137 protein-coding genes, 2 tRNA genes and 3 riboswitches (1 of these 142 cut by a window edge) are annotated in these 175,053 nt (G+C 58.9%); of the genes, 51 read left to right on the top strand and 88 right to left on the bottom strand.

What is annotated here, in order from left to right; genetic code table 11:
• The coding region (locus G1C97_RS02195; RefSeq protein ID WP_169240276.1) for a DUF349 domain-containing protein at positions 1–1,303 on the top strand (1,303 nt) is incomplete at its 5' end.
• 373 nt (positions 1,304–1,676) lie between these two features.
• Here the strand turns inward: G1C97_RS02195 and G1C97_RS02190 are convergent.
• Positions 1,677–3,515 carry a bifunctional metallophosphatase/5'-nucleotidase gene (locus G1C97_RS02190; RefSeq protein WP_169240333.1) on the bottom strand — a complete coding sequence of 613 codons (1,839 nt, stop codon included), beginning with the start codon at positions 3,513–3,515 and terminating at the stop codon, positions 1,677–1,679.
• A gap of 193 nt (positions 3,516–3,708) precedes the next feature.
• On the opposite strand from G1C97_RS02190, the gene G1C97_RS02185 reads away from it, so the two are divergent.
• The gene (locus G1C97_RS02185; RefSeq protein ID WP_335341318.1) at positions 3,709–5,397 is read left to right on the top strand and encodes an acetolactate synthase large subunit; all 1,689 of its coding nucleotides are present in this window, start codon (positions 3,709–3,711) and stop codon (positions 5,395–5,397) included.
• A 228-nt stretch (positions 5,398–5,625) separates the two neighbouring features.
• On the opposite strand, the gene G1C97_RS02180 is transcribed toward G1C97_RS02185, so the two are convergent.
• Positions 5,626–8,238: an ATP-dependent Clp protease ATP-binding subunit gene (locus G1C97_RS02180; RefSeq protein WP_169240274.1), complete on the bottom strand. Its 2,613-nt coding sequence runs from the start codon at positions 8,236–8,238 to the stop codon at positions 5,626–5,628.
• A gap of 143 nt (positions 8,239–8,381) precedes the next feature.
• Here G1C97_RS02180 and G1C97_RS02175 point away from each other — a divergent pair, with 143 nt between their 5' ends.
• Positions 8,382–9,347 carry a universal stress protein gene (locus tag G1C97_RS02175; protein WP_169240273.1) on the top strand — a complete coding sequence of 322 codons (966 nt, stop codon included), beginning with the start codon at positions 8,382–8,384 and terminating at the stop codon, positions 9,345–9,347.
• Between the two features lie 574 nt (positions 9,348–9,921).
• Positions 9,922–10,752, top strand: a complete 831-nt coding sequence (locus G1C97_RS02170) for a hypothetical protein (RefSeq protein WP_335341317.1) — start codon at positions 9,922–9,924, stop codon at positions 10,750–10,752.
• A 303-nt stretch (positions 10,753–11,055) separates the two neighbouring features.
• Here the strand turns inward: G1C97_RS02170 and G1C97_RS02165 are convergent, their stop codons facing one another.
• From G1C97_RS02165 to G1C97_RS02145, 5 genes are all read right to left on the bottom strand, one after another.
• Positions 11,056–12,525 (bottom strand): DUF3027 domain-containing protein, encoded by a 1,470-nt coding sequence (locus tag G1C97_RS02165; protein WP_240950959.1) that lies wholly within the window; start codon positions 12,523–12,525, stop codon positions 11,056–11,058.
• Between the two features lie 8 nt (positions 12,526–12,533).
• The gene (locus G1C97_RS02160) at positions 12,534–12,923 is read right to left on the bottom strand and encodes a cold-shock protein (protein WP_100496101.1); all 390 of its coding nucleotides are present in this window, start codon (positions 12,921–12,923) and stop codon (positions 12,534–12,536) included.
• Between the two features lie 75 nt (positions 12,924–12,998).
• Positions 12,999–14,984, bottom strand: coding sequence for a sensor histidine kinase (locus tag G1C97_RS02155; protein WP_169240332.1), 1,986 nt, complete (start codon positions 14,982–14,984; stop codon positions 12,999–13,001).
• A 212-nt stretch (positions 14,985–15,196) separates the two neighbouring features.
• Entirely contained in the window at positions 15,197–15,928 is a 732-nt protein-coding gene (locus G1C97_RS02150; protein ID WP_100496102.1) for a response regulator transcription factor, read from the bottom strand.
• Positions 15,921–16,574 carry a TPM domain-containing protein gene (locus G1C97_RS02145; RefSeq protein WP_169240331.1) on the bottom strand — a complete coding sequence of 218 codons (654 nt, stop codon included), beginning with the start codon at positions 16,572–16,574 and terminating at the stop codon, positions 15,921–15,923. The genes G1C97_RS02150 and G1C97_RS02145 overlap by 8 nt, the downstream gene beginning before the upstream one ends.
• Before the next feature lie 331 nt (positions 16,575–16,905).
• Here G1C97_RS02145 and G1C97_RS02140 point away from each other — a divergent pair, with 331 nt between their 5' ends.
• Positions 16,906–17,196, top strand: coding sequence for a WXG100 family type VII secretion target (locus G1C97_RS02140; protein WP_169240271.1), 291 nt, complete (start codon positions 16,906–16,908; stop codon positions 17,194–17,196).
• Between the two features lie 151 nt (positions 17,197–17,347).
• On the opposite strand, the gene groL is transcribed toward G1C97_RS02140, so the two are convergent.
• From groL to G1C97_RS02125, 3 genes are all read right to left on the bottom strand, one after another.
• Complete coding sequence (gene groL / locus G1C97_RS02135) at positions 17,348–18,973, bottom strand: chaperonin GroEL (RefSeq protein ID WP_169240270.1); 1,626 nt, start codon at positions 18,971–18,973, stop codon at positions 17,348–17,350.
• 310 nt (positions 18,974–19,283) lie between these two features.
• Complete coding sequence (locus G1C97_RS02130) at positions 19,284–19,520, bottom strand: cold-shock protein (RefSeq protein ID WP_100496106.1); 237 nt, start codon at positions 19,518–19,520, stop codon at positions 19,284–19,286.
• A gap of 272 nt (positions 19,521–19,792) precedes the next feature.
• Entirely contained in the window at positions 19,793–20,494 is a 702-nt protein-coding gene (locus tag G1C97_RS02125) for a LytR C-terminal domain-containing protein (protein ID WP_169240269.1), read from the bottom strand.
• 115 nt (positions 20,495–20,609) lie between these two features.
• Between G1C97_RS02125 and G1C97_RS02120 the strand changes: the two genes are divergently transcribed.
• The 9 genes from G1C97_RS02120 (at position 20,610) to G1C97_RS02080 (ending at position 28,898) form a co-directional block, all read left to right on the top strand.
• On the top strand, positions 20,610–21,299 hold the full coding sequence (locus G1C97_RS02120; protein ID WP_169240268.1) for a uracil-DNA glycosylase: 690 nt from the start codon (positions 20,610–20,612) through the stop codon (positions 21,297–21,299).
• Between the two features lie 115 nt (positions 21,300–21,414).
• Entirely contained in the window at positions 21,415–22,509 is a 1,095-nt protein-coding gene (locus G1C97_RS02115) for an AAA family ATPase (protein ID WP_169240267.1), read from the top strand.
• Positions 22,506–23,456 carry a DUF58 domain-containing protein gene (locus G1C97_RS02110; RefSeq protein WP_169240266.1) on the top strand — a complete coding sequence of 317 codons (951 nt, stop codon included), beginning with the start codon at positions 22,506–22,508 and terminating at the stop codon, positions 23,454–23,456. Before G1C97_RS02115 ends, G1C97_RS02110 begins: the two co-directional genes overlap by 4 nt.
• On the top strand, positions 23,453–24,034 hold the full coding sequence (locus G1C97_RS02105; RefSeq protein WP_240950957.1) for a hypothetical protein: 582 nt from the start codon (positions 23,453–23,455) through the stop codon (positions 24,032–24,034). Before G1C97_RS02110 ends, G1C97_RS02105 begins: the two co-directional genes overlap by 4 nt.
• Positions 24,031–25,089, top strand: a complete 1,059-nt coding sequence (locus G1C97_RS02100; protein ID WP_169240329.1) for a vWA domain-containing protein — start codon at positions 24,031–24,033, stop codon at positions 25,087–25,089. The genes G1C97_RS02105 and G1C97_RS02100 overlap by 4 nt, the downstream gene beginning before the upstream one ends.
• A complete protein-coding gene (locus G1C97_RS02095; protein ID WP_169240265.1) occupies positions 25,086–26,117 on the top strand; it encodes a vWA domain-containing protein in 1,032 nt (343 codons plus the stop codon). Before G1C97_RS02100 ends, G1C97_RS02095 begins: the two co-directional genes overlap by 4 nt.
• 83 nt (positions 26,118–26,200) lie before the next feature.
• A complete protein-coding gene (locus G1C97_RS02090; protein WP_169240328.1) occupies positions 26,201–26,707 on the top strand; it encodes a DUF6466 family protein in 507 nt (168 codons plus the stop codon).
• A gap of 220 nt (positions 26,708–26,927) precedes the next feature.
• Entirely contained in the window at positions 26,928–27,281 is a 354-nt protein-coding gene (locus G1C97_RS02085; protein WP_169240264.1) for a hypothetical protein, read from the top strand.
• 6 nt (positions 27,282–27,287) lie between these two features.
• Entirely contained in the window at positions 27,288–28,898 is a 1,611-nt protein-coding gene (locus G1C97_RS02080) for a PGAP1-like alpha/beta domain-containing protein (protein ID WP_169240263.1), read from the top strand.
• A 114-nt stretch (positions 28,899–29,012) separates the two neighbouring features.
• On the opposite strand, the gene G1C97_RS02075 is transcribed toward G1C97_RS02080, so the two are convergent.
• The 4 genes from G1C97_RS02075 to G1C97_RS02060 form a co-directional block, all read right to left on the bottom strand.
• The gene (locus G1C97_RS02075) at positions 29,013–29,984 is read right to left on the bottom strand and encodes a sensor histidine kinase (RefSeq protein ID WP_205832466.1); all 972 of its coding nucleotides are present in this window, start codon (positions 29,982–29,984) and stop codon (positions 29,013–29,015) included.
• Positions 29,978–30,850 carry a hypothetical protein gene (locus G1C97_RS02070; protein ID WP_169240262.1) on the bottom strand — a complete coding sequence of 291 codons (873 nt, stop codon included), beginning with the start codon at positions 30,848–30,850 and terminating at the stop codon, positions 29,978–29,980. The genes G1C97_RS02075 and G1C97_RS02070 overlap by 7 nt, the downstream gene beginning before the upstream one ends.
• Positions 30,847–31,794, bottom strand: a complete 948-nt coding sequence (locus tag G1C97_RS02065) for an ATP-binding cassette domain-containing protein (protein WP_100496115.1) — start codon at positions 31,792–31,794, stop codon at positions 30,847–30,849. The genes G1C97_RS02070 and G1C97_RS02065 overlap by 4 nt, the downstream gene beginning before the upstream one ends.
• A gap of 268 nt (positions 31,795–32,062) precedes the next feature.
• The gene (locus G1C97_RS02060) at positions 32,063–32,914 is read right to left on the bottom strand and encodes a response regulator transcription factor (RefSeq protein ID WP_205832465.1); all 852 of its coding nucleotides are present in this window, start codon (positions 32,912–32,914) and stop codon (positions 32,063–32,065) included.
• Between the two features lie 98 nt (positions 32,915–33,012).
• Between G1C97_RS02060 and purB the strand changes: the two genes are divergently transcribed.
• The 3 genes from purB to G1C97_RS02045 all read left to right on the top strand — a co-directional run bounded on the left by purB (position 33,013) and on the right by G1C97_RS02045 (position 37,582).
• Positions 33,013–34,449 carry an adenylosuccinate lyase gene (purB, locus tag G1C97_RS02055; RefSeq protein WP_169240261.1) on the top strand — a complete coding sequence of 479 codons (1,437 nt, stop codon included), beginning with the start codon at positions 33,013–33,015 and terminating at the stop codon, positions 34,447–34,449.
• A gap of 199 nt (positions 34,450–34,648) precedes the next feature.
• Positions 34,649–37,105 (top strand): lysylphosphatidylglycerol synthase transmembrane domain-containing protein, encoded by a 2,457-nt coding sequence (locus tag G1C97_RS02050; RefSeq protein ID WP_240950955.1) that lies wholly within the window; start codon positions 34,649–34,651, stop codon positions 37,103–37,105.
• 195 nt (positions 37,106–37,300) lie between these two features.
• Positions 37,301–37,582, top strand: a complete 282-nt coding sequence (locus tag G1C97_RS02045) for an HU family DNA-binding protein (RefSeq protein WP_094667237.1) — start codon at positions 37,301–37,303, stop codon at positions 37,580–37,582.
• Between the two features lie 123 nt (positions 37,583–37,705).
• Here G1C97_RS02045 and G1C97_RS02040 read toward each other — a convergent pair whose 3' ends face one another.
• The 12 genes from G1C97_RS02040 to G1C97_RS01985 form a co-directional block, all read right to left on the bottom strand.
• Positions 37,706–40,288 carry a glycoside hydrolase family 2 TIM barrel-domain containing protein gene (locus tag G1C97_RS02040; protein WP_169240259.1) on the bottom strand — a complete coding sequence of 861 codons (2,583 nt, stop codon included), beginning with the start codon at positions 40,286–40,288 and terminating at the stop codon, positions 37,706–37,708.
• A 361-nt stretch (positions 40,289–40,649) separates the two neighbouring features.
• Positions 40,650–43,850 carry a beta-glucosidase gene (locus tag G1C97_RS02035; RefSeq protein ID WP_169240258.1) on the bottom strand — a complete coding sequence of 1,067 codons (3,201 nt, stop codon included), beginning with the start codon at positions 43,848–43,850 and terminating at the stop codon, positions 40,650–40,652.
• 55 nt (positions 43,851–43,905) lie between these two features.
• The gene (locus G1C97_RS02030; protein ID WP_240950954.1) at positions 43,906–44,574 is read right to left on the bottom strand and encodes a hypothetical protein; all 669 of its coding nucleotides are present in this window, start codon (positions 44,572–44,574) and stop codon (positions 43,906–43,908) included.
• Complete coding sequence (locus tag G1C97_RS02025; protein ID WP_169240257.1) at positions 44,558–46,168, bottom strand: family 43 glycosylhydrolase; 1,611 nt, start codon at positions 46,166–46,168, stop codon at positions 44,558–44,560. The genes G1C97_RS02030 and G1C97_RS02025 overlap by 17 nt, the downstream gene beginning before the upstream one ends.
• Before the next feature lie 124 nt (positions 46,169–46,292).
• Positions 46,293–47,684 carry a sensor histidine kinase gene (locus G1C97_RS02020; RefSeq protein WP_169240256.1) on the bottom strand — a complete coding sequence of 464 codons (1,392 nt, stop codon included), beginning with the start codon at positions 47,682–47,684 and terminating at the stop codon, positions 46,293–46,295.
• Positions 47,681–48,406, bottom strand: a complete 726-nt coding sequence (locus tag G1C97_RS02015) for a LytR/AlgR family response regulator transcription factor (protein WP_169240255.1) — start codon at positions 48,404–48,406, stop codon at positions 47,681–47,683. The genes G1C97_RS02020 and G1C97_RS02015 overlap by 4 nt, the downstream gene beginning before the upstream one ends.
• A 92-nt stretch (positions 48,407–48,498) precedes the next feature.
• Positions 48,499–50,016 carry a Pup--protein ligase gene (gene pafA / locus G1C97_RS02010; protein WP_169240254.1) on the bottom strand — a complete coding sequence of 506 codons (1,518 nt, stop codon included), beginning with the start codon at positions 50,014–50,016 and terminating at the stop codon, positions 48,499–48,501.
• Complete coding sequence (locus tag G1C97_RS02005) at positions 50,016–50,219, bottom strand: ubiquitin-like protein Pup (protein WP_169240253.1); 204 nt, start codon at positions 50,217–50,219, stop codon at positions 50,016–50,018. The genes pafA and G1C97_RS02005 overlap by 1 nt, the downstream gene beginning before the upstream one ends.
• A gap of 42 nt (positions 50,220–50,261) precedes the next feature.
• The gene (locus tag G1C97_RS02000) at positions 50,262–51,122 is read right to left on the bottom strand and encodes an inositol monophosphatase family protein (protein WP_100496125.1); all 861 of its coding nucleotides are present in this window, start codon (positions 51,120–51,122) and stop codon (positions 50,262–50,264) included.
• 17 nt (positions 51,123–51,139) lie between these two features.
• The gene (gene dop / locus G1C97_RS01995; RefSeq protein ID WP_169240252.1) at positions 51,140–52,855 is read right to left on the bottom strand and encodes a depupylase/deamidase Dop; all 1,716 of its coding nucleotides are present in this window, start codon (positions 52,853–52,855) and stop codon (positions 51,140–51,142) included.
• A gap of 114 nt (positions 52,856–52,969) precedes the next feature.
• A complete protein-coding gene (gene arc / locus G1C97_RS01990) occupies positions 52,970–54,538 on the bottom strand; it encodes a proteasome ATPase (protein WP_169240251.1) in 1,569 nt (522 codons plus the stop codon).
• A 65-nt stretch (positions 54,539–54,603) separates the two neighbouring features.
• Entirely contained in the window at positions 54,604–55,326 is a 723-nt protein-coding gene (locus tag G1C97_RS01985) for a DedA family protein (protein ID WP_169240250.1), read from the bottom strand.
• 143 nt (positions 55,327–55,469) lie between these two features.
• Between G1C97_RS01985 and serB the strand changes: the two genes are divergently transcribed.
• A complete protein-coding gene (gene serB, locus G1C97_RS01980; protein ID WP_417852200.1) occupies positions 55,470–56,120 on the top strand; it encodes a phosphoserine phosphatase SerB in 651 nt (216 codons plus the stop codon).
• A gap of 53 nt (positions 56,121–56,173) precedes the next feature.
• Positions 56,174–58,546 (top strand): primosomal protein N', encoded by a 2,373-nt coding sequence (locus tag G1C97_RS01975; protein WP_169240248.1) that lies wholly within the window; start codon positions 56,174–56,176, stop codon positions 58,544–58,546.
• Here G1C97_RS01975 and G1C97_RS01970 read toward each other — a convergent pair.
• The 9 genes from G1C97_RS01970 to G1C97_RS01930 form a co-directional block, all read right to left on the bottom strand.
• Positions 58,530–59,483 carry an RluA family pseudouridine synthase gene (locus G1C97_RS01970; RefSeq protein WP_169240247.1) on the bottom strand — a complete coding sequence of 318 codons (954 nt, stop codon included), beginning with the start codon at positions 59,481–59,483 and terminating at the stop codon, positions 58,530–58,532. The two genes, G1C97_RS01975 and G1C97_RS01970, sit on opposite strands and share 17 nt — an antisense overlap.
• Entirely contained in the window at positions 59,480–60,037 is a 558-nt protein-coding gene (locus tag G1C97_RS01965; RefSeq protein ID WP_169240246.1) for a signal peptidase II, read from the bottom strand. Before G1C97_RS01965 ends, G1C97_RS01970 begins: the two co-directional genes overlap by 4 nt.
• Before the next feature lie 20 nt (positions 60,038–60,057).
• Positions 60,058–61,404 (bottom strand): DivIVA domain-containing protein, encoded by a 1,347-nt coding sequence (locus G1C97_RS01960; protein ID WP_169240245.1) that lies wholly within the window; start codon positions 61,402–61,404, stop codon positions 60,058–60,060.
• Positions 61,405–61,594: 190 nt separating this feature from the next.
• Entirely contained in the window at positions 61,595–61,897 is a 303-nt protein-coding gene (locus G1C97_RS01955; protein ID WP_100496134.1) for a YggT family protein, read from the bottom strand.
• Between the two features lie 183 nt (positions 61,898–62,080).
• A complete protein-coding gene (locus tag G1C97_RS01950; protein WP_100496135.1) occupies positions 62,081–62,560 on the bottom strand; it encodes a cell division protein SepF in 480 nt (159 codons plus the stop codon).
• Between the two features lie 12 nt (positions 62,561–62,572).
• Positions 62,573–63,790: a cell division protein FtsZ gene (gene ftsZ, locus G1C97_RS01945; protein WP_169240244.1), complete on the bottom strand. Its 1,218-nt coding sequence runs from the start codon at positions 63,788–63,790 to the stop codon at positions 62,573–62,575.
• Positions 63,791–63,943: 153 nt separating this feature from the next.
• Positions 63,944–65,185: a tRNA dihydrouridine synthase DusB gene (gene dusB, locus G1C97_RS01940; RefSeq protein WP_169240243.1), complete on the bottom strand. Its 1,242-nt coding sequence runs from the start codon at positions 65,183–65,185 to the stop codon at positions 63,944–63,946.
• Positions 65,186–65,431: 246 nt separating this feature from the next.
• Positions 65,432–66,907: a glycine--tRNA ligase gene (locus tag G1C97_RS01935; protein WP_169240242.1), complete on the bottom strand. Its 1,476-nt coding sequence runs from the start codon at positions 66,905–66,907 to the stop codon at positions 65,432–65,434.
• Positions 66,908–67,009: 102 nt separating this feature from the next.
• Positions 67,010–68,464, bottom strand: coding sequence for a C1 family peptidase (locus G1C97_RS01930; protein ID WP_169240241.1), 1,455 nt, complete (start codon positions 68,462–68,464; stop codon positions 67,010–67,012).
• A 173-nt stretch (positions 68,465–68,637) separates the two neighbouring features.
• Positions 68,638–68,745, top strand: a riboswitch (TPP riboswitch).
• Here G1C97_RS01930 and thiM point away from each other — a divergent pair.
• From thiM to G1C97_RS01900, 6 genes are all read left to right on the top strand, one after another.
• The gene (thiM, locus tag G1C97_RS01925) at positions 68,737–69,669 is read left to right on the top strand and encodes a hydroxyethylthiazole kinase (protein ID WP_169240240.1); all 933 of its coding nucleotides are present in this window, start codon (positions 68,737–68,739) and stop codon (positions 69,667–69,669) included. It overlaps the preceding riboswitch by 9 nt.
• A gap of 159 nt (positions 69,670–69,828) precedes the next feature.
• Positions 69,829–72,564, top strand: coding sequence for a phosphomethylpyrimidine synthase ThiC (gene thiC, locus G1C97_RS01920; protein ID WP_169240239.1), 2,736 nt, complete (start codon positions 69,829–69,831; stop codon positions 72,562–72,564).
• Positions 72,565–72,598: 34 nt separating this feature from the next.
• Positions 72,599–73,393, top strand: coding sequence for a bifunctional hydroxymethylpyrimidine kinase/phosphomethylpyrimidine kinase (gene thiD / locus G1C97_RS01915; protein WP_205832464.1), 795 nt, complete (start codon positions 72,599–72,601; stop codon positions 73,391–73,393).
• An 11-nt stretch (positions 73,394–73,404) separates the two neighbouring features.
• Positions 73,405–73,776, top strand: a complete 372-nt coding sequence (locus G1C97_RS01910; RefSeq protein WP_169240238.1) for a thiamine-binding protein — start codon at positions 73,405–73,407, stop codon at positions 73,774–73,776.
• 420 nt (positions 73,777–74,196) lie between these two features.
• Positions 74,197–75,576 (top strand): MFS transporter, encoded by a 1,380-nt coding sequence (locus tag G1C97_RS01905; RefSeq protein WP_169240237.1) that lies wholly within the window; start codon positions 74,197–74,199, stop codon positions 75,574–75,576.
• Between the two features lie 124 nt (positions 75,577–75,700).
• Entirely contained in the window at positions 75,701–77,065 is a 1,365-nt protein-coding gene (locus G1C97_RS01900) for a serpin family protein (RefSeq protein ID WP_240950953.1), read from the top strand.
• A 106-nt stretch (positions 77,066–77,171) separates the two neighbouring features.
• Here the strand turns inward: G1C97_RS01900 and G1C97_RS01895 are convergent, their stop codons facing one another.
• The 5 genes from G1C97_RS01895 to G1C97_RS01875 form a co-directional block, all read right to left on the bottom strand.
• Complete coding sequence (locus G1C97_RS01895; RefSeq protein WP_100496146.1) at positions 77,172–78,236, bottom strand: ABC transporter substrate-binding protein; 1,065 nt, start codon at positions 78,234–78,236, stop codon at positions 77,172–77,174.
• Between the two features lie 266 nt (positions 78,237–78,502).
• Entirely contained in the window at positions 78,503–79,285 is a 783-nt protein-coding gene (locus tag G1C97_RS01890; protein ID WP_169240235.1) for an ABC transporter permease, read from the bottom strand.
• Positions 79,286–79,521: 236 nt separating this feature from the next.
• Positions 79,522–81,093 carry a glycoside hydrolase family 32 protein gene (locus G1C97_RS01885; RefSeq protein WP_169240234.1) on the bottom strand — a complete coding sequence of 524 codons (1,572 nt, stop codon included), beginning with the start codon at positions 81,091–81,093 and terminating at the stop codon, positions 79,522–79,524.
• 227 nt (positions 81,094–81,320) lie between these two features.
• On the bottom strand, positions 81,321–82,661 hold the full coding sequence (locus G1C97_RS01880; RefSeq protein WP_100496151.1) for an MFS transporter: 1,341 nt from the start codon (positions 82,659–82,661) through the stop codon (positions 81,321–81,323).
• Positions 82,662–82,885: 224 nt separating this feature from the next.
• Entirely contained in the window at positions 82,886–83,926 is a 1,041-nt protein-coding gene (locus tag G1C97_RS01875; protein ID WP_169240233.1) for a LacI family DNA-binding transcriptional regulator, read from the bottom strand.
• Positions 83,927–84,131: 205 nt separating this feature from the next.
• On the opposite strand from G1C97_RS01875, the gene G1C97_RS01870 reads away from it, so the two are divergent.
• Positions 84,132–85,274 carry a nucleoside hydrolase gene (locus G1C97_RS01870; RefSeq protein WP_335341320.1) on the top strand — a complete coding sequence of 381 codons (1,143 nt, stop codon included), beginning with the start codon at positions 84,132–84,134 and terminating at the stop codon, positions 85,272–85,274.
• Between the two features lie 154 nt (positions 85,275–85,428).
• Here G1C97_RS01870 and G1C97_RS01865 read toward each other — a convergent pair whose 3' ends face one another.
• From G1C97_RS01865 to G1C97_RS01835, 7 genes are all read right to left on the bottom strand, one after another.
• A complete protein-coding gene (locus G1C97_RS01865; RefSeq protein ID WP_100496154.1) occupies positions 85,429–86,217 on the bottom strand; it encodes an isoprenyl transferase in 789 nt (262 codons plus the stop codon).
• Between the two features lie 2 nt (positions 86,218–86,219).
• Positions 86,220–86,939, bottom strand: a complete 720-nt coding sequence (gene recO / locus G1C97_RS01860; RefSeq protein ID WP_169240231.1) for a DNA repair protein RecO — start codon at positions 86,937–86,939, stop codon at positions 86,220–86,222.
• A 60-nt stretch (positions 86,940–86,999) separates the two neighbouring features.
• On the bottom strand, positions 87,000–88,733 hold the full coding sequence (locus G1C97_RS01855; RefSeq protein WP_205832491.1) for an alpha/beta hydrolase family protein: 1,734 nt from the start codon (positions 88,731–88,733) through the stop codon (positions 87,000–87,002).
• 173 nt (positions 88,734–88,906) lie between these two features.
• Positions 88,907–90,130 (bottom strand): flavodoxin-dependent (E)-4-hydroxy-3-methylbut-2-enyl-diphosphate synthase, encoded by a 1,224-nt coding sequence (gene ispG, locus G1C97_RS01850; RefSeq protein ID WP_165775828.1) that lies wholly within the window; start codon positions 90,128–90,130, stop codon positions 88,907–88,909.
• The gene (gene dxr / locus G1C97_RS01845) at positions 90,127–91,317 is read right to left on the bottom strand and encodes a 1-deoxy-D-xylulose-5-phosphate reductoisomerase (RefSeq protein WP_100496157.1); all 1,191 of its coding nucleotides are present in this window, start codon (positions 91,315–91,317) and stop codon (positions 90,127–90,129) included. The genes ispG and dxr overlap by 4 nt, the downstream gene beginning before the upstream one ends.
• The gene (locus G1C97_RS01840) at positions 91,314–92,978 is read right to left on the bottom strand and encodes a DivIVA domain-containing protein (RefSeq protein ID WP_100496158.1); all 1,665 of its coding nucleotides are present in this window, start codon (positions 92,976–92,978) and stop codon (positions 91,314–91,316) included. The genes dxr and G1C97_RS01840 overlap by 4 nt, the downstream gene beginning before the upstream one ends.
• A gap of 109 nt (positions 92,979–93,087) precedes the next feature.
• Entirely contained in the window at positions 93,088–94,800 is a 1,713-nt protein-coding gene (locus G1C97_RS01835; protein WP_100496159.1) for a zinc-dependent metalloprotease, read from the bottom strand.
• A 133-nt stretch (positions 94,801–94,933) separates the two neighbouring features.
• Between G1C97_RS01835 and G1C97_RS01830 the strand changes: the two genes are divergently transcribed.
• From G1C97_RS01830 to G1C97_RS01820, 3 genes are all read left to right on the top strand, one after another.
• Positions 94,934–95,794 carry a YlbL family protein gene (locus tag G1C97_RS01830; protein ID WP_169240230.1) on the top strand — a complete coding sequence of 287 codons (861 nt, stop codon included), beginning with the start codon at positions 94,934–94,936 and terminating at the stop codon, positions 95,792–95,794.
• Between the two features lie 113 nt (positions 95,795–95,907).
• Entirely contained in the window at positions 95,908–96,324 is a 417-nt protein-coding gene (locus G1C97_RS01825) for a DUF3052 domain-containing protein (RefSeq protein ID WP_100496161.1), read from the top strand.
• Positions 96,325–96,508: 184 nt separating this feature from the next.
• Positions 96,509–96,582, top strand: a tRNA-Val gene (locus tag G1C97_RS01820).
• 11 nt (positions 96,583–96,593) lie between these two features.
• Here the strand turns inward: G1C97_RS01820 and G1C97_RS01815 are convergent.
• Positions 96,594–98,162: an ATP-dependent helicase gene (locus G1C97_RS01815; protein WP_169240229.1), complete on the bottom strand. Its 1,569-nt coding sequence runs from the start codon at positions 98,160–98,162 to the stop codon at positions 96,594–96,596.
• Between the two features lie 95 nt (positions 98,163–98,257).
• On the opposite strand from G1C97_RS01815, the gene G1C97_RS01810 reads away from it, so the two are divergent.
• On the top strand, positions 98,258–100,066 hold the full coding sequence (locus G1C97_RS01810; protein WP_169240228.1) for a phosphotransferase: 1,809 nt from the start codon (positions 98,258–98,260) through the stop codon (positions 100,064–100,066).
• 103 nt (positions 100,067–100,169) lie between these two features.
• Entirely contained in the window at positions 100,170–100,394 is a 225-nt protein-coding gene (locus G1C97_RS01805; RefSeq protein WP_169240227.1) for a DUF3107 domain-containing protein, read from the top strand.
• 161 nt (positions 100,395–100,555) lie between these two features.
• Here G1C97_RS01805 and G1C97_RS01800 read toward each other — a convergent pair whose 3' ends face one another.
• The 3 genes from G1C97_RS01800 to G1C97_RS01795 all read right to left on the bottom strand — a co-directional run bounded on the left by G1C97_RS01800 (position 100,556) and on the right by G1C97_RS01795 (position 102,993).
• The gene (locus G1C97_RS01800) at positions 100,556–101,290 is read right to left on the bottom strand and encodes an AEC family transporter (protein ID WP_417852199.1); all 735 of its coding nucleotides are present in this window, start codon (positions 101,288–101,290) and stop codon (positions 100,556–100,558) included.
• 17 nt (positions 101,291–101,307) lie between these two features.
• Positions 101,308–101,550, bottom strand: a complete 243-nt coding sequence (locus G1C97_RS12460; RefSeq protein ID WP_417852193.1) for a hypothetical protein — start codon at positions 101,548–101,550, stop codon at positions 101,308–101,310.
• 105 nt (positions 101,551–101,655) lie between these two features.
• Entirely contained in the window at positions 101,656–102,993 is a 1,338-nt protein-coding gene (locus G1C97_RS01795) for an MATE family efflux transporter (protein WP_169240323.1), read from the bottom strand.
• Between the two features lie 500 nt (positions 102,994–103,493).
• Between G1C97_RS01795 and G1C97_RS01790 the strand changes: the two genes are divergently transcribed.
• Positions 103,494–104,510 (top strand): excalibur calcium-binding domain-containing protein, encoded by a 1,017-nt coding sequence (locus G1C97_RS01790; RefSeq protein WP_169240226.1) that lies wholly within the window; start codon positions 103,494–103,496, stop codon positions 104,508–104,510.
• Positions 104,511–104,632: 122 nt separating this feature from the next.
• On the opposite strand, the gene G1C97_RS01785 is transcribed toward G1C97_RS01790, so the two are convergent.
• Complete coding sequence (locus G1C97_RS01785) at positions 104,633–106,813, bottom strand: GTP-binding protein (RefSeq protein WP_169240225.1); 2,181 nt, start codon at positions 106,811–106,813, stop codon at positions 104,633–104,635.
• A 226-nt stretch (positions 106,814–107,039) separates the two neighbouring features.
• Here G1C97_RS01785 and G1C97_RS01780 point away from each other — a divergent pair, with 226 nt between their 5' ends.
• Complete coding sequence (locus G1C97_RS01780; protein WP_417852192.1) at positions 107,040–107,774, top strand: 3'-5' exonuclease; 735 nt, start codon at positions 107,040–107,042, stop codon at positions 107,772–107,774.
• 328 nt (positions 107,775–108,102) lie between these two features.
• Here the strand turns inward: G1C97_RS01780 and G1C97_RS01775 are convergent, their stop codons facing one another.
• A complete protein-coding gene (locus G1C97_RS01775) occupies positions 108,103–109,392 on the bottom strand; it encodes an ATP-binding protein (protein ID WP_240950952.1) in 1,290 nt (429 codons plus the stop codon).
• Between the two features lie 333 nt (positions 109,393–109,725).
• On the opposite strand from G1C97_RS01775, the gene G1C97_RS01770 reads away from it, so the two are divergent.
• Both G1C97_RS01770 and G1C97_RS01765 read left to right on the top strand, forming a co-directional pair.
• A complete protein-coding gene (locus G1C97_RS01770; protein WP_169240224.1) occupies positions 109,726–110,100 on the top strand; it encodes a type II toxin-antitoxin system RelE/ParE family toxin in 375 nt (124 codons plus the stop codon).
• A gap of 2 nt (positions 110,101–110,102) precedes the next feature.
• On the top strand, positions 110,103–110,381 hold the full coding sequence (locus G1C97_RS01765; RefSeq protein ID WP_240950951.1) for a helix-turn-helix transcriptional regulator: 279 nt from the start codon (positions 110,103–110,105) through the stop codon (positions 110,379–110,381).
• Positions 110,382–110,539: 158 nt separating this feature from the next.
• On the opposite strand, the gene G1C97_RS01760 is transcribed toward G1C97_RS01765, so the two are convergent.
• The 6 genes from G1C97_RS01760 to ilvD form a co-directional block, all read right to left on the bottom strand.
• A complete protein-coding gene (locus G1C97_RS01760; protein ID WP_169240223.1) occupies positions 110,540–111,058 on the bottom strand; it encodes a ClbS/DfsB family four-helix bundle protein in 519 nt (172 codons plus the stop codon).
• Between the two features lie 218 nt (positions 111,059–111,276).
• Positions 111,277–111,771 (bottom strand): 6,7-dimethyl-8-ribityllumazine synthase, encoded by a 495-nt coding sequence (gene ribH, locus G1C97_RS01755; protein WP_169240222.1) that lies wholly within the window; start codon positions 111,769–111,771, stop codon positions 111,277–111,279.
• A 1-nt stretch (position 111,772) separates the two neighbouring features.
• On the bottom strand, positions 111,773–113,038 hold the full coding sequence (locus G1C97_RS01750; protein ID WP_240950950.1) for a bifunctional 3,4-dihydroxy-2-butanone-4-phosphate synthase/GTP cyclohydrolase II: 1,266 nt from the start codon (positions 113,036–113,038) through the stop codon (positions 111,773–111,775).
• A 37-nt stretch (positions 113,039–113,075) separates the two neighbouring features.
• Positions 113,076–113,744, bottom strand: coding sequence for a riboflavin synthase (locus tag G1C97_RS01745; RefSeq protein WP_169240221.1), 669 nt, complete (start codon positions 113,742–113,744; stop codon positions 113,076–113,078).
• Entirely contained in the window at positions 113,725–114,840 is a 1,116-nt protein-coding gene (gene ribD, locus G1C97_RS01740) for a bifunctional diaminohydroxyphosphoribosylaminopyrimidine deaminase/5-amino-6-(5-phosphoribosylamino)uracil reductase RibD (protein ID WP_169240220.1), read from the bottom strand. Before ribD ends, G1C97_RS01745 begins: the two co-directional genes overlap by 20 nt.
• A 247-nt stretch (positions 114,841–115,087) precedes the next feature.
• A riboswitch (FMN riboswitch) is annotated at positions 115,088–115,217 on the bottom strand.
• A 113-nt stretch (positions 115,218–115,330) separates the two neighbouring features.
• The gene (ilvD, locus tag G1C97_RS01735; RefSeq protein WP_169240219.1) at positions 115,331–117,196 is read right to left on the bottom strand and encodes a dihydroxy-acid dehydratase; all 1,866 of its coding nucleotides are present in this window, start codon (positions 117,194–117,196) and stop codon (positions 115,331–115,333) included.
• 216 nt (positions 117,197–117,412) lie between these two features.
• Here ilvD and rpoZ point away from each other — a divergent pair, with 216 nt between their 5' ends.
• Both rpoZ and metK read left to right on the top strand, forming a co-directional pair.
• Positions 117,413–117,727 (top strand): DNA-directed RNA polymerase subunit omega, encoded by a 315-nt coding sequence (rpoZ, locus tag G1C97_RS01730; RefSeq protein WP_100496169.1) that lies wholly within the window; start codon positions 117,413–117,415, stop codon positions 117,725–117,727.
• A gap of 254 nt (positions 117,728–117,981) precedes the next feature.
• Positions 117,982–118,050: riboswitch (SAM riboswitch) on the top strand.
• Complete coding sequence (metK, locus tag G1C97_RS01725) at positions 118,046–119,269, top strand: methionine adenosyltransferase (protein ID WP_169240218.1); 1,224 nt, start codon at positions 118,046–118,048, stop codon at positions 119,267–119,269. Its footprint overlaps the riboswitch before it by 5 nt.
• A 124-nt stretch (positions 119,270–119,393) precedes the next feature.
• On the opposite strand, the gene guaD is transcribed toward metK, so the two are convergent.
• The 4 genes from guaD to ileS form a co-directional block, all read right to left on the bottom strand.
• Positions 119,394–120,764 (bottom strand): guanine deaminase, encoded by a 1,371-nt coding sequence (gene guaD / locus G1C97_RS01720; protein ID WP_169240217.1) that lies wholly within the window; start codon positions 120,762–120,764, stop codon positions 119,394–119,396.
• Positions 120,765–120,894: 130 nt separating this feature from the next.
• Complete coding sequence (locus G1C97_RS01715; RefSeq protein WP_169240216.1) at positions 120,895–122,304, bottom strand: MFS transporter; 1,410 nt, start codon at positions 122,302–122,304, stop codon at positions 120,895–120,897.
• A gap of 60 nt (positions 122,305–122,364) precedes the next feature.
• Positions 122,365–123,321, bottom strand: a complete 957-nt coding sequence (locus G1C97_RS01710) for a nucleoside hydrolase (protein WP_169240215.1) — start codon at positions 123,319–123,321, stop codon at positions 122,365–122,367.
• A 191-nt stretch (positions 123,322–123,512) separates the two neighbouring features.
• On the bottom strand, positions 123,513–126,878 hold the full coding sequence (gene ileS / locus G1C97_RS01705; RefSeq protein WP_205832462.1) for a mupirocin-resistant isoleucine--tRNA ligase: 3,366 nt from the start codon (positions 126,876–126,878) through the stop codon (positions 123,513–123,515).
• A 501-nt stretch (positions 126,879–127,379) separates the two neighbouring features.
• Between ileS and G1C97_RS01700 the strand changes: the two genes are divergently transcribed.
• Both G1C97_RS01700 and fmt read left to right on the top strand, forming a co-directional pair.
• Entirely contained in the window at positions 127,380–128,084 is a 705-nt protein-coding gene (locus G1C97_RS01700) for an HAD family hydrolase (RefSeq protein WP_169240213.1), read from the top strand.
• A 133-nt stretch (positions 128,085–128,217) separates the two neighbouring features.
• The gene (gene fmt / locus G1C97_RS01695) at positions 128,218–129,210 is read left to right on the top strand and encodes a methionyl-tRNA formyltransferase (protein ID WP_169240212.1); all 993 of its coding nucleotides are present in this window, start codon (positions 128,218–128,220) and stop codon (positions 129,208–129,210) included.
• A gap of 219 nt (positions 129,211–129,429) precedes the next feature.
• Here fmt and gmk read toward each other — a convergent pair whose 3' ends face one another.
• From gmk to efp, 6 genes are all read right to left on the bottom strand, one after another.
• A complete protein-coding gene (gene gmk, locus G1C97_RS01690; RefSeq protein WP_169240211.1) occupies positions 129,430–130,026 on the bottom strand; it encodes a guanylate kinase in 597 nt (198 codons plus the stop codon).
• Positions 130,027–130,120: 94 nt separating this feature from the next.
• Positions 130,121–131,038 carry an orotidine-5'-phosphate decarboxylase gene (gene pyrF, locus G1C97_RS01685; RefSeq protein ID WP_169240210.1) on the bottom strand — a complete coding sequence of 306 codons (918 nt, stop codon included), beginning with the start codon at positions 131,036–131,038 and terminating at the stop codon, positions 130,121–130,123.
• A complete protein-coding gene (gene carB, locus G1C97_RS01680) occupies positions 131,038–134,421 on the bottom strand; it encodes a carbamoyl-phosphate synthase large subunit (protein ID WP_169240209.1) in 3,384 nt (1,127 codons plus the stop codon). Before carB ends, pyrF begins: the two co-directional genes overlap by 1 nt.
• Position 134,422: 1 nt before the next feature.
• Positions 134,423–135,673: a glutamine-hydrolyzing carbamoyl-phosphate synthase small subunit gene (carA, locus tag G1C97_RS01675; protein WP_169240208.1), complete on the bottom strand. Its 1,251-nt coding sequence runs from the start codon at positions 135,671–135,673 to the stop codon at positions 134,423–134,425.
• A 189-nt stretch (positions 135,674–135,862) separates the two neighbouring features.
• A complete protein-coding gene (nusB, locus tag G1C97_RS01670) occupies positions 135,863–136,381 on the bottom strand; it encodes a transcription antitermination factor NusB (protein WP_169240207.1) in 519 nt (172 codons plus the stop codon).
• Between the two features lie 39 nt (positions 136,382–136,420).
• On the bottom strand, positions 136,421–136,984 hold the full coding sequence (gene efp, locus G1C97_RS01665) for an elongation factor P (RefSeq protein ID WP_100496399.1): 564 nt from the start codon (positions 136,982–136,984) through the stop codon (positions 136,421–136,423).
• A gap of 557 nt (positions 136,985–137,541) precedes the next feature.
• Between efp and G1C97_RS01660 the strand changes: the two genes are divergently transcribed.
• Positions 137,542–138,654 carry a CTP synthase gene (locus tag G1C97_RS01660; protein WP_169240206.1) on the top strand — a complete coding sequence of 371 codons (1,113 nt, stop codon included), beginning with the start codon at positions 137,542–137,544 and terminating at the stop codon, positions 138,652–138,654.
• A gap of 226 nt (positions 138,655–138,880) precedes the next feature.
• Here G1C97_RS01660 and G1C97_RS01655 read toward each other — a convergent pair whose 3' ends face one another.
• Together G1C97_RS01655 and G1C97_RS01650 are read right to left on the bottom strand one after the other, a co-directional pair.
• Complete coding sequence (locus G1C97_RS01655; protein WP_169240205.1) at positions 138,881–141,544, bottom strand: ABC transporter permease; 2,664 nt, start codon at positions 141,542–141,544, stop codon at positions 138,881–138,883.
• 20 nt (positions 141,545–141,564) lie between these two features.
• Positions 141,565–142,266: an ABC transporter ATP-binding protein gene (locus tag G1C97_RS01650; RefSeq protein ID WP_169240204.1), complete on the bottom strand. Its 702-nt coding sequence runs from the start codon at positions 142,264–142,266 to the stop codon at positions 141,565–141,567.
• A 288-nt stretch (positions 142,267–142,554) separates the two neighbouring features.
• Here G1C97_RS01650 and G1C97_RS01645 point away from each other — a divergent pair, with 288 nt between their 5' ends.
• The 3 genes from G1C97_RS01645 to G1C97_RS01635 all read left to right on the top strand — a co-directional run bounded on the left by G1C97_RS01645 (position 142,555) and on the right by G1C97_RS01635 (position 144,839).
• The gene (locus G1C97_RS01645; RefSeq protein ID WP_169240203.1) at positions 142,555–143,184 is read left to right on the top strand and encodes a TetR/AcrR family transcriptional regulator; all 630 of its coding nucleotides are present in this window, start codon (positions 142,555–142,557) and stop codon (positions 143,182–143,184) included.
• A gap of 134 nt (positions 143,185–143,318) precedes the next feature.
• Entirely contained in the window at positions 143,319–144,170 is an 852-nt protein-coding gene (locus G1C97_RS01640; RefSeq protein WP_335341316.1) for a LysR family transcriptional regulator, read from the top strand.
• Between the two features lie 99 nt (positions 144,171–144,269).
• On the top strand, positions 144,270–144,839 hold the full coding sequence (locus tag G1C97_RS01635) for a sugar O-acetyltransferase (protein ID WP_205832460.1): 570 nt from the start codon (positions 144,270–144,272) through the stop codon (positions 144,837–144,839).
• Between the two features lie 21 nt (positions 144,840–144,860).
• Here the strand turns inward: G1C97_RS01635 and G1C97_RS01630 are convergent, their stop codons facing one another.
• Positions 144,861–145,175, bottom strand: coding sequence for a cupin domain-containing protein (locus G1C97_RS01630; protein ID WP_240950969.1), 315 nt, complete (start codon positions 145,173–145,175; stop codon positions 144,861–144,863).
• 165 nt (positions 145,176–145,340) lie between these two features.
• On the bottom strand, positions 145,341–146,174 hold the full coding sequence (locus G1C97_RS01625) for a class I SAM-dependent methyltransferase (protein WP_205832459.1): 834 nt from the start codon (positions 146,172–146,174) through the stop codon (positions 145,341–145,343).
• Between the two features lie 231 nt (positions 146,175–146,405).
• Between G1C97_RS01625 and G1C97_RS01620 the strand changes: the two genes are divergently transcribed.
• Positions 146,406–146,879 (top strand): GNAT family N-acetyltransferase, encoded by a 474-nt coding sequence (locus G1C97_RS01620; RefSeq protein ID WP_205832458.1) that lies wholly within the window; start codon positions 146,406–146,408, stop codon positions 146,877–146,879.
• A 6-nt stretch (positions 146,880–146,885) separates the two neighbouring features.
• Here G1C97_RS01620 and G1C97_RS01615 read toward each other — a convergent pair whose 3' ends face one another.
• The 3 genes from G1C97_RS01615 to G1C97_RS01605 all read right to left on the bottom strand — a co-directional run bounded on the left by G1C97_RS01615 (position 146,886) and on the right by G1C97_RS01605 (position 148,124).
• Positions 146,886–147,290 carry a hypothetical protein gene (locus G1C97_RS01615; protein ID WP_169240200.1) on the bottom strand — a complete coding sequence of 135 codons (405 nt, stop codon included), beginning with the start codon at positions 147,288–147,290 and terminating at the stop codon, positions 146,886–146,888.
• Positions 147,291–147,513: 223 nt separating this feature from the next.
• Positions 147,514–147,945 carry a nucleoside 2-deoxyribosyltransferase gene (locus tag G1C97_RS01610; protein ID WP_100496196.1) on the bottom strand — a complete coding sequence of 144 codons (432 nt, stop codon included), beginning with the start codon at positions 147,943–147,945 and terminating at the stop codon, positions 147,514–147,516.
• Between the two features lie 106 nt (positions 147,946–148,051).
• Positions 148,052–148,124, bottom strand: a tRNA-Arg gene (locus tag G1C97_RS01605).
• Here G1C97_RS01605 and G1C97_RS01600 point away from each other — a divergent pair.
• Together G1C97_RS01600 and G1C97_RS01595 are read left to right on the top strand one after the other, a co-directional pair.
• A complete protein-coding gene (locus G1C97_RS01600) occupies positions 148,098–148,469 on the top strand; it encodes a hypothetical protein (RefSeq protein WP_169240199.1) in 372 nt (123 codons plus the stop codon). The genes G1C97_RS01605 and G1C97_RS01600 overlap by 27 nt on opposite strands.
• On the top strand, positions 148,417–149,604 hold the full coding sequence (locus tag G1C97_RS01595; RefSeq protein WP_240950949.1) for an endonuclease/exonuclease/phosphatase family protein: 1,188 nt from the start codon (positions 148,417–148,419) through the stop codon (positions 149,602–149,604). Before G1C97_RS01600 ends, G1C97_RS01595 begins: the two co-directional genes overlap by 53 nt.
• Before the next feature lie 95 nt (positions 149,605–149,699).
• On the opposite strand, the gene G1C97_RS01590 is transcribed toward G1C97_RS01595, so the two are convergent.
• The gene (locus G1C97_RS01590) at positions 149,700–150,668 is read right to left on the bottom strand and encodes a Ppx/GppA phosphatase family protein (protein WP_169240198.1); all 969 of its coding nucleotides are present in this window, start codon (positions 150,666–150,668) and stop codon (positions 149,700–149,702) included.
• A gap of 137 nt (positions 150,669–150,805) precedes the next feature.
• Complete coding sequence (locus G1C97_RS01585; RefSeq protein WP_169240197.1) at positions 150,806–152,050, bottom strand: pyridoxal phosphate-dependent aminotransferase; 1,245 nt, start codon at positions 152,048–152,050, stop codon at positions 150,806–150,808.
• 232 nt (positions 152,051–152,282) lie between these two features.
• Between G1C97_RS01585 and G1C97_RS01580 the strand changes: the two genes are divergently transcribed.
• Complete coding sequence (locus G1C97_RS01580; RefSeq protein ID WP_169240196.1) at positions 152,283–153,341, top strand: Gfo/Idh/MocA family protein; 1,059 nt, start codon at positions 152,283–152,285, stop codon at positions 153,339–153,341.
• 118 nt (positions 153,342–153,459) lie between these two features.
• Positions 153,460–153,963, top strand: coding sequence for a GNAT family N-acetyltransferase (locus G1C97_RS01575; protein ID WP_169240315.1), 504 nt, complete (start codon positions 153,460–153,462; stop codon positions 153,961–153,963).
• 163 nt (positions 153,964–154,126) lie between these two features.
• Here the strand turns inward: G1C97_RS01575 and G1C97_RS01570 are convergent, their stop codons facing one another.
• Positions 154,127–158,257, bottom strand: a complete 4,131-nt coding sequence (locus G1C97_RS01570; protein WP_169240195.1) for a DEAD/DEAH box helicase — start codon at positions 158,255–158,257, stop codon at positions 154,127–154,129.
• Positions 158,258–158,360: 103 nt separating this feature from the next.
• Here G1C97_RS01570 and G1C97_RS01565 point away from each other — a divergent pair, with 103 nt between their 5' ends.
• Both G1C97_RS01565 and dapD read left to right on the top strand, forming a co-directional pair.
• Entirely contained in the window at positions 158,361–159,476 is a 1,116-nt protein-coding gene (locus tag G1C97_RS01565) for a helix-turn-helix transcriptional regulator (RefSeq protein WP_169240194.1), read from the top strand.
• Between the two features lie 249 nt (positions 159,477–159,725).
• Positions 159,726–160,745, top strand: a complete 1,020-nt coding sequence (dapD, locus tag G1C97_RS01560) for a 2,3,4,5-tetrahydropyridine-2,6-dicarboxylate N-succinyltransferase (RefSeq protein WP_169240193.1) — start codon at positions 159,726–159,728, stop codon at positions 160,743–160,745.
• Between the two features lie 424 nt (positions 160,746–161,169).
• Here dapD and G1C97_RS01555 read toward each other — a convergent pair whose 3' ends face one another.
• The 3 genes from G1C97_RS01555 to G1C97_RS01545 all read right to left on the bottom strand — a co-directional run bounded on the left by G1C97_RS01555 (position 161,170) and on the right by G1C97_RS01545 (position 164,510).
• On the bottom strand, positions 161,170–162,462 hold the full coding sequence (locus G1C97_RS01555; RefSeq protein WP_169240192.1) for a citrate synthase: 1,293 nt from the start codon (positions 162,460–162,462) through the stop codon (positions 161,170–161,172).
• A gap of 350 nt (positions 162,463–162,812) precedes the next feature.
• Complete coding sequence (map, locus tag G1C97_RS01550; RefSeq protein ID WP_169240314.1) at positions 162,813–163,595, bottom strand: type I methionyl aminopeptidase; 783 nt, start codon at positions 163,593–163,595, stop codon at positions 162,813–162,815.
• A gap of 24 nt (positions 163,596–163,619) precedes the next feature.
• Positions 163,620–164,510: an HdeD family acid-resistance protein gene (locus tag G1C97_RS01545; protein WP_169240191.1), complete on the bottom strand. Its 891-nt coding sequence runs from the start codon at positions 164,508–164,510 to the stop codon at positions 163,620–163,622.
• Positions 164,511–164,695: 185 nt separating this feature from the next.
• Here G1C97_RS01545 and G1C97_RS01540 point away from each other — a divergent pair, with 185 nt between their 5' ends.
• On the top strand, positions 164,696–166,885 hold the full coding sequence (locus G1C97_RS01540; RefSeq protein ID WP_169240190.1) for a M13 family metallopeptidase: 2,190 nt from the start codon (positions 164,696–164,698) through the stop codon (positions 166,883–166,885).
• 146 nt (positions 166,886–167,031) lie between these two features.
• On the opposite strand, the gene G1C97_RS01535 is transcribed toward G1C97_RS01540, so the two are convergent.
• The 6 genes from G1C97_RS01535 to orn form a co-directional block, all read right to left on the bottom strand.
• Positions 167,032–167,667, bottom strand: coding sequence for a single-stranded DNA-binding protein (locus G1C97_RS01535; RefSeq protein ID WP_169240189.1), 636 nt, complete (start codon positions 167,665–167,667; stop codon positions 167,032–167,034).
• Positions 167,668–167,962: 295 nt separating this feature from the next.
• Entirely contained in the window at positions 167,963–169,765 is a 1,803-nt protein-coding gene (locus tag G1C97_RS01530; protein WP_169240188.1) for a proline--tRNA ligase, read from the bottom strand.
• Between the two features lie 53 nt (positions 169,766–169,818).
• Positions 169,819–170,901, bottom strand: a complete 1,083-nt coding sequence (gene amrS / locus G1C97_RS01525) for an AmmeMemoRadiSam system radical SAM enzyme (protein WP_169240187.1) — start codon at positions 170,899–170,901, stop codon at positions 169,819–169,821.
• Positions 170,888–172,657 carry an AmmeMemoRadiSam system protein B gene (amrB, locus tag G1C97_RS12195; protein WP_417852198.1) on the bottom strand — a complete coding sequence of 590 codons (1,770 nt, stop codon included), beginning with the start codon at positions 172,655–172,657 and terminating at the stop codon, positions 170,888–170,890. The genes amrS and amrB overlap by 14 nt, the downstream gene beginning before the upstream one ends.
• 314 nt (positions 172,658–172,971) lie before the next feature.
• Positions 172,972–174,384 (bottom strand): DEAD/DEAH box helicase, encoded by a 1,413-nt coding sequence (locus G1C97_RS01515; protein WP_169240186.1) that lies wholly within the window; start codon positions 174,382–174,384, stop codon positions 172,972–172,974.
• Between the two features lie 170 nt (positions 174,385–174,554).
• Positions 174,555–175,053 carry the 3' portion of an oligoribonuclease gene (gene orn / locus G1C97_RS01510; RefSeq protein WP_169240185.1) on the bottom strand. It continues 152 nt past the right edge of the window, so the window shows 499 of its 651 coding nt (coding positions 153–651); the start codon falls outside the window, past its right edge; its stop codon occupies positions 174,555–174,557.

Here is a 175,053-nt window from a genome sequence, read left to right as displayed (position 1 = left end):
TAAGACCCCCGCCGCGACGCCGCGCGCTGCCGCCCCCACCACCACGCCGGGTGCCTATGCCGAAGCGGACGTCAAGGCCGCCGAAGCATTCGGCCGCGTGGACGACAACGGCACCGTATTCGTCAAGGACGGCGAGACTGAGCGCGAAGTCGGCCAGTTCCCGGATGTGTCCAAGGAAGAGGCGCTGGCCCTCTATGCCCGCCGTTTCCTCGATCTCAAGGCGAAGCTTGATCTGCTGGCCACCCGTCTGAATGCCGCAAACATCAAGCCGCGTGAGATCGACGAGTCCGTCAAGCTGCTTGGCGAGGAAACCGCCGAACCGGCAGTCGTGGGCGACATCGCTGCGCTCAAGGCCCAGTTTGAACAGCTCAAGGCTGCCGGCGAAGCCAAGAAGGCGGAAATCGCCAAGGCTCGCAAGGCCGCTCAGGCCAAGGCAGTCGCCGAGCGTACCGCCATCGTGGAGAAGGCCGAAGCACTGGCCGCTTCTCTGGGTGACAACACCAACTGGCGTTCCACCGCCGATAAGTTCCGCAACCTGTTCGACGAGTGGCAGAACCATCAGCGCACCACCGTGCGTATCGACAAGCCGGAAGCCGAAGCCCTGTGGAAGCGCTTCTCCGCCGCCCGCACCACCTTCAACCAGGCTCGCCGCAAGTGGGCTCAGGCTCGCGACAACGAGCGCAACCACGCCAAGGAGGTCAAGGAGGCGATTATCGCCGAGGCCAACGAGCTCAAGGACTCCACCGCTTGGGGTGAGACCTCCCGCAAGTTCAACGATCTGATGGATCGTTGGAAGAAGGCCGGTCGCGCCGGCCGCAATGAGGACGACGAGCTGTGGGCCAAGTTCCGCGAGGCTGCCGACACCTTCTTCAACGCCCGTCAGGCCGATCGCGATCAGATGAACTCCGCCGAAAAGGAGAATCTGGCCGCCAAGGAAGCCCTGCTGGTCAAGGCCGAGGCGTTGGTTCCGGTCAAGACCGAAGCCGAGGCCAAGAAGGCTCGTCAGGAGCTGGCCAAGATCCAGGAGGAGTGGGATCAGATCGGTTACGTGCCGCGCGACGACATGCGCCGCATCGAAAACCGTCTGGACGCTGTGGACAAGCAGATCAAGGCCATCGAGGACGCCGCTTGGAAGCAGACCGACCCGGAAACCGATGCCCGTCGTTCCAGCTTCGAGGAGCAGCTCAACGCTCAGCTGGCCGAGCTCAACGAGAAGATCGCCGCCGAATCCGATCCGAAGAAGAAGGCCAAGCTTGAGGCTGAGAAGGCCACCAAGGAGCAGTGGCTGAACGCCATCAAGTAAGTTGGCCGCCCCGTTCTTCTGTCCTCTGCCCTGCGCAATAGAGCGGGGCAGAGGACCATCACCGAGAGAACACATTCAATAGCAAACAGCCGTGTGCAGTTCGAATCAATACGGACTGCACACGGCTGTTTGCGTAGGTACCGGCGCTGTTCCGTTGCCCAAGCTCTTCATTCCGCACCCTTTGTATGTCCGCGCGATTTCAATACCCTGCGCGAACATACAAAGGAATTCGGGAGCAAAAACGTTTGTATGTTCGCGCGGGTCTGGTTGTAACCGCGAACATACAAAGGAATTCAACGCCATCAGCATGTCACGAGAGTGCATTCGCCCCGTCTTGCGTATGCCTCGTGCCTCGTACGTCACGCATCGTGCATCAGCTTCGTGTATCCGCTCCACCAGCTGCGATCGCATGCAAATCAGGGTGCGCTCTTAAATATTCGGTCAGCGGTTGGTTGTACGACATATCCAGCTCCACATAATTGGAACCGGCCGTGAATGCATGATAGCTGTCGCCGCCTTGGAGCAGATACGAGTTCGATGCCGCGATGATCAGATCGTCGTCCGCGATTGCATGCCCGTCAATAGTCAGATTCGTGATACGAACAGGCGATTGATGATACTGCACCATGCTCTGCTTTTCGCTCTTGGACGCCGACGGCGAGCGCGACAATCCGGAGGCTTCGTCATGGTCCGTTGAGGACGCCGCTTGATGCTGCTTCCGGTCTTCGGCAGCGCACGGATCATCCACTCCCCCGCACGTAATCTGCTGGAATGACACATTCGACGAAATGCCGATCCACCGGCTGCGTATCTGCCCATCATCGCGATAAAACTGTTCGGCCAGTATTGCCTTCAGGTCGCTTCCGGTGATCGTCTCGTAAGCGGCGCGGAATTGCAGTGCCATCAGACTGTCCACTTCCCGCACTGTGACGGCACCATCACCATTGGTATCCAATGTATCGGTGCGCAGACTACCGTTATTTGAGAAACCGATAACAGGAATGCGGTTCCCGGCATACACCCGTTGCATCACGGTTGCGCGGTTCGCATCCGCGATCAGCATGCCCAACTCGCCTTTGGGCCTCGTATCGGACTGTTTGGAGAAATGAGTGCCAGTCGCCAATGTGCCGACAGTCATGTCTCCTACATTCGCCGCGAATGATTGCGCTTCCGTATAGATCTGCCGGGCCTCGACAACACCATGCACCGTCTGTCCGGCGCTCATCCAAGCCGCCTGCCGTGGGTGCGAGTCCATACCGGTGATGTCCAATACGCCGTCCGTTCCCGTAGGCGTGGCACCATTGCCGATATCCACATTCGCTACCTTTACGCTTGCCCCAAGCCCGTGGCCTGTGATGATGAGATCTTGTACGGCCATATCCCGACCATAGCTGCCCGCCTCGTAAATCGGAGCTCCGGCGGAAGTTGTGGCGGACTTGACGGCATGGGTATGCCCTGCATATACGAGATCCACGTAACGGCCAAATTGTTGCGCCGCTTTCGCATCATCATGAATCAATGCCACTACCGCGTCCACCGTCCCCGAGCGTTTAAGCTCACCGGCCACACGGTTGACCGCGTCTGCTGCACGCTCGCTCAAATCCGCATCCCTCGTGATTTCGGGAGTGGCCACAGATCCCAGCTTGTCGGTCAAGGCTCCGATGAAGGCTATCCGTTTACCATTGACGTTACGAATCGTATAATCCCTGACTCTGTCAAGACGCCCTCCAGCCCGCTTATTCGACGCCGACGTATTGGCGCACAGCCAATCAATGCCATACGACGGATCGGCGATACGTTGGTTGAAATCATCCACGCCACGATCGAATTCATGGTTGCCCACTGCGGAAATGGTCAGATTCCATGAACGAGCCATATCCAATGTGGGTTTGTCCTGTTCCACTGCGGACTCGTATGGAGAGCCGCCCACCAAGTCTCCGGTGGAGACCGGAATCATATTGCCGGGATTGTGATCATTAGCCACGGCGAAGGCGGCGGCATTATCCGCGCCACGTTCGATATGCCCATGGAAATCGGTGATATCGGCGATAGTGACCGTACGTGTGCCATTGGCTGGATTGTTGCCGGCAAAAGGAACGACTGCTGAAGCACCGATCGCATTGGGTGCTATGAAACCCGTGAGAACGATCGATATGATGATGGTGAGAACGGCCCCCGGCCGTCTGCCGGACCACATGCGCCGGCGATTCATGCCCTTGCTCACGATATCCAATGTAGGCACGGCGATTAAACGGTCTTCCGCGCGTAATCAACACTACAGTAAACTCTTAGCGACTTCTTTGTGGACTGACTCGCAAGCCGTTGAGATCGCACACGCTGTCTTTTCGCCGTCCAACATGCCCCTGCCATCATTCCGCATATCCCGACTGTTACACTTCCCTACCGTGAACGCAGCGATTGAAACAACCAACCATATCCGCACTGTAGCCGACCTGTTCGTGGAATGTCTGGTCAACGAGGGCGTCGAAACGATGTACGGCATCCCCGGCGAGGAGAACATCCCACTCATGGAAGCCATCGAACGTGACGGACGCATCCGATTCATCCTGACCCGGCATGAGCAGGGAGCCGGCTTCATGGCCGCCACGCAAGGGCACCTGACCGGCAAGCCCGGCGTCTGTCTGGCCACGCTTGGCCCTGGTGCGCTGAACCTCACCCTGCCAGTGGCGCAGGCGAATGCCAGCACCACACCACTGGTGGCCATCTGCGCGCAGGGCAACCTGTCCCGCCTATATAAGGAATCACACCAGATCATCGACCTGGTCAGTGTGTTCCGCCCGCTTACACAGTGGACATCGATGATTGTGGAACCGGCAAGCGTGCCGGAAATGGTACGTAAGGCCTTCTCCATCTCCCAGCGCAACCGTCCGGGTGCCACCTGCCTGATTCTGCCGGAGGACGTGGCCGAGATGCCGGCTCCCGAAGATGCCCACCCGCTGCCATTGCCCAATCCGATGAGCTTCGCCCCCACCGAGGACACTATCGCCCGCGCTGTAAGCATCATCCGCGGCGCCAAACACCCGATCATTCTCGCCGGCAACGGCGTGGCGCGCGGTCATGCCGAAAACCGTCTGCTGGCCTTGGCCGAACAGCTCAATGTGCCGGTGGCCACCACGTTCGAAGGCAAGGGCGTGATCTCCGACCGCATTCCGCTGGCCCTCGGCGTGGTGGGCTTCATGCGCCACGACTACGAGAACTTCGCATTCGACGAGGCGGATCTCATCATCGCGGTGGGCTTCTCCATCCAACAGTTCGATCCGAAAAAGATCAACCCGAATGATGACAAAACCATCATCCATATCAACACGTTCATCGAGGATACGGACGCGCATTACTCCACGGCTCTGAACATCATGGGCAATATCGATGCCACGCTGCAAGCGTTGATCGCCCAGCTCAAGGCCGAGCGCGTGACGTTCGGCGTCTCGCATCCGAAGATTCACGAACTGCTGCAAACCGAATACGATTCGTATGCCAACGACGATTCATTCCCGATGAAGCCGCAGCGCATCGTGGCCGACACACGCCGCGCGATGGAAACGGATACGGATATTGCGCTGGTGGATACCGGCGCGCTGAAAATGTGGATGGCCCGCCTCTACCCCACGTACTACTCCAACACTTGTGTGATCGACAATTCCCTGTCCACCATGGCCTGGACGCTGCCGGGCGCGGTGGCGGCCTCACTGGAGAATCCGGGCCGACCGGTGCTCGCGGTGATGGGTGACGGCTCGTTCATGATGAACGTGCAGGAGATCGAAACCGCCGTGCGCGTAGGCGCTCGCATGGTTATTCTGGTATGGGTTGATGAGGCGTATGGCCTGATCAAGTGGAAGATGGATATCCACGACGGTTCCCACGAATACGTGGACTTCAACAACCCGGATGTGGTGGAGCTCGGCATGAGCTTCGGCGCCAAAGGCCATCTGATTGAATCCGCCGACCAGCTCTATCCCACGCTGCGCGCCGCACTGCGCTCGGGCTCCGGCATCGACATCATCGCCTGCCCGGTCGATTACTCCGAGAACATGAAGCTCATCGAAAAGCTCGGTGAAGTGGATTTCTCCGGCTGAGTTGGCCGATGGGTGGTTGGAGATGCATGTTTCGGCAGGCTCACGGCCGTTCGGCCAAGCTCACGGTCTCAGCACCCATCTCCGATCACCCATCTCCTCATAGGAGGATCTTTAACGCCATGGATAACTAGAGATAGCTAGGGGCTGCAAGACAGTTCTTGCAATTGTCAAAGCGCCTCGGTTCCGTGTGGAATCGAGGCGCTTATGTTTATGCGTTGTCAGCCGCGATTATTCGGCGGACTGCTCGCCGGCGGCACCGGCATCAGACGTACCGGAGTCTTCGGCAACCGAAGCGTCGACCGGCTCCGACTTATCGCCTTCGCCGCTCTCGGCGTCCTTGGCTGCGCCTTCGGCGGCCGGCTCCTCGAACGTCTCACCCTTGAAGGTGAACTCACCCAAGATGCCTTCGCCCTCGGCGTCCACCACCACACGTTGGCCGTCGGAGAGGTCTCCCATGAGAATCTTCTCGGAGATGGCATCCTCGATGTCGCGCTGAATCACACGGCGCAACGGACGGGCACCGAGCAGCGGATCGAAGCCCTTCTGAGCAAGCAGGTCCTTGGCGGCGTTCGTCAATTCGAGCGACATGTGACGGTCGAACAGACGATCATTGAGCTGCTTGACGTCGAGATCCACGATCTGACGCACTTCAGGCTCAGTGAGCTGCTTGAAGACGATGATGTCGTCCAGACGGTTCAGGAACTCAGGGCGGAACTGCTGCTTGAGCTCGCTCGACACCTGATCCTTCATACGCTGGTAGCTCGACTCGTTGTTGGCCCCCAGGTTGAAGCCGGTGTTGGCGGCCTTGGCGATGTCACGCGTACCGAGATTGGTCGTAAGGATGATGATGGTGTTCTTGAAGTCCACCTTGCGGCCCTGGCCATCGGTCAGATGGCCATCGTCCAGCACCTGCAACAGCGTGTTGAAGATGTCCGGATGTGCCTTTTCGATCTCATCGAACAGCACCACGGAGAACGGCTTGCGACGCACCTTCTCGGTGAGATCGCCGCCTTCCTCGTAACCCACATATCCCGGAGGCGCACCGAACAGACGGGAGGCCGCGTACTTCTCGGAGAACTCGGACATATCCACGCGGATCAGCGCGTCCTCATCGTCGAACAGGAATTCGGCGAGCGTCTTGGCCAGCTCGGTCTTGCCCACACCGGTCGGGCCGGCGAAGATGAACGAACCGGACGGACGCTTCGGGTCCTTCAGACCCACGCGGGTACGGCGAATAGAACGAGACAGTGCGGAAACCGCCTCATCCTGGCCGATGATGCGCTTGTGCAGCTCGGCCTCCATGTTGAGCAGCTTCTTGGACTCAGCCTGAGTGAGCTTGAACACCGGGATGCCGGTGGTCGAGCTGATCACTTCGGCGATCACGTCCTCGTCCACAACCATCTTGACGTCGGATTCGCCTTCGCGCCAGGAGTTCTCCTTGGCCTTGCGGTCGGCTTCCAGCCTCTCCTGATTGTCGCGCAGGGTTGCAGCCTTTTCGAAGTCTTGGGCCTTGATGGCCTCATCCTTTTCGGCGGCCACCTTGGCGATCTTCTCGTCCAGCTCTTTGAGCTCGGGCGGAGCGGTCAGACGCTTGATACGCAGACGAGCTCCGGCCTCATCGATCAAGTCGATGGCCTTGTCCGGCAGATGACGGTCCTGAATATAACGAGATGAAAGCTCTGCGGCGGACTGCAACGCGCCATCCGTGATGGTCACATGATGGTGGTTCTCATAACGGGAACGCAGACCCTTCAGGATTTCGATGGTTTCGGCGATGGTCGGCTCATGCACCTGAATCGGCTGGAAACGGCGTTCAAGCGCCGCATCCTTCTCGATGTACTTGCGATACTCGTCCGTAGTGGTGGCACCGATGGTCTGCAGCTCGCCACGAGCCAGCATCGGCTTCAGCATGTCGGAGGCACCCAACGCGCCGTCGGCCGAGCCGGCACCCACGATGGTGTGAATCTCGTCGATGAACAGTACGATGTCGCCACGGGTCTTGATTTCCTTCAAGACCTTCTTCAGACGCTCCTCGAAGTCGCCACGGTAGCGGGAACCGGCCACCATGGAGCCGAGGTCCAGCGAGTACACCTGCTTGCCCTTCAGGGTCTCCGGCACATCGCCCGCGTTGATCTTCTGAGCCAAGCCCTCAACCACAGCGGTTTTGCCTACACCGGGCTCGCCGATCAGCACCGGGTTGTTCTTGGTGCGGCGGGAGAGCACGACCATTACGCGCTCGATCTCGTTCGTACGACCGATCACCGGATCAAGCTTGCCTTCGGCGGCTTCTTGCGTCAGGTTGCGGCCGAACTGGTCGAGAATGGCGGAGCCGGACTTGTTCTGCTTGTCCGCTACGCCGCCGGCGTTGGCCAGATCGCCCTTGCCGTCGGATGAACCGGTGCCGGAGTTGCCGCGAATCATATCGATGGTGGCGCTTCTGAGTTCGCCCAGATCGACGTCCATCTTGATGAGCACCTGGGTGCCCACGCCTTCGCCCTCGCGAATCAGGCCGAGCAGAATATGCTCGGTGCCGATGTAGCTGTGACCGAGCTGCAGCGCTTCACGCAGCGAAAACTCCAACACCTGCTTGGCGTGCGGAGTAAAGGGGATGTGCCCGTTCGGAGCCGCGTTGCCTTTGCCGATCATTTCCTCGACCTGCTTGCGGGTGGCATCAAGCTCCACGCCCTTCGAGGCGAGCGCCTTGGCGGCCACGCCTTCGCCCTCGCGAATCAGGCCGAGCAGCAGGTGTTCGGTGCCGATGTAGTTGTGCTGAAGAGACCTTGCCTCTTCCTGCGCCAACACGATCACGCGCCGTGCACGGTCGGTAAACCGTTCGAACATGCTTGTCCTTCCTCAATTAACATTCCGTTTTACTCTACCGATTCACAGTGACGTTTATTCAATAGATTTCACGAATTCCGCTATCAGAAGGAAAGAAACGATATGCTTGGGATAGATGCACCCATCTGCCAAAGGAGGTCGTTATGAGTGACATGAACGTCAAGTCCGACATTGTTGTTGGTGTCGATGGTTCCGATGAATCGTTCGCAGCTCTGAAATGGGCGCTCGAAGAGGCGTCGTTGACCGGTCAGCATGTCAATGCCGTCTTCGGATGGACGCACTCGTGGGATATGGGCTCCGAACCGGACAGCGACGAAGCCTGGGCCAAGGTCCGTCATGATATCGCCAATGAGCTGCGCCGTTGGGTGGACCGCGCCAGCGCAGGCATCGATTTCGACCCGGCTGACCTCAAACTCACCTCGGTCAAGGCCTCCGGCACCGCCGCCCTGTTGCAGATTGGCCACGATGCCCAACAGATTGTGGTGGGCCGTCGTTCGCTGGGCCGTGTGGCGCGCTGGTTCCTGGGATCTCTGTCGGCTTCCCTAGCCGAAGAGGCCGAAGTGCCGGTGACGGTGGTACGCACCGTGCGCGGCGAGGAGGAATCCGTAACCGACGCCATCGCCAGCGCACTGACGCCCGGCAATGATCCCGTACACTATGTCGAGCCTGGGCCGACCTCCCCCGTGCCAGTTCGTCCTGTGGTCGTAGGCGTAGATGGCTCTCTCGGCTCGGAAGGCGCGTTCCGGTTCGCGGCAGAGGAAGCGCGACTGCACGCCGTGCCGCTTGAGGTGCTGTTCTGCTGGCAACTGAAGGATTTGGGAGTGATTCCCGGCTACGAGAATGCCGTGCCTCCAGTGGATGCCGGTCAACGCCGCGCCGAGGAGATTCTGCTTGATCTCATGACTCGGGTCGAAGTGCCCGAAGGCGTGGAAGTCAACACCCATGCTTTCCATATCCGTGCCTCGAAGGGTTTGATCGCGGCTTCGCGCTACGCCTCTCATCTGGTAGTCGGTTCACGAGGGCTTTCCGGCCTCGACGCGCATTTCCTCGGCTCGGTCTCCCGCCAAATCGTCAACTTCGCCGAATGCACGGTGACCGTGGTGCACTGATTCACCGATCCCGAGAATATACCGCACTGAGTCGCTCTCAGCGCGGTATATTCTCGGGCATTGGGCTCTTTTCGAGAATTTACCGCACTGACAGCAGCTCAGTGCAACTATTTCTCGGGATCAAGGATTATTTCGAGAATTTACTGCGCTGAGAGTGCCTGCAGCAAGCAGCAAACGAAAGCCACATCAATTCCGGGTTAAGACGACTGCACATTGGGCCTAATAGCTCATTGTGGGTTCACAATATTTGTCGAACGATACGAATCGATGAACTATCCATCCGATACGTATCATCTTTATCAAACCGGCTCCAGCACAAATCGATTGTCGATTGTTGTCCATTGGAACAGGTGGTACGGGTTTCATGCGGATTGTGGATAAATCGGCAAGCTGGAACCACATACCTTGATTCGGCTTGCACGGGATGGTCTTGACGTTTTAGCGTCGAATCATGAAGCAGCACAAAGGAGTATCGGCATTATTGCGCGCGGCCGAACACGAGCGGCGATGCGCCATCGGAGATGGAAAGGCACTCAGCGACGCCCTGAGACGGCGCGTCCAAGCCGGAGAAATCGTGTCGCCGTATCCCAATCTGTTCGCTTCGGCACTGTACTGGGCTTCGCTGAATGCGGAGGAACGGTCGCTGCATAGCATCCGTGCACTGTCGAAATTGCATCCAAAGTGGGTATTCGCCGGATTGAGTGCCGCATGTGTCTATGGTTACGAGCACTCCTACATGCTTCATGATGGAACAGTGCACATCGCCTGCACCGGTGGAATCACCAAAAGAGATTCCAAACGGTTGCATCGTGTCTACATGTCGTCGATTCCACGTTGGCGAAGCGGCGACATCCTCATTACTTCGCCGGCACGGACGCTCATCGATTGCGCGGCTCTTCCTTTCGATCGTGCACTAGCCGTGTACGATTCGGCGTTACGATACGGGCACGTTTCCAAGACAGATGTCAGTACCCTCATGATTCAGACGAACTGCGATGATCAGGCTGTGAAGAAACTATTGGTTCACGCCAATTCGATGAGGGAAAATGGCGGCGAGTCTTGGGCGTATGCGCATATCATCGAACTTGGTTACGCCGAACCGCTATTTCAAATCACCTTTGATAATCCGAATAATTATGCAATGCCGTATCGCGTCGATTTCTGCTGGAAACTTGCCGATGGGCGCATCATCGTGGCTGAGTATGACGGCGTGGCCAAGTATGCCGACACCAGCAACCCACACCGTGCGAATTTGAAAGCGAAGATTGCATATGAGCGGCGTCGCGAGCAACATCTCAAGGAACAGGGTGTCACCACGGTTGTTCATTTATTCAGTGAGACGGTAGACGACAAGCAACTTTTGGACGCCACACTTATGAATGCCGGAGTACCCAAGATCCGATAATCACACATCAACTCGAGACCATTAACCGGTATTCGGGTGTAGACGAATAATTACCTAAATCGTCATACCCATTCACATAACAGTGAGGTAGTCGTCGTTCAGATGATGAAGCTATTCACGGCTTATTCCCGTTACACAGTGTCTCTCACCGCGGTAAATTCTCGAAGAAAGTGGCTATCCCGAGAATAAGTTGCAATGAGTCACCGTCAGCGCGGTATATTCTCGGGCATTGGGCTCTTTTCGAGAATTTGCCGCACTGAGCGCATCTCACCGCGGTAAATTCTCGAAGTCACCATATAGCCGCTACTTTTCGTCCGAAAAGTTCTCCGAAGTGGAACCGGCATCAGTGCCGTCGTAATCGATATCGTCATTGTCGATACTGTCAGCACGGCTTTGACGCAGCTGCTCGATCAGATCGATGACGGTTTCGAGTCCAGGAGCCACGTCGTCGGACGGCTCATCGTCGTCCTCGTCCTCTTCATCATCCATATCGTCATCGTCCGCCACGGTGTTGTTGAGGATATCCTCTTCCGTGGCCTCATCATCATCTGCGTCATCGATATCACCCGCGTCAGAGAAATCGCCGGCATCGGTAACCGAATTACCATCCGCATGCTCGGCATCATCATCGGCATTGCCGGAGGCAACATCTTCGGCTTCACCTGCAGTTTCGGGACCCTCCACGGCTTCCGCATCGGACGCACCTGCAACAGCTTCATCCATCGAATCGTCATTGGCCACAGATACGGCAACTGCGGCTCCATCATCTACAGCTGAGCCCTGCGCCACCTCGCGGCCGTCATCCACAGTGGTTTCGGCAGTGGTTGCGGTCGCGGCATCAGCAGCGACAACGGAGCCAGCATCCGCATTGCCCTCCGCACCATCAGACGCATCGGCAACACGATCGGCTGTCTCGCCCTCATCATCGCCGTCGCCCGTCTCATGAGCACGTGCAAGCTTCAGCACATCCTCGGCATCCATATCAGTAACTTCATCAGCAGCTTCCGCACGCTTACGCGACGGGGACGCCACCACATCGATATGGAAATCATCGAACGCCGGCTTGGACTGCACCCAGATATGGCTCGGCTCAGGAGGCTCGATCTCGGAATGCTCGCCACACCCGTGATCCAACGAAACCACGCGTCCATCATCCGGGCTCCATTTGTTGGCGCATACGCCGAACATGCGGTCCAGTTCACCGGCCAGCGGCACGAAGAAGCCACAAGTGGAGCACAGATTGCCATCGGCGGTTTTCGTGCTCAACGCCTTCGGGCCGCGCGGACCCTCATACCAGCGCTGCGCCGCCTGGGCCCGACCTAAGGAGCTCAGCACATGTCGTCTGGTGAGCCGAAACGTCTGCACCGCATCGTTGACGTCCTCAAGAGAGGATTCCGCCACCTCCCCCGGTTCCATACGTTCGTCGTCCGGGTCGGTGCCAATGGAATCGGTAGGAGCCAAATCGGTAGGCTCCAGACGATCCTTCCACGGAATCCACTTGGGCGGCATCAACGCGTCTTCGGTGGGTATCAGCGAGGATTCGTTGACGGTCCACGAATCGAGTTCCTCATCGTGGTACAGCGTCACCGACCACTGCCAACCTTCGTATCCGCGCACATGAGCCGCGAAGCGGAAATCGGTGACGTGGTCTTCCAGCGTCTGGGCGACGACGAAATCCCCCACCTGCTCGGGCTCGTCGGCCACTTCGAGCAGCACAGCACGTGCGATCGCGCGCGGGTCCGGACTTGCGACGGTTTCGGTGGTGTCAGTCATCAATCCAATCAGTCCTGTACGTCGAATTGATCCGCCACGGCACGCAGCAGCGTGGCCAGCTTCTTGCTTTCGGCGGAAGAGGGGTAATGATGGCGACGCAGCGTGTTACCGGCGGCGTCGAGCATCTTGATCAAGTCCTCACAGATGGCGGCCATGTCGTCCGGCTTCGGTCGGGTGGCCTTGACCAGGCTTGGAGCGGATACGATCAGCTTCACCCCCATGGCCTGTGGCCCACGACGGCCATCCACCACGGAGTATTCCACCTTGGCTCCCTTGCGCAGCGTAGTGGCGCCAGCAGGCAGGGCCTGAGCCGGCAGGAACACATCCTTGCCTTCCTCATTGGTGATGAAACCATAACCCTTGGCTGCGTCAAACCAACGAACTCGACCGGTGGGCATTCTCGAACCTTCCTTAATCAATCCTGATACGTCTATGGTAAACCAAAGGTATAGTCTACCTCACAGGTCTTGACCTCACGCTTTGGGCTGAGTCGTCGCGTTTTTACGCTCGCCGGAGAACCAGGAGGTTTTCTGCTTGGCCGGCTTGGTTTTCGTATTCTTAGATGCCGGCACAGGTGGCTCGGCCACTATCTGTTCGATGGGCAGAATCACGGTGAACGTCAGGCCGCCGCCTTCCGTGGCCGTGGCGCAGATGAAACCATGATGGGCCTTGACTACGGATTGCGCGATGGAAAGCCCCAAGCCGGTGCCACCCTTCTGACGTGCGCGGGAGGGGTCAGCGGTATAGAACCGTTCGAATATCTGAGAGCGAGATTCGTCCGGCACGCCGGGACCATGGTCGATGAATCGCAGCACCGCATACCGGTAACCGGTTTGCATGGCGTTGCCCACCTCCGCGGCATCGATGAAGCTTCTCAGAGAAGCGTCCGTGGCGGGCATGCCGGCGAGACGACGCGGGTCGATGGCCGCGGGAATCACGCCCAACGCGGCTTCTGACGGCGAATCCACCGGAGTGTACCGATGAATGTTGCCCACGATATTGGTCACCACCTGGCGCAGTCGGGACGCGTCTCCCGGAAGGACCACATCGGGCCACTGCCCCTCGGCGGTCGTCAAACGAGCCGGATGAGTCAGATCCTGAGCAGGTTCCAAGCGTATGATCTCACGCGTAATGGCTCGTTCCGGGTCTAGCGCGTGCAGATCATCCACCGCGTCGGATACCACCGAGGAAAGCCGCACCGTACCGTTTACATCGATTCCACGTCCTTCGTCAAGACGCGCAAGCGAAAGAAGGTCTTCGACCAGCACGGTCATACGCTGACTGGATTTCTCGATATGCTCGATGGATTCGTCGGCGCGTTCCAGCGCTCCCGGCATATCACGCTGCATCTTGTACAGCTCCGCGTATCCGTGAATGGCGGCCAACGGAGTGCGCAATTCATGGCTGGCGTCCGAGACGAACCGTTTCATTTTCTCCGTGGTCTCCGCCTGTTCGTGGAAACTCGATTCTATTCGGGTCAGCATGGTGTTCAGCGACGCGGCCAATGAGCCAACCTCCGTGTTCTCCGGCGCGGAGGGAATACGCTGGCTCAGGTCTCCGGCTGCGATTTTCGCCGCGGTTTTCTCCATACGCTTCAACGGCGTCATGGTGTGCTGGATGATCAGCGTGGACAGGGACCCGCCAAGCAGCACGACAGCGATACCGACAAGCACGCAGTACCGGGTAAGCGTGTTCACGGTATCGATTTGATCGGCCAAGGACAGGCCGATGTACACCACGCCGCGCACCTTCTTGCCGTCCTGAGTCGGTTCGGTCCATTGCAATGGCAGAATACGCCATGGCGCGCGTGCTGTGGACAATGTGGAATGGCTGACGTTCGCGGATGGATTCGCCAACATTTTGGTTATCGTGCCAGAGGAATCTGTGCTGTCCGAACCGCTCGAACCGTCCGATCCATCAGAGCCGCCGGACTCGGAGTTTTGGCCGCCGTTGGTTTTGGGCGTCGCGTTGTTGTCGGTGGCGTTCTCCCGTACCTGAACAATCTGTTTGGCCACCGACTGGGTGGTGAACTGCTTACCCAGTGTGATGCCTGAGGTATCCCCATAGGTGGGCAGTATCGGCACGGAGACGATACCGTCCTGCATCTGCGGCATCAACGGCGTGATCACCAGCGGATTGCCGTCCTCATCCTTGGTGCCGTCGGTGTACTGGATCTGCAGGAAGTATGAGTTCGGCCCGGAATTGTCGTTGTTTGAGAGCAAATCGATACTCTGGAATATCAAATCTTTCTGCTGCACAAGCTGGGTATCCGTTTTCTGCAGCATATAGTTGCTCACCAACGCACGAATGGAGAACGAGATCACCGTCACGCCGACCAGCAGTACGGCGATCGTGCACGCCATGAGCTTGCTGCCCAAGGACACACGATCCAGATGCCGCATCACTACGTTCTTTTTGCGCTCATGATGTTCCTGAAGATGGGTGGCAAATGCAGGCATGCCGGCACCGTATGGCCCAAACCGTGCCGGTCCGTCGTGCGGCCGACCGTCGGCTGCGGTTTGACGCGCACATGCATTGGTGTCTGCTGGCTTATCGGAATTACTCATAGGACCGCTTCGTGCAGAGAAAAACGTACAGGGGGGCGCAGTCGGATGATTCGACCGGCGATGATCAGGCTCGGCCAGGCGAATCCGTTCGACTTATGAATCGGCTAGTTCTTCGGCTCGCGAATCATGTAGCCGATGCCGCGCTTGGTTTCGATCAATGGCGTCACCTTATGCGTTTCGCCGTTCTCGTCGGTGTACGTAATGCCGTCCACCTTCTTACGCAGGTAGGAAATATAGGATTCGACGATGGCCGCGTCCCCGCCCCAGTCGTACTGCCAGACATGATCGAGAATCTGGGCCTTGGACAGCACTCGGCCTTCGTTGTCCATCAGGTAACGCAGCAGCTTGTATTCGGTGGGGCTCAGGTCAACGGTCTGCCCCGCACGGGTCACGTCATGGGAATCTTCATTGATCTCAAGGTCGGCGACGCGGATAATCGGATCATCTTCGACCTGCTCACGGGTCCGTCTGAGGATGGCGCGGATGCGAGCCACGACTTCCTCCAGGCTAAACGGTTTGGTCACGTAATCGTCGCCGCCGACGGTCAGGCCCATGATCTTGTCTTGCGTATCATCACGAGCGGTCAGGAAGAGCACCGGCGCATCGATACCCTCCTGACGGATACGACGGGTCACGGTAAAGCCGTCGATATCAGGCAGCATGACATCCAACACAATCAGGTCGGGCTGCACCTTTTCGATGACCTCAATCGCTTCGGAGCCGGAAGCTGCGGTATTGACCTCGAATCCGGCGAAATGCAATGAGGCGACGAGCAGTTCACGAATGGACGGCTCGTCGTCTACAACAACAATCGATGCTTCAATAGGCTTACTCATGCTTCCTAGAGTGTCGCGCTCGTCTGGGTGTTTCCTGAATGTCATCTTGGAGTTCCGTCTTGGCGGACTTGGCGATCTTCTTGCGATGGCGAATCAGCACGGTCACCACGATGATGAGCACCAGCACGGCCAGTGCCACGCCCATCACAATCACGCCAATTCTCACTGCGGACGAAGATGTGGACGTCTTCTTGGATTTCGCGATCTGATCCATCAGCGCAATCGCGGACTGCGACCAGTTCGGCGTGCTCTCCATCAACGGCTGCTGGGCGACTGCGGACAACTTATCGACTGTGTCTTTCTTTTTGAGCCATTCATCGGAGTTCTTCGATACAGCCACCACCAGATTGCCGTCGTTTGAAGCCACGGCCAGCATCACCGTGTTCGGTTTGGGATCAGTGGATTCCAGCACGTTCCTGGCCCAATCCTCCGGCGTCTGCTCGCTGTTGAAGCTGGACAGATACAGCAAATGCACATGCACGCCCGTATCCTTTTCGGTTTGGGCGATGGCGTCCGAAACCTCCGCGGCATGCGAGCCCAACAGGTTTTCGGTATCGGTGATGTTCTCGGTGATGGTCACGCCGTTGTCGTTGCCGTCGCTGCTGGTACCGGAATCATCCCCAAAAGCGCTCGGAGTTATCCACATAACGCTCATCATCACCGCTACCAGTGCGCAAACGGCGAAAACAAGCCACTTTGCAGCTATTTGGCGACCCTCGATGTAGTGCTTGGTCGAAGCTGGAACCACAATAGTCGTTTTTTCCTCTGCCCAATTCGTCTGTGACATATGCTCAACCTTAGCGTCCGGTATTGGCAATGGAGCTGCATATGCCGTACAGAACGGCATCGGCGACGATATTGGCGGGGTTCCGGAAGGCTGAGTATCCGTCCGACCGCGGTTCTCCTGCATGCTACGGGAATCGGATCGGCGACGGATACGACAAATACAGCAGATACAGATAAGGAAAGGAGCAACGATGCCCCAATATCAAGTGGATTCGGAGCGGATTCAATCATCCTCTGCCGCCGTGGCAGGTTCCGTGGCACAAATCCGGCAGGCGGTGAGCGGCATGTACGCCAATCTCAATACGCTGCAGGAGGCATGGCGCGGATCGGCCGCCACGCAATTCTCTGCCGTCGTGGCACAGTGGTGTGCGGCCCAACAGCAGATGGAAACCTCTTTGGAAGCGATTCAGCATTCGCTGACGCAAGCGTCCGCGGTCTACGCCGATGCCGAAGCACAGGCGGCAAGATTGTTCGCCCATTGACCGGCATCGTACGAATAATCGTATGGATAACAGTACGAAAAAGTGGAGGAGACTCCCACAAAGAGAGTCTCCTCCACTTACTGTTCAGGCATTGCGCTGAATGGTCAGAGTCAATCTCGACCGTTCAGCTGAGCTTTCAATCCGCTTGGGATCAGTAGCCCATGTCAGCGCCGGCGGCCGGGGCAGCGGCCTTCGGCTCCGGCTTGTTGGCCACGACAGCCTCGGTGGTCAGGAACAGGCCAGCGATGGAGGCGGCGTTCTGCAGAGCGGAACGGGTCACCTTGACCGGGTCGGTCACGCCGGCGGCCATCAGATCCTCGTAGGTGTCGGTGGCGGCGTTGAAGCCTTCGCCGTCCGGCAGGGAACGGACCTTGTTGATCACCACGTCGCCGGACACGCCAGCGTTCTCGGCGATCTGCTTGATCGGGGCCTCGATGGCGCGGAACACGATAGCGGCACCGGTGGCCTCTTCGCCGGTCAGGGAGGTCACAGCCTCATCGGACTCGGCCTTGGCAGCGGCCTGGACGAGGGCCACGCCACCGCCGGGCAGCAGACCTTCCTCAATGGCGGCCTTGGCGTTACGCACAGCATCCTCGATGCGGTGCTTACGCTCCTTGGCCTCAACCTCGGTGGCAGCACCGACCTTGATAACAGCCACACCGCCGGCCAGCTTGGCCAGACGCTCCTGCAGCTTCTCACGATCGTAATCGGAATCGGTGTTCTCGATCTCAGCGCGAATCTGGGCAACGCGAGCGTCGATGTCTTCCTTGGAGCCGGCACCCTGCACGATGGTGGTCTCGTCCTTGGAGACGATGACCTTCTTGGCGTGGCCAAGCACGGAGACGTCGATGGAGTCGAGCTTCAGACCCAGCTCATCGGAGACGACCTGAGCACCGGTCAGAATGGCCATATCCTGCAGCATGGCCTTACGACGGTCGCCGAAGCCCGGAGCCTTGACGGCGCAGGACTTGAAGGTGCCACGGATGTTGTTCAGGATCAGGGTCGGCAGAGCCTCGCCGTCAACATCCTCAGCGATGATCAGCAGCGGCTTGCCGGTCTTCATGACCAGCTCGGCAACGTGGACGATGTCCTGCTGGGAGGAGACCTTGCTGGAAGTCAGCAGGATGTACGGATCCTCCAGCACGGCGGTCTGATCGTCGGCGTTGGTGACGAAGTACGGAGCGATGTAGCCCTTGTCGAAGCGCATGCCCTCGGTGAAGTCGAGGTCCAGACCGAAGCGGTTGTTGTCCTCGACGGTCACGACGCCGTCCTGACCGACCTTATCCAGAGCCTCAGCGATCTTCTCGCCGACCTCGGGGTCAGCGGCGGAGATGGTAGCGGTGGCAGCGATCTGGTCCTTGGTCTCAACATCCTTGGCAGCTGCGACGAGCTCCTTGACGATGACCTCGGTGGCCTTCTCGATGCCGCGACGCAGGGCGATCGGGTTGGAACCGGCAACAACGTTCTTCAGACCCTCGTGAACCAGGGACTGAGCCAGCACGGTAGCGGTGGTGGTGCCGTCGCCAGCGACGTCGTCGGTCTTCTTGGCGACTTCCTTGACCAGCTCGGCGCCGATGCGCTCGTACGGATCCTCAAGATCGATCTCCTTGGCGATGGACACACCATCGTTGGTGATGGTCGGAGCGCCATAGGTCTTGTCGAGCACGACGTTGCGGCCCTTCGGACCCAGCGTGACCTTGACGGTGTTGGCGAGCTTGTCAAGGCCCTCCAGCATGCCCTGACGGGCTTCCTCATCATAAGCAATGATCTTTGCCATGGTTGTGTGTTCCTCCAAATGGCTATGTATACCGGTTATCACCCGTGGCAGCCGATCCATGATCACCGACCGTCAGCTGCCGGTTATCACTCTCGACCTCCGAGTGCTAACCCAGACATTAGCACTCTCACCCGCCGAGTGCCAACATACGCTTGTGCGATTGTGCTCTCGGCATGAAAAGATGCCTTATCCGCACAACGCCGTTCTGTATTGCCGCTTTCGTATTGCCGCCTTCTCGGGCAGGTAACAGAAAACCCCGGCCGCTTATGCGACCGAGGTTTCATGTACACATCCTTGCATGCGCCGGGTGTCAGGCTTGAACCTCACCGGAGGACAACTTCACCACATCCTTCGCCTGGGTTCCCTTGCCGGAGGGAGCCGGCGTATACTCCACGCGGTCGCCCTCATGCAGCATCTTGAACTTATTGGTGCTGCCGTCATCCTTGATTTCCGCGTAGTGCACGAAAACGTCCTCGCCGCCGCCGTCCGGCTGGATGAACCCGAACCCTTTCTTGGCAAGGAAGAACTTCACGGTACCTTGTGCCATACTTGATCTTTCCTTTATTCCCATAAGGTGTCGCGACACATACCTATAGGGAACGTAGAAAGAACCGCATCGCGCTCCCCCTACCTCGCGACTAAGCCACGATTGTACAGTGACGAGGGAACAATCGTCATCAAGGCAACGGAAAAATGATCAAAATTCGTTCAAATTCTCACTTTTCCGACCATTGTCAGCGCATGCCCGACGACGTCCATACCAGCCATTGACATCCCCGCACCGCCTGTCGGCGCGACGGCCGCCGGCGACTGAACCGGCTAGTTGAGCAGCACCACCGTAATCGGCACATCAAGCCCCTGAGCCTGTTCGACCGTGGCGATGCCAAGCGTAGAGGCCACATCCTCGGCGGTGGCCTTGTCAGCTTCATTCTGATACCACACCACCGTGGTCGCAGGCAGTGTGGAACCGGTCGGATTGCTCGCTTCGACACTGGTATATCCGGCGGTTTGCAATACATCGGCCTTCTGACCTGCGTATCCCGTCACGCCTGTGGCATTAATCACACGGACCTGAGTGGCCTTGTTCACCACAGCCGTGTCCTGAGCATTGCCGGCCTGATCGTTGGCCTGAGAAGACTGGTCCGTGCCATCGGTGCTCTGGTTGGACGAATTCGAGGAATCAGAGGAGTCGGACGACTGATCGGACTTCTTGCTGTCCGTGCTGTCGCTCGTCGTGGAATCCGTGGTGGAATCCTTCGTGGAATCACTGCCGGAATCATTCGAGGATGCCGTCTCGGAAGTGGACGACGAAGAGGAGATGCCGAAGAACGCTTTGTATTCGCCGGACATCCATGCCCATGCGCCGAAACCGCACAACGCCGCCACCAAAACAACAATGACGAATGGGCGCACACGCGCCCCCACAGAACGGGGGCCCCGATGAACGCCGACAGGACCCCGGGGAGGATTATCGAAAGCATCCCGCTGATATGAGTCGTAGGTTTCGCCTTTGCGCGCCATGGCCGCCCTTCCTTCCTGCACAACTATCCACGTAGTGTAATCGGCACCCAGCATGTTGGTCCACTCCACCACGCCCCATGCACCGGATATGCACGTTTGACTACAGTAGTGAACCATGATCAAACCACTCAATGAACTGGTCGAATCCGGATGGGCGCACGCGCTGGCGGACGTCGAGCCGAACATCCATCGCATGGGAGATTTTCTACGCGCCGAAAACGCGGCCGGACACCCCTGGCTACCGGCAAGCCACGATGTGCTGCGCGCCTTCACCATCCCGTTCGACTCCATCAAGGTGCTGATCGTGGGGCAAGACCCCTACCCCACACCGGGGCATCCGGTGGGCCTGAGCTTCTGCGTGGCACCGGACGTGCGTCCGCTGCCCAAAAGCCTTGTCAATATTTATAAGGAGCTGGTGGATGATCTCGGCGTCCCCATGCCGCCCAACGGCGATCTGACCCCGTGGACGCAACGCGGTGTGATGCTGCTCAACAGATGCCTGACCGTAGGCGTCGGTCGCCCGAACTCGCATCAGGGCAAGGGGTGGGAAGAGGTCACCGAAGCCGCAATCCATGCACTGAACGCCCGCACGGACGCCGAAGGACACCCCAAGCCACTGGTGGCAATTCTCTGGGGGCGTAATGCGCAAAGTCTTGAACCGTTGCTGACCAATGCGTTCATCATCAAATCCCCTCACCCCAGCCCGCTGTCCGCATCACGCGGATTCTTCGGATCCAAGCCGTTCTCCCGAGCCAATCAAGCGCTTGTCAACATGGGAGTGGAACCCATCGACTGGCGTCTCTAGGCCGTCTGAGCAGCTGAGCCCAACGGCGAATTACGACGAACGTATACCTGACCCATGCTGAGGGAGCCTTCTTCCTCACAGCGCTCCGTCAGCGCGAGTCGTTACAGTGGTGGGCATGACTTTGTTCCCCACGCAACCGAATCTTCCCCCGCAGGCAGCCGGCATGAGGCCACTCAACGTGCCTGCCCCATCACCATCGGCGAACGCATCCGCCCCCGCGTTGAATATCGATGATGCGAAGCGCGCCCATATGCTGGCCGATACCATTCGGGCGCGTTTCGCCCAGACGCTGGTGGGTCAAGACAATCTGCGCGAATCACTGATCGTCACTTTGGTGGCAGGCGGTCATATCCTCATCGAGTCGGTGCCTGGACTTGCGAAGACCACAGCTGCGCAAACACTGGCAACCTGCGTGTCCGGCTCGTTCAAACGCGTGCAGTGCACCCCTGATCTCATGCCTTCCGACTTGGTCGGCACTCAGGTATTCGACTTCGCCTCCCAGAAGTTCACCACGCAGATCGGCCCCATCCACGCCAATTTCGTGCTGCTGGACGAGATCAACCGTTCCAACGCCAAAACCCAGTCGGCCATGCTGGAAGCCATGGCGGAAGGCGCAACCACCATCGGCGGGCAGCGCATCCAGCTTCCCAAGCCGTTCATGGTGATCGCCACCGAGAACCCCATCGAGGAAGAAGGCACCTTCAACCTGCCCGAAGCGCAGATGGATCGTTTCATGATGAAAGCGGTCATGACCTATCCGAGCGCCGATGAGGAGGCGCGCATGCTCGCCATGCTCACCCGACGAGGTGCCGATATGATCGGCCCGGATACGCTGACCGGCGATCGCATCACAGTGGCGGACGTCGAGTTCCTGCGTCAGGCCGCCCGCCGCGTACATGTCGCCGATGCGATCATGCGTTATGCCGTCGATATCGCCGCCACCTCACGCGGCGCCGGCACCCGTCCGATCAAGGGACTGTCCGCCTTGGTGCGTCTGGGCGCTTCGCCGCGCGCCACCATCGCCCTGATTCGTATCGGTCAGGCCAAGGCCTTGCTCGCCGGCCGCGACTATGTGGTCCCGGAAGACATCAAGGCTTTCGCCCACGAAGTGCTGCGCCATCGCATCATGCTTACTTTCGAGGCGCTGGCCGACGGCGTGGTCAGTGATCAGATCGTCGACAAAATCGTGGAAACGGTCCCGGTTCCGTGAGTTCCGATTCCGTACGCAGAAAAATCGAGGCCCTCGGCACGCAATTGAATCTGCCCACCGTACGCAAGGCATTGGGTGTGCTGGAGGGCGAACACGCATCCGGACGCCGTGGTGGCGCCGGAGACGTGATGGACGTTCACGCCTATGAGCCGGGTGACGAATCACGTCTGATCGACTGGAAGACCAGTGCAAGACAAGGTCGTCCGATGGTGGTCGAGCGAGAGCGGCTGTCCACTTCCAGAGTCTGGCTGTTGATGGATGTGGGCCGTGAGATGACCGGCGCATGCCCTTCCGGGGAGAGGGCATGGCAGGTGGCGGCGAATGCGTTGCGGATGTTCGCTGCATTGTCGTTGCGCCGGGCCGACGATATCTCTCTGGTGTTCGGCGACGAGTCGAGCATCACGCGTGTGCCGTTCAACGGCGGTTTCGCGCAATTCGAGCGCACGCTGGACAAGGCTTTGGAGCGCGACTGGGATCATCGGCGCAATATCGATGCATTGCTGGAGTATGCGCGTCGCGTCAAGGACCGTGACGCATTGATCGTGCTGGCCACCGACGAGCACGCATTGGAGGAGCGTCATATCGAAGCCATACGTCGCATTGCCCGCACGCATCCGATGGTGCTGATCGATGTGGGCACGTTGAACCCGTTCACGGTTCCCGCCAAAGACGAGCGCCGTAGCATCACCGATGGCGTGGGACCGCGTCGAGTACCTGCATTCCTGCGCTCCACAACGGCCGCCGCACAGGTTGATGCGCATCGCGCCTATATGGCGGCGGCGTTGGAGCAGGAGCTCGCCAAGGCCGGCTCCCATATGATCCATGCGTCTTCCAGCGAAGACATGTTCCGCCGTTTCGTCCGTCTGGTCAGCGCGGCGTTGGCCCGCACCACGCGCAACCGGCTGGGACAGCTGCCTGAATTGAACGGATTGGCGGGCGCGCAATGATTGAACTGACCGATACGGGAATCACGAATATGCTGACGAATGCCGTCACGCTCGCCGATGAAATCGGCGATCTCAAACCGGTGGATTCCCTTGCCTTGTCCGGCTCGCTGATCGCTGTGATCGCGGTATGCCTGTTGGCCGCCGTGGTGCTGATCATATTGACGGTACTGCTTGGCCGCCCTGCGCGACGGACACAATCCAATGCCCCGTCTCGCGGTGCGCACAGCGGCAACGCCTCGAAGAACGTGTGGCGTGCGCGTATCGATGATGTCGTGAATCGGCATGCGGCCGGCGAACTCGAACGCGCCGAAGCCTTCGCCGAATTGGCGGCCATCGCCCGTCAGTTCGCCAGCTCGGCTTCAGGACGGCAATTCGAGTCCAGTACGCTTACCGATTTGACCTATTTGACGCGCACCCCCGCGAACCGACAAAGTCTGGATACGCTCAAACAGACCATCAGCGCCTTGTATCCGCCGGAATTCGCCGATGATGACTCGTTCCATCGTCAATCCGGTGAGGTCAGTGTGCAGCAGGCCGCTCAATGGGTATCCAATCTGGTGGAAAGGTGGCGTTTCTGATGCTTGCATGGCATTGGCCTTGGGGCTTGCTGGCCGGCACATTGGCGGCGCTGGCGTTCATCGTGCTGGCTTTTGCGTTCGCAAGACGCAGTCGCACCGGTGAAGAGCCCGTGTTTTCGCTGGACGATGATCTCAATACGGAGTATGCGTCACGCATGTTCCGTCAATGGCGTGTGCTGAACCGTCTGAGCGTTGCACTGATGATTGTGGCACTCGGATTGGCCGTTGTGCTTATCGGCCGCCCCAGTCAGGTGGATTCGGGAGACGAACGTGCGTCGAGCCGAGACATTGTGCTGTGCTTGGATGTTTCCGGCTCCACGCTCCCCTATGATCGGCAGGTGATCGACACCTATCTTGAGCTGGTGAAGCATTTCGAGGGCGAACGAATCGGTTTGAGTATTTTCAATTCGACGTCCCGCACGGTATTTCCGCTCACCGATGATTACGCGCTGGTCACCGATCAATTGACGGCCGCGAGCAAAGTGCTGAAAGGCGTTGAATCGCAGGACGATATCGACAAGATGTCCGATACCGAATATCAGAGCATCGCCCGATGGCTTGAGGGTACGCAGAACCGCAAGGATGCCACTTCATTGATCGGTGACGGCGTGGTTTCCTGCGCGGCGATGCTGCCGGGGTTCGCCTACGGCGACGCGAATCAGACCAATGCGGAGCGGGCTCGTGCGGCCTCCATCGTGCTGGCCACCGACAATGTGGTGTCAGGCACGCCGACATACTCGCTCGCCGAGGCGTTGGACTTGACCAAGCAGACCCAGATTACGGTGGACGGCCTGTATTCCGGACCGAAATCCAGCGAAAACGATCAGGCCACACTCGAAATGCAATCCGCGATCGAATCCCACGGCGGGATTTTCCTGACGCAATCAAGCGGAGCTTCGGTCAACGAACTGATCAAGGATATCCAGTCACGACGCGATACGGATGTGGAGAACAAGGCGAAATCCGCCATGACGGACGCCCCGGGACTGTGGGTACTCGCGTTGGTCATCATATTGGCGTTGTGGATCGCATGCGCATGGAGGTTGAAGCGATGACCGGATTCACCTTCTCCCCCGTTTTCGGCTGGCTCGTCTCGGGAATCCTCGCCGCGGCACTTGGTCTTATGGCCGTGGCGGAAATCGTGTTGTTCGTACGCCGACGCGCCAACAGTGACGAAACCGTTGTGGCGGCCATACGACGCACGCTGATGCTGTTGATCGCTGCGATCATGGTGCTGACGCCGAGTACGGTGTCTTCGACGACCTCCCGCGCGGTCAATGCCACGGATGTGATCGTGGCCGTTGATACCACCGGTTCCATGGCTGTAACGGATGCCCAGTACGGTTCGGATCAGGCCATCACCCGCATCGAGGCCGCGCGCGACGCAGTACACGGATTGACCGACGCTTATCCTGACGCCAGTTTCGCAGCCATTCGATTCGGCGCTTCGGGCACGCTCGACGTACCGCTCACGCCAGATGTTCCCGCCATCGACAATTGGGCGGATACGCTGGCGGTAGAGTCCACATCCACGTCATCCGGCTCCAGCTTGGATGCTCCGATCGATCAGCTGCTGGTGACCGCCAAGGCGATTCGTGAGGCGCATCCCGATGACGCCATCATCCTGTATCTCATCACCGACGGCGAGCAGACCTCGAATGTCACGCGCCGCACCTTCTCCTCGCTGCGCCAGTATCTTGATGATGGGTTCACCATAGGTGTGGGATCGACCGCAGGCGGCAAGATTCCGATCGTCGCCGATGGCGTCAGTGCCGGCGATTCCAACAACACCGGACAATGGGTGATTGATCCGGATACCGGTCAGCCGGGAGTCTCCAAGATGGATGAGGACACGCTCAAGGCGATCGCCGATGAGATCAGCGGCACTTACGTGGCGATGAACGCCACCACGACTGCGGCAAACGCGGTCTCGGCCAAGGCCTCGAACCAATGGAAGGTGACCGCTACGGTCAAGGAACGCACGCGCGTCACACCTGTGGTATGGCCGTTGGCCATAGCTTTGGCCGCTCTGTTGGCATGGGAGGTCGGCGCATGGCTGGCAGCTTCAAGGAGGTTCCTATGATGAACAGCAACGTTGATACGCCGCGCCGTGGCGTATCTCGCGCTCCGCTTGGCGTACGCATCGCATTGGCGATTGTCGCCGTGCTGCTGGTCGTCGTGGCCGGTGTGGCTGCAGTGAATCTCTCGGCCTCCAGGTCGTTCAATCAGGCCACCAAGTCGTTAAACGCCAACATCAAGGCTGCACAGGACGATTCCACGGATATCACCACGTTGCATGCGCAGCAACAGCAGACCGATGCCCAGTTCGCCGAAGCCGGACGTATGCGCTCGTTGCTGCTGCCTTCAATTCGCGACGCCATTGACGCGAATGCCGATATATCCTCACAGCTGACGAAAATCACGCTCAAACGTGCCGAAGTGCAGGGCAACGGCGCAGACACCGACAACGCTCAGGCGCAACAGCAGACGGACTCCGCTACCTCCCAGAGCAAGAAGGGCGGTTCGCTCACCGAGGCGCAGAAGAAACAGGTCGAAGAGTTGCTCAAGGCCAACCAGCAATCCACCGACCCCCAGTCCGATGCCACTTCCTCCGAGTCCTCCGGACAACAAGCCACCGAGCATAAGGGCACGGGTGCGACCAAGCCCTGGTAGCGCACCATCTTGTGCATCACGATGCATGTCATATAGATGTATGACATACGAGGGTATCGATGAGGCCAATCTGCCGGTTCCGCCGATACCCTTTGTGACATCGTTGCCATATTCCACCTCTTGGACTTTTTCTGTTTGCACCATCCACATCATTTGTGCATAACTGAGGCGGAAAACGGCAAGCTGGAACCACATACCCCGGTTCGGGTGGACAACGCTCATGCCGAGGCCGTTATCTGGTGCCATGACCATGTATCGCAACTCATATGCCGCCACCACACCGTCGCCCATCGATCCGTTCGCCGGTCTCGCCGGCAATTCGTTCACACCGTTCGGGTATGACCAATGCCCATGTCATGACGCCGTGGAGCGCAGCCGCAATCTCATCGCCGTCCATCAGCGATCCACGCTGGCGCAGTCGGATCACGCTACCGTCGTGGCGTCCCGCGCGAAAGCCATCGCTTGGACCGGCAAAGCCGCCGATCTGTTTCGAACCCGGATGGACCGTGTCGCACAGTCGATACTGCTGCTGGATCAGGATATGGCGGCTACCGTCGCCATCGCTCAAAGGTAGCCGATCATGAACGAGCAGAACGATTGGTGGCAAGTGGAGTCGTCGGTGTACGGCGGCGTGGGCTATGCTCCGGCTCAGGTCGCTGAATACACGGCTTTGGCCAAGGCTTTGGACGATGAGGCAGACGGCTTTGCGGCGCTATCGAGCGCTTGGGGATCGGTGGCGTTGCAGCTCCAGTCACATCGCAACAGTGCGCCCATGTGCGCCACGCTCATCAGCGGGAATCCATCCATGACCATTCCGGGGCATGAAACCCTCGACTATGCGACGCTAGGAGAGCGTTGCCACATGCATGCGACGGCGTGCCAGCAACTGTGCGACGATCTCTACGCCACCGCCAATCTGCTGATTCGTGCGCACAGCCTGTATTCCGAAACGGAGTTGGCCAACCGGCGCGCGTTCACCGAATTGTTGCAAGCCGGCATACAGGCCGCTCCGGTGCACGGTCTCATCGGGCTCGGCGCGGTGGCCACAGGTGGTTTGCTGGCAGGCTGGGGCATTGATGGCAAGCCCGATCCGTCGTGGATGTCCACGTTCACTTCCCCGCTGCAGGAGGGGGCCATCAGCGGCATCGGCGCTCTGGTAGGAGGCGTGCCGATAGGCAAAGGCGTGGCCCATACCGATGAGGTCAATAAGGGTGCCGGCAAAATCGCCAGCGTATCCGGACCGGTCAAGGACATCATGCAAGGCAATCATCTCACCGTACGCGAGGTCACCACCGACGTCGATGTGGTGCGTGCCAGTGGAACGGTCAGCGAATCGATGGAGAATCTGCGGCGATTGGCGGAAGAGCGCCTCGGCAAGGTCGATCTGGGCAGCGGACTGGAATATGGCACCATAGCCATTCAACGATATGAACGCGGCGACGGCACGAATGCCTGGCTGGTCACCATTCCCGGCACGGACGGGCAGCCGGACTCTCCATTCGGTTGGGAACAGAATGTGGAGCTCATGAGCTCCGATCAGGAACGTCGACGCAGAGCGGATAGCGCACGGATGGTCGTCGAGGCCATGCAACAGGCAGGCATCGGCGCCGATGAGCCTGTAGCGATGGTAGGCCATTCGCAAGGCGGAATCGTGGCGGCGACCATCGCTTCAGATTGGGCGGATGACTACACCATAGAGCATGTGGTCACCGCCGGCTCTCCCGTGGCGAATCATCCGATTCCGAGCAGCACGTGGGTCACCAGCGTGGAAATCGATGATGAGTTCGTAGCCGCGCTGGACGGTGCCGCCAATCCGTCCACCGACAATTGGCTGACCGTCAGCGGGCATGTGTCACCCGCCCCGGCTCCGACGGAAAGCACCGTGGATGAGGATGGCGCATGTACTCCAGGTGCTACACGCATTTACGGGCTTACACCTTATGATGCCGCTCCGGTCGCTGGCGACGCCACCGACGGCAAGGAGATCAGCCATTGGCTCAAATACCATCAGGCCGCCTACCACAATGCCCTTGATATCGGGTCTCCGGCGGTCGAACGCCATGAGCAGCATTTCCAAGACACCATTCGCGGTGAATTGAAGGAAACCCGCTATTTCGAGGGTCGCATGACCAGTACCGCCATACTGGCCCCGGACTCCCTCTCCTCCGAGATCCAATCGTTCGCCGACTAGTCGCCGCGTTCCGGTGCAGATAGGTCGTTGTCAAAAAACAGGTCGTCGATATCGGCGTATCGCGGCAACGCACCCATCAGCCGCTCAACACCTGAATCACCTGAATCACCTGAATCATGAGTTAGTCGGCGTGATCGCAATGGACAGCAAGGCATCCGCAGCATCGGCGTTTGTGGCGCGCTCCACCGTGGCGGACAGATGAAGGTGCATGGCCCCGGCCAAGGATTGGGCTACCGCGAGCCCTAGGCCTGACCCTTTGGAGCCGCGGGCGTCATCCGCCTGATAGAAACGGTCGAACAGCCGAGCAGTATCGATGCCGGCGGCGGCTTGAGCGGCAATGGGGTTGGAGAATGCAATCGCGTCGCCGCGTTGCGTGATGACCGGCGCCCCGGCGCCATGTCTTAACGCATTGGTGACGAGATTGTCGATAATGCGACGCAGCGCGGTCCGATCAGCTTCCAGCATGAATCGCTCATCGTCAAATTCGAGTATCGGCTCCCACCCACGCTCCTCGAATTCGGGATAATGCCCCACGAGCACCTCGGCGATCAACGGCTGGACGGCAACCGGCTCAATATCAAGTATCTGATCAGGATCAGCGGCGCGCGCATAGGAGAACAATTGGTCAAGCAGATCTCGCACGTCATCCAACCGCTGCAACGCCACCTCCAAGTGGCGCTCGCGATCGGACGCCGGATGGGGTTGCATCTCGGTTCCCGGATTCCTTGTTGCCTGGCTACGGGCATCTTCCATCGCCAATTGAATATGCCCCTGCGCTCCCATAAGCGGCGTACGCACATCATGCGCAAGCGACGACAGGTCACGCTGGAATTCCTGCGCCTTGACCATCGCAGTGATCCGTTCGGTCTGGATCGTATCCAGTTGCGCGTTGATCGCCCGGGCAAGTTCACGGCTCGACCCGTCAGGCAGTTCCACGCTCAACCGTGCATTGCTCTCTGCCGGACGTTCGCGCAGGAAGCGCGCCATCCGCCGTATCTCGCGCCCATACACGGCCGAGCCGATCGCGATCCCCGCGACCAGCCCGGCCAGCAGTCCCATCATCACCATGTCACCGATTGTCAGCACACGTCACGACGGCGGTTGACAAGGAGCGTCGTGCCGACAGACAGGATGATCCAGCCGGCGAAGCAGATCAGCGCATGCGCCCAGACCGGCATGCCGAGCGATGCGCCGCCGGCCGTCGTGGCGAACAGTCCGGTGCCATCGGTGTACAGCTTCACGTTGTTCGACGGCAGCCACGGCGTCAGTCGCGCCATCCACGGCAGATACATGGCGGCCGACGACAGGACGATGTTCGCCAGCGATCCCAGGATACCCGCGCCAACCAGCACCGCGGCGGCGACTCCGAACGCCTTGCTGCGCACAATCATCGTCAGCGCGACGACGATCAGCACGAACGTGACCACGCCAAGTATCTTGAGCCCGCAGAATCCCAGATAGACGCCGACACGTTCCGCGTGGCGGAACCGAACGCCGAGCGCAAGGCACGCCAACTCCAGCGAGGCGATCGCCACGACCATGTTCCATACGGTCAGCAACACCGCCAGCACCAGTCGCCCGGCGACATAGCCCGACCTGCCGCGCCGTCCGGCGAGCAGGTTCTTGGCGAAGCCGGCGTCCCAGTCGTCCATCACGGCCAGTACGGCGAGCACGGCGACGAACATGGCCAGCATGGAACCGCCGCCCAGTCCCGAGCTGGACAACATCGCGGTATGTGAGTCCATCACGAGTCCGGACGCCGTCAGACCGGCGGCGTTGGCCGTAACCGTGACGCCGTCGGCATCGGTCTGCGTAGCCCCGGCGGCACCGCCAAGCAGCACCAGCGTGACGAGCAGGCCGGCGGTCAGCAGCACCGACAACACGGTGACGACCCAGAATTTGCGGCCGTGGATGAGGCGGTACAGGTCGGAATGCAGCAGGTTGAACATCATCGGTCCCCTTCCATACGGGCGTCGTCCATGAGGGCGACGAAATAGTCCTCCATGTCACGCGATTTCGCGGACAGTTCGAGGACGGTCTGGTTGGCGTCATGCAGAACGCGCGAGACTTCGGCCGCGTCGAAGCCGCCGGAGATAGTGATCGAGCCGTCGGGTTCGGCAGTGAAACGCACTGGATTGGCGCAGTCGTCTGCCAGCCGCTCCTCAAGAATCGCGAGTGCGGCGGCGGTGTCGGCGGTACGTACGGTGAGGCTGTCTCCGCAGTCGGCCTGCACCTGTTCGGCGGTCATCTCGCGCACCATGTGGCCGTTCGCGATGACGCCGTAATGAGTGCACATACGTTCCAGCTGGTCGAGGACATGCGAGCTGACGATAATGGTGATGCCACGCTGCTGGTTGAGTCGTACCAGATAATTGCGCATGCCCCGCGCCCCTTCCGGGTCGAGGCCGTTGAATGGCTCGTCGAGCAGGAGCAGGTCGGGGCTGCCGACGAGGGCGAGTGCAATACCGAGACGCTGTTTCATGCCAAGTGAGAATCCTTTGGTCTTTTTCCGACCGGTATTGCCCAGACCAACCTGGTCGAGCAGGGCATGGCAAACGGGTTTCGGATCGGCGACTCCGAAGGCAAGCGCCTGCGCCATCATCGTGTCGAATGCGCTCATATGCGGCAACAGACCAGGATTTTCGATAAGCGCTCCGACACGCTGCACTCCACCAGACCTGTCGGCTGTTGCGGTGGCCATATTGCCGAACAACGTGATTTCGCCGTCGCTCGGCGTCGCAAGCCCTGCGATCATCTTCATGACCGTCGACTTGCCGGCACCGTTTTTGCCGACGAATCCGTAAATCGCCCCTTGCGGTACGGTCATGTCAAGCTTGTCGACCACTCTTTTGCCGACGTACTGCTTGGCAAGCGAGCGTATGCGAATCGCATCCATCGTGCGTTCCTTTCCTGTCCATCATGCGTTGATGGGACTTACCGTACGGAATGGTTCTTGCGCAACGCTCACGCAGTGCTCGCGCAAGTCTTACGAAATCCTTGCGAAAGTATGACGCACCATCAGGCATTGTCGTGAAGCCGTTTGTATGTGCGCGCGATTTACGACGGCCGCGCGTACATACAAAGGATTTGGCCACATGAATCCTTTGTATGTTCGCGCCCATGTGCCGATTTGCGCGTACATACGAAGGATTCTCACGCGGCGCTCACACATCAAGCTTGAAACCGAGCCCCCAAACGGTTTTGATGTACGTTTCGGTGCCAGAAGGCTTCAATTTGGCTCGAATCTTGCTCACATGCGCGGTGACGGTGTTGTCGTCCACCATATACGGCTCGTTCCAACACAACTCGTATACCTGCTGTTTGGTGAAAACCGCATTGGGATGGGTCATCAGCAGTTCGATAATGCTGAATTCAGTGTTGGTGAGCGCCACCGGCTGCGCATCGACGGTGAACACATGGGAGAACGGGTCAAGAGTCCATCGTCCGGCAGTGACAGCATGGCCTTGCGCACCGTCCACGACCGCAATGTTATGCGCTTCCCCGCTCTGCCGAGATGATTGCCCTTTCTGCGGCACAGACCGGGAATCGCCGACGCCGCCTTCCGCCGGAGCCACGGGCGTCTCAGCACAACGGCCATATCCTCGGCCGCGCAATTGGGCTTCGACACGCACGACGAGCTCGTCCAGATCGAACGGCTTGACGAGATAATCGTCGGCACCGAGCTTCAGCAACGTCACGCGATCGGCCACGGTGTCCCGCGCGGAAATCACGATAATAGGCACGCCCGCGCCGCGTTCACGGAGCTCGGCTATCAACCGCTCTCCACTGAGACCTGGAAGCATGAGATCAGTGACGATGCAGTCGTATGCGCAAAATTCGTCAGATCCTGCAGCATCCCGAATACCGCAGGAGCCGGCACCCCGGTCCAACAGCAACCGCGCCTCTGAACCGGAATATGCGGGAGTGCAGGAGCAACCCGCCTTCGCGAGCCGTGTGCAGACCACCTCGTTGATATCCGCATCATCCTCAATGACCAGTATTCGCGCATTGTCCATAATCACTCAAGCGTACAGCCACCGCTGCTCGACGGTCTTATTCCCGTCCGCCAGGGTACGACACCACCGGTTCACGGCTGGAAGTACCCTAGGAGATTATGAAGCTTACCGACATTTCCCCCGCAATCGCACTGACCCCGCTTGACGGCCGTTATCATAACGCCACCGCCCCGCTTGTGGAATACCTGAGCGAGCCTGCTCTGAACCGCGAACGCATGCGCGTCGAGGTCGAGTGGATGATTCTTCTGGCCAACGGATTCGAAGGCAACGGCAACCAGCCGGTCGTGGACGGCGTCAAGCCGTTCACCGAGGAAGAGAAGTCCTTCCTGCGCGCCATCCCCGAGGATTTCGGCGCCGAAGGCATCGCCGCCCACGCCGCCCACGAAGCCGTCACCCACCATGATGTGAAGGCTGTGGAGTATTACATCGACGATCAGATCGACAAGGCTCCGGCCGAGCTGACCAACATCAACGACGCCTTGAAGACCTTGGTGCATTTCGCCTGCACCTCCGAAGACATCAACAACCTGTCCATCGCCCGTTGTGTGAAGAACGCGATGGAGAACGTCTGGACCCCGGCGTTCAAGGAGATCATCGACCACTTGGCCGAAAAGGCCGAGGAATACAAGGATAAGGCACTGCTCTCCCTGACCCATGGTCAGCCGGCAACCCCCACCACGCTCGGCAAGGAGCTGGCCGTCTATGTCTACCGTCTGAACCGTCAGTTGAAGCACATCGAAAACCAGGAGTATCTAGGCAAGATCAACGGTGCCACCGGCACGTTCGGCGCTCATTTGGCCGCCTGCCCGGATGTGGATTGGATCGCCGTCTCCCGCGAGTTCGTGACCAACCGCATGGGACTGACCTGGAACCCGCTGACCACCCAGATCGAATCCCACGACTGGCAGGCCGAGCTCTACTCCACCGTCTCCCATGCCAACCGCATCATGCACAACCTGTGCGTGGATGTCTGGATGTACATCTCCCGTGGCGTGTTCGCCCAGGTGCCGGTCAAGGGTGCCACCGGTTCCTCCACCATGCCGCACAAGGTGAACCCGATTCGCTTCGAAAACGCCGAAGCGAACTTCGAGATCTCCTGCTCGCTGCTCGACACGTTGTCCGCCACCCTTGTGGAATCCCGTTGGCAGCGCGATCTGACCGACTCCACCACCCAGCGCAACATCGGTTCCGCGCTCGGCTACTCCCAGCTGGCCCTGTACAACCTGATGGGTGGCCTGAAGTCCATTCACCCGAACGATCATGTGATCTCCCGCGAGCTGGATGAGAACTGGGAGGTGCTTGGCGAGCCGATCCAGACCGCCATGCGCGCCTGTGAGCTCAGGGGCCTGCCCGGCATGGACAAGCCGTACGAGAAGGTCAAGGAGCTCATGCGCGGTCACGAGATCAACAAGGAACAGGTCGAGGCGTTCATCGACCAGCAGTCCTTCGACCCTGAAACCGCGGCGCGTCTCAAGGCTTTGACGCCTGCTACATACACGGGTGTGGCTTCCAAGCTCGTTGAGTTCGACCGCTGACCCGTTTGACGAAACCGGCTGACAGGCACGAGTCCACGCGGCACTCCGCAGGGCTTGTGCCTGTTCTGCTTTCAGCTTCCTATAACTCTCACGTCCCGGACTTTTCGGTCCAGGTTGCCTTCCCATCATCCAATCCGGTATAAGGCAGGTGCGACACCGATCCATGGCCAGTGAACATCAGTCCCCAGCGGAACGACACATGAACGCAGCGACACCGTCATCGAACACCGAGCGGACGGCGTCGGACGGCCCGTTTATCGAAGACGTGCCCCCACGGCGGACACATGATTTTGCTGATTTGACCCGCGCTGCACTCTCACTGCTGATGGCCGCGGTGGTTATGGTATTCGCCGTATACCTGGGCGGCATGACGCGCGGCGTGGAAGACGATGCGCACACCGCCGCGCAGGCCATCAACTGGCTGGCGGATTTCCCGTCCACCGTGCTCACTCAGCTGGCCACCATCGTCATCGTGGTTATTGTGCTCGGACAGTTGTTGCTCACACGCGCATGGCTGGAAGCTGCGGTCTCGGCACTGTCCATGTTCGCCGGATATGGCGCGGTATGGGCGATTTCCGTATTGATCAGCGGCCTCCATGACGCCACGTTATCGATGGCGCTGGTTTCAGCCGCCACCACATTCGGCTCCACATTGCTACCGGATATCTACGCGGGTATGGCCGCGTTTCTGACCGCCGCCGGCCCCCGACGCATCCGCTCCTCGGTGAAATGGAGTTGGAACATACTCTATGCCACCGCTGCGGTGATGGTGGTGCTTTCCTGGCATTCGGTCACCGGCATGCTGGTATCGATGGCCGCCGGACGCACGGTAGGCATGCTGATCCGATTCCTCATCGGCACACAGAACACCGGCGTATGGGGCAACGAGTTGATCAACGCGCTCAAGGGCATCGGCTTGGATCCGGTTTCGCTGATTCGCCATCAAGACGCGCCCCTTGCCGGGCATGGCTCACTGGCGGCCACCCTTGACGACGATCTGGCTGAAGGCTCACGCATCTACGACTTGGAGACCGCGGGAGGACGTCGTTTCATCGTCTCCGTACTGGACGCACAATCCCATTCCGTGGGCTATCTGAAGCAATTATGGGACTGGGTGCGGTTCACCAGCGTATCCATCAGGCGAGATCGTTCGGTACGTGAATCCGTGCAGCATCATTTCGCGATGCTGCTGGGCCTCAATGCCATCAAACTGCCCGCTCCCAGCCCGTACGGCATGGCCGACACCGATGAATCGGCCATTCTGGTGCTTGATGCGCACACCATAGGTTTGCCGGCGAATTTGCGTACGCTGACCAAGGCCGATGCCGTGGCGTATATGCGTTACCTGTCCGTGGCCAATCGACGAGGATATACGCATCGACGCATCACACCGAACACGTTGGCCAGACTCGACGACGGCACCCGGGTGATCGCCGGCTGGCATAACGGCGACAATGCTTCAGCCCCCGCGAACATGGCGCTTGACAAAGTGCAACTGCTGGCCCTGTTCGCCGCATTGATCGGCGTGGACGACACCATCGAGGCGGCGCATGAGGCTTGGGGACAGACCACGTTGACCACGCTGGTGCCGTTTATCCAGAAGGTCGCCGTGCCTTCCGCCACGCGCGCGTTAGGCACATGGGACAAGCAGCTGCTCGCCGACTTGCGTACCCGTATCAACGCGATGACGGACGAGGAACTTGCGGAGAACACCGAACCGGTCACGCTCGCCCGCTTCTCCTGGCGATCGATGTTGACCATGCTGCTGATCATCGTGGCCGTAGTGGTGGTGTTCACGCAGCTCAATCCCGAAGAGATCATCGCCGCGATCAGGAACGCGAACCCGATCATGGCATTGGTGGTCATGGCGCTTGGCGTATGCGGTTGGATCGGTTCGTCCATTTCGCTGGGTGCGTTGATGAACCGCAACCGACGCGATACCGTAGGCGTGTTCATGAGCCAGGTCGCCGGCGGATTCGCCACCGTGTCCATGCCAGCCGGCGTGGGACCATCGTTCGTCAACCTTCAGTTCCTGCGCAAATCCGGCTACCGTAACACTCAGGCCACGGCTATCATGAGCGCCGCACTGGTGGTGTATTACGCCGTGTATTTCACGATGCTGGTCATCATCGGCCTGTTCACCGGTCGCAATACCTTCACCGGATCCATTCCGACGAACACGTTGGTGATTGTGCTGGGCATCGTGGTCGTGGTGCTTTCGGTGACGATGATGATTCCGCCCGCACGTCACTGGGTGACTCGCCGCCTGATGCCCTTGGCGAAGAACTATGTCAATCAGCTGCTCGATGTGCTGTCACACCCGCAGGAGTTGACGGTGAGCTGCCTCGGTGCCCTGTTCCAGAACATCACCACCGGTCTGGCGTTCTGGGCGGCGCTATTGGCTTTCGGACAGGCCGCGAATCCGATCGAGGTCACTTTCGTGTTCATGCTCGCCTATGCACTGGGTTCGGCCGTGCCCACACCCGGCGGTTTGGGCGGCGTGGAGGCTGCGTTGACATTCGCGTTCGTGGCATTCGGCGTTCCCCAAGGTGTTGCGCTTTCCGCCACGTTGCTGCATCGTGTGGTGTTCTATTGGTTGAGGATCCCTCTGGGAGCCGCTGCGATGAAGTGGCTGGACAACCATAATCTCGTCTGAACGGACGCTTAGGAACCAGTTCATTCCGGTTTACCCCCTTTCAGAACTCGTTCAACGCCTATTTCGACGTACAAAACGGGTAAAAAGTTGTGAAAACCCTTATAAATCGCGGGTTTCGGCAGATTCATGCGCTATCATCATGTGATGACGCGGACAAGCGGCAGTGCTTGTCCCCTGACCCAAGAAGGATGCTTTATGGCATACAACAAGTCTGATCTCGTCTCGAAGATCGCCCAGAAGTCTAACCTGACCAAGGCCCAGGCTGAGGCTGCTGTCAACGCCTTCCAGGATGTGTTCGTCGAGGCTCTGAAGTCCGGCGAAGGCCTGAAGCTCACCGGTCTCTTCTCCGCCGAGCGTGTCAAGCGCGCTGCTCGCACCGGCCGCAACCCGCGCACCGGCGAGACCATCAACATCCCGGCTTCCTACGGCGTGCGCATTTCCGCCGGCTCCCTGCTGAAGAAGGCTGTCACCGAGTGACCCTTCGCTCATAGCGAGCATTAACAGAGACGACAACGAATGGACCCTGACCACGATGGTCGGGGTCCATTCGTATGTGCTGCATGCTCGAAAGGCTACGGAGTCTGCCGGCCAATCAGCCCATCAGCCAACCGGAATGGCAAGTGATGCGGTACGACCGCCGTCGCTCACCGTGAGGCCGACAACATCACCAGGGGCGGCGGTTTCAGGAGCCTGTACTACAGCGAGCGCTTCACCATAGTAAGTGTCCGTCACGCCGGTCACGAAACTGCCGGTATTATAGGGGGCCGCACAACCGAAACCAAGCAGGATGCCGCCGTTGACCGACGCGCGCAACGTGCCTCGTTCAAGGGGTTTGGTAATGCCGTGCTCATCGGTGTACCGTACACGTACAAAAGCAAGATGCCCGGGAGCGACGGTTACCGGTTCGTTGGCGGCGATTGGCCCAGCATGACCGTTACCGCACGATCTGCCGGCACCCGACCACTCGACTTCGGCGGCCAGCATAGTATGCTCGGACGCACTGGTCAGTGACGTACGCCCGATTTCATGGCCGGAAGCATCGTAGGAGACCGCTTCGATTATGCCCGGCCGCCAAACGACTGCGAATAGCGCGAGGCAGGTATCGTTCAGTTCCTTGCGATCCACTTCCTTGCCGTTGATCAGCAATGCCACCGATGCGGCGCGCGCGTACACTTCAACATTGGCTTTGGCTCCCTCGCAGCCGTTCCAGCTCCACGAATCGCGGGCACCGGTCATTTTCCACGAACTGGGCGAATGCTTGCGATCGGTATGATTGACCGGGCTGACGGCAATGTACGGACCAGGCTCGGCTTCCAACGCCACACGGGTATACAGCGCCTCACCGAGCGGTTTGCCAGTCAAATCGAGGCGTCCGGACCCTGCGGTCAGCCAGCCGAATTCAATGTTCAGACTGGCGTAATCCTCATACTCCCAAGCGCCTACGCCGGCTTCACCAAGATAATCGATTCCGGACCATACAAAGTCGCCGATAAGACGCGGATTGTTTTTGACGAATTCACGGAACCGGTAGGCGTCGTTGCAGAAGGTCTCAGAACCGAGGATGAGCCGGTCCGGGTACTTCTTCAAATCATGGGCGTACCGTTTGATGCCGTAATTGTAGCCCGCAATGTCCATCCGTGCGAAGGCATCGCGCGTAACCCAATCGCACATGGGCAGGGTGGCCATGGTTTTCATGAAACCGGCACCGAGTTTGCTGGTCATGGCATTGAAGAACTCACTGCCGACAACGTTGCGCTTGTGCACCATTTTCCCGGCGGCGCGACGCTTTTGCGCGACTGCGGCCTCTTTGGCGGCTTTGTTGTCCGAAAACTGACCGATGCCGATGGACGTGAGGAAATTAAAGAAGATGTTGATGCCGCAGGTCACCGGACGGGTCGGGTCGAGGCGGTGCAGAAAGTCGGTCATGTCGCCGGCGAGCGCAATTCCGCGCTTTTGGGCGGTCTCCCCCACCTCGTTGCCGGTGGAGTACATGATGACACTCGGATGGTTGCGGTCCTTGACGACCATATCCGTCAGGTCGGCCTTCCACCACTGGTCGAAGTAATCCACGTAGTCGTGTTGGGTTTTATGGATGTACCAGTGGTCGATGTATTCGTCCATGACGAGCATGCCGAGCCGGTCGGCCGCGTCAAGCAGGGCCTTGGAGCAGGGATTATGGGCGGAACGGATGGCGTTGTAACCGTTGGCTTTCAGCAAGGCGATTTTGCGTTCTTCGGCATCCGCATAGGCGCAGGCGCCGAGTATGCCGTTGTCGTGATGGATGCAGGCACCTTGGACGATGACGCGCTTGCCGTTGATGGTAAGACCGTCACGTCCCCAGGCAAGTTCGCGGATGCCGAACGTGACGTCTGTTGCGTCGGTGATGGTTGGATCAGTGGCGGAAACGTAAGCAATGTGCGCGGCGTACAGGTTCGGCTCGTCCGGCGACCACAGGCGGGCGTTCGGGATATTGAGGGTGATGGTGGCTTTGTGCTCGCCGTCAGCAACCGTTTGAGGGGGCGACTGGATGGTATCGCCGGAAGTATTGGAATAGTCATCTCCGGTCACGTCGAACGTGCCGGCGCTTACCGTTGGGAGTTGCTCAATAGCGATGGAAACTGCGCCGGGGGCGGTGGTTTCTACAGTGAATTCGACTTGTGCCGGCTCGGTGCCATTCGGTGAGTCTGAGCCGATGGAAACGGTGCGTACGGATACGCCGTCGAGCTGAATGTGATCGTGTGGGGCGACCCATAGCGTCACCGGACGATAGATGCCGGCACCGGAGTACCAGCGGGAGTTGGGCTGATCGGCGTTGCGCGCGATGACCCGGATCTCGTTCTCTCGGCCAACGATGAATCGGTCGGTCACGTCCACTGTGAAGTTCGTGTACCCATACGGGCGGAATATGGCCTGTTCGCCGTTGATCCAGACTTCGGCATTGTGATACACGCCTTCGAATTCGAGAATCATCGTCCGGCCGGCAAGCTCAGGGCCGGGGGTGAACCGACGCACGTACTCATAGTCCCGGCCCTCGAACCATCCGGAGTTCACCCCACTGACCGCAAGCGGGGTGCGCGCCTCGCTGATCATCGCGTCATGCGGAAGCGTCACCGGAACAAACGCTTCATCCGAGACGTCGAGATGGCGGTAAGACCAATCGTGATTGAATTCGATGGCGTGCATGAGGGCTTTCGTTTTCTCTATGTTCTACACAGTGTCGAATACGGCGGCATATTACACACTGTGGTCAATTGCTCATGATGCGGGGATATAGAACAGCATATTCGCGCCAATCCATAATACTTCTAATACCCCGCAAACCGCAGCAGCGAAAAGTCCTCCTGCGGCAGACCGTTTCAATATGGTCCACAGCGTGAAGCGGCCGGGACAGGTGCCCGGAGGAAACACCCATCCCGGCCGCAACCGGAGGAAGAGGAGAAGGATAGAGCATCAAGCAGGTTATCAGGCCAAATGCAGAGGCATATCGACTGTCAACCTATGCTCCTTGTTGAAAAACCGATTTGTTCTAAGTAGTGGATTAACCTCACTTTCCGCTTCTTTTGCTCTTATAATTTTCAGGGTGAAGTTTCTCGTCCTTGGCTCGGCGCAGAGTCATAATGACTCCTAGTACTACACCAGCTGCAACAATCGCATCCACAGCATATACTCCAAGACGCCACGGTGAAGTTCGGTAATACATCTTTCCACCGGGAACGAGATTATTGGTCTGTGCGGAGTTGGCCATAGTGTATAGCGTATTTTTCACCGCACGACGAAGTGCAGCCTTGCCTGTAGCTGTGCCGGTTGACGTGTATTTGCCCGGGCTCAGCGTCTTGTCAATCATATGCTGATCAACGCCGGCACGCACCATACGGTTCACCGCAACATTGTCGTGCGGGCCGTTGCCTTGATCGTAATCAGTGATGACAAATCCTTGGAAGCCCCACTCGTTGCGCAGCACATTCGTCATCAGGTTGTAGTCATATGCAGTCCACAAACCACCGATGCCCGACCAACCGCTGGTCATCATACAATCAGCAGCCCGCATGGTCTTCGTGGATACGGTGCCCTTGTCATCGGAAATATACTTGATGGTTTTCTTCGCTTCCTTAACCGCGATCTCAAACGGCTTCAAGTAAATCTCGCGTACAGTCTGTTCTGTAGCCCATGAAGATGGAATCCAAGAGCGCCATTCTTCTTGCTCGATCATGGCGAAATGCTTGAGTGCACAATACGTACCTTTATCGCCAGCACCAGAGATAACCTGCGCGGCCATCTTACCGGAAACCAACGGATCCTCGGAATAGTATTCGTAATTGCGACCCGAGAACGCGGACCAATGCATGTTCACCGCAGGTGCGTACCAACCACCACCATTTATGAAGTAGTTTTCCTCTCCGACTGCGGAGCCCATTGCATAGGCGAGCTTGACATTGAAGGTTTGCGCCATAGTCGTCTCCGATGGGAATGAGCAGGCATTCACCCAACTGTTGCCGGAGTTGTCGTTCAGCGCTAACCCCTGAGGGCCATCATGTTCGGACGTGGCCGGCTTGCCCACGGAATCAAGTTCACCAGATGCATAACCGTTGGCGAACAGCGCAAGGTTAATCTGATCGTCGTTATAGTCAAGCTGATCAAGGAGATTGTCCCACCGCTTGTCGTAATAGCTTAATCCTCGCATGTTTGACATGGTTAAGCCGTTGTCTTTGCCAGATGCGGGCGCATCTTTCTCAGCGACGTAGACTTTGCTGTCTTTGTCGTTGCCGATGGTCGGATCATTATCTTCGTCCCATTCACCATTGCCGAAATTCTCGCTAGTGGCATACCCGTAATCCAGCCACTTCTTGACAGTGTCACTGGCTTGCCGCGTTTCGTCGGTGGGTGCGGAAGGCTGCGTATTGTTCCAATCGGCGCGGGTAAGGATGGTGACATCGTGACCAACCGAACTATCGGTCATGTACTGGTTGGCATGTTCAAACTGATTCGACGCGGCAACATATGTTGCATTAGGATTCTCTTCAGTCCGAGCCGGCGTATCTGTCGTCGTGCCATCATCTTTGAGTTGCGACTGCGCGGTCTTCTCGGATTCGCGAATATTGCCGTCCTTGCCGTTGTACCAGACTGTTTCAGCGATATTGGTTGTACGCTCATCGAGGACATCATGACTGTCGGCGCGCAGAGTAATGGCATAGTCACCCTTTTCCAACACATAGGAGCCGGTGGTGCCATTACCATTGGCATGCGTATAGCAGTAAGACGCCATATCCTCTTTATCAAAGGTCAGGGTGACGGTTTCAGACGCGCCAGGCTGTAATTCTTCGGTCTTGCCAAAGGCAATAAGGTTAGCCGTCGGCTTTTCGATGGAATTGTCAACATCGAACTGCGTATAGGGTGCTTTATAGTAAAGCTGCACAACCTCCTTACCGGCCACATCACCGGTATTCGTCACCGAAACGTCAACCGTGATGTCATTACCGGAATCATCATATTTGACAATTTCCTGTTTGAAGGTGGTGTACGACAAACCATAACCGAACGGATATACCACACCGTTATCGCGGTTATAGTAAGAGTCAGCTTCTCCCGCTGGCAGGTTTGAGGATGTGAAATATCCTACATCAGAAGCGGTTTCATACCAGCGATACCCCATATACACACCTTCTTCGTACTCACGGAAGGGTGCTTTAAATTCCGCACCGCCAAGATACTGAGCCAGCCAAATGTTTCTGGTATAGCTGGTGTTTTCATAATCCGACATGCCTGTGCCATTATCGAAATTGGCATATGTTGGACCGGTGGTCAGATCGGCAACGAACGTATCAACCGTACGTCCTGACGGGTTGACCGTACCATTGAGGATTTTGCCAAGCGATTTGAAACCGAGTGCACCAGGAGTGGCAATTTGCAGAATCGCGTTAATCTGATTGTCATCCTGCAATTCAGGAACCTGCATAGTGTTTGTCGAATTCAATACGACAACCACGTGTTTGCAGTTTGTTTTCGCGTAGTCGAGCATGTTACGCTCCGCTTGCGTCAATGCAAGTTCATGTGGGGTTCCATCCTCATACTCCAACGAATACAGGTCGCCGCCCTCGCCGGAAACACGTCCGATGAATACGATGCCGACCGTATCCTTGCAAGTTGACGCCACCGATTTCAAATCAGCAACATCGTATTCGGTAATGTTCAGCCCACTGCCAAGAAAAGCCGTCTTCCCGCCTTCACCGCTGGACGCCTTCGGTGCTACTTCGATGGTGACGGCCTTTTTCATCGCGTCCACAAATTTGGTGTTCACGTTGTTGAAGGCTTCCGTGATGCCTTTTTCCGCACTGTAAACGTAATCGGAAGATGTATTGGTGCTGCCCGATCCGGAACCGCTCATCACCGGATTGAGATAACGATAGCCCATAGGCGTAACCGCTGTGGTTGATTTGAGTGGCAACGTGCCATCGTTCTTCAACAACACTTCACCTTCATCAGCAATCTGTTCGGCAATGACCGCACTGTTCTTCAACGCTTCTTCGGAATTAGAAGCATCAAAGTCGTAATAAGAAGCGTCCCATCCCGAAGTTCCCTTGGGATTGGAATATGCTTTCGCTCCCTTACCGAGGAATGCGTCCAGTGACGGGGTGAAATAGTTGGTGACAACGGTCAGTGCAACCGCAAAAATCACGAACACCGACATGATCGGGATGACGATGGCACGGAATATTCCTCCGCGCATTCTGAGTTTCTTCTGCTTCATTGCATATCTCCTTTACTTGTGTGAAATACGGTGTCACCGAGCAATAGAGCTCGATTCATTGCTGCTTGAAAATGAGTTTCATGATTGGGTAGAAGACCCAGAACGAGAGGGTGCAGTTGATGATCATGGTGATGAGGTCGGCGGCGGTGGCACCGGCTCCTCCACCCATCACGTTGATGCACCATCTGTAGAGCGGGGCTTTGTACAGGCCTTGCAGGGCGGCCGCGCCGATGGTGATGATCACGTAGGCGAGCACATACCAAGCTGCGGCCTTCCATACGCTGCCGGTGGATTTGAAGGTCACTTTGCGCTGGGTGATGAAGTTGATCACCTGCGCGATGGCCATCGTCAGTTCCACGGCCAGAAAGTAGGCCAATCCGCCGCCGCCCGCGATGCCGGCCGCATCGGTGGTGCCGATGGCTCCGGCGGCATAGTCGAACACGTAGTATGCGCTGCCGTCGAAATTATGACCGACTGGAAGCACTTGGAAACTCGTAGCGACCAACGGGGTCAGACCGAACAGCCATTTGAACACCGGCATCAATACCAGTTGCAGTACCGTGACCGCATTGCACACGATGAAGAACATGATGAATTCGGCGATGCCATGATGTTCGGCATCGAATCGAGCCCAACCGCGCCGTATGGCGCCGACAGGCCCGCGTCCACCTACCGCCACCGTAGACTGTGCATCTTCCTGTGCATCTTCATTGGCTGTTGTCATTGTTCACCTCCTTGACCTGATCATGAACGAATTCGAACTCAAGAAAATCGATGGAACCGGAGCCGGTGTACCGCAAATACAGCGGACAGGAATGCATGTGGATTTCAACTGGTTTGTTTTGCGCACTCCCCGCCGTGGTTTCGATGCCGTTCGCCCCGTCCGCAGGAGGCAATGACGCTTCCGCCCGGAACGTCTGCCAGCCATCGGCCCTGTTGACGGTAATCGGCACCGTGGAGACGATAACCGAACCAGCCGGATCCAAGGAAACCACGAACGCTCCCTTGGCCCCTCCCCCGCCGCGATGCGCGCGAGCAGTCGCCGAAATGCCGTTCAGAGGCCAAGAATTACCGCAATCAAAGTATTTGAATCCAGCCACCGCACCGTCACGCATGTTAGCGATGTACTGACGGGCGGCAACCGGACCGGCTTCGGCCTTGGCGTCACGTTCGTCCTGTGTGAAATAGGGATGCGCGGCCAGTCGTCTGGCCGGATGCGAGCCGTCGTACCGGCCGGCACCGTCCTTGCTCCACAGGTTGCAGGCGATGCGGGCCTCATACTTGCCGCTTCCCCGCAACGGCCCGCCATTCAAGCCACAACTCGTGACTTCGGCTTGAGCGAACCGCCATTCACCGGTCGCAGCATCAAACGTGGCGTCAAGCCGTTCGGCACAGGCCTGACGGGCGTAGGAGCTGCGATTGGTCTGGCGATGATAAAACGTGTAGAAATCATTGCCGATGCGCAGCATGCCACCGTGCGTGTTGCCGGTGTAGTTCGAGGCGCTGGATTCGTCGTCATGTCCAGGCAAACCGACATCGCCTATGCTCACCAGCGTGCCGCCATAGCGGAATCCGTCAGTCGGAGAATCGGAAACGGCATAGCACAGCTCATGATTGAGCCGGGACGAGTATACGAAGTAGTATTTGCCATCCCACTTGCGCATCGAAGAGGCTTCGAAGAACTCATGTCCCGCGAACGAACCGGGCCCGGTTTTAGGGAACAACAGTTGTTCAGGCGTGCGAATGGTCACCATGTCAGATTCCAGTTCGAGCACATAACCACCGTCGAAGCCCAGCGAACGGAAACCGGTGACCGCGGCGGGCACGGGAGTGTAAAAACCAGAGTACAGATAGACACGGCCGTCATCATCCACGAACACGCCCGGGTCGAAGGGGAAGGAATCGCCTTTGCGTCGCCCCCAAATCGTGCCGTCCGTGTAATGCACATGCCCATAGAACTCGTACGGGCCGGCGGGCGAATCGGCCACCGCCACGCCCATCAGCCCCCAGAAATCAAAGGCATAGTACAGGTAGTAGCGGCCGTCAGGGCCAACTGTCACATCCGGGGCGAACAGGAGCCGCAGACCGAAACTGTTCTTGGGATCCTGACGCTTGCGGTAGATCACACCCTCATAACGCCAGTCAGACAGATCATCCACTGGCGCGGACCAGCAGACATAGTCGTTGACGCAGAACATCGGAGCGCCGAAACGGTCATGCGAACCGTAGATGTACACGCGATCACCAAACACGTACGGCTCGGCATCGGGGATGTACTCCCCTGCCGGAAGATACGGGTTGAAGGCCTGACGTTCCACGATGCGCTCCCTGTCGAGTCCGAAGATGCAACGGATTCAGCAATGAATCTTGATGATTCCATCATCGGGGAAATGACGGCTCAGGAAAGGGCAATTGCACGAACGGTTGGCTTATTGCACGAAATCATCGAGGAATGAGTACGGTCAGGTCGAACCAACCGTCACGTTTGGCGATGGTCAGGGTGCCGCCGTATGTGCCGGCCGTGTGACGGATGCTTTTGAGACCGAACCCGTGGAATCGCTTGTCCGCTTTGGTCGTGGAAGGCAGGTCACTGTCCGCACCGCCGGCCAAGCCATCGCCATCGGCTGGACCGCCGGCCGCATCATCGGACTGCAGATAGTTCTCCACACGAATCAGCGTGAAGCCGTTCACATCCGAAACCGTCACGTGAATCAACCGGTGCGAGGCGTCCGTGATTCGTCGCTCATATTCGATGGCGTTGTCAAGCGCGTTGCCGAATATCGTGCAGATATCCATCTCACTGACCCGGTTCAGCAGCGAGCCGTCCGCCACACAGGTCAATTCGATGCCGTCGCGCGCACATATCAAACCTTTGCCGGTCAGCATCGTGTCCAAAACCGCGTTTCCGGTTTTGAAGCGAGCCTCGTATTCCTTGATGCCATGCTCGATATCGTCCAGATATTCCTCACGTTTGCCGGGATCGGATTCACGTCGCAGCACGGCGATCTGGTGCTTCAAGTCGTGATACTTATGATTGATGACGGCGATGCTTTCCTTGGACTGCTGGTACTGCGCATACTGCATCTGCAATACCGTTCGCATCGAGTCGAGTTCACGCCGGGCGTGGTTTTCGCACAATTGGACATGGAAAGCGTAGAGGAAGGCCACACCTCCGAGTCCGACCAAGGTACGGATGTTGAACACTTCGGTGCCGATGGTGCTGGTGAATGGTGTGGCGGTGGACACGTAGCTCAGATTGCTCAACGTAAACGTCGTAATGACGATAATGGCCGTCACCGTGAGATCCCGTCCGCCCACATCCAGCGCCGCGGCGTTCTGCCCACGTTCAAGCAGCACCACCACGGCGAACACCGCGCCATACATGACGATGAGGAACGGAAGTTCAACCCATGACGCACGCGCAGGCCAACCGTATCGTCCCGACAGGTAGTAGTACAACTGCCATTCGAGCGAAGCGGCGAACTCGGCTATGACGAACGCACGCATCATCCAATACAGGCAGGTCGGCGCTGAGCAGTCACAACACAGACGGATGGTCATCAGCATGATGGCCAACGCCACGGCCATTCCGGGCAGCCACAATGCCACCGGTACCATACCGATACCGATCTGCACTGCCACAAGCGCCGCCAACGAGCCGATCAGCACGACGGTTTTTCGTACATCCGGCATGGTGCGCGTCACCAAGACAATCAACGTCACGCAAGCCAGCCATTCGGCGAGCGCCGTATGCGTTTTGGGAATATCCGGTACTGCGCCCACCGTATTGACGACATCGGCCGCTGCGATGACGCTGAGATCCACGCCGATCATTTGATCACGTTTCCCAAGTAGGTAGTAAGTGCGGTAAGCAGGTCACGTTGTTTGGCCCGGCTGACCGGAATGTGTGCGCCGCCGCCGATCACGGCGCTGCCGTCTTCCACGCCGCGCACATGCGCAAGATTCACCAGAATGCCTTTATTGCACCGGAAGAACGATTCGCCGGCGAGCTTGTCTTCGACTTCCTTCATTGAGGAGGCGGTGGATTCGAATACTCCATCGGCCGTATGGTATGCCAGTCGATGGCCGCTGCTTTCGATCCACAGTATTCGGGAGATCGGCACGCGCATGGTGCTGGTTTTGGAGGTGATGACCAGATATCGCTCTTCTGCGCGCGATCTGGTCTGCATGCGGGAGATGGCGCGACCGAGCCGTTGCGTGAACGCGAAATACGAAATGGGTTTCAGCACATAATCCAATGCATCCACACGGTAGCCCTGAATGGCATATTGGGCCATATTGGTGATGAAGATGATGACCACCTGGCTATCCACTTCGCGGATGCGTTCGGCGGCGGTCATGCCGTCCATGGACGCCATTTCGATGTCCATCAGAATGATGTCCCATTCGGCGCGATAGTTCTCCACGATGTCTTCGCCGTCGGGGAACACCGTGACGTCGAATCGTTCGTGGATTTCCTCGCTGTAGCGGTTCAGATACTCGCGCAGAGTCTGTGCGTAAGCGGATTCGTCCTCCACAATCGCCACACGAATCATATGCCGCGCCTCCTTTGCCGCCGACCGACCCCGTACCGTATCACTGTAATGCACGGCGGCCGGCAGCGGCGGCACAGACACTCAGCAGACGGTCAGCGGCCAAGGAGCGCCATAAGATGCTCGAATTCGGCAGTGGCTTCAGCGCTGAACGGGTCCAGAAGGATGGCTTCGCGGCGTTCGGGGGCGGTGACGGTCAGATGAGTCCAGTGGGCGGAGAACTGGACGCCTGAGGCCAGAGCGGCTTCCACGAACCGTCCGCGCAAGGCGGCACGGGTGTCCTGCGGCGCTTCACGCACCGCACGTTCCACTTCGTCACGGGTCATCAACTGATGCAGCTGTCCACGTGAAACCAGCGAATCGTAGAGACGTCCGTTGGCGACGTCGTGGTAGTCGAGCTCCAACTGTTCCAGTTGCATAGAGGTCACGTCCGGACGGCGGCGACGCAACGCCTCGAACACACGACGTTTGGCGGCCCAGTCCACACGATCGGCAAGCGTCTCGTAATCATGCGCCTCCAAGGCCTGCAGCGCACGGTCCCACTCCCCCAAAATCACGGTCGTCGGCGAATCTGCAGCGACATCTGCAGCGATATCTGTCGCATGCTTCACCATCGACGTATTGACGGCAAACGCGGCGTCCATCGCCTCACGATGATCAGCTACGAACAAAGCGACCGCATGGAAATATCGACGCTGCAATGCGAGCGCGCTCACCGTTTCTCCCGAGACGAGCGGCAACGCGGCATCCGGCGCATCCAGGAACCGGCTGACCGCACGGTTGGCGGAGGCCGGGTCGATAAACGCCCAATCCTCGAATCCGGATGGTTCACCGCGGCGGAACGCCTCTTCGATGACGCACAGCACGAGATGCGTCACCGCAAGTTTCATCCATGTGGCCCATTGCGAACGGTTGGAGTCGCCGATGATCACGTGCAAGCGGCGGAACGAGTCGGGGTCGGCGTGTGGCTCGTCACGCGTGTTAACCATCGGGCGCGAGCGCGTAGTGGCTGAGGAGACGGCTTCATCCAGGAAGTCGGCGCGCTGCGTGATCTGGAAACCGTCCGGGGTTATGCGGCCTGCGCCCGTGTACAGCTGACGGGTGATCAGGAACGGCAGCAGCTGGTGCTCCACGGCTTCCAACGGTACGAAGCGACGCACCAGATAGTTTTCATGGCAGCCGAAAGCATGGCCGGCCGAATCCACGTTGTTCTTGAACACGTGGATAGTGGCATGCTCGCCGTATGTCTCGCGCAGTTTGGCCTGCGCCTTGCCGGCGAGCCCGCGCATCACCCGCTCGCCGGCAAGATCCTGCGCCAATGCCTCATGCGGGGCGCGCGCCTCGGCAGTGGCGTATTCGGGATGGGAGCCGACGTCGAGATACAGTCGGGATCCGTTGGTCAGGTAGGTGTTGGTGGAGCGGGAGCGGGAGACGATGGGCTGGAACATGGTCATGGCCACCTGTCCGGCATCCACGGGCTTCTCGGCTCCGGTCACTGCCACACCGTATTCGGTTTCCACGCCGAAAATACGGCAGAACCCGTCCATCTCAGCGGATGGCACGGGTTCTGTGGCGTGGAGGGTGCGAGTACCGCTGTCACGCAGTTGGGGCATCACTCGCCGCCTTTTTGCACGAAGCTGTTGACGTATTCCTCGGCATTGGTTTCCAGCGTGGACTCGATATCGTTCAGGATGTCGTCCAATACGTCGGACTGATCCTGAGTTTGGTCCGTGCTTTGGGGAGCGGACTGGGCGAGCACGTCGTCTTCGCGGGTTTCCTGCGTTTGGGATTGGGGCTGTTCGAATTGCTGTGGCATGAAGGTCTTCTCGATGTCTTATTGGTAAAGGCTCAGTAGGGACTATTTCAGATACTGTTTGAGTTCACGACCGATCAGGCCATTGGTGGCCACCACGTCGTTGTCATGACGCCAGTGGATGCGTTCACCGTCCCAACGGCTGAGCGTACCTTGCGCTTCCCATACCACCACGGTGCCGGCCGCGATGGCGGGAATGTCCCACACGTGCAGCATCGGTTCGAAATAGGCGTCGTACGTACCGTCCGCCACCTTGCACAAATCGAGAGAAGCCGGACCCACACGCTTGATGTCGGCCGGACGTCCTGCCAGCGAAGAGGCCACCTCCAACGCGCGGCGGGATTCGTCGGGAATGAAGGACATGCCGTAGCTCAACACGGAACCATCCAGCGACGAGGTCATCGAGGGAACGACCTTGTCTCGCTTTTCGCCCACCGTAGTCTTGTGGATGCGCACGGCGCCTGCGCCCTTGGCCGCCAAATACGTGAGGCCCAGAGCCGGGGCGTGTACCACGCCGATAATGGGCTTGGGCTCGTTGTTCTCATCGAATTCGAACAATGCGGCGGTCAGCGTCCATTCGCTCATGCGACGCAGGTAATTGATCACACCGTCGATTTTGCCGATGTACCAGTAACGCTGGCCGGGGCGGCTGGAGGCCGGACGAGTGGTCCAGAAGCCATCGAAATGAGCGATGTCCGCAAGACGGGTACTCATGAAGCGCAGGATCTTGCCGTCAACCTCAAGTTTGGTGCGGGAATCCGCGACCTTGACATCACTCGGCTGCGCAATGCTACGCGGATTGAGCTGGGCCTGCAAGGCATGCTGGCCAGCTTCCTCAAGTAGGCCGGCGACTTTGAGCGCCAGGCCTCGCAGATACTGTGGAGTCTCTTCGCGTGTTTCTTCCATAATCCCTCAGTGTATCTTTACCGGCTGCCGTATGCCAATGCTTTGAGCAGGTCGATGGCGTGTTCGGCAGATTCCATTGGCTTCGCACAGTGCGCCTTGTCGAAGACGAGCGGATCGGAGATATCCAATGAGAACAGCCGGCGGTCAGGCGCCGCCATATGCCCGGCATTGCCATAGAATTCCGCGGAATCGTCGGCGTTCATGACTTCAGGCTCGCGGGCGGTGAGTCTGGACCAGCTTACGGCGGCCACTTCCGAGCCGAATCGACGCACCAGCATGGCCCGCAGCCATGCACGGGTGTTTTCGGGAGGCTCGGTGGCGGCAAACGTCACCTCGGCGGATGTGTTCACCCGTTCGGTGCGGGGCACAAGCTTGGTAAACACGCTGTCTTTGGGGTCGAGAGCGGCCCACTTGAGGTCGAGAACCTGCAGACGCGGGTCCTCCCACCCGCAGACAGCACCGGCGGTTCCCGAACGGATGTCGAGTATGTCAGACACGCCAGCCATGCCACGGCCGCCGTCCGCTCCCCCGACGATCTTCCTGCGCAGCTTTTCCAGCAGCTGCCATTTCAGCAGCCATTCCACACGGCTTGCCTCGCCGGTCATGTCCAGTCGTTCATCATCGGACGCATGGCGTATGGCGGCCACGTCGGCAAGGGACTGTCCCCACATCGCCATTACGGAGGTGGTGGGCTTGTCCGGCCATTGAGGTTCGCCGGCGGTATCGGTACCGTCCACGAGCGCCGCCACCTGATATACGGCCTGCCGCAGTTTGAGCTGAATCAGCCAAGCCGTGGTTTCGCCGCCCGATGCCAGAGGCAAGGCGGCGTTAAGACCCAAATCATGGGAGACGGTATGCATAGCCTCGACCGGATCGGCCAGTTCCAATCCATCCAGGAAAGCGGATACGTCAAAACCGGCTTCATCGGCATGCTCCAGCAGCCACAGGAGCATGCTGGTGGTGCCCAGTTTCAGCACTTGAGGCACATCCATGCGATTGGCGTCGCCCACGATCACATGCAGACGGCGGCAATCATCCGTAGAGTGCGACTCGTCGCGCGTATTGATAATCGGACGCTCGAATGTGGTCTGCAGACCGACGCGCGCATGAATGTAATCGGCCCGTTGGCTCAGCTGATAGCCGGCCGTTTCGCTGCGCTCCCCCAGTCCCACACGCCCCGACCCGGCGTAGATCTGTCGGGTGACGAAGTGCAGGGTCATCAGACGGCTGACCTGATCGAACGGTACGGCGCGATTCATCATGTAGTTCTCATGCGTACCCCAGCTCGCGCCTTTGCCATCCACATTGTTGCGATGCAGTTCAATCGGCTGGCCGGTATCGGCCCGGGCCCGCTCGCACGCCTGCTGCATCAGCAGATCGCCGGCATGATCGTACTGCACCGCTTCAAACGGGTCTGTGGTCTCCGGTGCCGAATACTCCGGATGCGCGTGGTCGACATAGACACGTCCGCCGTTGGGCGCTATCACGTTGGTGATGTTGAGCTGTGGCGCGTCGGTAAGCATGTCCGGACGCGCGTTGGCCCGTTCCAGACGCATGCCGCGCGCATCGTTGACCGGATCCTCCTGCCGGTAGTCCCATCGGATATTGCGGCTGTGCCTGTCGGCCGCCGCACTGACCACGTCGAAGGACAATTGCACCGGATTATACCGACCGGCACCCTTCACCGACACCGCGTATTCGGTTTCGGTGCCCATCACCCGCCGTACGGTCATGCCATGCTCCTTGCCTGTTCGTCGTTCAACTTGCCACCTGATGTTGTCTTTGTTCCGGACGCAAAGCCCTCGAACGCGTACGATGCACGCGCCGGCGAGCGCCCCTGCATGATGCTACTGCCTGCATGCGCGGATGCGGCGTATCGGATCCATGCCATTGATCAGCGCCCACTGCACAGGGTCCACGTCCACCATCGAATCGCTGGACTCGCGGTATTCGTCCTCCACCGCGGCGGCGAGCAACGGCACGGTGATGGCCACGGCCTCCCCCGATTCGATGGACTGTTTGACGGCGCGGGTTTTGGCGCGGTCCACCACGTTTTTGAGCATGGCACCGGAAACCACGTCCTTCAGGTACAGGGCGGACCATTGACCGTCCTCACCCTGCACATCGCAGAGATGACGCCGTTCAGTGGCCTCATATATGTCCTGCACCAGCACCTCGGACAGGGCATGTGCGTCCACCCCGGCTTCCAGCGGCAGATCATCGGTCAGGTAATGGTTCACGATGGCCACGGCTTGGGCGCGAGAGGGCCGCCCCACACGGATTTTGACGTCCAGTCGTCCCGGCCGCAGCACCGCGGGGTCGATCATGTCCACACGGTTGGAGGCACCGATCACCATCACATTGTCCAAGGTCTCCACGCCGTCGAGTTCGGAGAGGAACTGCGGCACGATGGTGGTCTCCACATCCGAGGAGACACCGGAGCCACGGGTTCTCAGCAGCGAATCCATCTCGTCGATGAACACCACCACCGGCTTGCCTTCAGCGGCACGTTCGCGAGCCCGCTGGAAGATGAGTCGGATGAGTCGTTCGGATTCGCCCACATACTTATTCAGCAGTTCCGGACCTTTGACGGAAAGGAACACGCCTTTGACCATGCGTTCGGCATCGCTGACGGTTCCGTCGCCGTCCACATCGTATCCACCTTCGCATAGGGCGTTCGCCACGGCCTTGGCGATCATCGTCTTGCCGTTGCCGGGAGGCCCATACAGCAGCACGCCTTTCGGAGGCTTCAAGTCGTAACGCTCGAACAACGCACGATGTTGGAATGGCAGCTGCACGGCGTCACGTATGCGGCCGATCTCCTCATCCAAGCCGCCGATGTCGCGGAAAGTGACGTCCGGAGTCTCTTCAAGCACCAGATCGCGATCGCCTTCTGCCGGCAGCAGTTCGATGGCCATCCTTACGGACGGGTCCACAATCACCCGATCTCCTTGATTGACGCTCTGGTGCGCAAGCGCAGTGGCTCGTCGAACGAGTACAGGATTGCCGGATGCGTCAGCGACGATGATACGGCCGTCGTCAAGCGACTGGCGAACAGTGCGAATCTGGCCGACGGTGTCCGCGTCCCGCTGTTCCACCAGCACCATCTTCTCGTTGAGCATCACCGTGGCACCGGCGACCAACCGCGCGGCATTCACATTCGCCGCCACAGGCACCACCATGCGCCGGCTGCCGGAGATGACCTCCGCCGAAGCATGTTGGACGCCGTCGTCGTCGGTCCGTGTGGAGTCCACCTTGACCATAGTGGCGAAGGTGAGCGGCGGCTGCGCCAACTGGGCAAGCTGCGACTTGGCTTTGGTGAGTTCCTTGCCGGCTCGGGTGAGCGCTTCGGCGAGCGCATGGTTCTTGGCCATGAGCCGATCATTGAGTTCGGCGAGATCTTCGGTTGCGGTCATGTATTCCTTCTTGACGCTTGAGACCGAGCGTACCGGCGTGGGCTGCGCCGACGGTCGAATCCCATTCACTCGGATTCGTGAGCGGACTTCCTGCTACGCAACAGCGTACGCACTTTACGTACCACGAGCCAGACGATGACCACAATCACCGCGCCGATGACCACATCCTCGAACACGCCGAGCGCTCCTTGGATGGAGCACCACTGGTCGCCGAGCAGATAACCGGCGGAAACCAGAATGGTGTTCCATACAGCCGAGCCGAGCAGGGTCCATCCGGTGAAATGCAGGAAATTCATACGATTGAAGCCGGCCGGAATGGAGATCAATGAACGGACCACTGGAATCACACGACCGATCAGCACCGACCAAGTGCCGTACTTGGTGAACCAGTCGTTGGCTTTGCCTACGTCCTTACGGCTGACACCGGGAATCTTATCCGCCGCACGGTTGATGCGGTGCAGTCCCACCCATCGGGAGATGCCGTACAGCATCCATGCGCCCAACACCGATCCCACGGTGGCCCAGATAATGGCGGCGGGCAGACTCAACGTGCCCCGTGCCGCGGTGAAGCCGGCGAGCGGCAAAATCACCTCCGAGGGAATGGGCGGGAATACGGATTCCAATGCGATGGCCAGCGCCACACCGATTCCTCCGACGGTTTCCATCAGGGTGATCAGCCAATCGGTGATGGTACCGATCAGTCCGCCTTCGGATGTAGTGCATATCGGTGCCTCAGCAGCAAGTACCCCATGGGACGCGGCAATGACGGCAGCAGTAGAAAAACTCATAGGGGGCATTGTCCCAAGGTTTTTCGAGAATCGAAAGCATGACGCAAGAAGATGTGCATTTTGTTGACAACTCGGAAACCGGACTGCATGATCCGCATGGTTTCGGCAAGGATTCCGACCGGTCGCAGACCGATGAGCATGGGATGCCGCTCGCCCCGACGCTGGCCGAGCCGGGACTGCTGGTGATGGATGTGGACTCCACGCTCATTGACGAAGAGGTCATCGACGAGTTGGGAGAGGCCGCCGGCTGCGGTGAGGAAATCGCAGCCGTGACCGAACGCGCGATGCGTGGCGAGCTGGAGTTCTGCGATGCGCTACGGGCCCGTGTGGCGTTGCTTAAAGGCCTGCCGGTCTCCGTATTCGACACCGTGCATGACAAACTGCATTTCACCCATGGCGCATTGGAGCTCATCGACACCCTGCACACCCATGGCTGGAAAGTGGGTGTGGTTTCCGGAGGCTTCCATGAGGTCGTAGACCGATTGGCCGCCGAAGGACATATCGACTATTGGATCGCGAATCGTCTCGACGTGGCCGATGGCAAGCTCACCGGCAAGGTGCTGGGCGATATCGTATGCAAAACCGTGAAACTGCACGCATTGAAATCATGGGCGGAACGCCTTGGCGTGCCGATGAGCCAGACAGTGGCCGTGGGAGACGGCGCGAACGATATCCCGATGATTCAGGCCGCAGGCCTTGGTCTGGCTTTCTGCGCCAAGCCGAAAACACAACTTGCCGCTGACGATGCGATCAACGAACGCGACCTGACTCGCGTACTTGATTATTTGCGCTGAACTGATTTCGGTAAAATTTTACCGAGTATTGCTGCGCCGCTTATAGTGAGAGCATGACTGCTGTGGACGCCGAACAATTGACGCTTGCGGGATTGGCACCGCGCAAGCGGCGTAAGCGTGCGCCAGCAGAACATGTTCCAGCTGCGGAATCCCCGATTGCCCAAGTGGTACTGGACGTGCAGGCTTTGCACTTGGGCCAGACGTTCGACTATCTGGTCGACGAGAAAGACGATGAGGCCGCGCAACCCGGTGTATTGGTACGTGTACGGTTCGGCGGGAGACGGGTCAGTGGCATCATCTGGTCTCGCACAGCTGATTCCGGCGCGCCTCGTTCATCGCTGCGTTATCTCGATCGGGTGTTGAGCCCGGATGTGCTGGTACCTGATTCGATGCGCCGCGACATCGGGTTGATAGCCCGTGCCTACGGCGGGACGCGAGCCAATATCCTTCGTTTTGCCGTGCCTCCGCGAGTGGCCAAGGTGGAGGCCGAACAGCGTATGGCCGCTTCATTCGTCCGTCCGGTAGGTGGTGCTCTGTCGTTCGCGCCAACTAAGGCCAAGACCGACGCTGGAGACGGTATTCAGTCTGCGGGTTCTGGTGCCGCCGGATTCGCCGGCCGCGGCCTGCGATCCGACGGCATGTCTGAACACGACGCCAGTACACCGTTTTCCGTGGCTTCCTCCGTACGAGACGGAGTGGAACAAGGGTATCGGCGTATTGCCGCAAGTTACGCCAATGCAGGCATGCTCAAGGACGCGTTATCCGGACAACGATTTCATTCCTTGGTGTTCGATGCCATGCCGGGAGCTCGCCAATGGCAACGCGATATGGCCTGGATGGTGGCCAGTGCGCTCTGCGCCGGCAAACAGGCCATAGTCGAGCTTCCCACCATGCGTGAGGTGGATGATCTGTTGCTGACACTTCGCAATTACGGACTGGTTCCCTTTGCGCCGGGGCCCGCCGGAGGGTGGGTGGGCGATGTGGCCGTGCTCAACGCGGAGACGATGCCATCTGCAGACCGGTACCGTACTTACCTAGCTGTGGCATTGGGACAGGTCAAGGTGGTGATCGGCACACGATCGGTAATGTACGCACCGGTCGAGGGACCGGCCTTGTTCGCCATTCTGGAGGATGCCGCCTATCAGAATATGGACGGTATGATGCCCTATCCGCAGGCGCGCGGTGTTATGCGACTCAGAGCGAAGGCGCATAACGGCGTATTCGTGGCTATGGCACAGGCACGTACTGCGCAAAGCCAGTGGGAATGCGACACCTCCGCGCATACGGTAGAGACGCCGGTCAGCGGTTTCTCCGTCGATATTCATCCATTGGCTTCTCCGCTGAAAGACGCCACTCCTTGGGTTCGCTGGCTCAACCGCGATGAACTGGCCCGACTGGCTGATCCCTCCATCGGAGCGCGCGTACCGCATACCGCGGTGCGTGTGCTGAACAAAGCGTTGGAAACCGGTCCTATACTGCTTTCCATTCCGCAAGACGGCATCGCCGAGACGCTCAGCTGCGCACATTGCCATAAACAAGCCCGATGCTCGAAGTGTTCAGGTCCTTTGCAGTTGCCTGCCGATCGCCGGGATCCCACGCCGCGATGCCGCTGGTGCGGTGCCGCCGCCTTGCATTGGCAATGCCCCGAATGCAAACACGAACGCATGCGAGTGGTTCGTGTGGGCGCTGCCGGAACCGCAGCCGAACTGTCTGGTCTTTTCCGAGGGATGCCGGTGGTGCTCTCCAGCAAAACACAGGGATTGGTACGCGATGTGGCGTGCCGCCCTGCCATCGTCATCGCCACACCGGGCTTCGAACCTCGCGTGCGTCCGATCAGCGCCGAACAAGGTTCCGGCGGTCATGAATACCGAGCCGTGGCCATTCTGGATGCGTGGACCAGTTTGTACGACCTTGGAGTAGACGCACGATTGGATACGCTTACCGCATGGATGCGTGCGGTAGGTCTTTGCGCACCTCGATCACGGGGTGGCCAAGCATTGATCCTCGGAGAGACCGATCCGATCATCGCGCAATCGTTGATGCTTTGGGATTCCAGGATTCTCGCAACCGATGATCTCCAAGAGCGCAAAGCCACCGGCATGCCGCCCACTGTGGCAGCCGCCTGTGTATGGGGGCGTAGAGATGCGGTAATGACGCTGATGGAACGCATCGGCGTTCTCGGCGGTGATTGGGCGGTATGCGACGATATGCCAGCCCTGCTTGGGCCGGTGCCGATCGCCCAGCCGCAGACCGTGGATGCGCGCGAGCTTGAGGCTACAGCCGATCGGGTGAAGGCAGTGGTTCGTGTCCCGCAGACGCTTCGTAGCGAATTGGCGGAGCGTCTGCACCGGGAGACCGCCCGTCATGTAGCTTCACGCGAGCCCGGCGAGCTCCGCTTCCGCATCGATCCTAAAGACTTGATTTGATACGAACCTGATCCGATTCGGCATGACGGGCACGCATAACGGCAAGGGCACCCGCCAAATCAGCCGGATAATGGGATTCGACGGTGGTCCATACCCGCGTGCGCGGATGCCGGAATTCAAGCTTCATGGCATGCAACCACTGACGTTCAAGGCCAAGGGCTTCGGCAAGCACCGGATTGGCGCCATACATCGGATCTCCGCACAGCGGATGCCCGATCGAGGAGAAATGCACGCGAATCTGATGCGTGCGTCCGGTCTCCAGATTGACGCTTACCAGTGTGGCTTCGTGGCCGAAACGCTCCATCACATCCCAGTGGGTCACGGCCGGTTTGCCGGCGGGCGTGACACAGAAACGAAAATCAGATACCTTGGCACGTCCAATCGGCGCTTCAATAGTGGCCTTGTCTTGTTTCAAAACACCTTGCACCAACGCATGATAGGTTTTGCGAACCTCGTGCTCCGAGAACTGCCGACGCATTTCGGTGTATGCCAGATCCGATTTGCACACCAGCATCAGTCCGGACGTTCCCACATCGAGACGGGAGACGATGCCTTCACGCCCCGCGGCACCATAGGAAGTGATGTGGACGCCACGGTCCCGCAATGATCCAAGCACCGTAGGACCCGCCCATCCCACGGAAGCGTGGGCGGCCACACCTACAGGCTTATCCACCACGACGATATCGTCATCCTCATAGACCACGGCCATATCGTTGGCGATGGGTTCCGGCTCGACCTGTTCCTGAACCAAATCGAATTCTACGGTCTCCCCCGCTGCCAGCGTGCTGGATCGAGATACCTGTTTGCCCAATATGCGGGCCTGACCATCGTCGATCAGATCGGCGGCTTTTGAACGGGATATACCCAACATCTTCGCGACGGCGACATCAAAACGCTTGCCGACCAGGGCATCCGGCGCGGGAACCATACGGCTCATAGGACGTCCGCCTTCGAATCGGCACTCCCGTCCTGTGAGTGTTCCTCGGTTGCCGGTTCCAGATCCTTCTCGCTGAACGGTTCTCCCATAAGAATCAGCAGCACCATAACCACACCGGCCACAACAAGGTAGATATCCGCCACATTGCCTACAGACCAGCCGTAGTTGAGGAAATCCACAACCTTGCCGTTCAAAAAGCCATCCGCATACATCACTCGGTCGATGAGATTGCCCAACGCTCCGGCAAATGCCAGAGCAATGATCATGGACCATTTCATCGAAACCGTACGCACGCCCAGTATCACCATGGCCACACATGCAACCAACGCCACAAGGCTGATAATCCACGTGGCACCTGATCCCATGCCCAGTGATGCTCCGGGATTACGCACCAAAGTAAACGACAACAGACCGGGAATCACCCGTACCGTCTGTCCTCCGGATAGCGCCGCCATGGCCCACGCCTTAGTGAGCTGGTCGACGATCAACGCTATTGCCGCCACACATGCAAAGACGGCCACGCGGGTGCGCAGCCGTCCCTGTTGGTTCGTCATACGACCGTACCTACCTACGCTCAGTCGTTCTTGGACGAGGTCTGGTCGGCGTAGTTGTTCGACTCGGACACCTGGGCGGCCAGCTGGCCGAGATATTCGGTCAGACGAGCGCGGTATTCGGTTTCGAACTGCTTGAGGCTCTGGATGTTGCCTTCCACGACCTTGGACTGGGTCTGGAGGTTATCGCGAACCTGCTGCGCGTACGTATCGGCGGCGTTGCGAGTGTTCTTGTCGTACTCGGCGGCACGCTGCTGCACTTCCTTCTCGTAGTTGTCCGCATCCTCGTGCTGGGTCTTGGAGTAGTTGTCCGCATCCTGACGAGTCTTGACGGAGTAGGCGTCCGCTTCGGAACGAGTGTTCTGCGAGTAGGTCTCGGCATCCGCATGGGTCTTGTCGCGGTAGGCGTCCGCCTCGCTACGGGTGCGATCGGAGTACGTATCCGCGTCGGAACGAGTGCGAGTGGAGTACTCGTCCGCCTCGCTACGGGTGCGATCGGAGTAGTTGTTCGCCTTGGTCACCAAATCGTTGTAACGGTTCTGGCTGGCCTCGGTGATCTCCTTGGCCTTGTTCTTACCCTTCTCAACGTACTGGTCGTGCAGCTGCATGGCCAAGGTGAGCATGGCGGTGGCGCGCTCCGGCTCGGTGCCCGGCATAGAAGCGGCACCCGCGATCTTCTGCAGGGAGCCGGTCTCGGTGCTCGGCTCGACCTTGGAGACCTGCGTGCGCAGCTGGTTCTCACGCTGCTTGGCCTCTTCCAGCTGACGGGAAAGATCCTGAATCTGGGCGGCCTGCTGCTGGGCTGCGGCACCCTGCTGCTGAGCGGCAGCGAGCTGACGCTGGAGCTCTTCGTTGGCGGCACGGAACTGGTCGCGCTCCTGCTGAATGGCGGCGATCTTCTGGCCGACGGCTTCCTGATTGCCGGAAGCCTGAGCCGCCTGAGCGGTGAGCTGATCGATCTGAGCGTTGAGCTGGTCGACCTGACCCTTGAGCTGCTCATTCTGGGAGGAGAGCGCACGGTTGGATTCCTCGGCCTCATTGAGCTTGGCGTTGGCCAGCTGTGCAGCCTGATCGCCGCTTGCCTGAGCGGCCTGCTGCGCCTTTGCGGCGGCTTCCTTCAAACCGGCGTTCTCAGCCTGCAGCTGCTGGACCTGACCATTCAACTCGGAAATCTTGGCATTGAGCTTGCTCACATCCGGACCCAAAGACTGGGTGGCCTGACCGCCGGCCACCGCCTGACGGCCCAGAGCCTCAACCGTTTCCGTAACCTGATCGAGGAAGTCGTCGACCTCGTCGACATCGTATCCTTCCTTGAATCGGACCGTTTGGAAGGTATGCTCCCTAATATCCTTCGGCGTCAACAGAGCCATAAATCTTGCACCTCGCTTTGGGGCATTGCCCGCACTTACGTTGGTCTCAAATCAGAATGCTATCACGACCCCATCGTTTCGGGGCATAAACAGTGGTTTTTGTTGCATATATCAGACCAAAAACCGCTTTAGTGGCCCTTCGCATCATCACCGCAATGCATGCGCCCGCAAAACGTTGCGGGAAGAGGCCTTAGAAGATCACCAGAACAATATTTTCGAGTACCACCAGAGCGAAGTAGAGCACGATAAAACTCACATCGAGATAGATGCCTCCCAAAGGCAGGGGGCGAATGTATTGACGCAGCCATCTCAACGGCGGTTCGGTAATCGAATAGACTACGTTGATCAGCTGGGCCACGACGCCGCGCGGATACCAGTTGCGCGCCAGCACCGAGACCCAATCGAGAATCATACGGATGAAGAGCACGGTGATATAGGCGTTGATCAACCACGCAAGCACACGGCCGATGATGGCGAAAGTCAAAGAAAGCATAGTGCTCACAGTAACAATTGCGCACGAACAGTACGCTTGAAGCACAATGAACAACAGCCGACTCCCCGCTGGGAATCGGCTGTATGCGTAACTTATATGAATGGTATACGGCTCTGCGGCACACACATTGGGTCATATGGCCGTTGGTTGATACGCGAATGCGTATCAGCGTATCAATACGGTTCAGTCTGCGAACAGATCGTGCGCCGAGGACGGCTTGGACGGTTCCTCCACCTTGATGTTCACCTGTGCCGGGCTGAGCAGGAACACTCGCGGAGTGACGCGTTCCAGTGAACCGCGCACACCGAACACCACACCGGCGGAAAAGTCCACAATGCGATACGCCACAGCTTCAGCCACACCGGTGAGGTTCAACACGACAGGCACACCGTCGCGTAACGCACGACCGACCAGCTGCGCATCCTCATACGACTTCGGATGAATGGTGGTGATTCGATTCACACGACCGCCGGGGAACGGCTTGGTATTCGAGGAAGGCGTGGAAGGAGCGGTCGAAGCCATCGGCGTCACCGCATGGTCAGAGTCGAATGCAGACTTGGCGGCCGGCTTCTGCTCGTCCTCCTCCTCGAAGTACTCGTCGTCATCATCCACAACATCGCTCATACCCAGATAGGACATCGCGTTTTTCATGAATCCTGCCATGGATCAGTCCTTTCAGCGCAGGAAATCGGGAATGTCGAGATCGCCGGCGGGATCATTGACCGTAATATTCGGCTGTGCGGAAGTCGGGTTGTCGAACGGCAGCGAAGTCGGAGAAACCGCAGGGGCCGCAGGCATGGCAGGAGCGGCCGCAGGCTGCGCAGGAGCGGCTGCGGGCTGAGCCGGGGCGGAGGACGTCGGGGGCTGCGGGCTGGACGCGGCGGGCTTCGCCACCGGCATCGGGATAGCCGGAGCAGCCGGTTCGTCCTGAGGAGACACCGGATCGAATCCAGCGGCGATGACGGTGACACGCACTTCGTCGCCGTAAGCGTCGTCCAAGGCGAGACCCCAAATGATCTGCGCCTCCGGGTGAATGGCCTTACGCACCAGTTCAGTAGCGGCGGAAGCTTCCTGCAGCTTCAGATCGGTCGGGCCGGCGATGTTAATCAGGGCACCATGCGCACCCTCGATGCTCTCTTCCAGCAGCGGGGAGCTGATGGCGATCTCAGCCGCCTGGGTGGCGCGATCCTCGCCCCGCGCCGAACCGATGCCAAACAGCGCAGTACCGGCACCGCGCAGGATGGAGTTCACGTCGGAGAAATCGACGTGAATGTACGAATTCATGGAAATCAGATCGGTAATGCCCTGCACACCGGCCAGCAATGCCGTATCTGCGGTCTTGAACGCCTCAATGATGCCGATGGAACGATCGGAAAGCTCCAGCAGACGGTCGTTGGGAATCACGATCAGTGCATCGACTTCCTTACGCAGGTTATCGATGCCGTAGTCCGCGGAAGCGGCGCGCTGCGGGCCTTCGAAGCTGAACGGGCGAGTGACAACCGCGATGGTAAGAGCGCCCTGCTGGTGTGCGGCGCGCGCAACGATGGGGCTTGCACCGGTACCGGTGCCGCCACCCTCACCACAGGTGACGAACACCATGTCCGCACCCTTAAGAGACTCTTCGATATCCGACTGATGATCCTGGGCCGCCTTCGCGCCCTTCTCCGGATCGGCACCGGCGCCCAGACCTCGACTGGTCTTGTCGGACAAGGAGATTTTCACGTCGGCATCGGAGCGCAGAAGATCCTTCGCATCGGTATTCACCGCCACAAATTCAACGTTCTGCAAGCCTTCGGCAATCATGCGGTTAACGGCGTTTCCACCGGCTCCGCCGACGCCGACGACCTTGATATTGGTCTTGTCGTTGAACTCTGTCTGCGCGATCTCGCTCACGTTTGGCTCCTGTCACTTCACGGTTACACCCAAGAGTAGCGCAAACAGGCTACTGCCGGGGGAAATTTCACACGCCCAAAAGCGCGTGTTGTGTGTATTTTTTCGTGGTTCGTACGCCCAAAAGCGCCTTATGCATGTCTTACTTGCATCTGGTCAGTAGCTGGCATCCATCGGATCGTCCCCGAACAAGGTCTCCCGCTCCTCATGTGTGGTAGTTCGGGAATCCAGCCATCCGTAGGGCAGATGCACTTTCTTGGCGAACCTCACTCGGCCTCGCGGCTTGTCGATGACACGGGGAGGGTATTCGATCGTCGGATCAAGACGGTCGATCTGACGGTTCACGTCATCCAGCGTCTCGCATTCCATGAACGCCTTGCGTGTGGAGCCTCCGACCGGGAATCCCTTCAAATACCAAGCGATATGCTTGCGCAGATCATGCACGGCCATCGTCTCATCACCGTCATAGAACTCGGTGAGCAGTTCGGCATGGCGTCGGATGATCCGTCCGACCTCGCCAAGGTTCGGATTGATGCGCTCGTCGCTGCCCGCGAAAGCGTTCTTGATATTGGCGAACAACCATGGCCGACCTTGACAGCCACGGCCGATGGCCACACCGTCGCATCCGGTCTCGCGCACCATCTCCAGTGCGTCTTCGGCACCCCAGATATCGCCATTGCCGAAGACCGGAACATCGAGATGCGCTTTGAGCTCGCCGATACGCGACCAATCGGAATGGCCGCCATAGTATTCCGCAGTGGTTCGGGCATGCAAGGTCACGGCCTTGGCACCCTCTTCCTGAGCAATGTGGCCGGCCTGAAGAAAGGTCTCATGATCATGATCGATGCCGACACGAATCTTCGCGGTTACAGGAATGCCCGCCGGCTCGCATACGGCGACCACACGATGAATGAGCTCGGTGAAGATGTCGGTTTTCCAAGGCAACGCCGAGCCGCCTCCACGGCGAGTGACCTTGGGCACCGGACAACCGAAATTCAGATCCACGTGATCGGCCATGCCTTCATCAACCACGATGCGCGCAGCCTGCTCGGTGATGGACGGATTCACACCATACAGCTGCAACGAACGGATTTTCTCACTGGGTGCAAACCGGCACAGGCGCAACGCTTTGGGATTGCGTGCCACCAATGCACGGGCGGTGATCATCTCCGCCACGTACAGTCCGTCCGGACCATATTCTTCGCACAGTACGCGAAACGGCCAGTTGGTCACGCCTGCCATGGGTGAGAGCACCACTGGGGTCGGCACGGTGATGCCACCGATCTGCACAGGGGCAATATGCACCGGCTCCGCCGGTCGGACCGGTGCATCCGTGCGCGGATCAAGGTTATCGGTCTCGCGAGGCGCGGTGATTACGGTTTCGGGGGTATCTGTCACGTTGCTTTCTGTCTCCTTGGCTCGCCTTTGCCGTATCGAGCCGTGAACACACAGGGATCCCAGTGGGTCTTTTCTATACACGAAATGAAGGTCGGCTTGGGGAATATCCCACGACGCACGCCTCAGCGTGAGCCGACTGAGGGGTAGCCCGGCCTCTGCCGCCCTGGCAATGGCCTTCGACTACCCCTCAGTTTCGCGTCGCATTTCCGCTTCCGACGATAGGGAAGAGCGGAAATGGCATGTGGATCAGTACAGGCCGCCGGCCTCGTTGATCTTCACCGAATCCGGCCAGGGCTCGCCGCCCAGAGCAACCGGCTTCATCGGCACGCGGGTGCGCTTTTCGCCGATGCGGGCAGCCACATAGTCGGCCACCTTGTCCAGTGCGACGCGCTCCTGATTCATCGTGTCACGATCGCGAATGGTAACCGCCTGGTCCTCAAGCGTGTCGAAATCGACGGTGATGCACAGCGGAGTGCCGATCTCATCCTCACGACGGTAACGACGGCCGATGGCACCGGCCTCGTCGTAGTCGATCATCCACTCGTTGAAGCGCAGATCGGCCGCCAGGTTCTGCGCCACGTTCTGCAATTCCGGCTTCTTGGAGAGCGGCAGCACAGCGGCCTTGACCGGGGCGAGCCTCGGGTCGAGACGCAGCACGGTACGCTTGTCCACGCCGCCCTTGGTGTTCGGCGCCTCATCGACGTCGTAGGCGTCCACGAGAAAGCACATCAGCGAACGGGTCAGGCCTGCGGCCGGCTCGATCACATACGGCACGTACTTTTCGCCTGTGGCCTGGTTGAAGTAGCTCAGATCCTCGCCGGAGTGCTTGGCATGGGCGGACAGATCGAAGTCGGTGCGGTTGGCCACGCCTTCGAGCTCGCCCCAATCGGAGCCCTGGAAACCGAACTTGTACTCGATATCCACCGTACGCTTCGAGTAGTGGGCCAGCTTCTCCTTCGGATGCTCGTAGTGACGCAGGTTCTCCGGCTTGACGCCAAGGTCCAGATACCACTGGGTACGGGCGTCAATCCAGTACTGATGCCATTCCTCATCGGTACCGGGCTTGACGAAGAACTCCATCTCCATCTGTTCGAACTCACGGGTACGGAAGATGAAATTGCCGGGCGTGATCTCGTTACGGAAGGACTTGCCCATGTTCGCGATGCCGAACGGCGGCTTGGAACGGGACGAGGTCATCACGTTCTTGAAGTCCACGAAAATGCCCTGAGCGGTTTCGGGGCGCAGGTAGTGCAGGCTGTTCTCGTCCTCGACTGGGCCGAGGTGCGTGCGCAGCATCATGTTGAAATCACGCGGTTCGGTCCACTTGCCACGGGTACCGCAGTCGGGGCACACAATATCGGCCATGCCGTTCTCGGGCAGCTTGTCGCCATGCTTCTCGGCATAGGACTCCTGCAGCTTGTCGGCACGATTGCGCTTGTGGCAGTTCAGGCATTCCACCAGCGGATCGTTGAACACGGCGACGTGGCCGGAAGCGACCCACACCGGGGTCGGCAGGATGATGGAGGTATCGACACCGACCACATCGGGGCGGGTGACGACCATCGAACGCCACCATTCGCGCTTGATATTGTCCTTCAGCGCGACGCCGAGCGGGCCGTAATCCCAAGCGGAACGGGTGCCGCCGTAGATCTCGCCGGCGGGGAACACGAAGCCGCGGCGCTTCGCAAGGGATACGACTTCATCAAGTTTGGACTGAGCCACAATGCACCTTCTGGTTTGAACGGTTTGGGGACTTGGTTACAACCGCTTCAGAATAGCGGCACTCCCCTACATCCCCGGTGATAACTAAAAAACATCTGATCATCAGCGGCAGGGTCGGGTCAACGGCTCCCACGGTTCGATCTCGACCGGTTCGGACTGGATGACGGCCAGCGTGGCATCATCGAGCATGTCCTTGCGGATGATGAGCTCGGTGACGAACTGGTCGAACCATGCGTCGGAGGCCACATAGTAACCGTCTTTGCCGTTGTCCTTGCCCCAGCTGTTTTCGATCTTCCAACGGTTCGGCTTGCCGTTTTCGTCCAGATTCACGCCGGTGAGCGTCATGGCATGATTGCTCGGACGGTCACCATACTCCAGGCCGTCCGCCTTGTCGAACGTGAACTCGGTACCGAACAACTGGTCCACGCGCACGGTGCCACGGTCGAAAACACCTTCGCCGCGCAACGCGAACTGCATGCAGTCGCAGGCAAACCAGATCGGGTGTCCGGCGGCGATCTGATCGACCGCGGCCTTCTTGAACACATCCAACGGCACGTTGACGAATTCCATGTCTCCGGCTTCGATCACGTTTGCCGAATAGCGGATGCGGTAACGCCTGCCGAACGGGGTGCGGCCCATCGGCGCATTGGAGATGGTCACGAAATCGTTGACGTCCACCGGCACGTACTTCTTGTAGAATTCCATCGGCGTAATGCCGGTTTCGCGAATCTGCTTACGCTCGTCCTTGCCGGATTCAGCGGATTCGCCGGATTCTGACCTGGCCTGTCCGGCTTCGTTCGTCGCGCCGGCCTTGTCATCGGCCTTATCGGCACCATCCTTGTCGTCATCGTCCTTGACGCGGGCCAGAAAATCAAACGTCGCCGGCGGCTCGCCGAGCGCAATCGCACAGATGCGATAGACGGTGGCCATATCATCACGCTTGGCCGTACGCAAAGCATCCATCGACTCCCCCGCAGCGTGACGGCGACGCAGGTCAGCGGCGAATTCGCGCAGCTTGGTGTTGAGATACTGCTTGAACGCGTCCGAATCGCGCGAGTTCGCCGATTCGGGATAGGCGGACTTGGGTACCAGACCATACTTGTTCACCAATGCGGCGAACATCTGCCACCAACCGCCATCATCCGAAGGACCGGCGTTGATGCTTTCGAACACACGGGAATCGGTGGGCTCATCCAGCGTCTGCAGCACATATTCCAGATACGCATTGGACTTCTCGATGGCGTCCCAGAAGAAGAGATACGTTTCAGAGAACTCAAAATCCTCAAGATTCCAGTGATGCATCAGCTCATAGCGCAGCGTGTTGAGCGATGCGAACATCCAGCATCGGCCGGAGCGTTCCTGATTGGTGATCGAGCCCTGCTTGAGCTCAATGGAAAAGTCGCGCGGCAGGGACCGCATCCCCTGGTAATCGGTGGCGGCGGCGAGCACGCCGGCGGAGACGGCGGCGTTGGCGGCTACGAGATTGGCCCGGTCGGCGTTGAACGCGCGCGAATAGTCCTTGAGCTGCTCGATATTGACGGCGGATTGATCGTTCATGGTTCTCTCCCAATACATATAAGGCTCACGCAAACGGTTTCATCCTACACGCGCCGAAAGCCGGTTTGGCCTATTACCACGACGACGAGCGACGCGCCAGAGCCAACGGCCGCAAATCAACGATTCTGCGCAATTTTGTGACGAAATTGTCTGTGTTCGGGCATACGTTGAGCCTTGTAATGCAGGGGGACCCGCGTCAACGGCGGGTTGAGAATGGCTTTGCGCCTGACCCTTTGAACCTGTTGGTTAAGACCATCGTAGGGAGCAGTGATATGAGCGATGATTCGCACGTACATTGTGGTACATCCATCCATCAACCAGCCGAATGCGCTGATGGGCAACATCAAGGCGGCCCACTCGATCTGACCTCATTGAGGGAATCCGTTGCGCAGGCGGTACGCGACGTGAAGTCCAAGACGCCGCTGGCGCAATCGTTCACCAACTTCGTGACCATCAATCTGGTAGCCAACGCTCAGCTCGCCGCCGGAGGCACGGCGGCCATGAGCTTCCTGCCGGACGACGTCATCGACACCGCCGCGATTTCCGGCGCGGATTACATCAATGTAGGCACGCTGCTGCCGTTCTATAAGGATGCGCTGCCGCAGATCGCCCGTGCGTTCCACAAAAACGGACACCGGTGGGTGCTTGACCCTGTGGCGGCCGGCATCGGCAAGACACGCACTGAGATTCTGCGCGCGTTCCGTGCCGCTCCCCCGACGGTCGTGCGCGGCAACGCCTCGGAAATCATCGCGTTGGCGACCATGTGGGGTCTGATCTCACCGGATGAGGCAAGCCGCCCCGCAGGAGTGGAATCGGTAGACGACGTGGACGCCGCGGTCGGACCGGCCAAAAAACTGGCGCAATTCCTCGCCGATGCCGCACCTGAGCATCAGGCTGCCGTAGCGGTCTCCGGCGCGGTCGACCTCGTTACCGACGGCGTACAGGTATACCGGTTGCCCGGAGGCAGTGCGTTAATGGCCAAAATCACCGGCGCCGGGTGCTCGTTGGGCGGTGTGACCGCCACGTATCTCGCTGTTGCCGAACCACTGACGGCGGCTCTGGCAGCCTCACTGTTGTACAACCGTGCAGGCGAGATCGCCGAGGCCAAGGCTGAAGGTCCGGGCTCGTTCCAGGTGCATCTGCTGGATGCGCTGTGGAATCTCACGCCCGAGCAGGTGGCCGGTTCCCCGATCACCGTCGAGTAAACGGCGGCATTCCAACGGTATTGCAGATTCCCGCACGTTTTCCGCATGTATGTCACTCCTTTCACTCCCTACAGCTTTCCGCATAGGGAATCCCGGAATTTCAGCGACAGACAACACAAAAACAACAGACTTCCTACATATCAATCAAAGGAACAAACCATGAGCAACGAATATCCGTACGCATCCATGCGTGACTCGTTCGACCTGTCCGCGTACTTCGTGGTCGGCCCCGAAGACTGCAAAGGTCGCCCGCTGACCGACGTGGTGGATCAGGCCCTGCGTGGCGGCGCCACTTTCCTGCAGCTGCGCGCCAAGAAGGCGGATGCCTCCGAACTGACTTCGATGGCACAGGACATCGCACAGATCATCGAGGACAACGGCAAGTCCGATTCGGTGGCCTTCGTGATCGACGACCGTGCCGATGTGGTCTGGCAAGCCCGCCGCAAGGGCATCAAGGTGGACGGCGTGCATATCGGCCAGACGGATATGGAGCCGCGTGAAGCGCGCGCGCTGCTGGGCGACGATGCCATCGTGGGTCTTTCCGCCGAAACCGAAGCGCTGGTCAAGCTTATCAATGAACTGCCGGACGGCTGCATCGACTATATCGGCGCAGGTCCGTTGCATGTCTCCACCACCAAGCCGGAAGCCTCCGTGGGCGGCAATGACGGTTCAGGCAAAACCTTGGACGCCAAGCAGATCGACACCATCTGCGCAGCCTGCGACTTCCCCGTGGTGGTCGGAGGCGGCGTAAACGCGGCCGACATGGACATGCTGGCGCATACCAAGGCGGCCGGCTGGTTCGCGGTCTCCGCCATCGCCGGTGCCGATGATCCGGAAGCCGCGACCCGCGCAATGGTCGAAGGTTGGAAGTCGGTGCGCGGCGAGCAGAAGCATGGCTACGCACCCCGCATCGTGACCCATACCCCGGCTGCGGACACACAAGCAGCACAGGAAGGCACTGCACCGGCCGGCAGCGAAGCCACCGAAAAGAAGTTCACCAATGCCAAGGAGGCCAAGGAAGCCGCCAAGCTCGCCAAGCAGCAGCGTGTGGATATCGCCGCCCGCGGTTCCAAGCAGCGCGATAAGGCGCATATCCGCAAGACCAGGCCCGTGCATTTCGAGAACCAGTTCGGCTCCTACGAGCTTGAAGTGCCGTACACCGAGATCAAGCTCTCCGACACTCCCGGCGTCGGCCCGAACCCGCCGTTCATCGATTACAACACCGAAGGCCCCAAGTGCGATCCGAAGGAAGGACTGAAGCCCCTGCGTCTCGATTGGATCAAGGACCGAGGCGATGTCGAGGAGTACGAGGGCCGCGCCCGCAATCTGCAGGATGACGGCAAGCGAGCCATCAAGCGTGGTCGTGCCACCAAGGAATGGCGCGGCCGCACGCACCAGCCGATGCGTGCCAAGGATCATCCGGTGACTCAGATGTGGTATGCACGCCACGGCATCGTCACCCCGGAAATGAAGTATGTCGCCGAACGCGAGAACTGCGATGTGGAGCTCGTGCGCTCCGAGCTTGCCGCCGGCCGTGCGGTGATGCCCTGCAACATCAACCATCCGGAGGCCGAGCCGATGATCATCGGTACCAAGTTCCTCACCAAGCTCAACGCCAACATGGGCAACTCCGCCGTGACCTCCTCCATCGACGAGGAGGTGGAGAAGCTGACTTGGGCCACCAAGTGGGGTGCCGACACCGTGATGGATCTGTCCACCGGCAACGACATTCACACCACACGCGAGTGGATCTTGCGCAACTCCCCCGTGCCGATCGGCACCGTGCCGATGTATCAGGCGCTGGAGAAGGTGGAAGATGACGCCTCCAAGCTCAGCTGGGAGCTCTTCCGCGATACGGTGATCGAACAGTGCGAGCAGGGTGTGGACTACATGACCATTCACGCCGGTGTGCTGCTGCGCTTCGTGCCGCTGACCGCCAACCGTGTGACCGGCATCGTCTCGCGCGGCGGCTCGATTATGGCCGAATGGTGCTTGCAGCATCATCAGGAAAGCTTCCTGTACACCCACTTCGACGAATTGTGCGACATCTTCGCCAAGTACGACGTGGCATTCTCGCTGGGCGACGGTCTTCGCCCCGGCTCTCTGGCGGATGCGAACGACGCCGCGCAGATCGCCGAGCTGATGACCTTGGGCGAGTTGACGCAGCGCGCCTGGGCCAAGGACGTCCAGGTGATGATCGAGGGACCAGGTCACGTACCGTTCGACACGGTGCGTATGAACATCGAAATGGAGAAGGCGATCTGCAAGGACGCCCCGTTCTACACGCTGGGACCGCTGACCACCGACACCGCGCCGGGCTACGATCACATTACCTCCGCCATCGGCGGCGTGGAAATCGCTCGCTACGGCACTGCCATGCTGTGCTATGTGACGCCGAAGGAACATCTCGGTCTGCCGAACAAGGATGACGTGAAGCAGGGTGTGATCGCCTACAAGATCGCCTGCCATGCGGCCGACATCGCCAAGCATCATCCGCACGCGCAGGATCGCGATCTGGCCATTTCCAAGGCTCGCTTCGAGTTCCGTTGGCTCGACCAGTTCAACCTCTCCTACGATCCGGATACGGCCATCGCGTTCCATGACGATACGCTGCCCGCCGAGCCGGCCAAGATGGCGCATTTCTGCTCGATGTGCGGCCCGAAGTTCTGCTCGATGGCCATTTCGCAGAACATCCGCAAGCAGTTCGGCGGCGCGGCCGCACAGGAGCAGCTGGTGGCGGATACGTTGGCCGGCAAGATCCCCTCCGCGCAGGAGGCTCGTGGGGCGATGACTTCCCCGGCCACCGCCAGCGCCGAGGACATCCAGGCCGGCATGGCCGAGATGAGTCGCAAGTTCCAGGAGGGCGGCTCCAAGCTGTACCAGAGCGCGCAGTAACATAAAGCCGACTTCATATCAGAAAGGAATCATCATGTCTACGTTGCCGCCTGTACTCGCCATCTCCGGATCGGACTCCTCCGGCGGCGCCGGCATGCAGGCAGATCTGAAGACGATGATCGCCTGCGGCGTGTTCGGCATGAGCGCCATCACCGCGCTCACCGCGCAGAACACCACCGGCGTGCGTTCCATTCAGGACACCAAGCCGGAGATTCTGGCCGATCAGATCGACATGGTTTTCGAGGATATTCCCCCGCTGGCGGTGAAAATCGGCATGGTCTCGGCGACGGACATCATCGACACCATCGCAGACCGTCTGACATTCCACCATGCCACGAACATCGTGCTCGACCCGGTGATGGTGGCCACTTCAGGCGCCAAGCTCATCAGCGACGACGCCATCGCCGCACTCACCGGCCGTCTGTTCCCGATGGCCACGGTGGTTACTCCGAACATTCCCGAGGCCGAGGTGCTCACGGATGCGCTGATTCACGATCAGGAAGACATGGAGGCAGCGGCCCGCCGCATCGTCGACAAGTTCGGCTGTGCTGCACTGGTCAAGGGCGGCCATGGCACCGAAGACGCCAACGACGTGCTGGCGGAAACGGACGGCACTGTGACGTGGTTCGAGGAGACGCGCGTCGACAATCCGAACACGCACGGCACCGGTTGCACGCTGAGCTCTGCCATTGCCTCGTATCTGGCACAGGGCGACTCACTGCCGAAGGCCATCAAGCACGCCAAGAAGTATCTGACCGGCGCCCTGAAGGCTCAGCTCGATCTGGGACACGGGTCCGGCCCGATGGACCACCTGTGGAAGTACCGCTGAGAGGACGAATCATGGTTCTTGACCGCAATGCCGTGAAGCAGGAAGTGCCGATCGACCCCGAAACCGGCAAACCGTACCTCAACACGGTGGCCGCCATTCAGGTATCCGCCGCCGGCGTGGGGTCAGAGGTATCTCCATATGTGTCTCAGGCCATCGAAGTGATTCGAGAATCAGGTCTGCCGCAGGAGACCAACGCTCTGTTCACCAATGTGGAGGGCGATCTGGACGAGGTGCTCAAGGTGGCCGGCGCGGCCGCCAAGAAGCTCGCCGAACAGGGATACCGCACCTCGCTGGTGCTGCATATGGACATCCGTCCAGGGTTCACCGGTCAGCTGACCGAGAAGCCAAAGCTGGTGGACGAAATCCTAGCCTCAAAACAGTAACTCGGCTCCTCTTCCGACGACCATAAAAGGGGTTCTGGGCCTTTCCCTACCATGAAGAAGCCGAAATGGCTGTGCTCATGGTAGGGAAAGGCCCAGAACCCCTTTTATGGTCGGCATAGGCCCAGGATAATTGGTATGCCCATGCCCAGAATCGCTTTAGGGTTATGGTCTGGCACCGTTCACAATGTGGCCGCAACCGGGTAACCTGTGGAAGCGCACCTATAGTACTTCTCTGACGTACGTGGGCAATCTCACAACGATTGTCCATCGTGTGTGAATTCAAGATTTTCGGCCGCGTCCGACGCCCATCCCACACAATGGGAGGACGACCGGAAACGCAGGGCGGAGTCAAGAGTTCGCCCGCCGGCAATATACCGTTGAGCGGTTGCCGTCGGGCAGGATGTAGAAGAGGCGCTCATTATGACTGCTGCTGAACAGCAGATTTCCCGCAATTCCACGGCTATGGACTCCACGCAGGCGCGTGAGGCCGTTGGCAATCGCGCTCAGGTAGAAGAAATTGTTTCGCGCATGGATCGTGCGCATGAGACCCCGATGTTCTATCGCATCGTCGCCCTGGTTGCGGCCGGTATGCTGATGGACAGCATCGACGTATATATCGGCAGCGCCGTGGCTTCCAGTGCGCTGTCTACCCACTGGTCCACCGTGGCTCAGAACTCCAGGTTCATGTCTGCTGGCTTCTTGGGCCTGTTGGTCGGCTCCCTGTTGGCCGGCTTCGTCGGCGATCTGAAAGGACGCCGCACCGCCTACCAAATCAACCTGTTGTTGTTCGGCGGCTTCACCTTCCTCGGCGCGTTCGCTCCGAACATGACCGTTCTTTCGCTCTGCCGCCTTGGCGCAGGCCTTGGTCTTGGTGCCGAGATCGTGACCGGCTTCGCCATGGTCAACGAGTTCGCCCCGATGAACCGCCGCGGGCACTGGTGCGCGATCGTCTCGCTGGTGGCCAACTGCGGCGTGCCGATCGCCATGCTGCTGTGCGCGTTCATTATCCCCCGCTGGAGCTGGCGTCCGTTGTTCGTAGGCATCGGTCTGGTGGCCGCTGTGATCTGGTGGCTGCGCCGTGACATCCCCGAATCTCCGCGCTGGCTTGCGGTGCATGGCCGTTACGACGAGGCCGACGCCATCGTCAAGCAGCTTGAGGCCAACGGTTCTGAGCCTGTTGAAGCTGGCGCAAAGTCCGCTGCCGAATCGACTCGCAACGCCGGCGGCCGTTCGCTCGGTATCTGCCTGCTCGTGGCCATTGTGGCCGTAAGCGCCACGAACGTGTGCTCCTACGCCTTCACCTCCTGGGTGCCGACGATTCTGGTCAAGCGCGGCATCAATCTTTCCGCCTCGCTGACCACCTCCACGATGATGATGCTCGGCGCACCGGTGGGCTGCCTCATCGGCTCCCTGCTCATCGACCGTATCGGCCGCAAGCGCACCATCGTGCCGGCCTTCCTGTTCACCGGTGTGTTCGGTATGCTCTACGCCTTCCAGACCTCCACCACCGGTGCCATCGTCGTGGGCTTCCTGCTCATGATGTGCCTCTACGTACTCATGGCCTCCGTGGTGGCCGTGTATGCGCCTGAACTGTTCGCTACCAAGGTACGCTTCCGTTGCGTGGGCGTGGCCAACGCCATCGCCAAGCTGCTCAACGTGTTGATGCCTATGGTGGTGGGTTGGATGCTCGTCTCGCTCGGCGCCACGTCCATCTTCGTGTCCATCAGCGTGATCGCCATCGCAGCAATGCTCATCGTCGGTATCTTCGGTGTGGAGACGGCTCGCCGCTCGGTGAACTGACAATCGCTTCTTCCCGATAGAGCGGTATTCGCAACGGGCTTGACTGCAACCATTCGTGTTGTCGCCAAGCCCGTTTTATTATGAAACTGCTAGCATGCCGTTTTCAATGGAGAGGAGACATGCCATGACCTCATCAACTCCTCTTGAGCATCGTCGCAAGCAGCAACACGGACGGAAACGCCTCATACGCATTGTCGCCGGGATAATAGCGGCAGCTCTGCTGGTTACCGCGGGCGGCGTGTGGTGGACGACGGGAGAGGGGAAGCTCATTGTCATGAATCTGTTCAAGCCGGCCGCACGCCCCGCCACACAAGCAGCAGCCGACAGCGTCTCGGCATTCGCATACCAATCCTCGCCGAAGTTTCTCACAATGGAGTCCGCCCAGGATTCGAACGGCAATGTGAACTACTCCCCCGCTTCAATGTGGATGGCGCTGGCAATCGCCACGCAGGGCGCCGGCGGCACGACCCGTTCGCAGATGGATGATCTACTGGGCACAGGATCGTTGGTAACAGAGGATTATCAGTCACTATTACGCTCCATCAACGGACGGTACGGCAGCTCGGAATCCGAGATGAGCGCAGCCAACTCATTGTGGGTGGACAGCCAGTACACACTGGCCGACGCTTTCAAAGCGACCGCGAAGGGTTCCTTCGACGCGGACATGCAATCGTTGCCGTTCAACGACGCCACGGCCAAGCGCATGAGCCGCTGGATCGCCGACCATACCAAAGGCGCGCTGAAACCGAACATCACATTGCAAGACAGGGAAGTCATCTCCATCATCAACACCGTGTTCGCAGACGGCCGCTGGAAAGACCCGTTTGAGCCTGAAGAGACCACGAGCCAAACCTTCCGCGGCGAGGACGGCGAAGCCGAAGTGTCGATGATGCAGCATCTGTTCGATGACATGGTCTGGGCGCACGACAGCGATAACGACACGTGGCAGCGGGTTTCGATACCATTCGACAATGGCGGATCGCTGACCATACTGCTGCCCGCGGTCGGTCATTTCGATGAAATCGCTTCGGATACGGAGAAATTGCGATGGGCGATGAGCACATGCCTCGACTCGGAATATGGCTGTACGACTGACGCTCCCGCCGGATGGGGCGTCGCCGCCGAAGCCGTAATGGTCAACGTATCGCTGCCGAAATTCACCATCGACAGCACCTTCCCTTCGGATGAGACCATAGCGACGTTCAGACAACTGGGACTTACTGATGCCTTTACGCCCGGCACCGCCGATCTGAGCAAGATGACAGGATCAGCCGCCGATCTGTCCATCGGCTCCATCATTCAGGGCACACGCATCGAAGTAAACGAAAACGGTGCCAAAGCGGCGGCGTTCACCAAGATGGGCGTGGAGGCCGCCGGCGCACCAGTCGAGCAACAGTTCGTGGAATTCACCGTGGACCGGCCATTTCTCTACGCCCTGACCACGCCGGATGCCATACCGCTGTTCATCGGCGCGGTGCGCAACCTGTGATATAAAAACGCAAACGGCGTTGCGCTGAGCCCATCCTTTTTCGCGGATGGCGCTCAGTGCAACGCCGTCAGACTAAGGCCTCAGACCAATGCCGTCGAGCTATTGGCTACTTGGCCAGGAATTCGTTGGTGGCGAAGTCCTTGGTATTGGGAGCCTCGTGGATCACGTTGTCGTGTGAATCCGTGTAAGCGTCCTCTTCGGCCAGGAAGTCGAAGTACTTCTGCGGCTCGACGAAATCATTGGTGCCGAGCACGAACGAACCGTCCTTGATCTTGGCCGGGTCGCCCCAGTACTGGCCGTCGACGATGGTCTGCATGCTCTTCTTGACGAAGTCGAGCTTCAGGTTCGCCTCAGGAGCCTCGTCCACCAGAATCTTCGCGGCATCATCCGGGTGCTCGTAAGCGTATTCGTAACCCTTCTGGGTGGCCTGCGTGAACTTCTTCACCAGATCAGGATCGTTCTTGATGGTCTTCTCATTGGTGATCACGCCGATGGCGTCCGCATTGCCGGGCACACCGTAGTCAGGTTCGGTGAAGCAGTTGAGCGCCGGGCCGTACATTTCGGCCTGCACGCCTTCCCAGGTGGCGTAGAAACCGCCGAAGTCGGCCTTGCCGGACTCAAGCGTCTGGAAGGTGGACGTACCGACGGTCACCTTGTCGAATTCACCCTTGCCGCCGTCGGTCTGAATCATACGGCGCACCACGGCATCGGACTCGTTCGAGCCGAACGTGGCGAACGTCTTGCCATCCAGATCCTTCGGGGACTTGATGGCGGTGTTCGAGGCGAGCGCGCACCAGATGGCGCTCGGCTTCTGCTGGACCTGCAACACCTGCTTCAGGGTCGCGCCCTTGATGTTGTACATGCCCACATTCGTGAGATTGGACAGCGCGAAGTCGGCGTTGCCGTTGTTCACGGCCTGTTCCGCGCCGGCCTGCGCGACGGCCACGATATCCACATCAAGGCCCTGATCCTTGAACCAGCCCTTGTTCTTGGCCACGTAGACGCCGATATGGTTGGTGTCCGGTGCCCAAGACAGCATGAATGTGACTTTCTTGAGGCTTTCGCCGTTGGAATCGGATGCATTGTTGGTCTGTCCGCATGCGGCGAGACCGATCGTCATGGCAATGGCGCCCACGAGGGCGATGGCCTTGTGCGCAAGGCTGTGCTTCATGATGAATCCCTAGTTCGTTATCTCTCAATCGTTCTCTGGGTGGTGCTTCGAGCGGATAATCGGCAGAGAACGATAGGAAGGGCCTGACAATCCGCCCGACCGGCGCCCCGGCCGAATTCCCAATGAAGCGAGAAAAAGGGAAAGGCCGTTTGCCACACGCCGGGCAAGCGTTTGTCATTATAGCCTTGGGTACTACCGAACGGCGGTAGACGCTGATGATCGGGGCTCGTCGAATAACAGATTGAGCTGCGAGATCAGCAACAAACTCACTGATCGGCGTCCGGATCGGCGTCCTCTCCTACCGGGCCGAGCAACAGCCGTTCGCTCAGGTTCACGGCGATAAGCAGCAAGCAGGTCATGGCTATGATCGTGAACGTCGCGGAGAAGATCAACGGCGTGCGGAACGAGTTGTACGCCGCCTGCAGCCAGATGCCCAATCCCCTTCGCGCGCCCAAATACTCCGCGGTGGAGGCCGTGGCGAAAATGTAGGCTGCGGTCACACGAATGCCGCCATAGATCTGCCGTGCGGCAACCCTGAGCTTGACATGCCACAAGGTCCACGCACGGGTAGCGCCGCAGGTGAGTGCCACATCCGAGTAGAATTCCGGTACCGCTTCCAAACCTCGTACCGTCTGCACGGCCACAGGGAACAGGCCGAATACGGCGGTGATCACGATCTTGCCGTACGTTTCGAAGCCGAACCAGATCAGGAACAGCGGGGCGATGGAGATCAGCGGCATGGTCTGCGCGGCGGCAAGCAGCGGATAGAACGCCGCGTTGAACGTACGCGAGCAGTACAAGCCAATGCCGATCAGGATGCCGAGCAATACCGCGAACAGAAAACCGACCACACCCTCGTAGGTGGTGACTGCGGCCGCCGGTCCCAGTGTGGGCCATACTTCGACCGTGGCCTGCGCGATCTCGCTGGGGGCCGGAATCATCGTGGAGGGAACATGTCCGATTCTCACCCAGGCCTCCCATATGGCGAGCAGCGCCACCACTGCAATCAGGGTGGGCACGTGACTGGCGAGACGTTTTGCGAAGGACATGATTCACCTTGCTTTCCAGCTGCAACCGGTGCGTGGAGCAGTAAGGTGAGGAGCCTGCGCGCCGCCGGTCGAGCGTTGATGGACACATTTGCCGTCCAACAGTATAAAGCCCGGGTACGAATCATGTTCCTGATGGCAAACATGATTCGCACCCGGGCTGTACTTGTGTGAAGGCCGGCTAAGCGGCCTGATGCCGGAGCCGATTGGCTATCGACTCCGACGGGCCAACGGACTACCTACTCCAGTCCGATGGACTTCAGGTGGTGCAGCTTCAGCGACGCCACCTTGAGGGATCCGGATTCGGCTTCCAGCTTGATGGCACGCGGGCCTTCAGCGGCGTACGAGTAGGAGCTGAGCACCTGATGACCGCCGTTGACGTATACCTCGACGGAACCGCGATCGACGAACACGCGCAGGTCCAGCGTATCGGCGGCGAGCTCGGCTTCGCTCAACGGTGCGGTACGATAACCGCGATCGCCGTACTTCATGGCCTGACGGTCCACCACCACGCGGCCGAGCTGGTCGTCATATGCCACATACGTGTACGAACCGTCCTGGGTGGCGTGAATCTTCAGACCGGCGCGTTCGGCGGTGGAATGGGCCAGATCGATGGTCATTTCGATTTCCACGGCTTCGGCATCTTCGGAGATGACCTTCTCGCCATCCATGTCCAGCGTGATCTCACCGTGGTCGAACGTGTCTTCGCGTAAAGCTTCGATCTCCCTGACCGGAGCGGTGACCACATCGCCGTCCTCCCCCAGAGTGATCTCGCGAGGCAGGGTCAGCTGGCCGCACCAGCCATCCTCCTGCATCGGAATCGGCTCGACGAACGGACTCAGCCAGCCGTAGACGATCTGTCGGCCGTCTTCGCTGCCGTCGGCAACGTTGAACGACTGAGGCGCGTAATAGTTGTGGCCGCAATCCCACAGACGGAACTCGGTTTCCGGCTTGAATTCGCCGCCCGGCTCCCAAGTGCCGATCATGTAACCGGCATTGTTCACGTTGCGGTTCATGAAGCCGTGCTTCTTGGCACCCATCGCGGAGAAGCCGATCACCCACTTCTCGTTGCCGTCTTTGTCGTGGATCGGGAAGAAGTCCGGGCATTCGAGCATGAACACATCCGGATCCGGATGTTCGAACAGCACGCGCTCGTAGGTCCAACGAACCATGTCGTCGGAGGAGAACAGCCACATCTGGCCGCGCTTCTCGGCGGAGGAGACGCCGAAGGTCATGTACCACTTGTCACCGGTCTTCCACACCTTCGGATCACGGTAGTGGTGATCCACCTTGTCGGTCGGGCAGTCGATGATCATGCCCTGCTTGGTGGCGGAGGTCAGTTCGTCGTTGTCCGGGGTGGCCAGCATCTGCACCTGCCAGTCGCCGCCGGTGTTGTCATGGCCGTTGGCCCAACGGTGACCGGTGTAGTAGAACTTAAGGTCTCCGTTGTCGTCGATGACGGCGGAACCGGAGAACACACCGTCCTTCTCCTGCTCCAGCGAGGGGGCGAACATGATCGGCTCGCGCTTCCAGTTGACCATATCGGTCGAGGAGACGTGGCCCCAGTGCATCGGACCCCACTGGGTGCCGTACGGGTGCAGCTGGTAGAAGACATGCCAACGGCCCTTGTAGAAGCACAGACCGTTCGGGTCGTTGATCCAGCCGCCGTTGGAAGCGATGTGATACTTCGGGTACCAGCGGTTGTTGCGCTTGGCCGCCAGCGCGGCGACACCGGCCTCGGCTTTGGCGAGTTCTTCGGCATGGTCGCGGATAGGGGTGAGCACGGGATTTGCAGGGGTGAAATCAGTCATGGCACGTCCTTGTGAGGTTGGGGTTTGCGACGAGGAGGATTGAGTTGTACGAGAAGAGCGAGGAGGGGAAGGCAACCGGTTAGGGGTCAAGCCCACCGGTCGCATAGCGCTCGGAGCTGATTGGGCGGCGCAGGAAAAGGGGAAAACCACGCCGCCCAAATATCCAGCTACCTTGCAGCCGGACCGCGATGCGCAGCTGCATGACGCGGTCCATGCGGATTCCGTTATCAGGCCGCAGCCTTGCCGGCTTCCATGGCCTTAAGCTGCTTGTCGGTGTAGAACGGATCACCGCCGACGTCCTGATCGTCCTTCTTGATGACGAAGAAGCCGTAGATCAGGGCCAACAGCACGATGCCGGAGATCATCCAGAAGGTGATGCGGACACCCATGTCGTTGGCAGGCATGAGCTCCTTCATGTATCCGTGCAGCACACCCAGCGGGGTGGAGAAGACGATCTGACCGATCTGCGAAGCGATCTGGAAGCCGACCATGTACAGCGTGGCGGAGAGCTTGGTGTCGAAGTGCAGGGTGAAGTAGCGGAACGCCGGCAGGCAGAACAGCGGCACCTCGATGGAGTGGAACATCTTGACGATGGATACGGTGATCGGGTCGTGGAACACGCCGCACAGACCGATGCGGGCGAACATCACGAACGCGCCGAGCAGCAGGGAGTTGCGCACGCCGATCTTGCGCATGATGATCGGGACCACGCCCATCATGGCGGACTCAAGGAACACCTGGAAGCTGTTGAGGGTGCCGTAGGTGGCCTGGCCGATCTCCGGCGTGGAGAACAGGTTGCGGTAGTAGACCGGGAAGAACTGCTGGTCGAACACCACATAGAAGGTGTTGGTGAAGAGCATGAACACCACGAGCACCCATAGGGTAGGCATGCCCAGCACAGAGACCATTTCCTTGAACGACGGTCCGGACTTCTCCGCCTTGGGATCGGCGGCGGCCTTGAGCTTGTCACGCTGTTCGGCCGGCACCCAGAAGGCGTAGATGAGCAGCATGCCGAAGCCGCAGGCGGAGCCAACCCAGAAGTTGATCAGCGGGTTGACGTTGAACAGGAAGCCGGCGAACAACGCCACGATGGCGTAGCCGAAGGAGCCCCAGGCACGAGACTGTCCGTATTCGAAGTTGAAGTAACGAGAGTAGCGCTCGGTCACGGCTTCAAGCAACGAGCATGCAGCCATGAATCCAGCGGACAGGACGATGGAGCCGATCACCGCGCCCGTCCAACGGGTAGCCCCGCCGGCTTCGATCATCGGGGCGTAGACGAACTGGACAAAAGGTCCGACCAACGCTGCGATAGCAGAGGTGACGATCACCAGCTTGCGCTTGATGCCGAGCTGATCCTGAATGGCACCGTAGGCAAACATGATGACCATGGTCGCGGCGGAGTTGATGGTGTAGACGAGGCCGGCCTCACCGTCGGTCAGGCCGATGGATTCCAGCCAGACGCGGAAGAAGGACCACCAGATGCCCCACGAGCAGAAGAACATGAAGATGCCCAGGGAGCTCTGCAGATAAGAGGGATTTCTCCATGCAGATTTGGATGCACTTGCCATAATCATCCTTTGATTACTACTACTTGATTGTTTATCGCTCCGTTGCTTCGCTTTGGCCGCTGCGCCTTTGCTGAAGTTTCTGTTGCAGTAGTAATTATGCGGCGTCAATCGATTTACGTCAATCGATTGACGTTTACGGCGTGTCGCCACCGGTATGCCAAAATCACCATTGGCCAACAGCCGGCACGAATGTCATACAGCGTGCCGGCGGCGGAACGGCATGATCAGCGCACCGATTCCTTTTCGATCAGCGTGCAGTGAATCTTCGCCGGCTCCACGGCGTCAAACGGCGGTATCGCCGCCGTGGTCTCAGGCAGTTCAAGGTCATGCAGGGAACGGTCTTCGATCAAGGAGATCAGTTTGGCTGCAGCCCAGTATCCCATTTCGAAGTGAGGCAGTTCGATGGTGGTCAACATCGGCGAAAGCGTTTCGGCGAATACACGATGGTTGTCCACGCCGACCACGGAAATGTCGCGCCCCACGGTCAGGCCGCGCCGAGCCGCGCATTCATAGACATACCACGCACGGGCGTCGTTGAAGCAGAAGAAGCCATCGGGATGTTCGGCATCGAACAGATCTCTTACCGCCTCAAGCGCCGGACCGTTGTTCAGCACATTGACCACCAGACGCTCGTCAAACGTACGACCCGCATCTTCCAGCGCCTTCCTATACCCCGCTTGACGTCCTTCCTGGGCGATCATCAATTCAGAGCAGCCGACATAGGCGATACGTTCGCATCCCGCGTCAATCAGCCGACGGGTGGCATCGTATCCGATACGGAATTCATCCGGCTCCACGCTGGGAATCAAGCCTTCCTCATCAGTGGCGTCCACCAGCACCAACGGAGTGCCGCGCAACGATTTGGGAGCTTTGGTCACACGGTTCGACATTTTGGCATATAGGAATCCGTCAGTGCCGTACCGCTTCAGCGCGGCGATCTCCTCGTTCTCACTGGCCTTGCCGTCCGTGCTGACGGTGATCAGCATGTACCCCAGCTGGCTGGCCGCGCTCTGTGCGCCCAGAATTATGCCACCTGCATAAAGGGTGGTGGCCACTTCCTCACTGATGAAGCCGAGAATGCGGGTGCGGCCGGTGCGCAGCGAGCTGGCCAGAGGATTCGCACGATAGCCGAGTTGTTTGGCGATGGTACGCACATTGCTTGCGATCTCGCTTTTCACACGCCCTTCATCGCGATTGTTGAGTACCAGCGACACCGTGGAGACGGATACCCCCGCCTTGTTGGCAATCTCCTTCATCGTAACCATAACGTCAAACGATACACCCTAGGAATCGTCTTGTCCGGCAGTGAAACCCGACAGCCATGGGCACAAGCCGTATCGGCCAAGATGCCCCTGTATCATAGCCGGTATGCGCAACCCCCATGAGCATTCCGCAGCAGGCACCCACTCGCCTGATGCATCGGTCTTGTCAGTTCCGTCGGCGGTGCCAGCTTCATCGGGCCGGGCAGATATCGGCAACCGGAATCGGACACGAATCATCGCCTGCGTCGATACCGGTGTGGACGACGCGCTGGCATTGGCGTACCTGCTTGCCTCCCCCGCATGCGAGCTGGTTGGCGTCATCGCCGGATACGGCAATGTGGATGCCGCCACAGCCATACGGAACACGAACGCCGTACTTGCACTGTTCGGCCGCTCTGATATCCCCGTATATCAAGGCTCGACGCACCCCTCGTGGGCTTCATCCTTTATCCCGGACGCCGGGTGTGCGCAGTTCCACGGACCGGACGGATTGGGTGGCTATCTCGACGGTCGTGCGACCGCAACAACCACCAACGCGGCTGCCAGCAATACGAACATGACGGCTTCTCAGGCCGATGTTGACGGCGGCATCGTTTCGGTCGGCGGATACCCATTGGGCGACCCCCATGCGAATCCGGCGCATCCTCACGCCCTGCCGCTTTCAGCACAACCCACTTCGACACCACGATCTGAAGTACAGGGAACCGACTTTCTTATTGGGCAGGTGCGGCGATACGGACATAACGTCACGGTTCTGACCACGGGACCGCTTACCGATGTGGATGCGGCACTCACCAAGGCGCCGGCTATCGCCGAGAAGCTGCATCTGGTGATGATGGGAGGCACGCTCACCCAACCCGGCAACTGTTGGGACACGGTGGCCGAGACCAACATCATTCAAGATCCTGAAGCCGCGAATCGCGTGTTCCATTGCGGTGCGGATATCACGATGGTCGGGCTTGACGTCACGCACCAATGTCTGCTGCCTCAGACCGCCGTCGATCGATGGACGGCGACAGGCACGGAACGCGGCCGCTTCCTCGCCCGACTCGCCGACTTCTCCATCGCCGCGAACCGTCAGGCGGATCCGGCTCTGTTCGCCGACGGCATGCCATTGCACGACCCGCTTGCAGCAGCCGTGGCCTTGGACCGCACGTTGGTCGGATGTCTTGACATCGCGATGCGCGCCGAAACCAGAACCGGCGATTTCGCCGGCGTACGAGGCCGCACCACCGGCGATCCAGTCGGTTTGGTCACTCCGTCCATGCCACGCACCCATGTGGCGCTCACGGTAGATGCCGCGCGATTTGTCAACGATTTCGTCGATCGGTTGACCAGCCTTTGCCGGTAACCCAGCTCGGCGGCACGAAAGGACAGTCCATCGGACTGTCCTTTACTTCACGCCGCCAGCAAGAACGGACTGCCTCCGGCAGACCAGCATCACCTCACCGAACGCTACCGCGCCCAGCTCGGCGGCGCGAACGGACAGTCCACCGGACTGTCCTTTACTTCACGCCGCCAAAACGTCGATCACGGTGGATGTAGTGATCGATGGAGCGCCAGAGGACTTCACGACCGCAGTCAGGGAAGAGCTCGGGCACGAAATCCAGTTCCGCATAGGCGGCCTGCCACGGCAGGAAGTTCGAGGTACGCTGCTCGCCGGAGGTGCGGATCACCAGATCGCAGTCGGGCACATCAGGCAGATAGAGATGGTCGGCGAGCATCTTCTCTGTGACACGGTCGCCGGAAATCTTGCCGTCGCGCACCTCTCGCGCAATCGCCGCGCAAGCATCGGCGATCTCCGCACGTCCGCCGTAATTGATGCAGAACACCACGTCGATGACCTTGTTGTTCTTCGTACGCTCCTGCGCGACTTCCAGCTCGTCGATCACCGACTTCCACAGCTTCGGCCGGCGGCCGGACCACCGCACGCGCACACCCCAGTCGTCCATCTGCGCCACACGACGATGGATGATCTCACGTGAGAAGCCCATCAGGAATCGCACTTCCTGAGGCGAACGCTTCCAATTTTCAGTGGAGAACGTATACAGGCTCAAATACCGCACACCCGCCTCGATCGCACCGGCGATGGTGTCGAACACCACCGGTTCGGCGGCCTGATGACCGTTGGTGCGAATCAAGCCTCGCTGCTTGGCCCATCGGCCATTGCCATCCATGATCACGCCCACATGCCGGGGCACCTTGTTCTTCGGGAAATCGGGGATACGGCTGGGATCGGAAAACGGTGCCGCGGGGATATCCAATGATGTGTAATCGACGTTCTCAAAAGCCATACTCATGAATCTATCAAGCGCAGCGAACGAATCGGCCGCTCCAGATAATATTCTCCCCAATCTTCAACCAGTTGACGGCATACGGTCTCCAATGGCGAGCCGTCCAGCACGGCCCAGTCGCCACGGGTCAAAGCCTCGAATTGTCGCAATGCAAGCGGCGAGACGCGGCGCGCATCGGTGGTGTGGTCAGCTTCGCACATCACGCCACCGGACGCAATGGACAGATACGCCCCTGTCTGTCTGCCGCACACCACGCAAGCATTGAGACGCGGCGTCCAACCGGCCAGCGCGACCGCGCGCATCACATATGAGCCGGCGATGGCATCGGACGCGTGGGCGTGCTTGGCCAGCGCGTTGAGCGCGCCGATCACCAACCGGTATTGGCCGCGATTCTGCTCATGCTCCACTCCGACAAGCTTGTCGGCGGTTTCCACAATAACGTTGGCGGCCTCGTATGCGGCATAATCGGCTGCGATGGCGGCACCGTATGCGGCGATGGATTCCGCCTGCGAGACCACATCCAGAGAGCGGCCTTCGGCGATCAACACATCCACGCGCATGAACGGTTCCAGTCGTGCGCCGAATCGCGATCTGACACGCCGCACGCCTTTGGCCACAGCACGGATCTTGCCGTGCCCGGCGGTAAGCAAGGTGATGATGCGGTCGGCCTCGCCGAGTTTCGCGGTTCTCAAGACCACGGCCTCGTCACGGTAGAGCGGCATAACTATCTCCCTGCATGAATTCCATGAATCGGTATACGAGTCGGCTGCCATCGACACAGCTCAGTACACGAACAATCCCCAGAACGCGAAGAACAGCAACACATACAGCATCGTAACCGTGACCAGCCAGAACAACACGCGTCCAAGCCGAGTGGAGGCAAGTACCGGTTCGGCACCGGTGATGATGCCGCGCACCGCCCCTTTGCGCGGCGGCCATTGGATAAGTCCGCGCATTGAGGCGACCTCGATCAGCCGCATGAACACACGGGACCATGCCCAGATCACCATGATGGACACCACTTGGATCACCGGCCAGCTCCAGTACATGACGCCGGGTTCTTCGCTCGGCGCCGCACCCCAGGCAAGATGCACCACTCCCATGATCACCTGCCCCAGACCGGCGAAGAAAACCAGCAGCGTGGCCATGGTGGTCAAGGTCAAGGTCAGCAGCGCGTTGCCGAATCCATGCGCAAAGCCAAGCGCACTCGGCTTGCCGGCAATCGCACCGCCATGTCCATGCCCGTCACGTGCGTCACGTGCAGCACGCCGCCATCGCGCCCGCACACGCAGTACACGTGCCAAAGCGATCAACGCGAGCACCGCCGAAGCACAGAGCAGCAATAGCATCGTCACGTGAATGACCAGTCCGTATACGGTGCCGACCGGCCGCGGCTGCAACGCGCCGGGCAGTCCGATCGACTGGTAGAGATTGGCTCCCGCCACCCGTTCGCTGGTCTGTTTCAACCCTCGCGAGGTTCCTACGGACCAATCGATCAGGTCGCTCACATAGGCGTCGGCGAACGGCGTTCCGGATTCGGATTCGTCGCCGAGACGCAGCACATGATTGGCGACCGGATAGCTGCGCACAGTGACGTCCCAATTGTCAGCCTGATGCGCTTCATGCAGAATCGCACGTACGCCATCCACTTGCGCGGTCATCACATCCTTGGAACCATAGGCAACATACGTGGGGATTGCATAGGCCGTGGGATTCAAGGTGTGGATATCGAGATTGCCGAGCCCCAGCATGCCGGTATCGGCGCTGAACACGCGCTGGACAATGGACTGGTAACCGTCATGCGCGCCGGCAAGCGTGAAATCCTGCGTGACGAAGAATCCCAAGGATTGCCGGGGAGAGAACACCATCGGACTCAAGAGGATCTGGAAGGCGATCTTCGGATCGTCGGCAAGCAGATATGAGGAAATCCATGTGGATTCGGAGGTGGCATAAATGCCGACCTTGGAGTCATCTACGCTGTCCAGCCCGCGCAGGTATTTGATGACCTGATCGTATGCCTTTGCGGAAGCCGGATAGTCGCGGGTGATGTCGGTGGTGTTCCATACCGGCTTGTCGAGCACGGCGGTGACGAATCCGGCTGAGGCAAGGTCTGTGGCGACATCGCCGAATGAGTTGTCGCAGGTGCCGTAACCGGCTCCGTGCATGAACACAACGGCGGGCAGCGTGCCGGTCGTGTTGCCCGATTCGGTTCGGGGCTCACGAATCAGCACCTTGACTGCTTGGACGCCGTTCTCGCCCGCCGTATTGCGCACGCCGGTTTCGTTGCTTAAGGACCCATCTCGCGCAATGTTCAACGTCACGTATCGTTCGGTGACTTCGTAGGTGCCTTTGGTCGGCAGAACCTCGCCGGATGAATTGGCGAAAGTGACGGCAGTATCGTCGGTCAGAGTTGCCATGGTCTGTCCGGTGGGTTCGATATTCCACGGCACGGTGGTCAGATTCGAAATCGTGACGAGAATGCCGAACAGTATCACGAAGATAGGCAGACTCACCATCAACCGATGGCCACGGGTCCATGGCTGGGATGTTGGTGATGATTCCTGATTCGACACGCAGCCCATTGTAGGCACCGGCCCTACCCTGCTGCGTCGGGCCGTTACGTTGGCGGCGAACAACTGGGCTCGCCGCCGGGCATCTTGCTGCGGAAAAAAGAAAACGTCGGATCGGGTCAGCGGTTCGGGTGCTGGATCGGCACGACAACCGGGCCGGTGGAGCCGGCAGGAACCTGTCCGTCCGCTTCCATCTGGGCGGCGATCTCTTGGGCCTTGGTGAGCAATGTTTCCACGATCTGGTCTTCAGGCACGGTTTCGACAACCTTGCCCTTGATGAAGATCTGGCCTTTGCCGTTGCCGGAAGCCACGCCGAGGTCAGCCTCTCGCGCCTCGCCGGGTCCGTTGACGATACAACCCATCACGGCCACGCGAATCGGCGCGGTCACATCCTTCAATCCTTCGGTCACTGCGGAGGCGAGCTGAATCACATCCACTTGGGCGCGGCCGCAGCTCGGGCAGGAGATGATGTCGAACTTGCGCGGACGCAGCCCCATGTACTCCAAAAGCTTGCAGCCCACCTTGACCTCTTCGACCGGAGGCGCGGAAAGGGACACGCGAATCGTGTCGCCGATGCCTTCGGCAAGCAACGCGCCAAAAGCAAGGCAGGATTTGATGGTGCCCTGCCAGGCGGGACCGGCTTCGGTGACGCCGAGATGCAACGGCCAGTCGCCTTTAGAGGCAAGCAGACGATACGTTTCCACCATGGTGATCACGTCATGGTGCTTGACGGAGATCTTGAAGTCATGGAAGCCCACATCTTCGAACATATGCGCTTCCTTGAGAGCGGAAGCTACAAGCGCCTCAGGGGTGGGTCCACCGTATTTGGCGTAGAGCTCCTTGTCGAGCGAACCGGCGTTCACACCGATGCGCAAGGAGATGCCGGCATCCGTAGCGGCCTTGCAAATGGAGGGACCTACTTCGTCGAACTTACGGATATTGCCGGGGTTCACGCGCACCGCAGCGCAACCGGCATCAATGGCCTGAAACACGTACTTGGATTGGAAGTGAATGTCTGCGATAACAGGAATCGGCGACTTCCGGCAGATCTCCGGCAAAGCGTCCGCATCGTCCTGACTGGGCACTGCGACTCGAACGATGTCGCATCCGGCTGCGGTCAGTTCAGCGATCTGCTGGAGCGTCGCCGGCACGTTGGCAGTGAGCGTATTGGTCATCGACTGCACGGAGATGGGCGCGCCACCGCCAACCGGCACCGGTCCGACCATGATGCGACGCGACTTGCGCCGCGGATGTAATGGCGATTCGCTGGTCAGCTCGATCGGATTGCCGGTTTTGCGGAACGGTTTGTCAATGGGTTTTTCCATATTCAAGGTATTCATCATTGCTTGTCTATCAGATCGTCGGCCAGACGACGTGCTTCCAATTCGATCTGGTTCATTTCCTCCACGTCCGCAAACAACGGATTGCCACGCAGTTCAGCATCCATCTCGTCAAGCACCGCTTTGACAGTGTCGACAATGCCGAGATATGGCAAGCGGTGATCCAGGAACGCGTGAACCGCCTGTTCGTTGGCGGCATTGAGCACCGCCGCATGCTTCTCGGAAGCGCTCAGGCAATGCCGTGCCAGCTGAACGGCCGGGAACGCCTCGTCATCCAACGGCTCAAATGTCCACGAAGCGGCCTGTGTCCAATCGCATGCCGCCGCCACATTGTCCATTCGCTCCGGTGCGGATAGTCCCAAAGCGATGGGCAGACGCATGTCGGGCGGCGAGGCCTGACAAATCGTGGCACCGTCAACAAATTCAACCATGGAATGCACGATGGATTGCGGATGCACGGTCACGGCGATACGGTCCGGGGGTATGTCAAACAGACGGGATGCTTCGATGACTTCCAACCCTTTGTTCATCAGGGTCGAGGAATTGATGGTCACCACCGGCCCCATGTTCCATGTGGGGTGATGCAGCGCCTGTTCCGGGGTGATCTGAGCCATATCGGCACGATGCCAGCCACGGAACGGCCCGCCCGAAGCCGTAACCACCAGTTTGGCGACTTCGGCATGGGTACCGGAACGCAGCGACTGCCAGATTGCGGAATGTTCGGAATCCACCGGATTGATTTGGTTGGCACGCACCTGCGAGTCAAACAGCAGATGGCCGCCGGCCACTACGGATTCCTTGTTGGCCAACGCCAACTGGGATGAGGCTCGCAACGCGGCGATGGACGGTTCAAGGCCAATGGAGCCGGTGATGCCATTGAGTACGACATCCGCACCAGAACCGGCCATCGCGACAACCGCCTCGCGGCCGGCGCTGACGGCAACATCTTGCGCGCCGGCCTGAGCCAGGGCCTCGCGCAGTGCGGGAACCTTGGCCTGGTCGAATATCGCCACCCGCGGCACATGGAATTGCGCGGCTTGGCGGGCGAGCAACTCAACATGCGCTCCTCCGGCGGCAAGTCCTGTGACGACGAACCGTTCAGGATGACGGCTGATAACATCCAGCCCTTGAGTGCCGATAGAACCGGTGGAGCCAAGAATCACCACCGTAGAGGTGCGGGTCACGCTCAACGTCCCTTCTTTGTCGAATCGTTCAGAGTGGGGAATGACAGGTCCGGAATCTCCGTGTCAAGATCGCTGCTCATCGGGAACAGCATCGCGAACGGGTTGGCGGCGGCGCTGTCATGTTTCGGTTCCTCGGGCTTTGCCTCAGGCTGCTCAACCTGCGACTCGGGTTCAGGTTCAGCGACAGGCACGGCAGACTTGTGCTCCGGAGTGTGCTCGACAGGCTGCACCGAAGCGGAGGAACCGGCATAGGCATGTGCCGGAGCAGTGGTCTCGCCGGCCGAGCGGTCGGCCGAGGAACCTGCCGGAGCGGCAAACGGCGCAGACGGAGCAGCCACCGGTGCGATGGGCTCGGGAAGATCGCTGAGCTTCAGCTGCGGCGAACCGAGATCCGGCAGCTTGGGAGTGAACGACTGGGTGTTCACCACAGGAATCTCCTGTGAAATCTCTGCCATATGGGCCAGCGCGGCCAATGAAGAATCACTCTGACCGGCATTGTCGGTATGGGCATCGAAGATGGACGATTCTTGTGTGGGCTGCGACGGAGCGAAGCTCACCGGTTGCGTTGCGGTGGATGGTGCAGGCACTGCGCTCGGTGTCGCAACAGGCTCGGCCGCAGGCGTCACGGGTGCAATCTTGTGTTCCGGAACAGGTCCCGGATGGGCCACCGGCGGCTGTGCGGCAGCGTACGGCGTGCCAGCAGACGCAGATGACGATGTTGCCGTCTGGGGAGCAAAGGAGGGAGGCACTGCAACAGGGGCCGCCACTGGGGCCGCCGCGGCAACGGTTGCGGCGGGTGCCGCCGCTACCGGCGAAGTCGGAGCCGGGGCTGCAAACAGATTTCGCTCAGCCTGATGCAGCGCGTCAAACGAATCATCATGGTCCGTTGCAGGAGTGGCCGTAGGACGGACATCCGCAGCAGGCGGCTGCGCCCCAGCCGCGAACAGCGAGGGAACACTGTCGGCGTTCGCAGACGGTGCCGGGACGGAAGCCGACGCAGATGGCGTCGACGCAGGTTCACCGGAAACATAGTCGGCCACGCGCGCATAGGATTCCAATCGGCTGAGCAGCTGCACGCAGGAATTCAGGAAGTAATCGACCTGACGTTCGTCATAGCCGCGCTTGCCTTTACGCTGCGTGAACACCACATTGTTCACCGTGTTGGCATTCAAATCCGCCAATGCGCGCACATCCGCTTCGCTCACGCCGTCAATGCCCAGAGACGCGGCTGCTTTGTCGACAATCTGATCGACGAGGCGGTCCACCTGCTTCTTGTCGTACGAAGGCTGCTTGGGCGCTCCCGGCTTGAACCGTTCACGTTCGGCACGTTCCGCGTGGGACTGCACCTCACGATACAGCTTCTCCGTCGTGGCTTTCCATGTCACGCGGCCGAATTGCGCGATCTCCCATGTGGTCTGCTTGTCCACAACCGCTCGCTCCAGCCGGCCGAGCGCGGCATCCACCTGAGCGATAACATAACCGTTTTTCTTCACATCGAAGGAAACGTCCTGAATGTCATGCTGGGTGAGCTTGACGCCGTCACTGTCATACAAGGCATGGGCTCGCTCCAGAAAAGCATCCACCTGCTCGGGGTCGTAACCCCACTTGCGCTTGCCTGCGCGGGCGATGCCCGTCTTAGCGTCCCCTTCACGAAGTTCCTGCGCCATCGGCTCTTCAACCTCCTGCTGGATAAATACACTCCAGCACAACTTTACGTGACTATTGCGACGCAATCCGTCGGCTTGGCCCAATCACGCGACCCGCCAAGACCGTAAATCATCGGTCGGCATCGGTTCCCGTGTCGTTCTTCGCATCCTCCCCGTCATCGCCGTCGAGCAGCTTGGAGAGCTCCGCGTCCCAATCGATGGCATCCGATGCCCCCTCAGCGGAGGGATGGACTGGGCCGGCACCAGAACCAGCCGCATTGGAACCAGCCGCACCAGCGACGGCACCGGTGCCCGCACCGGCACCTGAACCGTCCGCCGCCAATACCGGCAACAGGTCGGGGTGCGCCCATTTACCATCGCGCGCATCGGAGCCTTCGGCGGAGGTGATCATCTCCCACAGCCCTGCGGCCTCACGCATGCGCTTGGGGCGAAGCTTCAGGCCGAGCAGACTTTCGAACGTACGCTCCGCAGGTCCTCCCATGGCTCGTTCGCGACGCATCATCTCACGCAGCTGTTCGATATGCGGCAAATGCGCCATACCGGCACGCCATACCACGCAATCAACCCAGCCTTCCACCATGGCCAGCAACGATTCAAGCGAAGCGAGCGCCTCACGCTGTTCCGGCGTATCCGGAATACCGACCTTGGTAAGGTTCACGGCACCGGAGATGGATTCCGGATCCATCGACACCGCATCGCGCAGCTGCTCCTCCATGGCATCCAAATCGATGGAGATGCCGCGCGCATATTTGCCGATCAGCGCCTCGAATCGCGGCATCAGCCACGGCACGGATGCATACAGCCGGGAATGGGCCATCTCCTGCAGGGCGAGGAATGAAAGCACTTCTGATTCCGGAATGCGCTCAGTGGCACCGAATCCGTTGAGCGCGTCCTCAAATGCGGCTGCTTCACCATCCGCATCGATACGCACATGATCCGCGTCCTCGGGCATGTCCTTCTTGGCGGAAGTGAAGCCGATCGGAGCCCGATGCGCATCGGCGTTGGAGGATGGGACATCACCGGCGGATGCTTCATCCGCCGGTCGATCACCATTGAGCAATGCCGAGTATTCGATGGCGTTCTGCGCGATCAGCCCGCCTGCGGGGTTCTTCAGCAATGCAATGCCCTGATCGAAGCTGCCATGCACTTCGCGGCTCAGATCGCCGGCCGCATGGCCCAATTGCATGGCGAACGAGGTATTGCCGAGCAGCTTGATCAATTGTGCAGGATCCTTCATACCGTCAGGAATCGGAATCGGAACCGGCCCGGCGAACATGCCGGAGATCTCACCTTCGCCCAGCATGCCGCCCAATCGGTCTGAGATCACTGATGCGAGCGCCTCATTCATCGACTCGGCCACGGGTGCGGCGAATTTGGCCCACTGGTCGATGGTGCCTTCCACCCAAGCCTGACGAGTCAGCACATCCGGCTCCCCCGGTGCCGGGTCGAAGGCGCAGGCGGTGTCCAGCCACAGGTTCGCCTCGCTCATCGCTCGACGCGCCGCCTCACCGTCCAACGCGGATACGCTGGAGCTCGATCCTGAAGCATTGGCACGTTGCAATGCCAGCGACTTTGCGAGCTTGACGTTGATCGGTCCTTCCTCCACGGTGCGCTGCATATCGCCCATGGTGTTCAATCCGCCGGCGGTGAATGCGGCCATCATCTGCTGCACTTCACTGGGGTCAGGCAGACGGCTGGGATCCTGACTCATCAGTTGCTCGCGAATCGAATCCGGCAACTGGCTGATCTGCTGCCAGGCCATTTCGCCTTGAATCGGGCCGAAGCATTTGATCAGCCATTCGTGAATCGCGTTGTCATCCATGCGCATCCTTCTTTGCTCAGCGGTGTTACCACAAGTGTAGGGGGTTGTCTCGCCGTTCGCTGCCGGCCAAGCCCGAAAACGATCGAGTCTGCGTTTTCCTTCCGGCGGATACATTACGCATACACTGTTGCGTATGGTTGAACGTCTCAAAGGTTTCCTTCACCACATTCGCGATTATTTCGCAGCACGGTCGATACGCCATCTCGCCGGCCTGTTCGCTGTGGTACTTGGCATGGTGATTCTGCTGCTGCCCAGCTCTTACGTCATCGAAATGCCCGGTCCTACGCAGAATGTGCTGGGCAAGGCATCCGGCGAAGAGGTCATTGCGGTACAGGGCAAAGGAGTGACTACCTATCGCGATTCCGGCAAACTGCTGTTAGTCACGGTCAGTGCCTCAGGCGTACCCGGATATCCGATCATCAACGCACAGGCTGTATGGGGATGGGCCAATCCTCACGTGGAGGTGATGCCCCAGGAGGCAGTCGTGCCGGTGGGGCAGACCGCCGATGAATACCGGCAACAGATCGACGACGATATGACCGGCTCTCAGGATGAGGCCAGCGAGGTGGGGCTGCGTTACGTCCGCGAGCATGCGCAGGAACTTGGCGTAGATGCCGATGCTCTGGCCAAGGCCAAGGTGACCATGCATGTTGACAGCATCGGCGGCCCATCCGCAGGCATGATGTATACGTTGGGACTGATCGATAAGCTCACACCGGCCAAGGAAAGCGGAGGTCTGACCATCGCAGGCACCGGCACCATCGACAAGCAGGGCAAGGTGGGCAGCATCGGCGGCATACGGCTCAAAATGCTCGGAGCCAAACGAGACGGTGCCACATGGTTCCTGGCCCCTGAAGCGAACTGCTCATCCGTGGTCGGTCATGTGCCCGATGGACTGCGCGACGTGAAAGTCTCCACACTGGACGAGGCGTATCAGGCATTGGTCGCCATCGGCAAGGGGCAGGGCGATGATCTGCCGCACTGCACCGCCTGAGAAGCCGCACAAACCATGCACGCCGCTTTCGCCTTTCATTCCTCTGCCCACATTGCGAAGTTTTTCGGCCGAGTTAACGCATTTGTTCGCCAAGACTTGCTAATGTGTCCCCTGTGAATCAAACCGCATCACAAAAGGCTGAAGAATTCGGATTCAAACCCGGCGACATCGTCCAGGAATGGCTCTGGGACGATGACGTGGACGACTCCGTGCGCGCACAGATCGAGAAGCTCACGGGCGAGGAACTCGTAGACGAGGACTACGACTCCGCCGTGGATGGCGTCATCGTGTGGTGGCGTGACGGCGACGATGAGGACGAACTGTCCGACACCATCGTCGATGCCTATTCGGTGCTGGGGCAGGATGGTCCGATGTGGATTTTGACCCCCAAGCCCGGTCGTCCCGGCGCTCCCGGCTCCTCCACCGTGCAGTCCGCGGCACAGACTGCAGGCATGAACGCAGCCACGCCGTTGACGGTCAGCCCCGATTGGAACGGCATTCGTCTGCGCGCCTTCGGCAAAGGCCGCTGACCGGTCCGGGCAAGTCACCACGACCATAGGTCATCGTCAGCCCATAAAACCGTAAGGACCATAGGCGTACGCCGTTACGGACGTTCAGGCCACCTCGTGAAGTCGAGATGTGACCTGAATAATGTGATTTTGTGTGCGTTTCAGCGTGTCGCTGTGCCGCCCATACGGTACTGTGGTCACTTGCGGGCGATTAGCTCAGTTGGTTAGAGCGCCACCTTTACACGGTGGATGTCGGGGGTTCGAGTCCCTCATCGCCCACAGTTTTCAGTTCATAGAAAGCGCGAAGGCCTCCGTTGCTGTGCGCCATATCCATCTTTGGTTTTCGCATACGAGAGTTGCAGACTGTCTTCCGCACGCGTAATGCCCACATACATGAGCCTTCGCTCCTCTTCCAGCGCCTCTGACGACTCAGGCGCTCCAAACGGCAGCAGTCCTTCGGAACAACCGATCAGGAACACATGCTTGAACTCCAGACCCTTTGCCGCATGAATCGTGGAGATCGTCACGCCCGGGTCGTCATCTTGCCTCATGCCGGACGGATCCAATCCCATGGCCTCCAGCAAAGCGCGTTTGGAAGCCATTTCATCGGCCAAAGCCGTTGACTGCCATCCTGAATCCCGACGCACCCGGCATTTGATCCCCAAGGCTCTCAGCGCCGAAACGAACGCCGCTTGCTGCGCGTTGATGCGCGTCAGGATCGCGCAATCGGAAGGCTTCGCTCCCTGCGCGATCAGACGAGCTATGCGCGCGGCCACTCCTTGCGCCTCTTGCAGATCGGTGTCATAGGCGATTCTCCCTACGCGGCGTCCTGGCTCCCGGGCCGAAACAAGACGGAGATAATCACCACGATCCGGTGCCGAGGCAAGTACCCGATTCGCCAAGGTCACCACTTCCGGAGTCGAACGGTAATCCGTATTGAGATTGATATCCGCGGCCAGCGGGCCGAATTCCTCGCCGAATTGCAGCAGATCCCAACTGGATGCGCCAGCGAACGAATAAATCGTCTGCGCCGGATCCCCCACCACGCAGATATTGCGATTCAGCACCCGATCGTCCTCGGCTCCCCCGCCGAGCCAGAGTCTCAATAACCGATGCTGCAACGGAGAGACATCCTGATACTCGTCGACGGTCAGCCATCCGATCGAAGCACGTATGCGAGCGGCCTCATCGGGAAAGTCATCCATGATATGACACACCAGCAGCAGAATGTCATCAAAATCAATTTCCCCTCGGGATGTCTTCTCCTGCTCGTACGCCGCATAGACGTCAGCGAACTTCGCCGGGTCAAGACCTGCCGGGTTCTGGCGGCCGACCATCGCGGCGATACGCGCATAATCGTCAACCGGCACCAGCGAGATCTTGGCCCAATTGATTTCGGCAAGTACATCGCGTACGATCAGCGGATCGATATCCGCGATCGCCGTGGCGCGCGTGATCGCACGAGATACTACATCGCGCTGATCCTCGATCAGATGAGGGAACGGCGCTTCGCATACGTCCGTCCATACCTCATTGAGCTGGCGCAACGCCGCGGAGTGGAACGTCGCCGCGGTCACGCCTCGGCCGCCTCCCTCGGCGAGGCCACCGGTCGAACCTGCCACACCGAGCTGTTCCAGACGTGCACGCATTTCCGCCGCAGCCTTCACCGAGAAGGTCACGGCAAGCACCCGTTCGGGCTTCCACGCTCCGGTGGCACAGGCGTAGGCGATACGTCTCGTCACCGTTCTGGTCTTGCCGGCTCCGGCTCCGGCGATGATACGCACAGGTCCGTGCAGCGTGGTCACCGCCTTGCGCTGTTGCTCATCAAGCCCCTCAAGAATCCCCTGCACCTGTTTCATACCTTCCATTGTGGCATGGAAACCGTGACGCGAAGCGTCCACACGTCTTACAGAACGTGTCACGAAGACACGGCATGTATTAGTGTGGAAGGGTGATGAAACGTAGCGAATATATGTTGGCGGCGCTTGCCTCGGCGGTTCTGCCGAATCTGGGAGTGTCCGGCGTGCGCGCGAACGTACAGCCCAGCGCGACCGATGAAGCCAACGGCATCGATCAGACCGTGGTTCAGGACGCCTCTGGCAAGTCGTACGACGTATATGCCACCACCACCAAGGAGGGGCGGTCCCGTCTGATTCGCCGAGTGAAGGCCGCACAGACCTTGGATGCGGCGCGAGAGCCCGGTGGACTCGGCTTTGAGCTGGATCATGTCATCGCTTTCGCCCGGGGAGATGTTTCGCAGCCGGGTCAGACCGCCACCGCACAGGCGCTCGGCCGGCAAGCCCGGCAAGAGGATGAGACGCCGCGCGCCGCGAAGAAGCCCGGTCCCACCGGCGAAACCACCGTGATGGTGACCACACATAACGATGGCGAGGCGCGTTCGCTCGATTTGCTGACTTTGGATGATTGCACCGCCGTCGGCACTGCAATCGGAGCCATTCATCGGCTCTCCCCCGCATTCCTGTCCGCCGCCAAATACCCGGTGTTCACCACCGGGCAAATTCGCGCGCAGCTGACTGCATGGATTCGCCGACTACGCAATGCGGGGCATGTGCCGACCGAGATTACGGACAGTTGGGCACGCATCATGGAAACCGAAGGATTGTGGTCCTTCACCACGTGCACGGTGCATGGCGGTTTCAGCGACGGTGACTTCCTGTTCTCCAACTCCACCATCACTGCGGTGACCAATTGGCAGGACATGCAGGTGAACGACCCTGCGCGCGATCTGGCGTGGATTTTCGGCAAACTCGATGAGAACCACCGCAATGCCGTGCTTTCCGCATACGGACGCATGATGGGCTCCCGGCTCGACGATCTCATCATGCTCAGGGCCAACCTGTGGCTGCAGATGGAGCAGGTGGGCGATTTCATTCAGGCGCTGAATCGTGCGGACAACGACCGTATCGTCCAGTTCAAGGCTCAGGTGGAGCGTCTGGCACACCAGCTGGGCGTTATGCGTCATGAGACCGCCACCACGGTTCCGGCCGCGGGGGCGGCGGCCAAGCCCGGCTCCCCCTCCACCATCACCGTAGGCGCATTGCTGCAGGACCAGCAGCGCCCTGCCTCCGCACAGCCGCAATCTTCGCGTTCCGCTTCCGCCACGCAAACCGTGCAGCCGGCCGCTACACAGCAGGCATCCGCTACGCGACCGGTCTCCCCCATGCAGACCGCCGCTACGATTGCCCAGCCGAACGATGATACGCCGGATCCGGATAGAACCGGTTCCGCTGAAATCGTGGCAGCCGGAGACGTGGACGTGACCGGTGCCAACGCCGAGGCAGCAGATCGCACCGACAATCATCCACAAACCGCCATGCCCTACAGCGCGTCCGACAAAACCGGCAGCAGTCGGGTCCAGACGCCGAACGCCGTCGAGTCCTCCGCCGCATATACCGCGGCCGGCTCCTCCTCTGTGACGATCACACTGAAGGAGCTTATCGACATGAACGATGCGCAATCCGGCGCGGTCAAGGAAGCCAAGGCCAGCGGACCCGCAACAGGCACCATCGACGCCACCGGCACCGCAACGGGCACTCGACGTGCGGCGAACGCCACCACCGATGCACGCCCCACGCAACCGGTCAATGCGACTACCTCCAGCAATCTTTGGCACGGATCGCATAGCTCTCCCGACGCGCAGACCACGGTAATCCCACTGTTGGAGCGCGAGGAGCGCGCCCTGCGCGATGCACGCGCCGGACTGGACGGTTATGACAGCGAGGGCAACCCGCTGTCCAGGTAAGCGTCATCGGCCCTGCGAAAGCCTCTTCCCATTGACGGGGTACAGCATCTTTCCCGACCGTAACCATTCAAAGAACAACTCAAGGAAAAGGAACACAATCATCATGGATATTGAACTGGGCATCCAGAACGTTGCACGTCCGGTGAATTTCAGCACCGACGACTCGGCGGATCAGGTTGGTGCCGCCATCGCCCGCGCCGTGAACGACGGCGAATCGATTGATCTGACCGACGATAAGGGTCGTCGTATCATCGTGCCGGCCAAGGCGCTGGGCTACGCCATCATCGGCTCCGAGACCAAGCATGCCGTGGGCTTCGGCGCACTCTGATATCGCACTCTGATATCTTCAGACCGCTTCCGCTCACAACATATGTGAATGTGCGCTGATACCCGACTGCGGAACACCGCAGGGAGTACCAGCGCACATTCGTTTATGTCATAGCGACGCTATCGACAACAACTCACTGATCGCAAGACCAGCGCAAAACGTCAGAATACGATGGCGGAGACGATGGTGAGTGAAACCAGCGAGAACAAGGTGCTCACCAGCACAAAACCGACGGCGTAGTCGGGCATGTTGTTTTTCCGACCGGTGAACATCGCGATCGTGGTCATCGTCGGCAAGCCGGCAATAACAGTCATCATCAAAATCATGTCATGGGTGACCGGCAGCCACGGGCAGACGGCGGCGAGCGCGGTCAGCAACGCATAGAATCCGAGCGGGAAGGCGATCATCTTGGTCACCAATCCCACATACAATTCGTAGCGTTTCAATACGCCCCACCAACGCGTCAGCGCGAACAGGCCACCGAGATAAATCAGCGACATCGGCGTGGCCATGCCTCCGATGGTATGCAACGGTTTCAAGATCAGTTCGGGCACGCGTATGCCAAGCAAAATCAATGCCAGCGCAATCATCACACCGATGAAGGCGGGATTCACGAAACGCTTCGCCAGATTCAGCAGGTCGTCGTGCAATGATGCGAACGGATTCGTGCGTTGAGGGGTGAGGTGTTCATGATCGGACACCGGTTCGCACAGCCATACGCCGTATGTCCACAGCAATGCCTGATCGACCAACGACATCAACGCCACATAAATGGCACCTTCATGCGCAAACAGTGCCATAACCAATGGAATGCCGATGAAACCGGCGTTGCCGAAAATCAGCGAAGCCTGGAATATATGGCTGCGGGAACCATGCAGACGCAGCAGCCATGCCACGATGGCGAACGCCAATATCAGCGACCATACATGATGGCAGTCAGCAGCATCACGCCACGGTTGGCGAACAACTGTGCGCGATCCGTACCGTCCACGGCGTTCGAGAACACCAGCACGGGGATCAGCACGTTAAGCAGCAGCGAGCACATGCCGTCAAGCGCCACCTTGCCGTAGAACCGCAGACGCACGCACCCGTAGCCGACCATCAGCATGATCAGGAATCCGACCAGTTGGCCGATCATGACGCCGAACTGGCCCATCTCCATCTCCTCCTGTTTCTAGTACTCGTATCGCTTACGATGCTTGTATTGTTCGCGACGTCAATGCCGTATTCGTCGGCCATCAAACGCCGATTCGCTGGGATGTCAGGACCGCCGCTCATCCTGCGTGCGATGCGTTGCCAGAACGCTTCCCAACAGATATCGCAGGAACGGAATCGTGGTGACGAACGTCATCATGTCGGCGATGGATTGGGCGACCACCACGCCGGTCAGGCCGATGAAATACGGCAGGACAAGCACCAGCGGTGCCAGATACAGGCCGGTGCGGCATACCGCCAGGAATGATGCGATACCGGTTTTGCCCATGGTCTGGCTCATCATATTGCCCATCATGTTGACGCCGTTCGTCCATGCCGTCAAACATTCGAAGTGCAATGCCGCCACGCCGACCGACACTACGGCAGGATCGGAGCGGAAGATTTCCACGAGCTCGGGCGCACCGAGCCAGATCGCTATGGACAGCGCTACCAGCACGCCGGTGGCGAGCCACACGCAGAACCAGAATCCTTCACGTACGCGGCTGAATTTGCCGGCACCATAGTTGTATCCGCATACCGGTTGGAAGCCTTGCCCGAGGCCGACGATCACCGAGTTGACGCCGAGCATGATGCGCATCACGATGGCCATGCCGGCGATCGCCGCATCCCCGAACGGGTTGGCGGCAATGTTGACGCAAGTAGTGGCGATCGAGCCGGCGGACTGGCGGACCAACGAGGGAAGGCCGCCGCCGAGAATCTCGCGCAGCAGCAGCGGATCGGGTTTGAAATTGCGCAGCGAAAGCTTCAATACGCCGAATCGCGCACTCATGACGACGAGAATCACGAAACTCACGCTCTGACAGATACCGGTGGCCAGTCCGGCACCGAAAATGCCCATGTCCAGCACGAAGATGAACAACGGTGCCAACATGAAGTTGAGCAGCGATCCGGTGACCAGACCGATCATGCCGAACGCCGATTGACCTTGATAGCGCAGCAATCCGTTCAATGCGAAGGAGCCGCACACGCATGGTGCGGCCACAAGAATCGGTGTCAGATATTGCACGGCATATGGTGCGATGGTCTCCGTGGAGCCGAGCATCACGACCAGAGGGCGCAAGGTGGCCAAGCAGATGATGGCGACCACAAGACCAAAAGAGAACGCCGCCACGAATCCGATGGCCAGCAGTCTGGATGCACGCTCGTTGTTGCGTTTGCCGAGTTCGCGGCTCATCGAATTACCTGCGCCGTTGCCGCAGAAAAAGCCCAGCGCCTGAAGAATCGTCATGATGGAGAAGGCGATGCCGATGGCTCCGGATTGCGCAGTGCCGAGCTGCCCGATAAAGAATGTGTCGGTGAGGTTATATGCAGTGGTCACCAGATTGGAGATCACCGCCGGCACGCTCAATGTCAGGATCAGGGAGGGAATCGGCTGTTCGGTCATCTGCCGGTATTTCGCGTCTGCCGACGCCCGTCGTATTGCCTGATGCACCTGAGTCTGAGCCACGGTCGGTTATCCTACTCGCACATGCGGCCACGGCATCCCCCGCACCCGAATACCGGCCGCGGCAAGGATGCTTCCGACATCCAACTGTGTATATTTACTGTCCTGCAATATCTATTGTTCGTCCAGCATCCGTCTCAGTAGATACGAAACAATTGCCAGGCGGATAATCTCTTCCTTAAACGGTGCATCTCAAACTGTCTTGGTCCGATACACAGCACAGTAAAGATGCATGAATTCAACCAATTCTCGCATTGAGATTTCATACTATATTTCGATATTTCTTCTGGCTCCAAGGAGTGCTCATTTTCAATACTCCATCAGTGCTTCATATACAAACGATTGTAAAAATCACGCAGACGGACTGTGCAACACAATTTACTTATATGCGCCGAGATCCTAAAGCTTAAGGCCCAAGTATTCCAAGATAAAATGAGTACATGAGACTAGAAGAACAGGAAAATACAGCAGCCACATCCCTTCTTGGTAAGAGATTTGTAGCTGTGGCTCTGGCAGTAGTGCTAGTTGCGTCTGCAGTCTTTGCAATCACCTATTCGAGAAAACGGCTTGGGACCATTAAACAAGATAACGAATCGGCCAACATTGCTAAGGCCTCCCTCTCAAAGAAAGCTCAGTCGGTTAAAGAGCTTGAGAAACTATGTGATTTAACCGAGGACGAAGAGGGCTCGGTCTATTTTCCATACACTCCCAAAGAGGATGACGGCACCCTCAAATGCACATTAGATGCGATAAGCGCCCCTGAAAATTATAGAAAAGCTATCATCAATGCGGAAAGCTATCCCGGTGCTTCATCCGGACACAATATTGAGACCGTTGCCTGGAACAATTTCAAGGTCACCTGGACATCTTCCACCGTGAGAGGGATGTATTTGGTTACCGTCAAAGATGATCTAAGCACTGTTTATGCTGGAGATAAGGTCTCCGATGAAGATCCAGACGCACAAATGATCCAAAAGCTGCTTTTCCCAAACGGAGAGAGCGAAAAGAAAACAGTGGCAACCCGCAAGGAAGAAATCACTCAACTGAAAGCGGATTGGAGCCTCGAATACACCACCGGAGATTCGGATGTGACTTCAAAAGTTGGCGAAACTCCCGATAGCTGGATTCTCAGAGATTGGGTCTCACTGAGTAGGAAAACGCACACCATCGTCTTACTTGTAAAGGAAAACAAGCCTAAGACACCCATGCCAGACGTTCAGGCAACTACCCCTCAGCAGACAATCACACCCGAGCAGCAAACCACTGCACCTGAACAGGTGCAAACGACGCCAACAACACCTACTATGCCAACCGAGCCAAGCAATACCTACTATCGGAACTGCAAAGCCGTTTGGGATGCACTGGGACACGGCATTACAAAAAATGATCCGGGTTACTCTCCTGACTTAGATGCCGATGGTGACGGTTTTGCTTGCGAAAACAGGCCGAACTACTGATGGCAATATAGGTATTCCCTCTTCCAGAGCAGTCTGGAAGAGGGAATACCTATATTTGCACACAAAAGACGAACGTCTTGTTCGATAACGCATTGATTCACAGCGCTTTTGAATGTTTCCCGTTAATCGCCTGATTTCGATGAAGGCTTGATGTTCTCCCATCCAAGATGCATGAATTCGGGCACTTTGTACCATTTGACGGGGTAGCCGGCACCATGGGCGCAGAATACGGAATCTGGCGTATTGTCCAGATCCGATTCGGGATCATATGCGCACTCGCGAACCACGCGTTCCTCGTCATGGCAGGGCCGATAACCGCCGAAGGTGGCGGAGAAGCGGCCATGACCATGCGTATAGCGGTTCACGTCCATCGCGTAATCGCGCATTTCGGAAACCGGTGCGGTTCCTTCGACCAGCGCATAGGAACCATCCTCCGTTGGCGGGTTGAATGTGCCGCTCATCCGTTGAATGTCACTCATGGCCCGTCCGATCATGTCCGCCGGCACTTCCAGACGGAACTGGTACCAAGGTTCCAAAAGCCGGCAATTCCCGATGCCGGAGGTATCTGGACGCTGATCCACAGGCGTGGACGGATGACCACTCACCCCGGCGTGCAACTCCATCAGCCCTTGGCGGATCGCACGATATGTGGCCTGACGGAAGTCACCGCCCTCGGTATGTTTGAGATGCGCCTTGCCGGCCACCAGAGTCATCCGAATATCGGTCAATGGGGCTCCGACCAATACGCCAAGATGCTCCCGTTCTGTCAGATGCGTGAGAATAAGCCGCTGCCAGTTGCGATCCAACTCGTTTTCCGACAGCACTGACGAGACGACAATGCCGCTGCCCGGCTCGCCCGGTTCCAGCCGAATATGCGCTTCGGCGTAATGCCTCAGCGGTTCGAAATGCCCTACGCCTTCAATCGGCGCGGTAATGGTTTCCCTATAGAGAATGGAACCGGGACTGAACTCCACGTCCAAACCGAATCTGGAGTGGAGCGTCTGCTGGACGATTTCCAGCTGAACGGCACCCATCAGCTGCACATGAATCTCTTGCAGACGCTCCACCCACACCACATGCAGCAGAGGATCCTCATCCTCCAATTCCCGCAACGCCGCGATGACCTTGTGCAAGGTCAAATCATCGAATGCCGGACGGCGCGCTATCGGCTGAGGGGCCGATGCCGGTTCATCGCCGCTCTCATCAGTGACCTCGCTTGACGATTCGGCGCCATGATCAGCGGCCTGTGCCGCCGCTCCTTCGGGCAGTACGGTATAGGTCAGCACCGGCTGCAGCGACGGAGATTCCGCATTCGGTTCCGCACCCAATCCTTCGCCGGGGAACGTACCGTTCAGACCGGTCACTGCGCATACCGCTCCCGCCGGCACTTCGGTAACCGTTTCGAATTTCGCACCGTTATATACGCGCACCTGATCGATCTTCTCGGATTCGTCTCCGACATCGATCACCTCTTTGGCTTTCAGCGTTCCACCGGTCACTCTCAGCCAGGTCATACGGTTATGCTGCGCATCATGCGCGATTTTGAACACCCGCGCACCAAACAGCTCCGGCCATTGCGTCTCGGCCGTGACCTGCTCCAAACCATCCAGGAATTCCTCGATGCCATCCAGCTTCAGGGCGGAACCGAAGAACACCGGGAAAAGGCTACGCGCAGCGATCATCGACTGCACACGCCCCACCGTCAATGCGCCGGATTCCAGATACTCATCCATCGCCTGTTCGTCCAACGTGGCCACGTCCTCAGCCGCATCCCCGAATGGCACGATCCGGCCCAGCGGCTGCACGTTTGAGGTCTGAGCGTCTCGCGTAATCGCAGGCAACGCGAACACCGCATCACCAAATCGCTGACGCAGCTGCATCAGTGTCCTGTCGCGATCGAAGCCATCCGCATCGCATTTGTTGACGAAGATGAACGTCGGCACTTCATATCGTGCGAGCAGCCGCCACAGGGTTTCCGTATGCCCCTGCACACCATCCGTACCAGACACCACCAGAATCGCATAGTCCAATACCCGCAGCACCCGTTCGGTTTCCGCACCGAAATCGACGTGGCCCGGGGTGTCCAGCAACGTCAGACGCATATCACGATGCTCTACCAGCGCCTGATGAGCGAAGATGGTGATGCCACGAGCCTTTTCCAACACATTCGTATCCAGAAAAGCATCGCCGTGGTCCACTCGGCCCAGCTTGCGAATCTCACCACTGCTGTAGAGCAGCGCCTCGGACAGCGTCGTCTTACCGGCATCCACATGCGCCACAATGCCAGCCACAATCCGCTTCATACAGCCTCCTTCCGCACTCGTGATGCAACAGTCGCTACAATCCGCATAGCCAGACCGTGTCGTCCAGGCAGCACGCCATGACGATCAGATCGACCCAACGCCACAGTTCTCAAATCAACTGCACACCAATATATCTGCATCATGAAGGCCCCGGTAAATTTTTACCGTCCACCGTGCCGTGCCGCTACAATAAGTCGAAGCATCGTCCCCACGGCAAGGAGCACCAGTGAGCACTTCCCATATTGGCGTATTCGGAGTCCCACCTACAGACCACGAATACGAAAGCGGCACTGTTGCCCCCCTCACCAATTCGATTCAGCGTATAACGGATGATCGCGCCGGTTTCCCACTGAACTATGTGACCCTCGATCTGGAAACCACCGGCCTGTACCCGAACCGTTGCGCCATTACGGAAATCGGTGCCGTTCGCGTACGCAACGGCAAAATCGTGGACCAGTTCCAGCAGCTCATTAACCCCCGTCGCCCGATTCCGCGGCAGATCACTGCATTGACCGGTATCAGCGACGCGATGGTGGCCGATCAGGATCCCATTGACGACGTACTTCCCCAGTTCATCGACTGGCTGGCCGAGCCATTGGACGGATCCACACCTGAACCGATTGTGGGCCATAATGTCAGCTTCGATCTGCGGTTTCTGGAATACAACGCGCAGCATGTAGCCGGCATCCCATTCGCCTGTATGGATTATGACACCATGCAGATCAGCCGTGTGCTGTTCCCGGAACATCGGCATCATCGTCTGGCCGATCTGATCGTGCGATTCGGCATTGCCGACAACGAGGAACACCGTGCCTTAAGCGACGCCATCCAAACCCAGCAATGCTTTGAATGGATGCGCGGCTACACCACCTCGCACCGGGATCTCTCCCATCTTGGATGGCGTATGATTCCCTCCAAAGTCAGCGCCGAAATCTTCGACCATCAGCTGGTGCTGCGCTAAGCAATCGACGAGCCGCCCAAACCGTTTAAGCCCCACATAGCCTGAGCCTGGTCGGACCCACAGCACTGAAACTCACTGAGACCAAAATACGAGGTAAAGAGTGGTGTAAGCGCCGCCGACTGGGGTCAGAACATCCGTCTCAGCGAATCCATCTGCGTGAGGTAATCGCTTCACAATATCGCTGTATAGCCAGAACAATTGTACATTTTACACCGTTCTGACTGTACATTTTACACCACTTCGGTTGTACATTTTACACCGCCCGAACCTTAGGGCCGTTCTAAAGAACCCACGATGCTCAGACTCACAGTCAATCAGACCATACCGATCAGGCTCCGAGTAACGTGATCGGCACCACGTATACACCTTCCGGTGTTTTTCTGGCAAATACACCATTGCCAACAATCACCATAAGGAAGGATGGCTCTTGCTGCTGCGAGTAGGGGTTGGCCATGATGGTATCCCGCACTTTGATAAGTGAATCTATACCTTCCTGAGCTTTGTTCTCACCGAGCTTGATTTCGACTGCAGCCCATCGGCCATCCGCCAATTCAATAATGGCATCTGCCTCCAGACCCTTGTCATCGCGATAGAAATAGACTTTAGGACGCTCGATGCCAACCCAAGCAGAGGTATAAACCAGCAGGTCACGAATCACCAGATTTTCGAACATGTCTCCGAAGACCTGACCATTAGTTAGCAAGCGCGAAGGATTCATACCCAATGCCGAAACAGCAAGTGAGGGATCCACGAAATATCGTTTGGACTTCACACGCATTCGGTTCCGCGCTTTGATAGGAGCATCCCAACTCGGCAATTCTTCAATAAGGAATTCACGAATCAACATGTCCACATAACTGGTAGTAGTGGATCGAGCCGGCTCAGTGTCAGCTGTCTCATCAGCCGCATACAGGTCTCGGCTCAACGTTTTTACGGTGGCGGCTTTCGTGTTGTTACGGGCCAGCGACATGATGATGCGTCGTGTCAGCTCCGGGTTCTTCCCCATTCGAGGCGCATTATCTTCGCATACAGCTTCAAGATACTGCTGCGGAATATATAAAGCACTTTCAAGATCCCTGTCCAATGAGGCCGGCCAACCTCCACGGCAAGTCCACTCCGCGATTTGCGCCAATGATGTTTGTGTGGATGCAGGTTCGAAATCCCCCTCAAACAATCCCCGCAACGAGACCGTACCTGTGGAAAGACTCTGCTCATACAAGCTCATTGGACGCATACGCAAATGAGCAATCCGTCCGGCTCCGCTATGCTCATACTGCTCCAATGGAGGAGCGCTTGACCCAGTGAGCAGGTATTGTCCGGCACGATTGGCTGTCTGATCAATTGCATGACGGACGGCATCACGTACAGCAGGAACAGTCTGCCACTCGTCAATCAGGTGTGGCTGATCTCCGATAAGCGACATGGTGGGATCGGCTTCGGCTAAAGGACGAACACGATAATCATCAAGCCCGGTAACACTATTGGCATGCGACAGCGCGCACCATGTTTTGCCGCACCATTTCGCACCATCGATCTGCACTGCTCCAAACACGTTGAGCATTTTCAAAACAGGCGCATCAAGCAGCCTCGGCCTGTATTCATCTGGCTTGAGCGTCATACCTTCGACCTCACCTTACATTTTACACCATTTTCATCTTACATTTTACACCATTCTGACTATGCATTTTCCACCAGCTTGGTTAGACATTTTCCACCGCCCGAATCTTAGCCCCGTTCCAAGAACCCATGATGCTCGAACTGTGCGCACACAACTATGTGCAATTAATCCATCAACTGACCGAATAACACTGGAATGTGGATAACTCGACAAGCTCGAACCACATAGGTCGATTCAAGTAGACAAGCATCACCAAGCCGCTTTACGGTTTTAGTCACAGGAAAAACGACAACGAGGTCAGAAATCAACGAAGACAGTAGTTAAGAGGCAAATATGCTACACTACGAAAGCAAGAGAAAAGTCTCGTTTGAGATTTATATCAACAACGACGGATCCAGTCCTTTCGAGGATTGGTACAGAAGTTTACCCGCAAAGGATGCACACAAACTTGATGCGCTCATCGAGCGTATCGAGTATTACGGCATTCCCACAGCATTGCGAATGCAGTGGGTCAAGAAACTGGATAACGAAATATGGGAGATACGATCACAACAATCGAATAATATTCAACGCGCCTGTTACTTCCACTTCAATGGAATCCAATACATCATCACACACGGTTTCACTAAGAAAACGCAGAAAACGCCAAGACCTGAAATCGAACGAGCACACCGCATTAAAAACCTATATGAACAGGAGGAGCACTGATTATGCCTACCATGAGTTTCGAGCGGCATCTTGCAAAGGTCAAGGACGATCCTATCGCGCGAGAGAAAATCGAGGAAGAGAGCCGTCGACTTGACGCAGCAGTGGCGCTTATGCGCGCACGCGAAGAAGCAGGGCTCTCCCAAGAACAGCTTGCAGCACTCTCACATATTTCCCGCAGCACCATTAACCGAATCGAGAAAGCTCGAATCAGCCCGTCCATCCGGACCCTTGACGCACTTGCTCAGGCTATGGGCAAACGCGTATCCGTCATCATCTCTTGATTGGTATTGTTGAGGCTCCTACTTCATTAGACATATCAACATCCTTACCTATCGATTTGTCTAATTCCGTACTGCAATAACGGTGTGCTTAACGGATGCGAAGTACCGCTTTGCGGCGATCAGATCATCAATCATTATTGATGCTTGTCATGCAAAATCTATAGCGCTATCTTTTTCCATTTTCTGATTTTTGTTCTAAAGGTCCCAAATGGCGCAACAGTATTCACATGTATGAACTTATAGACCTCCCACACTGCTGTTTTAGTTGCTTCATCAGCCCATTTCCTCATGTGTGGAGTAAATAATTCCTCTTCACTCATCGAATCAATCAATGCATATAAAGAATTAATGTTTTCTTCTAATTTAGCTTTTAAAGCATTGAGCGAGAGATGAGCGTACTCATCATTAAACCACTGGTATAGCTCACCAAGCTGATTCCATTGAAAATCATCCGATGGAGTATGTACTTGGAGTCCATTTCTTTCATCCTTTTCCCACTTAAGGACCAACGTCGTCCATCCAACTTGATAAGCGAGGTTCTCAGCCGGAGTCCTATCAACGTTATCGACTCTCTTATCTTTTAAAGATTCCGGTATGTTATCAAATTCTGAAATATATTTTTCAAATGATTTTTTTATTTCAACTTTCAGTTCCTCTTTATTTGCATATTTTCTCACATAATCACCCTTTACCAATTCATAGTCTCTTCAATATACGGTACATAATAGCCTTTCGCGACTTGGCGAAAGGCTATTGCAGTATTCCCTATGGGACTATCCCTCAGTCACCTATCGGTGAAGCGTCGACAATCCGCGACTGGTACGCCGGACGGTGATGTACCAGCTGGTGGCACATACCGACCGGCGCGCGCCACCACCTTGGAGCGCCGTCGAAACTACTCCCCGGCGCTGATGGCTCGCAGCACGTTGATCATCTCGATGGCACCAAGCGCACAGTCGAAGCCCTTGTTGCCAGCCTTTGTGCCAGCGCGCTCAATGGCTTGCTCGATGTTCTCGGTGGTAATCACGCCGAACAGCACCGGCACATCCGAGTTCAGCGACACCTGGGCGATGCCCTTCGCGGTCTCGTTACACACCAGGTCGTAGTGGGAAGTGCTGCCGCGGATAATCGCGCCGAGGCAAATCACCGCGTCGTAGCGTCCGGTAGACACCATGCGCTTGGCCGCAATCGGGATTTCAAATGAGCCAGGTACCCACGCCACATCCACATCCTCGTCGGCTACGCCGTGGCGGCGCAAGCCGTCCTGCGCGCCGGACAGCAGCTTCGAAGTGATGAACTCGTTGAACCTCGCCGCCACGATGCCGATACGGATTGGCTTGCCGGTGGCGGAAACGGTGCCGCCAATCAGTTGTCCTTCGAATACGGTCATTTCAGTTCTCCTTTGCAATGGTGGACAGGTTCGTCATGTCTGACAGGGCTCCTAGCAGATGCCCCATCCTGTATTCCTTGGTAGACAGGTAGTTTGCGTCGTGCGCGTTTGCGGGGATGACGATCGGCACACGAGAGGCGATGGCGATGTCCGCCTGCTCCAGCTTGCCGATTTTGTCTGGGTTGTTGGTCATTAGGTCGACCGACGCGACACCGAGATCGCGCAACATGGCCGCCGCGGTCTCGTATTCGCGTGCGTCGACGGGGAATCCGAGTTCCAGGTTCGCATCGAGCGTGTCGAACCCGCGTTCCTGGAGCTCGTAAGCGCGCAGCTTGTTAAGCAATCCGATACCCCGACCCTCTTGGCTCAGGTACAGGATGACACCGCGTCCTGCCTCGGCCACGCGCCGCATCGCTTCATGCAGCTGCGGCCCGCAGTCGCAGCGTTGCGAGCCGAACACGTCGCCGGTCAGGCACTGCGAGTGAATGCGACACAGGACCGGCTCGCCGGAGCCGGTGTCGCCCATCACCAGTGCCACATGTTCGTCACCGTCATCCGACTCATAGCCGACCATCGTGAACCGTCCGTATTCAGTTGGCAGGTTTACGCGCGCTACGCGGCGCACCGCGCTCGGGAACGTATGTGCGCGACAATACTCCTGCAGCTGTGCGATAGTGATGTAGGCCAGCCCGTGCTCATCGGCGAAGCGTACGAGATCGTCGCGTCGCATCATCGTGCCGTTGGCCTTCATCATCTCGCAGCACAGTCCGCACGGCTCGAGTCCAGCCAGTCGCGCCAGGTCAACGGTCGCCTCCGTATGCCCGTTGCGTTCCAATACGCCTCCGGAGCGTGCGACAAGCGGGAACATGTGCCCGGGGCGGCGGAAGTCCTGCGGGCGCGTGCTCGGGGCGACGCACGCCATCGCAGTGAGCGAGCGGTCGCGAGCGCTGATGCCGGTGGATGTGGTCACATGGTCGATTGACACGGTGAACGCCGTGTGGTGGTTGTCCGTGTTCGCCGTGCACATTGGCGGCAGGTCAAGTCGCGTCGCCAGCTCCAGACTCATCGGCATGCAAATCAGGCCCCTGCCGTGCGTGGCCATGAACGCGATGTTGCTCGGCGTCGCGTGGCGCGCCGCGCAAATGAGGTCACCCTCGTTCTCACGGCTTTCGTCGTCCGCAACGACAACGATGCGTCCTGCCGCAATGTCCCGGATGGCGCGCGCCACCGGGCCGTCCTGATTCGTGTGTTCCGTCATGTCTGTCATTTCTGTTATTTCCGTTCTCGATGATGTCTTGTCGTTGTCAGAATCCATGCGCGGCGAGGAAGTTCTCCGTGATCGGGCCTGTATCGGCTGTCACGCCGGCCGTGCCCTCGCCCGCCGGCATCTCTAACAGCCGCGCCATGTATTTCGCAATCGGGTCGGTTTCGAGATTGACCACGTCGCCGATGCGCCGTTCGTCCAGCACCGTGTGCGCGGCGGTATGCGGGATAATCGACACGCCGAACGAGTCGTGTCCGACGTGCGTCACCGTCAGACTGATTCCTTCAACGGCAATCGATCCCTTCTCGGCGATGAACCGCATGAGCGCGTACGGTGCTCGAATCGTGTAAACGGTGGCAATGCCGTCGCGCGCGATCGAGGCGACCACACCAGTACCGTCAATGTGCCCGGAGACGATGTGCCCGGAGAACCGTCCGTCGGCAGGCATCGCGCGTTCCACGTCCACATGATCGCCGCGTCTGAGCGAACCGAGGGAGGAGCGTCGCAACGTCTCGTGCATCACATCGGCGGTGAACGCCGTGCCTCGCACGGACGTGACTGTCAAGCACACGCCATTGACAGCGATGCTTTCGCCGATCGCCGTACGATCGGTCACCACCGTCGGCGAGTCGACAGTCAGTCGTACGAAGTCCGTGCCGGTCTCCAATCCGACGACCGTACCAAGGTCCTCAACGATTCCGGTGAACATAGTCAACTCCTCCTTCGATGACGATGTCGTCACCCACCGTGGCGACGGTGCGGTGCTCGAGGAGGAAAGCGTCATCCGGCGCGTCGACGCCCGCGCCGCCCACCGGACCGGGCGCGGCGCGTCCGCCGAACAGTTTCGGCGCGACGTAGGCGCTCACTTTGGTCACGACCTGGTCGCGCAGCGCGGACCAGGCAAGTTCGCCGCCGCCTTCGATCATCACGCTGTCGATGCCGCGCCCGCCGAGCGTACCGACGATGGCGGCAACGTCGGCATGTCCGTCCGCGTCGGCCGGCACGTGGAGGATCTCGCAACCCGCGTCGAGATAGGCCTGCGCGCGGATCTTGTCTCTCGAGCAGGTGGCGATGATGGTGGGCGTCTCGCGCGCGGTGGCGACAACCGCGGCCTCATGCGGCGTGTTGAGATTGGTGTCGCACACCACGCGAATCGGATTGTGGCCGCCGGGGATGCGGCAGGTGAGTCGCGGATCGTCCGTGATGACCGTGCCCACGCCCACCATGATCGCAGCGAACCGGCAGCGGTCCTCGTGCACGCGGCGGCGCGCGGCCTCGCCGGTGATCCATCGGGACAGTCCCGATGCGGCGGCGATGCGACCGTCGAGCGTCATCGCATATTTGAGCATGACGAACGGTGCGCGCGTAGTGATGTAGTGCAGGAAAATCTCGTTGAGCGCATCGCATTCGTCGCGCAGCACACCCTGCGTGACTTCAATGCCCGCGTCCATGAGCCGGCGCACGCCTTTGCCGGCGACCAGCGGGTTCGGGTCGGGGGAGCCGACCACCACGCGAGCAATCCCGGCGTCGATGAGCGCCTGCGTACACGGAGGCTGCTTGCCCGTGTGGCAGCAGGGTTCCAGCGTGACATAGATTGTGGCGCCGCGCACGTCGATGCCGTCGCGTTTCGCCATCTCTAGTGCGGCGCGTTCGGCGTGCCAGCCGCCGAAATGGTTGTGATGTCCGGTGGCGATGATCGTGCCGTCGCGCGCGATGACCGCCCCCACCATCGGATTCGGGTTGACTTTGCCCGCTCCGAGTCGTGCGTGGCGCAATGCCACGGACATGAAGTCCCTATCGTTCATGAAATCCCCTTTCCTTGCGATAGGGCATGTCCAGGGTGCTTCATAATGGCAGCGTAGCCGTGTACCGGTTCTTGGTTCCGGTTTCTCGGGCATCGGGTAAGACACACCATGCCTCACGGCCCTAAAATGCGAGCACCCTGGATTCCGTTCGAAATCCAGGGTGCTCGATATGGGCCGCATGATGCGCATCGCCTATGCGCGCATGCGACGGTATGCAGTCGCATGCGCAGGCCGATGGTCCACGCCGCCGCAGCTTCTTTCATCCAGACTATGACTGTCGGTACCGGAATCTCACCGGTTCGGCATCGCAACTGTTAATCGCGACGCTCGCGGACTGTACCGCCGATCGGGAATTTCACCCTGCCCTGAAGATGCGTATTGAATTGTCGGTTCGAGAGTATAGGGATGGACCATCGACAACGGGGCCGGCATCCGCACAATGGACGCCGGCCCCGTTGTCATGCCGGAAGAGGCTCAGTCGATGATTCAATCACGCCAAACCAGAGAGCTTGTTGATCAGCTCCGGGTCGCGCGTAGCGCCCTTGTCGGCGGAGCGGGCGAAGGCGGCGTAGGCCTTCAGGGCCTGGGAAACCTTGCGGTCACGGTGAGCCACGTAGCCGTCGCCGGCCTCGAGCTCGGCGCGGCGCTCGGCCAGCTGCTCGTCGGTCAGCTCCACGTTCACCGAACGGTTCTCGATATCGATGTTGATGATGTCGCCGTTCTTGATGAGCGCGATCGGACCCTTGTTGGCGGCCTCAGGAGCGATGTGGCCGATGGCCAGACCGGAGGAGCCGCCGGAGTAACGGCCGTCGGTGAGCATAGCCACCTGCTTGCCGATGCCCTTGCCCTTGACGAAGGAGGTCGGGTACAGCATTTCCTGCATGCCCGGACCGCCCTTCGGACCCTCGTAACGAATCACCAGCGCCATGCCGGGCTTCAGAGTGTCGTCCAGAATCACCTTGATGGCTTCCTCCTGGGATTCGACCACCAGAGCCGGTCCACGGAACTTCCAGATCTCCTGCGGCACGCCGGCGGTCTTCACCACGCAGCCGTCAGGGGCCAGGTTGCCGCGCAGCACGGCGAGGCCGCCCTCGTGGATCTCCGGATGATCGATGTCGTGGATGGCACCGTTCTCACGATCGGTGTCGAGCGTGTCGAACAAGGTGGTGTGCGTCCACGGCTCCGGGGAGATGATGTGGCCAGGAGCGGCCTTGTACATCTGCTTGGCTTCCTCGGTGCAGGTGTCGCGCATGATGTCCCAATCGTTGAGTTTGGCCTCAAGGGTCGGGTAGTCGATGGAGTGCACATTGCGGTGCAGCTTGCCGGCGCGGTCGAGCTCGCCCAGAATGCCGGTGATGCCGCCGGCGCGGTGCACGTCGGAGATCTCCCACTTGCCGGACGGCGAAGCCTTGCAGATGCACGGCACGGTGTGGGAGATGCGCTCGATGTCATCCAGCGTGAAGTCCACGTCTGCGGACTGGGCCATTGCCAGAATGTGCAGCACGGTGTTGGTGGAGCCGCCCATGGCCACATCCATGGTCATGGCGTTCTCGAAGGCTTCCTTGGTGGCGATGGAACGCGGCAGCACGGAGTCGTCGGAATCGCGGTAGTACTGGTTGGCGATCTTGACCACCTGCTGCGCGGCGCGCTTGAACAGGTCCTTGCGGTAGGAGTGGGAGGCCAGAATCGTGCCGTTGCCAGGCAGGGCCAGACCGATGGCCTCGGTCAGGCAGTTCATCGAGTTGGCGGTGAACATGCCGGCGCAGGAACCGCAGGTCGGGCACACGGTCTTCTCGTAGTTGAGCAGATCCTCTTCGGAGACGTTGTCGTCTGCGGAGGCGTACATCACGGAGATCAGATCGGTGTTCTTCTTGACGGTGCCGTCGGCCAGCACGGTGGTGCCGGCTTCCATCGGGCCACCGGAGACGAAAACGGTCGGGATGTTGAGGCGAAGGGCCGCCATGAGCATGCCCGGAACCACCTTGTCGCAGTTCGGGATGCAGATCAGGGCGTCGGCGCAGTGCGCATTGCACTGGTATTCCACGGTATCGGCGATGATATCGCGGGAAGGCAGGGAGTAGAGCATGCCGGTGTGGCCCATGGCGATGCCGTCGTCCACGGCCATCGTGTTGAACTCGCGCGGGATGCCGCCCGCTTCCTTGATGGCTTCGGAGACGATACGTCCGACCTTGTTCAGGTGGACGTGGCCGGGCAGGAACTCGTCGAAGGAGTTGGCGATGGCGATGATGGGCTTACGGCCCATGTCGTCGCCGCTGACGCCGGCGGCACGGTAGAGGGCTCGCGCGCCTGCGAAGACGCGGCCGGACATGAGTTTTGCAGATCGCATTTCAGTCATGCTTCTATTCAAGCCCTTGCGAGGGACACGCGTTTTGTCAAGAGTCGAATAGTGGAATTTTCAAAAACGTAACCTTTTTCACACCGTCTCACGGCACTTCTTGCCTCACAAACTGGTAGAAGAACGACCCCGATACACGATTGCCGCGAAGTCCCGGCGCAAGGCTAGACTTTGTTCGGTTGAGATAGATTTTCCAACGTTTGGAGACACATACTTATGGCAGAAGAAACCGAGGTTAAGGGTAACGAGGCGTTCGGCACTGACCCGCACCCCACCGGTCTTGCAAATCCGCCGATTGACGACCTGATGAAGCACGCTGACTCCAAGTACGCGCTGGCCATTTTCGCCGCCAAGCGTGCCCGCCAGATCAACTCCTACTTCACCCAGCTGAACGAGGGCCTGCTGCAGAACGTCGGCCCGCTCGTCGAGTACCAGAACAACGAGAAGCCGCTGTCCATCGCCTTCCGCGAGATCGACGAGGGTCTGCTTGAGGAGACCCTGGGCGAGGACGACGCCAACGAGGGCAACTGATCCACGGATCTGTCGCCGCTTTCGACTGTGGCCAACCACAGATACGAATCGCAGACGTGAATAACAGAAGGAACAGAAGGGCTCGCGCCACCGCGCTGGTTGGCACGGGCCCTTCTCTTGTATCCGATTCCATATCCGATAAGCCCGACCGATACCTGCGGGAGATACCGCCGATCCCCCTGTTCGCACCGGGCATACAAGGTTTTCATAATTGAATATCGCGATAACTGAACAATCACACACCATAACCAATACGTATCATTGTGCTTCGTGCCCGATTCGGCGCGGGGCGATAAGTCCTGACACGAAAGGGATGATATGACAGAAGAAAAGCGGCTTATCTCAGCCGAATCCGTTACCGAAGGCCACCCGGACAAGGTCTGCGACCAGATTTCCGATGCCATTCTCGACGACCTGCTGGCCCAAGACCCCACCAGCCATGTGGCTGTGGAGACCTCAGCCGCCACAGGCGTGTTCCTGGTCTTTGGCGAGGTCACGTCCGAAGGCTACTGCGACGTGCAGTCCAAAGTCCGCGAGACCTTGCGCAATATTGGCTACACTTCCTCCGAGGTCGGCTTGGATGCCGACTCCTGCGGCGTTATCGTGGCGATCACCGAGCAGAGCGCCGAAATCAATCAGGGCGTAAGCCGCCTGAACGCCGAAGAAGAATCCGCTGCCAGCCGTGAGCAACGCTATGAGGCGCAAGGCGCCGGCGATCAGGGTGTGATGTTCGGCTATGCCGCTGACGAGACGCCGACACTGATGCCGTTGCCGATTTATTTGGCCCATCGTCTCGCCTTCCGTCTGACCGAAGTACGCAAGTCCGGCGAAGTGCCTCACCTGCGCCCGGACGGCAAAACCCAGGTGACCATCGAGTACGACGAGCACGACAATCCCGTGCGTTTGGATACCGTGCTGATTTCCACACAGCATGACCCCGAGGCGACCCACGCATGGCTTGAGGCTCAGCTCAAGGAACACGTGATCGACCCGGTGCTTAGGGAAGTGCTTGGTGACAAGGTGCCCTATGAGGGCTACCGCCAGCTGGTCAACCCCACCGGTTCGTTCATCCTTGGCGGTCCCGCTGCCGACGCAGGTCTGACCGGCCGCAAAATCATCGTGGACACTTACGGCGGTGCCGCGCATCACGGCGGCGGCGCATTCTCCGGCAAGGATCCATCCAAGGTGGACCGTTCCGCCGCCTACGCCACCCGCTGGGTCGCCAAGAACATCGTGGCCGCCGGTCTGGCGCGCAAGGCCGAAGTACAGGTGGCTTATGCCATTGGCGTGGCCGATCCGGTGTCCATCAATGTGGAGACGTTCGGCACCGAGCGTGACGGCGTGACTCGCGGCCAGATCGCCGCCGCGGTGCGCAAGGTGTTTGATCTTCGCCCGGCAGCCATCATCGACGAACTGGATCTCAAGCGTCCGATGTACCTGAAAACGGCTGCCTACGGTCACTTCGGCCGTACCGATGTTCAGTTCCCGTGGGAGCGTACCAATAAGGTCGAGGAGCTCAAGGCTGCGATTGCCGCAGAGTGATTCATTTCGGCTAGCACCAACAATAATCCGGCAATAATGAGGGCTTCCTGCTTCATCATGGCAGGAAGCCCTATTGCTTACGCTCGACGAGCATCGCTCAGCGAGCGACTTTCAGCGAGAGGCATTATCCCTTATCGACGACTTTGCGTCCCTGCACCCAGACAGTGCGAACATTCTCCGGCACAGCCAGATTCATGATCTTCTGGAAGATGTCCGAAGCCGGCTCGTTCGGCTCGAAGATAGGCAGACGGGCACCCGGATGCCGTGTATCAACCACTTGCGCATCCCAAGCATATCCGGCTTCCAACCGTCCGATCGGCAGCCCCAGCGATGCTCCGCCGCCGGCGGTGGCCAGATAGAACGCGTTGGACAGCGTCAGAGCACTGCCTTCCACGCCACGCTCCCCCGCAGACAGCTCACGGTTCACGCCGGTTTCCAACATGCGTGAGGAGATCATCGCCTGACGAATCGCACCGTACAGGTCCGGGTTGTAGCCGCCGGAGATATCACTGCCCAGCGCCACATGCATGCCGGCCGCCAAGTAGCGTCGGATCGGTGCCACCGCACCGGCGAAGAATGCGTTGGACAGCGGGCAGTGTACGGCAATCGCACCGGTTTCTGCGAACACGCGCATATCCTCTTCGCTCGGATACACGCTGTGCGCCAGAATGCTACGCTCGGTGAACAGTCCGAACTCGCGCAGCATATGCGTGTCGCTTCTGCCGTAACGTTCGTAGGCGTAGCCATGCTCCCAGTCGCTTTCGCTGCAATGGGTTTGAATGTAGGCGTAGGTCTTGTACCGTTCAGCCAATTCACCCAGTCCACGCAACGCCTCGTCGGTGCAGCTCGGAATGAATCGTGGAGTGATGACCGGGTAGACGCCCTGAACGCTGTGCTCGTTCAGTTTGGCGACTTCGTTGATGAACCGTTCGGTCTCCTCGATCGCAGCCTGAGCAGAAGCATCACGGTAATACTCCGGATTTGCCTCCGGGTCATCCATCACCACTTTGCCCACCAAGGCACGTTGGCCGAGCCGTTCAGCCTCCTGAGCCAAGACCAGCGAACCATTGCGATGCACCGTGGCGTAATAGGATGCCGTGGTGGTGCCGGTGGACAACATTCGCGTCACCAAATCCTCATATACCGTGTGAGCGAAGGGCTCATCGGCGAATTTGGATTCCGTAGGGAAGGTGTATTTGCCGAGCCAGACCTCCAACGGTTCATCCAGACCGGTGCCGTCCTGCGCCCACTGCGGCGCATGGACATGAAGGTCGATGAAACCAGGAAGCAGGTAGGACCCGTTCGCAATGGCCTGATATGTTCCGTTCGCCTGCGCCCGGGCCTTTTCGCTCTGATAGCGTTCGTCACCGGGCTCAAGCACGGATTGAATCACACCGTGCTCATCAATCAAAAACAGCGCATGTTCGAAATAACGGACTTCATCACGGGTTTTCGACGTGAATCCCGATCCTTCGATAGCCAGCGATATCGTCATCGGCAATCTCCTTTGTTTCGTTGACGGGTTGGCAAGCAGAACAGGTTGACAATAAACGAGAAGGCTCGCAACCAACTGGAGAACCGGTGGAGTAGCGAGCCTTGACGATCAACCGAACCGTATCAAGCTATCAGTTCTGGCTGTAGATCTTCTTGCGGAAGAGCAGGAACACGATCAGACCGAGCAGCATCACGCCACCGCCGATCAGCAGCAGGTTGGCGTAGCCGGCGGCCGCTCCGGTGGCACCGGTGATGCTGGAGCCGGCCAGCGACTGCGAACCCATCAGACCGCCGATGACGGTGATGCCGATGGACGCGGTGACGTTCATCACCAGATCGTTCATGCCCACACCACGGCCGGACTCCTCCTGCGGCAACGTATCGATCACGGTGGAGACCACCGGAGAGTACAGCAGACCGACACCGCAGTAGAACAGGCATGCGGTGAGCGTCAGCACCAGGAAGCCGGCGTTGACGGCAAGAGCGGCGGCCACGAAACCGGCGATCATCAGGATTGCCGCGGTGATCAGTGCCGGCTGACGGCCGATCTTGCCGATGATCCAACCGGAGGAGGTGCCGACCACGGCCGCGCACACGAAGGCCCACACGATGTAGGTGGACACCTGTGCGGTGGTCATGCCGTAGACGGACGTGCCAATGGCGTTGAACAGCGGGGAGATGCAGTAGTTGGTGAAGTAGAACACCAGAATCAGGCTGATGGCAGCCAGCCAACGGGTGTTCTTGAAGAACTCCGGGGTGATGAACGGGTTGGCGGCCTTGTGGATGTACACGGCGAAGATGGCGAACAGGGCCACGGCCACACCCAGCATCCACCATGCCATGTAGGAGAAGAACAAGGTGAGGAAAGCGCTGGCCAGACCGAAGATGGTGAAGCCGATCCAATCAACATGCTCGTTACCGCCCTGACGGCCCGGCAGGTTCTTCAGCAACGTCGGCAGGAAGAAGATGGTCACCACAGGGATGAGGAACAGATACTGCCACGCGATCGAGCTCAGGATGCCGGCCGCGAACACGCCGATGGAGGCGGACAGCTGGTAGGCGGCGGTGTACAGGCCGAAGAACACGACCTTAAGCGACGGCTTCAGGTACTTGGTGGCGATCACGAGGAACACGGAACCGGCTACCTGCTCACCTGCGGTCTGCAGCACGCGGGCGATGATGACGGTCCAGATGTTCGCGGTGAAGAAGAAGTTCGCGACGAAACCGAACACGGAGCCGACCAGCAGAGTCACCAAACCGGCGACGACCAGACGCTTCAGGGAGACGAAATCACCGAGGGAACCGTAGATGAAGCAAACGATGCCGAGCACCAGCGAGGGGAATGCGGTGATCAGCGAAGCTTGGGCCGGAGCGCCGACGTCTTCACCCACCTGGCTGAACACCAGATTGAAGCCCTGCAGACACAGCGTGCCAAGGATGAAGGTGATCAGCAGCAGAATCAGGGCCTTGATGGCCATCTTGTTGCTGGTTTCCGGATCGGTCCAGGGATCGGCAACCGTGGTTGGAGTGGTTTGTGTCATTATTTGTTTTCCTTTATTGCTTTCTCTCTTTTGGGAAGTCTGGGTCGAACCGGCTCTCACTTAGGCGTTCTTGGCGAGCGCGGTGATACGGGTCATGAATTCGTTGAGGAAGCGCGGTACATCGACGTCGATGGCGGCCTTCATGGTTTTGACCGGGTCGTTCATGCGCGTGTTGTCGCCGATGGTGCGTCCGCGGGTCGGGCCTTCGACGTCCACCTTCATGTTGATGGGCAACGCGGTGATCAGTGTCGGGTCCACTGCCACGCCCACGGCGAGCGGATCATGCAGTCCGCATCCGCCAAGATGCGGGGATGTGGTCTCGTAGGCCTTGATGTAGTAGTCGGTCATATCGGCGAGGAACTTGCCGGCCTTGGTGTTCAGGTCACGCCAGATCCGGGTTTCCTTGTAGGTCAGCAGGGTCTGCAGTGTGACGTCGAGACCGACCATCGTGGCGGGGGCGCCGGAGCGGAACAGATAGTCGGCGGCTTCGGGATCCTGGGAGATGTTGGCTTCCTCCCAGCCGTTCACGTTGCCGCAGACGGTCAGGGCACCGCCCATGAGCACGATCTTGCCGATCTCATCCTTGATTTCCGGAGCCTTCTTCAAGGCGGCGGCGATGTTCGTCATCGGGCCGGTGGGCACGTACGTCAGGTCCTTGCCGTAGGTCTTCACCGCGTCGATGATGAAGTCCACTGCGGATTCGGTTTCCGGTTCACGATTGGAGTCGGGGATATCCACGTCACCGATGCCGTTCTTGCCGTGGATGAAGGCCGAGATATCGAGCACTTCAAAGGAATCGGTGGTGCTGGAGTGCGGAATGCCCTTATAGACCTTGACCTCCGGATGTCCCAACAGGTCGGTGATGGCAAGAGCGTTGCGCACACCCTGATCGAGCAGCACGTTGCCGTACGTGCCGGTGATGCCGATGAGTTCGACTTCCGGGCTGCCGAGTGCATAGGAGATGGCGAGGGCGTCATCAACACCGGTGTCAAGATCGAGAATCAGTTTCTGAGCCATAGGAGTGCCTTTCCCGTGCTGTCATCATGGTCGGATGGCCATTGATTTACCTCGTTAATAGTAACGGGGCAATGTCCATCGAGAAGGTTCCGGGCGTGGCACAGCATGTCGATGACGGATAAACGCAGGAAGCCTAGCCGCCCATACGGATATGGGAGCTAGGCTTCCTGCATAGCGCGAGGCTATATTATTCAGGCCTTCCGCACTTCGACGGCGAGTTCATCGCCAGCCTTGATGTCAATGGAGGTGGCGAGCGTCTCGTGGGCGATGAGGTCCTTGAACTGCTCGGCCTTGGCCACGTCTGCGGCCGGCACGGTGAGCGTCAGGGCGATGCGGTCGGAGATCTCCAGACCGGCGTCCTTACGGGCGTCCTGCACAGCGCGAATGGCATCACGGGCGTAGCCTTCGGCCACCAGATCATCGGTCAGGGCGGTGTCGAGAATCACGAAGCCGCCGGTCGGCAGTGCTGCGGACACAGAGACGGATGCCTCGGCGGCGTTCTCCTCCTCCACGCGGTTGATGAGCTCGTATTCGCCTTCGACCAGCGCAACCTCGCCGTTCGGGGTCTCGACCACCGGAGCGCCGGAGGCATCCACATGCCAGGCACCGGTCTTGGAAGCCTTGATGGCGAACTGCACCTGCTTGCCAAGGCGCGGGCCTGCGGCGCGGGCGTTGACCTTCAACTGGTGCACGATCTTCAGACCCTGGGAGCCGGCGTCCTCCATCGTGCAGAACTCGATGTCCTTCACGTTGAGCTCGGACTTGAGCACCTCGGCGTAAGCCTTGACGTCGTCCACGTCCTCGACCACCACGGTGAGCTTGGAAAGCGGCTGACGCACGCGAATTTGGGAGGCCTTGCGCAGGGACAGGGTGCCGGAGACGACCTCACGAACCTTCTCCATGGCGTTGACCAGCTTCGGATCATCAACCAGCACACGGCCCAGTTCGGTGGCTTCACCGGTCTTCTCGTCCGTGACGTACGGCCAGTCGGCCAGATGCACGGATTCGCCGCCCGTCAGTCCTCGCCACACGGATTCGGCTTCCATCGGTGCGAGCGGGGCCAGCACGCGCATGAACACCTCAAGCACGGTGTACAGGGTGTTGAAAGCGTTGGCGTCCTCGTTCCAGAAGCGGTCACGGGTGTTGCGGATGTACCAGTTGGTCAGCACGTCGATGAAGTCGGAGGCGGCGTCGCAGGCATCGGAGATGGCGAACTCGTCGAGGGACTTCTCCACCTTCTCCACCAGTCGGCGCGTGCGGGCCAGCAGGTAGCGGTCCATCTCCGGCAGGTTCGCGACCTCGTCGGCGGTGAGCTGGCGGGCGTCGAAGCCCTTGCCGCCGTTGGCCGCGTTGGCGTACAGCGTGAAGAAGTAGTAGGAGCTCCACACCGGCAGCATGACCTGACGGACCGTGTCGCGGATGCCTTCGGCGGTGACGATCAGGTTGCCGCCGCGCAGAATCGGCGAGGACATGAGGAACCAGCGCATGGCGTCGGAGCCGTACTTGTCGAACACGCCGTTCACATCCGGGTAGTTGCGCAGGTGCTTGGACATCTTCTGGCCGTCGGAGCCGAGCACGATGCCGTGGCAGATCACGTTCTTGAACGCCGGGCGGTCGAACAGCGCGGTGGCCATGACGTGCAGCAGGTAGAACCAGCCGCGGGTCTGGCCGATGTATTCGACGATGTAGTCGGCCGGGAAGTGCTGCTCGAACTTCTCCTTGTTCTCGAACGGGTAGTGGAACTGCGCGAACGACATGGAACCGGATTCGAACCAGCAGTCGAGCACGTCCGGAATGCGGCGCATCGTGGACTTGCCGGTCGGATCGTCCGGGTTCGGACGGGTCAGGTTGTCGATCCACGGACGGTGCATATTGATGTTGCCGTCCTTGTCGCGCGGGTAGTCGCCGAAGTCGTTCTTCAGCTCTTCAAGCGAGCCGTAGACATCCACACGCGGGTACTTCGGATCGTCGGAAACCCACACCGGGATCGGGGAGCCCCAGAAGCGGTTGCGGGAGATGGACCAGTCGCGGGCGTTGGCCAGCCACTTGCCGAATTGGCCGTCCTTCACGTTCTCCGGAATCCAGTTGATCTGCTGGTTGAGCTCCAGCAGACGCGGCTTGATCTTGGTCACGGACACGAACCAGGAGCTCACCGGCTTGTAGATCAGCGGGGTGGCGCAACGCCAGCAGTGCGGGTAGGAGTGCACGTAGCTCTTCTCCTGGAAGAGGATGGCGCGCTTGTCCTCGTCGATCTGGGCGAGCGGGCCGTCGCCGGCGCGCAGGTTCCTGAGGATCGGCAGGTTGGCGTCGAACACGAACATGCCTTCGTACTCCGGGCACTGCGAAGTGAAGCGGCAGCCGGCGTCAAGCACGTCGGTGCTCTTGATGCCCTTGGCGTTGAGCGTGTTCATATCGTCTTCGCCGTAGGGAGCCTGATGCACGAGGCCGGTGCCTTCGACGGTGTCCACGTAGTCGGCGGTGAAGATGGTGTAACCGTTCGGGCCGGGCACGTTGCCCTCGGTCTCGGCCTTCTCGCCCGCGAAGTACGGGAAGACAGGCCAGTAGCGGCGGCCGGCCAGCTCGGAGCCCTTGAGCTCACGCACGACTTCGTAGTTCTCGCCGAGTTCCTTGGTGTAGTGGCCCAACAGGTCCTTGCCGAGGTAGAACTTCTTGCCGGCGAACTTGCCTTCGGTCGGCTTGACCTCCACGTAATCGATGTCGGCACCGACCACGATGGCGAAGTTGGTGGGCACGGTCCACGGGGTGGTGGTCCAGAAGACGGCATAGGCGTCCTCGTCACGGAGCTTGACGGCCACGGAAACGGTGGTGTCCTGACGATCCTGGTAGACGTCGGCATCCATGCGAAGCTCGTGGGCGGAAAGCGGCGTGCGATCCTTCGGGCAGTACGGCAGCACGCGGTAGCCCTGATAGGCCAGGCCCTTGTCGTAGAGCTGCTTGAAGGCCCACATCACGGATTCCATGTACGGGATGTTCAGGGTCTTGTAGCCGTGCTCGAAGTCCACCCAACGGGCCTGACGATGCACGTAGTCCTGCCATTCACGGGTGTACTTCAGCACGGATGCGCGGCAGGCGTCGTTGAACTTGTCGATGCCCATCTTCTCGATCTGGTCGACCGAGTCGATGCCGAGTTCCTTCTGTGCCTCAAGCTCGGCCGGCAGACCGTGGGTATCCCAGCCGAAGACGCGGTTGACCTTGCGGCCCTTCATGGTCTGGTAACGCGGGATCACGTCCTTGGCGTAGCCGGTCAGCAGGTGGCCGTAGTGCGGCAGGCCGTTGGCGAACGGCGGGCCATCGAAGAACACGAATTCGTTCTGGCTGTGGTCACCGGAGGGGTTGCGCTCCACGGACTTCTGGAAGGTGTCGTCCTTGTCCCAGTAGTCCAGAACGGTCTGCTCCATGTTGGGGAAGCTGGGGTTCGGCGCCACGTGCGCGGTTTCGCCGCCCTCGTTCGCCTTGGGATATACGTTTTCGCTCACCGTAAATCTCCTGTATTGTTTGCATTCGCTGGTCCTGCGGCAGCAACGCAGCAGTTCCATTCCGGGAGATTCGTTCCGGGCAATCCGTTCGCAAGCAGTACGAGCCGTTGCCAATGGCGGCCGATGCCTCGCATCCGGAAAACCGTTCACGTTTCCTTACCGGAACGACTGCATTCGTCGTTCCCGCTACGAGGACGATGAGGACGCCTGTTTTCCGCCCACACCGCGGTACCACCTCGCTTGTCGCAACGCATTCGACCGATTCGAAACCCACTGCGGTGATTTCCGAGCCGGCTGTCTGCGCGCAACCGCTTGCGTTCGGCTGTTTCGGGCCGATCCCGTCGGTTCTACTGGGCGGCTTGTCGCAGCTGTTGATATGATGCTGCGTCCACGCCACCGTTCTTCCGAAGGCTCCCCGCTGATAACGGATCACTGCCTTGACTTCGGTTGCACATCCTAGCACGTCGTAGTGCCAAACCGTTCTGTTCGGGCCAATCGTCGCCGATGCATGAAACGATGGAATCGCATGATTATCGGCAGGTGTTATTCAAGGAGGCTGTTATGAAAGGCTGGCCCGGAGAACCGGATATGGATTATGACGTGCTGGTGGCGGATGGCGAAGCGGCCGTCAACGCCGGCAAGCCGATCACCGACGTGATTTTCGACTTCGGCAATGTGCTCATTTATTGGGATCCCGCAGCAGTACTCGTACCCCGATACAGCAAAACCACCATCGATGAGTTTCTGGACAACGACATCTCCGGTTTCTATGATGTCAACGACCTGATGGACGCCGGCATGGCACCGGAGGAAGCCATTGCGATCATGCGCCGGGACAAGGGAGACAAGTGGGCCGACATCCTCGCCTACTATATCGACAACTTCCGTGACTCACTGACCGGCGTCGTGCCCGGAGCCCGCGTACTGGTCAACGATCTCAAGGCCGCCGGCATCGGCGTTTGGGGACTGAGCAACTGGGAGGCCAGCCTGTTCCACGTCGCCGAAGAGCAGTGCGACATCATCCAGCAACTCGACGGCAAACTGGTTTCAGGCTTCGTCAAGTTGCGCAAGCCGCACAAGGAGATCTACGAGGCGGCTCTTCACCGGTTCGGCATCAAGGCGGACGGCGCATTGTTCATCGACGACAAGGCCATGAACATTGTGGGCTCCAACGCCGCCGGTATTCGCGGCGTGCGCTTCCAGGATCCGGTCAAGCTGCGTGAGCTGCTTATCGCCAACGGGGTGGATATTCCCACCGTGCAGTAATCATGCACCGCACACAACATCACTCTCGCAGCATCGCTGTCTATGTAAATCCATGTATTCATGGAGTTATTCATGGCGTATTCATGGCGTTCCGTCATCGCGTGGAACGCTCTCATATCGGTAAAGGAGATTCATGCTCAGACTCGTATTCGCCGGCACGCCCGACGTGGCCGTGCCATCGTTGCAGGCGTTCGCCGCGGATCCGCGTTTCGATGTAGTCGGTGTCATCACCCGGCCTGATGCACCGACCGGCCGTGGTCGTAAACTCACCGCCAGCCCGGTCAAAGCGGCGGCATTGGAGCTCGGAGTGCCGGTCATCGATCTCAAACCCCGCTCCCCCGAGTTTCTAGAGGCGCTGCACGCACTGCACGCGGATATCGCCGCAGTGATCGCCTATGGCAACATTCTGCCAAAAACCGTGTTGGATGCAGTGCCGATGGGCTGGTACAACCTGCATTTCTCCAACTTGCCCAAGTGGCGTGGTGCCGCCCCGGCCCAACGCGCCATCTGGGCCGGCGATGCCACAACCGGTGCCGACGTGTTCAAAGTGGGCGAAGGTTTGGACGATGGCCCAATCGTGGCTTCAATGACCATTGATCTCAACGGTCGGGAAACCTCCGGCGAGTTGCTGGAGCGTTTGGCTCATGAAGGCGCACCGATGTACGTGGAGGCTTTGGCGTCTGTGGGCGACGGCACGGCTACGTTGACGCCGCAGCCAGCGGAGGGCCTGGAGTACGCCCATAAGATCACCGTGGAAGACGCCCGCATCGATTGGACGGATGCCGTCGAGGCGATCGATCGTCAGATCCGCGCCTGTTCACCTCATCCCGGCGCTTGGACCGCGCTGTATGCCGATGGTGCCGACGATGACGGCTCCGGTGCTGATACCGATGCCAAGCCGCCGGTGTTGCATGTGCTTTCCGCGCAACCGGCGGATGCGAACAATCCTCAAACGCCTGAAAATCTGCGCCCCGGTGCAATCAAAACGGGTAAGAAGAACGTCTGGGTAGGCACCGGCACTACGGCACTGGAGCTCACCCAGGTCAAGGCACCCGGTAAAAAAGCCATGCGCGCCGCCGACTGGGCTCGCGGCGCCCGCCTGTCCGCCGACGCTTGTGTGCGGTAGCACACAGAGCGGCGACAAGGAGAAAGTACGGCGGTCTGTACCGTGACCCACGCGACTGTGCGGACCGTGCAGACCGTTCGTTACCGTGACCATACGTTGCACATGCAGTGAAGGCGGGCGTCGGACTCACAAGCACTATCGCAGTAGCTTGAGTCCGGCTCCCGCCTTCATCGTATTCATCGTATAATAGCGCGCGTTACTGCCGCCCGTACGCGAAGATCACGATTGCAGACCGTATTCCTCGGCGATAACGGACCACAGTTCGTCGGCGGCACGTTCAACGGTGTCGTTGACGATCGTCACATCGAACTCGGATTCAGCGGCGAGCTCCACCTTGGCGGTTTCCAGACGGCGCGCTTGCTGTTCGGAGGTTTCAGTGCCACGCCCGATCAGTCGGCGCTTGAGTTCTTCAAAGCTCGGCGGAGCGATGAACACATACACCACTTCCAAATCGAGTTCGCTGGCCCGCTGACGTACGCGACGGGCCCCCTGCAGATCGATTTCCAGAATGGTAGGAATTCCGGCGGCCAAGTGTTCCACCACCGGCTTCAACGGCGTACCATAATACGCCATGCCGTGCACCACTGCGGTTTCCAGGAACTCCCCCGCCACCTCTTTGCGCAGGAACTCCTCTTCGCTCAGGAACCAATAGTTCACACCGTTCACTTCGCCAGGACGGGCCGCACGGGTGGTAGCGGACACGGACACCCATACTTCCGGGTGGTCGGCGCGCAGTTTGGCTTCCACCGTGCCCTTGCCCACGGCAGTGGGACCGGACAGGACGATAAGACGACCAGCGTGAGTGTGCTCAGTCATGGCTTCCTTTCACATTGTCGGCGATTGGTGGCCGGCGAAAAACAAACCACGGCAATATCACACGATACTGCCGTGGCCTCAATCGTTGTCGTTGTCAGTCTTCGGCGCCTTCGTTCGTGGCTTCCATCAGTGCCTGACGCACATCCCAAGCAATCGACTCGGTAGCCTGGCTCAATGCCGCGATATCCGGGCCATGCGAAGCGATGAAGCGAGACACCGTGACCAGCACATTACCCTTGGTGCCACGGAACACGGTTTTGAGATCCTTGGCCTCGGCACCTTGCCAGCCATAGCCCGGGGACAGAATAGGACCGGTGAACTTGGAGGGGTCCACACCGGAATCCTGCATCCACTGGCCGATGGTCGCTCCGATGATCAGGCCGACCGATCCCATGCCTTCGATGCCGACATTATGCTTCTGCGCGGTGGAGGCGATGCCGTATGCCACGGTATGCCCCTTGTATTCACCGCCCTGACGCAACGCCGTCTGCAAGCTCATGCCTTCAGGGTTGGAGGTCAGTGAAGCGATGAACACGCCACGACCATTCTCCAACGCCTCGGTAATAAGGCCATTGAGCGAACGGGCGCCGTAGTATGGCAGCAGCGTGATCGCATCGGCAAGCATCGGGGCGCCCGGCTTAAAATAGGCATCCGCGATGGCGGAAATCGTGGTGGACAAGCCACCGTGCAGGCAATCGACGATAGTGATGACGCCCATCTGACGAGCGGCGTACAGCACTCGTTCGAGCGCTTCAAAGCCTTTCGACCCGTAGCGCTCGAACATCGGCGTCTGGAATTTCACTGCGGCGGCCCTGCCATTGGCCGCCTGCAGCATACGCATGGAGAAGAGCTCGGCACCTTCGGCGTCGACGTTATACCCCCAGTCGGTGAGGAGTTTGCGGTGAGGATCGATACCCACGCACAAAGGCCCGTATTTTGCCATCGACTGGCTCAGCCTCAAACCGAAATCGGACCGCTGAGCCTTCAATTCCTCACCACTGGGTGTACTCATCAGAACTCTCGCCTCTCCAACTCGAACAGCTGCTTCGAATGATCCTGGATGCTCATGATCTGATAATCATTATGCTTCACGGCCTCGATAGCCAGCAGTGCGGCCTGGAACTCGGTGATGGTGGTGAACTGGGGCAGATCGGCCGCAATGGCGGCTGCTCGGATGGAGTAGCCATCCGAGCGGGAGCCACGCGAGTTCGGCGTGTTGAGAATCATATCGATCTTGCCGTCCTCGATGAGCTGAACCACGTTCTTGCCCACAGAGCCCGCAGCGTGGTGAACCTCGACCGGAGCTTCCGGATCGGAATCCACACGGGTGCTGATCTTGTCCACGATGCTTGAATCGATGCCGTAGCGGCGCAGCACGGATGCGGTGCCCTCGGTGGCCCAGATCTTGAATCCGAGCTCTTCGAGACGCACGGCGATCAGCGGCAGCTGACGCTTGTCGGTATCGTTCACGGAGATGAACACGTTGCCATGGGTCGGCAGACCGCCGTCATAGGCGGCGAGCTGGCTCTTGGCGAAGGCGTGCGGGAAGTCGCGGTCAAAGCCCATGACCTCGCCGGTGGAGCGCATCTCAGGTCCCAGCAGGATGTCCACGGTCTTGCCCACCGGAGTGCGGAAGCGCTTGAACGGCAGCACGGATTCCTTGATGGCCACCTGCTGGCCGGGGTGCATCACGCCGCCGTCGCCCTTGGGCAGCAGCAGACCGTTCTTGCGCTGGTCGGCGATGGTCTCGCCGGCCATGATACGGGCCGCGGCCTTGGCCAGGGCCACGCCGGTGGCCTTGGACGCGAACGGCACGGTGCGGGAGGCACGTGGGTTGGCCTCGATCACGTACAGCGTGTTGGCCATGAAGGCGTACTGGACGTTGATCAGGCCCTGCACATGGCAACCCTTGGCGATGGCGTAGGTGCCTTCCCTCAAGCGACGAATCTGATCGTCGGACAGGGTGGACGGCGGCAGGGTGCAGGCGGCGTCGCCAGAGTGCACACCGGCCTCCTCGACGTGCTCCATAATGCCACCGATGTACAGTTCCTCACCGTCGAACAGCGCATCGACATCGATTTCGATGGCGTCCTGCAGGAACTTGTCGATGAGCAGCGGGGAGGGCAGACGACCGGAAACCACGGTATCGGCCTTGGCTTCGGCCAGCGCACGATCCACGTACTTGGTCAGCTGCTTATCGTCGTACACGATCTCCATGCCGCGGCCACCGAGCACGTAGCTCGGACGGACCAACACCGGATAGCCGATGCGGTGGGCGGCCTCCATGGCTTCTTCGAGGCTCAGGGCGGTGCCGTAGCGCGGAGCGTTCATCTCCGCCTTCTTCAGCACTTCGCCGAACAGCTCACGGTTCTCGGCCAGATCGATGGATTCCGGCGTGGTGCCGAGAATCGGCACACCAGCGGCCTTCAGACGCGCGGCGAGCGAGAGCGGGGTCTGGCCGCCGAGCTGCACGATAACGCCCTTGACCGGGCCCATCTTCTTCTCGGCCTCATAGATCTCCAGCACATCCTCGAAGGTGAGCGGTTCGAAGTAGAGACGGTCGGACATGTCGTAATCGGTGGACACGGTCTCCGGGTTGCAGTTGACCATGATCGTGTCGTAGTCCTTGCCGAGCTCCTGCACCGCGTGCACGCAGGTGTAGTCGAACTCGATGCCCTGACCGATGCGGTTCGGGCCGGAGCCGAGGATGATCACTGCCTCACGCTCACGCTTACGCAGCTCGGTCTCATCGGCGTAGCAGGAGTAGTAGTACGGCGTGACCGCGTCGAACTCGGCGGCGCAGGTATCCACGGTCTTGTAGACCGGGCGAATGCCGTAGTTCCAGCGCAGCTCGCGGATAATGTTCTCACCTTCGTCGCCGAGGCCACGCAGATGTGCGATCTGCACGTCGGACAGGCCTGCAAGCTTGGCCTTCTTCAGCAGCTTCGGGGTCAGATGCTCGGCTCCGCGAACGGTCATGGCCATATCGTTGATGAGCATGATCTGCTTCAAGAACCACGGGTCGATCTTGGTGGCCGCGTACAGCTCTTCGATGGTGGCACCGCCCCAGATGGCGCGCATCAGCTGCAGGTAGCGGTGTTCGGTCGGCACCTTGGCGGCGGCGACCAGTTCGGCCACCTCCTCAAGCGTAGGCTTGTCACCATCCCAGTTGAAGCCCATGTGGCGCTTGTCGATGGAGCGCATGGCCTTGCCCAGAGACTCCTGGAAGTTACCGGCCAGGGCCATGGCCTCGCCCACGGACTTCATCGAGGTGGTCAGCGTCGGGTCGGCACCCGGGAACTTCTCGAACGCGAAGCGCGGCACCTTGGTGACCACGTAGTCGATGGTCGGCTCGAAGGAGGCCGGGGTGGACTGGGTGATGTCGTTGCGAATCTCGTCCAGCGTGTAGCCGAGAGCCAGCTTGGTGGCGATCTTGGCGATCGGGAAGCCAGTGGCCTTGGACGCCAGAGCGGAGGAACGGGAAACACGCGGGTTCATCTCGATGACGATGATTCGGCCGGTCTGCGGATGGATGGCGAACTGGATGTTGCAGCCGCCGGTATCCACGCCCACGCCGCGGATGATGGCGATGCCGATGTCACGCAGCTTCTGGTATTCGCGGTCGGTCAGCGTGAAGCAGGGGGCGACGGTGATGGAGTCACCGGTGTGAACACCCACCGGGTCCACGTTCTCGATCGGGCAGACGACCACCACGTTGTCGTTGCGGTCGCGCATGAGCTCCAGCTCGAATTCCTTCCAGCCTTCGATGCCCTCTTCGATCAGCACCTCATCGGTGGGCGAATAGTGGATGCCGGCACCGGCGATGCGATGCAGCTCCTCCTCGTCGTGCGCGATGCCGGAGCCAAGACCACCCATGGTGAAGCTCGGGCGGACCACCAGCGGATAGCCGAGTTCCTCGGCGATGCGGTCGCATTCCTCAAGCGTGTGAGCGATGCGGGAGCGTGCGGATTCGGCACCTGCCTCATCCACGACCTTCTTGAACAGCTCGCGGTCCTCGCCACGGTCGATGGCCTCCAGAGAAGCGCCGATGAGCTCGACATTGTACTTCTTGAGTACGCCGGCCTCGCCAAGCGCCATGGCGGCATTCAGCGCCGTCTGACCGCCAAGCGTCGGCAGCAGCGCGTCCGGACGCTCCTTGGCGATGATCTGTTCGAGGATCGGGGTGGCGATCGGTTCGATGTAGGTGGCGTCGGCCATCTCGGGATCGGTCATGATGGTGGCCGGGTTCGAGTTGACGAGGATGACGCGGATGCCTTCCTCACGAAGGACGCGGCATGCCTGGGTGCCCGAGTAATCGAACTCCGCAGCCTGACCGATCACGATCGGGCCGGAGCCGATGACCATCACGGATTTGATGTCGGTGCGCTTCGGCATATCACTTACCTTCCTTGATGTTGCTGTTGGCGCGAGCATCGCGCAGATTGTTCTTCATAAGTTCGCAGAAACGGTCGAACAGGTAGGCCGCATCGTGCGGGCCTGCCGCGGCTTCCGGATGGTACTGCACGGAGAAGGCGGGGATGTCCACGCACTGCAGACCCTCAACCACGTCGTCGTTCAGATCGATGTGGGAGACGAACACCTTGCCGTACTTGCCGTCCTCGAACGGAGCGTCTACCGTCTTGCCGATCGGGGCGTCCACTGCGAAGCCGTGGTTGTGGGCGGTGACCTCCACCTTGCCGGTGGTCACGTCCTTGACCGGCTGGTTGATGCCGCGATGGCCGAACTTGAGCTTGTAGGTGCCAAAGCCGAGTGCGCGGCCAAGCAGCTGGTTGCCGAAGCAGATGCCGAAGAACGGATAGCCGGCATCCAAGACCTTCCTCAGCAGTTCGATTTCCGGACCGGCCTGCTCCGGATCGCCCGGGCCATTGGAGAAGAACACGCCGTCCGGATTCAGGGCTTCGATCTGCTCGAACGTGGTGGTGGAGGGCACCACGTGCACGCGACAGCCGCGCTCGGCCATGCGGTGCGGGGTCATGCCCTTGATGCCCAGATCCACGGCGGCCACGGTGTACAGAGGCTCCTTGCCTTCGTACTCACCGCACGGTTCGATGGTGTACGTCTCCTTGGTGGAGACCTCGTCATACAGGCTCAGACCCCGCATCTGCGGGGTGGCCTTAACCGCTTCGAGCAGAGCATCAACATCGCGCAGCTTGCCGGAGACCGGATCGAGCAGCGCCTCGCCGGAGAAGATGCCGGCGCGCATCACGCCGGCGGAACGAAGGTGACGCACCAGCTTGCGGGTGTCGATATGGCTCAGACCAACGATGTCATTCTTCTTGAGGTCGTCGTCCAGGCTGCCTTCGGCGCGCCAGTTGCTCACATTCGGAGAGGGATCGCGCACGATGTATCCGGCAACCCAGATACGGGAGGATTCCGGGTCTTCGCTGTTGACACCGGTATCGCCTATATGAGGGAAGGTCTGCACCACGATCTGACGATCGTAGCTGGGATCGGTGAGCGTCTCCTGATATCCGGTCATACCGGTGGCGAACACGATCTCACCGGTCGTCTCGCCGAGAGCACCATACGGCTCTCCCACATATACCTGTCCGTCTTCCAAAACGAGGACTGCATCGTCCTGGTCATACGTCGGAATTGCGATGGTTCCGGACTCGTTCTGGCTCACCAAAACCCCCTTATGTTTCGTCGGGTATTCGTACCAAGGTTAACGGCCAGCGCAGACTCACACGCCGCAGCGCGTAAGCTTCGGCCCGCCGACCGGGCCACCGGCGTTACAGCCGATGGGAAGCGATGGGGAGCGGTCATATCCGCTCATAAAAAAGCCTCCCGTATGGGGAGGCTTGAAAAAGAAAAACTAGTCTACCGTCGGCTGATTGTCAGCAGACGGATCGGACTGATCGGCAGGGTCATTACCGGACTGATCGGCGGCATCATTATTCTGATCATGCTGCGCCGAATCCTCGGTAACAACGGAATCCTTATCGGCACATACCGCAGACAGCAGGCCGTGGATGAAAGCGGGCGAATCGTCATCGCACAAGGTTTTGGCCAATGCCAGGGCCTCATCGATGGCCACCCTGTCAGGCACCTCGCCGTTGAACAGAATCTCCCATGTGGCGATACGCAGAATATTGCGATCGACCACACCCATGCGACGCACCTTCCAGCCAGTGGAATGTTCATCCAAAGTCCGGTCGATGGTGCGCAGATGATCGGCCACGCCACGCACGATTTCGATGGCGTATTCGGGAAGCGGGGTCTGGGCACCGGGGTGTGCGATGCGCTCATCCAACAGGGACAGGATCTCCTGGCTCTTTTCATCGGCCTCGTACAGGGTGTTCAATGCCCTCTTGCGCGCGGTGGAACGTGCCATGCTTCTAGTCCTCCAGTTTTACGGGTGATACGGGAAGGATCAGTTCTCGCGGCCGGTGTAGGAGCCGTCGGTGGTGTTGATCTTGACGCGATCGCCCTCGTTGATGAACAGCGGCACCTGGATCTCGGCACCGGTCTCAACGGTGGCCGGCTTGGTGCCAGCGTTGGAGCGGTTGCCCTGCAGGCCCGGCTCGGTGTGGGTGATGGTCAGGACCACGGAGCCCGGCAGCTCGACGTTCAGCGGGGTGCCGTCGTGGAAGGAAACGAGGCAGTCAGTGCCTTCAAGCAGGAACTTGGCCTTGTCGCCCACGAGGGTCTTCGGAACCATGATCTGGTCGTAGGTGGTCATGTCCATGAACACGAAGTTGTCGCCGTCCTCGTAGGAGTACTGGAGGGTACGGTTGTCAACGGTCTCGAACTCCATCTTCATGCCGGCGTTGAAGGTCTTGTCCACGATCTTGCCGGAGAGCACGTTCTTGATGGTGGTGCGCACGAAGGCGGGGCCCTTGCCCGGCTTGACGTGCTGGAACTTCAGGACGGTCCACAGCTGGCCGTCCAGGTTCAGGACGGATCCGTTCTTGATGTCGTTAGTAGTCTGTGCCACGGTATTCACCTATTTTCAAATTCGACTCACTGGGGCAATGCCCAAAAATTGCCTTGGCAATTATGCCACAACCGGTATACAGCAGCGCATCCCAGCGTTCCCGCATCCCGCACTATGCTTTTTCTTCCCTCCCGTCCCCCGCTGCGTCTGCCGCTTCTCCTCCCCCTCTGCCGCTCCTTCGACCTCCCGCACCAATGTCCGTCCCCTCACCCATCCATGCAGCCCCATCCGCCATCCCTGCCACTCCTTCGTGTGTTCGCGCGATTAACGAGACCCACGCGAACATACAAAGGATTTCGGTCCCAAATTCCTTCGCATGTTCGCGCACTACTCGTTAATCACGCGAACATACAAAGGAAAAGATCGCCGCAACATAATCACTCGGCCCAGCACACGGCACCGTCACACAGCACCGTCACGCAGTCAATCGCACGTTTCGAGACATATCGGACCGGCGAGTTATCCACATTCGCAACGCGACACGCCGCGAAAACAACAGTTATCCACATACCCCGGATTGGCTTGCCCCAAGCGCTCACCATGCCCATCATGGCCATATGAACACACACCACGCCATAGAACGACTCTGCAACGATGCGGAACGCCACCGTCGCTGTTTCTACCCGTCCACCGAGGCGGAGCGTCAAGCCATATATACCCGACTGCGCAACGGCATCCTGGTACGCCCGCATAGAAACATCTATGCCCGCCGCACCTACTGGGATGCGATTCCTCCGCCGGAGAAGCACCGGCACATCATACGAGCACTATCTCAGCAATATCCGCAAAGGGTGTTCGCGGACATCAGCGCCGCCGCCATATTCAATCTGGAATACCACTGGAATCTGCATCAGCGCCAGACCATATTCATTGCTGCGTCAAACGGCAATTCCGCTCGCGTACATGGCAATGTTCAACGCGTATTCGCAAAGAATCCACCCATCTGCAGCGTTGTCCGATATCAGAGCAGCGGACGTCTGCGCACCGTGCTCCTCCCGAGCACCACCACGGGACCCGCAACCACAGCACCCTCACTTCCAGCCAATGCCGTAATCATCGATAGGGTATCCGTCACGTCTCCGGCACGGACACTGGTCGATTGCGGACTGCACTACCCATTCACGCAAACAATCGCCATGTTCGACTCCGCGTTACGACGAGGCATCGTAACGCGAGAACAGATACTGGAAATCTGCGACACAATGCAGCGTGATTGCGGGCCGGTGCAACGGCTGCTCTACTATACGAACCCGTTGAATGAAAACGGCGGCGAATCCTTTTGTTACGGGACCATCATCGACGAGGGATTCGCCGTCCCCGAACTACAGCATGTTTTCATCGCCCCGCAATCTGAGCAAGGCACCTTACGAGTCGATTTCGTCTGGCACACCCCTGACGGAAGAGTCATTGTCCTGGAATTCGACGGAACAGACAAATATGTCAATCCCTCGATGACCAGCAAACGCAGCATCAGACAAGTCGTACATGACGAGCGTCGCCGCGAAGACTTTTTGAAGCAAGCCGGTGTGACCACAATCATTCGTGTCAACTATGCCGAGGTGGAACAACGAACTCCTCTGACGAGAAAGCTCCTTGACGCCAATGTGCCTATGGCCCGAGCCCATCCGTTTTATGAACGGTATACCGACGTGGCGGGCCGTGTTTGGTGACCGCGGCAAACGGCACGCAGCGCCGCGATGCGAATGCGCGAATACGAATACGCCGCATGGCGGGGCGCTTTCATCTCCGCATCCGTTTGTATGTTCGCGCGATTGACGAGACCCACGCGAACTTACAAAGGATTTAGACCTCCAAAACCTTTGTACGTTCGCGCACTACTCGTTAATCACGCGAACATACAAAGGAATCGGATCCGGCAAACCCGCGACGACGCCGTCACTCCGGACTCTTCAACGCGCCGACCATATCGATGCGATCAAGCGCGCGGTTCGTGGCCAGGCTCACCAGCATGGTGAAGGCGAGCGCGAGCAAAGCAGCGGCCGCATAGCAGAACCATGCCACGTTCGGCACGATGTTCATGCCCGGCAGATCAAGCTTGCTCACCAGAAAACCAAGCAATGCCCGACCGGACGGCAGACCAATCGCAATGCCGATGGCGCTCAGCAACAGCATCTCCTTGTTCACGTAACTGCGCACCTCACGTTTGCGGAAACCCAGCACTTTGATGGTGGCCAATTCACGCTCGCGCTCGGAAATGTTGGTGGACGCCAGCGTATAAAGCACCACGACGGCCAGAATCGCAGCCATGATCACGATGAAACCGATCATTACGAAGAACAGCTGGAAGCTCTTCGAGAAGTCGCGCTCCTGTTTGGCGGAGCTCGTCACCGATAGGTACTCGCTCTGCTCGGCCAGATCGTTTGCGAAGGCTATCTGCGCGTTCGCATCTCCGCGCACGTTGATGAGATCGGCATTCGGCGCATAATCCGCATCGAATAGCTGCTCATACGTGGATTGGGACATAACCACCAGATTGCCGGTGTAGTACTGGGCGACTTCATGCACGGTGGCGTCGGCGGTATTGGCCATCTGATCGGTGAGGTTCACGCTGGAACCGGCGGCGAGCGCCAGCTTGCGTGCGGCATTGGCGGTAACGACAATACCGTCGTCCGCAAACTTCAGTTCGATAGGTGATCCGTCCGGTGTTTGCAGGTTGATGTAACCGTCCGTCGACTTGCCGTCCGGAATGACCATAAGCTGCGCGGTGAGCTTGGCATCGTCCGCAGTATCAGATTCCTTACCGTCCTGCTGTGCCGGAGCAAGCGTGACGCTGCCGAGCTGCAACGGCAGCGTGGACTCCACATCACCGTCCTTATCCAAGTCCGCCTGCGCCTTATCGTGATTGGCAGCCGAGGTCACGGCCAGCACATCGTATGGCGCAATCTCGCTGTGTTGGCGCGGCATCAGGGTCAGCGCGGAGCTGCCCATGCCGAATCCGGCCGTCATCAATGCCGTGCAGCCGAGTACGCCGATAATCACCATCAGCGCACGGGACTTGTAACGGAACAGGTTGCGCGCGGTCACCTTGCCAAGGAAGCTCAGGTGATTCCAGATGAATCCGATACGCTGCAGGACAATGGTTTTGCCGGCCTTGGGCGCTTTGGGGCGCATCAGTTCGGCTGGTTCCAATCGCAGCGAACCAGTGCATGCGATCATGGCGGCGCCGGTGATGATGACCAGGAACAGCAGTACGCCGCCCAGGGCAATCTTCCAATCCACCAGCAGCGGATAGTCCGGCAACACATACATATTGGTAATGATTTTGCGCGTGAACACGAACGGCAACCCGATCAGGCCTAGCACATCACCGAGCAGTCCGCCGAACAGGCATGCGGCCCCTGAATACACCAGGTATTTGAGCATGATTTCATGGCGCGTGTAACCGAGCGCTTTGTAGGTACCGATAAGTCCGCGATCCTCCTCGACCATGCGCGTGATCGCAGTGAGACTTACCAGCAGTGCGATGATGAGGAACAGCACCGGGAACATCGTGCCCAAGCGAGCAATCATTTCAGTTTGGGTTTTCACATCCTCATAACTGGTCACGGCACTGCGGTCGCGGATAATCCATTGGGCTTTCGGCATGGCATCCACCGTACTTTTGGCTTGTGCTTCAGCTTCGGCAATCTTCTGCTCGGCGGCCGTCTTGGCGGGCAATCCGTCCGGCAAGGCCTCGATTTTGGCCCTTTGCGCATCAATGGATGCCATGGCCTTGTCCAGCGCGGCTTGATGCACAGTATCCGTACGCGCCTGTTCACGATCGGTCTGAATGGATTCGATATTGGAAACCGCGTCAGCAACGGTGTTGAGGTAGTCGCCATCGTACGTGTTCATCGCTTTCGCACCGGATACCGTGAGCACCACCGACGTATAGGAAGCGTCAGCGTCGTTCAGCGAATCTTCGGCAACGAACATCGAATAGACGGTTTTCGAGCCGGACACCAAAGCCAGTGGGCCGGTCGGGTTGACGATATCGTTCGGATCAATCACCGTTCCGACAATGGTGTACTTGCCGTCTGAAAACGTGCCGGTTGCGCCATTCGCGGAAGTCGATGCCGCGGATGTGAGCGAATCATCGGGCTTGAAAGTCAAAGTATCGCCCAGTGATTTACCGCTATCGTTCAGATACTGCTCGGTGACTGCGATTTCATGAGCCGACTTCGGCAGTCTGCCGTCCTTGAGATATGGCTGCTCAACGCCTTGATTGTTCAGGGTGGTGACGGTTGCCGAGGATTGCTTACCGTCGACAGTCGTGCTCACACTAGTTGAGCGTTCGCCGGCGACCTTGGCAACACCGTCGACATGTTGCAATGCGGCAATATCGTTATCATCAAAACCGAGGGTGGAGATGATAGAGACGTCATGCATAGCGGTAGCGTCAAAGAATTCGTCCAAGCCGGAGCGAATATCTTTGGCGATGGTATTGAGACCTCCGAGCATCATCACGCCGACCGCCACGATCACCAGCATGGCGGCGAAGCGTTTGCCGTTCCCGGCGATGGCGCGCCACGCGTCTTTCCAAAGTGCTGTCTTCTTCATGACTGTTCCTTGCCGCTCTCCTACCATTCGATGTCCGCGATAGGCGTGGGATTCGGATTCTTCGTGATTTCGGTGACTTTGCCGGAGCGGAAGCGAATCAGACGGTCACCCATCGGCGCAAGCGCGGAATTATGCGTCACCAGCGCCACGGTGATGCCATGCTGCCGGCAAGAGTCCTGCAGAAGCTGCAACACTTCCTTGCCGGTGTTGTAGTCAAGTGCGCCGGTCGGTTCGTCGCACAGGAGCAACTTCGGGTTCTTGGCGAGCGCACGGGCGATGGAGACACGTTGCTGTTCGCCGCCGGAGAGCTGCGACGGGAAGTTGGCAAGACGATTCCCGAGCCCGACTTTCTCCAGAGTGTCGCGGGCGTCGAGCGCGTTCGGGCAGATCTGCGAGGCAAGCTCCACGTTTTCGAGCGCGGTCAGATTGGGTACGAGGTTGTAGAACTGGAAGACGAAGCCCACGTCGAATCGACGGTAGTCGGTCAGTTGGGATTCGTTAGCTTTGGTAATGTCTTTGCCGTCGATCACCACGGAGCCTGAGGTGGCTCGGTCCATGCCGCCCAGAATGTTCAACGTGGTGGATTTGCCAGCGCCGGATGCGCCAAGAATGACGGCAAGTTCGCCCTGTTCGATGTCAAAGCTGGCATGGTTCAATGCCAGCACTGCGGATTCACCGCTTCCGTACTGTCGCACTACATCATGGAATTCAAGGAAAGCCATGGTATGTCAAGTCCTCTCTTGCGATGGCTGTATTCAATCATTACATCCTTGGCTCTCAAACGCTCTAGCCAGAAGCCACCAGCAGTAGCTGGTTGAGAACCGGATGCAGACCGATGCTGTTGGCGCCATGCATCGCACCTCAAGAAATACATCACTATGTTGGGTAATAAAATCCACGTAATACGGCATTGTGTTGGGTTTCTACCTGAAAACCGCAGTATTACGCGAAAAACACGATACGATGTTGAGTTATTGATTGGTATAAAATAACAGCAAGAAGAGGCGCATATGGCCAGACCGAAAACAGGTGAGCAAAGCGCACCTGAGAAAATGCAGGATGCGTTCTGGACACTGCTGGAGCAAAAACCGTATGCGCAAATCACCATCAGCGATGTCACGCGAATGAGCGGCTTGAACCGCAGCGCGTTCTACTACCATTACGGCAACATTCCTGAATTGGCAGACGATGCCATCGCCTCGATTTATGACGATCCGGATATCACCGCGTTTATCGCGCATATCATTCGGCAAGATGAAGGCATTGACGCACTTCGTGATTACGCCATTGCCAACATTATCAATCCGCAGCGGGTTGCCAGCATCCGACGGCTAGCGCTTATCGCCGGCCCGCATGGCTCCACAGGACTGGCCAATCAGCTCAAAACCCATGTCATCGAAATCTGGCTGTCAGCACTCGGCTGCGATTCGGCTGCGCTCAATCCAGGTCAGCGCATCATACTGGAATTCGCATCCAGCGGCATACTCGGCGTCTTGGCCAAAGCACCGGAGGCATTCACACCGGAGAATATCGAATGGCTAAGTAGTTCGGTATTACCAACCATCGTCGCCCAGCTCATCAATTCGCTGAAGGACAACGGCAGTACATCTGCGCAGTCGGCACGCGCAATTACTGCCTGAATAAGCCGAAAAACCGGCAGCAACTGTGCACGGGCATCGTTCGAGCGCGCAGGTACTGTCGCAACGACCCCATCCATCTACAATGGTGACATCACATCAGCTGCGAATGGGGACCAATCATCATGGAATTGCGCGTGCTCAGGTATTTTCTGGCGGTGGCCGAGGAAGGCAACATCACCTGGGCGGCGCAGCTGCTGCGCATCTCCCAGCCGACATTGTCCCGGCAGTTGAAACAGCTGGAAGAGGAGCTCGGCGTCACCTTATTCGAGCGCGGCAGTCACACCATTACATTGACCGAAGCCGGCCGGCTGCTGCGCGACCGCGCGCAAACCATCGTCTCCTTGGCGGACAAGGCGGAATACGAGCTCAAACAATCCAGCTACGAATTAAGCGGTGACATTATGGCCGGTTGTGGCGAGGTACGTGCCATGACCTTCCTTGCCGATCGCATGGCAGCGTTCCGCACTTTGCATCCCGGCGTGCGCTTCCATGTGGTCAGCACCACTGCGGATGTGATTCAGGATCAGCTTGAACAGGGATTGTTGGATTTCGGCCTGCTCGCCGACCCGGTGGATACCAGCCGATATGAATTCCTGCGCACCAATATCACCGAACATTGGTGCGCGATGATACCGGACGGCCACCCTCTGCAAGCCCAAGAGTCCCTCTCACCCGCCGATCTGGCCAATGAGGCGCTGATCCTGCCCGCGCGCGAGCCGGTGCGCCGTGTGGTGATGAACTGGTTCGGGCCTTATGCCGCGCATCTCAACATTGCCGGCACATGTAACCTACCGGCCAATGGCGCGGCAATGGCATCCAGCGGTCTCGGACTGTACCCGTGCCTTGACCTTGGCACCACCTATCCGGGAGTGCGCGGGATACGTCTTGCGCCACCGCTGGAAAGCAGCTCGGTGCTGGTGTGGAAGAAGCAGGGAACCGCATCCCCCGCGGCGGCAGCGTTCGCCAAGTTCCTGCAAACCATGTGAACAATGCCTCGACGGCATGCGATCGCATAAACCATAGGTATTAGACGGCACCTGAACTCACGCGGTTCAATGATGGCAGAACACCACCAAGGAGCCATCATGACAACCAAAGCAGCCGACATTCTTGAACACGACCGCACCGGGAAGCCAGTCAACCCATACGATCCCGGCTACTGCGCCATCGCCACCATTATCAAAGAGACCAAACGGCTCTGCGTCGAGCTCAACACCGGCTACCACGAACCGCAGGAGACACACACCCTGTTCGAACGCATCGTCGGCCATCCGGTCGACCCGTCTTTTCGTTTGAATCCCCCGTTTTACACGGATTTCGGGCACAATATCGAAATCGGCCGAGGCGTGCTCATCAACTGGGGCTGCACGTTGATGGATCGCGGCGGCATCACCATCGGCGACGGTACGTTCATCGGCCCGAACGTGCAGCTCATCACCATCAACCACAGCAAGAATCCGATGGACCGCGCCACCACCATGAGTCTGCCCATCACCATCGGCAAACGTGTGTGGATCGGCGCGGGAGCCATCGTGCTGCAGAACGTGACCATCGGCGACGGTGCCATCGTGGGCGCGGGCGCAGTCGTGACCTATGACGTGCCAGCGGGAAGCATCGTGGCAGGCAATCCCGCCCGCGAAATCGGGCGTGTGTGAGCACGACTGCGCTAACGCCAATCAGTGACGCATCATAATCAGCATCATCTTGGAAGCTTCCTCGGCGTAGACCGCGTGCGGCAGACGGGTCGGGAAATGCAGGATGCCGCCCGGCTTGAGGTCCACGGTCTTGCCGCCGCCGGTCACCTTGAGATGCCCTTCGAGGCACTGCACCAGCACCGGCATGGCGGCGGTGTGCTCGCTGAGCTCCTGGCCTTTGTCAAAGGAGAACAGCACCACATTGGCCCCCTCCACCTGCATCACCGTGCGGGAGACAGTGGCCTCCGGCTGGACTTCGACCAGCGGATTCAAGTCATCGATGAATTCCATGACCATCGGATCAGTGTTTTGGGCTTTGATTGCGTCAGTCATACCAGGCTCCTTCAGTATAGGCAAGTTGCCAATTGTCAATGTTGCACACGGCTTCGATGCCATGCACAACCTACGTTTGCGATATTGGACTTAGGTACCAGCTTAGTCTCGCAGTCCAGGTTGCGGGTATCAAGCCTTGCGCCGTACCACAAACGCGATGCCGGTGAGCGCATCACCATACGTATTGAATACGCGGCGCATCTCGAACACGCGCGCACGCAGATCCGGGTGCATCAGCACATTGCGCATGATGCGCAGCACGCCGCCGATGCCCTCGTCCGCCAGATTGCGGCGTATTTTGAGCAGGGCCATCGGCTCCACGCCGCTCCACAGCACTTCGAATCCTTCCGATTCCAGTACAGCTTGCCATTCGGCCGCGGTCAGCGGACGTGCGTTGACCTTGATGGCGCGGGCCAGATCCTTGCGAATCGAATCCTTGATGGATTCGTCCAAATCGTCCGGTGCAAGACCCATTTCATGAATCGCATATACGCCGCCCGGCTTCAGGATGCGATGGGCCTCGCCGATGATCGCATGCTTGCCGCGTTCGGACTGCATGGTCAGCATCGCCTCGCCAATCACCACGTCCGCCGATTCGTCCGGCAGGCCGGTCTGTGCAGCGTCGGCATTGATGCATGTACCGCCCACCGATGCAGCCAGCGGACCAATGATCTTCACCACCTGTTCGTCCCGGTCGACGCCGGTGTACCCGGCAGGGCCAGCATTCAGAATCAGCCGAGTAGTGCGGCCCAGCCCCGGCGCGAACTCCACCACGCGCTTACCGGCGATCGGCAGGTGCGCCAGCATGTGTTTGGTCAGTCGCTCGCCACCCGGCCTGAGCACGCGTTTGCCAAGCTGGGCAAGCACCCAATGGCCTTGCATATGCTCCGCGCCACGATCGGCCTGAGGCAGCTGCGATGATTCAATGGACGTTGCCGCCATAATGCTATTGCGTTCATTCATAGACTCTTAGCTTACGGAACCGATCACGAATGCAACAGACTGGTTTTTCAGTATCAGGTGTGATATGCGCTACAGATGCTCTAACCGTTTCGATACCATATCGCACCCATGCTTATGGCCCAGAGGTATATGGCCCGTTCACCTCTCCCCCGAGCACATGGCGCACAACATTCGCATGAGCGAACATGCGCGCATCGTCACTAGCGCCTTGCCCGGTCATGCATGTCAAACATGAAATTCGCATGCGGCTTATACACTGGCCGCATGCAGTTGACGGTAAAACGGTTCGAAGAGCTCAGCGCAGCGGAATTGTATGAGATCTACCGTGTGCGCGTGGCGGTGTTCGTAGTGGAACAGCACTGCGCCTATCAGGAGGTGGATGAAGCGGACCGTCACTGCTGGCACGTGTTCCTGCACGATGAAAACGGCATCGCCGCGTATTGCCGTGTCATTGACCCGGGCATCACTTTCCCTGAAGCATCCATCGGCCGCGTATTAGCTACTCACCGATGGCAAGGCCTTGGCACCCGCATTGTGCGTGAGGGCCTGAAAGTGGCACAGGAGCGTATGCATGCCGACACTGTGCACATCGAAGCCCAAACCTACGCGCGCAAGCTGTACGAGAACCTCGGCTTCACGCAGGTCTCCGACGAATTTCTGGAAGACGGCATCCCCCACATCGGCATGATTTGGAGGGCGCAGTAAATTTAATCAGCCTCGTCCGTCATAGGATTGCGTTTCAGCCAGCATGGCATGGCGTATGAACTCGTCCATACCAGGCACAGTGAATGCAATCTGACCGCGCTCCGGGGAATAAATTAGACCGAGTTCAATCAACGACAAACGAATCGAAGATAAATCGGAAACACTACGGCCCATATGGTTCGCCACTTGCGCAGACGTACAAGTATCACCGATAGCAGCCATTGCAGCCAGATATTCACGACCTAATGGCGTGGCGCGCTGCCAACGCGATGCATAAGGGCCCTGATCTAGCTCAGCCCGAGCAACAGGCTCGCCTTTTTCTACTGCGCCAACGGCAATCGGATTGGAATCCGAGGCGTCCCATGTCGATTTGCCGTATGCCTGAATAAAATATTGGTATCCATTCGACAAATCAATTAAACGACTTAACGCCTGATTATCGAACGCATATCCATCTTTCCGGACCCCACCCTTTCACATACCGTTTATAGCCGCTTATATGCTGGCTCGACCTGATCAAGCCAAACTGACTCGAAGATCAAAAGAATCGGCACCGATACACCGCTAAGCCGTATGAGATACCCTTAGCCATGTACGGCGCGTCATCCATAAACCCGGCACCCAACGCAACCGATCAGAACTGAATGTAATCGACCTCGGTGTGTTCGCCGGTTTCCAGATATTTCGCCAAATCCTCAGGACCGGAAAACACCATATTCACAGCCTGCGCCACCATGAGATTCACACGGTCCATCGGAGTAAGTCCCTCACGATAGCCAAATACGGGAATTCCCCGAGAATAGGCGTATCCGATTTCAAACATAGTGCCGGCATCCTCGTCCATGAGGTTGGCAATCACCGCTTTGGCGGAGTTAATGCCGCGAATATCGTCTGCGAAGCATCCTTCCGGACCGACATCTTCGATTTGGCTGACGAATCGCGGCTTGAACAGCTTGCACCCATGATCTTCCATCACCTGTTCCAGACGTTCCATGCTTTCCGTCTGTTCAGGATCGAAGAACGGGCCGGCCACGTAATAGTCGTATTCCTTATCGCTATCGCTCATGGCTTACAGTCATACCGCAGCCACGACGACCTGCATATCAAGAAGTCACTTTATGGACAGCCATCCGAATACTGATCATTCGAGAGTTGCCTTGCCGTATGGCAAGTGCCCGAGATCGGATTCGAACCGACGACACCCGCTTTAGGAGAGCGGTGCTCTATCCACTGAGCTACTCGGGCAACGACGTTCCATTGTACACGGCCTGTTCCCCGACGCCGCCGATGCGAACAAAACGTGCCGGTTTGGTGCGGACAAACGTCTTCAGTCCATCAAAATCGTCTTTTCCTCAAATTCGCACGATACAGTGGCAAATCGCACAAGATAATCCAACGGCCCAGGGGCAGCGTAGGACAGTCCATTCGAAACCAACATACGAGTTCAAGTATTCAGAAGGCATGCCAGAAGACATGTCAGAAGACATGTCAGGCATACAGCAATATGGCAAGGCAGGGAACGACGATCGGGAGCGCTATGGCGAAATCACCACATGCGGCGAACAGAACCGCCATCAAAAAGCAGGGTAGAGCTTTGGTACGAGCCGCGACCACGCCATCAGGCAAGCCCAATGGCAAAGGAAAGACCCGCAACCAGAAGAATCGTCCCGCAAAATCGAAATACAGCACACGAGACGCCAAGGCGAAAACCGCAGCACCGCAGCACAGGAATCGCCGTCTACTGGGCTTTCTGGCAACGCTGTTCGCGTTGGCTGCGTTGATCTGTACCGCCGCGCGCGAGTTGCCGAGCGATTTACAGGAACTGCCATATGTGCCGGTTATCGTATCCGCCACGCCCTGGTTCATGCTTGCGGCGATTGCGGCGTTGCTGCTGGCGGTTGTATCACGCCGGGTATTCTCCGCTCTGCTGGCCGTAGCCGCACTTGGACTCAACGGCTACTGGCAGTATCCCTTTTTCATGTCCAACGATCCGTTGCCTCAGGCAGCGTATAACGCCGTAGCCTCGTCTGAGCCAAATACCACCGACGCATATGCGCGAGTGATGACGTTCAACGTGTACAAAGGACAGGCCGATCCTCAGGCCATTGTGGATCTGGTCAGCGATCAGCGCGTAGAGGTGCTGGCTCTGCAGGAGACGACGGATGATTTCGTCAAACGACTCCACAAGGCAGGCATCGAACACTACCTGCCCTACTCGCAGATATCCTCGTCGGACGGCGTGTACGGCAACGGCTTGTGGTCAGCCACTCCCCTGGCCGACCCGAAGGATGACGATGTGAATTCCAGCGCCTCATTCATGCCCGGCGGCACCATAGATTTGGGCGGCAACCAGATTCGCTTCGTTTCGGTGCACACCACGGCCCCGGTGCCCGGCTATTGGAGGCAATGGAAACGCTCGCTGGATGAATTGGGTCTGATGCGCGCGAATACCGATACCCGCTATATTTTTATGGGTGATTTCAACGCCACGTATGATCACACGCCGTTCCGTGATTTTCTCGGCAATCGGTTCCTGGACGCCACCCGCACCTCGGGGCATGGTTTTACCTTCTCCTGGCCCACAAACCGCTCGGGGGTACCGATGTTCGCCGGTATCGACCATGTGGTGCTCGATCAGGGCATGCGGGCCGGCCAATGCAAAGTGGTGAAGGTGGACGGCTCCGACCACGCGGCGTTGCTGGTCACCGTGGATGTCATGCAATAGCGCAATAGCTCAGACAGCCGCGACACCGCGTTGCGCCGCGCCACACTGCCCAGCGCCGCGCAACACCGCGCATCATCGCCAAGTTGGCGCGTGCGTCAGAATCCCAACCGGGTGCGGCCGAACTGATCAAGCCAGCGAAGAATGGCACCTTCGCGCAACGCCCACGGACAGATTTCGACTTCCTGAATATTCAGGGCCTTCATGATTTCGTCAGCCACTACGCCACCGCCCACGATCTGCATCGTGCGTTCAGGCGTGATGCCCGGCAACGCCACACGCTGTTCAGGCGCAATCGCAGCCAAACGAGGGATCCAATCCTCCAACTGTTCACGAGTCATAATCCACGTATCTTCACGACCGGGCTGACGGATCACGGCGCCGCACAGTCGAGCCAGAGAACGGAATGTCTTGGAGGTACCGACCGCATGGTTGGGATGCTTGGACTGCGGGAACACCTTGACCATCGGTTCCAGAACCTTGCGCACATTCTTGCGCACTTCCTCAAGTTCCTCGGGCGTGGCGGTGCCTGAGGGCAGGAATTCGGTAGTCACTCGTCCGGCACCGGCCGGAACGGACAACGCCACAGTCGGCTCCTCATCGGATCCCATCGCCACTTCCAACGATCCTCCGCCGATATCCAACACGAGCAGACGTCCGGCATCCCAGCCATACCAACGGCGGGCGGCGAGGAAGGTCAAACGAGCCTCGTCCGTACCGGACAGCACAGTCACGCCTTGGCCGATCCGCTCCTCAATCTTATGAATCACCTTGTTGCCGTTGGGCGCCTCGCGAAGCGCGGATGTAGCCATGGCCAACAACTGGGTGATTTCGTATTCTTCAGCAAGCTTCATGCACTGGTCCACAGCGGCGAGAATCGCCTCGACGCCAGCCTTCTTGATCGAGCCATCGTCCTTGAGATACTTCATCAGGCGCACGGTGGATTTCGTGCTGGCTTCCGGATCGGGTCGTGCACCGGGAGCGGCATCCACAATCAGCATGTGGATGGTGTTGGAGCCGATATCAAGCACGCCGAGGCGCGTGGTATGCGAACGCAAATTGACCATTTCTTGTTGTAATCCCTTTTTCCCTATAGCCCCTGAAGACTCTTCCGATTCCTCAGACTCCCAGACCCCTCAAGTGACCGAAGACGAATCCAGTCCGAATCCAGTCCGCTCTACCGGCGTCTTATGTTCGGCTATTGTCAGCTTTCCAGCGTCGCCACGAACTTGCCGAGCCGTTCCAGCCCTTCGCTCAGCGCCTCACGCGAGGCAGCGTAGCTCAGACGCACATGCGTATTCGCGGTGGCGGCACCAAAATCACGCCCCGGAGTCAACGCCACATGGGTCTCCTCCAATGCACGTTCACAGAACGTCCAGGCATCCGAGCCGGTGCGGGAGATGTTGAAGTAGGCGTAGAACGCACCGTTGGGCTCCACTTCCACCGGCAAGCCGATGCGCTTGAGACCATCGATCACAATGCGCCGGCGGGCCAGCAGCTCCTGACGACGCGCCTCGCATTCGGCCAGGCTTTCGGGGGTGAAACACGCGAGTGCCGCATGCTGCGTAGGCGTATGGGCGCACAGGTAATAGTTGGTGGCAAGATCATCCACCGCCTCAAGCACGGTGGCGTCGTCCGGCAGAATAGCCCAACCGAGACGCCATCCGGTCATGCCGAAGAACTTCGAGAAACTGTTGCACACAATGGCACCCGGATCACAGGCGAGCACGGACTTGACTTCGGTGCCATCCGGTTCGCGATCCGCCAAGTCCAGATAGGTTTCGTCCACGATTCGCCATGCCCCATGCTCGGCGGCGAATGCAGTAACGTCCTTCAGCACGTTGAAGTCGATGGTGGTGCCGGTCGGGTTCGAGGGAGACGTGATCATCACGGCTTTGGTGCGATCGGTCCAGTATTCACGGCACAGGTCGGCGTTCAGGTGGAAGCGCGTGGCCGCCGAAGTAGGCACATCGATAACGTTACCCTCGAACGAGCGGACAAGCTCACGATTGCACGGGTAGGAAGGATCAGCGACGATAACGTCATCACCGGGGTCAACCGTCAGAGCGGTAGCCAGCAGTAACGCCGCGGAACCGCCGGCGGTTACGCAGATGCGCTTGGGATCGATATCAAGATCATGCCGGTCACGGTAAAAGTCGGCGATGGCCTGCCGCAGTTCAGGCAACCCCATGGCGGCGGTATATGGCAACGCGCGGCCGTCATACTGCTCGCGCATCGCGTCACGTACGGCGGGCGGCGCTCCAAAGTCGGGCTCGCCGAGACTGAGCTTGATGACGTCGATACCGTGGGCGATCATCGTGTCCGCCTTCTCGCCGAACACCATCGCTCGGAACGGGTTAATTTCACGCGCCCTGCGCGACATGACCGGGGACGGCGTTGTCGGGGACGTCACCAGAGACGCGGGCTGCTGCACGGCTTCATTTTCCATACCTCGGTTCTATCCGGCCGTTGGGACATGACCGGACATGGCCATTCGAGCGCAACCGTCCACGTCTCCGGCCCAGACCGTCCACCAGCCCTACCATTGTGCCGCAATCGCGCCGCGATCGCGCCGCCGCCATCCCGTCACCATTCCGATCCTCCCCTATAATCGCTTATAGTTCAACGAATGAACCAGCAATGACAGCATCCGGCATCATCTCTTGTTCAAGGAGGAGCATATGAGCAGACTGAACGGCAACCGAGCACTGGTCGAAAGCGGGCAGGCCAAGGTCAACGTCGCCATTTTGGGCGCGGGCCGCATCGCACATACCATGGCGGATACATTGGGCCGAATGGCGTCGGACCCGCGTTACGCATCATGGATTCATCCATATGCGGTGGCGGCACGCGACTCAGATCGCGCGCAGGCGTTCGCCGACCAATGGCATCTTGACAAGGCATACGGCTCGTACGAGGAATTGGCGGCGGATCCGGATGTGGACCTCGTCTATATCGCCACCCCACATAGCCTGCATGCCAAGCAAGCCGAGTTGTGCATGCGCGCCGGCAAGAACGTGCTTGTGGAGAAGTCGTTCACAGCGAACGCCGAACAGGCTCGCGCGATGCTTGCCGTGGCCGAGGAGACCGGTATGCTGTGCACGGAAGCGATCTGGACGCGATACATGCCCAGCCGTACGTTGATCAATGACGTTATCGCATCCGGCGAGATCGGCGCAGCCAAGGCAGCGAGCGCCAATCTGTGCTACCCGGTTTCCGACAAGGCCCGTATGACCGATCCGGAATGCGCCGGAGGTGCGCTGCTGGATGTGGGCGTCTACCCGTTGAATTTCCTCGACATGGCGATCGGAGCCGATCATGGTCGCACGATCGATCATTTCGAGACGTCGATGTCGCCGTGGCCGCAGACCGGCGTGGACGCGCATAATTCCACTACGCTGTACTATGACGACGGCACGATGGCCGTATCCGTCAGTTCGATGCTGGTCACATCTGACCGTGGCGGTTACGTATGGGGCACCGAAGGATATCTGGTGGTCACCAACATCAACAATCCGCAAGCCATTGACGTGTATGACAATGACCATAAGCTGGTTCGCCGCATTGAGGCCCCGGCCCAGCTGACCGGCTACGAATATGAGGTTGCAGACGCAGCCTCGGCATTGCTGGACGGGAGCATTGAGTGTACGGCCATGCCGCATGCGGATACGTTGCGCATCATGGAGCTTATGGATGCGATTCGTGACCGCTGGGATCTGAAGTTCCCGTTCGAGCAGTAGCCGCCATTCGTGCGGCGACATGCCAATAGCCGCCAATAGCATGGACAGCAGGACGAGAAGCACGGGATGCAGCAACCCCTGAGGTGATATGACTGAAGACATGACAACGGATAAAGCAATGGATGCTGCCACGGCAGCGAAGGTTCCGGCCTTGACGATTCGCCGCGCCAATGCGGCCGATATTTCTCGCATCGATGATCTGCTGTATCAGGTGGCGCAGGTGCATCATCAGGGGCGTCCGGATTTGTTCAAAGCCGGTGCGAAGAAATATACCGACGATGAGCTTGTCGGCATTCTTGCCGATGATGAGACGCCGGTGTTCGCCGCGTTCAACGATGAGGGAACGCTTGTGGGGTATGCGTTCTGCATATTCCAGCAGCATCCCGGCAGTCATGTGCTTACGGATATCAGGACCCTGTACATCGATGATCTGTGCGTGGACGAACGCGCACGCGGTCTGCATGTGGGTTCCGCGTTGTACCGGTATGTGCTGGATTTCGCCCGTCGATCCGGCTGCTACAACGTGACATTGAACGTATGGTCCTGCAATCCCAGCGCCCAGGCCTTCTACGAGCACATGGGGCTGACCCCGTACCGTATCGGCATGGAACAGATTCTCTGAACTGTGCGCGCACGTTCATCCACATTCATCAATGGCCGCGCATAATTCAGGCATATGAGCCTTTGAAAACAGGACTTGGCCTTGCCTCCCGCTCCAAAGGCCCCGAACCCGAAAAAGAGCATATTCCAAGGGATCATCCGGTTGGAATATGCTCTTGGGGGATTTATCCCAACAGACCCAGTAGATCATCCCTGGTAAGCGTAGCGATGGAAACCGGCGTCTGCCCGGCAAGGGTATCGTCCGTCTCACCGTCACGGCCGCCGACGAGCAACGAAGCGTCGGTGAACTGACGGGCCAGCTCGCTTTTGGTGTGCTGCAGTTCAAGGATGCGCTCTTCGATGGTGTCTTTGGCCACCACTTGGTATACGTTGACATTCTGCGTCTGGCCGATGCGATGCGCACGATCCGTGGCCTGATTCTGCGCAGCCGCATTCCACCACGGGTCGGCATGGATGACCACACTGGCACCGGTCAGATTCAGTCCGGTGTTGCCGGCCTTCAATGAGATGAGGAAAGCCGGAGTTGCATCATCGTTGAACTGATCGACCAGTTCAAGACGGCGTTTCTTCGCCGTGGACCCGGTAATGGTGTAATAGCTCAGCCCCATCGAGTCAAGACGTTCGGCGATCAGCGCGAGGAAGCTGGTGAATTGGGAGAATACCAGTGCTTTCTTGCCTTCGTCCGCGCAGGTTTCCACCAGTTCGGCAATGGCGGCGAGCTTGGCCGATTGGTCTTTGGCATTCGCGTACAACAATCTCGGATCGCAGCATATTTGCCGTAGCTTCGTCAATTCCGCGAGAATACGAATTTTCGAGGTGTTGAAATCGGATTGGTCACTATGTTCCAATTGCATACGCAACCGCTGCTCATGAGCGGCGTACAGCTTGCGTTGCTCTCCCTCAAGCCGGACGGTCAATATGGTTTCCAGTTTGTCCGGCAAATCCGTAAGCACTTGAGACTTGAGTCTGCGCTTGATGAACACGCCCACCAAGGACTGCAGCTTGTGGGCCACACGGGCCGACTCAGGATTGACTTGAGCTGCGGCATTGCCTTCCGGCGTTGAGGAGTCCGCCGCACGTCCGTTGGCGATGGGCAGCTCGTAACGCTCGTGGAACCGCTTGTAAGATCCCAGCAATCCCGGCATCAGAAAGTCGAATATGCTCCACAGCTCGGAAAGCCGGTTTTCGATTGGTGTTCCGGTCAACGCGAACCGATGTTTGGATGGTACCGATTTGACCGCTTTGGCGATTTTCGTCGTATGGTTTTTGATGTATTGCGCCTCATCCAAGGCCATAATCAGGAATCCGGGCAGTTCGGTCGCCTGGTCGCCGGTTGTGCCGGCGGTTTGCCGCACGTATTCGTCGACATCTCGGCGCAACAAGTCATACGAGGTGATGAGTACGGTGGGTTCGCTTGTCTGGAAGGCACGTCCGATGGCCATGCGGCGTTCGGATTTGCTGCCGGAGACGACTACCGCGTTGAGTGCGGGCGCGAATTTGGCGAATTCCGCCGCCCAGTTATATACCAGAGATGCCGGGCAGACGATCAATGACGGAGGGACGGCATCACTGCCGCGCATATGCTCATATCGAGCAAGCAGCAACGCTATGAGCTGCACCGATTTGCCCAGTCCCATCTCGTCGGCCAGAATGCCGCCGAAGCCTTTGTCGCACAAGGTGCTGAGCCATCGGAATCCTTCCTGCTGGTATGGGCGCAAAATAGGCTGAAGCGATTCGGGCACCACATAGGATGTCGGGTCGATAACCTTCATGTCGTCGATGTAGTCCACGAATGAGGCATCCTTGACCACGTCGCTGCCGTCATCCGGCAGTTCGCCATCCAGCAGAAACGCTTGTCCGCCAGGCAGTTCGATAACACCGGCGTTGAGATCGTCTTCGCTCAGATCAAGATCACGGGCCAGCGCGTCCAAGGTGTTGAGCTGCGCTCCGCTCAAGGCGACGAGCGTACCATCCTTCAGCTGGTGGTAACGCTGCCGTCTTCGATAGGAGGCAAGCAAAGAGCCGACTTCGTCCGGAGGCACTTCATCGGCAATGGGCGATATTTCCACCAGATTGCCCCGTACGGACAATCCGACCTTGACCGTAGGCGCTTTCGGAGCGACAAGACGGTCAAAAGCCGGCGTAGTGAATACTTCGCCCATTTCCCGCAAGGAGGACAGTCCCTCGTCAAACAGACGGACAATCCGATGTGTGTCATCCTTGTCGATGATGGCAGCACCATTGCCGGCAACCCCGCGTATGCCGCCGCCGACGCGCTGCCGTCTTCCCCGCGCCTGTGCTGCGTTACGGGGACTATGCGTATCGGCGGAGATCTGTTCACCAGGCAATGTGAAATATTCCCGTACAACATCAAGTGCCAGATGCTCGGTATCGAAATCACGTCCGATGACGGCGGTGCCTCCAAAGTCATGTGCCGTCTCGGCTGTACCTTGCACGGACATGGCTGCTCCTCCCGGCAGCAACGGTACAAGGGCATTGCCATAACGCGCTTTGACTTCACACTGCACGCCATGCTCATCCCGATCCAGGTAGAAGGACGGTACGCATTCGGCAGGGCTGAGCTCGGCCAATTCACGAGGGATTTCCCCCGCCTCCAGCAGCCCGGCCTCCACCAATCGCGGCAGCAAGGTACGGGCGAACAAAGCAATGTCTTCCGCTCCGATGACCTGGTCCCGCCCGCCGGTTCGGAACAGTTCCTCCAGAAGACCGTGCAATGGCTGCAATCGTTTCGGGCAACGCACGAAACGGCAACCCGCAGCACTGATGCGCTGGGATCCCGCCATCATTGCAGACATGTACTGCGTCGGATTGTCAGATGCCAGCAACAGCCATGTCTCCCGCTCTCCCTCGACAACGGTTGAGATCGGAGGTTCCCCATGCAACATGTAGCCGATATCAGCTCCATGCATGGTGAGATCACGGCGTCGCAGGTGCAAACTCAGCTCAGGCTCGCCCTCATCCACTGGCACGAATGCCGGCTGACCGGCGAACCATGAGTCCAGGACCAGTTGCACGCCGAATCCCACGCGCAGCGAGAGTAGCCGTGCGACTTCCGAAGCAGATAACGTCAGTCGTCGGTCAATGGCGATATGTCCGTAATAACGGTCCTGCTGTTCAGCTGCACGACGTATGCCGATTGCGGATTGAAGAAAGCCGAGCAACGGGCGAGAACCGGAATCCAGCATGTCCGGCACATGTGTGAAAGCGAGTTTGCGTCCGTATTCCTCGTATTCGTTGTGCGCCATGACGTCAATGAATCGCGGAATTGATTTCAGCACGTAATCAGCGCCGACCGCATCCGATCCGATGCGAAACTCGACACTCCAAACTCCGTCCAGAAAACTCAACGTGGGCTTAAGCCATACCTGACCGGTACCGACCGTGTCGTTGGGCCCGTTATACCCGTCACGATCGTCAGGACGGCCACCGCGCCTTCTGCCGGACCGCAATTTCCGCTGGTCCCTGCCGGCGTTCTGATCGCCGATTCGACTCATCACAGCACGGCGCCGGGCGGATTTGCGCTGACTTTCCTGCTTATCGACTCGTTCCATATACGCGAGCAACGACCGCGAGGGTCGAACCGCACCGGCCCCGTATCCTTCGAATCGTTGCGGTTCGTCGCAGAACTCCAAGGCAAGCGCCGCCATATGCTTGCACATGCCGTATCCGCGACCGTACGCGGGACAAGTACATGTCCCGCCGCTTACTTCTCCGGTCTCCATATCAATCTGCACCGCAGTGCGGTAACGGCTCGAAGGACTGGTGGTGCCACGCACCAACGCGGAAAGATCAGCGTAACCGGTATGCGAATCAGCCTCGTATTGGGGTTTGACGAACATCGTGTCAGCTTGCCGCATAATGCCACGCGCGCGGTCCAATACGGCACGTGACACCGACGTCGTGACATCAGTACGCAATGCAGCGAACGGTATCACGTCCCCCGCCGTCACATGATTCCCCGACAACGCGCTACGTCCAGACATCTTGCCGCTTTGAAGCGCATCCGACCATGGATCCTGCTCGACTGGCGCATATCCCCAGCCGGATACCGGCTCATCGCCCCAAGAAGCCGAATCCAGATCATCCTCATTCACGTCCTGCACGTCGATATCATCACAATCATCGACAACGTCAACGGCGTCGTCATCATATTGGCGAGATCGCCGGTTCCATCGACGTGACTTGGCTCGAACGGCGCCGACGCCATCGTGCGCATCATCGGATGCATCATCATCGCCAGATACATGGCCAAATACGCCATATCCCATAACCATCGACGCATCCCTTCCCCGACAAGCCGTTTCCAGCGCATAATCGCGGCGCATCATCCTTACCCAATGTTTCCATCCTAGATGAATCACGCGGTAGCCTTAAACCATGAGCACAGACGATCGACCGAAACGAAAAGCGTACGCGGGTAATGCCGCACTGGATATTTTCGAAGTGCTATGGCGTTACAGCTATTTTGGTCATGGCCTGACCGTACGTCAGATTCTCGATCGTCTGGCGCAGATGCACCGCTATGACGAAGCCGATCTGCCGAGTGAAAAAACCGTGCGGAACCAGCTCAAGCGCCTGACCACCGCCCAGTTCCTCGGCCGCCGCATCGGACATCTGACCGAAGAGGACCTTATCGGCATAGAATGCGCCGAACCACAACCTGGATGGTATATGGAGGCGTTCCTCTCAGCAGCCGAAATGCGACTCTTGGCCGACAGCCTGACACTTTCGCGTATCAGCGTGGACGCCATGGACGATCTGGTCGGCAAATTGCGTGAACTGTCCGGTTCAGCCGGCGACGGTATCAACTATCTCGACCACGTTGCCACCTACACGCATATCAACGGCGAATTCCTTTCCACCATCGATCAGCTCAACCAAGCCATCGAGGATGGGCACGGCGTCACCTTCCAATATCGCGACTACGGGCCGGACGGCACATTGATCCCCCATAAGAGCAGGACCGGCACGGGCAGCACATACACTGCGGATCCGTACCAGATGGTGTACAAGAACGGCCGCTACTACCTTATCTGCCATCTGCATGGCGAGGATCATCTGCGCATTTTCGTAGTTAACCGCATCACCAATGTGAGCGCCAAAGGCCTGCACGGTAGCGTGCCATTGGAGCAACCCGCACCTCAAGGCTTCGACGCAGTGAACTTCATGCGGCATCGCCCCTATCCGGTAGCAGATGAGCCGATACGCATCCGCATGCTCGTGCGAGGCGAATCCATGCTCAATAACGTGTTCGAATGGTTTGACGATCCGCAAATCACACCGGGTACCGGCAACGGGCAGTATGAAGTGACGGTAGATTCCCCCGAACGAGCAGTGTTCTGGTGGGCTCTGCAATATTCGTGGGATGGGCGTGTAACGATTCTTGAACCCGATTCGCTCAAGCACAGGCTGTATGAGGCTGGAACGCGCATGGCGGCCGCCTACTCGCCTCAATCCGGCCAGCGACGTCAACAGCAGCAACAGCAGCATTGACAGTCTCCTGGCAACGTCGATCAACATCGTCGCAATCATATGTGCCTCCTTGCCGGCATGGTCTCCCGCATATCCCACAGACAAACGCGTTACGTACATCCTTCCATCGCTCACGCAAGGCGGTAAATTTTTACCGAGCTCCACGAAAACAAGCCATTCCTGAGCATTCACGCCCCGAATGCCAGCTTTTACGGCTAAGGTGGATGCATCGCCACTCATGGCACACAGTCAAACAATGGAGGAACAAGCATGAGCGAAGCGCGTACCGCATGGGGCTGGGGCTTGGCCAGCATTGACGCGGCCGGTAACACCTTGGACGTCTGGTACCCGGAACTGTCCTTAGGGCCAGCACCTGCCGAGGTTGACCGTCCGAATCATAACTTCGGCACTCTGGCCACTGCGGAAGCAGACGCCCGAGGCGTTCGCCGCATTCCGGTGTTCACCATCAGCCAGCTGGACGAACCAATCGCCAGCGCCGAAGAGGCCTATCTCAAGCTCCACTTGCTGAGCATGCGTCTGGCCAAGCCAAACACCCTGAATCTCGAAGGCATCTTCGCTCAGCTCAACAACGTAGTGTGGACCAACTACGGCCCGTTCGCAGTCGAAGACTTCGCCCTGCGTAAGGCTGACGTGGAGCGTGCCGCCACAGACGCGGCCCAGGCCTTCGCCACTCAGGTGGGTCTGCCCGCCGCAGCTCCCGCCGCCACCGTGAACGTATTCGGCGTGGACAAGTTCCCGCGCATGATCGACTATGTGGTGCCTACCGGAGTGCGCATCGGCGACGCCGACCGCGTGCGACTGGGCGCTTACCTGTCTGAAGGCACCACCGTCATGCATGCCGGATTCGTGAACTTCAACGCCGGCACATTGGGAGTCTCCATGGTCGAAGGCCGCGTCTCCCAAGGCGTGGTGGTCGGCAACGGCTCCGACATCGGCGGCGGCTCTTCCATCATGGGCACCCTGTCCGGCGGCGGCAAACTCCGTAATTCCATCGGCGAGCATTCCCTGCTTGGAGCCAATGCCGGCATCGGCATCTCCCTGGGCGACAACTGCACCGTCGAAGCCGGACTGTACATCACCGCCGGCACCAAGATCACCATCTGGGACAAAGCCAAGGCCGCCGCGGGAGAGCCGCTCGAAGTGGTCAAGGGCGCTGACCTGTCCGGCAAGAACAACATCCTGTTCATCCGCAACTCGGTCAGCGGCCGTATCGAAGCCCGTTATCGCAAGATAGGTATTGAACTCAACGAGAAGCTTCACAAGAACTGATCTTATGAAGCCGTAGCAGCACGGCTGCTCCCAGAGTCCACCGGACTCTCCGTCCCACGGCTCGGCATAACGACCGATGCCATCGGCCACGTATATGAGAAAACGCCTCACCGGTATTCCAGTGAGGCGTTTTCTCATGTCAGCCGAGGATGTGCTCTGCCTGGCATATGCCCAGTGAAGCAGATCATCGACTCAACAGTTGGGTCGCTCCAATAACCAATAAGCCTTCTTGCAGACCCATGTTCACGATTCGTCCGAAAGTTTGCCTCGCAGAACAACCACTCAGCAGGGCAAATCCTCAAGTGAATCGAGGTCTCATACGCAAAGTACTGCATACTGAGCAAATAACGCTCGCATATCGGACCAATATCAGATCAATATCAAACTGGCCTCAAACCAAACATCAGATCACAAGAGAAGACAATCAACGCTCCTCAAGCGGCACATAGTCACGCTCGGTCTCACCGGTGTACACCTGACGCGGGCGGCCGATTTTGGTGTTCGGATCGGCAAGCATCTCGCGATACTGGGCAATCCATCCCGGGATACGCCCCAGCGCGAACAGCGTGGTGAACATAGCAGGATCAAAGCCGATGGCGCGATAAATAAGACCCGTATAGAAGTCCACATTCGGGTAAAGATTGCGTGAGACAAAGTACTCGTCGTGCAGGGCAATATCCTCCAGCTCGGTGGCTACATCGAACAGCGCACGCTCGTCGGCCGGCAGCTTGGACGTATCCTCACGCTCCATGATCTTCTCCAGGTACTGCTTGGCGATGGCCGCACGCGGATCGTAAGACTTGTACACGCGGTGCCCCAAGCCGGAGATTTTCTGTCCGCTCGCCTTGGCCTCGGCAACAAAGTCGCGCACCGACTTGCCGGAATCGCGAATCGCCTTGAGCTGGCGAAGCACAGCCTCGTTCGCACCGCCGTGCAACGGCCCGGAAAGGGCATTGACACCAGCCGCCACCGCGGAATACAGGTTGGCGTGCGCGGATCCAGCGATACGCACCACCGAAGTCGAACAATTCTGCTCATGATCGGCATGAATAATGAGCAGTCGGCCAAGAGCATGCACATACAAGGGATCGGATTCAAACGGCTCGTACGGCACGGCGAAGCACATGCGCAGGAAATCATCCACGTAGCCGCGAGCGTAATCCGGATACAGCATAGGCTCATCACGACGACGACGGAAGATGTAGGAGACGATGGTACGCACCTTGGCCATGATGATCACCGCGGCTTCATCCAACTGATCGGAATCGGTGATATCCGTAGTGTCTGGATAGAACGTGGCCAGCGCGTTGATGGCAGAGGCCAGCACGCTCATCGGATGTGCAGTACGAGGGAAGGAACCCATGAACGTACGGAAATCCTCACCCACCATCGTGCGATGGTTGATATCAGAAACGAATCGCTCATACTGCTCTTTGTTCGGCAATTCGCCGTGGCGCAGCAACCATGCGACCTCAAGAAAATCGGATTGATCGCACAACTGCTCGATGGGATAACCACGGTAGCGCAGAATGGAATGCTTGCCGTCGATATAGGTGATTTTCGATTCGCACTGCGCAGTGGTCAGGAATCCTGGGTCAAGCGTCACCCAGCCATCGTTGCGCAGTTTCGAGACGACAATACCATCTGCGCCCGCGGTTGCCTTGACTACAGGCAGAGTATATTTGCTGTCATCTACATTCAGCTGGGCTGTTGCCATACTTGTTGCTCCCCTTAGATACGGGCCGATGCCGACGGACTGACCGTCCGGCTCAAAAGTATGGCTCACTATATGGCACGCGTGTTTCAGTGCAAGTCGCCGTCTCAAAAAACGTGCATCACCACACCGGTCCCGCACGCCTGCACCAACAAAAGCACCCCACGGCGCAGCAACTTCCCCACGGCGCGGCAAACATCAACCATGACCCATGCCATTCCGCCAGAACCGCGGAATTAAGCCATTTTCAATTGCTGCACCATGCGAGAAAGACCACACCGTGGGGAATCAGCACACCGTGGAGGGATTATTACACCGTGGAATGTGATTGCGTCACGGGGACGCTTAGGCAATCACAGGTTGGTGCGATCGGTGAAGATGATCGGGCCGTTCTCCGTGATGGCGATGGTATGTTCGGAATGAGCACCGCGCGAACCGTCGGAGGAGCGCAGGGTCCAACCGTCCTTCTGATCCTGATAGATCTCGTCCGTGGTCTTGAGGAACCACGGCTCGATGGCGATGACCAGACCCTCACGCAGCTTGTAACCGTGATGGGCACGACCATCGTTCGGCACATGCGGATCGCCATGCATGATATGGCCCACGCCATGACCGCCGAACTCCAAGTTGATTGGATAGCCGTATTCGCGGGCGATGTCACCGATGGTGGAGGAAATATCCCCCAGACGGTTGCCCGGCTTGGCCACGTCGATAGCGGCGGCAAGCGCCTCTTCAGTGCACTTGATGAGTCGCAGGTCTTCCGGATCGGGATCCTTGCCGACCACGAAGCTCACCGCGGAGTCCGCAACCCAACCGTCCACGGAGATCGCAAGATCAAGGGACACCAGATCGCCGTCCTTCAGACTGTAATCATACGGGACGCCGTGCAGTACGGCGTCATTGACCGAAGTGCAGATGTAATGGGCGAACGGACCGGTGCCGAAGTCCGGCGCGTAGTCCACGTAGCAGGATTCCGCGCCCTTACGGTCCACGATCTTCTTGTGGACGAATTCGTCGATTTCCAGCAGATTGGTACCCACCTTGGTGGTTTCCTGCAGTTCCTTGAGAATTCCGGCGACAAAGCGGCCGGCAGGCTTCATTTCCTCGATTTCACGAGGGGTTTTCAATTCGATCATGCCTGCCAGCCTACTCACAGCGCCCTACTTGCGCGGCTTGCCGAAGGTGAACGCGCGCACCACAGCGGTGACGCCCATCACCACCATGGCGCATCCTCCGAAGATCACCATGAATACGGTAGAGCTCAGCGGGCTCATCAGCACCACGAAGCCGGCGACAATCGAGATGATCGCATAAGCGACCGCCCAGCCGGAGTTCGGGATGCGCCATGATTCCACCAGAGCCATCACGCCTTCCATCATCCAGCCGAATCCCACCATCAGGGTGACAAGCAGAGCCAGCGTCTGGCCGGTAAGACCATAGTTTCGTACGACGACCACGCCGCCGAAGGTCAGCAAAATACCGACCAGCACATCCAGCACACGCCATCCGCCCGGTAAGCCCCGCTCCACCAGAGCGCTTACGATACGCACCACGCCCGAGATCACGAAGTATACGCCAAGCAGCAATGCGGCCAGAGCCAATGTTTTGGACGGCACGAGCAACAATGCCAATCCCAATGCGATGGCGGCGACACCCACTACGCCATACACCACGCGAATGGTGTTTTTAGCCCGTTGCGGCAGCCATTCCTCAATAAGACGGAATGGGTTGAAATCGCCTGAATACCAGCCAGGCTGTTGACCGAATCGACCCTGCTGATCATACGAAGCATTCTGAGCACCTTGGCCATATGATTGCCCATAGGGGTTAAACGGCTGTCCGTTCGGGTTGGTGGCGTAGGGGCCGTAATAGGGTTGCCCATATCCGTTCTGCTGAGGCTGCGAACCGGATTGACCGGCGTATTGCCCGGCCGTCCCAGACTGACCATTGCCATATTGAGGAGGGTATTGACCGCCATGATTGGCGTCATAGGCACCATACTGCGGCTGCTGATTCTGCCCATTGTTCGCGCTATCGTTCGGCTCACTCATCATTCGCTCCTTACGTTCGTATGACCGCTTACACAGCCTCTTCGCATTTTAGACACTTTGACCAATTCGCACCATGAACAAAAATGGACATACCGTCTAATAATCATTGCATGCCATACCGGAAAATCAGCTCACAGCCGACCAATCCGCCGCTGCTTCTCCCCCGCCGGCATTAGGCTGGGGGCATGAACAACACCAACGAAACACTGAAGCCGGGCATCGACCCGACTTCGTTCTCCTCCACCATCAAGCCGAACAACGATCTGTTCCGCTACGTCAATGGCCCTTGGATTGACACCTATCGACTGCCGGACGACCGTTCGCGATACGGCTCCTTCGACAAACTCGCCGAGAACGCCGAGAACCAGGCGCGTGAGATCCTTGAAGACGAGGATTGCCCAGCCACCAAGTCGCAGGCCCTGTACCGCTCCTTCCTCAATACCGACGCCATCGAAGCCGCTGGCCTGGACCCCATTCGCGATGAGCTCGATCTCATCGATTCAGCCATCGACAAGCCGGCCCTAACGCGAGTGTTGGGCACCATCAACCCCGCCGGCGGACCTGACCTGTTCGGACTAGCCGTATACGGCGACCCGGGCAACCCGGACCTCAACATCACCCACATCGAACAGTCCGGCCTGATGTTGCCGGACGAGGCTTACTATCGAGAAGATCACTATGCTCCCGTGCGTGAAGCATATGTAATGATGGTGGCCACCCAATTGGTGAATGCCGGATACGCGCCAGCCGCTGAAATCGACGACAATGACGCCAGCGATCCCGACACCGCAGCCGGCACCGAGGCCACTGCCAAGACGTCATCCGCAGTACCAAGCGAAGCGGCGCTGGCCATGGCCCGCCACTTCCTTGACGTGGAAACCCGAATCGCCGCCAACCATTGGGACAATGTAGCCACGCGCGATTCGGTGAAGACCTACAACCCCACTGATTTCGCCGATTTGACTGCCACTTTGCAGCATTTCGACCTCGTCTCTTGGATTGACGCATGGCAGTGCGCCTATGACGCAACCGCAGCGGCCAAAGCTCAGCCCATCGATTTCCGGTCCATTTTTGACCACACCATCGTGCATGAGCCCAGCTTCCTGACCGGACTCGATCGTTTCTGGGCCGAAGCCGACCTGGCCGATATCAAGCTGTGGGCTCGCGTACATATGATCGTGGGTTTCGCAAGCATGCTGTCGCGCGCATTCGACACCACCAACTTCGACTTCTTCGGCAAGGTGCTTTCCGGTGCCAAAAAGCAGCGCGATCGCTGGAAGCGTGCGGTGAGCTTGGTTAACGGCGTGTGCGGTGAGGATGTGGGCCGCGAGTACGTGCGTCGCCACTTCCCGGAGAGCGCGAAGCAACGCATGGAGCAGTTGGTGGCCAACCTTATCGACGCATACCGCGTCTCCATCGCCAACTCCGACTGGCTGGGGGAGACCACCAAGGCCAAGGCGTTGGAGAAACTCTCCAAGTTCACGCCGAAGATCGGCTACACCAACCACTGGCGCGATTACTCGGCATTGAGCGTCTCCGCAGACGCTCTGCTCGCCGAGAACGCCAAAGCCGCGAATCTGTACGAAACCGGTTATCAGCTGGCCAAGGTGGGCAAGCCCGCCGACAAGGACGAATGGCTGATGAACCCGCAGACCGTGAACGCTTACTACGAGCCGAGCATGAACGTCATAGTGTTCCCGGCCGCCATCCTGCAACCTCCGTTCTTCGATCCAGAAGCCGAGGACGCAGCCAACTACGGCGGCATCGGCGCGGTGATCGGCCACGAAATCGGCCACGGTTTCGACGATCAAGGCTCACAGTACGACGGTGACGGCAAACTCAACAACTGGTGGACGGACGAGGACCGCAAGAACTTCGAGGAACGCACCAAGGCGCTCATCGAGCAATACAACGGCTTCGTACCGCGGCAACTGGTCGAAAAGTATGCCGACGACCCGAGCAAGGCGCCACACGTCAATGGCGCGCTGACCATCGGCGAGAACATCGGCGACCTAGGTGGCGTCAACATCGCGCTCAAGGCTTACGCGTTCGCCTTGGGCAAGGCCGCAGGCACGATCACCGGCAATGGCGACGAGGACGGTTCCCCCGCTGCCATCAAGGAACTGCTCGACACCGCTCCCGAAATGGACGGCTTCACCGGCCTGCAGCGCTTTTTCCTGAGCTATGCCTCCATCTGGCGCACCAAGAACCGTGATGAGCTGGCCGAACAGTATCTGCAAATCGACCCGCATTCCCCCGCCGAGTTCCGCACCAACGGGATCGCCAGCAACGTAGACCTGTTCTACGACGCCTTCCACGTGTCTGAGAGCGACGCCATGTGGCTCGCGCCCGAAGCCCGCGTACGCATCTGGTAAGCAAGCGTCCCAGGCATATCATCTCGCCCGATGCCGCCCATCAGATAAGCACCTCGCATCCAGCCTGCAGCTGTACATATACACGTGCCGCTGCAGGCTTTTCTGTTGTGTATGCACGCACACCAACACACGCAACACAGCAGCCATCACATCTCCGGTTCCTCAGTGAAACCATCAGCATAGGATTGCTGCATGGCAAGCTGGTCGGATCCGTCAACCACATCGGCAGGTAACGGCTGCGAGCCACTTGGTTCACACTGCACGCCGGCATCGCCGAGCTCGACCGGCGGCGTTGGCGTCGATGCCGCAACAACACCGGATGCGGGATCTTGAGCGCCTCCGCCTGAAGGTGAATTGCCAGCACCTGCAGCACCAGTGCCAGCATTCCCCGATCCCGAAGCGTTTCCGCTATTGGCACGCTGCGTTTTTGTGAGATTCGTAGTGCCGAACGTCAGATCATGACCGATATTGGTCGCTTCAAGAATGGTCCTGCTGCGCAACTCCCCTTGTTCGGTGTTCCATTGTTCAGTGTTCAATACCCCGACCACGATAATCCGGTCTCCTCGCCGTATCGATTGCAAGGCATTATTGGCCAAGGATCGAAACGCTTTGACCGTCAGCCACGCGGTACCGAATTCCTCCCATTGTCTGGTATTCGGGTTCAGCCGACTGCGCGTACTGCCCATGCGGAAAGTCAGCACCGTAAAGTCGCCTTTGCCTCCTTTGACCAAATCACTGGCCACAAAGCCGGTTACCGTTACTGCTGCTTGCTGGTTTGCCATGATGAGTCCTTTCCTGTTGCGCCCACAAGCGCGTATACGTCTGGACCACCGATCAACCGCGCATCCTTGCGAACGAGGTGATCGGCGGTATGATCACTGTGCAATACGTGACACTCGCCGCACAAGGGCAACCGGCAAATGTGGATACTGTGACGGGGTTTAAGGCCGTGTGGATAACTTTCGGTTATCCACAACCACCAACGCCAACACCAACACCATCACCAGCGCAACGAAAAACGCCACCCTGTGTCACAGGGTGGCGCTATCGATGTCGAATCGTGCGATTCACAACTTATTACAGCCGCTCAAGCAACGTCTCGACGGCCTGATCGGCAGGCACGGCGACCTTGTTCTCGCCATTGCGGTCACGGATTTCAATCGTGCCGTCGTTGACGAAATCACGGCCCACCACGGCGATGGTCGGCACACCGATGAGCTCGGCATCCTTGAACTTCACGCCCGGGGAAACCTTCTTGCGGTCGTCGTAAATCACCTCGACGCCCTTAGCCTCCAGTGCTTCGACCAGCTTCTCGGCACCTTCGAAGGCCTTTTCGTCCTTACCGGTGGCCACCACATGCACCTGAGCCGGGGCAATGACCTTCGGCCAAGCCAGGCCGGCATCATCGTGATGGGTCTCGGCGATGCAGGCGAGCACGCGGGAAACACCGATGCCGTAGCAACCCATCCACACCGGCACAGCCTTGCCGTTCTGGTCCAGAACCTTCAGGTCCAGAGCCTTGGAGTACTTGAGACCCAGCTGGAAGACCTGGCCGATCTCCACACCGCGTTCGAAGCTCAGCGGGCCGGAACCGTCCGGGCTCATATCGCCATGGCGAACCTCAACGGCCTCAACCACGCCGTCGGCTTCGAAGTCACGACCATACACCAGGTTGTAGTAGTCCACCTCATGCTCATCGGCACCGGTGAACCATGCAGAGCCCTTGACCACGTGGGCGTCCACGAAGTAACGAGCCGGGTGCTTCACGCCGGCGGCCTCGGCCTGCGGGCCAAGCACCATGGGTCCGATGTATCCGAGCACCAGTTCCGGATGCTGCTTGAGGTCATCTTCGGTGGCCTCTTCGATTTCGGCGGGGGCGAACTGGGCTTCCAGACGCTTCATATCCACCGTGCGATCGCCGGGAACACCGACCACGATCACTTCACGCCACGGCTCATCGTGGTCCTCATCCTCGGCATGCTTGATGGTGATGGCCACGTTCTTGAGGATGTCGGACGCCTCCCATGCACGGCCATCTCCACGCGGGTGATCGGCGTTGGCGCGCTCGATCATCTTGTCGATGGTCTTGGCATCCGGCGTGCTTTCCTTGGTGGCAGCCGGGGTATTGGAAGCATCGATTTCCGGCAGTTCCGGCGTGTGCAGCGCCTCGACGTTCCAGGCCTTGCCGGAAGGAGCGAGCGCGAAAGTATCCTCGCCGATGGGCATCGGAGCCAGGAACTCCTCGGAAGCGGAGCCGCCCATCGGTCCGGACATGGCGAACACCGGCACATACTTCAGATCGAGACGCTGGAAAACGCGCTCATAGGCACCGCGCTCGTCGTAGTAGGCCTTCTTCAGACCTTCTTCGTCGATGCTGAAGGAGTAGGCGTCCTTCATCACGAACTCACGGCCGCGAATCAGGCCGGCGCGCGGGCGGAACTCGTCACGGTACTTGGTCTGAATCTGGTACAAGGTCACCGGCAGGTCCTTGTAGGACGAGTACATGTCCTTGACCAGCAGGGTGAACATTTCCTCGTGGGTAGGAGCCAGCAGGTAATCAGCCTGGTGACGGTCCTTCAGACGGAAGATGTTGTCGCCGTACTCCTCCCAGCGGTGGGTGGCCTCATAGGGCTCGCGCGGCAGCAGAGCCGGGAAGTGCACTTCCTGGGCACCAATGCCGGCCATCTCTTCGCGGATGATGGCCTCGATCTTGTTGAGCACGCGCAGACCGAGCGGCAGCCAGGTCCAGATGCCGGGAGCGGCCTTGCGGATGTAGCCGGCGCGCTGCAGCAGCTTGGCGGAATCAACATCTGCGTCCGCCGGGTCTTCGCGCAACGTGCGCAGGAACAAAGTAGACATACGAAGGGTATTGGAAGTCATAGGTTCCAAGATATTCGCGTGAACCGACAAGCCCGCCCATACGCGGCCATCAGCTACCATCGTCCGGCAATTGCAGTGCCACATTCCGGGCAGCATCCATCGGTTCCGCTCAGTCGATCAACGATGATGCGATACCAATCACGTTCAATCAGCACCGCTCTGCAATCCGGGTTCGGACAGTAAGTCGTATCTCCCGCACGATCGTGTACGTTGCCGATATACGGATAATGCAACCCCTCGTCAAGGGCGATTCCGCGCGCACGAGTCAACGTCTCATGAGGGGTCGGTGGCACATCCTGCATTTTCCACGCCGGATGGAATGCGGAGAAATGCAGCGGCACATCAGGTCCGAGATGTTCTCGAATCCACGTACATTCGGCGTGCAGTTGAGCATCGTCGTCGTTCAACCCCGGTATGAGCAGCGTCGTAAGCTCGACCCATACATGCTCACCGTCCGGCGTGCGCGCCTCATTCACCGCATAGTCGATGGTGTCCAGCACGTATTGCAAATGCGTACCGGTCACTTTCCAATAGAAATCCTCAGTAAAACCTTTCAGATCAATATTCGCGGCGTCCATGGCCGCATAAAAGTCCGGACGCGCCGCCGCACTCATGTATCCTGCGGTGACGGCAATCGGATGGATGCCCAGAGCGCGGCATTCGATCGCCGTGTCAATCGCATATTCGGCGAATACAATCGGATCATTGTAGGTGAACGCCACCGAATCAATGTCACGATCCCGCGCCACTTGCGCAATCTTCTTCGGGCTGGCCTCAACGCCAAGCCTATCGAAGTCGCGAGCTTTGGAAATATCCCAGTTTTGGCAGAACCGACACCCGGAGTTACATCCCGCGGTGCCGAAACTCAGCACACTGGACCCCGGATGGAAATGACTGAGCGGTTTCTTTTCTATGGGATCAACGGCGAATCCGGAACTGCGTCCATAGGTATCCGAAACAATGACGCCATGATGGTTCGAACGGACGAAGCAGAATCCGCGCTGGCCGGGCCTCAACACACAACGGCGCGGGCAGAGCTCACAACGCGCTCGATCGCTGCCATCGCTGAACTTGGTCTGCCACCGTCCGACAGCAGCACGCGGTATCGCCTCCAACCCTGCATTAACGTTCGGCATAGGCACTCACCTCATACCGTTCACATTCGATCTCCCCGTCATTCCAGTCATAGCCAGCACCGATTCCGGCTTTGGCCAACACATGCGACACAAAATCGTGCGGCGTCGGCAATTGTTCCCAAACCTGCGGCAAGAACGTCGCCCTTCGGCCATGCCGGTCGGCTACGATAAGGCCGTCTGTTCCGGGACGCAACGCCTGTTCCAGCTCCACACGCGAGCGAACCGGCATGGAGACAGGCTTGCCCAGCACGGATACCTCCACATCAAGGAATGGATATTCTTCCGCAGCCACCGGGAAAAATCGAGGATCACGGGCGGCGGCATCCACGGCATGATCAGCCACATCCCTGCCAAGCGAACGATAGGCCTCAAGCGTGCCGATGCATCCGCGCAACCGGCCATGTTCCGTCAACGTCACGAAACTGGCCCCCGGCTCGTTAAGCCAAGGATTACGGGCGATAATAGCGTCTGGCCTGTTCTCCGGAGCATCTTCAAACCCGAGATGCCGGCGTATGGATGCACGGGCGAGGCCGAGCAGCACGTTTCGACGCGTTTGCGCCGTAACCGCGCCAGCATCCGATTCGACCGTTTCCGGCAATTCCCCGGATGCCACATGATTCGTCGGGATCGACGTGGGATCGTCAACGGCGTCGCCGTCCCGAGCAACGCCGGCATCTTGCTTGGTTTCATCATGAGCGCAACCGACGCCGTCACTCTGCCAAACAGCAAACGACGCATAGCCCACTACCGGTTCATCTGGATTATTCATGGCCGGACGTGGTTGACCTGCGAGCGCCACCACGGCGTCGTCACCAGACGTGCTGCGCCCCAAAAGCCGCAAATCAAATTGCGTAGTGCCGTGGTCGTCGTTCCCAGTGTTGCTGCCCCTCATCCCACCCAACGTTTCACGAGGTGTTTCACACACCTCACGCAACGTTTCACGACATGTTTCACAAGATGCCTCATGTGCTTCGCTGCATTGCATCGGCCGAAGCCCGCGCACCAATACGTCCAGCAGACCATTGATCGGATACGCACCGCAGGCCCTTCGCGGGTGAATCGGCAGCCGACAATGCACAATATCATCTATGGTTTCCTCATCAAGCTGCCGCGCATACTCTTGAGGATGATAATGCGACAGATCCGAGCTGATGATCATTACCGTCTCCGGCCCGCCCCACAACGCACGCAACGCATCCCCCACTTCCTCAGGGCTGGCATCACCGGCGTTCAGTGGCACGATAGTCAGATCCGGACCGAACACGGTTTGCAAAAACGGAATCTGTACTTCCACCGCGTGTTCTTGTGCATGGGTCGGATCATTGACAATCAGTAGCTGCGATGCCGCCCGCTCGGCATCTATATCCACGGGCACCGTACCGAGCGGAGTCGAGAACGCCTCAGCACTTGGACAAGCGACACCTCGAACCGCCACACGATGCGTAGGACCGACGATTACCGCACGTCTCACCGTTCCGCGCCCACGCTCCAGCAACGCATAGGCAAGCGCCGCCGTAGTGCCGGAATAGACGTACCCGGCGTGTGGCACAATCACCGCTTTCGGGCATCCTGCCGGCAGTTCGAGCTCAAGTTGTTTCATCAAGGCGCGCCCGTAGTCGAGCTGATGATTGATCAGTCGTTTGAGCGCAGTCCGGTCATCCGGATAAAACGATCCAGCTACGGCAGCCGGACGTATCGATCCACCCGGCTTGGGCCTGCAAACATCATCGTCAGCATCATCGTTCCTGCAGAACATTTCGGATAGTTCCATGACTACCACCTCTACGCACTATGGTAGTCACGTCCCTATTGCCACATCGACGTCCAATCACATCTATCTACGTCTATCTGCATTACAAGGGGCTGATTCACTGTTTTGGAAACATCTATCTGCATTACAAGGGGCGGCTATCCGAATAACGCACTACTCAAAACAACGGAATCGCAATGCAAAGCACCGTTTTTACCCGTGCTTTCACCGATGAAGGACCCCTTGTAGACGAGATAGACTTTCCGAGCCCCTCAAAACCGCCCCTCGTAACGCAGAACCAGGCTTATTCCGCTGGATGTCTAGAACAAAGCCTCCTGAGCGAAATCGTCGTCGGTATTGCCCAGCGCGGTTGCGGACGGCTTGAAGGCGGCAGCGCCGGCGGCACTGAGTTGATCGCTGGCGGCGTCAGATGCTTCACGCAGGTCACCGTCGAGCATCATCGCATCCGGCGAGACCAGGAACATGCGCTCGTTGCCGCCGGCCAGATATAGTCCGTCCAACGATTCCACACGGGACAACGCCACGTACCCCATGCCGGGCGCGAAGGTCCGGCGCAGATCCATGACCGCACGGTCAAGCGTCATGCCCTGCGACTTGTGGATGGTGATGGCCCACGCGCATCGAAGCGGTACCTGGGAGACGGAGGCGAGCACCGTATCGCCGTCCATCATCTCCCACGTGGCCGGTTTCATGGTGACGATATTGCCGTTCTCGAACTCCACGATCGGCCAGCCGCCTTTGGTTTCCGGGGCGAAACCGCGCACCGTGCCAAGCGAACCGTTGACGAACTGATGGTCCGAATCGTTGCGAAGCGCCATCACCGCCGCTCCGGTTTTCAGCACCAGCCGTTGCGGAGCGAGCATGTTGTTCTTCAGCCGATCCACCAGATTGGCCGCCCCCGCGGTTTCAGCATGGAACTCATGCTCTTCGAGCGCAATCTGGCTCAGACGCAAATCGTTGAGTCCATCGGCCTGCCGATTCACGGGGAACAGATGTACGGCGACCTGATCGGCCGCAGGAGTCCTGCCCAAACGGGTCAGCAGTACTTCGCGGTCATGCTGGGTCACGTCGCCGGCTCGAATATCGGTAAGGACGGTGAGCAGGTCACCGGTATCCTGACGGTGCTGTTCAGTCAGGTAGCACACGGCGGGGTTGAGCTCATCCCATACCAATGATTCGGTAACGAATCCTTCGGGATTGCGTCCGGCCTTGGCATAACGTTCACGGGCAGCGACAAATTCCGGAGTCGGCGCGATCAGATCATTGTTGCGTCCTGACACGGAGACGGGCGGCAACTGGAAGAAGTCGCCGGAAAGCACCACCTGAATGCCTCCGAACGGACGTGGATCATGACGCACCAGACGGCAGACCTGATCCACCATATCGAACAGCCAAGCGTGCAACATGGACACCTCGTCGATCACGAGGATGTCAGTAGCCTGGATCTTGCGACGACGGCGAGTTTTGATGAGCTTCAGCAGATTGGCGGTCAAACTGGTGGCGACTCCCACACCGCTCCATGAATGTATGGTTTGACCGTTGATATGCGTGGAGGCGATGCCCGTAGACGCGGTGACAGCCACTTCGGCACCGGCGGCGCGAGCTTGATGAATGAACTCATTGAGCGTATATGTCTTGCCTGCGCCGGGAGCACCGGTCAGGAAGACGTTGGCTCCGGCGTTCAAAATAGCTAGGGCTTCGCTTTGACGCATGATTGTCAGGTCTTTCCACCGCAGCGAATGATTCCCATTAAGAAGCGTGCATGGGATTCACGCAATGGCGATCCCGATGTTCGTTTTCTGCGCAGTATTCCCCGCACACTTCTTGTTAGGTCCTATTAAGACTTGTTAAGTCCTATTAAGAATGACTCGCTGCGGAGCATTTACTTGTTCAACAAACTGCTGGCCACGATTTGCGCCGAGATGGCTTTGGCTTCAGCCTCGCTCGGACCAGGCACCGGTGCCATGAACGCCTTGCGGTAGTAGCGCAGCTCATCCAACGACTCGATGATGTCCGCGAGCGCACGATGGCCGCCGTTCTTTGGCGGACGGTTTTCATACACGGCCGGGTACCAACGGCGTGCCAGCTCCTTCAGCGTGCTCACGTCCACGCTGCGGTAGTGCAAATGGCTCATGAGACCAGGCATGTAGTGGTCGAGGAACTTCTTGTCGGATCCGATGGTGTTGCCGGCAAGCAACGGCTTGACGCCTTCCGGAGTGAAGCGAAGCACATATTCGGTGACCTTCTGTTCGGCTTCTTCGAGGCTCAGACCGTGTTCCCATTCGTTGATCAGACCGGAGCGGGTGTGCATGGTGCGCACGAAGTCGTTCATGTGGTCCACGGCCTTCTGGCTCGGCTTGATGATGAAGTCCACGCCCTCA

Source organism: Bifidobacterium olomucense, assembly GCF_012932375.1.
Classification (GTDB): domain Bacteria; phylum Actinomycetota; class Actinomycetes; order Actinomycetales; family Bifidobacteriaceae; genus Bifidobacterium; species Bifidobacterium olomucense.
Note: the sequence above shows the minus strand (reverse complement) of the source record. Positions and strands in the feature narration are given on the sequence as shown.

Bases quoted from the DNA above. Each gene is read 5' to 3' on its own strand.
- G1C97_RS01595 (WP_240950949.1), top strand. From the start codon at position 148,417: ATGGCGAAATCACCACATGCGGCGAACAGAACCGCCATCAAAAAGCAG.
- pyrF (WP_169240210.1), bottom strand. From the start codon at position 131,038: ATGAGTACACCCAGTGGTGAGGAATTGAAGGCTCAGCGGTCCGATTTC.
- purB (WP_169240261.1), top strand. From the start codon at position 33,013: ATGAAGCTTACCGACATTTCCCCCGCAATCGCACTGACCCCGCTTGAC.
- G1C97_RS02125 (WP_169240269.1), bottom strand. From the start codon at position 20,494: ATGGCGCGCAAAGGCGAAACCTACGACTCATATCAGCGGGATGCTTTC.
- G1C97_RS01580 (WP_169240196.1), top strand. From the start codon at position 152,283: ATGAGCAGACTGAACGGCAACCGAGCACTGGTCGAAAGCGGGCAGGCC.
- G1C97_RS12460 (WP_417852193.1), bottom strand. From the start codon at position 101,550: ATGGGCCAGTTCGGCGTCATGATCGGCCAACTGGTCGGATTCCTGATC.
- nusB (WP_169240207.1), bottom strand. From the start codon at position 136,381: ATGGCACGTTCCACCGCGCGCAAGAGGGCATTGAACACCCTGTACGAG.
- dop (WP_169240252.1), bottom strand. From the start codon at position 52,855: ATGACCGTACGGCGGGTGATGGGCACCGAAACCGAATACGCGGTGTCG.
- G1C97_RS01565 (WP_169240194.1), top strand. From the start codon at position 158,361: ATGAGCACAGACGATCGACCGAAACGAAAAGCGTACGCGGGTAATGCC.
- fmt (WP_169240212.1), top strand. From the start codon at position 128,218: ATGCTCAGACTCGTATTCGCCGGCACGCCCGACGTGGCCGTGCCATCG.
- G1C97_RS01575 (WP_169240315.1), top strand. From the start codon at position 153,460: ATGGATGCTGCCACGGCAGCGAAGGTTCCGGCCTTGACGATTCGCCGC.
- G1C97_RS01715 (WP_169240216.1), bottom strand. From the start codon at position 122,304: ATGACACAAACCACTCCAACCACGGTTGCCGATCCCTGGACCGATCCG.
- G1C97_RS02015 (WP_169240255.1), bottom strand. From the start codon at position 48,406: ATGATTCGTGTGGCGATTGTGGAGGACGAATCCGCTTACGCACAGACT.
- G1C97_RS02040 (WP_169240259.1), bottom strand. From the start codon at position 40,288: ATGCACGCCATCGAATTCAATCACGATTGGTCTTACCGCCATCTCGAC.
- G1C97_RS01540 (WP_169240190.1), top strand. From the start codon at position 164,696: ATGAACAACACCAACGAAACACTGAAGCCGGGCATCGACCCGACTTCG.
- G1C97_RS01840 (WP_100496158.1), bottom strand. From the start codon at position 92,978: ATGGCGCAGGAACTTCGTGAAGGGGACGCTAAGACGGGCATCGCCCGC.
- G1C97_RS02005 (WP_169240253.1), bottom strand. From the start codon at position 50,219: ATGCCACAGCAATTCGAACAGCCCCAATCCCAAACGCAGGAAACCCGC.
- G1C97_RS02095 (WP_169240265.1), top strand. From the start codon at position 25,086: ATGACCGGATTCACCTTCTCCCCCGTTTTCGGCTGGCTCGTCTCGGGA.
- G1C97_RS01855 (WP_205832491.1), bottom strand. From the start codon at position 88,733: ATGGTGAGTCTGCCTATCTTCGTGATACTGTTCGGCATTCTCGTCACG.
- gmk (WP_169240211.1), bottom strand. From the start codon at position 130,026: ATGACTGAGCACACTCACGCTGGTCGTCTTATCGTCCTGTCCGGTCCC.
- G1C97_RS02150 (WP_100496102.1), bottom strand. From the start codon at position 15,928: ATGAGTAAGCCTATTGAAGCATCGATTGTTGTTGTAGACGACGAGCCG.
- G1C97_RS01515 (WP_169240186.1), bottom strand. From the start codon at position 174,384: ATGCGTCAAAGCGAAGCCCTAGCTATTTTGAACGCCGGAGCCAACGTC.
- G1C97_RS02160 (WP_100496101.1), bottom strand. From the start codon at position 12,923: ATGCCCACCGGTCGAGTTCGTTGGTTTGACGCAGCCAAGGGTTATGGT.
- G1C97_RS01645 (WP_169240203.1), top strand. From the start codon at position 142,555: ATGGCCAGACCGAAAACAGGTGAGCAAAGCGCACCTGAGAAAATGCAG.
- G1C97_RS02175 (WP_169240273.1), top strand. From the start codon at position 8,382: ATGAGTGACATGAACGTCAAGTCCGACATTGTTGTTGGTGTCGATGGT.
- G1C97_RS02080 (WP_169240263.1), top strand. From the start codon at position 27,288: ATGAACGAGCAGAACGATTGGTGGCAAGTGGAGTCGTCGGTGTACGGC.
- ilvD (WP_169240219.1), bottom strand. From the start codon at position 117,196: ATGACTGAAATGCGATCTGCAAAACTCATGTCCGGCCGCGTCTTCGCA.
- G1C97_RS01765 (WP_240950951.1), top strand. From the start codon at position 110,103: ATGCCTACCATGAGTTTCGAGCGGCATCTTGCAAAGGTCAAGGACGAT.
- G1C97_RS01785 (WP_169240225.1), bottom strand. From the start codon at position 106,813: ATGAAGCGGATTGTGGCTGGCATTGTGGCGCATGTGGATGCCGGTAAG.
- G1C97_RS01795 (WP_169240323.1), bottom strand. From the start codon at position 102,993: ATGACCGAACAGCCGATTCCCTCCCTGATCCTGACATTGAGCGTGCCG.
- G1C97_RS01985 (WP_169240250.1), bottom strand. From the start codon at position 55,326: ATGAGTTTTTCTACTGCTGCCGTCATTGCCGCGTCCCATGGGGTACTT.
- G1C97_RS01610 (WP_100496196.1), bottom strand. From the start codon at position 147,945: ATGAGCGATAGCGATAAGGAATACGACTATTACGTGGCCGGCCCGTTC.
- G1C97_RS02180 (WP_169240274.1), bottom strand. From the start codon at position 8,238: ATGTTCGAACGGTTTACCGACCGTGCACGGCGCGTGATCGTGTTGGCG.
- G1C97_RS01710 (WP_169240215.1), bottom strand. From the start codon at position 123,321: ATGGCTCAGAAACTGATTCTCGATCTTGACACCGGTGTTGATGACGCC.
- G1C97_RS02130 (WP_100496106.1), bottom strand. From the start codon at position 19,520: ATGGCACAAGGTACCGTGAAGTTCTTCCTTGCCAAGAAAGGGTTCGGG.
- ribH (WP_169240222.1), bottom strand. From the start codon at position 111,771: ATGACCGTATTCGAAGGACAACTGATTGGCGGCACCGTTTCCGCCACC.
- G1C97_RS01865 (WP_100496154.1), bottom strand. From the start codon at position 86,217: ATGGCTTTTGAGAACGTCGATTACACATCATTGGATATCCCCGCGGCA.
- G1C97_RS01660 (WP_169240206.1), top strand. From the start codon at position 137,542: ATGAACACACACCACGCCATAGAACGACTCTGCAACGATGCGGAACGC.
- G1C97_RS02085 (WP_169240264.1), top strand. From the start codon at position 26,928: ATGCCGAGGCCGTTATCTGGTGCCATGACCATGTATCGCAACTCATAT.
- G1C97_RS01835 (WP_100496159.1), bottom strand. From the start codon at position 94,800: ATGGATGACAACGCGATTCACGAATGGCTGATCAAATGCTTCGGCCCG.
- G1C97_RS02050 (WP_240950955.1), top strand. From the start codon at position 34,649: ATGAACGCAGCGACACCGTCATCGAACACCGAGCGGACGGCGTCGGAC.
- pafA (WP_169240254.1), bottom strand. From the start codon at position 50,016: ATGCCCCAACTGCGTGACAGCGGTACTCGCACCCTCCACGCCACAGAA.
- arc (WP_169240251.1), bottom strand. From the start codon at position 54,538: ATGACCGCAACCGAAGATCTCGCCGAACTCAATGATCGGCTCATGGCC.
- rpoZ (WP_100496169.1), top strand. From the start codon at position 117,413: ATGGCAGAAGAAACCGAGGTTAAGGGTAACGAGGCGTTCGGCACTGAC.
- ileS (WP_205832462.1), bottom strand. From the start codon at position 126,878: ATGGAACTGCTGCGTTGCTGCCGCAGGACCAGCGAATGCAAACAATAC.
- carB (WP_169240209.1), bottom strand. From the start codon at position 134,421: ATGCCGAAGCGCACCGACATCAAATCCGTGATGGTCATCGGCTCCGGC.
- G1C97_RS01655 (WP_169240205.1), bottom strand. From the start codon at position 141,544: ATGAAGAAGACAGCACTTTGGAAAGACGCGTGGCGCGCCATCGCCGGG.
- G1C97_RS02145 (WP_169240331.1), bottom strand. From the start codon at position 16,574: ATGTGGATAACTCCGAGCGCTTTTGGGGATGATTCCGGTACCAGCAGC.
- G1C97_RS01545 (WP_169240191.1), bottom strand. From the start codon at position 164,510: ATGAGTGAGCCGAACGATAGCGCGAACAATGGGCAGAATCAGCAGCCG.
- G1C97_RS02165 (WP_240950959.1), bottom strand. From the start codon at position 12,525: ATGACTGACACCACCGAAACCGTCGCAAGTCCGGACCCGCGCGCGATC.
- G1C97_RS02030 (WP_240950954.1), bottom strand. From the start codon at position 44,574: ATGACAACAGCCAATGAAGATGCACAGGAAGATGCACAGTCTACGGTG.
- G1C97_RS01635 (WP_205832460.1), top strand. From the start codon at position 144,270: ATGACAACCAAAGCAGCCGACATTCTTGAACACGACCGCACCGGGAAG.
- G1C97_RS02115 (WP_169240267.1), top strand. From the start codon at position 21,415: ATGACTTTGTTCCCCACGCAACCGAATCTTCCCCCGCAGGCAGCCGGC.
- G1C97_RS01750 (WP_240950950.1), bottom strand. From the start codon at position 113,038: ATGACAGACATGACGGAACACACGAATCAGGACGGCCCGGTGGCGCGC.
- G1C97_RS01890 (WP_169240235.1), bottom strand. From the start codon at position 79,285: ATGTCCTTCGCAAAACGTCTCGCCAGTCACGTGCCCACCCTGATTGCA.
- G1C97_RS02070 (WP_169240262.1), bottom strand. From the start codon at position 30,850: ATGATGTTCAACCTGCTGCATTCCGACCTGTACCGCCTCATCCACGGC.
- amrS (WP_169240187.1), bottom strand. From the start codon at position 170,901: ATGCCGAACGTTAATGCAGGGTTGGAGGCGATACCGCGTGCTGCTGTC.
- ispG (WP_165775828.1), bottom strand. From the start codon at position 90,130: ATGATGAATACCTTGAATATGGAAAAACCCATTGACAAACCGTTCCGC.
- G1C97_RS02045 (WP_094667237.1), top strand. From the start codon at position 37,301: ATGGCATACAACAAGTCTGATCTCGTCTCGAAGATCGCCCAGAAGTCT.
- G1C97_RS01895 (WP_100496146.1), bottom strand. From the start codon at position 78,236: ATGAAGCACAGCCTTGCGCACAAGGCCATCGCCCTCGTGGGCGCCATT.
- dapD (WP_169240193.1), top strand. From the start codon at position 159,726: ATGAGCGAAGCGCGTACCGCATGGGGCTGGGGCTTGGCCAGCATTGAC.
- ribD (WP_169240220.1), bottom strand. From the start codon at position 114,840: ATGAACGATAGGGACTTCATGTCCGTGGCATTGCGCCACGCACGACTC.
- G1C97_RS02060 (WP_205832465.1), bottom strand. From the start codon at position 32,914: ATGGACAATGCGCGAATACTGGTCATTGAGGATGATGCGGATATCAAC.
- G1C97_RS01790 (WP_169240226.1), top strand. From the start codon at position 103,494: ATGAGACTAGAAGAACAGGAAAATACAGCAGCCACATCCCTTCTTGGT.
- metK (WP_169240218.1), top strand. From the start codon at position 118,046: ATGACAGAAGAAAAGCGGCTTATCTCAGCCGAATCCGTTACCGAAGGC.
- G1C97_RS01930 (WP_169240241.1), bottom strand. From the start codon at position 68,464: ATGAACGATCAATCCGCCGTCAATATCGAGCAGCTCAAGGACTATTCG.
- G1C97_RS02035 (WP_169240258.1), bottom strand. From the start codon at position 43,850: ATGAAGCAGAAGAAACTCAGAATGCGCGGAGGAATATTCCGTGCCATC.
- G1C97_RS01965 (WP_169240246.1), bottom strand. From the start codon at position 60,037: ATGACGAACCAACAGGGACGGCTGCGCACCCGCGTGGCCGTCTTTGCA.
- groL (WP_169240270.1), bottom strand. From the start codon at position 18,973: ATGGCAAAGATCATTGCTTATGATGAGGAAGCCCGTCAGGGCATGCTG.
- G1C97_RS01625 (WP_205832459.1), bottom strand. From the start codon at position 146,174: ATGAATGAACGCAATAGCATTATGGCGGCAACGTCCATTGAATCATCG.
- G1C97_RS01880 (WP_100496151.1), bottom strand. From the start codon at position 82,661: ATGGCAAGTGCATCCAAATCTGCATGGAGAAATCCCTCTTATCTGCAG.
- guaD (WP_169240217.1), bottom strand. From the start codon at position 120,764: ATGACGATATCGCTGGCTATCGAAGGATCGGGATTCACGTCGAAAACC.
- G1C97_RS01815 (WP_169240229.1), bottom strand. From the start codon at position 98,162: ATGAAACAGGTGCAGGGGATTCTTGAGGGGCTTGATGAGCAACAGCGC.
- G1C97_RS01775 (WP_240950952.1), bottom strand. From the start codon at position 109,392: ATGACGCTCAAGCCAGATGAATACAGGCCGAGGCTGCTTGATGCGCCT.
- G1C97_RS01830 (WP_169240230.1), top strand. From the start codon at position 94,934: ATGGTTGAACGTCTCAAAGGTTTCCTTCACCACATTCGCGATTATTTC.
- G1C97_RS01535 (WP_169240189.1), bottom strand. From the start codon at position 167,667: ATGGCAAACCAGCAAGCAGCAGTAACGGTAACCGGCTTTGTGGCCAGT.
- G1C97_RS02065 (WP_100496115.1), bottom strand. From the start codon at position 31,794: ATGGATGCGATTCGCATACGCTCGCTTGCCAAGCAGTACGTCGGCAAA.
- G1C97_RS01955 (WP_100496134.1), bottom strand. From the start codon at position 61,897: ATGCTTTCTTTGACTTTCGCCATCATCGGCCGTGTGCTTGCGTGGTTG.
- G1C97_RS01910 (WP_169240238.1), top strand. From the start codon at position 73,405: ATGGTTCTTGACCGCAATGCCGTGAAGCAGGAAGTGCCGATCGACCCC.
- G1C97_RS02105 (WP_240950957.1), top strand. From the start codon at position 23,453: ATGATTGAACTGACCGATACGGGAATCACGAATATGCTGACGAATGCC.
- thiM (WP_169240240.1), top strand. From the start codon at position 68,737: ATGAGCGATGATTCGCACGTACATTGTGGTACATCCATCCATCAACCA.
- amrB (WP_417852198.1), bottom strand. From the start codon at position 172,657: ATGTTCTGCAGGAACGATGATGCTGACGATGATGTTTGCAGGCCCAAG.
- G1C97_RS02190 (WP_169240333.1), bottom strand. From the start codon at position 3,515: ATGAATCGCCGGCGCATGTGGTCCGGCAGACGGCCGGGGGCCGTTCTC.
- G1C97_RS01700 (WP_169240213.1), top strand. From the start codon at position 127,380: ATGAAAGGCTGGCCCGGAGAACCGGATATGGATTATGACGTGCTGGTG.
- G1C97_RS01590 (WP_169240198.1), bottom strand. From the start codon at position 150,668: ATGGTCAATTTGCGTTCGCATACCACGCGCCTCGGCGTGCTTGATATC.
- map (WP_169240314.1), bottom strand. From the start codon at position 163,595: ATGATCGAATTGAAAACCCCTCGTGAAATCGAGGAAATGAAGCCTGCC.
- G1C97_RS01875 (WP_169240233.1), bottom strand. From the start codon at position 83,926: ATGGTTACGATGAAGGAGATTGCCAACAAGGCGGGGGTATCCGTCTCC.
- G1C97_RS01975 (WP_169240248.1), top strand. From the start codon at position 56,174: ATGACTGCTGTGGACGCCGAACAATTGACGCTTGCGGGATTGGCACCG.
- G1C97_RS01950 (WP_100496135.1), bottom strand. From the start codon at position 62,560: ATGGCAGGATTCATGAAAAACGCGATGTCCTATCTGGGTATGAGCGAT.
- G1C97_RS01970 (WP_169240247.1), bottom strand. From the start codon at position 59,483: ATGAGCCGTATGGTTCCCGCGCCGGATGCCCTGGTCGGCAAGCGTTTT.
- G1C97_RS01900 (WP_240950953.1), top strand. From the start codon at position 75,701: ATGACCTCATCAACTCCTCTTGAGCATCGTCGCAAGCAGCAACACGGA.
- G1C97_RS02120 (WP_169240268.1), top strand. From the start codon at position 20,610: ATGATCAAACCACTCAATGAACTGGTCGAATCCGGATGGGCGCACGCG.
- G1C97_RS01770 (WP_169240224.1), top strand. From the start codon at position 109,726: ATGCTACACTACGAAAGCAAGAGAAAAGTCTCGTTTGAGATTTATATC.
- recO (WP_169240231.1), bottom strand. From the start codon at position 86,939: ATGCCGCTCTACCGTGACGAGGCCGTGGTCTTGAGAACCGCGAAACTC.
- G1C97_RS01585 (WP_169240197.1), bottom strand. From the start codon at position 152,050: ATGGAAAATGAAGCCGTGCAGCAGCCCGCGTCTCTGGTGACGTCCCCG.
- G1C97_RS02140 (WP_169240271.1), top strand. From the start codon at position 16,906: ATGCCCCAATATCAAGTGGATTCGGAGCGGATTCAATCATCCTCTGCC.
- G1C97_RS01745 (WP_169240221.1), bottom strand. From the start codon at position 113,744: ATGTTCACCGGAATCGTTGAGGACCTTGGTACGGTCGTCGGATTGGAG.
- G1C97_RS01530 (WP_169240188.1), bottom strand. From the start codon at position 169,765: ATGACTTCCAATACCCTTCGTATGTCTACTTTGTTCCTGCGCACGTTG.
- G1C97_RS01905 (WP_169240237.1), top strand. From the start codon at position 74,197: ATGACTGCTGCTGAACAGCAGATTTCCCGCAATTCCACGGCTATGGAC.
- G1C97_RS01810 (WP_169240228.1), top strand. From the start codon at position 98,258: ATGAAACGTAGCGAATATATGTTGGCGGCGCTTGCCTCGGCGGTTCTG.
- G1C97_RS01620 (WP_205832458.1), top strand. From the start codon at position 146,406: ATGAAATTCGCATGCGGCTTATACACTGGCCGCATGCAGTTGACGGTA.
- G1C97_RS01885 (WP_169240234.1), bottom strand. From the start codon at position 81,093: ATGACTGATTTCACCCCTGCAAATCCCGTGCTCACCCCTATCCGCGAC.
- G1C97_RS01630 (WP_240950969.1), bottom strand. From the start codon at position 145,175: ATGGTCATGGAATTCATCGATGACTTGAATCCGCTGGTCGAAGTCCAG.
- G1C97_RS02020 (WP_169240256.1), bottom strand. From the start codon at position 47,684: ATGATCGGCGTGGATCTCAGCGTCATCGCAGCGGCCGATGTCGTCAAT.
- G1C97_RS01960 (WP_169240245.1), bottom strand. From the start codon at position 61,404: ATGGCTCTGTTGACGCCGAAGGATATTAGGGAGCATACCTTCCAAACG.
- G1C97_RS01555 (WP_169240192.1), bottom strand. From the start codon at position 162,462: ATGGCAACAGCCCAGCTGAATGTAGATGACAGCAAATATACTCTGCCT.
- G1C97_RS01805 (WP_169240227.1), top strand. From the start codon at position 100,170: ATGGATATTGAACTGGGCATCCAGAACGTTGCACGTCCGGTGAATTTC.
- thiD (WP_205832464.1), top strand. From the start codon at position 72,599: ATGTCTACGTTGCCGCCTGTACTCGCCATCTCCGGATCGGACTCCTCC.
- G1C97_RS01650 (WP_169240204.1), bottom strand. From the start codon at position 142,266: ATGGCTTTCCTTGAATTCCATGATGTAGTGCGACAGTACGGAAGCGGT.
- G1C97_RS02000 (WP_100496125.1), bottom strand. From the start codon at position 51,122: ATGGAAGAAACACGCGAAGAGACTCCACAGTATCTGCGAGGCCTGGCG.
- G1C97_RS01570 (WP_169240195.1), bottom strand. From the start codon at position 158,257: ATGGTTATGGGATATGGCGTATTTGGCCATGTATCTGGCGATGATGAT.
- G1C97_RS02155 (WP_169240332.1), bottom strand. From the start codon at position 14,984: ATGCCTGCATTTGCCACCCATCTTCAGGAACATCATGAGCGCAAAAAG.
- serB (WP_417852200.1), top strand. From the start codon at position 55,470: ATGCCGCTCGCCCCGACGCTGGCCGAGCCGGGACTGCTGGTGATGGAT.
- thiC (WP_169240239.1), top strand. From the start codon at position 69,829: ATGAGCAACGAATATCCGTACGCATCCATGCGTGACTCGTTCGACCTG.